Raw genomic sequence first — 228,783 nt, forward strand, 5'->3', positions numbered from 1 at the left:
CTCGGGCACCTCGGCGGTGGATGCGTCGATGCTCACCGGCGAATCCGTGCCCGTGGAGGTTGAACCCGGTGACGCCGTGACCGGCGCGACCGTCAACGCCGGTGGACGCCTGGTTGTGCGCGCCACCCGGATCGGCTCGGACACCCAGCTTGCGCAGATGGCCAAGCTGGTGGAGGAAGCGCAGACCGGCAAGGCCGAAGTGCAGCGCCTGGCGGATAAGATCTCCGGGGTGTTTGTGCCGATCGTGATCGTAATTGCCCTGGTCACCCTGGCCGGCTGGCTGATCGCCGGATTCCCCGCGGCCGCCGCCTTCACCGCCGCCGTGGCCGTGCTGGTGATTGCCTGCCCGTGTGCGCTGGGCCTGGCGACCCCGACCGCGCTGCTGGTGGGAACCGGTCGCGGTGCCCAGATGGGCATCCTGATCAAAGGACCGGAGATTCTGGAATCCACCCGCCGGGTCGACACCGTGGTGCTGGATAAGACCGGCACCGTGACCACGGGCAAGATGACCCTGGCTCAGGCGATCACCGAACCCGGCACCGAGCGCGGAGACCTGCTGCGCCTGGCCGGTGCGTTGGAGGATGCCTCCGAGCACCCGATCGCGCAGGCCATCGCCGCCGGTGCGACGGCCGAGAACATCGAGTTGCCCGCGGCCCGGGGATTCACCAACATCGAGGGCAAGGGTGTGCAGGGTGTGGTGGACGGTCATGCGGTTTTGGTGGGACGCGAGTCCCTGCTGGCCGAGTGGTCGATCACGCTGAGTGCTCGGGTTTCCGCCGCCAAGGTCGAGGCGGAGCAGGCCGGAAAGACCGTGGTGGCGGTGGCCTGGGATGGGCAGGCTCGCGGCATCCTGGTGGTTGCCGACGCGGTCAAGCCCACCAGCCGCGAGGCGATCACCGCACTCAAGGCGCTCGGGCTGACCCCGATTCTGCTGACCGGAGACAATACCGCGGTGGCCCGGCGGATCGCCGCCGAGGTGGGCATCGAGACGGTGATCGCCGAGGTGCTGCCCGCGGATAAGGTGGCCGAGGTGATCCGGTTGCAGGAGTCCGGCCGGGTGGTCGCGATGGTGGGCGACGGCGTGAACGATGCGCCGGCGCTCGCCCAGGCCGACCTGGGCCTGGCGATGGGCACGGGAACCGATGTGGCCATCGAGGCGTCGGATATCACCCTGGTGCGCGGAGATCTGCGCGGCGTGGTGGATGCGATCCGGCTCTCCCGCAAAACCCTGGGCACCATCAAAACCAACCTGTTCTGGGCCTTCGCCTATAACGTGGCGGCGATTCCGGTGGCGGCGCTGGGCATGCTCAACCCGATGCTGGCGGGGGCCGCGATGGCCCTGTCGAGCGTGTTTGTGGTGGGGAACAGCCTGCGCCTGCGCGGATTCCGCAGCATCGTCAAAAACTAGTCCCCCGTGTGGGCCCGGAGTATCGGACCCACGTCGCCGCCGAGGTGCGGTGCCCGATATCCTGGATGCAGCAGTCTCGGCCCCGGCCGAACGATCAAAGGAGCCAGCATGGCGACCACCGCAGCCCACAGCACCAACCCCGGTGTCGACACCGCCGCGAACGCCGCGGCCGTGGTTGAGTCCGTCGAGTCGGCGGTCGAGGGTCACTCGGGCGATTCCTGCGCCACCGAGGGGCACCACCACGGCTACATCAGCGATAAGACCGGCTACCAGAAGCGGATGCGTCGGATCGAGGGGCAGGCGCGTGGGATCTCCAAGATGATCGACGACGAGAAGTACTGCATCGACATTCTCACCCAGATCAGTGCCCTGACCAGCGCGCTGGAATCGGTCGCGATTGGCCTGGTGGACGACCACCTCAAGCATTGCGTGATGGACGCCGCCCGTCTCGGTAACGCCGAGGAGGCCTCCGCCAAGCTCAAGGAAGCCACCGACGCGATCGCGCGCCTGGTCCGCTCCTAGACCGCCCACCTCCACCGCGGGCCGCACGGATTCCCGTGCGGCCCTCGGTGTTTTAGTCATTTTCGAATGCCGCGAGGCGCAGCAGCTCCGCCGTATCGGTGAAGCCGTATCGACTCTCCAGGTGGCCAATTATCTGCTCCGAGGTGGTTTCTGGACCAAAGAGTCCGCTGCGCTGAGAAATCTCCTCGAGCGCCGATAGCGCCCTCAGCGGACTATCGCTCACGATGTCAAAAGCAAACTTGCGAGCCGATACCGGGGTGATGCTCACCGGAAGCAGAGCTACGGGAAAATCCTTCAGATTATCGGTCACGATAAATCCTGCTCCGGCCACCTGCGCGGCGGCGACCACGTGCTCATCATCTCGATCCGGAAGTCCAAACGTTCCATCCAACGGCTCCCAGCCGTGAACGAGCGCTTCCGGGAAGACATGACGCATTCGATCCGTCAGACGCATCGCCGAAAGCTGGGCACGGATTGGAGTCAGGTGGCGTCTCTCGATAAGTTTCCGCGTCTCGCTTTCTTCAAGTTCATCAAGTACCGCTTCACTCCAGACGGGCCGAAAGCTTCCCTCGATGGCAAGAGAAAGGAAGAAGTCGCGCTGCAGGCTGGGCCAGAGAATATTGGTGTCAAGCAGCGCGGTGAACATGTGTGGGCCCGACTTTAGGGCAGCTCGATGTCTTGCCGCCGGCGTTCCGATACAACCCGACGCGCCTTCTTTAGCTCGGCAAGGACTTCGTCGAGCGGGGTATCTTCATCGACGTCAGTTGAGAGTCTGGCCAGGGTTGCATACTGCTCCTCGCGGCGGTGCTTGCGATACTCCAGCACGTCAGTCAGTGTGACACGGCGGTGGGTGCCGACGCGCTCGAACGGGATTCTTCCCTCGTCGAGCAGCTTGATGACCGTGGGACGGCTCACTCCCAGAAGATCAGCCGCCTGCTGTGTGGTGAGGGTTTTACCTCGGGGAGAAACGGTGACCGAGAGGCCGCGTCGCATCGCATCGACCACCTGCACAAGCACGTGATAGATCACTGCGGGGAGTTCAACCTGATCATCAGTGGCATCGCCGGACAACACATACCTGGGGGCGGTGTGACCGGACTGGACCTTCGAATGCGCGACGAAGAAATCGTGCACTCGTGCGATGCCGGGCTCGTCGGAAACATCGTAGGTTTCCGAGACGAGCGGTGTGTTGGGGGACATGTCCTACCTCCTTACAAGTGCAAGAAACGTAACACACTTCGAATGTTTTGTTTAGGTTTTACTCCTGACTCCCTGGTAGCGCTCAGCTCTGTGGGGCAAAGCTGGCCACAAAGTCGATGGCGCCGCCCAGGGCGGTGGCGAGGGGGGCGATGCTGTGTTGCGCCTGCGCCAGGAGCATGCCGCCCTGGAACGCGGCGAGCAGGATCGTGGCGAGGGTGGCCGGATCCGCGTCGGGGCGTAGGTCGCCGCGCTCGCGCATCGTGGTCAGGCCGGATTCGAAGACTGCGTGCCAGCGGTCAAACCCGGCGGTGACGTCCGCCGTGAGGTTCAGATCGGATTTGAGGACGTCGCCGGCGAGGGACCCGAACCGGCAGCCGCCCTCCCAGGAGTTCGGGCGCTCGGTGTAAAACGCCGCCCAGGATCGCAGGGCCGCGATACTGTCGAGGTCGCCGTGGGCGGTGGTGTGGATGAGCTCGATGACCTGATCCCCGCGCCGGGCGAGAATCGCGCGTACCAGGCTCTCCTTATCGGGGAAGTAGTGCGAGAGCTGGGATCCGCTGACCTTCGCCGCCGCGCGAATCTCGGGATTGGTTGCCCCCTGGACCCCGTGCGCGAGCATCAGGTCGGCCGCGGCATCCACGATCCGGTCGCGGGTTGCGCGGCCCTTGGCGGTGGCGGGCAGGAGCTCTTCGGCTGGGGTCATACGGTCAGCCTATCAGGGAATGGGCTTGACAGCCCATTCTTAACGGCACAAAATGGGCTAGCGAGCCCATTTGGGTTTCGCGTCGAAAGGACCCCCATGAACACCTCCGCCCCCACACCCACCACGTCCGCCGCGCTTGACGACCTCTCGGCGCGGATCCGCGGCACTCGACTGATCGTCAACCCCTGGGTGGGGGATCCCGCACGCGGCATTCCCGGCGAGCGGTTTGCCCGCCTCCTGAGCACCTGGTCTGAGGACTTCGATTGGCCCGCCCACGAGCGACGCATCCATGCCTATCCTTGGGAAACCGTGGGGGAGGGGGAGCGCGCGCTGCGGGTGATCCATCGGCGCTCGGCCACGCCGGATGCCCCAACCGTGGTGCTCCTGCACGGCTGGCCGGACTCGGTGCTGCGCTTCGAGCGGGTGCTACCGCTGCTGGAGGACGTCAATGTTGTCATCCCGGCGCTGCCCGGATTCCCGTTTGCCCCGCCGCTGGAAGGCGCTCCGGTTTCGACCGCCGATATTGCCGGGATGGTGGCCGAGGCAATGCGAGCGCTCGGCTATTCGCGCTTTGTGATCTCGGCCGGGGACGTGGGCGGCACCGTGGCCGAGTTGCTGGCCGCGGCTCATCCCGAGCGCGTCTCGGCGCTGCATCTGACGAACCTGGCGGCGGCCAGGGTCGGAATGATCGACCCGACCACCGCGACTCCCGAGGAGCTGGCGTTTGCCGCCGCCGCGGGTGGCTGGCGGCAGGCGCACGGCGGGTTTGTGGCCGAGCAGGCGACCCGTCCCGGCACGGTGACCGCGATGCTGGGCGATTCTCCGGCGGCCCTGCTGGCCTGGATGGGAGAGAAGCTGATCGGCTGGGCCGGACCCGCCGACACTCTCAGTGACGGTGACCTGCTGACCTGGATCAGTGCCGCCTGGTTCACCGAGACCGCGGGCACCGCGCTCTCGACCTATTCCGTGCCCGTGGTGCTTCCCGCCCGGATCGAGACCCCGACGATCTACTCGGCCTTCGCCGAGGACTTCATGCCCGCCCCGCGCGCGTTTGTGGAGCGGTTTGTGAACCTGGCGGCGTTTATCGAGCACCCCACGGGTGGACACTTTGCCGCCTGGGAGGCACCCGCGGCATACGTGGAGGATCTGCGCCGGGCGCTCGCCCTGGGCTAGGCGGGCAGCGCGGGTCGGCGGCGGGCTCGATGGTGCAGGGCCGTGGCCGAACCTTGCCTCTGGACCCCGTGGCCGTGTGTTTTCGCCCGTCCGCGCCGACTCGACTAACCGATCCGGCTCGCCCGCACCACCACGTCCCGTCGGTGGGCCGGTGCGTCGGCGTGGACCGAGGCGAGTTCGACCTCCTCCGCGGCCACGATGCTCCACTCATCGGCGGGAAGCAGCGCGATGATCCCCTCGATGGTCGCGGTGGCCTCGACCGGATGGGCGTTGGCGTCCGGGTGATTGCCGTGGTGTCCGGTGGCATGGCCGGCGATGAACAGGGTGCCACCCGGGGCAACCCACTCGGCGATCCGACGGTAGAAATCCAGCTGCGGCATCGCTGGGTGGGCAAAGTGGGTGCTCACCAGGTCGAACCCGGTTTCCGGCACCCAGGTGCCCAGGTCGGCCTCGATCCAGGTGGCCCGGTCCGCAACTCCGGCGGCGCGTGCCCGCTCGGCGGCCACCGCCAGGGCACCGGCCGAGATATCCGCCCCGGTGACCCGCCATCCGTGCTCGGCCAGCCAGAGCGCCTCGGCACCGGTGCCGCAGCCCGCTTCCAGGGCGGTGCCCGGCGCGAGGTCGCTCAGAAAGGTCTCGAGGTGCGGGTGGGGCGGGGTTCGGTGGCTGCCGCGCAGGATCGACTCATCCCAGTGCTGCTCCCAGTAGGCGCGGTCGAAGGTGTGGTGAGAGGACGTGGTCATGGGAGGCCTTTCGATGGGGATATCCCAGTCTGCGCCGCGCCCGGTGAGACCTGCAATATCTTTTGCCAAATGGAAAACGGCCCCTTCCCGCGGGAAGGGGCCGTCGGCCGAAAATCAGAGGGACCAGGTAGCGGTTCCCTCACCCAGCGCGATTCGGGCGAAACGCTCGCCCATGATCTGGTGGGACTCGGCACCCGGGTGCAGGGCGTCGGGCAGCGGGTGGGTTTCGGTGTCCGCCTCGCCATAGAGCTCCTGGCCATCCAGATAGAACAGGTTCGGATCGGTGGCGCGGCGCTCGGTGATGATGCGCTCAAGCTCGGCGCGAATCACGCGCAGGGTCAGCTTGCCGGCCTTGACCTCATCGGGGTTGCCGGTCGCGATAAAGCGCAGCTGCCCCGTGACCAGTGCCTCCAGATCAAACATGCCGGGGCCCGGGGTGTCCTCGTGGATGCCGCAGTAGATCGGGGCGATCACCAGCAGCGGGGTGTCCGGGTGACCCTCCCGGATCGTGTCAAGGAAGCCGTGCACGGCCGGGCCGAATGCGCGCACCCGCATCAGATCGAGATTGGTGAGGTTGATCCCGAGCTTGAGGCTGATCAGGTCGGCGGGGGTATCCCGAATCGTTCGGGCGGTGAAGGGATCCAGCAGGGCGCTGCCGCCAAAGCCCAGGTTCACCAGCTCCAGATCCGCGCCGCGGGCGGCCACCACGGGCCAGATGCCGGTGGGCCGCACCGCGTTGGAGCCGTGGCTGATCGAGGAACCGTGATGCACCCACACCGGGCGCGCATCCGCGGCAATCGGGGTGACTGGGGCGTCGGTGCGCAGTGCGGCAATCGCGATCTGCTCGTTGTGCGGCAGCCAGATCTCCACGAGTTTTGACACGCCAGACAGCCCCTCGAAGCGCAGCGTGGCGACCGGACCCACCTCGGTGGTGGGCGCGCCGGTGGCCATATCGATCGTGGTGGTGGACCCGCCCGAGGTGACCACCTGGGTGATCCGCTCGCCGTCGATCGTGAGCTCCACGATCCCGTCCGGGCGTGCGGGCACGCCGCTATAGGTGGTACGCGAGCGGAACAGGTCCAGCTCGATCACGGTGGCGGCGCTGAAAAATGCCAGCCGCACACCCGAGGGCTGCGCCTCAACCATGCTCAGCTGCGGATCGGTGTTCTGCGCGCGAGCCCAGGCGGGCAGGCGGTGCGGCAGCAGTCCGTGTTCGGTGGATTCGAGCTCGGCGGCCCCGCGGATGAGGGTATCGTTCAGCGGCACGGGGAGGAGTCTGGTTTTCATGATGTGACTACTTTTTGGAGTTCTGACGCGGGATCCACACCTGCTTGATAATCAGCAGGATCGAGGCGGTCACCGGAATCGCCACCAGCGCGCCCAGCAGGCCCAGCAGCGTGCCACCGATGAGGGCACCGATCACCACGAGGGATCCGGGGATCGAAATTGCCCGGCTCATCACCCGCGGAGTCAGCACGTAGGCCTCGACCTGCACGTAGGCGATGTAGATCAGCGCAAACAGCAGTGCCGAGATCGGGCTGGTGAACAGCGCGAGCACGCTCGCCACGGCCCAGAACAGGACCGAACCGACCAGCGGGATCAGCGTGATGCAGAACGCCACCACGCTCATCAGCAGCGGGAACGGCAGGCCGAGGATCGCGTAGAGCACACCCGAGAAGACCGCGTTGAAGAACGCCAGCACCACCATGCCACCCAGGTAGCCGCCGATCGAATCGGTGATCTGGTCGGTCAGGTCCGAGATGCGGGCGCGGTTGCGGGCCGGGGCCAGCTCGTACATGGCCGACTTGATCTGCGGCAGGGAAGCCACGAAGTACAGGGTCAGCACCAGGACGATCAGCACACCGGACAGACCCGAGAAGATCGTGGCACCCACCTGGAACGCACCGCCGCCGATGGCCGCGATGTTGCCCGGGTCGGACAGGAACTTCTGAATGTCACCGATCAGCGATTCGAAGCCCTCACCAAACATCCCCTCCAGGCGGTGGAAGAGATCGCTGTGCATGAAGTCCTTGATCATCGAGGGGACCGACTGCACAAACTGGGTGACCTGATCCACCACGGTCGGGATTACCAGCCACATCATGCCCACGATGATCGCCAGCAGACCGACGATGGTGATCACGATCGACCAGGTGCGGCTGAGCCCGCGCCCGGAGAGCCAGCGCACCACGGGGTCGATGCCCAGCGCGATAAACAGCGCAAAGACGATGTAGATGATCACCGTGGAAATGTTGGTGATCGCGGCCCCCAGGCTGAAGGCCGCCAGGCCACCCAGGGTGAGCAGGAAACCGGCAACAAACGGGTTGTCGAGTCGGGTCCAGAAGCGGCGTGACGGCGGGACGTTAACCGGGGCCGAGGCCGAATCGGGGTCGACCGGGGTCTCCGGGGTCTCCGGGGTCTCCGTGGGCTCCGGGGTGGCCGGGGCTGCCGACTCGGCGGTGCTGTCCGGGGTGGATTTCTCGGGCATGGTTTCCTCTGAGTTTTCGGGTGTGTGAGTTAGGGCTTGAGCCAGGCGAGCGCCGCGGCGCTCAGGGCGGCGATGCCCAGCGGCAGGGTCGGGATGATCGCCGGGGCAAACAGCGGCGAGTGGTTGGAGGGCAGCGCGGAGACCCGAGCGACCAGGTCCTGCTGGCTGGTCACATCGGCGAAGGGTGCGGGATCGGCCCCGCCGAGCAGCCAGTACATGCACGGCACTTCGGCGGCCTCGGCGAGCATGCCCACGTCCTCGCTGCCGGTGACCAGGCCCGGGTCGATGACCTGCACGCCGGGAATGGCGGCGGTCAGGGCCGCGTGCACGCGCGCGGTCGCGGCCTCGTCGTTGACCACCGCGGGGTAGGAGTGGGCGTGCACAATGGTGGGTTCGCGATCGGCGCCGGAGGTCAGGGCCTCGCCGCGGACGATGCGCTCGATGGCCGCGATCACCCGGGCACGCACCGCGGGGTCCACGCTGCGCAGGCTGATTGTGAGTTCGGCGCTGTCGGGGATGATGTTGGGGGCCGAGCCCGCGTGCACCGAGCCGATGGTCAGCACGGCGGTTTCGGTTCCGGCTACCTCGCGGGACACGATGGTCTGCAGGCGCAGGATGACGGAGGCCGCGAGCACGATCGGGTCCACGGTGGTTTCGGGGCGGGAGCCGTGCCCGCCGCGTCCAAACAGGGTGATCACAAACGAGTCGGAGGCGGCAAAGGCGGGGCCGGATCGCAGGCCGAATGCGCCGGCAGGGAACGGGGCCACGTGCTGTCCGAGCACCACATCGGGGGTCCCGAAGCGTTCAAATAGGCCGTCCTCGATCATGGTGCGGGCGCCCGAGCCCTGCTCCTCGGCGGGCTGGAAGACCAGCATCAGGCGTCCGGTCCAGGTGGGATCCGCGGCCAGGGCCGAGGCGGCGCCGAGCAGGGCGGTGGTGTGCATGTCGTGGCCGCACGCGTGCATCAGCGGGACCTCGACCCCCTCGGCGTTGATCGTCGAATCGGTGCTCGCATAGGGAAGTCCGGTTTCCTCGCGCACGGGCAGCGCATCCATGTCCGCGCGCAGCAGCACGGTGGCGCCGGGGCCGCGATCGAGGATGCCCACCACGCCGGTGATGCCCACGCCCTCGGTCACCTCATACCCGGCGGAGCGCAGGTGATCGGCGACGATTCCCGCGGTGCGCACCTCCTGGAATCCCAGCTCCGGATGGGTGTGCAGATCGCGGTAAACGGCCTCAAAATCGGTGCTGGTGTGCGGCGACATTCGAACTCCTGGCTCGGTGAATACTAATTGATATCCACCGTAGTGCCGGGTTCGGGTAAAACCGAGGACTACCGCGCCGTGGCCGGGGTTTCCGACCGATGGTCACCCGGTTCGCCGCGCGCGGGCACGAGGATACTCCGCCGTAGGAGGCCCGCTCGGGACAGCGGATCAACCAGTCTCCGGCCCCACGATCCAGCAAAAAGTTCGGAAATATCCTGTTTTGTCATGACCGTCGCTACCCAAAGCTCGATAGTGTTCTCTTATTACCGTAGCGCTGGCTCCGTGGGGACGGGGAGGGGGAAGCTCATGACGCACGTTGTTTTCAAGAATTTTGCGCTGACGCGTCGCGCCATTCTGGGGGCGCTCATACTGGTGGGGTCGGCGGCGGTGCTGCTGGCGGCCCTTTACGGGTTCATCGGACCCCACACCGCGCAGGCCGGATATTTGGCGATCATGTTCCTGCTCTCGCCGTCGCGCGCGCTGCTGCCGCGCTGGCGGGCGATGGCGGCGCTGTGGGCCGTAATCGTGGCGATGCTGGGCTTTACGTTGGGCTCGCTGGGAACCTTTCCGGTGCTGGTGGCGCTGGTGGGGGTGTGCCTGGTGCAGGGCCTATTCCGGATCGGGGACATCTCCTCGATGACCCGCTCGCCGGTCAACCTGATCGTTTTTGCCTCGCTGTCCCACACCGACGTGCAGTTCTGGCAGGTGCTGCTGGGCTCGAGTCTGGGAGCCGCGTTCATGCTCGCGTTTGCGACCCTCATGCCCACTAAACACGACTCGCTGCCCACGCCCTCGCCGGTCAGGGAGCGGCTGGGGTACGGGGTCATGCTCGCGGTGGGTTCGCTGGGCATCGTCGCCATCGGCGAGGCCGTGGACTTCCCCTACGTCAGCTGGACGCTGCTGTCCTACTGCATGATTCTCGCGGTCGGCGTCGATAACCGCACCAGCCGCGCCCGCGATCGCGTGGTGGGCACCGCGATCGGTGCGGTGTTTGCCACGCTGGTCTCGCTGCTCCCAGCCCCGGTGCCGATCCTCGTGGCGCTGGTCTGCACGCTGCTGTGTGTGGCCTATATTCTCTCCGGCAACTATCCGATGTTTGTGACCCTGCTCACCCCGGTGGTGCTGCTCACCACCTCCTCCGATCAGCCCGCCCACCTGGTGGGCCTCGGCCGGATCGAATCCGTGGCCATCGCCGCCGTGTTGGCGCTCGTGGTCAACGTGATTGCCCATACAATCCTGCATGACCGCCATGCGCGGATTGTGCCGCGCCCCCAAGCCTCAACCCTCAACCCCTAAGGAAAACCATGACTCAGGAACCCTCCCTTTCCCGCACCCTCACCAACGGTGTGCGCACGGCCCTCGGCATCGCCGGAATCATCGCGATCATCATCGGTATCTTGATCCTGGTGGCGCCGCTGAAGACCGCCTCGGTTATCACCGCGTTCATCGCGATCTACGCGGTTGTGGCCGGCGTGATCTATGCGGCCCTGGGCATCTTTGCCAAGAGCGCCTCCACCTGGGGTCGGATCGGCAACGTGCTGCTCGGTGTGTTGTTTGTGGTCGCCGGAATCGTGGCCTTCACCGACCTGGGCAACGTCACCACCGTGCTGGCGATCTTCACCGCGATCTTCATCGGTGTGAGCTGGATCTTCGAGGGTGTGCTGGCCTTCGCGAGCCTGCGTGGCGCCTCCAATAAGGTGTGGGGCGTGGTCTTTGCCGTGCTGAGCATCATTGCCGGTATCCTCGTGATCACCGCGCCGTTCGCCTTCGCCGCCCTGCTGTGGCTGATCCTGGGTGTTGCCCTGGTGGTGCTGGGTATCCTGCAGATCGTGCGTGCGTTTAGCTACCGTGGACCCGCAAGCGGTGCCACCATCCGCGTGGACGAAACCCGCATCTAGTTTTTCTGCCAACGCCCCCATCCGGTTGTGCCGGATGGGGGCGTTGTCTGTTGGCGTGTGTTTTAGTCGGCGGGCAGGGCACGGAGCAACGGGGCGTTGTGTGGTGCTTTAGTCGGCGGGCAGGGCACGGAGCAACGGGGTGGGGGAGTCGGCACGCCGCACATCCACCGAGCGAATGCCCTCGAGCGGGGTTGTGGTGGTCACCTCGACCCGCGCCGGACTGCCCGGCGCGGCGACCCAGGTGGATACCGCCCGCTCGCGTCCGGCATTGTCGGTGAGGACCAGGGAGTAGTCCACCGGTTCGGCACCCGGGTAGGGGGCGGCGGGGGAGGTGTAGGAGCAGTCCATGGTGACCCGGGTGCCGCCGGGAATGTCGCGCAGGGTGACCACCGCGTCGATCGGTGCCAGCTCGGGACCCACCTGGGCGAGGGTGAGGCGCTCGGTCTTGGGTTCCAGCACATGCAGGGTGAGTGGGATCGCGGCCCCGATGACCAGCACGGCGGCGGCCGCGCCGATGGTCCAGCCGCGGGCACGCCGACTCAGGCGGCGTCGCCGCGGGCGCGGGAGGTGCGCGGCGGTTTCATCGCTTTCGGACGGGAACGGTTCCGCCGCGTTGGCCGGGACGTTCGCGTCGGAGGGCGACGCGGGATCCGAGCCGTCCCGGGACTGCGCCTGGCCCTCCCATGTCGGTTCCGTGGCCTCCGGCGCAGGCCGCTCGGCTTCGGGAATATCCCGCTCGTTTGGTGGGGTAATCCGCGAGAGCAGCCCGGGCAGCGAGGCGAGCTCGGACATGTGCAGGCGACACCGCTCGCACTCGGCCAGGTGCTCCTCATAGGCGCGACGATCGGCGGGTCCCAGGGCCCCCAGGACATAGGCGGCATCCCACTCGTCAAAGCGGGTGTGGATATCGGTCACCGGGTGACCCCCTTTTCCTGAAGCGCGAGTTTGAGCGCGCGCAGCCCGTAGTGCAGCCGCGACTTGACCGTCCCCTCGGGAATCCCCAGGTCCGCCGAGAGCTCCACGGTGCTGCGGCCCCCAAAGTACGCCCCGGTGACCACCGCCCGATGCTCGCCGCTCAGGGCCGCCAGGGCCTCGGCCACCAGGATCGAATCAAACAGCGCGTCGGTGTGGTCATCGGAGCGGCCCTCGGGCATCTCCTCGACCCCGATTTCGTGGCGGCGACGGGCGCTGCGGGCCTCATCCACCACCAGGTTCCGGGCCACCGTATACAGCCAGGACCTGGCGCTTTCGGGATCATCGGACATGATCCGTGGATTGCGCCAGGCACGCAGCAGGGTTTCCTGCACGATGTCGTCGGCCCCGGCAAAATCACCGGTGAGGCGCACCACAAAACGCCAGATCACCGCGCCATGCTGCTCATGCAGCTCGCGCAGAACCCGCGCCTCATGCTCGGTGGACATCACGCCCTCGTTTCCTTGCTCACTCCCGGTACACGATATTCGAGGCCCGATGGTTCAAAGCTGAGTTTTTTCTGTAGAAAACCCGATTGGCTGAACCGGGCCGCCGCCTACCTCGTGTGACCGTTGTCTCGAACCACCACGGAAGGTAACACCATGGATATGCTTCGCACCCCCGGCACCGTTCGCACCAGCGCCCTGATTGGCATCGGTGTGGCCGCCATCGCCGCCCTCTCCGGCTGTGCAACCGGCGACCTCACCAAGAGCGGATCGGACGCGGGTTCCTCCACAAACCCCAGTGCCCCCGCCGCACAGTCTCAGGCCGACCCGGGCGCATCACCCGCGGCCGGCGCGCTGAAGGACGGCACCTATTCCGCCGACGGCAACTACACCTCGCCCGGCGGGCAGGAATCGATCGGCGTCACGGTCACTCTCAAGGCCGGCGTGGTGAGCGATGTCAAGGTTGTCCCCAAGGGGCAAAACCCCACCGCCAAGCAGTTTGAATCCCAGTTCGCCTCGGGGATCGCCGGCCAGGTTGTGGGCAAGAACATCTCCGACCTCAACGTGGGCACCGTATCGGGCTCCTCGCTGACCGGGGAGGGCTTCAACGACGCCATCAACAACATCATCTCCCAGGCGAAGTAGTGGTTCCAGCTCCCGTCCCCTGGCGCTTTGAGGCGATCGGAACCGGCTGGCAGATCACCACGGAGAACGAGATTTCTTCCGGTGACCGGGCGGCCGTGTCCACGCTGATCGATGCGTATGACGCGGTGTATTCGCGGTTTCGCGCCGACTCCCTGGTGCGCGGTTTCGCGCAGACCGGCGGCAGCGTGGACCTCGGCGCGCACTGGCCGGACCTCTGGGACACCTATGTGGACCTCGAGGATCTGACCGCGGGCGCGGTCACCCCGCTGGTGGGGCGGGCGCTGGAAACCCTGGGCTATGACGCCGCCTACTCGCTGATCCCCTCGGGAATCCCCGGGCCGGTCCCGGCGCTCGGCGACACCCTGCGCAGTGTGGGAACGGTCCTCACCGCGACCGAACCGGTGCTGCTGGATGTGGGGGCAGTGGGCAAGGGTCAGCTGGTGGATCTGGTAGTTGGGTTGCTGATGGCGCGCGGATACACGGCCCTCACCGTGGACGCCGGCGGCGATATTCGCCATGCCGGATCCTCCGGACTCCGGGTCGCGCTGGAACACCCCTTTGATCGGACCCGGGCGATCGGCGTGATCGAACTCGCCGGCTCCGGCCCGCGCGGCGCGATCGCCGGATCGGCCACCAACCGCCGCGCCTGGGGCGAGGGCCTGCACCACGTATTGGATGGCCGCACCGGGAAACCGGTGGATTCGATTGTGGCCACCTGGGCGATCGGGGAGTCGGCGCTGATCGCCGATGCCGCCGCGACCGCCCTGTTTTTTGCCGGACCCGAGGCCGTGGCGACGCGGCTGGATGTCGACTGGGTTCGGATGTTTACAAATGGACGCGTGGAGTATTCTCGTACGCTTCCCGGAGAGGTTTTTATCGCATGAGTGCCCGACTGGACCGCCTGCTTGGTCGTGTGACAATGTATCGCCTGGTGCTGCTGGTGTTGCTGGCGCTCTGGGTGATCGCGGCCGTGCTCTCGCTGGCCGGAGTGCTCGCGTTCCCGATCCTTGGACTCGTGTTGAGCCTCGTGGTCGCGGTGGTGGTCGGCTGGGTTTCCAATCGAGTCTTCGCGCTGATCTGGCGGGTCGCCCCGCACGGCGAGTCCTCGCTGGTGACCGCGCTGATCCTGGTGTTTTTGTTTTTCCCGCTGCCAACCATCGAGAGTCAGGGAATGCTGGCGCTCGCCGTGGCCGCGGCGAACCTGAGTAAGTATCTGCTGGCCTGGCGTGGTCGCCATGTCTTCAACCCGGTAGCCGCCGGGGCGATGGTGGTCGCGGCCACCGGGATCGGCGGGGCCGTGTGGTGGATCGCGACCCCGGCGCTGTTTATCCCGCTGATCCTCGGCGCGGCCCTGGTACTGCACCGGGCGCGAGCCTGGGATATCGCGCTGCCGGTGATCGTGATCGGGGTGGTGGGCACGCTACTCAAGCTGGTGTCCACCGGCGCGGATCCGCTGGGCGCCGGATGGACCGCCCTGGCCTCCTACCCCTACCTCTTCCTCGGGGCATTCATGATGAGTGAGCCGCTGACGGCACCGCCGCGGCGCCGCTGGCGGATGCTGGTGAGCGCCATCGTCGGGCTGGTATCGCTGATCCCGCTGAATCTGGGTGTGCTGGCGATGTCGCCGGAACTCGCGCTGCTGGTGGGGAACGCGGTCGCGTTCGGGTTTGGTCCGCGCTCGCGTGTGCGGCTGACCCTGGAGGCCCGCGCGGAGCATGCGGGTGGCATCGCCGATCTGTCCTTCGTGCCCGAGCGCCCGCTACGCCTGCGCCCCGGCCAGTATCTGGAACTCTCGATCCCGCATCGGGGTGCCGACGGGCGCGGCCTGCGCCGGGTATTCAGCGTGGCCTCGGCACCGGGATCCTCCGCGGTGCGCATCATCACGCGGGTCGAGGAGCGGGCCAGCTCGTTCAAGCAGGCGCTGCTCGCCCTGGAACCCGGAACCCACGTGGCCGTGAGCGCCGTGGGTGGCGATTTCACCGTGCGCGGAGGTGCCGACGAACTGTGGCTGGCCAACGGCGTGGGGCTCACTCCGTTCCTGGCCGCGGCGGATGCGCGCACCGCGCGTCCGGCATCGGGACCCACGCTGATCTGGGCGCTGCGGGCGGGGGAGGACCCGGTTTGGGCCGAACCCGTGCTGCGTCGCGGCGGCGTTCGGGTGCTGATCGTGGGGCCGGAATCCCTGGGTCTCGACGGCGCTCTGCCCGAGGGCTGGCTGTACGCGGGCACCCGGGTGGATGAGCACGCCCTGGCGATCGCCCGCCCGGCCGGCCGCCCCACCCACGCGTATGTGGCGGGCTCTCCGGCGTTTGTAGTGTCGGCCTCGCGGGCGGCCCGCTCGCATGGTGTGCACCGGGTCCGCACCGATCGGTTCATCGGCTACTAGCGCCCGCCCGCGTCCGGGCTGGTGCGAGCCCCGCGACCCCTCCGGCTACCGGGCGGGTCGCGGGCTGACCCGCGCGCGAGCCGCATGCCGGGACACCCGCGCCCGGTTTCCGCAGCCCGCGGCGGTGCACCAGCGGCGCTTGGCGTTGGTCGCGATAAAGAGCTGTGAGCAGTCCTCGGCCGGGCAGTGGCGCAGGCGTCCGGCGGCCGCCGCATCGCTCAGTTCCAGGGCCGACAGAATCAGTTTGGCGCGGGTGGCCTCCTCGGCCGTGCGCGCGGTGGTGGTGTACTCGACGTGCAGGTGACCCTCTCGCACGCTCAGGTAGCTCTGCACCGGGGCCGCGAAGAGGATCGTATTGGCGGCGGTGAGGACCGGCGTATCCGGGGCGCTGCCCTCGTCGATCGCCCGGATCAGCGCCCCCACGAGCGTGCGGAGGCTCCGGGTGTCCTCCGCGTTCAGCGCGGTGATCGCCGGATCCCGTTCGGACTGGAACCGCCAAAACTCGGCCAGCGCGCCGGGCGCATCGAGCTGATCCACCGCCGGGGTGTGGGCGGTCTTGAGCGTGTTGAGCAGATCGATTGCCGCGGGCTCGCCCAGAAGCGTGAAGGTCATGACACCAGTGTAGAACTAATGGATTAACCAGGCAAGAATGCATTAGTATCCAATCATGACTGCACAACGTATCCCCATGATTACCTTCGCGATCGGCTTCGGTCTCGCCGGACTTGCCCAGACCTGGAGCGCCGCCGACGCGGTGTGGGGGCTCAGCCCGATGATCGGCGACGCCTTCTGGGGCCTCGCCGCCCTGTCCTGGGTCTGGCTCCTGGTGGCCCATGCGATTCGAGGGTTTTCCGCCGAACAGGGGCTGATGGGTCAGCTGCGCAATCCGGCGCAGGGTCCGGTGGCCGCGCTGGCACCCGCGCTGGGAATGTTCCTGGGTGCGCGACTGTACCCGATGGTTCCCTGGGCGGGAACGACGCTGGTGCTGATCTCGATTGCCGTCGGCGCGGTGTTTGCCGGCTGGATCCTGGGTCGCTGGGCCCGAGGCAACATCGAGATCGACTTCGTGCACGGAGGCTACCTGCTCCCCACGGTGGCCGCGGGGTATATCGCCGCGGGATCGGCCGCCAAGATCGGGTGGATCGGACTCGGCTGGGGTGCCTTCGGGGTGGCCACACTGTTCTGGGTGCTGGTGTTTACCCTGATCCTGGCGCGCCTCGCGCTGCGTCCGGCCCTGCCCGCACCGCTGGTGCCCTCGCTGGCGATCCTGATGGCACCGCCCGCCGTGGGTGGCGGGGCGTGGATCGCGCTGACCGGCACTCACGTGGGGATCGGCATCGAGGTGTTGCTGGGACTCACCGCGATTCTGGTCCTGTTGCAGCTGGGCCTGCTGCCGCTGTATCGCCGCACCCCGTTTACCCTCGGTGCCTGGTCCTATACGTTCCCGCTGGGCGCGGTGGCCGCGTTTGTGATCAGTGCCACGGCGAGCCCGGTGTGGGCGGGGATCGGCGTGCTGGTGGTGACCGCGACGATCCTCACCGTGGCCACCCTCTCGGTGCGCACGGTGTTGGCAACCCGCGCCACGATGCAGGCGGCGGCCGCAGTATAGGTGGCCCCTAAACGCCGAATCTCCGCGAGACCCGATGGGCGCGGGCCCTCGATTCTCGTGGTGTGCTGGGCGCGCGGTGTTTCGCTATCCCTGCCAGGCCAGGGTTTCGGCGAGGAGCTTGCGCAGGGCGCGCGCCGACTCGTGACCCATGGCCGCCTCGAACGATTCCTGAGCGGCAATCCAGGCGGGCATCGCGGCCCGCAGGGTGGTGTGCCCGGCCTCGGTGATGCGGACATCGCGGGCGCGTCGATCGCTGGCCTCGGCGACCTCGACGAGTCCCGCTCGCACCAGCGGTTTCACGTTGGCGCTGAGCGTGCTGCGGTCCATGCCCAGCGTGGCGGCGAGCACGCTGATTCGGGCTTCGCCCTCGAGGGCGAGGGCTCGAAGCACGCTGAACTGGGTGGTGCGGATCCCGGTTCCGGCGAGGGCTCGGTCATAGACGGCGTTGAGGTGCCGATCCACCCGGCGCACCAGATAGCTGTTGCATGTGCCGCCACTGGAAATCTCTGGTGTCACATTTGTACCCGGGTTTGCGTCCATTCGGGGAGCCTAACAGAATTAGGGGGATATCAACCTAATTGTGAACGAAACGGAAGAGAACCCGCATGAGCGACATCAGTACCACCGAACGCGTCCGCCTCGCCATCTATCGTCACTTCGCCCGGACAGGTCAGGCCAGCACCCCGGATTCGGTGGCCGAACGGTTGAATATCGGTCCCGAGGAGGCCGATGCGGCCTTCGACGCGCTCATCCTGGACCGACACATCGCCGTATCGCCGGAGGGGGAGATCGTGTTGGCGCATCCGTTCGCCACCCGAAACTTCGGATTCTCGGTGATGGGGGAGCGGGTGCTGTGGTGGGGAGGCTGTGCCTGGGACTCGTTTGCGATCCCGCACCTGGTGCCCGAGGAGCCCGCGGTGGTGGTGGCCACCACGTGTCCGCACTGTGACGCCGCACACTCCTGGACGGTCACGCGGGACGCGGCCCCCGAGGGGGACCAGGTGGTGCACTTCCTGATGCCGATGGGGCGGGTGTGGGACGACGTGATTCACGCGTGCGCAAACCAGCGGATCTTCTGTTCTGTCGACTGCGTCGAGGACTGGGCTCGCGCATCCGGCCACGAGGTCGGAGCGATCTTTGACCTGCGGACCCTCTGGAATCTGTCCGCGCAGTGGTACGCCGGCCGCCTGGACCCGGGGTATGTGCGTCGGGAGCCGCTGGTGGCCGCCGAGTACTTCGCCGGTGTCGGGCTGACCGGCCCATTCTGGGGGACTCCCGCCCTCACAGCAAACCCCTAGGCACATCCCTCGACACCCCGGGCCCTCCCTGCATAGTCTTTCCGCACAAGGAGGCCCACCATGAACCCGGCACACACCATCAATCGCCCCGCCTGGCCCGCCCACGACGCCGTCGTGCGGCCGTGGCGTCAGCGCCAGCGCGGCGGCACACGCGCCGATCGGATCTTCGCCGAGGTGGTGGCATATGTGCCCCCAGCCATCGCCGATCTCCCCGTGGCGGCCCCGCCCGAGCTGGTGTTGCTCGGTGAGGAGGCGCTGGTCGCGGCCGCCCGCTCCGATGCCCGCGGCCGGGGGCGCTCGGCGGCGCTTGGGCGATTCATGGTGCGCTCCGAGTCCGTGGCCTCGTCCAAGATCGAGCGCATTACACCCGATTCCGTGGCCCTCGCCCGGGCGCTGGCCGGGCAGGGGAAAAGCGCGCCGGCGCGCAGCGTGGTGGCCGCGATGGAGGCGATCCACGGGCTGCTCCTGCGCGCCGGCTCGACGGGGCGGATCACGCGTGACGATGTCCTCGATGCGCATGCGGCGCTCATGCGGGAGGACTCCGACCCGGGGGACCGTGCCTGGGCCGGCCGCTTCCGGGCCGAGCAGAATTGGCTCGGAGGCAGCGACCACAGTCCGCGTGACGCCGTCTTCGTGCCACCGCCACCGGATCTGGTTCCGAACCTCATGAGCGATCTGATCCGCTTTGCCAATCGCGATGACGTGCCCGTGCTCATTCAGGCTGCCATCGTGCACGCCCAGTTTGAGTCGATCCATCCCTTTACCGATGGAAACGGGCGCATCGGCCGGGCGCTGATCGGTGCCCTTCTGCAGCGACGTGGTGTCACCCTGTACGCAACTCTGCCGGTTGCCTGCGCGCTGGGGGCCATGCGCCCGCGGTATTTCGAGGCGCTCGCCGCGTACCGACGGGGCGAGATCGACGCGCTGGTTCGGATTCTCGGGGTGGCGATCACGGTGGCCGCCGACGAGGCGGGGGTGTCCTTCCTCCGCTTGCGGGCGCTCCCTGGGCGCTGGCGTTGCTTGCTCGGGGTACCTGCCGAGTCCGCCGAGGATCGGATCCTTGAGTTTTTGCACGATCGGACCACCCTGATGCTGTCCGATCTCGTGACTCACACCGGTGCGCCGGCGGACACGCTGGCAGGGGTCACCGATGCGCTGGAGGCCGCGGGGATTCTGCGTGAGGTCACCGGTCGGCTGCGGGAGCGCATCTGGGTGGTGGCCGATGTGGTGGATGAGCTCGACGATCTGGAGCGTCGAATTCATGCTCGGCTGGCATCGGGTGCGGGTGCGGGTGCGGGTGCGGCTGCCGTTCCGACGTCTAGTGGCGGCTAGCCGCGGGCTCGGGCGTTGTCGGCGGAGATCACGGTGTCCACCAGGGTTTCGACCAGGATGTCGAGATGGGGACGATCCACCGCGAACCGCTTAATGCCCTGCAGGCTCAGGGTGATCATCTCGCTCAGGCGCGAGGGGGAGTTGTCCCCGGGGAGAAGTGCCTGAAGGTAACGCTCAAACCGCGCATTGCTGCGCGTGACGGCGGGGAACTTCGGGTTGAAGAGGTCCGAGGCCTCGGGGTTTTGCTGGACCAGATCGTATCCCGATCCCACCCAGCTCAGACACGCATGCAGGAGGCGATCGCGTGGGGTCGTCATCTGCGCGAGTTCGTCATCCAGACGCGCAAAGAGTGCGTCGGCGAGGGTGTCGATCACGGCCCCGAATAGCGCATCCTTATCGGCAAACTCCGCGTAGAGGGTGGGGCGGGAGATCTCATTGCGTCGAGCCACATCGGCGAGCGTCGTTCGGGCATACCCGTTGCGACAAAACAGCGCGGTTGCATCGCGAATAATCCGGGCGCGGCGCGGTTCTCTGGGGTCCATGTTTCCAGATTATCCAGTCGGCGGGGAATTTTTCACCGATTCCGATCTTTACAGATTTACGATAAGTGTAAAGTTGGAAAAACTGAAACGAAGGGTGGTCGGCATGACCAACAACAAAACGTGGTTTATTACCGGTGCCGGACGCGGATTCGGTCGAATCTGGGCGCAGGCGGCACTCGAGCGGGGCGACCGTGTCGCCCTGACCCTGCGCAATCCCGTCCAGGCCGCAGATCTGATGGAGCGGTTCCCCGATACCGCCCTTGCGCTGCGGCTGGATGTCACCGACCGCGCGGCCGTATTCGCCGCGGTGAGGGCCGCGCACGACCACTTCGGTCGCCTCGACGTCATCGTCAATAACGCGGGCTTTGGTCAGATGGGTGCCATCGAAGAGGTGGATGAGGCGAGCACTCGGGCCAACTTTGAGACCAATGTGTTCGGGACGCTCTCGGTGATTCAGGCGGCCCTGCCGCTGCTGCGCGCCCAGGGCGCGGGGCACATTATCAACCTCTCCAGCGTTGCCGGAATCGTCGCCGTGCCCACCGCGGGCATCTACGAGGGGGCGAAGTTTGCGGTGGAGGGAATCTCCGAGGCGCTGGCGGCCGAGGTAGCCCAGTTTGGGATTCGGGTGAGCATCGTGGAGCCCAGCGGATATGCCACCGAGTTCCTGAGCGCTAACTCGCTCGGATCGGCCCCGACGATGCCCGAATACGACGCGCTACGGGAGGAACTTGCGGCTTCCCTTGGGGAGGGCGTTCTGGGTGATCCTGCGGCCAGTGCCGGCGCGATCCTGGCGCTGGTGGATGCCGAGGAGCCGCCGCTGCGCCTCATGCTGGGCAACCTGCTGCCGTTCGTGAAGGACGTGTACGCCCGGCGCATCGCCACCTGGGAGGCCTGGGATCACGTGGCCCTGGCCGCGCACGGATACCCCGGTTCGAAGAACTAACCCGGCGTACCCGGGGGTGCCTACTCGTGAAAGGTGAGCACCCCCGCGAGGTCAAGGTCGGAACCCGACCCGCTCACGCCCGCCTGGGCGAGCAGGACCGCCCCCAGGGCCGTGCTCCAAAAGGTTCGCACCTCGACGCCGACCGGGCGCTCCAGGGTCCAGCCGTTGCGTCGCAGAAGGCGCTCCAGGTAACGCTCCGATCTGCGAAACAGCAGGTCGAGATGGGTGTCCACGGTGGGGGCCAGTTCGGGTTTGGCAATGCCCGCGGCCAGTGCGCGAGAGACCGCGGGGAGTGCCGGGAGGGCGAGGGTGGTGCGGGCGATCTTGCGTCGTATTGCCGCCGCGTCCCAGGCCGAGTCGCCGACTCGGGAGAGGCGTTCCGAGTCGTGCAGCAGGGCGTAAAACGCCGCGTGCACAAGCAGGGAATCCTTGGATCCAAAGTGGTAGGTGACCTGATTGGGAAACACGCCCGCGCCGGCGGCGATCTCGGCCACACTCACGTCCCCACCGCCGCGCTCCAGGCACAGCGTCGCGGTCGCCTCGATCAGCCGATGCCGGGTCGAGACGGATCGGGTGCTCGCCTGGGAGTTCTTCTGTTGTGCACTCACGGCTCAATTGTATGTGATACAAATTGATATCTAGTTGTATGACGTACAAATTGTAGAAGGGTACCGCTATGCGCGAATTGATGGATGTGGTTGTGACCGGGTTGGGAACCATTACCCCGCTCGGGACCGGCGTCGCCGAGACCTGGGAGGCGCTGCTGTCCGGTAAGTCCGGCATTCGTGTGGCGGATCACCTCGTGGAGGGGCTGGTTGCGGGCACCCTGGCGGAGGATCCGGCCGAGCGCCTGACGCCGGTTCAGGCGAAGCGCCTGGACCGTTCCCAGCAGTCGGCGGTGGTGGCCGCCGCCGAGGCCTGGGCGGATTCCGGGCTCGTGGATCCCGACCCGGAGCGGTTGGCGGTGGCGATCGGTACCGGAATCGGCGGGGTCGAGTCGCTGCTGCATGAGCACGACGTGCTCGCGGCGTCGGGAGTGCGTCGGGTGTCGCCACGCACGGTGCCGATGCTGATGCCGAATGCGGCGGCCGCCGTGGTCAGCATCGAGTATGGGGCACAGGCGGGCGTCTATACGCCCGTGTCCGCCTGTTCCTCGGGGGCCGAGGCCATCGCGCTGGGTGCCCGTCTGATCCGGGCGGGGGAGGCCGATGTGGTCATCGTCGGCGGAACCGAGGCCGCGATCACCCCGATCACCGTGGCCGGGTTTACCCAGGCCCGCGCCCTGGCGAAGCCCACCGGGGATGCGGCGGATGCCTCGCGGCCGTTTGCCACCGACCGCAACGGCTTTGTGATCGGGGAGGGGGCGGCCGTGCTGATTCTGGAGAGTGCCGCGCATGCTGCTGCCCGCGGTGCCCGGGTGCACGCGGTGTTGGCCGGGGCGGGAATCGCCTCGGATGCGCACCATATGACCGCCCCGGCCCCCGATGGTCGCGGTCAGATCCAGGCCATGCGGCGTGCCCTGGCCCAGGCAGGCCTGGCACCGGATGAGGTGACCCACGTCAACGCGCATGCCACCGGTACCCCGGTCGGCGATATCGCCGAGGCGCGCGCGATCACCTCGGTGTTTGGTCCCGATATCGCGGTGACCGCGCCCAAGGGGGCGATCGGGCACCTGTTTGGTGGTGCCGGCGCAATCGAGGCGCTGCTGACCGTTCTCGCCGTTCGCGACGGGGTGATCCCACCCACGCGCAACCTCACCCCCGACACGGTGGACCCGGACATCGGCCTCGACATTGTCACCGAACGCCGCGACCTGCCCCAGCCCGCGGCCCTCAGCAACTCCTTCGGTTTCGGTGGCCAAAACGTGTCCCTGGTATTCACACGGCCCTAGACGGGCCAGCCCCGCCCCGGAACTCCGGGACGGGGCACATTCGCCGGGGTGCCCGGCGCTACTTGATCTTCTTCAGGGCCGACTCGATCGAGTCGATGATGCCCAGGGAATCGGAGTAGGAGCCCGAGAGGAAGTCCTGGGTCCCGATGCTCAGGCCCGCCTTGACCGCGGGCAGCTCCTGATAGCCCGGGAGGGCAAACAGCTTGGCGATGTTATTGGCCGGGGTGCCGTCGTTGTTTTCGTAGTAGACGATTGCATCGGCGTCACTCAGCAGATCGGTGCGCTCATACGACACCGACTGGTTCTGACCGGCCGGGGTCCCCGCGGTGGCCGAGGCGAACTTTGCGCCGAGGGCGCTCAGCACGGTGCCCACCTGGGTCTTATCCGAGTAGATCCAGTAGTTGCCGTCGTCAAAGCCGCCCTGGATGATGGCCCACTTGGTTTTTGCCAGCTGATCCGCATACGTCTTGGAGACCTCGGCAATGCGGTCGTCGTAGCGCTTCTTGAGCTCGGTCAGCTTGGGTTCGGCGTTGATGTAGTCGGCGGTGTAGGCGGGATACGTGGCCCAGGTGCTCTTCTCATCGAACGGGGCAAACACGGTCGGAGCGATCGCCTCAAGCTTGGGATACACATCGCGCAGGTAGGGCACGTCCACGCCGATAATCAGGTCGGGCTTGAGGGCGGCAATCTTTTCCAGGTTGACCTTTCCGCCCTGCACCACCTTTTCGATCGGCTCCCAGCGCTTGAGGTAGCGCTGGGGAACGTATTCGGCGCCGGCGTCTTCGACACCCACCGGGGTGATCCCGAAGTCCAGCAGCGACTCGGTGCTGAAGGAGTGGATCGAGACGATCCGCTTCGGGTGTGCGGGTATTTTGACCGACCCGTTGGCGGTGCTCACCGAACGTGTGGCGGCGGATGCCGAGGCATCCTCGCCGCCGGGGGCGCTGGTGCTGCAGGCGGCGAGTGCCAGGGCGAGAGCCGCGCCACCCAGCGCGAGCAGCGTCTTACGAAATCGGAACTGTGTGTTCATGGGTCCTTCGATCGGGGGTTGGGGGATAGAAATTCTGAGGGTTAGCGGCGTCGGCCCTCGGCCACCAGCAGCCACACAAAGTAGCCACCGCCGAGGATCACCGTGACCAGGCCCACGGGCACCGGGTCGGGCAGCGCGTGCTGGGCGATCGCGTCGGCGGTGAGGAGGAGGGCGGCACCGGTCAGCGCGGAGGGGAGAAAGGTGATGCCCGCGGCACCGGCAAGACGTCGGGCGATCTGCGGGGCCGCCAGCGCCACAAATGCGATCGGCCCGGAAAAGGAGGTCACCAGGGCGCTCAGTCCAACTCCGATGATGATCGCCAGCAGCCGGGTGCGCTCCACCGCGACACCGAGCTGGGCCCCCGCATCATCGCCGAGCTCCAGCAGACCGAGCGCCGGGGTGATCAGGATCGCCGCGAGAAACAGCACCAGCAGCGGGATGATCGCGATGCTCAGCTGATCCATTCCCGATCTATCCAGCGACCCCGCACCCCAGAATCCGGCATTCACGGCCTGCTGGGTATCGGCGTGCAGGATCAGCCAGGTATTGACCGAGGTCAGCATCGCGGTGACGCCGATGCCCACCACGATCAGCCGAAATCCCACCATCCCGTTGCGATACGCCAGCACGTACACGGCGGCGGCCGTCAGCAGCCCGCCGATGACCGCGCCCGCGGCGGTGGTGACTCCGCCGGGGAGGTTCAGCACCAGCATCACGATCAGCGCGCCGGTGTAGGCGCCGGTATCGAACCCGATGATGTCCGGGCTGCCCAGCGGGTTGCGGGTGAGGGACTGGAAAATCGCGCCGGAAAGGCCCAGTGCCGCGCCGAAGAGCAGCGCGGTGAGGACACGGGGGAGGCGCCACTCCAGCACAATCGTGGATTCGATTCCGGTTGCGTGCCCAAACAGCGCGCCCGCCACCTGCCCGATGCTCAGGATGTAGTCGCCGGTGGCCAGCGAAAAGACGCCCACGACGACGGCCATGAGGAGGAGCCCGGCGACCGCGATCAGCGTACGACGTGGTATCCGCAACGAGAGCCCTCGGGTGCGCCAGACCAGGTGCACGGGAGGCTTCACGGCCCGCATCGACCGCCGCCGGGTCCACCAAACCGCCCTGCCCGCCGCGCGCCGTGTGTCGATCCGGCTCACAGCGCGGCCACCCGGGAGCGGCGCACCAGCAGGATCAGCACCGGTGCCCCGACAAACGCGGTCACCAGCCCCACCGGTAGCTCGGCCGGCTGCATCAGAACGCGTCCGGCCACATCCGCGGCGAGCAGGAGGCACGGGCCCAGCACCACTGAGTAGGCGAGAATCCAGCCCTGCGCGGGTCCCACGATCGCCCGGGCGACGTGGGGAATCATCAGCCCCACAAATGCGATCGGCCCCACCAGCGCGGTCGCGGATCCCGCCAGCAGGGTGACCGCAAAAATCGCCAGGGTGCGGGTGATGTTCGCCCGGGTGCCGAGCGAGGTGGCCACATCGTCCCCGATCGCGAGGGCGTTGAGCCCGCGGGAGGCGATGACCGCCAGCAGGATGCCGATCACGATCACCGGACCCACCGCCACGGCCGCCGACAGAGGCTGGGCGAGCAGGCTCCCCGAGCCCCAGCCGGCCATCTTCTGAAAGGTCGAGGGGTGGTCAAGCTGAATCGTCGAGGAGATACCGCCGAGCACCGCGGCCACCCCCACCCCCGCCAGGGTCATCCGCAGCGCGGTGGCCCCCTCGCGGGCGCTGGCTCCGATCATCCACACCACCACGGTCGCGATAATCGCGCCGGCCAGGGCCAGCCAGAGGTATTGTCCGATCGCGCTCATCCCGAAAAACGCGACGCCGATCGTGACCGCCAGCGCGGCCCCGGCGTTCACCCCGAGGATGCCCGGGTCGGCCAGCGGGTTGCGGGTGAACGCCTGGATCACGCCGCCGGCCACGCCGAGGGCCGCCCCGGCCAGCAGGCCAAGCACCGTGCGCGGGACACGCAGCCCGGTGATGATCGCCCCGTCGTCGAAGTGGTCGGGGTCGATCAGTGTCGGCAAAATATGGGCGAGGGGGACCGGTTTGGCGCCGATCGCGATGCTTGCAGCACACAGCGCCACCAGGGCGCAGGTGGCAAGAATCAGCCAGCCGAGGCGTCGCCCCAGGCGGACGCGGGTGCGCGCAGTCGGCACCGGTGCGGGGGTTGCCGAACGAGCGGGAGAATCGAACAACACAAACAGCTTTCTGCGTGGAGAGGATGCCGAAGCAAAATATTGCTAAGGCTAGCCTTGCCTTGCTGTTCCAACGATATTTGTCCACTCTCGAGGGGACAAGAGTGTCGAGTGCCAATGTGTGTTGTTGATCCGACGCGAGCTGGCGGATCCGCGATATTCACGGGTGCGGATGCCGTGTCCGGGGTGCCCGAGGGCGCAAAACACCCCTGCCTGGCGCGATAAACCGGCCGGGCAGGGGCGAAATGATCTACGGCTTGACCAGGACCTTGAGTGCGCGGCGCTCGTCCATGGCCACATAGCCCGAGGGGACATCCTCGATCGAGACGGTCATATCAAAGACCCGACCCGGGTTGACGGTGCCATCCAGCACCAGCGGCAGGAGCGTGTCGATGTACTTGCGGACCGGTGCGACGCCGCCGGTCAGGGTCACATTCGGGCGGAAGAGCACGCGGCCCGCGGGGGCCTCGACATACTGGGGCACACCCACGCGGCTGATCGCGCCGCCGGGACGGACCACTCCGAGTGCCTGCTCATACGCGGGGAGGAAGCCCACGGCCTCCAGGACGCGGTGGGCACCGTGGCCGCCCGAGAGCTCGCGCACCTGGGCGATGCCCTCCTCGCCACGGGCGGACACCACGTCGGTGGCCCCGAACTCGCGGCCCAGGTTGGTGCGGGCCTCGTGGCGTCCCATCAGGATGATCTTCTCGGCACCCAGCTGCTTGGCCGAGAGGACCGCGAGCAGCCCCACGGCGCCGTCGCCGATGACCACGACGGTCTCGCCCGGTCGCACCCCCGCGGTGATGGCCGCGTGGTAGCCGGTGCCGTAGACATCGGACAGGGTGAGTAGGGAGGGGAGCAGGTCGGAGTCCTCGGTGATGCCGGGAACCGGGATCAGGGTGCCATCGGCCTGGGGGACCCGGGTGGCCTCGCCCTGACCGCCGCCCACGTTCTCATCGCCCCAGTCGCCGCCGTGCAGGCACGAGGTAAACAGGCCCTCGCGGCAGAATTCGCAGGTACCGTCCGACCACACAAAGGGAGCGATCACGAAGTCGCCGCGGGACACCGTCCGCACGGCCGAGCCGGTGTCTTCAACCACGCCGATGAACTCGTGACCGATCGCACGCGGGTCGCTTCCCGCCGGCTTGTTGTGGAAGGGGTGTAGGTCCGAGCCGCAGATACAGGCGCGGACGATGCGGACAATGGCGTCGGTGGGTTCGAGGATGACGGGGTCGGGAACGGTCTCGACCCGAACATCGCCGGCTCCATGAATTATCGTTGCGCGCATGACTGCTCCTTTTGTGTCGCGGTCCCCTCGCGGGAGGCACCTCCTCCATTAGACCGCGAACCGCGCAAAACACGAAGTCTGTCCTGAATGTCCGCAAGTGGGTCCGAACGGGTTTTCGCAGGATTTTCCCGAGATTGCGGGCAACGATGCCCTCGGATAACACCGGACCGCTATACCGGGAGCGGGGATTTTCGTAGTGTCGCCCGCAGGGTCTTTGCATCGAAGCGTGGGCCCTTCCGGCGATGATGCTCGAGAAAAGAGGGACCGTCCATGTCGACAAGACGCAGGAGAAAGTTCGCAGCCCTGATGGCGGTGGTCGCCGCGGCGGCGCTGGTGCTCAGCGGGTGCGCCGACGGCGGGGGAGGCAAGGCGGGGGCCGACCGCCCGCTCCGCGTCTGGTCGGGGGCTACCTCACCGATCGCCAATAACTTCAACCCGTTTGCGCCGGGCTCGGCCGCCCACTTCACCTACGGCGTGATCTACGAACCGCTGTTCTTTTTCAACCAGCTCGCCGATGAAAAACCCACCGGTCTGATCGGCGACTCGTATGAGTTCAACGCCGACGGGACGGTACTGACCGTGGCGATTAAACCCGATCAGAAGTGGTCCGATGGTACGCCGCTCACGGCGCAGGATGTGGCGTTCTCGTTTGGATACGGCTCCAATAAGTCCGAGAAGTTGGTGTCGGCGGTGGCCGAGGGTGACACGACCGTGGTGCTCTCCTATGCGGTGCCGCAGTTCACCGCGGCACCTCAGATCTTGGGGGCGACGTGGATCATCCCCGAGCGCATCTGGTCGAGCATCACCGACTTCGCCACCGAGACCAACCAAAAGCCGATCGGTTCGGGACCCTATGTGCTGAAAAATGCCACCGATGCGTCCTACACCGTCGAGGCCAATCCGAACTTCCGCGACGGGGCTCCCGCGGTGAAGACCGTGCAGAACATCGCGATCGATTCCAACCAGTCGGCGGAAGATCTCTTGAAGACGGGCAAGATCGACTGGGCCGGGCAGTTCATCGCCAACCCCAAATCGATCACCTCGGGCGGAACCATTTCGAGCCTCAATCAGCAGCAGGATCCGACGGTCCTGCTCACGTGCTCCTCGACCGAGCTGGGATGTACCGGACCGCAAACCGATCCGGCCGTGCGCCGAGCCATCAACGTGGCCATCGACCGCGGCGAGATCGGGTCCAAGGCGTTTGCCGGCCAGTCGGGCGTGGTGTCCCCCTCGTTCGCGCTGCTGCCGCGGGATAAGAAGTGGGTGACGGATCCGAAACTTGAAACCAGCCCGCAGAAGGCCAATGCGGCCGAGGCCGGATCGATTCTGGAGGCCGCCGGTTATGTTCGGAGTGCCGACGGGGTGTTCGCCAAGGAGGGGAAGTCGATCGAGATCGATCTGTTCTCCCCGGATGGATGGACCGACTATAACGACGCGGCCAAGCTGATCAGTGAGCAGGCGGCGGCCGCGGGAATCCGGATCAAGAATCGCACGGTGTCCCTGGCCGAGTACTGGACCCCGACCACCAACGGAAACTTCCAGATGGCGCTGTACGGTGCGCCGCAGTCCCTGGTTGCCGACCCGTATTCGAACTACGAGCGCTTCTTCGCGACCGCCTCCACGGCGCCGGTCGGCCAGCCGCCGGCCACGGGCCTGAATCTGGCGCGCTACAGCAACCCCATCGTGGACACGGCGGTGGCGGAGGCCGGCGCGACCCAGGACGAGGGAATCAAGAAGGCCGCCTACGCCCGCATTCAGACCGAGATCGCGCGTGACCTGCCGTATATCCCGGTGGTCCTCAACGCGAGCATGGCGTTTTTCAATACCCGCGATTTCAACGGTTGGCCCGGCGATTCGCGGCCCTACGCGGCACCGTTGCCCTACCTGGCCACGGCTTCGGGGGTGGTGTTGTCCCGGCTGAGGCCGGCGAAGTAGTGGCGGGCCCCGCGCCCGCGGGTGCGGGGCCGTTCCGGAAACATGATGAACACACAAGGGTGATTGCGAAACATAATCGTGACCGGAAATAAACAAGAAAGTGCTTTACTAGAAACCCCTTTTCCTATAATCTCCTGAGAACAGACAGCAAGGATGCTGTCGAGCAACACCTTTCACCATCCAGCTCTAACGCTCATGAGAAGAGGTTTTACTATGGCCACGAGTCGACGCAAACGACTAGGCATGATGTTCGCCGCCGGTGCGGCAGCACTCGCACTCACCCTGACCGGGTGTGCCAGCAACGGAGAGGGCGGATCCGGCGGATCCGACCGACCGCTGCGGGTCTGGTCGGGATCGATGACCCCCATCAACAACAACTTCAACCCGTTCTCCGTGGACACCGCCGCCCACTTCACGTTCGGCCCGATTTACGAGCCCCTGTTCTTCTTCAACCAGCTCTCCGCAGACCCGGCCACCGGCCTGATCGGCGACAAGTACGAGTACAGCGAAGATGGCACCGTCCTGACGATCAAGATCAAAGCCGATCAGAAGTGGTCCGATGGAACAGCCCTCACCGCCAAGGACGTCGCCTTCACCTTCGGCTACGGTCCCAACAAGGACCCCGAGATGGTTTCGGTAGAAGCCACCGATGACACCACCGTTGTCCTCACCTACTCGGTCCCCAAGTTCACCGCCGCCTCGCTGATCCTGGGTTCCACCTGGATCATTCCGGAGCACATCTGGAAGGACATTAAGGACTACACCACCGAGACCAACCCCAAGCCCGTGGGCTCGGGACCCTACGTGCTGAAGTCCTTCAGCGACGCGGCCTACACGGTCGAAGCAAACCCCGAGTACCGTGATGGTGCCCCGGCGGTCAAGACCGTGCAGGTTATCGGTATCGACTCCAACCAGTCCTCCGAGGACCTGCTGAAGACCGGCAAGATCGACTGGGTGGGTCAGTTCATCGCCAACCCCGACGCGATCACCAAGGACGGCCGGATCTCGACCCTCAACCAGCAGCAGGACCCCACCACGATGCTCACCTGCTCCTCGGTGGAGCTGGGCTGCACCGGCGCACAGACCGACCCGGCCGTGCGCCAGGCGATCAACGTGGCCATCGACCGCTCGGCGATCAGCGACAAGGCGTTCGCCGGACTCTCCGGCATCGCCTCACCCTCGTTCGCCCTGCTTCCGCGCGACGAGAAGTGGCTCTCCAGCCCGGACCTCGCCAAGAGCCCGCAGGAGCCCAACATCACCGAGGCCGACGGCATCCTCGAGGCCGCCGGCTACACCAAGGGATCCGACGGATTCTACGGTAAGGACGGCAAGTCGTTCGAGATCGACCTGTTCTCCCCGGACGGCTGGACCGACTACAACGACGCGGCCAAGCTGATCAGCGAGCAGGCGGCAAAGGCCGGCATCCGCATCAACAACCGCACCGTCTCCGAGGCCGAATACTGGACCCCGCTGGCGAACGGTAACTTCCAGATGGCACTCTACGGCGTGACCCAGTCGCTGGTGGCGGACCCGTACTCGACCTACGACCGTTACTTCTCGACCCCGGCCACCGCCAAGGTGGGGGAGCAGCCGGTCAAGGGTGTCAACTACGCCCGTTACAGCAACCCGATCGTGGATGCCGAGGTGAAGGTGGCAGCCGCCACCGAGGACGAGGCCATTAAGAAGGACGCCTACGCCAAGATCCAGACCGAGATCGCCCGCGATCTGCCCTATATCCCCGTGGTACTGAACGCCAGCCAGGCGTTCTTCAACACCAAGGACTACACCGGATGGCCGAGTGAGAAGGACCTGTACGCGGCACCGCTGCCCTACCTGTCCACCGCCTCGGCTATCGTTCTCACCCACCTGAAGCCCGCGAAGTAGGAATGGGTCCCATGGCCATCACCACACAAGTTAAGGGGGGTTGAACGTGGTTTTTTATGTTCGACGAATCCTGTTCTACGTCATCACGCTCTGGGCTGCGGTTTCGCTCAACTTCCTTCTGCCACGGTTGTTGCCGGGTGACCCGGCCGCGATCATGCTGGGGAAGCTCCGGCGTGCAAACGGAGGCAGGCCCCTCTCCGAGGAAACCATTCGGGGGATCACCTCGATGCTCGGTGCTGAAAAGGGGATGACCTTCTGGGACCAGTACATCGCGTACTGGGGTCGGATTCTGCAGGGAGATTTGGGGATCTCCTCGACGCGGTATCCGGCCCCGGTTATCGAGCTGATCGGGGCGGCGCTGCCCTGGACCGTTATTCTGGTCGGCGTCGCCACCGTGCTCTCCTTCGTGCTCGGCATTGTGGCCGGCGCCTGGGTGGGCTGGAAGCGTGGAACCTGGGTGGACCACCTGGTTCCGGCCACCACCTTCCTGCAGTCCATCCCGTATTTCTGGCTGGCACTCGTGCTGGTCGCCGTCCTCTCCGTCCAGTTGGGTGTCTTGCCCATCATCGGCGGATACGACGTCTTTGACTTCCCCGGCGGACCCGAGTGGAGCTGGGCCTTCTTCGGCAGCACCGTGGTCCATGCGATCCTGCCCGCCATCACCATCGTGATTTCCTCGGTGGGCGGCTGGCTGCTGGGCATGCGCAACATGATGGTGCAGACCATGTCCGAGGACTATGTGGTCACCGCCGAAGCCAAGGGCCTCACCCCGAGCCGGATCCGCACCCGCTACGCCGCCCGCAACGCGGTGATTCCGAGCCTGGCCGGCTTCGGAATCGCGCTGGGCTTCGTGGTCGCCGGATCCATCGTGACCGAGCAGGTGTTCAGCTACCCGGGTATTGGCAAGCTGATGATCCAGTCGGTGCAGGGCCTGGACTATTCGCTGATGCAGGGCGTGTTCCTGGTGATCACCCTGGCGGTGCTCGCGGCGAACTTCCTGATGGAAATGATTTACGGATTTATTGACCCGAGAGTGAGACACCGTGGCTGACAACACGACGCCCGAGGTCCCGGTTCGTACCGGACCCACCCCCACCTCGACCCTCGCGACGATTCGGATCGCCAAGAACGACCGCAAGCGTCGGCCGCTGCCGCGGATCTCCGGCAAGCTGCTGACCGGCATCATCATCGTGGTGGTCATCGCACTGTTCGGAATCCTGGCACCGTTCTTTGTGCAGGACCCGCGCTTCTCCGGTAACGACGCGTTGCTGCCACCGGGGGATGGACACATCCTCGGTACCACCAAGCTCGGCTACGACGTCTTCGCCCAGCTCGCCTGGGGTACCCGCGGCTCGCTGTTTGTGGGTGTGGTTGCCGGGGCGCTGGCGCTGCTGCTGGCCATCCTGTTTGGTGTGCTGGCCGGATACTTCGGCGGGGTGGTGGATGAGATCCTGACCCTGCTCACCAACATCATGCTGGTGATCCCCGGTCTGCCGCTGGTCATGGTCATCGCCGCCTACGTGCAGAACACCGAGGGGCTGGGGCCGTTTGCCCGAAGCTCGTTCCTGGTGGCCATCGTGCTGGGCATCACCGGCTGGGCCGGATCCGCCGTGGTGCTGCGCGCCACCGCCAAGTCGCTGCGGATGCGTGACTATGTCGCCGCCTCCCGGGTGGCCGGCGAGCGTCCGCTGCGGGTCATCTTTGTGGAGATCCTGCCGAACCTGGTCCCGCTGCTGGCGGCCCAGCTGATCTTCGGTGTGATCTTCGCGATCCTCGGCGAGGCCGGCCTGTCCTACCTGGGACTGGGCCCGACCGGATCGATCACCCTGGGCACCATGCTCAACGATGCCCAGACCGGGCAGGCCGTGGGCAGCCAGGCCTGGTGGTGGTTCATTCCGCCGGGGGCGCTGATCGCCCTGCTGGGTACCGGACTGTCCCTGATTAACTTCGCGATCGATGAGATCGTCAACCCCAAGCTGCGCCTCGCACCGCAGGCCGCGCGCAACCAGCGCAAGGCCAACCGCGAGGGTCGTAGCGTCAGCGAAAACGGAGCGATCGCATGAGTGCCACCCCGGTCCTCACCGCCCACGGCGTGAGCATTACCTATGAGGTTGATCCGCCCGTGCAGGCCGTCAAGGATGTATCTCTGACCCTGCACCGCGGCGAAATCCTCGGTCTTGCCGGAGAATCCGGCTGCGGGAAAACCACGTTCGCATACGGGCTGAACCGCCTGCTCAAGGCACCCGCGGTCATGACCGGCGGCGACGTGGAATTCCACGACGTGGACGGCACCGACATCAACGTGGTGGGTCTCTCCGGTGAGGGGCTGCGCCGCTTCCGCTGGGACAAGGTCTCGATGGTGTTCCAGGGTTCGATGAACTCGCTGAACCCGGTGATGACCGTTCAGGCTCAGCTGGAGGATGTGTTTATCACCCACCGTCCGGGCATGCGCAAGGCCCAGCGTCGCGAGCGCTCGGCGGAACTGCTCGAGCTGGTTGGGGTGGACCCCAACCGCCTCGGGGCGTTTCCACACGAGCTCTCCGGCGGTATGCGGCAGCGCATCATGATCGCGATGGCCCTCGCGCTCAACCCGCAGGTCATGATCATGGACGAGCCCACCACCGCACTGGATGTGGTGGTGCAGCGCGGAATCATCCGCGAGATCATGCGGCTGCGCGAGCGGCTGGGCTTCGCGGTGATCTTCATCACCCACGACCTGCCGCTGCTGATCGAGATCAGCGACCGGATCGCGATCATGCGGGACGGGGCGATCGTGGAACTCGACGACGCCGAGAAGATCTATCACGACCCGCAGCACGAGTACACCCAGAAGCTGCTGGCCAGCTTCCCCAGCCTGCGTGGCGAGCGGGGCGACTTTGTTCGTCTCGGCCACGGGGAAACGCCAGCCAAGGCTCCCGCCCAGTCCGGAGGTATCGCATGAGTCACGCCAAGCCCAACGGTCCCTCGACCTTGGAAATCAAAAACCTCAAGCGCGACTACACGCTGCGCTCGGGCTTCAAGCGCAACGTGCTGCACGCGGTCTCGGACGTGTCCTTCACCCTCGAACCCGGACGTACCATCGCCCTGGTGGGGGAGAGCGGATCGGGCAAGTCCACGGTCGCGCGGATCATCTCGCGGCTGGAAAACGCCACCGGGGGACAGGTTCTGCTCGACGGAGCCCCCGCCCCCACGCGGGGTCGGGCCCTGGAGCGCTACCGCTCGAAGGTGCAGATGGTCTTCCAGGACCCGTTTGCCTCGCTCAACCCGTTCCACACGATCCTGCATCACGTGGAGCGTCCGCTGCGCATTCATCATCCGCACCTCTCCTCCAAGCAGATCAAGGAGCGGGCGTATGAGCTGCTGGAGCGGGTGCAGCTGACCCCGGCCTCGCGCTATGCCGACCGCCGTCCGCATGAGCTTTCCGGTGGACAGCGTCAGCGGGTGGCCATCGCCCGGGCCCTGGCCCCGGGGGCGACCTACATCGTGGCCGACGAGCCGGTGTCGATGCTGGACGTTTCGATCCGGCTGGGCGTGCTGAACCTGCTCGCCGAACTGCAGCGCAGCGAGGGACTGGGTGTGCTCTACATCACCCACGACCTGGCCACCGCCCGGCACTTCTCCGACGAGATCATGGTCATGTATCGCGGCAAGATTGTGGAGCGCGGCGAGCCCGACTCCGTCATTTTGAACCCCCAGCACGAATACACGCGTACCCTGCTAGAAGCCGCGGCCGATCCCGATCGACTCGGGCAGCTGCGAGCCGAGGTCCGTGCGGAGGGGATAACAACATGACACAGACACACATCGATCCGGGAACATCCACCTGGCTGCGGGTGCAGAACGACCGCACCGCGCTGCACCTGCTGCTGACCCACGGTCCGCTCACGCGGGCGCAGCTGGGGGAGTTGTCGGGGATGTCCAAGCCCACCGCGGGGCAGATGCTGGCGCGCCTGGAGGGCGCCGAGCTGATCGCCCCGGTCGGGGAGGTCTCGGGGAGCCGCGGCCCGACCGCCGTGTCCTACGGGGTGCGGGCGGATCGGATCACCGGCGTAGCGGTGAGCATGCACGCGGGGTTCCTGGAGGCCGTGCTGGTGGATGCCATCGGCACCGAACACCCCATCGCCAAGATTCCCCTGGCCGGGCGGCAGCGCTCGCCCGAAGGCGATATCCGCGCGGCGATCGACGCGGCCTGTGCGGCCGCCGGAGTCTCGGTGGATGCCGTGGCCGCGGTCGCGGTCGGGGTACAGGCGGCGGTGTGGCGCGAACGCGACCGACTCTCGCTGAGCGACACCCTGCCGGGCTGGCCCGCGACCGGTTCGCGGGAGCGGATCGAGACGGCGCTGGGCATCGACATCACCCTGGAAAACGATGTAAACCTGGCCACGATGGCCGAACGCGCCGCCGGTGCCGCACAGGACGCGAGTAGTTTCGCCCTGCTGTGGCTCGGCGAGGGCCTCGGTGTCGGGGTCGACCTGGGCGGCGTTCTGCACCGCGGCGCGGCCGGCGGGGCGGGGGAGATCGGCTACCTGGCGGCGATTCGCCCGGATACCGGAGAACCTGCCGACACCACCGACCTGCTGGGTGGCCCCGCGGTACTGGAGCTGCTGGGCCTGCCCCGCACCGGCGACTATGCCGAGGCCGTGCGCGGACTGGGTGAGAACCCGGCGGCGTTGGAGGCCCTGGCCGATCGCGTGGCCCTCGCCCTGGACCCGGTGCTCGCGGTCCTGGACCCGGCCCTCGTTGTCCTCGGCGGACCCACCGGCGTGGCCGGCGGAGACGCGTTTGCCACCCGGGTAGCACGGGGCATCACGAGTGATGCCCACCCCGAACTCGCCGTACGCACGAGCCTCACCGGACCCTCGGCGGTGCTCTGGGGTGCACGGCAACTCCTTGTAGACCAGATCCGCCAGCGCCTCGAGGCGCGGATCCTGGTTGGTTAGCTCTTTACTCTTTTTATTTAGACGAACGGAAACCTCATGAAACTCGCCATTGTTGGCGGTGGGTCGACCTACACCCCCGAACTGATCGACGGATTCTCCCGGCTGCGCGACGTCCTGCCGCTCACCGAAATCGCACTGGTAGACACCGATCCGCGCCGCCTGGAGCTGGTCTCCGGTGTTTCGCGCCGGATGCTTGCCCGCGCCGGCCACCCGGCCAAGCTGCTGGCCACCACCGACCTGATCGCCGGTGTCGAGGGTGCCGACGCGGTGCTGATCCAGCTGCGGGTGGGCGGGCAGGATGCCCGCGAATCCGATGAGACCTGGCCCCACGAGGTGGGCTGCATCGGCCAGGAGACCACCGGTCCCGGCGGCCTGGCCAAGGCGCTGCGCACGGTTCCACTGGTGCTGAGCATCGCCGACACCGTGAAGAAGTACGCCAAGCCCGACGCCTGGATCGTCGACTTCACCAACCCCGTGGGCATCGTCACCCGGGCCCTGCTGCAGGCCGGCCACCGTGCCGTTGGTCTGTGCAACGTTGCCATCGGATTCCAGCGCCGCTTCGCCAACACCCTGGGTGTGGAGCCGGACAAGGTTGAGCTCGGCCACGTCGGCCTCAATCACCTGACCTGGGAGCGTAGCATCCGCGTGGACGGTCAGGACCGTCTGCCGGGGCTGCTCCAGAACACCGTCGGGGAGCTCGCGGACGAGGTGGAGCTCCCCGCCGCCCTCCTCAGCCAGCTCGGCGTGGTGCCCTCCTACTACCTGCGCTACTACTACGCGCACGATGAGGTGCTGCACGAGCAGCTGCACAACGAGTCGCGTGCGGCCGCGGTGCGGGCCATCGAGAACGAGCTGCTGGGCATCTACGCCGATGAGAGCGTGGACACCAAGCCGGCGATCCTGGAAAAGCGCGGCGGCGCGTTCTACTCCGAGGCCGCGGTGCAGGTCCTCGCGCTGATGCGCGGCGACCAGGACATCTCGCGTGTGGTCAACCTGCGTAACGATGGCAGCCTGCCCTTCCTGCCCGACGACCACGTGATCGAGGTGCCGGCCAAGTACATCGACGGCAAGTTTGTGGCCGAGCCCATCGACGCGCTACCGGATGACATTTCGGGTCTGATCTCGGCGGTGGCCGGCTATGAGCGCCTGGCCCTGGACGCGGCGATCAACGGTGGCCGCGACCGCGTGCTGCGGGCGATGCGCGCCCACCCGCTGGTGCTCCAGCACGATCGTGCCGAGAAGCTTACGGACCGGCTGATGGCCGCCAACGCCTCGTTCCTGGAGTGGGCGTGAGTCCCCTCTCGGCCGACCCCTCGGCCCGATATGTGGTCGCCGTAGACGGCGGCGGCTCGAAGACGGATGCGGTCCTGCTGAACCTGAAGGGCGAGCTGATTGCGCACGCCCGCCGGGGCGGGTCCAGTCCGCAGGTTGAGGGATTGGCCGCGTCCGTTCGGACCGTGGACTCGGTGATGACGGCGGTCCTGGAGGGGATCGATCCGTCCGCGCTCGTGCAGACGAGCCTGTACCTGTCGGGGCTGGACCTGCCCCAGGAGATCGCCGATTATCGTGAGGCGGTCAAGGATAAGGCCTGGGCCGGATCCAACCTGCTGCTGGATAACGACCTCTTTGCGCTACTGCGCGCGGGCAGCGATGCCCCCAACGCGGTGGCGATCGTGGTGGGTACCGGCATGAACGCGATCGGGCTGCGGGCCGACGGCGAAAGCTACCGGTTCACCGCGCTCGGCGGAATCTCGGGGGACTGGGGTGGCGGCGGAAGCCTCGGCAGCGACGTGCTCTGGCACGCCGCCCGGGCCGAGGATGGTCGCGGACCCAAAACCCTTCTGGTGGATGCGCTGCTGGCGGCCACCGGGGCGGGCAGCGTGCGCGAGGTGACCGAGGATATCCACTTCGGGCGCCGACCGTACTCGATGCTGTCGAGCCTGTCGCCGCTGATGATGTCCACCGCCGCCGCCGGCGACCCGGTCGCCATCTCGGTGGTGGAACGTCAGGCCGATGAGATCGTGGCCTACGCCCGGGCCTGCATCAACGACCTCGACCTGGCGGACGAGGCCGTGCAGGTGGTGATCGGCGGCGGCGTGGCCCGTTCGCGCGATCCGCTGCTGCTGGCACGCACGCGTGCGGGCCTGGCCGAAACCGCGGCCCGCGTCGAACTGGTGATCGTGGATGCGCCGCCGGTCCTCGGCGCGGGTCTGCTGGCACTGGCCGACGCCGGTGCCGACACCGCGGTGCTGGCACACGCGCGGGCACAGCTGGGGGCGGTCAAGCCGTAGTGTGTTCGATGCCCGCCCATCTTGACCTTGTCGAGATGGGCGGGCATCGTGCTGTCCGCCCTGTCCGGGGCCCCTGCGGCATATTGCACACATGATAGCCTCGAAATCGGTCCGTGACGCATTTTGCTCCGGACCGTGTCAGACAACACGGGGGAGTTTGGTGTGGCGTCCGGAAAACGGATCGTACAAGACAGTGACATCATGGCTGCCGCGGCCACCGGGGCGGGACAGGCCGCCGAGACGCTGCGTTCGGCGCAGTCGGCCCTGTCCTCGGCCATTCCGGGGAATGCGTTTGGGCTTGCGGGAGCGCCGGTCGCCGTGGCGGGTAATCAGCTCGGGGCGAAGATCGGGGAGACCCTGGCATCGCTGGCGAAGCTTGCCGAGCTGACCGCCCGGGGAACCACCCAGACCAATGCCGAGTTCGCCCGAATCGAGGACGAGGCGGCCAGAATCATCGCCCAGATTCAGATCGGACCGACCGGATGAGCGTGTTGAGCGAGACCGCGGTTCCGGATGCGCTGGCCGCCCAGATTGCCGGAAACGGTTGGGCGAGCACCGCATCGGGCGGAACCGGCGGAGCGAACATGTGCACCTCGCCGCCGAGCTTTGTGGGACCGCTGGCCACGTTTGTGCAGCCGCTTCTGTCGCTTCTGGATCAGGTGAGCGGGCAGCCCGCGGCGGTGTATCAGGCCTCGATGCGATGGGAGTCCACCACCGGCGATGTGGCGAGTATCCGGGATGCGCTGAAGGCTCAGGCCAATGCCGTGGAGGGACAGCTTGAGGGTCTGACGGCGGAGGCTCTGGCCCTTGCCCTGAAGATGGTGTCGAGTGGCGCGCACTCGGTATCGAACTGGACCAAGTCGGTGGCTCAGGCGCTGCAGCTGTGCGTGACGATTTTTGAGACCGTGCGCTCGCTGGTGTGTGAGGCCCTGCTGAACCTGGCAAACTTCGCCAGTACCGTGGCGGATCTGGTGTTTGGCAGTATGCCGTGGGAGCTGGAGAAGAAGGCTGAAACGATCTCGAAGTTCACCCGGAGCGTGCAACGCTTTGTGAACTCCTGCGCGGCCGCGATGAACAACGCCCTGAAGGCGGCCCGTGAGCTGGTGCGCCTGATCACCGATCTGTTTCGCGCCATCGTGCCGTTCCACGCGGCCATCGACGCGGCCATCGGACAGATCGTCAACTCGATCCCCGGCGGTGACCCGGTCTCGGTGGCACCCGGCGGGGAACGCCGAGGTCCCAACGGCTCGATCGAGAACCCCTCACAGACGCCGTATCCGGGGTCGGAACTCGCTTTCACGGACAAGTACCCTCGTGGTTATCAACACAGCTATGATCTTGGGCCTAGTGATTTGACTACCGAAGAGCTAAATAAGTTATTTCGAGATGAGTTCGGGCATATTTTTGTTCCATCACGTGTCGGCGACAACAGCCAACTTAATGCCCAACTTACACACGTCAATCAGCGCATTCAGACGTCACTTTTTGGTACCTCAATTCCAGAAGTGACCACAGGAGGGATCGTGGTCAACCAGATAGCGCCCGATGGGTTTACAGTTCGCGCTGAAGACGGACATCCTGAAGCGCCAGGTGAGGTGGCTTTCCGTATTACGTCCGAAAATGGCCGTGCACGATTGCAAGTAACTGGTGCGTACGCGGATACCATTATCGGAAAACATGATTTGGGTGCGCCAGTTGAATCGAACCCGGCGTTTGCAGGCATTGCAGATGTCAGTATCTGGTCGGACATGCAGGGACGATTCCGGGATCGGCTCAAATATGGCCGTTAAACACTCTCGAATTCTGAGCATGACAAGTCTGGGGCTGACCGTATTATTAGGGCTCACCGGTTGCGTGTTGACCTCGAACCCATATCCGGAGATTCCTCGGTTTGCGAAGAGTGGTGGGCAGACTCAGGCCGAGTTGGATGCGAAACTTGCAACAATTCCGGGGTTGAAGTTCCTAAAAGCCTCCGGTGGAAAACCAAATGTGAAAGGTAACACCGGGTTTACCTTCGATTTCGAACTGAAATCTGGATACCGGATTGCCGATCCGGGGGGCCTTGTCGACTACTTGTCTCGTTCAGCTTGGTCTGTTCGTGATGGGTATATGCCTAACTCGGTGATCTATATTCAGTGTCTCTGCAATGTTGCTGACAATCTGGACCTGGTGGTAGCTGGTGAAGATGCAGGCTGGGTGAAGAAGGATTCGCAGACGCATCGTGGTCCTGCGGAAAATGGATACACCGAAGTCAATGTCTGGTTGCTGCTGAATAATTCGTACTCAGAAATTTGGGGTTCTGATGAGAATCGTGAGCGGTTGGGGAAGTGGCCCGGGGAAGCTCCGGCGGTTCCCGAGAACCTGGTGGTGCCGCGCTGATGCCCCAGGACAATGACAATGACGGTGCGTGGGCGACCGGTGCCGCGCAGGGGAAACACGAGTAGGGGAGAGAATCGATGAGTCTTGAGCAGGATCCGATTGATGAGTTTGAGGCGGCCCGTGCCGAGCTGCAGGCGATTTCCGCGCAGGCGGATGCCAACGCCCAGGGGGCCTCGGCGCTCGCCGATGATGCCCGCACACTGCAGGCCAGCGTGCGTTCGCCGCGCGGAGAGGTCACCGTCACCGCGCGGGTAGGCGGGGCGATCAGCGCCGTACAGTTTGCCGACGCCGCGCTCTCACTGCGCCCGGCAGACCTCTCCCGGCTGGTGGAAACCACCATCGCACAGGCCCAGTTTCAGGCGGCCCAACGGTTTGCCGATCGCGCCGCCGAGGCCTTTGGTACGGACTCGGAGATTGCCGCCCAGCTGCGCGCCGACGCGCTCGCGGCGTTCCCCGAACCCGGGCCCGACACCACCGGCATCCGCTACTAGGGAGCATCATGGAACTGACCAGCACCCCGGAAAAACTTCGGGAAATGAGTCACACTTTCACCGCCCAGGCGCGTGCATTGACGGGTGAACTCGCGACGCTGGACCGCGCGATCACCGAGCTCTCACAGTCCTGGCAGGGTGAGGCTCAGGTCGCCGCCCTGGCGATGTACAACCGGGTCCGCGCGCAGCTTCAGGCGCAGGTGGCCTCGCTCACCCATGCGGCCGCGGCCCTCGATCACCTAGCCGGTGCCTACGCGCGCGTTGATGCCGCCGGAGCCAAACTGATCCCGCACGAGGGATAGTCATCGCCGTGCGAGCCTGGATCGGGTAGCGGTCCGCGCGGATCGCCGGGTCACACGTCCCCCTCCACCTAAACTGGGTGTGGCGCAGGTTGTGCGTCCGCACCCCGAGGAGCACCCGCATGAGCCTGGTTCGGCTAAACGACGTCCACGTCCGCTATGAAAACGCACAGATCCTGCGGGAGGCGTTCCTCAAGCTGGACGCCGGGGATCGGATCGGTCTGATCGGTCGGAACGGCTCGGGAAAAACCACGCTGCTGAAGCTGATCCTCGAGCAGGTGCATCCCGACGCGGGGACCGTGACCCTGGATCCCGACATTAAGATCGGCTACTTCTCGCAGTTCTCCGAGCTGGACGGCACCGCGACGATCACCGAGGTCCTGGATGGCCTGTTCGGCCACGTACACGCGGTGGAGGCCGAACTGGCCGGGATCGACGCGTCCATCGCCGCCGATCCGATGGGTGATCTCGACGCCCTGATCGAGCGCCAGGCCGAACTCTTCGCCGAGATGGAACGCATCGACGGCTGGGACTACACCCGCAAGATCGAGCGTGCGCTGAGCGTGCTGGGCTTCTCCGAGGCCCACCGCAGTATCCCGATCGATTCGCTCTCCGGTGGTTGGCGCAACCGCGCGGCCCTGGCAAAGATTCTGCTCGAAGAGCCCGATGTGCTGCTGCTGGATGAGCCCACCAACTTCCTTGATGTGGCCGGTGTGGAGTGGCTGGAAACCTGGTTCCGCACCTTCCGCGGGGCGGCGATCATTGTCTCCCACGACCGCACGTTCCTCGACGCGGTGGCCACCCGTATCATCGAGGTCGAGAACTACCACCTGCACGAGTACGCGGGAAACTTCGCCGAATACGTGGTGCAGAAGCAGTTCCGGTTGAAGACCCTGGAACAGCAGTATCAGCATGAGGCCGAGCTGCTGGCGTTCGAGGCCGAGGGGATTGCCGACCGTCGCGAGGCCGCCAAAGCCGGCGGGAAGGGGCTGGGAAAGCAGCTCGCGGGGATCAAGAAGTCCCGCGCCCCGCGCCCGGTGGATGAGATCCTCACCGACATCTACGGGGGACTACACGTTAAGGATGTGCTGTGCCGGGTCGCCGACCTGAGCAAGTCCTACGGTGAGCGCACCCTGTTCCAGGATGTGGAGTTCGAGATTCGACGCGGCCACCGGATCGTGGTGATCGGGGCCAACGGTAGCGGAAAATCCACCCTGCTGAAGGTGCTCACCGGCGAGGAGAAGGCCGACCGTGGCGAGGCCGCCTGGGCCGGGGGCGTGCGCACCATCTCCTATAACCGGGTGCTGGATGAGCTTGACCCCGAGGACACCGTGGCTCACGCCGTCGGCGCGATGCCCGACAGCCTGGCGCTGCGCGCAACCCGCAAGTCGGTGGGCCGCTTCCTGACCATGTTCCAGTTCTCCGAGGCCGACCAGAAGAAGCGCATCCGCGAACTCTCCGGTGGTCAGCGGGCTCGCGTGGCGATGGCGCAGTGCCTGCTCTCGGGAGCCTCGGTGCTGCTGCTGGACGAGCCCACCAACCACCTGGACCTGGCCAGCACCCAGGTCATGGAGCGCGCGCTGATCCACTTCCCGGGTGCCGTGGTGGTGGTCAGCCACGACCGCTTCTTCACCGATAAGGTCGCCACCCGCATGCTGGTCTTTGGGGCCGAGGGCGCGGCACCGGGCGCGGTCGAGGTACGTTCGGCGTAGGTGCTCCCGATGCGGGCCTAGGTGCTGTGTCCGGGCAGCGGAGGAAGGTGCCCGGACGCAAACTGGGTGAGCACGAGGGGATAGCGATTCGGGTCCATCCGGTCCACCTCGGCGAGGAGAAGGGTCTGCTCGTTAAGCCGGTGCGAGTAATTTCCCAGCGTCGGAATCGTCACAATCTGGGTGAGCCCCGCGTCCCACGCCAAACCGAGGGCCGACGCCGCGAGGCGTTCGGGCGTGCTCTCCAGGGGGACTATGAGCCCCGTGGCAACCTCAGAATGTCGATCCTCTAGCCACTCCGAAAAGCGTGGTGTCAAACTCGCTTTCCACGGGCGCTGGGGACCGAAAATCGGACTGCGCGCGGTTGTGACGGCGTTTACGGCGTCATTCCACCAGTGTGGCCAGCGGTCCTCCCATCGGGCGGAGAACCGGTGAGTTCCTTCGGAACGAGGCGGCGTCACCAGGCAGCGCGGAGAATTGCCGCCGACATGGATTTCCCACGCTTCTCGGATCCACAGCAACTCCAAGAGCTCAATCGGGAGCGATTCCACCCGAATGAGCATGTCGGGTGGCCAGAGTGAGTGGGGGCTATCGTCAATTGCATTCATTAGGTGGGAGTCCCCTCAACTGACGGTGCTCTCGGCGGGTGAGGTCCGGCGAGCGTCGAACACGCGGGCCTCGGAGTTTTCGTGAGCCTACGCGATTTTGTGCTGAGTGTGTGCGGATCAAATTTGGACCTCAGCGACGTCTCAGGTAGGCACTTCCGGTGAATGTGCGCCGCCCCCTTGACCTCACACGTGTGATTGATAGCGTGGGGGGAACAGGAGGTGATCCAGACGGATCAACCCTGCGGCCCATCCGGGGCCTTGGAGTTGTTCCGTTTCTTATGAACACACATCCCACCAGCCCGCGCCGCGATAATCCCGACACCGGATCCGGCCCGGCAGAATCGAACAACCGCCACAACCCGCACGGCGGCGGACCCGACGGTCGGCCCGCCGAGCCCAACGAGCACGAACTCGCCGATGCCTTCGAGGAGGACGGACAGGAGCCAAGTCGCCGCCTGGGGGAACCCGAGCGCGATGATGACGACCTGACCTCGCTGGACGCACCGGACTAGACGCCGGCTGCCATCCGCACCCACACGGGCGCGATGAACCCCGTGTTTATCGCGCCCACCGGGCACCTCGACAGCAGTAAAGCAGCACCATCCATCCGGAGGGAGCACCATGCCGAATTCACCAACGCCGAGACTTCGCGATCCCGAACTGTACGACCGTCTGCGATCCGAGGGAAATTCGGAAGAGAAATCCGCGCGCATTTCCAATGCCGCCGCCCGGGATGGCCGCTCGGCCGTCGGCAAGCGCGGCGGCTCGGCCGACAACCTTGAGGATCGCACGGTTCCCGAACTGCGTAATCGTGCCCGCGAGCTGGGGTTGAGCGGCTACTCGGGCAAACGTAAAAACGAGCTGATCGCACTGCTGCGCGAGCACTAGACCACCGCAACCGCACCGAACCGGAGTACCCGGCACCGGCCGGGCACTCCCCGAGAAGGGAGCACCACCATGCCGAACACCGATCCCCGCGTGAAGTACCGCACCGACGCCTTTCCCACCCACGACACCACCCAACCCGGCCTCACCCACGAGATCGAACCCACCCCCGACCACGGCGAACTCACCTACCGTGGACACGGGCGCCTCGCCGGGCTCACCGCGCTGATTACCGGGGGAGACTCGGGAATCGGCCGCGCGGTCGCCATCGCCTACTCCCGAGAGGGTGCAAATATTGCCATCTCCTATCTTCCCGAGGAGCGTGCGGACGCCGAGGAAACCGCCGAACTGGTGCGCGCCACCGGGGTCAATGTGATTCTGCTCCCGGGAGATCTGCGCGAGGAGAGCTACTGTGCCTGGATCGTCGGGGAGACCGTCCGCGAGCTGGGCTCCCTCGACATCGTGGTCAACAACGCCGGCTATCAAAAGCATCGTCCCGGGGTCGAGAACCTCGAACGTGAGGAACTGGTCAGGGTGTGGGAAACCAACCTGTTGGCCGGGCTCCTGGTAACTCGTGCCGCGGTCCCCAGACTCCAGCCGGGAGCTAGCATCATCTTTACCGCCTCCATTCAGGGCTACGATCCCTCACCCTCGCTGATGGACTATGCGACCACCAAGGCGGGCTTGGTCTCCCTCACGGCCTCCCTGGCCGAGGAACTGGGGCCGCGGGGAATTCGGGTCAACGCGGTGGCCCCGGGGCCGATCTGGACCCCGCTCATCCCCGCCACCGGCTGGGGAGACGGGATCGCCGACTTCGGCCAGGATACGCCGCTGGGCCGGGCAGGACAGCCCGCAGAGGTTGCCGGTGCCTTCGTCTATCTCGCCTCCGAGGACGCCTCGTATACGTCGGGCGCGGTGCTCGCGGTGACCGGGGGTAAGCACCTCTAACGTCGCGCCGGAACGGGCCGCATCCATTCCTCGAACCGGTGCGGCCCACCCCGCACCCCTCGTGCGGAGCACGTAAATTACGGTCCCGATTTCGGGTGCAGACCGGACAGCGGGGCGTTTCAGGGGCGTCCGTCCGGTTTCGTGTGTGCGCCCATCTGTTGTAATACTGAACGGATGGACATTTTTAATGAGATAGCTCGCCTGGGTTCCGACGAGCTGTGGTCCTGGATCGTGGTGCCGGTTCTGATCGGCCTGGGCGTGTATTTCACCGCTCGCACCGGCGTCGTCCAGGTGCGCTGGATTCCCGAGATGTTCCGCACCCTCAAAGACAAGACCCCCACCAACGAGGACGGCACCCCGCAGTCCACCTCGGCGTTCCAGGCCTTCACCATCTCCGCCGCGTCACGCGTGGGTGTTGGGACGATCGCCGGCGTGGGGACCGCGATCGCGATCGGCGGCCCCGGTGCCGTGTTCTGGATGTGGGCGATGGCCCTGCTGGGTGGCGCGGCAAGCTTCGTGGAGTCCACCCTCGGTCAGCTGTATAAGGTGCGCGATCACGTCGGTTTCCGCGGCGGCCCCGCGTACTACATGATGTACGGGCTGCGCTCGCGCGGGCTGGGCATCGTGTTTGCGGTCATCATGATCGCCACGTTCCCCTTCGCGTTCTCCTCGCTGCAGGCCAACACCATCAGCGCCACCGTGACCAACAGCCTGCACGTGGACCTGCCCTGGCTGCCCGCCGCAATCGGCATTGTGGTGGCGATCCTCGCCTCCCTGGTGATCTTCGGCGGGGTGCGGCGGATCGCCACCGTATCCCAGTCGGTGGTCCCGCTGATGGCGCTGCTCTACCTGCTGGTGGGCCTCGTTGTGGTCGCCCTGAACATCACCCACCTGCCCGAGGTCTTCGGGATGATTTTCAGCCAGGCATTCGGGTTCACCTCGTTTGCCGGTGGTGGGCTGGGCGTCATCATCATGACCGGTATCAAGCGCGGCATGTTCTCCAACGAGGCGGGACTGGGATCCGCCCCCAACGCCGGTGCCACCGCCGCGGTCACCCACCCGGTCAAGCAGGGCCTGGTGCAGACCCTGGGTGTGTACTTCGACACCTTCCTGGTGTGCACCGTGACCGCGTTTATCATCCTGGTCGCCAACCCCAACCTGGAGGGTGCCCGGCCCGGAATCGCGCTCACCCAACAGGCGATGGTGGAAAACCTCGGCTCCTGGTCAAACATTCTGCTCACGGTGATCATCTTCCTGCTCGCGTTCACCTCGATCCTCGGCAACTACTACTACGGCGAGGCCAACATCGAGTTCATCACCTCGAGCGCGCGGGTGCTGCTGTCCTACCGGGTGCTGGTGATCCTGGCCGTATTGGTGGGATCGATCGCCTCGGCGGATCTGATCTGGAACCTTGCCGACGGCATCATGGGCATCATGGCGCTCATCAACCTGGTGTCCATCGCGCTGCTCTCGGGGGTGGCCTTCAAGCTGATGAAGGACTACGCCGACCAGCGCCGGGCGGGCCTGGATCCGGTCTTCACCCGGGATCGACTGCCGGAGATTCGCGGCATCTCCTGTTGGCAGGACGAGGCCAGCGTGACCGGTACGATCACCCTGCCGAAAACTCCCGTGAGTGACTAGACGCTCCGCACACCACAAGACCTCGGACGGTTTCGTTCGGGGTCTTTGTGCGCCCTAGACGCGGGTGTAGCTCAGGATTCCGGGCAGTTCGCCGTCCTCGCCGAGGTCGTCGCCGCGGGCAAACGCGCCCCAGACTCGGCGGACCCGACGCGCGGCGGCCTCGATCTCGGACCAGGTGGCCCCGGTGAGGATGCCCGCGGTGACCCAGGCCTGTTGATCGCCGAAGAGGAGCGGCAGGTCGATCGTGTGCGCCGAACCCAGGGGGTTACCCGGCGCGCTCCAGGAGATCACATAGTGGTGGGCCCGGCCGCCGGCGGCCACATGGCGTCGGGCAAACGAACGCGATTCTTTGCCGTATACGCGGCGGGTCAGGGCGTTTGTGGCCGCCTTCGCGAGGAGCGGACCCATCACCGGAGTTGTTACGGCTCGGGCCAGCTTGGGGAGTGCCGCGATAAACAGCCGGGTTTCCTCGGCCGTATGACCCACCAGGACCTCGATGTTCGGGGCCGTGGAGTCCCAGGCCGCCTCGATGTCCTCCTCGGCGGGCAGCGGATCCAGGCCGTACTGGCAGCCGAATGCCATTCCGCCGCGGAGTCCGAAGCCGCGGCCCACCTCGACCACTTCCGGCTGGCGGGCCATCAGCTCGGCGAGCGGGGTCTCGGGGGAGAGGCTCCGGGCGGCCTCGAAGAGGGCGCGACTCATCTCCAGGCGGTGGTGTCGGATGCCGAACGGGGCGCTCTGCAGGATGGCCCGGGAAAACAGCTCGGGGGCCTCGGGCAGGGTCATCACGTGGGCGATCGCATCGGCCCCGGCTGACTGCCCAAACGCGGTGATACGGCCGGTATCCCCGCCGAAGGCCGCGATGTTGCGGCGGACCCAGCGCAGCGCGGTGATGATGTCCAGCAGACCCAGGTTTGCCGGGCGGTCGGGATCCCCATCGGGGTCGCCGAGGAAACCGAGGATGCCCAGGCGGTAGGTCACGGTCACCACGATCACGCGCTGCTCGGCCACCAGCGGCCGCGGGTCCATGACCGCGATATCGCCGCAGCCGGTGAGATAGGAGCCGCCGTGGATCCACACCATGACCGGGACGTGCTCGCCGGGCAGCAGGTCCATCGGCATCGTGATCGAGAGGCGCTGGCAGTCCTCATCCTGAACGCCCGGATTCGCGCCCGCTCCCAGCACCTCGGTCAGCGCCGGAGAGGGGAACTGGGGGCTGGCCGGAGCGGGCGTCTCGGCGAGGAAGGGTTCGATGTGATCCGCGACCGGAACCGGGGCGGCGAACCGGGATGCGGTGGCGTAGCGGATTCCCCGGGCGCGGATCACGTCATCATCGACGACCGCGGTGATCGGGCCACAGGGCGGGGTGAAATCGAGAATCAACGGGACCTCCGGAGTCGTGATGCCGGTCAGGTGACACCTACACCTTAGAACCCGGATCCGCTCGGCGGGGGAAGGCGCGCAGCGTCCGGGACGGCATTCCCGCGCGCCGGTCATGGGTCGGGCGGTGACCCGCGGGACGCTGCCGGGCCGGTGACGGGTCGGGCGGTGTCCCTTCGGACGCTGCCGGGCCGGTGCCGGGTCGGGCGGTGACCCGCGGGACGCTGCCGGGCCGGTGACGGGTCGGGCGGTGTCCCTTCGGACGCTGCCGGGCCGGGCCGGGCGGCCTCGGCTAGCCCAGGAGTCCCGCCGCCCCCGCATGAACCGCGGCCTCGGTCCGCGAGGCGACCCCGAGCTTACGCAGGATCGCCGAGACGTGCACGCTCGCGGTTTTGGTGCTGATGAAGAGGCGCTCGCCGATCTGACGGTTGTTCAGCCCCTCGGCGATCAGGGTCAGGACCTGGCGTTCGCGCGCGGTCAGCTCGTCGGTTTCCCGGGTGCGGCGCACCCGCGTGTGTCCGTCCACCGCCAGGCCGCCGCGATGGGCGGACTCGAGCGCGTGCTGCTCCAGGATGTGGGCACCGAGTGCTCGGGCCTCGGAGACGGCGCAATCCAGGGCCTGCTGGGCACCGGCACGGTCGCCGTGTTCCAGCAGTACCGTGCCCAGGCGCAGCTGCGCATAGGGCAGGTAGCGGGCGGGCGCGGCCGGCGAATCGGTGGCTGCAACCAGGGCGCGCCAGGCGGCCACGTTCTCCCCGGTCCCGCCGGGCTCGCCCAGCTCCGCCTCAAATGCGGCGACCCAAAACTTCGTGGTGGGCCAGGACTCATAGGCGGGCAACAGCGTGCGCCACGCCCGTTCCTGACGATCCAGTTCGGCCTCGGAGATGCCCTCGGGCAGGATGCGATGCGGGTTCAGCGAAACCCCGTGTTCGGCGCGCTGACGCAGCTCCTCCCGAATACAGGCCAACACCCGGGCGGCGATGGGAAGGAGGGGAAGATCGTAGCCGGGGATCGGGCGATGCCGCGCATCCCGCAGCACGTCCAGGCTGGCCCAGGCTTCGCGCAGATCCCCGGTGGACAGCGACACCTGGGCGACCGCCGCGGCCACCGTAAAGCGCGAGTGCAGCTCCTGGCTGCCGATCAGATCCAGCTGGGGTCGCCAGCGTGCCAGCAGCGCGGCGGCACGCTCGGGGTCGCCGCGCCACAGCACCAGCAGGATCTTCGAGGTGCGCAGATACACCGAGTAGGCCAGCGCCGGGCGCAGTGCCAGGGTGTCCTCGATGATGGTGTGCGCCTCGTCCCACAGCCCCATGGCCAGCAGCGGATCCACCGCGTTGGACGCCAGGACCAGGCCCGAGCTGCGCTCCATGCCCACGGCCTTGGCATCGCGCACCCCGGCCAGGGCCAGCTCGGTGGAGAGCGCATAGTGTCCCAGCCGGAAGTGCACATCGGAGGCCGCCACCCGGTAGCGCAGCAGCGTCTCGGCATCCCCGGCGGCGACCTCCTCGGCGCGGGCAAACAGGGCAAGACCCTCCTCGATGTCACCGCACATGACCCGGGCGGTCCCCGCGTAGCCGGCGGCCGCCGACAGCGCATAGGGGGAACCCGCCTCGGTGGCCGAGGCCATTGCCCGTTCGGCGTAGTCGCGCGCCCGATCCAGGTTGCCCGCGCTCAGTTCCTCGCCGGCCAGATCGTTGAGAACCAGGGCGTGCAGCCGGGGTTCGGTTCCCGCCGGCAGCAGCGACAGCGCCTCCTCAAGCGGTGCCCGGGTGCCCGGACGTCCGAGCCGGGACAGGTGCTGGGAGTGGGTGCGCAGCAGCTTGGCGCGCAGGGTGTCGGAGGGGATGGTGGGATCGTTCAGGGCGTGGTCCACCAGGACCGCCGAACGCTCCAGATCGCCCGCATCGTTCAGCGCGCAGGCGGTTTGATACATCAGTTCCAGGCGCGAGATATCGGCCCCGGTTTCGGGATCCTCCACCTGATCCCACAGCTCCAGTAGCCGCTCGCCAAACTGGGCCACGGCCACATACCCCGAGGCCGTGTAGGCGTTATCCATCGCCCGCTTGGTGGCCGGGAAGGCGCGCGGAAAATTTCGGGCGGACATCCAGTGGTTGGACACCTCGGCCCAGGCGGTGACCTCGGTGCCCAGCGCCTCGATCGCCTCGGCGAAGGCCGTGTGGAACCGGATTCGCTCACCCGGCAGCAGGTCGGCGTAGATGGCCTCGCGCACGAGCGCGTGACGGAAGGTGTAGTAGCGCTCATCGGCCACCAGCACGTTGGCCCCGACGGCCTCGCGGGCGGCGGCATCCAGGGCATCCGCCCCGCCCTCGAACACGGCGCTCACCAGGCGGTGATCCACCCGGACGCCGCCCACCGAGAGTACCCGCAGCAGGAGCTGGGTCGTCGGGTCGAGTCGATCGTAGCGGCCCAGGAGCAGCGCGCGCAGGGTGTCGGGTAGGTCCTCGGCGGTGCCGGTTTCGGCGATGCCGACCAGCTCCTCGACAAAAAACGGCACGCCCTCGGAGCGCTCGTAGACGCGTTCCAGGTCGCCGCGGTCGGGGGTCGTGCCGAGGATACCCACGACCTGTTCACCCACCTGATCCAGGGAGAGCCGGGTGAGTTCGTGGCGCTGGACGCGGCGGGTGCGATCCAGCTCGCCGAGGAAGGCGCGCAGCGGGTGTCCGCGCGGGACATCGTCGCTGCGGTAGCTCAGCAGGAGCAGGATCCGGTCGTGCACCAGGGCGCGCACCAGGAATCCCAGCAGCTGCAGGGTGGCCCCATCGGCCCAGTGTAGATCCTCCACCACGAGCACCAGGGGACGATCCAGCGAGAGCGTCTCGAACATCAGCGTGAGGGTTTCGTGCAGACGGCCGGCGCCGCGCGCATCGTGATCGTAGGAGTCCTCGGGCGTACTGGCCACCGGACCCAGCGAGGGCAGCAGTGAGGCCAGGGTGTCGAGTCCGGAACCGGCGGCATCACGTATCGCATCGGGTCCACACTGGGAGCGCAAAGACTTGAGCAGGCCGGTGATCGGGGAGTACGGCGCGGGCACCGAGCCCTGATCCACCGCCTGTCCGCGCAGCACCAGGGCACCCGGACGCACCTCGTTGATGAACTCGGTCAGCAGCCGGGTCTTCCCGATTCCCGCCTCCCCGCCCACCACGACGGTGCGGGTGTCTCCGGCGGCAGCCTCGGCAAAGAGCTCGCGCAGGAGCGCGAGGTCTTCGCCGCGGCCGATCAGGCGCGCGCTGGTTGCGGGTACACTCACCTCACTATCGTGCCACGACTCGGGCCGGGCAAGATAGCGGGAGCGCCCGGGCGCGGGCCTAGTGCTCACCGCAGGCGGCGGGGGCGGATCCGTCGGCGGTGCGTGCTCGACGCTGTGCCGCACGTCGTTCCTGTACCACCCGCTCGCGCTCGAGCCGAATGATGAGCTGGCGCTCCTGGAAGCGTCGGGCCTCAGATGAACCGAATTCCCACTGCCCAAACATGATGTGTCCTCCTTGAATGACCACCGGAAGGGGGATCTTCCGGCGATAACTCAAGCATCCGCGCTGAGGTGGGGGTCTTGCCTCGGGCAGGTGCCCTATCTTCCGCGTGGGAGGAGCCTAGGGCACCGTGCTTATCTGAGGTGGTGGGGCGGCGGGGTCGGAGTCGGCAGGGGATCGCCGGTATCGGGGGTGGGGTGCGAGAACTGCAGCGGTTGGGACGGGGAGGCGGTGGGGTTAGAGGGCGAGGAATCCGGCGATGCGGCGGGGGATCGAGGGGGCCGAGTTCTCCGGCAGCGCGTCCACCGGCCACCAGCGCAGGTCCTCGGACTCGTCGCTCACCGCCAGGGTGGCACCGGGATCCACGGTGACCGCGACCCCGATGTCCAGGTGCGAGCGGCACACCCCGAAGCGGGTGGAGAGCTCGTGATGATCGAGGTCGTAGCCGAGGACCGGGGTGTCCGGATCCGGGGTGGTCCCGGTTTCCTCGGTGAGCTCACGCAGCGCGGCGGCCTGGAGCGAGGCATCGCCGTCGTCGAGGTGGCCGCCGGGCTGCACCCAGAACTGTCCCTTGGTGTGGAACACCAGCAGGGTCTGGGTGCGGTCGGGGCTGAAGACGAAGCAGGAGCCGGTGATGTGGCTGGGGCCGTCCTCGCGCAGCAGCGGTGCCGGATCCAGGGCCAGATAGCGAGCGAAATCGGCGTGGGCTGCGGCATCCGAGGTGCGGGCGGTGCTCGGGTCGGCGAGGATCGCCAGGGCCGAGGCGTGCAGGGCGGGGCGGGTGCTGGTCATGGGAACCTCGGTTCGGTTGAGACGATCCGGTGGGTCGTCGGGACGGTCGTTCTGGTGCGGGCGGGCATCGTGGTCGGGATGAGGGCCGGCTGTGGGTGAGCCGAGCTGTGCTGGGTTGAATTGAACTGCGCTGAGTTGAACTGAACTGCGCTGGAGCCGAGCCGGGTTGCGCCGTGCTGTGGGCTGGGGCACTCACGCCGCGCCGGTGGCCGTGAGCGCGGGAACCTCCTGGTCCACGCGCAGGGCACCGTTCTCCAGCGTATAGCGCAGCCAGCCCGGCCGCTGGTCCCCGAGGGCCGCGGTCATATCGGAGCGCTCGGGAATCGCCCCGGTGAGGCTGGGGGCGGTGATCCCGCGAAACCCGGATACCGTCCAGTCCAGGTGGCGGTGGGTGTGGCCGGCGCACACGGCGACCGGTCGATACGGGGCAAGGAGCGCCGCCAACCGGGACGAGGCTGCCGAGGGAATCGACATCCAGCTGTCGGATTCGGCCGCGGATTCGCGCCGGGTTTCGGGCCGTGCATCCAGCGACTCGTGGCTGAACACCAGCAGCGGCCTCGCTGACACCGCGGGCAGCGCGACCCGCTCCAGCCACTCCCACTGCCGCCGCTCGGCGGGCAGCCCCGACCCGAGAATCTGCGCGTTGATGCCCAGCAGCACCCATCCCTCCAGCTCACGCATCCAGAACGACGGCCCCCAGAGCGCCTCCCAGGCGAGCACCCGGGCCTCGGACACCAGGGTCCCGTGCCAGTCGGCGGGGAGCCCCGCGCGAATCGCGTGATCGCCCACATCGTGGTTGCCCGGAACCACCAGCACCGGGGCGTCGAGGGCGGTGATGCGGGCGTGGGCGAGGGCGCGGTCGGTGGGATCATCCGGATCATCCACAACCAGGTCACCGGTGATGATCACCAGGTCGGGGCGGTCCCGGGAAACCGACGCGTGTAGGTGCGCCCAGGCGGTTTCGGCCGCGTGGGCACGCCGGTCGCCGCCGGAGTGGCCGAGGTGGGGATCGGAGACGTGGAACAGGGTGGGGAGGGTCATGAGTTCTTTTCGAAACGGGGAAGCGGGGTGGCGTTGTCCTGGCCCAGCAGGGCGCGCAGGGCACGGGCGACGCCGTGATTCATGTTGGTATCGGTGACGCGGTCGGCGGCCTGCCGGACCTCGGGCGTCGCATTGCCCATCGCGATGCCGAGGCCCGCGGCGCGCAGCAGCGGCAGGTCGTTGTGTTCGTCGCCGAAGGCTACGACCCGGGCGAGGGAGTGTCCGAGGGATTCGGCCCAGACCCGGGCGGCATCGGCCTTGGTGACCCGGGCCGGTGAGATCTCCACCACCCCGCCGAGGGAGTCGGTGACCGCGTAGGTGTCGCCGATCTCCCCACGGATCGCCTCGATCAGGTCCCGAGGAAGCCCGTCGCCCGGTGCCAGCACCAGCTGGTGGGCGGGGGATTCGGGCAGCGCGCGCACCCGATCGGGGTGCGGATCCCGGAGGACCCCGCCGCGCTCGGCCAGTTCCAGCAGCCGCCGGTCGCTGCCAAACTCGGTGCCCGATTCCCAGCCGAATCCGGCGTCCGGATACCGGGCGCGCAGGTGGGTGATCAGCGCCGCGAGCTCGCTCGGGGCCAGGGCGTCCTCGTGCAGGATTCGCGTTCCGTCGGGGGAGAGGATCGCCGCGCCATTGGACACGATGACCGCATCAAACAGCGCCAGCGTCTCGGGATCGATGACCGCCCGGATCAGCCTGAACGGCCGGGCCGAGGCGATCGCCAGGGCCATGCCGTGCTCGCGGGCGAGAACCAGTGCCGCAACCGTTTCCGGGGCAACCCTTTTCTGATCGGTGAGCAGGGTGCCGTCCAAATCGCTGACCAGCAGTGGAAAACTAGGCTGCAACACGCACCCCACTCTCGGTATCGAATCGGTGGAGATTGGCGGCGCGGGCCACCATCGTGATCTCCTCGTGCAGGGGGAGGGCGGCATCCACCCGGGCACGCCAGAGGGTGTTCCCGGCGCGCAGGTGCAGGATGCGGTCGGTGCCCAGCAGCTCGGCGAACTCGACCCGTCCCTCGATGCGCAGGTCCCCGGGCTCGGCAGCGACCCGGTCGGCGGGGAGGAAGTGCTCGGGGCGGACCCCGAGCGTGATGCCCGCCCCGGCACCGGTTTCCGATGCGGGTGCCGGGGCGAGGTTCATGTTGCCCAGGAAGGCGGCCACATAGGTGGTTTCCGGAACTCGGAAGACCTCCTCGGGGGTGCCCTGCTGCTCGATGTGGCCGCCGCGCATCACCACCACGCGGTCGGACATCGTCATGGCCTCGGTCTGATCATGGGTCACGTAGAGCATGGTCGAGCCGATCCGGCGCTGCATGGCCACCAGCTCGGCGCGCATCTCGATGCGCAGCTGAGCATCCAGGTTGGAGAGCGGCTCATCCATCAGCAGGATCTCGGGATCGCGGGCCAGTGCCCGGGCGATCCCCACGCGCTGGCGCTGCCCGCCGGAGAGCTGGGCGGGCAGCCGATCCATCACGTGATCGATGTGCAGCAGCCTCGCCGCGGCCAGGGACCGGGTGTGCCGCTGGGCAATGGGGACCCCCGCCATTTTGAGGGGGAACTCGATGTTTTTGCCCACGGTTTTAGCTGGATACAGCCCATAATTTTGGAACACCATTGCGACCCCGCGGCGGGAGGGATGCACCGAGGTGACGTCGCGCTCGCCGATGTGCACGCTGCCACCGGTGGCGCTTTCCAGGCCCGCGACGATGCGCAGCAGGGTGGTTTTGCCGCAGCCTGACTCCCCGAGGATCGTGGTGATCTGCCCGGCCGGGGCGGTCAGCGTCACCTCGTTCAGGATGCGGGTGGAGGCGCGCTTTGCCCCCTCGAAGGTCTTTTCGACCGCGCGGATGTGTACCGGGGCGCTCACTAGCGGGCCGCCAGAATCTGCTCGGTCTGGGTCTGCAGGTCCTTGGCCGCGGCCTTGCCATCCTGATCGCCGCGGAGCACCTTGAGCTGGGTGTCGGTGTAGAGCTTGGAGTACTCGGCGTTGGCGGTGCCGGGCAGTGAGATCCACGGCACGGTCTTCTGGTCGCGCACGGCGGCCCAGCCGGGGTTGGCCGCATAGACCGGGGCGAGCTGCTTGGGGTCGGTGATGGTGCTGGTCAGCAGCGGGATGGTCGCGGTCTTGGTCACGGTCTCGGTGACCGCCTCGGGGGTCAGCAGGCTCCGCAGCGCGGTGCAGACGGCCTTCTGGCGGGAGGGATCCTTGGTCGTGATCACGAAGCCGTTGGTCGAGGTGGTGGCCACGGCCTTGCCGCCGTCGGCCGCGGGGACCGGGGCGATGCGGATGTCGGCGTTGCCATTAGCCTTGAGCGCCGGGTAGCCCGAGGCCGAGGTGACGATCATGCCCAGCTTGCCCGAGGCGAAGGCCTCGTTGGCGTCGGCGAAGAAGTTGGTGTAAACCGGCGAGCTGCCGTCCTTGGCCATGGCCGCGAAGGTGTCAAACACGCTGGCCGCGGCCGGGGTGTTCACGGTGAGCTTCTTGGACGCCGGGGCGTAGACCTGGGACCCGAGCGAGGCGAGGTAGGACTGGAAGTTGAAGTCGTTGCCGAAGTAGGCGGTGCCGCCGGCCGCGCCGGTGGCCGCGATGGCCTTCGCCGCGGCGTGGAACTCGGCCAGCGTGGTGGGCGGGGTGTTGGGGTCCAGGCCCGCCTGGGTGAACAGCTTGGCGTTGTAGAACAGCGCGTTGGGGGTTACATACCAGGGCACCTGATAGACGTGCTTATTGACGGTGATCCCCGAAATAAGGTCCTTGTTGAGTCCGGATTCGGCGGCGAGGCAGGCGTCGGCGGGCTGGGCCACCCCGGCGTCGATCAGGGTTTGGTAGGTCGCATTGGTGACCCGCACGGCGTCGGGGCCGTGGCCGGCCGCGATATCCACCAGCGCCTTCTGCGCGGTGTCCACATCGGAGTCGGCGGTGAGGTTCAGGGTGACCTTGGCGGTGCTGGCGGAGGCGTTGTAGCGGTCGAAGATCCCGCGCAGCAGGTCACCGTTCTGGGCCGACTGGCCCGAGACGATCGTCACATCGGCCACGGGGGTGGTCGAGGCCGAGGCATCCGGGGTCGCGGCGGCCGAGCAACCGGCCAGCAGGGTAATCCCGGCGAGGGAGGCCGCCAGGGCGAGGGTGCGGGTGGGCGTCGGCCGCGTGAACATGCGTCGAGCGGATGCCGAACGCGAAGGGGAGGGGCGGGAGGGGGAGAAGCGAGACATTTTATTCCTTAGTAAGGGCACAGCAGGGGGTGGGGAGGGCGGCTGCGTTAGCCGGCCTGGCCGGCGAGGGCCAGACCGCGAATGAACTGTCGTTGAGCAAAGAGGAAGGCAATCAGGAGCGGGAGGACCGAGAGGGTGGCCATCGCCATCTGGGGGCCGTAGGCGGTGACCGCATCGGAGTTGATGAACTGCACCACCCCGAACGGGATCGTGGCGGAGGAGGAGTCGGAGAGGACAAAGGAGGGCCAGAAGTAGGCGTTCCAGGCCGAGGTGATGGTGAAGACCCCGAGCGAGAGCAGGGCCGGGCGGCTCGCGGGAATCACGATCTGGATCAGCGTGGCCAGGGTGCCCGCACCATCCAGGGTCGCCGCATCAAACATCGATCCGGGCAGGGCCAGGAAGAACTGGCGCAGCAGGAAGATCGCGAAGGCCGAACCGACAAAGGGGAGGATCAGCGCGGGCAGGGTGTTGATCAGGCCGACCTGGCGGAAGATCAGGTAGATCGGGATCGCCAACACCTGGAACGGGATCAGGATCAGCAGCCCCAGCAGCCACACGGTGATGTTACGCCCGCGATAGCGCAGCCGGGCCATCGCGAAGGCCGCGGGCACACACACCAGCAGTTGGAGCGCGAAGGTGGCCAGGCACACGATCAGCGAGTTGAGATAGTAGGTGCCCAGCGGCACCTGCTGGGCGACCGTCTGGAAGTTTTCCAGTGTCGGATGGGCGAGGTAGCGTCCGGCGAGAATATCGGCGGTCGGGGTGAAGGCCGAGGCGAGCATCAGGATAATCGGGGCGAGCATGTAGACGCCGCCGAGGGCGAGCAGCAGGTGGCGGACAATCTGGCCAAGAACCCTCATCGGGACCCTCCATTTTCCAGGCGGCGAGCATAGCCGGTGCGCTGGATCGCGGTCACCGCGACCGAGAGCACCAGCAGGGCGAGGGAGAGGACCGCGGCGCGGCCGATATCGAAGTAGTGCACACCCCGGTTCCAGATCGCGAAGGTCAGGGTTTCGGTCGAACCGAGCGGTCCGCCCTGGGTCATCGCGGCGATCACGTCGTAGGCCTGAAGAGCCGAGCCCGCGGTCATGATGAACACAAAGATCGTGGTGGGTCCAAGCGCCGGCCAGGTCACGTGCCAGAAGCGGTTCCAGCCGCCCGCGCCGTCGAGCGAGGCGCTGTCGTACTGGTCCTGCGGGAGGGTACCGAGGGCTGCCAGGTAGAGGATCGCGACCAGACCAATCTGGTGCCAGTTGCCCACCACGGTGATCGCGGCGAGTGCCAGATTGGGATCGGAGAGCCAGTCGTGGATCCCCAGGATCGGGGCGATCACCGTGTCCACGACCCCGGTGTCGGCGCGGAACATCCAACGCCAGACCGAGGACATCGCGACCAGCGTGGTGGCGACCGGCAGGAAGTAGAGGCTGCGCCAGAATCCCTGTCCGCGGCGCAGGCCGTGGATCAGCAGCGCCACCAGCAGGCCGCCGACCATCGAGGGGCCGATGGTGAAGACCGCGTACAGCAGCGTGTTGCGCAGGGCCCGGGCGAACTCGGGGTGCGGGATCTCGGTGGCGAAGTTCGTCCCGCCGACAAATGAGGACGTCCCGGTCACCAGGTTGAGGTTGAAAAAGGCCAACACCAGCACGATGACCAGCGGCGCGGCAACAAACAGGACCAGGCAGATCGTGGCCGGGGCCAGCAGCAGGTGCGGGGTGAGCCGGGCGGTGCGGGTGCTCACAGCAGGTCCCGTTCGATCCGGTCGCCGATGAGTTCAAGTCGGGCCCGATACCCGGCCGGATCGGTGTTTGTCAGCGCGATCAGCAGCGCGTCGATCGTGGCCAGATACGCCAGTCGGCTGCCCCAGGCGTCCATGCCCGAGCGGGCGGTGGTGCCACCCACCACGAGCGCGATGTCGGCGAGCTCGGCCAGCGGGGTGCGGGCGAACGAGGTGATCGCGATCACGCTGGCCCCGGCGGCCTTGGCTTCCCGGGCGACCTCGACCACGTGCGGATAGGTGCCGCCGTGCAGGATCGCCACACACACGTCCCCGGGGCCGAGCTGTTGGGCGCGGATCCACTGGATCTGCGCGTCGGTGGGGGCATCGGCGGGGTGGCCGAGGTGGGTCAGCCGGAAGGCCAGGTCCTCGGCGACGGGACTCGTGAGGGCGGCCCCCACGGCGATCGTGTGCCGGGCACCGGAGAGTGCCCGGATGGCGCCGGCGAACGCCTCGGGATCCACCGAGTCGGCGATCGATCCCACCGCGTGCTGGGCGAGGGCTGCGACCCCGCGCAGGGTTTCGGCGGGGCTGTCGGTGGGGGACAGGGCGGGAACCGTATCGAGGGAAGGCTCGGCCACCGCCAGCGCGATCGCGAGTTCCTGATAGCCGCCAAACCCGACGTTGCGGGCGAAGCGGATGACCGTGGTCGCCGAGGTGTCGGCCCGGCTGCCCAGCTGGGAGGCGGTGGAGCCGATGACGGCCCGGGGATCGGCGAGGACCACCTCGGCGACGCGGCGTTCACTGGCGACCAGGGTGCCGAGTGCGGCGCGGATCAGGGCCACCGCGCGGGCACCGGGGGCGGTGCCGAGGTCGGGACTCGGATCGGGGGAGGAAGTGTTCATGACGCCAGGCTAGGAGCGGATTCTTAACGACGTATTGCCATAACCTAACCAATCGTTAACGTGTTACGGCATAACAAACTTCACTCGCCCCGTCACGTGATTACATAACAAATAGTGGCTCATCTGACTTTCAGCTACCCCGTGAGAGCATGGCGCTATGTCGACGTCGCGCCCGGAAAACCCCGCCCACGCCCGCATTACCCTGGTCGCCCCCGGTGTCCACTTCGTGGAGGGCCCCGCCTCCAACTGGGTGGTGCTCACCGATGGGGACACCGTCACGCTGGTGGACACCGGTTATCCGGCCGACCTGGCCGCGGTGGAACACTCGCTGGAGGCCTGTGCCCCCGGTGCGCGCCTGACCACGGTGCTGATCACCCACGGCCACTCCGACCACATCGGAACCCTGCCCGAGTTGGCCAAGAAGCATGCTCCGAGGGTGCTGGCCGCGGCCGAGGAGATTCCCAATATTCGGCGTGAGGAGTTGCATCAGATCGGGATCGGCGACATCCTGCCGCGCCTGGCCAAACCGCGCTATGCCCGCTGGACCCTGCATGCGATCCGGGCCGGCGGGCTCGCCCCGATCGAGGTACGCGAGGTCGAGCCGGTCGAGCCCGGCGTCGCCCTGACCCTGGGCGGACACACGGTGATTCCCCGGCTCACCCCCGGACATACGCCCGGCCACCTGGTGTTTGCGCTGCCCGATGCGAACGCCCTGATTACCGGTGACGCGCTGATCACCGCGCACCCCACCGTCTCGACCCGGGGTCCCCAGGCCCTCGGCGATATCTGGCACTGGGACGCCCCGGCCGCCCGCCGGGTGTTTGCCGAGCTGGCCGAGGAAACCTGTGATCGGCTAATCATCCTGCCCGGGCACGGACCCTCGCACTTCCCCGCGTAGCGGGCTAGGCCCCCACGTAGGTGGCCAGGTGCTCGCCGGTCAGGGTCGAGCGCGCGGCCACCAGGTCGGCGGGGGTGCCCTCGAACACGATCGATCCACCGTCGTGGCCGGCGCCCGGGCCCACGTCGATGATCCAGTCGGCGTGGGCCATCACGGCCTGGTGGTGCTCGATCACGATCACGGACTTGCCGGACTCGACCAGGCGATCCAGCAGCCCCAGCAGGGCCTGGACATCGGCCAGATGCAGACCGGTGGTGGGCTCGTCCAGCACATAGACGTCGCCGTCCTCGGCCATCTGCACGGCGAGCTTGAGTCGCTGGCGCTCGCCGCCGGAGAGGGTCGTGAGCGGCTGTCCCAGGCTGATGTAGCCGATGCCCACATCCACCAGCCGGTCGAGGATCTTGAGGGCCGCCGGGGTGCGTGCCTCGCCCTCGGCAAAGAAGGCGGCGGCCTCGGCGATGGGCATCGCCAGCACCTCGGCAATGTTTTTGCCCCCGAGGGTGAAGTCCAGCACCTCGGCGAGGAATCGCTTGCCCCCGCAGACCTCACAGGTGCTGGCGACGCTGGCCATCATGCCCAGATCGGTATAGATCACGCCGGCACCATTACAGGTGGGGCAGGCCCCCTCGGAGTTGGCGCTGAACAGCGCGGGCTTGACTCCGTTGGCCTTGGCAAATGCCTTGCGGATCGGCTCCAGCAGGCCGGTATAGGTCGCGGGGTTCGAGCGTCGCGATCCCCGAATCGCGCCCTGATCCACGGTGACCACCCCGGCATCCCGAGGGATCGAGCCGTGGATCAGCGAGCTCTTGCCCGAGCCGGCCACGCCGGTGATTACGGTGAGAATGCCCAGCGGAATATCCACATCCACGTTTTTGAGGTTGTGGGTGTTCGCCCCGCGAATCGCCAGCGCCCCGGTGGATGTCCGCACCGATTCCTTGAGGTGCGCGCGGTCATCCAGGTGGTGTCCGGTGAGGGTGTCGCTCGCGCGCAGCCCCTCGACCGTTCCGGTGAAGCAGATCTCACCGCCGGCGCTGCCCGCCCGCGGACCCATGTCCACCACGTGGTCGGCAATCGCGATGGTCTCGGGCTTATGCTCCACCACGATCACCGTGTTGCCCTTATCGCGCAGGCGCAGCAGCAGGGTGTTCATCCGGGCGATATCGTGCGGGTGCAGGCCGATGGTGGGCTCATCGAAGATGTAGGTCACGTCGGTCAGCGAGGATCCCAGGTGGCGAATCATCTTGGTGCGCTGCGCCTCACCGCCGGAGAGGGTGCCCGCCGGACGATCCAGGGTCAGATAGCCCAGGCCGATCTCCACAAACGAATCCAGCGCGCCGCCCAGGGTTTCCAGCAGCGGGGCGACGCTCGGGTCGTCCAGCCCGCGTACCCACTCGGCGAGGTCGCTGATCTGCATCGCGCAGGCATCGGCAATGTTGATCCCGGCGATCTTCGAGGACCGCGCGCCCTCGTTCAGGCGCGTGCCCAGGCAGTCGGGGCACGTGGTGAAGGTCACCGCCCGGTCCACAAACGCGCGGATATGCGGCTGCATCGCCTCGCGGTCCTTGCTGAGCATGGACTTGCGGAGCTTGGGGATCAGCCCCTCATACGTCATGTTGATGTCGCCGATCTTGACCTTCACCGGATCCTTATAGAGGAACGCGGTCATCTCCTTCTCGGTGAACTCGCGGATCGGCTTATCCGGGCTGAAGAAGCCCGAACCGGTGAAGATCTTGACGCCCCAGCCATCGGCCGTATAGCCGGGGATGGTGAGGGCACCCTCGTTGAGGGACTTGGAGTCGTCAAAGAGCTGGGTCAGGTCGAGGTCGTTGACCTTGCCCATGCCCTCACAGCGCGGGCACATGCCGCCGGTCACCGAGAACTCGCGGCGCTCCTTGACGGTGCGACCCTCCTTCTGGATGGTGACCGCGCCGGCCCCGGACACCGAGGGCACGTTGAAGGCGAAGGCCTGCGGGGAGCCGATGTGGGGCTGACCCAGGCGGCTGAACAGGATGCGCAGCATCGGGGTCGCGTCGGTTGCGGTGCCCACGGTGGAGCGCGAGTTGGATCCCATTCGCTCCTGATCCACGATGATCGCGGTGGTGATCCCCGAGAGCACATCCACATCGGGGCGGCCCACGCTGGGCATGAATCCCTGCAGGAACGCGCTGTAGGTCTCGTTAATCATGCGCTGTGATTCGGCGGCGATGGTCCCAAAAACCAGCGAGCTCTTCCCCGAGCCTGACACCCCGGTAAACACGGTGAGGCGGCGCTTGGGGATGTCGACGCTCACGTCTTTGAGGTTGTTTTCGCGGGCCCCGATGACCCGGATCAGATCGTGGCTGTCTGCTGCGTGGGGGACGGTGCTCATGGGGTGCCTTCCGAACGGGATCACATGCACCGCGCGCAGTCGCCAGCGAAACGCGCGGTATCTTTCGATTGTGATGGTCCGCGGGTCTGCTGTCCAGCCGGTGTCGCGCGGGCGTGGGTTCGAAGCCGCCCCGGACAAGAAAAACCCCCTGGCCGTAATCCGGAGATTCGGCGAGGGGATCCTTCAAACCATTTGACGAGGGACCTTGTCCTCGTATGCCTTCAAATTATCATGGGTTCTCACCCCGCGGGTAGATTTCGCCAATTTGTCCGCTACCTGTCCGCAACTTGACGTGCAGAGCCCCCTCCGCCTCATACTTGCCTCATGCTGCCCGAAACGAAATTCGCGACCATTGTCGGCGGCCTCCACCCTGCCCGATTCGATCCCTATCTGGTGGCGGCCGATGGGCATCCGCATCGTGCTCTCGAACTGTATCTTTGGAACGTCCAGCTTGCGGGTGCCTGGCACGAGACGCTCGCACTCACCGAGGTGTTTCTTCGGAACCGGATTGATCGCGAGCTACGGATCTGGAACGTGAGCCGGCCTCCCTCTGGCCCGGAACCGCCCTTCACGGAGCTCTGGACGGAACGTGCCGCACGTCCGCTCAACACGATTCTGCGTGTACCGCTGGATCGGGCCGTACGAAATGCGGTGCGCTCGCGCAATCGGCGGGGACCCGATCATCCACGCGGACGTGCCCCCATCGATCATAATGATCTGGTTTCACAACTCACTTTTGGAGTTTTTGTCAATTTGCTCTCGGCGCGAAATGCGGACTCTCGAAACTCTCTGCAGCGCGACATTCTCTGGAGGGAAGCTCTCTCATCGGGGTTTCCACACCGCGGAAGTGGAGCGACCGATGGTCGCGCTCTTGGTACACAGGCCACCCGCCTGCACGCGCTGCGCAACCGGGTCGCGCATGCCGAGCCACTGCTTGATGTGCGCTCGGATCGGCGGCTTCGGGATGTGGGGCGGCTGCTGGCGAGTATGGATCCACGGTTTGCCGGCTGGGTCACCGGTGGGTCCCGGGTGCAGGACGTCCTGAAGCAACGACCCGGGTGAGTGTCCGATCCCGGCGAGCCACCCGACCGGCAAATGGATTCGGTTTGCCCCATCGAAATGTCGCCCGGGACGACTAGCCTGGGGGCATGAAGACGGAATCCACACCCCCGGGCCCCGACGGACAGCTCATCGTAGCGGACGTGATCGCCTGGCGAGCCTGGCTGGATGCCAATGAGGAGGTTTCCGACGGGGTCTGGCTACACCTGGCCAAGAAGGGAACCGTGGAACCCACCACCCTCACCTACGGCCAGGCGCTCGAGGAGGCGCTGTGTAGCGGATGGATCGACGGCCAGAAGCGCTCCTTTAACGAGGCGACCTTCCTCCAGCGATTCACCCCGCGCCGTCGGGCCTCGATGTGGTCGGCACGCAACGTGGGCATCATCGCCGAACTGGATGCGGCCGGTCGCATCCGCCCGCGCGGTCACGCCGAGGTGGCAGCTGCCCGCGCCGATGGGCGTTGGGATCGGGCGTATGCGGGCTCGGCCGACGTGGAGATTCCCGAGGCCCTGGCCTTGGCGCTCGCCGCCGACCCGGTTCTCGCCCAGGCGTTTGAGGGTCTCAGCGCCTCGGCGAGGTATTCGATCCTGCACCCGCTGATCACCGCTGCCACCCAAAAAACCCGCGACGCCCGCCTCGCCCGCGCCCTGGCAAAGCTCGCCGAGGGCTAGGGGCGGCCCAACACACGTCAACCGCCGATTCTGTGTTGTCGATGGGTGATCACCGCATTAACCGCGGACCGATCGTTCGCATCCGCAGATAAAAGCTCGGATTCAGCGACGGGCGTTCTCAACTCTTCAGATCGGCCATGTGGAGTTTATGGAACCTGAACGAGTCGATTGCCTTCAATGATGAGACGACGATCGCAGAATTCTGCGACCCTGGCACTGTGCGTGGCGATAACGAATCTGGCTCCTGCTGACCCCAGGGTCTTGAAGAGCTCGAGTACTTCGGTTTCGGTCTTTTCATCGAGAGCGCCCGTGGGTTCATCGGCAAGCACGAGAGAGGGCTCCTTCACGATCGCTCGTGCAATGGCCACTCGCTGGCTCTCCCCACCGGACAGCTTAGAGATACGCTTTCGATCGAACCCTTCAAGCCCGACCGCGGCAAGAGCTTGGCGCGCGATGGTATCAGCTTCCTTATGCCCGGGAATGGCCATTTTGACGTTTCGAAGCACGGTAAAGTCATCGATCAGGTCATACCGCTGCGTAACCATACCGATGTTCTTCCGGCGGTAGTCCGCCATCGTATCCGGCTTCGGGAGGAGCGTGCGATCACGATGCAGGTACTGCCCCTGATAACTCACATCTAGGCCGGCCAGGATCCTCAGCAGTGAGCTCTTGCCGCTTCCGCTTCGACCGATCAGGGCTACCGAGCGTTCGCTTTCAGAGAGGTGAAAATTCAAATCCTCAAAAAGGTGCCGCGTTTGGCCGTTTGGTTCCGTCACAACCTTTGAGATGTCGCGCAACTCAACGATGTTTGTCATGCAGTTTTTCCTCCTGTGCCCAATATTGTTGTTTTGACCAGACGCTGCTGCCAAATGGCATCCAATAGGAAAAGCACAAAGACGCCGGCGGTGATGAGCAATCCGCTCGTTGAGTCCTGGTTTGGCAATCGTTGAATGAGAAAAACGAGGGCAACGGCGATGGCAGCGTATTCGATGACTGTTGTGGCCAGCGCGGTGCCACTCAGCGCAGACCCTCTGCGACCCAACATCCAGAGAGCGCGGACACGCTGACTTCGCCGACGGTGATTAAATCGGGTGAGTGCAACGATCGCAACAATCGAACCGATGATCAGTGCGATCTCGATCGTCACGAGCAGACCGAGGTTATCGAGGATCAGGTTTCTCACAAGGGCGAACTGGGTAATGTATGACGGCACGTTAATCAGTGCGTATGCGTCAAAGCCTGACTGATTCCCTGCGGTCGCGAGAGTGGACAACACGACATCCGGACTCGTTCCGGTATCCACAGCAACATTCGCATTGATCATCGCGAATGCCAGAATGCCGTAAAAGTATGCCTCGGTCTCAGGGAAGTGCTCAATACTCTGCGGGTACGGGATCAGGACGTAATCGTCCAAATAAAAGTTGAGATCGTTCTGATAGAACATGGAGGAGTTGGGTTCCAAGAATCCGACTACTTCAAAGCGCGCGACGCGAGAGTAGAGATTCCCTGTGAGGCGATCGCCAATCTCATAAACACCACGATAGTTCGAACCGAGCAGTACCGGGGTGGACGGGTTTGAATAATCGATGCTCTCCCAGTCAAAAGCCTTGCCTGCCGCGTCGGTGAGGTTGTAGAACTCGAATGCTGCCTGATTCATTTGCATCGATTTGACATTCACGGCCACACCGCCAAGACTCTCGTCCAGGTGTGGCCCCTGTAGCGCCATTTCGGTCCCATAGCCATATTCGAACGTTTCGCCACCTTCAAAATTTACGATGGGAAGGTTTTGATCAAACGCCGACAGTACCTCCAACGATCTATCCGACTGCAGGTTGTCGTAGAAGCGTGCAATTTTCCTGATGTTATCTGACGAGGAACGGTACTGCTCGAATGCATCGGGATCGGTCAAATGATCCGAAAGCCCGTAGAGGTCAGCCGCCGCGGAGTCGGAGAAGCTTCGGTTTACGGCGTCGCGTGTTGATTGAGTGAACGACACGAGGTTATAGGCGGTCACACCCAGGAACGCGACGATCAATACCTTGGTCACGGTCGACAAGAGTGTTCCACGGAAGTTTTCAATTAGCCCCATGAGTGCCTCTTCCAGAGGAGCCATGCGCTGGCAACGGTGAAAACTCCTGCGATGAGCGTTGCCGGCGCGAGCGTATTCAGAAGGAGCGCGCCGGTCGATTGCATCGGCCCCGACAGCACGGTGGCCGTTCCAAAGATCAGCAGTAGGGGCAGCGTCATCCACAGAAGTAACCGGACAACGCTGCGGATTAGAATGTGAAGCCGTCGAGCCCCAAGTTGAAAAAGAACGACATTCAGTCGTCGACTTTGGGAGGCCGCGAGAAGGCCGGTGGCGATGGCGCCCAAAACCGTCAAAATCCAACCGAATCGCAGCAGAACTGGCGAGACAAAATCGATGTTGGTTCGACGGTCGGTTCCTCCACCCGCTGCCGCAGCGGGGGCGGGTTCTAGCCGTTCAAGCACGGCGTCATCTATGTTTGAACCGTCGACGATCATCCGCGAGGCTGCGGTGTCATCGAACAGTCCGGGGCCCTGGAGGAGCACGGTGCGTGAGACAAGGCTGTTTGCATGAAGCCCAAGGTAACCAACAACCGGGTACAAAATGCCCTGAAACTCGTATGTCGTTACGCCCTGATCTTGATTCACCTTCACATCAGCACCAACGAGTGCCGCTCGTACGTCCCCAGCCTGCAACTGCCTACCCGAGTGAAGGGGAAGCGGATCGGGATGGCCCGTTTCGATAACCGTTCGAACCGACGTGTCCCCTGGAAGCTCTTGGAAGATCCGCGCACTGGTCCCAGATCGCGCCAATAGTGATTCGAGCTCAGCTCCGGTTGTGCTCACGGAGATACTGCGGCTGGAATAGAGATTGTTTCCCTCCAGGGACAGGGCACGCTGGGTTTGATCGTAGAGCCCAAGCGCAACACTCAAGATTGAAAACAGCGTCACAAGAAGGACGATAAATAGAAGACTTCGAGCGTTCATGGTGGCTTTCAATGATCAACCGATAAGACCAGAATGGGAGGGGCTGGCGGTAGCCAACCCCTCCCATTCAGCAACTTACTTGCCGTAGTATGTGCGAGCCGAGCCGAGGTCAGAGTTCTGTGAGAATTTGCGCCACGGTGAGATCGCCTCCGTGCCGTTGGTGCCCCACTGGCGACCCGACGTTGTGTAGACCTTTCCTCCACCGAACTGCTCCATCTGAGCGTTCGTGTAGTGGTAGACGCCTACCCAGGTAGTCCAACCATGGGCTCGCTTATGTGTGGTCCCGCTAATGCTCTTCTGTTCAGCCTTGCCGGTGTGCTGTGCCTGTGACGCTGCCCTTGCGGCAAAACCTGTCGACGACAGCGAGGATACACCAGTGTCCTCGCTCCAGCCGCCAAGATCAGCCGCATTAGCAGCGGCAGCTGGCACCAGCATCGCTCCGATCAGAATTACCGCCGCAGCGGCGGACGTAGTGAACTTCTTCATTGCACTCTCCATTTGTGTAATCGGTGGAGGGTGTAAGGCAAATCCACGATCATCGCGCAGCGCCAACTATGAAGCGGCGCTCGATTTATCAGATGATTCGATTCATCGCTCCCCAAGTGGAACCTATCCCACTTCCCCCGCATCGTTTATACAGGTTGGGATCGTGTGAATGCAATTTGAATGATGGCGCTCGGGAGTGTCTTGAGGGCTATTACCGGTCCTGCCCATTTCATCAATGGTGCAAGCACGTGATTATGCCGCCCCGCTCCTACTCGTCGCCAGGCAGCGCGGCGAGGAACCGGTTGGTGTCCTCGGCGATCTGGGCGGACTCGGTGTGGTGCAGGTAGTGGTCACCCTTCATGCCGATGACCTCACCGTGGGTGGAGTGTGCGGCCTGCTCCTCGTGGAGCTTCAGCCAGTTGGGGTTGGCCGGGTTGGGGTCCTGCGCGAAGAGCAGGACCGGCAGGTCCGCCGGGAAGGTGAGCTTTCGCGCCTTGGCGTCGGCGAAGTTCGCGCCGATTCGGCTCATCTCGTCCAGGTAGGTGTCCGACATCGCGTTGCGGTTCACGATCAGGGTGTTCTGTTCGCGGGCCTTCTCGGGGTAGTCCTTGGCAAACTTGGCCAGTGGATCGCTGTCGAGGGCTGTGACAGCGCGTGCAATTCCGGTGGCCTTGGCCGCCCGCATCAGGTCGATCGGGAAGGAGACGTCCATGCCGGGCTGGTCGGGCACGCTGGTGTCCACACCCACGAAGGCGATGACATCCTCGGGATACTTATTGACGTAGTTCAGCGAGTAGATGCCGGCGATCGAGTGGCCGCCGAGCACGAAGCGGTCGATGCCCTGCTGGTGCAGCGCCTCGTGCACCTCGGTCACGATGTTCTCGCTGGTGCGCGGCTTCTCGGTCTGATCACTCAGTCCGTACCCGAAGGGCTCCACCACAACCACACGGTGGGTTTCGGCGAGCTTCTCGGTGAGCGGCAGGAAGTCGATGGAGGGTGCGGACGTCCCAAATCCGGGCAGCAGGACGATGGTCTCGGGGCCGTCACCGGTGGTGACCAGGTTCATCTTCTTGCCGTCGACGGTGGAGAATTTGCCGTACGGGGTGATCCGGTCGGCCTCTTGGCCGCTGGCCACGGCGTTGACGATTGAGGTGGTGGCGAGGATCAGGGCAAAAATTGCCAGGATCACTCCGAAGACCTTCAGGGTGACCTTCAAAAACTTCTTCATTACTGCGCTCCAGGGCGGGGATCGATGGAGTTGAGGCGTGAGCCTCGACACCGGCGGTGTCCTGCCTAGAGTAACCAGCACTCTGTTATGTATTCGGACCGAACTCCCAGGCTGAGGCGGATTTAGCGTGTGTCGGGCGTTTTTGATCGGTATCCGCGAACAAACTGCGCATTCCGTAGTCGAATCGTTACGACGCCGAGGCTAGGCGAGGGTCTCATCCCGCTTGCGGGCACGATAGGCGGCGGCCTTCACGCGGCTGCCGCAGGTCTTCATCGAGCACCATTCGCGGCGGTGTCCGCGGGAGTGATCCAGATACACCTGGGTGCACTCGGGACGGGCGCATTCGCGCAGCAGGGTGGTATCGGGTCCGCCGATGATGGCCACCGCCTGGCGGGCAATATTGCCCAGGGCCTCGGCGGCCATGCCCCGCGGACGCCAGCCCACGTCGTTCGCGGACGGAGAAGTCGAGGATGCCGCCGCGCCAGTCACATCCGCCGCGCCCGCGACACCCGCCGCGTCCGTTACGCCTGTGTCGGAGGGCGTGGCCAACAGCTCCGCCGCCAGGACCGGCGCGGAAGCGTGCAGGTTGAGTAGTGCGACGGACTCCTCCGGCAGGGCCTCGCCGTGCAGTCGCGCCCAGACCAGGGCGTAAATTGCCTCGCGCAGAATCAGTGCGTCGGCAAGCACCGCGGGAGTCGCGGTGTGGGAACCGGGCAGGAGGCCCGACTGATCCAGCCAGTCGTCGAGGTCGGCGGGGGTTTCCAGGCACTCCCGCGGCCGCTCGTTTCGGCGCGCACGCAGCGTCCCCACCAGGTCGAGGGGGAGGCAGCCGCACGGGAAGGCGTGTTTCATGTCACCATTCTGACCGGTGACCCCGGGTGCGCGCAAGCGGATCACCAAAATTCGTCACCGGTTTGACAGGTGACGTTTTTTCGTGTCATGATCATCACCACTTAGACCGGTGATGCCGGTCGGAATGGAGAACAGCATGGAACTCAAGCTTGAGGTGGTCGTGATTCCCGTCGCCGACGTGGATCGAGCCCTCGCCTTTTACACCGGCATCGGATTTCGCGAGGACGCCGATTTTCGCACCGAACGCGGCCTGCGAGTGGTTCAGGTCACCCCGCCGGGCTCGGCGGCGTCGATCATCTTCGGCGAGCAGCTCACCGATGTGCCGCCCGGGACCGTCCGCGGCCTGCACCTGGTGACCGCCGATATCGCCGGAGCCCGCGCCGAGCTGGCCGAGCGCGGGGTCGCGATCAGCGGACTCTGGCACGATGCCGACGGCGTCTTCCACTGGGCGGGCGGCGCGAACCGGGTGCCCGGGGCACACCCCGAGGCCGAGAGCTACGGCACCTTTGCCTCGTTTGAGGATCCGGACGGGAACGAGTGGATCCTGCAGCAGGTGGTCACCCGTGCGCCGGGACGCTAGCGCGGCACCGGGCGGGAACTCAGCAAACATGTCTATCGTTTTTCAGGAACCTGAACCAGGATGGAAGAACAACACGGTGGTTGGCCACGAAGGGGGCACAGCATGAGTGAGGATTCGACAACAACAAAGCGGCGCACGGTGGATGTCATCGTGATCGGGGCCGGTCCGGTGGGCGAAAACGCCGCCGACCGTGCGGTACGCGGCGGATTGAGCACGGTGATCGTGGAGCGAGAACTGGTGGGCGGAGAATGCTCCTACTGGGCCTGCATGCCCTCCAAGGCGCTGCTGCGTTCGGGACAGGTGTTGCGTGCGGCCAAGGCGGTCCCCGGTGCGGCCGAGGCGATCACCGGCGAGCTGGATGTGCCCGCGGTGCTGGCTCGGCGAGATTCCTTCACCAGTAACTGGGACGACGCGGGACAGGTGCGCTGGCTCGACAGCGCACACATCGACCTGGTGCGCGGACACGGTCGCCTGAGCGGCGAGCGCGAGGTGACGGTGACCGGACCCGAGGGTGAGGTCACCATCCTCACCGCCAATCACGCGGTTGTGGTGGCCACCGGTTCGATCGCGACCGTTCCCAAGATCCCGGGGATCGAGGAGGCGGGTGCCTGGACCAGCCGCGAGATCACCGCGGCGCAGAGCGTTCCGCCGCGGCTCGCAATTATCGGCGGCGGGGTGGTGGGAACCGAGATGGCCACGGCCTTCGCCTCCCTCGGCTCCGAGGTCACCCTGATCGCCCGGGGCACGCTGCTGGCCGGACTCGAAGACTTTGCCGGGGAATACGTGGCCGACGGCCTGCGGGAACTCGGAGTCACCGTCCACACGGGAACCTCGACCGACCGCATCGAACGGGCGTCCTCCGGCGAGGTCACCGTCTTCACGTCCGCCGGAGAGGTGCACGCCGATGAGGTGGTGGTGGCCACCGGCCGCGGGGCGAACACCCGTGATCTCGGGCTCGAAAGCGTCGGACTCACCTCGGGCGACTGGCTGAGTGTGGACGACACCCTGCTGGTGGAGGGTTTTGACTGGCTCTACGGCGTGGGCGATGTGAACCACCGGGCGCTGCTCACCCACCAGGGTAAGTATCAGGCGCGCGCCGCCGGTGACGTCATTGCCGCGCGTGCGAGCGGGAGCGAGCTTTCGACCGAGCCCTGGGGAATCCACGTGGCCACCGCCGATCACGGTGCCGTCCCGCAGGTGGTGTTTACCGATCCCGAAGTTGCGGCCGTGGGACCGACCGCCGAGCAGGCCACGCGGTCCGGATACTCGGTGCGTGTGGTCGACTACAACCTGGGCTGGGTTGCCGGGTCGAGTCTGTCCCGCGATGGATACACCGGGAAGGCCCGCCTCGTGGTGGATACCGACCGCGAGGTCATCCTGGGTGCGACGTTTGTGGGTCCCGAGGTGGCCGAACTGGTGCAGACCGCGACCACGGCGATCGTCGGGGAGATCCCGCTGGCCCGACTGTGGCATGCGGTCCCCGCGTACCCCACGGTGAGCGAGATTTGGCTGCGGCTGCTCGAAGAGTATGGCCGTCCCACCGCGGAATCCCGGTGATGAGCGACCCCAGCCGCGCCGACCGGGCGGCCATTGTGCGCTACCTGCGGGTGGTGCAGGACTCCCGCAACGGCCTCGATGAGCGGACGGCCTCGGCCTTCGAGAGGCTCACCCCGGCGCAGCTGGATCTGCTGGTGGAGCGGCTGGCGGGTCCGTCGGCGTCGCCTGCATCGGCGTCGTCCGAACCCACTCGGCGCTCGCCGGCACCCGGGTCTGCGGGTAACCGGCGTCCGACCGCTCCCGGTTCCGGGGCCGTCCGGCGTTCGGATGCTCCCGGGGACGCCTCCGACCCTGGTTTCACCCGGGAGTCGGCCGCGCGCTGGGTGCAGCGGCGTCTGCTCGGCGGTGCCAGCGCACGCGATGTGCGCGGCACCGCGCGGGTGACCGGGGCGGCCCTGGCGCTGTTTGCGGTGGTGATCGGGATCGGCGCGGCCATCGCGATCACCACCGAGCCGCAGCCCATGGCCGGGCCCGGGAACCCGCAGCAGAGCGTCAGCACCGAGCACGGCGACCCCTCGGGGGACCTGGGCGAGGTGCTGCGCCGGCAGGCTCTGGAAGACCAGCAGACCGATCTCGACTACTAATTAGTCCGCGGTGCTCGACCCCGCTGATAGGCCGAGGCGGTTGACCTGGCTGCTGAGTCAAGGCCGAGGCGCTAGACCTCGCAACTAGTCCGCGGTGCTCGCCCAAGCTGCCCAGAGGTGCGCGTAGCGTCCCCGCGCCGCGCGCAGCTCGGCGTGGGTGCCCGATTCGATGATCCGACCGTGCTCCATCACGATGATCCGGTCGGCGCGCGCCGCCTGATCCAGGCGGTGCGCGATGATCAGGGCCGTGCGTCCACGCAGCAGGGCCTCGGCTGCCGCATCCAGGGTGCGGGCGGCGTCGGAGCCGGCCTCGGCCGTGGCCTCATCCAGGATCACGGCGGGGGGATCGAGCAGGGCGATCCGAGCCAGCGCCAGGTGCTGGCTGCGCTCGGCGGTGAGGGACAACCCGCCGCCGCCCACGCGGGTGTGTATCCCCTCGGGAAGCGCGTCCACCCAGTCCCGTGCGCCCACCAGGTCCAGGGCCGCTGTGAGGGCCCGGGCGGGGGAGTCGGGTTTTGCGATGGCGAGGTTCTCGGCGATGGTTCCGGCAAACACGTGCCCCTCCTGGGTGGCCAACGGCACCGGGATCGCGAGCGGCAGGCCGCGCTGGTCGCCGTCGAGCCCATTGCCGTCGCCGTCGAGCGCGTCGACCCCGCTGCTGCCGCTGCTAAGGTCGCCGCCGACCACGCCGGTGCCGTGCACCGGTCCTGCAAAGCCGGCGTCGACGTCGCGGAGGCCCGCGATCACCGCGGCCAGGGTGGACTTGCCCGATCCGCTCTCGCCGACGATCGCCACGTGCTCCCCGGGGGCCACCTCCAGGTTCAGCCCGTCCAGCAGCGGGACGCCCGGGTGATAGCCGAAGACGAGGTTCCGCGCGGCGAGTCCCACCGCGGCCTCGGCTCGTGGTTCCGGTTCTGGTTCGCGCGCGGGCGAGATCGAGCGCGAGGACGTCTGCGAGGCTGAAATCGAGGTCGGCCGCGAGGAAAACTCCGACGATACCGGCCGCGATGCCGGCCGTGATACCGACCGCGAAGCCGACCGCGATGTGGCGGCGTCGGGATCGGCACCCGCGGAGTCGAGCACCCCGACCAGCCGGGCAAGGCCCGCCCCCGCCCGCTGAAGCACCCCGAAGACACCCAGGACCGTGTTGATCGGGTCAAAGAGACCGGCAAAAAACAGCGCGGCGGTGACCGCGGCCCCCAGCGGGACCGTGCCCGTGGTGACCAGCAGATATCCGGCGATCAGGATCGCCGACAGCCCGACCCACTCGGCCGCATTGAGTCGCGCGTAGAACACCGTGGCGGTGCGGACGGCGCGAAACTCCCAGCCCATCGAGGCGCGGGAGGCCGTGTCGATGCGGGTGTACTCCCGCTCGCCCAGGCGCAGGGCGCGCACCGTGGGCAGCGCCGAGAACGCGGTGAGCAGGGTGCCCGCGCGGACCCCGTCGGCGGCGCGGCCGGCGGCGAAGATCGGCCCGGATGCGCGCAGATACCGGCGCAGGGCGAACCCCTGGATCGGAATGGCCAGGGCCCCGGCGAGGGCAAAACGCCAGTCCAGCGCGGCCAGTCCCAGCAGCGTCATGATGATCGTGATGCCCGCGCCGGCGAAGGCGATAAACGCCCAGGATGCGGCATCGGACACCTCCTCGGCATCCCCGGAGACCCGCGAGACTAGGTCGCCGGTACCCCCGGCCTCGATCCGCGCGAGCGGCAGGTTGAGGGCGGCCGAGACGGTGTCCTCGCGCAGGGTCGCGACCCCAGGCTGAATTCCCCGGGACAGGGCGACGGTCGCGATCCAGCCGAATCCGGCCTGTCCCAGCCCTGCGACCAGGAGGAGCAATCCCGGACCCACCAGGGAGGTGGGGGCGGCGCCGTCGGCGATTAGCTGGGTGATCCAACCGAGCGAAACCGGACCGGCCAGCCCGCAGATCCCGGCCAGGATCAGGCCGAGCAGCGCCAGGATCAGCGCGCCTCGGTGCCGGCGCAGCAGCGGCCGCACCACGGCCAGGACGGTGCGCCGATCGGCAACGGGAAGGATGGAGGGTGTGGTGTGGGTCATCGCAGCACCGCCCCGAGATAGCGGGCATCTGAGGCGGTGAGGAGGTCGTGGGTTCCCTCGCTGGGAGGCTCCTCGGCGGGGAGGAATATCACCCGGTCGCAGCGCGCCAACCAGGCCGGGGAGGTGGTGAAGACGGCGGTGCCGCGGCCCGTGCGCAGGGCGGCCACCCGCTCGGCGATGAGCTGCTCGGTGGCCGCATCCACCGCGGTGGTGGGGTCGTGCAGGATCAGCAGCTCGGGATCGGCGGCGAGGGCACGGGCGAGACTCAGCCGCTGACGCTGGCCACCGGAGAGGGCACCGCCCCGCTCGCCGATGTCCCCGGCCCATCCCTCTGGCGACTGCTCGGCGACCTCGTCCACGTGGGCGGCGTGGGCTGCGCGGGTCGCGAGGTTGTCCCGCGCCGCCGAGCCCGGGGTGGACTCGTCCGGTGCCGAACAGTGGCTGTGGGGGGTCCCGTCCGTCGCGGAAGCCTGGGTGCGGGTGGCCTCGCCCGGCGCGAACACCCGGGGGAGGGTGGTCTCGCCGGGCGCATGGTCCCCGGGGTGCGCGGCCTCGGTCAGGGCGTCGCGCAGCGAGCCCGCAAACAGCGCCGCATCGTGCGGGGAGACCAGGACGCGGCGTCGCAGATCCCGCGCGTCGAGGTCGGGGAAGGCAATACCGCCCAGCCGGATGGTCCCCGATTCGGGATCGATTTCCCGGGCGAGCAGCGCCCCGAGGGCGTGGGCCGTCCGCGGGTCCTCGGTCACGATTCCGGTGAGCTCCTGCGGGCCCAGGCGCAGGCTCAGCGGTGCCGAGCGCCCGGGCAGCGGGAACACCCGCTCCAGCTCCAGGGCTGCCCCGGCTTCGGCAACCCCGGTTCCCGAGTGATCGCGGATGGTGGGGGTGTTCAGGATCGCCGCAACTCGTTCGGCCGAGGCGCGGGCGCGGGCGATCGCGGTTCCGGTGAAGGCCAGCGTGTCCATCGGCCCGATCACAAAGCGGGCCAGGCCCAGGGCCGCGACCAGCTCGCCCGGGGTGAGGCTGCCGGTCAGGGCGAGGTAGCCGCCGAGCACCGTAATCAGGGCCAGATAGGTTCCGGTGAGGGCGGCTCCGAGGGCGGTGAGGGTCGCGGCCCCGGCGGTCGCGTGCAGGGTTGTGGTGAGCGCCCGGCCGCTGGCCTCGGCATACTGCCGGGCCCCGGCGCTGCTGGCCCCCAGGCCGCGCAGCACACGCAGACCGCGCACCAGGTCCTCGGCCAGGACGATCACCCGGCCGCGATCATCCTGCTCGATTCGGCTGCGCCGCTGCACCGGCCGCGAGGCCAGCCCCAGCGCGATCAGCAGCAGCACCGTCCCCACCATGATCACGATGCCCAGCGGCAGCGAGGCCATCAGGAGCATCACGGTGCTGGCAATCAGGACCAGGGCCGCGGCGATGCAGGTGGCCAGCATGCCGGCGAACGCGCCGATCCGGCCGGCATCCGAATCCGCCCGGGCCAGCAGATCGCCGGGGGCCTCCTCGATGCCGCCCGCGGGATCCAGCACCCGCGCGCTCAGCCGCATCCGCACCGCGTGCTCCCCGTGCTGCTTTGCCCGCATGCTGGCGCGAGCGCCCAGCCGGTAGGAGAACGAGAGCAGCAGGAAGTCCGCCGCGAGAATGCCGATCCACAGGGCCAGGGCTCCCGGATCGGCGGCGGAGATCGCCGCGCCGATGGTGGCACCGATGATCACCGGAACCAGGGCTTCGCCCAGCTGATGCAGCCCATAGAGGACGGTGGCCAGAACCAGATCGGTCCGTCGGATCGCGAGGGTGTGGCGGATGAGGGAATTGGGAGAAACGGATGACGCGGGCATCAGATCAGATTAGGATAACCTTAGTTCTGTCGTAAAGATGGCAGCACGCCAACCTCTGTCGTGGATCGGCCACGCGGCGCGTTGGCACATCATTCTGTTGGGAAATTGGGAGCCACGGTGGGTGCAGCAAGCGTGATCGGCTTGGAACGATTCGAGATGGATCGTGGCCAGAAATTCCGCACCCACGTGCACCGATATCACCAGCTGGCCTGGGCGAGCTCGGGTGTACTGATGGTTGATGTCGAGGACCACTACTGGGTGCTGCCGCCCAGCCTGGCGCTGTGGATCCCCGCGGGCACCTGGCACGCCGCCGCCGCGCTGCAGCGTTCGGTAATGGAGGGGATCTACCTGGATCCGGCGGGCTGCCCGCTGGCCTGGGCACAGCCGACCGTGGTGGAGGTGTCGCCGCTGGCGGCCCAGCTGATCGGCTACCTGGCCGGCGACCTGGCCGAGGAGGCCCGCATCAGCGCCGAAACCGTCCTGCTCCAGGTCCTGGCACCGGTGGATAAGGCAACCATCGAACTGCCGCTACCCACGGATCCGCGGGCGCGTGAGGTGGCCGCGATCCTGCTGGCTCGTCCCGACGATCAGCGCGGGCTGGACGCGCTCGCCCGGCAGGTGGGATCCAGCTCACGTACCCTGCTGCGCCTGTTTGTGGCCGAGACCGGGTTGACCTTCACGCAGTGGCGGGTGAACGCCCGGCTGCAGGCGGCGATGGCGTATCTGGCGGCGGGGGAGCCCGTGGGGCGCGTGGCCGACCGGGTGGGATACGCGACCGCCAGCGCGTTTGTCGCGGCGTTCCGTCGGGTCACCGGGCATACGCCCGCCGCCTACTTTGCGGCGGCCGGCGGGGGACGCCGCGAGGGTGCCGGGATCGGGTTGGATGAACCAGGCGCCGCGGATCACGAGCAGGCATTCGACGCGGACGCGGCGGAGCCCACCGAGGCAGCACCGCGGGACGTCTCGTCTCCCGAGCGAGCGTTCGACGCGGCCTAGGCTTCGCGCTCGCCCTCGATCTCCTCGGGATCGATCGGGGCCAGCAACACCGCACCGGATCCTCGGGCGGCCAGGGCATCGTTGGGGTTGAACACGCGGCAGGAGCCGAGGGACACGCACCCGCAGCCGATGCACTGGTTCATCTCGGTTTCCAGGCGTTCGAGTTCCAAGCGGCGCGCGGCGAGCTGACCGCGCCAGGAGGCGTTGAGCCGGTTCCAGTCCCGCAGCGAGGGCATCCGATCCTCGGGCAGGGTCTCGAACTGCTCGGCGACCTCGGTCAGCGGGATGCCCAGTCGCTTGGCGGTCTGGATGATCGCGATGCGCCGCTCCACGTGGCGCGGATACAGCCGGTGCCCACCCGAACTGCGCTCGGAGTGGATCAATCCCTTCCGCTCATAAAAGTGCAGGGCCGAGGCCGCGACGCCGGTACGGCGCACGATCTCGCCGATCGGCAGCAGGTCGGTGGGACTGCGGCGGGGTTCATCCGGCGACGCGGACTTGATCTCAACCATGGTTGAGATTTTACCCTGAAGTAATGCATACCGAGACTTCCGAAGAACACGGCACCTGGGCGGACCTTTTCCGCGGCGGTGCCGGCCCCATCTCCCTGGTTCTGGCAGGCGGGGTGGCCCTCTACGCGCTGACCGTCTATGTGACCGGGGCGCTCCTCCCGGCCCTTAGTGCCGAACTGCACGGGGTGGAACTGTACGCGTGGGTCAACACCGCGTATCTGACCGCCTCCGTCCTGGCCTCGGCGCTCTCCGGCCGCGCCTCGATCCGGCTGGGCACGCGCGGGGCCTACCTGATCGGGTTTGGACTGTTTGCGCTGGGGTCCGTGATCATCATGCTGGCGCCGGCGATGCTGGTTGTGGTGGCCGGACGACTGGTGCAGGGACTCGGTGGGGGATTCCTCGCCGCGCTGGCGTATGTGTCGATCAGCGCCCTGCTGCCGCGCCGGGTCTGGACCCGGGCCACCGTGCTGATCACCGCGATGTGGGCCATCGGCGGGGTCGCCGGGCCCGCACTGGGTGGGGCGTTTGCCTCGGCCGGGGTCTGGCGCGAGGCCTTCCTCATTCTCACCATCGCCGCCGTGCTGCTGGGGCTGATGGCGCTGATCGTGATCCGGGCGCCGCGTCCCGAGGCCGCCGGCATGCCGGGGTTGGCCGTGGGATCGCTGGTTCTGGTGGTGGTTGCCGCGGTGCTTTTCAGCATCGCCACCGTGGTGATCGGGGGCTGGCAGATCCTGGCCGTGGTGCTGGGAGCGCTCGCGCTGGTGCTGTTTGTGGTGGTGGAGAAGCGTGCCGGATCGGCGCTGCTGCCGGCGATGACCTTCCGCCGCGGCTCCAACCTCAAGTGGGTGTACCTGGTCGCGGGCCTGATCGGCGGTTCGGTTATGATCGAGTCGTTTGTGCCCCTGTTTGCCCAGGAGATCGGCAACGTTCCCGCGCTTCCCGCGGGCTACCTGGGTGCCGTGCCCTCGCTGGGATGGACGGTGGCCGAGATCTTTAGCGCGATGATCGCCGGAACTCGGGCGCGGCTGCGTGCGCGCACCATCGCGCCGTTTATCACCGTGGCCGGGCTGGCCGGATTCGCGCTGGTATCGGGCACCCTGGACGGGGTCGGCGTGCTGATCGGCTGGATCGTGACCCTGGCCCTGGTGGGCATCGGCGTGGGCATCGGATTCCCGCACCTGAGCGTCGCCGCGATGTCCTCGGTGGAGGGCGAGGAGGAGCAGGCGGCGGCAGCCTCGGGCGTCTCCACCGTGCAGCTGCTGAGCAACGCGATCGTGACCGCGCTGGCCGGAATCCTGCTGGGAACCTCGGTGGCCGGGCTCACCTCGGCGCAGGTGGTGTCGGGTGGGCTGGCGATCCTGGTGGCCGTGTCGATCCCCGCCGCGCTGCTGGTGGCCCGCCGACTCCGGACTCGGTGATTCCGATCCCGGCAATACCGGTTTGGCACATTGTTAACCATTCTTTCGAATGATGTGAATGATGCGTGGGATTGATGATTTTCTCGGATCCCGACCCTAACGTAGGAGCATGACACGAATTCCCGCTCGGATTTTGGCCCTCGCCGGTGCCGCTTTGGCGCTGTCGATCACGGTCACCGGCTGCGCCGGTTTTGACGAGGTGGTCACCCGCACCAAGGCTGCCAGCTTTCACGACCGTGACGCCCTGATCAAATCGGGCATCACCGCCGACTGGGTTCCCACCGATGCGCACCGTATCCGCGGGGCACGCTCGCTGGACAACGCCGACATGTCGGTGCTGATCAGTTCGAAAACCAAGCTGGATCCGCGCAAGTGCCCGCGCAAGAAGCGGCAGTCCACGCCCTCGTTTGTCCTGGCCGGTGCCCCCAACGCGTATGCGGCCAAGGAGGTCTTTGCGTGCGGTGAGTGGAGTGTCATTCCCACGCGTAACGGGTGGTTTGGGTGGACCCCGAACCACCCCCAGGAATCCGGAAATAAGGGCGGTCCGCGCCTGGGTCACCACCCGGTGCTGCGCACCGAATAGCGGCTACTCGGGGAGGGCTGCAACGGATCCACTGCCCACCCCGCCGGGTGTTACACGACGCGCCGGAAATCTTTAGTTTTTGTTCCGGAACCGCTCGAGCGCCGCCGCGGCATCCTCATCCACCAGGTGTGCGTTGGCCACGGCACCGGCCCGGACCCCGGCGGCCGCCGCGGCACCGACCTGCGCGCCCAGATCGGTCGCGTTTCCGGCCACCCAGACGCCGGGAACGCTCGCCTGACCGGTCGCATCGGTCTGGATGGCCCGGCCCATCGGGTTCTCGGTGATCGCGAGGTTGAGGCTCGCCACCGGACCGAGGTTCGCCACCATATGGGGTGCCACCACGACGGCCGTGCGCGGAACGAGCGTGCCATCGCTCAGTCGGATGCCGCGCAGCGTGTCCGCGTCGATATCCAGTCCGGCCACGGCACCCTCGATGATCCGGATGCCCAGTGCCGCAAACTCTTCCCGGGTGTCCGCGGCGAGTTCGGTCTCGTTGGTGAAGAAGGTCAGGTCTCGGCTCCACTGGTGGAACAGGCGCGCCTGGTGGACCGAGCCCGGACCGCTGGCCAGGACTCCGATGGGCTGATCGCGCACCTCCCACCCGTGGCAGTACGGGCAGTGCAGCACCTCGCGGCCCCAGCGCTCGCGGACCCCGGGGAGGTCGGGGAGCTCGTCGGTCAGGCCGGTGGCGATGATGATACGGCGGGCACGCAGGGTCGAGGGTTCCGCAGCGGAATCGGGGGTGACGTGCACGGTAAACCCGATGCCCGTGGGGTCGGCCACCACATCGGTGACGCTGCCCGGCAGCAGCTCCCCGCCGTATCCGGCCAGCTCGGCCCGGCCGCGCGCGACCAGTTCCAGCGGCGGGATACCCTCGAGCCCCAGGAGGTTGTGGGCACCCTCGGCGGGGGCGTTGCGCGGGGCACCGGCGTCGATGACCAGGGTGCGGCGGCGTGCCCGGCTCAGGGTCACGCCCGCGCCGAGGCCGGCCGCGCCGCCGCCGATGATGATCACGTCGTAGGGGGTGGTGGTGGTGGGGTTCATGAAGGCTCCGTCTCGTGGATGGTGACTCCATCCTGAAGCGCGGCGCGATAAAACAGCAAAGAGTTTTGCCGAATGGAAAACTCACGGCTCCCGTGCAGCCGTCGGCGGCCGGTGGGGTGTCAGACTGGAGCCATGACCGATGCCCGACACACCCTCGATGCCCTCGGTGCGCGACTCAACCGCCTGCGCACCGGGCGCGACCTGACCCTCGCCGAGCTGTCCGAACTCACGGATATCTCGATCAGTACGCTGTCCCGGCTGGAGAGCGGCGTGCGACGCCCGAGCCTGGAACAGCTCCTCCCGCTGGCCCGCGCCTATGGGATGACCCTGGACGAGCTGGTGGATGCCCCCGAAACCGGGGATCCGCGCATCCATGTCAAGCCGCACGTGCACCGGGACGGTACCAAAACCATCCCGCTGACGCGGCGTCCCGGCGGGATCCAGGCGTTCAAGATGGTGCTGCCGCCGGCGCGCTGCACGCCGCCCAAATCGCTCATGGTGCACGAGGGTTACGAGTGGGTCTATGTGCTCTCCGGTCGCCTCAGACTCCTGCTGGGGGAGCGCGACATGGTGCTGGAACCGGGGGAGGCGGCGGAGTTTGATACCCGGACCCCGCACTGGTTCGGTCCGGTGGCCGGGGGCACCGTGGAGCTGCTCAGCCTGTTTGGCAAGCAGGGCGAGCGGGCGCACACCAAACTGGCCCCGGGACGTGAGTCCCCGGGCCAGTAGGCGGGATTGCGCGCGGCGCCAGCGGTGCTCGCGCAGGGCCCCGGTGTATCGGTGGGGCCCAGTATCGCGCCGGGCCCCGGTGTTGCGGGCGGGGCGACTTAGGCGGTGACGCCGGGGTTTGCGAGGACCGCGCGGGAGCGCAGCGCCCCGTCGGCCAGCGAGCTCAGCACCTCGGTGGCGCGTGCCATCTCGAAGCTGTCCACCACGGTGCGGATCTTGCCCGCGGCCGCCAGTTCCAGGACCTCACGCATCTGCGCCCGGGTGCCGATCACCGAGGCCTGGATGGTCTGAGCCTTGTTGAACGGGAACTCGGCCAGGGTCAGCGGCACGCCGTTGACCAGGGTGCCACCCCACTTGAGCACGCCGAAGGCCTGCTCGGTGACCACGTCGGCCGGGGCGAAGGTGATGACCGCATCGGCCGAGTCGGCAATCGCGGCCAGGGCCTCGGGGTCGCGGGAGTCCACGGTGTCGGCGGCGCCGAGCTCGCGGGCCACCTCGAGGTGTTCGGGGGTGCGACCCACCGCGATCACCCGGGCGCCGGTGAGCGCGGCAAACTGCACGGCCATGTGGCCCACGCCGCCGAGGCCGAAGATCGCCACGGTGTCGCCGGGGCCCACAGTGAGCTTATCCACCGCGGCAAAGGCGGTGATGCCCGGGCAGAACAGTGGCGCGCTCTCGACCAGGTCGAGGGAGGCGGGCACCGGATAGGTGTGGGCGGCGGTCGCGATCATGAATTCCGCATAGCCGCCGTTGACGTGCTCGCCGGTGATCTTGCGATCGTGGCAGAGGTTTTCGCGTCCGCTGGTGCAGAACTCGCAGGTCTCGCAGGAGGACCACAGCGGCTGGACGCCCACCGGGTCGCCGATCTGGAAGCCGGTGACACCCTCGCCGAGGGCGCTGACGTAGCCGGTGACCTCGTGGCCGGGGATGATCGGGCTGATTGCGGGCACGCCGCCATCCACCCAGTCGCCCTCGATCATGTGCAGGTTCGAGCGGCACACGCCGCAGGCCACCACGTGGATTTCCAGCTGGCCGGGGGCCGGGGCGGGGCGCGCGGTTTCGCGCCAGGTCAGGGGTGCCTGCGCGATCGGCGCGGGCTGGTCAAGTTCTTGGGCATACATCGAAGTCATGCCTCAACGCTAAAACCGGCCGCGCGAGCGCGTCCAATAGGAGATCCGTATGGATGGGTTTTAGCGGCCCAGCGCGGCGGCGAGTTCTCCACGGGTGGTTTCGATCTGCGGGGTCCCCACAAAGGTCTCGGCAAACGCGCGGGCGGTCTCATCCGCGGTGTCGGAGAGGACCAGGCGGATCTCCCAGCCGAGGGAGTCATCCTCGATGATCGCGCGGGGAAGCTCGGCCGCCTCGAGCTTCGCCGCCATCGACTCGGGCACAATCGCGACCCCGCCGCCGCGGGCGACCAGGCGGATCAGCATGTGCACGTCTTCCAGAGTCATCACGCTCTGCCGGGTGATGCCCCGGCGCGCCCACGCCTCATCCAGGATGCGCCGCGCCGCCCAGGTGTCGGCGAAGTCGATCGTCGCGACCCCGTCCAGCTCATCCGGGCTCAGGCTCTCGCGGGTCGCCAGCGGGTGTCCCTCCGGGCCGAGCAGTACAAAGGATTCCCGGCGCAGCGGGATCGAGGTTGCCGAGACCTCCTCGGTCAGGCCGTTGGCGAGCAGCGCCAGGTCGATCTCGCCGGTATCCAGCTGGGAGTGCAGCGACTGGGTCGAAGCCTGGGTGAAGTGCATGCTGGTGTGCGGATGGGCGCTGCCAAACGCGGTGATCAGATCCACCAGGTCCACAAAGTCGCCGAGGCACTGTTCGGCGCCGATTCGGGTGGTGCGCGGGCTCGCGCTCGCCGCGCGCAGCAGTGCCTCCTGGGCCCGGCGCGCCTCGCCCAGCAGTAGCGCCGCGCGTGGACGGAACGCATCGCCCGAGGCGGTGAGGGTGGCGCCCCCGCGTCCGCGGGTGAACAGGCTCACGCCGAGTTCGCGTTCAAGCGCGCGAATCGAGGAGGAGAGGCCGGGCTGGCTGACAAAGGAGCGCTCGGCGGCGCGGGTGAAGTTCTCCTCGGCGGCCACGGCCAGGAAGAATTCAAGCTGGCGCAGATCCATTAGCGGGTCTCCTCGGTGGGCGTGGTGGTGGCGGTGGCCAGGGGAGCGTTGGTCGTGGCGATGGGTGCGACGGGCGTGGCGTCGGAGGCGGAGCGTCCGTCGGGCGTGCTGGCGGCGGTGGCCGTACCGGGTGCGGTGGGCCAGTGCGAGAGGGCGCCGTCCAGCACGTCGATCAGGCGCTGCCAGGACGCTGCGGTCTCGGGGTCCGAATGGGAAAACCCGCCGGTGTCGTCGAGGCCGATGAAGCCGCCGATGCTCGATCCGATGATTCGCACCGCGTGCGGAACCTCGGACGCCGGCAGTCCGTAGCCACGGATCACCTCACCCAGGATCGCCGAGACCCGCCGACCGGCGGCCACAAAATCCTCACCGGCAAAGTGTGCCCGGCTGGCTTGCCAGAGCCCCGGGTGTCGGCGGGACATCTCGAGCATCGCCTCGGCGGCCGCGGCGAGGGCCGCGCGCTTGTGCAGCCCGGCGGTCGCGCGGGTGAGGTCGGCGGCCAGCACCGCGTGGGCGCGGGTTCCGACGATCTCCCGCAGCGCATCGAGCCCGCGCACGTGGGCGTAGAGGCTCGCGGGCTTGACTCCGAGTTCGCGGGCGAGGGCCGACACGGTGACCCGGTTAAAGCCGAGACGATCGGCAAGCTCGGAGGCAACGGTGCCCACGTGTTCGAGGGTAAGCCCAACGGTCGCGGCCATGATCTCCTCGCGTTTGGTAACGATGTCCTCTCTGGATTATAGGCGTCGGTGACGGCCCGACGGGTGGGCCGGGCCGCCACCGCACGCCGGCGTTTGTTAGCGGAAAGCCCCGCCCGCGCGTTCGGAGACGGGGTCGGGGTTCACTAGCGGATAGCCCCGTCCGCGCGCCTAAACACGAGGGTCGGGGTCTGCTAGTGGGTAGCCCCGCCTGCGGCCTCGGAGACGAGGGCTGAGATGGCCGCGACCTCATCCTCGCCGAGGACCACATCGAGTGCCGCCATGTTTTCCCGCAGGTGTGCACGGCTCGTGGTGCCGGGGATGGGAAGGATGCGCTCATCGAGGTGCAGGAGCCAGGCGAGCGCCAGCTGTCCGGTTGTGATGCCATGCTCGGCGGCGATCGGGTCCAGCACTGCATAAATCGGCGTCGCATCGTCGATGCTCTTGCGCAGGCTCATCGGCCACCAGGGGGAGAAGACGCCGCCATCGGCAAGGGTCGCCCGCATGAGTGCGCCGCCGGTGCGGTTGGCGGCGTTGTACATCGCGGTGGTGGCGGCAATCGGGGCGATTTCGCGGGCGATGGCATACTGCTCGGCGGTGACGTTGGAGAGTCCGATGTTTTGGATGAGTCCCTCGTCGCGAAGGTCCCGCAGCGCTCCCACCTGATCCTCAAACGGGGCGTCGGTGGCATAGCCATTGTGGAGGTAGTACAGCGGGAGAGAATCCAGGCCGAGTCTGCTCGCGCTCATGACCGCGCTCTGGCGCAGGTAGATCGGGTTGCCCACCCATCCCAGGGTGTCGTAGTCGAAGCCACCGCGAACAAAGCCTCCCTTGGACGCGATGGTCAGCCCGGGGTAGGGATGCAGCGCCTCGCGGATCAGGGATTCATTGTGGTGTGGACCATAGACATCGGCGGTGTCGATGAAGTCCACCCCCTCCTCGCGCAGTGCACGGAGCAGCGCCAGGCCGCCGGCGTGGTCGGGGTAGGGCCCCCATACCTGTTCGCCGGTGAGCTGCATGGCACCAAAGCCAATCCGGGTCACCGTGTGGGAGGAGCCAATGGTGAGTGTTTTGCTGGTCATTGAAGCGGCTTTCTCGTAAAATGGGGAGCATCCCCGTAAAAGTGGGGAGTGTCCCCGATTCTATCTGGGGAGTGTCCCCGTTTTCAAGGGAGAGTAGTGAAATGACCGATCCACTGGTATCCAAGCGACCGGCGCGAGCCGATGCCGCAAGAAATTTTGATGCGATCGTCGCCGCCGCTCGCGAGGTGTTTGAGCGCTCGGGTTCGCAGTCGAGCATGGATGAAATTGCCCGGATTGCCGGGGTGGGGAGCGCCACGCTCTACCGCCACTTTCCCCGTCGGGACGATCTCGTGGAGGCGCTCTATGCGCGCGAGGTCGCCCTGGTCTGCGAGTATGCCGAGAGTCTGGTGGGGGAGGGGGATCCGTTTGACGCGCTGACGCTCTGGCTGCGCCGTTTGATTCTGGCGATGGGGACCAAGCGCCTCCTGATGGAGGGCTTGGCCTTCGAGCCCGCTCGTTACCCCACGCTGATTGAGGCGCTGTATGCGGCCGGGCGCGTGGTTTTGGAGCCGGCCAAGGATGCGGGTGCCGTCGCGGCCGACCTTGAGGCCGATGATGTCATGCGCCTGGCCATCGCGGTGAGCGCGGCCGTCTATCGGGATGATGCGCAGCGGGAGCGCGTTTTTGCCGCCGCGCTGCGGGGTCTGCGGCCCGCGAACTGAGCGGGAATTGGGAAACGCCCCGAGGGAAATCCTCGGGGCGTTTTTGCTGCCCTCAACAAAATGTTTGCACTGATATCAATCTAGTGTTATCGTTGCTATCAGTTCGAGGGAATCGACGATCACCACCCGGTCGCCTCCTCGACACAGACTCAATCGGGAGACATCATGACCAGCACTTCGAACACCACCGCCACCCAGGGCCGCGTTGCCCTCGTGACCGGCGGTTCCGGCGGCATCGGCCGCGCCACCGTCGAACGCCTCGTCGCCGACGGCTACGCGGTGGCCGTGCACTACTCGGGCAACCGCGCCGCCGCCGAGGAGACCGTGGCCGCCGTGACCGCCGCCGGTGGATCCGCAATCGTGGTGGGCGGGGACGTCGCCGATGAAACCGCGATGGCCACCGCGTTTGACCAGACCGAGGCTGCCTTTGGCGGGATCGACGTGGTGGTCAACACCGCCGGAATCATGATCCTCGGCCCCATCGCGACCCTGAACCTCGACGACCTCGACCGCATGCACCGCACAAACATCCGCGGTACCTTCGTGATCTCGCAGCTGGCCGCGAACCGCCTGCGCTCGGGCGGCGCGCTGATCAACTTCTCCACCTCGGTGTCCCGTACCAAGTTCCCGACCTACGGCGCCTACGTGGCCAGCAAGGCCGCGGTCGAGTCGATCAGCCTGATCCTGGCCCGCGAGCTGCGGGGCAAAAACATCACCGTGAACGTGGTTGCCCCCGGCCCCACCGCAACCCCGCTGTTCCTCAATGGCAAGGACGAGCAGACCATCGAAAACCTGTCCAAGGCCGTCCCGCTGGAGCGTCTGGGTCAGCCCGAGGACATCGCCGAAACCGTGGCCTTCCTCGCCGGTCCGGCCCGCTGGGTCAACGGCCAGGTCATCTACACCAACGGTGGACTCGCCTAGGCGCGGCCCACGGAAACACAGGGAAAAATCATGACCACCATTGTATTGATCACCGGTGCCTCGAGCGGTTTTGGGGCACTCACCGCACGCGCACTCGCCACCGCCGGACACACCGTCTATGCGGGCATGCGCGAAACCACCGGTCGCAACGCCCCGCAGGTTCAGGCCGCCGTGGACTTCTCCGCCGAGCATGAGGCCGACCTGCGCGCCATCGAACTCGACGTCAACAGCCAGGACTCGGTGGATGCCGCCGTGGCCCAGATTCACGCCGAGCACGGACGCATCGACGTGCTCATCCATAACGCCGGCCACATGGTCACCGGACCCACCGAGGCATTCACCCCCGAGCAGCTGGCCGAGCTGTACAACGTCAACGTGCTCTCGACCCAGCGGGTCAACCGGGCCGCGCTGCCGAACATGCGTCACCGCGGCAACGGCCTGGTGATGTGGGTGTCCAGCACCTCGGTGCTCGGTGGAACCCCGCCCTACCTGGCCCCGTATTTCGCGGCCAAGGCGGGCATGGACTCGCTCGCGGTGTCCTATGCCGCCGAGCTTTCGCGCTGGGGTGTGGAGACCTCGATCGTGGTCCCCGGATCGTTCACCAACGGAACCAACCACTTCGCGCACTCGGGTCGTCCGGCCGATCAGGAAACCGTGGCCGAGTATGAGACCCGCTATGCGGGGCTGATGGAGCAGGTGTCGCAGAAGCTGGCCGAGCTCTCCCCGCCGGATGCGAATGCCTCGATGGTTTCCGACGAGATCGCCCGCATCGTGGCGCTGCCCGCCGGGACGCGTCCGTACCGGGTCCACATCGACCCGGCAAACGATGGATCCGAGGCGGTCGCGGCACTTTCGGATGCCAATCAGGTAGCATTCCTCAACCGCGTGGGTCTCGGTGACCTGCTCACGGTGACCCCGCGGGCCTAGTTTCCCTCGAATCGAACGGAGTAGTCATGACCCCCACCCTTCCGGAACCGATTGCTCGGTTCATCGACACCACCAACGCTCAGGATTCCGCGGGCTTTGTGGCGGCCTTCACCGAGGACGCCCTGCTGGATGACTGGGGTCGCGTCTTCCGCGGGGCCGGCGGCATCGCCGACTGGAACCGTACCGACAACATCGGGGTCAACGCGCACTTCGATCTGGTGAGTGTCGAGCAGGCACCCGCCGGGGAGGAGTGGATCGTGACGCTCAGGGTCAGTGGCGATGGCTATAACGGCACCGGCCCGATGCGCTTCCAGCTCGCCGGCGACCGGATTTCTCGCCTGCGGATCACACCCAACTAGGTTCCAACACAATAGGGCCCCTTCTCCCGCGGGAGAAGGGGCCCCGTTATGCGTGGGGACAACGTAGGACTACGGAAGCGGCGCCCGGGTTAGCTGGTGGCCAGGGCCTCCGTCGGGGGCAGCCGGGCGGCGCGAATCGAGGGGTACACGCCGGCCACCGCGCCCACCAGCACGGCACCGACCAGCCCGCCGATCACCGACTCCGGCGGGATGACCACGGGCCAGCCCTGCAGCAGCGTATAGCCCAGGGTGCCGGCGATCCCCAGCAGCGTTCCGATCACCCCGCCGGCCCCGGCCAGGAACACGGCCTCGATCAGGAACTGCAGGCGAATCTGCCCGCGGGCGGCCCCCAGGGCCCGGCGCAGGCCGATCTCGCGGCGACGCTCCAGCACCGAGACGATCATCGTATTGGCCACGCCGATCCCGCCCACCACCAGGGCAACCCCGGCCAGTCCCAGGAACAGGCCCGAGAAGGTGTTTTGGGTGTGCCGCTTGGCCAGCAGCGCCTCCGAGGGGCTGCTCACCTGGATCAGTCCGGGCGTCTGTGGATCGAGGGTCGCCGGGAGGACCGCGCGCACGGCCTCGATCTGCGACTCCTCGGCCGTTAGATACACCACGCTGGATCGGCCGTCGAACCCAAACGTGCTGCGGGCCGCATCCCAGCCGATGAACACCGCCTGTTCCAGCTCGGGGGTCACCGGCATCGCAGCCAGGATCCCGATCACCGCAAAGCGGGTGCCACCCACATCGATCAGCCGCGCGGGCTGATCCGGGTCCACCTCGGCAATACCCAACCAGCGCGCCGCCTGCGACCCCAGCACCACGGTGGGGTAGGCGGCAGCGGAGGGGTCGAGGAAGCGTCCCGAGGCGATTCTCCCGTGCACCGTGGTGAGCAGGTTATCGGGGGCGGCGAGGGTCGTGATGCCGGTGCTCAGGGTGTCCCCGACGTACTCGGTCCGGCGCACGGTCTGGTGCACGTTGGCCACCGCCGAGACGTGTTCCACCGGTCCGATCCGCCCGGCCATCGCCGGGGCCCCTGGATCCAGGGTGATCGGATTATCCGGCGAGGACGTGGGCTGCGCCACCAGAATATTGGTGCCCAGCGCCGAGATATCGTTCAGCAGTTTTTGCTGGCCGGACGCGGGAATCGCGGTCACCAGCACCAGGGTCGCGATGCCGATCGCGATCCCCAGGCCCGAGAGTGCCGCGCGCCCGAGACGTCCGCGCACCCCCTCGAAGCCGAGGCTCAGCACGTCGAGCGGGCTCAGCCGGGCGCGTGGACTCAGCCGGGCGCGTGGACTCAGGCGAGCGGGCGCGGCGCTCATGCGGCCACCCGCTCGCTCAGTCGGCCATCGCGGATTTCGACCCGACGGGGCAGCTCGGCGGCAATCTGTTGATCGTGGGTGATCAGCGCGATCGTGGCCCCCTCGCGGTTGAGCTCGAGGAACAGGTCGAGAATTCGGCGTCCGGTGACCGAGTCCAGCGCGCCGGTGGGTTCATCGGCGAGGATCAGCGCGGGGGAGTTGACCAGGGCCCGGGCGATGCCCACCCGCTGCCGCTCCCCGCCGGAGAGCTCGTGGGGGCGGTGGGTAAAACGGTCGGCGAGGCCCACCCGGTCCAGCGCCTCACGAGCCAGGGCCGGACGCTGGCGGCGCGGAACGCCGGCATAGAGCAGCCCGGTGGCCACGTTGTCCACGGCGGAGAGGCGCTCGTTGAGGTGCGACTGCTGGAACACAAATCCCAGGGTGCCCCCGCGCAGGATCGAGAGTTCACGATCGTTCATCCGCGGGACCGAACGGCCGAGCAGCAGCACCTCGCCCGAGGTCGGGCGATCCAGGGTGCCACAGATGTTGAGGAGTGTGGACTTACCCGATCCCGAGGGGCCCACAATCGCCAGGCACTCGCCCGCGTGGATGTCGAGGGAGACCCGATCCAGCGAGGTCACCCCGCCCGGATAGCGCTTGGTAACCTCGCTCAGGGAGAGGACAGCGGTCACGAGGCCACCACCACGCGGAGGCCCTCGGTGACGCCGTCGCCCGAGATCTCCACGTTTCCGTCGGCAAAGAGGCCGGTGGTCACGGCGATGAGTTTCCCGGCCGGAGTCTCGACGGCCTGCGCCCCACCCTGCACGGTGATCAGCGCGGTGACCGGGACGATCAGGACGCCGGGGTGGGTCTGCCCGATGAAGCGCACCCGGGCACCCCCGGTTCCCGCTGCGGTGAGTTTTTCGGCGTCGGCGGGATCGGTGGTCAGGGTGACCGTGATGCTGGGGGTGCCGCCGCCCGAGTCCCCGGCGGGCGGGTTCTGGAGAGCGGCGATGGTGCCGGTGAGGGTCGAGCCATCGGGCAGCGTGACCGGAGCTTTCGCGCCCACGGCGATCCCACCCGCGCTGCCCGCGGGCACCGGGACGGAGATGACCCGGGTGGTGTCGGTCACGGTCAGGACCGGTCCGGAGGCGGGGTCGCCCACCCGCGCGCTGATCGCGTTGATCCGCAGTGGGCCGGAGTTTACCAGGAAGCGTTCGGGACTGATGATCCCGGTCTGGTCGAGCCCCTGTTTCTTCTGCCAGCGCTTAATGGCCGCCGAAAGGGCCGGGGTGAACACGCGATCCTCGCCGCCGCGCTGGGGTCCCACCGTGTAGCCCAGGGCCGCCAGATTATCGGCGACCACGGCCACATCCTTGCCGTGCGGCGGACGCGGCGGGGTGGGTGGAGCCGGCGGCGGTGTCGCCGGCGGCGCACTCGGGTCGTCGGAGCCGCCCGTGTTCCCAGTATTGCCTGCGCTGTCTGTGCTGCCGGAATTGCCGGTATTACCCGTGTTGCCAGGGTTGTTGCCGGTGCCGCCGCCAGCGCTGCCACCGTTGCCGGCCCCGCCGCCGGTGCCGCCGGTCGTCCCGCCACCGCTGCCACCGCCGCCGGTCGTCCCGGCGAGCGAGAGCTCGCGGTAGAGCGGCGTGGTCCCGATCAGCAGCGTGACCGGCTCATCGTTGACCCGATACAGCTGGTCGCCCTGGTTGATCACGGCGCCGGCGTCCGGCAGCAGGGTGATGATCCCGGTGCCGGGACCGGTGACCGGATGGGCGGCCCCGAAATCGATCGTGGCCGGATAGTCGGTTCCGGTGGAAATATCGCCGCGGGTCACGGTCGCGGTGGGCCGATGGTCCGCCTTTGCGGGTGGCGGCGCGGTGGGTGCCAGACTCAGTGCGAGCCCCGCGGCCGCCGCACCCACCAGCAGAACCGCGATCCCGGAGATCCAGAGGGTGCGTTTGCCCGGGCGAAAACGCCGACTCACTTGCCGCTCCCGAAGGCCTGCAGGGTGCACTTCTGGTCGATGTCCCCGGCGTTATCGGGGATCGAGGTCATGCTGTCGTCATAGTTGGCGTCAAGGTTTTGCGCGTTGAGCAGGTGCATGAAGATCCCGTGATCGCGCAGGCAGGAGATCCACGCCACCGACTGATCGCGGAACTTCGGATTGGTGGCGGCCTCCAGCTCCTTCGGCATCAGCGGAAGCAGGTTGGTGCACGCGGCCTTGGCGGTGTCGGGCACCGGATCGGCGGCCCGCGGGTAGGTGTCGGCCTTGGTCCCCGACTGCCCGGCGGCCCCCGGCGCATTACGACCGTTATCGGCGGTCGCACCGTGGGCGATCAGGCAGGCGTTCCAGGCACCGATCAGCTGGTCACGCCGCTCGGGGGAGTCGTCCAGACGCATCTGCGGGCGGCCCGAGCCCTCGCCGTCGGCGGTGTTCCCGGCGGGTGTGTTCGAAGTTCCCGAATCGGTCCCGGCACTCGAGGAGACCCGCGGAAGCTCGGCGACCCGGGTGATCCCGGTGTCCGGGTCCTGGGCGCAGCCGCTAAGGATTGCGGCGAGAATCAGAGCCGGGACCAGTAAGATCCGCGGCGTCAAAAACGATCGTGAAACAGTCATGGCGGCCACGCTAGGCACATAATGTCAGGCAAATGTTAGGAACATGTGTGCGTTTGCCCCAACGGGCGTGATCCGCCGGTTTCCCGCGGATTCTCGGGCTTAGACTACCGTCATGGCCGAACTGTTAATTGCCGAGGACGACCCCGCGCAGGCCGAGCTGATCCGGCTCTATGCGCAGAATGAGGGGCACCACGTGACCGTGGTCCCCGATGGGCGCGCGGCCCTCGACGAGGTCCGCCGGAAGACCCCGGATCTGCTGATCCTCGACGTGATGATGCCCAGGCTGGACGGCCTGGACGTGTGCCGCATCCTGCGTGCCGAGTCCGCGGTCCCGATCCTGATGGTCACCGCCAAGACCTCCGAGGATGACCTGCTGCTGGGCCTCGACCTCGGCGCCGACGACTACCTCACCAAGCCCTACAGCCCGCGCGAGCTGATGGCCCGGGTCCGCGCGCTGCTGCGCCGCGACGCCCGCGGAACGGTGACACCGGTGATCCGCGTGGGCGCACTGGAGATCGATCCGGGCCGCCATGAGGCCCGACTCGGCGGCACCGTTTTGGACCTGACCCCCGGCGAGTTTGCGTTTCTCGCCCAGCTCGCTCAGGCCCCGGGCCAGGTCTTTACCCGCGAGCAGCTGATCCGTAATCTGCACGGGGTGGACCGCTATATTTCCCGGCGGACGATCGATGTCCACGTATCCAATGTGCGCAAAAAGGTTGAGCAGAACCCCGCCCATCCGCTGCTGATCCGCACGATTTACGGGGTGGGTTATAAGCTGCTGGATCCCGATGCGTAGGCCGGTGGATCCCGGCCACCGGGTGCCGTGGCCGCGCAGCCTGGTGGTGCCGCTGTTTGTGATGACCGCGGCGATCGTGGCGGTGTCCGTGGCCGCGGCCGTCTGGATGACCGTGTCGGCCACCGCGACCGCCGTGGAGCAGAAGCGCGACCAGACGGTCACCACCGATACCGCCGTCTATGACGACCTGGTGGGCTATGCGGCGACCCACACCCACTGGGATGCCGTAGGCTCTGTGCTCAGGCGACTGGCGAGCGAGAACGAGGTGACCCTGACCCTGATGGATGAGTCGGGGAACCTGATCGCCACGACAGCAAAAAAGTCGGCCCAGCTGCCCCGGCCCGACCTGGCACGCGCGATCCTCAACCCCCTGGCGCTGGATCCCTCCCTTGCCCCCTCGGCGCGGATCACCGCCCCGGAACCGGATGCGGATCCCGAACCGGGGGAGTCCGCGGCACCCGGTTCGGCACCCACCTCGGAACCCTCCGAGAAGCCCGGGCAGGCATCGGGGGGAGCATCTCCCGCGCCCTCCCGCGACGGGACGACGGCCGGCGGGCCGCCGAGTTTCTCGGTCATCGACCCGCGGGCGGTCGGCCCGTTCCGGCTGAACGATGAGGAACGGGACCAGAAGATCGCCGAGGCGAAAGACCTGGTGACCTGCCTGAGCACCAACGGTGTGTCCGGGGTACTGAGCGATACCGCGCCCAATGGGCGCCCGGTGGTTTCGATGCCCACGGGCACCCAGACCCCGCGCCCCTGCCTCGATGATGAGGGGCTGTTGCGCAAGCCCACTCAGAGTGAGTACACCGCCCTTCAGGCGCTGGACACCCTGGTCAACGACTGCCTGGCCCGCTCCGGAGAGGACCCGATCATCCTGGACACCGACCTGAGCTGGACCTCGGTGGACAGCGACCGCGAGTCCAACCGGGGCGTGAGCGGCTGCATCGAAACCTCGCGTCAGGAGCAGCTGGCCTCCAGCGTGGCCGAACCCGCGCGCCTCTTTATTCAGGGGCAGGATGCCACCGCCCGCGTGTTTTGGGACTTCTCCGGGGAGAATCAGCTGCGGCTCACCCTGCTGATCGCCGGACTCCTGGTGCTGACCCTGGGCCTCAGCCTGTACGGAGGACTGCGGCTGACCCGTCCGCTGCGCACCCTGGCCGCCGCGGCCGCCCGCGCCAGCGACGGAGACCTGCGGGCGCGTGCCGATGTGCGCCGCCGCGACGAGGTGGGCGCCGTGGCCACGGCGTTTAACACGATGGCCGAGCGCCGGGAAACCCTGGAATCCTCGCGGAACGCGATGATGAGCGACATCTCTCACGAGCTGCGTACCCCGATCGCCACGATGCGTGGATGGGTCGAGGCAGCCGAGGATGATCTGGTGACCCCGGATGCCGCGTTCCTGGCCACCCTGCACCGGGAAACCCTGGTGCTGCAGCGCCTGGTGGATGACCTGCACCAGCTCTCGCTGGCCGAGGCGGGGGAGCTGTCCCTGGAAATCGAGGATATTCCGCTGCGGGAATTCCTCGATCAGTTCGAGGCCGCGGCGCGTGGACTCAGCGATCCGGCGGGGATCTCCCTGACCGCGATCGCCGACCCGACCCTGCCCGCCGACGCGATGGTGCGCGCGGATCCCTTCCGCCTGCGCCAGGCCCTGCTCAACCTGGTGTCCAACGCGGTGCGACACACCCCGGAGGGCGGTCGCATCACGATCACCGCCGAGCGCTCGGGCAACGAGGTTTCGGGTGGCGTGCCCGACGGTATCGCGTTTACCGTGACCGACACCGGTTCGGGCATCCCCGCCGAGGAGGTTCCCTTCGTCTTTGATCGGTTCCGCCGTGCCGATAAGTCACGCACCCGCGCCACCGGCGGCAGCGGCCTGGGCCTGGCCATCGTGCGCGAAATCCTGCGCCTCCACGGCGGCTCCGCGACCCTGGCAAGCACGCAGGGAACCGGCACCGCGGTCACCCTGTGGTTCCCGGACGCGCCGCCCCTCACCGACCGGAGCGGAACGCCGTCGAGGTGAGCCCGGACGCGCACCAGCCGGACCGGGCAACGTATCTTGCGGGGTTCGCTCGGTGCCCCGGCATCGACACCGACTAATGCAAAACAGGCGGCACCCACTCGAGTGAGTGGGTGCCTCCTGTTGTATCGCCCGGCACGAGGCTGGACAGTGCCTAGCGCCTAGTGGCGGGGCTTGCGGTCGAAGCCGCGGTCGCCGCGGTCTCCACGATCCTCGCGCGGGGCGCGGTCGCGGTTCCAGCTGCCACCGCGGTCGCCGCGGTCCTCACGGTTGTCACGCTCGAAGCGGTTCTCCCGGCGGGCGGGGGCTCCACGGTCGGCACGGATCTCGATCAGCTTGCCGCTGATGCGGGTGTCGGCCAGCTTGTCCAGGGTGTCCGCGGGCATCGAGGCGGGCAGCTCCACCAGGGAGAAGTCCGGACGGATCTGGATCGCGCCGAAGTCCTCGCGGTTCAGTCCACCCTCGTTGGCCAGGGCACCGACGATCTGACGCGGCTCGACGCGGTGACGACGACCCACTGCGATGCGGTAGGTGGTCATCGGTGCGCCGGAGTTGCGCGGGCGGCGCTCCTCGCGGTCAAAGCGGTTGCCACGGTCTCCGCGGTCGTCCCGGTCGAAACGCGATCCGCCACGGGAGTCACGGTCGCGACCGCCACGCTCGTCCCGGCTGAACTCGCGTGCCTCACGCTCACGACGACGGGCGTCGCGCTCGTCCTCGGCGTTGAGCAGCAGCGGGGTCTCACCCTGGGCAACCACGGCGAGGGCCGCGGCAACGTCTGCCTCGGGAACGTCGTGGTGCTCGACGTAGTGGGCGATGATGTCGCGGAAGCGATCGATCCGGCTGGTCTGCTCGAGCGCCGCGGTGATCGAGTCATCGAAGCGGCTCAGGCGGGTGGTGTTCACATCGTCCACGCTGGGCAGCGACATCTGGGTCAGCGGCTGGCGGGTGGCCCGCTCAATCGCGGTCAGCAGACGACGCTCGCGCGGGGTGACAAACGAGATCGCGTCACCGGTACGACCGGCACGGCCGGTGCGGCCGATGCGGTGGACGTAGGACTCGGTGTCCACCGGGATGTCGAAGTTGATGACGTGGCTGATGCGCTCCACGTCCAGGCCTCGTGCGGCCACATCGGTGGCAACCAGGATGTCGAGCTTGCCCGACTTCAGCTGGTTCACGGTGCGCTCACGCTGAGCCTGAGCAATGTCACCGTTGATCGCGGCGGCGGAGAATCCACGAGCCCGCAGCTTCTCGGCCAGGGTCTCGGTCTCGTTCTTGGTGCGGGTGAAGATGATCATGCCCTCGAAGTTCTCGGTTTCGAGAATTCGGGTCAGGGCGTCAACCTTCTGGGCGTAGGACACCACCATGTAGCGCTGGGTGATGTTGGCAGACGTGGTGGTCTTGCCCTTGATGGTGACCTCTTGGGGATCGTTCAGGTACTGTGCCGAGATGCGGCGGATTGCCTGGGGCATGGTGGCCGAGAACAGGGCCACCTGCTTGGAATCCGGAGTGTCCGCGAGGATCGTTTCCACGTCCTCGGCAAAACCCATCTTCAGCATCTCGTCGGCCTCATCGAGCACGAGGAATCGCAGCTCGGAGAGATCCAGGGTGCCCTTGTTGAGGTGATCCATGATCCGACCCGGGGTACCCACAACAACCTGTACACCGCGACGCAGCGCGGAGAGCTGAACGCCGTAGCCCTGGCCACCGTAAACGGGGAGGACGCGGACACCGCGCTGGTGGGCGGCGTACTTTTCGAACGCCTCACACACCTGCAGCGCGAGCTCACGGGTCGGCGCAAGCACGAGTGCCTGCGGGGTTTTCTGGTCCGGGTCGAGCCGGGAAAGGATCGGCAGCGCGAACGCAGCGGTCTTTCCGGTTCCGGTCTGGGCAAGGCCTACGACGTCGCGGCCCTCGAGCAGCGGGGGAATCGTGGCGGCCTGAATTGCGGAGGGGGTTTCGTACCCGACGTCCTTCAGGGCCTTCAGGACCGAGTCACTCAGTCCGAGTTCGGAGAAGGGAATGGTATCGGAGTCGGGGGAAGTCATAACTTCCAGAGTACCCGTTTTTGCCCGTGTTAGTTGACCGAAGTTTGAACGCGTGTTAGCGTTCCGGGGTGATAATCGACGAGATCGACAGGGCCTAGCCTCCGCCCCGGCGGTGGCATGCGCGCGCAGCCCCAGGGTTGATCCCCTTTTTCTGAGGGATCCCCGGGTGCCTGATCCGCGCCCGGTTGGTATTTCCACCGGGCGCGCACTCTAGGGAGTGTCGCGGGGTTTTTCCCCATTCGAATCGCTGCGTGTGCTCGGTCTACCGTCCGCACATCACCCGCACCCCGCCGCGCTCTTTGCGGTGCCCGGGTGCCCTCGCTGGTGTGCGATATCCATTTCTCGCTGCCCGGATGTGCCCACAGACCCCGGGTATAACGAAAGGACAACGTATGTCCCAGCACCCTCAACCCGCCATCTCGCTGTTCGATCTGAGCCTGACCAGGCCCGATGGGACGGTGACCCTCGACGGACTCTCGGGCACCATCGGGCTCGGCCGCACCGGGCTGATCGGCGCCAATGGGTCGGGAAAATCCACCCTGCTTCGGCTCATCGCCGGGGAGCTGACCCCGACTCGGGGTCGGGTGGTGACCGGGGGAGCGGTGGGGTACCTGCCGCAAACCCTGACCCTGGATACCGACGCGACCCTGGCCGACATCCTGGGGATCGGGCCGCAGCTGCGCGCCTTCCGCGCGATCGAATCCGGGGATGTGGATCCCCGCCACTTCGACGTCCTCGGCGACCGCTGGGACGTGGAGGCCCAGGGGTCCCGCGCCCTGGCCGAGTGCGGACTGCCCGAGACCGACCTCGACCGGAGGATCGGCACGGTGTCCGGCGGCGAGGCCATGCTCGTCGCGATCGCCGGCCTTCGCCTGGCCCGGGCCCCGATCACGCTGCTGGATGAACCCAGCAACAACCTGGACCGCGATGCCCGGAGCACGCTCTATCGGATGGTCGAAACCTGGCCGGGCACCCTCGTGGTGGTCAGCCACGACACCGTGCTGCTGGATCGAATGGAGCAGACCGCCGAACTCTTCGCCGGTTCCCTCACCGTGTTTGGTGGACCCTATTCGGCCTGGCGGGCACACCATGAGCAGGAGCAGGCGGCCGCGATCCAGGCCGAGCGCAGCGCCGACCTGGCGGTTAAGAAGGAGCGGCGTCAGCGTCAGGAGGCCGAAACCCTGCTGGCCCGACGGCTCCGCGCGGGTAAGAAGGCAAGCGAGCAGCGTCGCGGCGACAAGATCGTGATGAATCAGCGCGCCTCCGAGGCGCAGGAGTCGGCGGGCAAGCTGCGGGGCAATCTGGAAAACCGGGTCGAGGCGGCCACCGAGGCTCGTGATCGTGCGGCCGAGCGGGTCCGCCGGGAGGAGAGCATCCACCTGGAGTTGCCCGATCCCCGGGTGGCGCGGTCGCGGCGGATCGCCGAGTTCGAGCTGTCCGGGCGCACCCTGGTCATCCAGGGACCCGAGCGGGTGGCGCTGATCGGTGGCAACGGGGTGGGGAAAACCACGCTGCTGCGCGAGCTCCTGGACTCCACGGCTTTGCGGCGGGCACGCCTGCTCACCGATCGCGTGGGATATCTGGCGCAGCGTCTCGACGGCCTTGTCGAGGGGGCGAGCGCACTGGAGAACCTCCGCCTGGCGGCCCCCGAGACTCCGGATGGGGAGATTCGCGGCATCCTGGCGCGGATGCTCCTCCGCGGGGATGCGGTGCATCGTCCGGTGTCTACCCTGTCGGGCGGGGAGCGTTTTCGCGTCTCGCTGGCGCGGCTGCTGTTTGCCGAGCCTCCCGCCCAGCTGCTAATCCTCGATGAGCCCACCAATAATCTCGACCTCGCGAGTGTGGATCGCCTGGTCGAGGCGCTGAGCGAGTATCGCGGGGCGCTGCTGGTGGTGAGCCATGATGACGCCTTCCTGGCGCGGATCCACTGCGACCGGGTCTGGGAGCTGACGGCCGAGGGTGCGCTGAACGAGCGGGGAGATCTGTTCGCCGCCGAACCCGGAGATTCGAGATCACCCCTTGTGCGAGAGGACTGAGTCGCGTAAGCTGATCTATTGCTGCGTTATGTGAACGCGATCTACGCCCCCTCTAGCGTGATCGGCTCCATCCGGCCGGAGTCCCGTTGCAGGATCCCGCCGACGCTTTCGGATCGTGAACATTCCGATCAATCGAAATACCCGATGTATTTCCGATTGCTCCACATCCGATATCGCGAGTTTTCACACCCGGCAGGCGATCCCCGACGTGATCCGCCCGACGCCGCAGCCACCGCCATTCGGCCAGCCCGCCCCCGCGAGGCTCCGCCCAGGCACACACAAATTCGGGAGGGTGCGTTGTCGCACGCCCGGCACAGACATAAAGGAAGTAATTATGAATACCAACACCCGTATCCACCAGAGCCCGCCGACCGCGTTTTTCCTCGACGGATTCCACGCGGCCACCCGTGCCCGCAGCGTTCGTCCCGGCCACTTCGCCGCGACCCGCGCCGCCGCCCTGCTGGACTGGCGTAACACCCACCTGCACCTCGGTTACCCCGAGCAGACCCGCGGCCTCGCCGAGGTTCGCCGTGGGTGGGACACCGCCGTATCCCTGGGATCCGACGTCGCCCTGGCCGCCTAGTCATGCAGAGCTGAAGGCCCCGTACACGCCGTACGGGGCCTTTGTTGTACCCGGGCTCGGGCCGAGATCTCGGCCGCGATTCGTCTAGAGAGCGCTCGTCACGAAGCCTTCGCTAGTGGTCCGCGCCCTCTGCTACCGGCGCACGCCCCACATAGTGCTCTTCGACGCGCCGCAGCGCGGCGGCCGGATCGCTCAGCAGTTCACGTTCCTCGGGGTGTTCCCAGAAGTACAGAACCGTCCAATACAGAATGTTCACGTCGGTCGCGGTACAGCGTGCATTGATCTTGACCTCCCTGTGGCCGAACTCGGTGAGATAGAGCCAGATCCCGCGTTCGCGGAGGGGAAAACGATAGATTCCTGCTGCCCGCACTCGGTAGAGCGTTGCCCAGCGGATTCGCACACGCCCGCTTCCTCGAACGCCAATAATGTACTCGGGGGTCAGCGTTAAGCCCGCCGGGTAAAACTGTGTACGAAGGGGTTCGCTGAGGGCCAGCGAAAATGCCGCCGTGATGATGACCGAACGCGCGGTAGTCGATGCAAGCGGATTCGGTGCCGTGTAGATCTCGACGGTGAGCCAGCTTAGATACGCCGCGAATAACCACACATATCGTGCCCATACGCGATTTCGAGGTGCGACGAACCGAAGAAATCGATGCCGTCGTGAGATTCGGGCAGTGAAGGCCTGAGGTGCCCGAGAGATGGCCACGAGATACCACGCATATGCGCTCAATGTCAGGACGTAGCTCAGCAACATGAGGACACCGATCGGGGAGTGGGCGAAGATGAATCCCAGAGCCACTCCCCATAGCGCCGCCCCGAGAGCGATGATCCAGACCACTTTCCAGAAGCGTTTCCACAGCGGCGGAGGAGACTGAACGATCTCGGGGAAATCTCCGCGGAAAATTACGCTCCGCGCATTCATTTGGGGTAAACGATTCTATTCAGCGGTATGCCCGAGCCCGGCACAATCGCGGCATCCCAGTAAGCATACGGAAGCTCATGATCTAGCTGTTCTCGTGTCGAATCAGGAACGAGGCGTTCATACAGCTCCTGGGCCAGCAGACCGGTACCTGCTGAACCAATAGTCAAAATAAACGCCGTGCCTAGTGGGGTGGCCGCAACCGGAAGAACGAGGCCCACCAGCGATGCAGCTTTGCTTCCAATGGCCGCGCCTGCGGCTCCTCCCAACAGTCCCACCCCGACCACATCCGCAGGAGTACCGGTGGCCAGGTCGAAGGTCGAGGTGACCACGGTAATGGTGGCCCCGCCAAAACTCAGGTAGCGGCCAATCTTTACCCCCGCTTCGATCTGCACGTTCAAGCCTGCTGTGACCGAGTCGATCCGGTCGGCCTCGATAAACCGCGCGAGGCCCTGCTGGTTGGAGGCCACGGCCTCCTCGGTGACCCGTTTCAGCGAGGTTCGTAGTCCGTCCAGCGCAGTGTTACGAGTCTGGGTTCCGGCCTCGAAGCCTGCCGAGGCAAACAGGTCCAGGTTGGCCGCGCGGAGCGTGTCCCAGACCTGTGCAAGGACCGATAGCCTTTCCTCTCCGTCCAGTAGCGGTGGAATGTTGTCCCGAATCCACCCGTCGTGTTCACTCCACCATTGCCCCATCGCGGTGCTGATGCGGGCGTATTCCGCGGCCTGTTTCCAGTAGGCCTTGGCCGCGACCACCTTCTCTCGTGGTGGCGGTGGGGGTGGGGTCGCGAAACAGTCAACCGGGAGGGGGCTCACCGGGGCCTGGATGTAACGGCCGCCGGTCACGACCAGGCCCGCGGCGCGGGCATCCTCGCCGAGGTGAATCGAGCGGGTGCGTCCACGCTCGAGAAGCTCGGCGTAGTCGTTCAGAGTAGCGTCCGCCAGGTTGAGATAGTCCTCGACCGGCCAGAGGACGCTCAACGCGTCGCCCACCTTGGTGCGGAACGCGTCACCGCCCTCGCCCTCGAAGCCCTGAGTTGAGGAGGTGCGGGTGCCGCGCAGGGCGTCGCTTGCCGCGCGTAGTCCCGCGCTCATCGTGGGGGAGAACCAGGATGCCAGGGTTCGTACCGAGGCGGGTTCTCCGGGGATGTCCAGATCGATCCCGTTCATAGTCGGTTCATCTCCCGTGCAAGTCGACCGATCTCCGCCCGATGCCCGTCCTCGGCGCGCTCCATCGCCACGAGGACCTCGCCGGACGCTTCCGAGAGCCCGTGCAGAATCAGAATCAGGTAGTTCGCGGCATCGGCGGCGGCAGCGGCGATCAGAACCGTCTCTGCCGTAATCTGCCCGGCGGAGATGCCCTCGGGAACCGCGCGGACGGCGCGGTCCAAGGCATCGGCGGCCGCATCGAGATCGCCTTGGATCTGGACGAAGCGTTCGGGATCGGCGGAAATGAGCATCAGGGTGTTCCCGTGATCCCCGGCACCGGCTGATCCAGAATCAACACACTAAATCCCGTTTCCTCCTGCAACAGCGCGAGAGCGTCGACGGGGAGCAGGATCCAGGGCGTCCGAGCCCCACAGTGCGCGACCAGGCGGTCCAGCGCGGTGAACGCAAACAGTGCGCGCTCCCCGGAGCGTGTGATGCCCACGATGACCCGTGGTTCCTCGGTGGTCTCCGCTGCCCGCTGCACGGGCAGGTAGAGCACCGGGGGAATGATGACTTCCTGCTCGCCCATACTCGTCTCCTCTATCCGAGAGGGACGCTAACAGTTCCCGCTGCGGCGCGGCTCCACTCAGCGGGGAGAATCGCAAGCCAACCGCGGAATCTCGCCCCGACTCGGGCGGTCGTCATAGCGGACATCTGAGACACGAGATGGCGGGTCTCGTGCGGTAGCCGGTACGTCGCAACGGCCCCGCACCGTGGATTTTGCGGCGGTCGTGAGTAGAGGGTGAGCGTCTAGGCGGCGGGGATGGTCTGGATGGTGACCCGGTCCTGGTTGATGATCTCGCCAGCATCGTTGATATAGGCCACGCGCACGGCCTCGTGGGTGTCGGTGGTGACGTTTTCCAGGGTGCGTCCGGCGGGGATCGGTAGGTACTCGGTGCCCCACTCGACCAGCGCCGAGAGGACCGGGAGCAGGGCCATTCCCGCGGGGGTCAGGTGGTAGTCGTCGCGGGCGCGCTCGCCGGCCTCGCGGTAGGGGCGACGCTCCATCACGCCGGCGTCCACCAGGGAGGTGAGGCGCTTGGTGAGGATGTCGCTGGGGATGCCGATCGCGCGGAAGTCGGCGAAGCGGGTGGCCCCGGCCACGGCTTCACGCACAATCATGAGTGACCATTTTTGTCCCAGCAAATCCAGGCTGCGGGCAATCGGACACAGGCTTTCGGGGTACAGGCCGGTCGGATTCATGACTCCAGAATACATCACGGTTTGATTTTCCAACACAGCATGCTAGGTTTGGTTTTCCAAGTGAGCGAGATGGTCTCGCCCTGATGTATCGGAGAACCCCATGACCACCCTGACCAATGCCGTAGTTCTCGTGACCGGCGCCAACGGAGGCCTCGGCGTCCACTTTGTTGAGCAGGCCCTCGCCCGCGGTGCCGCCAAGGTCTACGCGACCGCCCGCACCCCGCGCACCTGGGATGACGCCCGCGTGGTGCCGCTGCGCCTGGATGTGACCGACCCCGCCTCGATCGCCGACGTGCTCGCGCAGACCGGAGACACCACCGTGCTGATCAACAACGCGGGAATCGAGAAGTTCGGCACCCTGCTCGCCACCAGCCCCGAGGATGTCCGGGCCATTTACGAAACCAATGTGTTCGGTCCGATCGCCCTGGTCCAGGCCTATGCGCCGGTGCTCGCCGGCCACGGCGGCGGCGCGATCATCAACGTCCACTCGGCGCTGAGCTTCTTCAGCATCCCGGGCGTCTACTCCTCCACCAAGTCGGCCTTCTGGGGTGCCACCAACTCGCTCCGGGTGGAACTGGCGAGCCAGGGAACCCAGGTTCTGGGCGCGCACCTGGGCTACACCGACACCCCGATGATCCAGGCCCTGGACGTGCCCAAGGGAGACCCGCGCGACGTGGTCAACAACATCTACACCGATCTGGAAGCCGGCGCTCACGAGTCCCTCGCCGATGAGATCGCCCGTGGCGCGCACGCCAGCCTGAGCGCTCCGATCCACGAGCGCTACGCTGCTCAGGGGATCACCGCGGCCTAGGTTCGTCCCCGTGCCCGGGGTAGGGCCGCGCTGGAGTCGCCCCGGGCACGCTCGTGCGCCCGCATGCCCGTTGCTAGTGAGCCGGTGAGCTGGTGAGCCCGTGAGTCCGTGGGTCCATGAGCCCGTGTGCTTGTGCGCCCGCATGCCCGTGGGTTCGTGGACACTCGAACCTGCGGGAGAATGGGGGAATGCGCAAGAACCGTTCCGAGCTGTCCCGATCCGATGCCGCCACCCGGATCTCCGCCTACGTCTACGGAAACCTGCTGGTTCTGGCCGCACTGGTGAGCCAGCACCCCGACGAGGTTGCGCACGGCCGAGCGGCGGTCATCGTGCTGGCCACCGGATTTACCACGTACCTCGCGCACACCTTCGCCGAATCGCTCGGTGAACGGGTGCGCTACGACGCCAAGCCCAGCCGCGAGATGGTGCGACACGAGCTGCGCAACGCCCTGCCCATCGTCTCGGCGACCACAACCCCCGCGCTGCTGCTCGCGGCCGCGGCCTGGGGCTGGATTTCGGCTCCGCTGGCGCTGGGTCTGGCAATCGCGGTGACCGTGGTGCGGATGGGTTTCCTCGGCCTGGTGCTGGGACACCTGCGCAATAAGAAGGCCTCGCTGCGATCGCTGCTCACCGGGATCGGACTCGCGGTCGCGTGTGCGGGCATCGCGATCCTCAAGGCCGTGCTGCTGCACTAGCCCCGCGTGCCGCGGAGCCGCGCGGGGGAGAGCCCCGTCCAGCGCACGCAGGCGCGACGCAGCGAGCGCTCATCCGCGAAGCCCAGCTCCGCGCTGATCCGGATCAGCGGAAGCGTGTTTTCCTCCAGCAGGTGCAGCGCGCGTTCGCGGCGCACCCCGTCGACAATCTCCGCAAAGGTGGTGCCGAGTTCGGCGAGACGGCGACGCAGGGTCCGCTCGGTGAGGTGGAGCGCGCGGGCGGCCTCGCCGATTGCCGGAATCTCGGGCAGCGCGTGGGCGATCCGGGCCTCCAGGAGTCGATAGAGTTCCTGCCGGTCCCCGATGCGGGTGGTCAGCTCGCTCAGCAGGGCGCGCGTCTGGGCGTGAACCCAGGGGTCGGCCCCGGGAAGGCGGCGTTCGGGCCATCCGGCGGGCAGCGTCCACTCGGTGTGATCCGCGCCGAAGGCCACCGGACAGCCAAAGAGGTCGCGATATTCGCCGGCATACGGGGGCGGCACGCACGCGAAGCTCACCCGGGCCGGACGGAAACCCGGGTCGAGGGCCGTACGCACCATTCGGGTGATGTTGGCGATGCCCTCCTCGATTAGAAACCGGCCCACCGGATCGTCCGCCGAGACCGCCGTGAGTTCGGCACGCACATGGGTCTGGGCATCATCCTCGCGCACGCTCCACACCACCATCGATCCGGCCAGGTTTTGAAACTCGATGCCCAGCCTGATCGCATCGATCAGCGTGGGGGCCGTCATCATCCCAAATCCCACCGGACCCGAGGCGGCGATGTGCTGCGCGGTGCCCACCAGGAGGCCCAGGTCCGCCCGGGGGCTGCGCGCGAGCGCCGCGCGAATCACCGCGTCCCCCTGGCGAAAGGACACCCGTAGCTCGGGACTGTTCAGCAGGTCCGGAGTGAGGCCGACGCGCTCCAGGGCACCGCCGAGGTCGACTCCGAGCTCCCCGGACACCCGGGCCAGATAGCGCAGGATATTGGGCGCGATGGTGGCCGAGATCGCGCCCGCGGGTGGGGTCGGCGTCGCGGTAGTGGGGATTAATTCGGCCATGACCAGACACTAGCACTGGCCGCTAGGGTCCGCTATTGGTCCGTCGGGGCCCGCGAAATCGGGGCGTCCCGGCGATAGCGTGGCTGCAGGCGTCCACGAGGACGTGGTCGCCGGCCCGATTGGAGTCACGATGAGCACCGCAGCCCTCCCCAAGAATCTGCATGACACCTGCGTGATCGGCGCGGGCCCGGCCGGCCTGGCGGTCGCCCGGGCCCTCGCCCAGCACGGGCTCCCGTACACGCAGATCGAGCGCCATACCGCCACCGGCGGGGTCTGGGACATCGATGCCCCGGGCACCCCCATGTACGAGTCGGCGCACTTTATCTCCAGCCGCACCCTCTCCGGGTTCGACGGTTTTCCGATGCCCGACACCTATGCCGACTATCCGCCCCACCGGGACATCCTCGCCTACCTGCGAGCCTTCGCCGATGCCTACGGTCTGACCGAGAGGATCGAGTTTGGGGTGACGGTGAGCAACATCACCAAGCTGGAGGACGGATCCTGGCTGGTCGAGCGCGCCGACGGCACCGCGACCAGACACGATAACGTGGTCTCCTGCACCGGCGCCCAGTGGTTCCCCAATGAGCCCGAGATCCCCGGCGACTTCACCGGCGAGGTGCGTCACACGCTGACCTACCGCAGCCCGCACGAGTTCGAGGGCAAGCGGGTGCTGGTGGTGGGTGCGGGAAACTCCGGCTGTGATATCGCCTGCGACGCCGCCCGCAGCGCCGACCGGGCGGTGATCAGCATGCGCCGGGGCTACTGGTTTATCCCCAAGCACATCTTTGGCCAGCCGGTGGACGTGTTTGCCGAAAACGGACCGCACCTGCCCAAGCGGGTCGAGCAGGCGGTGTTCGGGACGATGCTGCGCCTGCTGATGGGCAAGCCCGAACGGCTGGGTCTGCAAAAGCCCGACCACCGTCTGTTTGAAACCCATCCGGTGCTCAACTCGATGCTCTGGCACCACCTGCAGCACGGGGATATCGAGGCGCGGCCGGGGATCAAGACCACCGCGGGCAAAACCGTGACCTTCACCGATGGGCGCAGCGAGGACTTCGACCTGATCCTGCTGGCCACCGGCTACCGCCACCTGGTCCCGCACGGGCAGGAGTATTTCGGTGATCCCCAGCACCCCGACCTCTACCTCAGCTCGTTCTCGCGCGAGCACACCGGGCTCTTCGGGGTCGGCTATGTGGAGACCAACAGCGGCGCCTACCAGGTGTTTGACCTGCAGGCCCAGCTGATCGCCAACTATCTGGCCGCCCGCGCGAACGGGGCCGACAGCGCCGCCCGCTTCGCCTTCCTGATCCGCACCGAACGGCCCGATCTGAGTGGCGGGGTGAAGTTTGACCGCTCCCCGCGCCACCGCGGCTACGTGGATTCCCACGCGCTGACCTCGCACCTGCGCAAGCTCTTCACCCAGATGGGATGGGACCCGAGGGCGACTGCCCCGACCGGAGGATCCGCGGCGACATCGGGGCGGCCCGCCCGGGAGCGATCGGCCCGGGAACGGGTGCGCTGAGATGGCCTATAACTATGCGGGCAAGGTGATCGTGATCACCGGCGGGGCGGGGGACATCGGCATGTCCCTGGCGCGCCGGATCGCGCCGCTGGGGGCCCGGGTGATTCTGGTGGACATCCGAGCCGAACGTGCGGTAACCCAGGCGGCCACCCTCCCCGTGCATCCGGCCGCCGGGGGTGCCCACGTGGGACTCGGCTGCGACCTGACCAAGCGGGACCTGGTGGAGGAGCTGATCGCGCACATCGAGGTTGCCTTTGGCCGCATCGACGTGCTGGTCAACAATGCCGGAATGACCTCCTCGGAGCGCTTTGCCGAGCGCAGCGTGGAGAGCATCGAGCGCGAGCTCACGGTCAACCTCACGGCGCCGCTGGTGCTCACCCGGCTGGCCATCCCGCTGCTGGAGCGTGCGGGGGATCCGCGGATCATCTCCACGGTGTCACTTGGAGGTGTCTTCCCGCTCGGGGAAACTCCGATCTATACGGCTTCGAAGTTTGGGCTGCGCGGGGCGATGCTCTCGATTGGCCTCGATCTGGCCGCGCGCGGGATTCGAGTCGGGTCGGTGCTGCCTTCGGCCACCGACACCCGGATGCTCCGCCAGGAGGCGATCGAGGGGGGCAATTCGCTTCAGTTCCAGGATCCGCCCCAGCCGCCCGAACGCGTGGCCAAGGCCATGATGAGCCTGCTGGATCGGCCGCGACTCGAGGCCTATCCGCGGATCGGCGAATCGCGGCTGCTGCGCGCGGTTATGACGATGCCCAACGTGCTGCCGCGACTGCTGCCGATGTTCCGCAAGCGCGGGGATCGAGGCATGGCGAAGTTTGTCCGTGAGCTCGCCGCCCGCGGTGACATCGTCCGGACCGAGAGCGGCTGGCGGCTCGCCGAGGGCGAGGCCCACCCCGAGCTCACCCAGCCGTAGCGCCCGCCCGTTCCCGTTCCCGTTCCCGTTACCGCACCGCACCTGCACCGGTACCTGCACCTGCAGCCGCACCACTAACCCGAAGGACCTCTCCGTGACTCAGCCCGCCACCCTGCCCCTCCTGCGCCCGCGCGACGGATCGGCCGGAGACACCCCGATCCCCGCGGTCTCGGCCGCCGAGGTTTCCGAGCATGCCCGCGACGCCGAGCGCGTCTACGCCTCCGGAGTCTGGTCGGGATTGGAACCTCGGGAGCGGGCGGCGGCGCTGCTGCGCCTGGCCGACCTCATGCAGCGCGACACAGACGTGCTGGCCCGGCTCGAGTGTGAGGACGCGGGCAAGCCGATCCGTGAGTGCGTGGAAAACGACGTTCCCGGGGCGATTGAATCGATCCGCTGGTTCGCCGAGGCCGTGGACAAGCTCACCGGGCAGATCACCCCGGCGGGCCCGGGCGTGATCGCCCTGACCGAGCGCGAGCCCTTCGGCGTGGTCGCCGCGATCCTGCCCTGGAACTATCCGCTGGCGATGGCCGCGTGGAAGATTGCCCCGGCGCTCGCCGTGGGCAACGCGCTGATCCTCAAGCCCGCCGACACCACCCCGCGCTCGGTGCTGCACGTGGAAAAGCTCGCGCTCGAGGCGGGGATCCCCGCCGGCGTGCTGCGGGTGCTGCCGGGTACCGGGGCCGAGGCCGGGGCGGCGCTCGCCCGGGATCCGCGCATCGGCGCGCTCTCCTTCACCGGGTCGACGCGCACCGGCCGAGCGATCCTCTCCGCGGCCGCCGAAACCAACCTCAAGCGGGTCTCGTTGGAAATGGGCGGCAAGAGCCCGCAGGTCATCTTCGCCGATGCGCTGGGCTATGGCGAGGACCTGATTTCCCAGGCCATCGAGTGCGCGTTTGTGACAGCCGGGCAGAACTGCACGGCCGGGTCGCGGATCCTGGTGGAGGACTCGATCGCCGAGGAGTTCACCCGTCGGTTTGTCGCCGCCGCGCGTGCGCTGCGGGTCGGCGATCCCGAGGACCCGAACACCGATATCGGTCCGGTCATCAACGGTGCCGCGGCCCGGCGGATGCTCACGGTGGTCGAGGAGGCCCGGGCGGGCGGTGCCCGCGTGCTGCTCGGCGGCGAGGAGGTCTCGGTGATCCCGGGTGGGCACTATGTAACCCCCACCATCCTGGACCGGGTGCCCGCGGATGCGCGCATCCTGAGCGAGGAGCTGTTTGGGCCGATCGTCACGATCCAGACCTTCACCACCGAGACCGAGGCCATCGCGCTGGCCAACGACACCCCGTATGGCCTGGCCGCCTCGGTCTGGTCTTCGAACATCGACCGCGCCCTGGGCGTGGCCCGCTCGATTCGCGCCGGGGTGGTCTCGATCAACTCCTACAGCGAGGGCGACCTCACCAGCCCGTTCGGTGGCTGGGGCGAGTCGGGCTTCGGCGGGGTCGAGAAGTCGCTGCGCGCATTTGAGCAGTGGACCCGGGAGAAGGCGATCTGGGTGCAGCTGCACCGCTAGCCGCGCCCCTCGGCTCAGGCTCGCCGGTCGCTCACGCTCGCCGCGTCGCCTGGGCCAAACTTCCCGGCCGAGCAGCCCCTAGCGGATGCTCTTGAGCCGGGTGATCATCCACACCCCGCCGAGCGCGAAGACCGCGGTGGCCGCGAACAGCAGGGTGTAGCCGCCGCTGGTGGTGATCAGGATGGCCGCGATCAGCGGGGCGATCGTGGTGGGCACCACCAGGCCGATGTTCATGATGCCCAGGTCCTTGGCACGGTTCTCGGCGTCGGGGAGCACCCGGGTCACCACCGCCTGGCCCACCGACATCGAGGCTCCGAAGCCGCCGCCGATAAACGCGGCGGCGATGATCGCCATCACAAAGCTCGGCGCGAAGACCAGCAGCGCCGCCGCGAGGGCCTGGGCCAGGCCGGCGATGATCAGGACCCCGCGCTGGCGTCCGGTCCGGTCCGAGTACAGCCCGGCCAGATAGGTGGAGGCGAGGGCGGCGGCCAGATAGACCAGGGTGACGATGAGCAGCGCGTCCTCGGGGCTATCCATCTGTAGGCCGTCGGTGAGGAAAAAGAGCATGTAGCAGGTGCCCAGCGAGTTGGCCAGGTTCACCAGCGTGCGGCTCCCGAACGCCCAGGCAAACTCGGGGTGCCGCCGCGGGTTGACCCAGAGGCCCGAGGCGATTGCCGAGAAGGTCAGCGGGGGCGTGCGCATGCCGCGGCGCTCGCGGTGGATCCAGACAAACGGGATCGCACACAGCACCAGGGCGATCCCCAGCAGCTGATACGCGGTGCGCAGCTGCAGGGCAAACAGGGTCACTGCGGCAATGCCGATTACCACGCCCAGGGCCTGCGGCCCGTAAATCGCACTCGAGAGGATGCCGCGCTGGCGCTCGGGGACCCGGTCCGCGATGACCGCGGTGAGACCACCCATCATCGCGCTGGCCCCCGCCGTGGCCACCGCCCACCACAGGACCACCCCGCCGGTGCTCGTCTGCTCGCCCACCAGGGCCACGGCCAGCGCTCCCACAAACGCGCCCCCGGCGATCCACAGGCGGCGCCGGCCAAAGCGCGAGATGGTTCGATCGCACAGTGCCCCAAAACCCGGCAGGGTCACCAGGGCCACGACCCCGGCCACGCCGTTGGTGATCGCCAGGTCGCGCACCTTATCGCCGGGATTCAGGGCCTGAAACTGGCTGGGCAGCAGGAGCTGGAGGGGTACCAGGCTGGCCATCCAGTAGCCAAACCAGGCCAGGGTAAAGGCCGAGATCCATCGCCCGGATACCGGGGTCTCGGGAATGAGTGCGCCGGGATCCGGGGCGGTGATGGGGGGATGGGGCATCATCGTCTCGCAATCGTCTGGGGCAATCTCACCGCGCGCGCGAGGCCGGGTCAAGACCCCGAACCGGGTGCCTACCATTTGGGGGACACTCGGCACCCGCGATAATTAAGGTTAGGCTGTACTAACTAGTGAAGGGTTCTTGGATGGCACGCACAAATATTCGCAGCACCCGGGTTCGCCCCAGCACCACCGGAGCGGTGGGTCTGGAGGTGCTCGCCCGTGAGCAGATCTCGCCGCACTTCATTCGGGTGACCCTGGGTCGAGGCGACATCGAGTCGTTTGTCCCGCTGGGCCACGATCAGTGGGTGCGCCTCTTCCTTCCGCAAAACGGGGGCAACCTGGCGGCGGTGCCGAGCGCCCTGTCGCTGGGATCCTATGCGCGCTTCCTGGCGAGCGCCCGGGGCGATCAGCGTCCAGTGCTGCGCGCCTATACGATTCGCGAGTATCGATCCGAGGGGCCCGATGGTCCCGAAATCGATATCGATTTTGTGGTGCACGGAACGGGGGAGGCTGCGGGGGTGGCCTCGGACTGGGCCCGGAACTGCGTGCCGGGCGATGAGGTAGCGATCCTGGATGAGGGCACCGGCTTCACCCTGCCCGCGGGGATCGCCCACGTCCTGCTGGTCGCCGATGAGAGCGGGCTGCCCGCCGCCGAGGGGGTCCTGGCCGCCCTTCCCGCGCACGTTCGGGGGACCGCCCTGCTGGAGATCCCCGCCGAGGAGGACCGCCGTGTGCTGGCGGCGCCGCGTGGCATCTCGGTGCGCTGGCTGGTGCGGGAGGATCCGCATGCGGTGCCCGGCGTCCTGGCGCGCACCATCGCCGCGGATGTGCCGCTGCCCGCCGAGGGATTTTTCGGCTGGGTGGTCGGGGAGTCCGCGCTGGCCACCGGGGTGCGCCGCGAGTGGGTGTCCCGCGGGGTGCCCAAGGACCGGATCATGTTCTGCGGGTATTGGAAGGTGGGCCGTTCGGGCTAGGCGGGCACGTGGGTCAGGGCGAACTGGATCAACAGCATCGTGATCACAAACCCGGTGAACTGGTTGAGCAGCAGGAAGCGTCGCCAGCCGCGGTTGGCGCTCTCGGCGGTCGCGTCGGTGATGTTCCAGGAGGGCAGGGTCACGATCAGGTACGGGATTACCAGGAGCGCCGAGAGTTTGCCCCACCCGGGGATCCACAGCGCGGCGATGCCCGCGGCCAGATAGAGCAACACCGATACCCGCGCGGCTGCCCGGGCACCCCAGGCGGTGGCCGAGGAGGAGATTCCGGCGGCGCGGTCGGCCTCCACATCCTGGACGGCACCAAACAGGTGGCTGGCGGCTCCCCAGAGGAAAAACGCCACCAGGAGGCAGAGCAGCGCCGGGGTCCACTGCGCACCGGCGAGGGCCAGGCCCACGATGGCCGGGCCCACAAAGTGCAGGCTTGAGGTGACCGAGTCGGCGACCGCCCGCTCCTTGGTGCGCAGCGGCGGGACCGAGTAGGCGAGCACGCCGGCCACACACAGGATCAGGAGTAGCCCCGAGAGGGGCGTGCCCACCGCGAGCAGATAGACAAAGCTCGGCAGCGCGAGCAGCGCGCCGGTCCACAGAACCGGTCGGTGCAATCGGCGTTCGAGCACCGCGCCCTCGATGCCACCCTTGCGGGGATTGCGTAGGTCGGACTCATAGTCGAAGACGTCGTTGACCCCGTACATCAGCAGGTTGTAGGGGATCAGAAAAAACAGCGTGCCCACGATGAATTCGCCGTCCACGGTGCCGCGGGTGATCAGCATGGCCGCCGCAAACGGATAGGCGGTGTTGATCCAGGACACCGGGCGGGAGGAACGCAGGATCGTCCGCCAGTCGGCGTTACTGAGTGTGCCCAGCGCGAGCCAGACGCCGGGCAGGATCAGCAACGCGAGTAGTGGGTAGGTGAAGTCCTCGATCGGGGCGTTGCCGATGTTGAGGCCGAGCAGGGTGTCCCGGTCGTAGTCGAAGAGGCCCAGCACGATCATGATGTTGTCAAAAACCGCGGTCGCGACGGTCAGCCCGGCCAGGGCGATGGCCGCCGCGCCGAGTGAGACGCGGGCGCCTCTGGAGCGGGTGAGAGCAAACATCCCCAGCCCGCCGGCCAGCACGACCGCACAGATCTGCCAGTACATCATGAGGCCGCGCTCCGACGGGTGCGGATGCGGGCGAGGAGACGCGTGCCCAGCACAAAGAGGATCATTGCCGAGTAGCACAGCAGGGTCAGGAACAGGATCTCCTCCACCGGGAACTCGGGGGCGAGGTTCCAGTGCAACAGGAGGGGACTCTCGCCGCGGAAAAAGATGCCCGCGTGGATCGCCCACAGGTCCCAGGCGATGAAGGCGACCAGTCCGGTGGTGAGCGTGAGCGCCGCGCGAATCGGGGAGTCCCAGAAGAATACCCGGTGACGCAGGTCGATCAGGGCGAGACCGCCGATCGAGATCAGCAGCGCGAGGGCGTAGCCGCCGGTCATGCGGTGCCGCGATCGCCGCGGGTGGGGGTGGGCTCGGGCAGCGGGGCGCTGCCGCGGTCCCCGCGCAGGCGCTTGAGGACCAGCTCGGCGCTGATCAGACACATCGGCAACCCGATGCCCGGAACAGTGGTGGCTCCGGCGTAGTACAGCCCGGAAACCTTGGAGGAGACGTTTTTGCCGCGGAAGAACGCGCTCTGCGCGGTGGTGTGGGCAAGACCCAGCGCGGTCCCGCGCCAGGCGTTGAAATTCCGTTCGAAATCGCGCGGGCCGATGCTGCGGCGCACCACGATGCGCTCGCGCAGGTCGGGGATCTTCGCCCAGGCGGCGATCTGGTCGATGGCCGCATCGGTGATTCGCTCCACCTCCTCATCGCCCTCGCCGCCCAGCTCGGGATCGGAGGGCGCGGGCACCAGCACAAACAGGTTGCTGTGTCCGGGCGGTGCCACACTCGCATCCGATGCCGACGGATGACACACATACAGGGAGGTCTGATCGGGGAGCCAGTGCTCCCCGGGGGCGGGTGCCGGGGCGTCGATTCGCCGGAAGTTCCCCTCCCAGTCCTCGGTGAACAGCAGGGTGTGGTGCGGCAGCTCGGGGATCTCGCCGCGGATGCCGAGAAACACCAGCACCGTCCCGGGCCCGGGAACCGTGCGCTTCCAGGAGCGCTCGGGCCGCGACTGCAGCGCCGGGGGGAGGAGTCGGGTCTCGGTGTGGTGCAGATCCGCCGCCGAGACCACGATGTCCGCATCGATCCGGGAGGTCACGCCGCAGCGTTCGGTGACGACCCCGGTCGCGCGAGCCTTGCGCCCGGCGGATTTGGTGGTGATTTCCCGCACCTGGGTTTCGGTGAGGATGGTGACCCCGGCCGAATCCGCCAGTCGGGCGAGCGCCTGCACCAGCTCGGTGAAGCCGCCGTGTGGATACTGGACCCCACCGTTGAGATCCAGCCCGCTCATCAGGTGATAGATCGCCGGGGCCCGATACGGCGAAGACCCGAGAAACACCGCCGGATATCCGAGGATCCGCAGGATCCGCGAGTCGGTGAAGTGATCGCGGGCAAACGCGTGCAGGGATCGGGTCAGCAGTCGGACCAGACTGCCCGCGCGCGCGATCACCGCGCGACTGGAAAACGCCGAGAGGTTTTCGAAGTTGGTGTAGAGGAAGGACCTGGTCGCAAGATCCAGGGTCTGTTCGGCCGAGGCCAGATAGCGATCAAATGCCGGTCCGGATCCCGGTTCCAGCCGCTCAAACAGTTCCCGGTTGGCCGCCCGCTGCGCGCGCACGTCCACCGCCTCGTGATCCTTCTCGAAGATCACCCGGTAGCCCGGGTCGAGGGTTTCCAGGTCGAGCTCGGCGGCGGTGCTGGACCCCATCATCGCGAAGAAGTGATCAAACACCTCGGGCATCAGGTACCACGAGGGGCCGGTGTCGAAGCGGAATCCCTCGCTGCTCCACGATCCGGCGCGTCCGCCCACCTCGGCATTTTGCTCGACCAGGGTCACCCGGTAGCCGTCGCGGGCGAGTAGGCCAGCGGTGGCCAGCCCGGCCACGCCGCCGCCGATCACCACGGCGTGCTGCGGGGTGTTGGCGGGGGTGGCGGTCGGGAGAGACTCGGACAAGAACGGATCCAATCTTCGGGTGGGGCGGGCGGCTGCGGCGATGTCGCGGCCCGGATGTCAGGAGTCGAGTATGGGGTGCCGTGCTCGGGGTGGCTGCGGCGCGACCGAGTTTCGGGGCTACCGACCGCCGCGGGAGGGCAGGAACCTCCCGAGAAGGAGGGCGCGCAGGGCGATCACCACCTTGTGCGGGGTACTCACGCGGATGCGGCGACGCAGCAGATCGCGGGCGGGAACCGCGCCCATCTTGCGGGTCAGTGTCGCAAACAGTTCGGTCGCGCAGATCACCGCCGGGCGACTCACCCTCGGGAGCAGGCGGATGCCCGCCCGGGCGCGGGCCAGGTCGGCGTCGATATCGGCGATGATGGTGTCGCGATCCCGCGCGGTCAGCAGGGCCACGTTGATCCCGGGGAAGTAGTTGCGTCCCAGGGCGTCCAGGTCGCTGCCCAAATCGCGCAGGAAGTTGATCTTCTGGAAGGCGGACCCCAGCGCACGGGCGGCATCGACGATCTCCGGACGCCGCGGATCCACCCGGGAATCCTGGCAAAACACCGCCGTGCACATCAGGCCGATGACCTCGGCCGATCCATAGATGTAGGTCTTGATGCTGGCCTGATCATGCACGTTTTGTTCCAGGTCCATCCGCATCGAGGCGAAGAAGGGACGGGTCAGTTCGGTCCCAAAGCCCGCGGCCCGTGCGGTCTGGGCGAAGGCGTGAACCACCAGGTTGCTGGAGAATCCGGTGGTCAGGGCGTGCTCGGTCTCGGCCTCCAGCGCATCCAGGGTTTCCGCGCACTCGGCGGTGCTGAGCCCGGCGCTCTCTCCGGGACCGTCCACGATTTCGTCGGCGACGCGCACCAGCGCGTAGATCGCCGCGATCCGGGTGCGCATGCGACCCGGAAGGAGGAGGCTCGCGGCCCCGAAGGAGCTGGAGTAGCGGCTGAGCAGGTGCACGCTGTTCTCGGTGGCGACCCGGTTGTACAGCGCGAGTCCGGTCTCCGGGGCGCGCGCGGGCACCGCCGGGCGGCGACCCTGCGGTGTTTCGGGCGGGGTTGCCCCGGGCCGCGGGGTGGAGTCTGGGTGATCGGAGGTGGGGGTCACGGGCTCAATCTGGGTGGGAACGGGCGCTGTTGCCAGGAGTCGCAGACTAAACATCACGTCCCCCGAGCTCGATAATGACGGATGTAAGGTAACTGCGCAACCGTGGGGGCAGCGCGGGGGAGAGGGTCGCCGCCCGCGCGCGTCGAGTGGCATCGGCCACCAGCGCGTCGTGACGCTCACGCACCCCGGCGCGAATCAGCTCCGCGCGCACGTGCTCCCACTGGGCCGCGGTGGCGGACTCGGGGTCGCGTTGCAGGGCGATGATCAGCGGCCAGGCGGCGCTGTCACGGGCGAGGGACACCAGCGCGGTGTTCTTGCCGGTGGACAGGTCCGCGGTGATGCTCTTACCGGTGCGGGCGCTCTGCCCAAAGACGCCCAGGTGGTCGTCCCGGAGCTGGAAGGCCAGGCCGAGGGCACGCGCCACCTCATCCAGGGCACCCAGCAGGTTTTCGTCCGCCCCGGCAAGCACGGCCCCGGCCCGGAGTGGCACCGAGAAGGTGTAGCTGGCGGTCTTGTGCTCGGTCATGCTGAGGATGCGCGTGATCGTCGGGGTGCCGGCGTCCAGCGCGGCGAGGCTCACGTCGGCGTGCTCGCCGCCGGCGGTGACGTGTACGGCCTCGTCGAAGAGGTCGAGCAGTCGGTGTCGAATCCGGGTATCGACCTCGAGCAGCGCGATGTGGCGCTGGGCCGCGCTGAGCAGGAGGTCTCCGCCGATGATGGCCGAGGATTCGGCATCACGACGGGCCCGGGCGGGATCCGAGGTGCGCAGCGGATGAGTTTCCAGGATCGCGCCGGTCAGGTTGAGCTGACCGCGGCGCAGCAGATCGCCGTCGATGATGTCATCGTGCACCACAAAGGCCCCGTGCAGCAGCTCCTGCGCGGCGGCGGTCGCGACCAGGGCGCGTAGCAGGGCATCCTCGACGGGGCTGGCGGTCGGATCCTGCCCGGTTTCTTCCTCCGTGGCCAGGGCCAGATAGGCCCCGAGTACCAGGCGCGGGCGGATCCGCTTGCCGCCGGTGAGCGCCCGACCCAGTCCCGCCCAGAGTGGGGGATAGGAGGCGTCCATTTTTTGACTCTTGGCCAGGCCGTCGGCGAGGAAGGCCGCGAGGGCCGCTTCCACGTGGTGACTGAGTTCACTGACGCGCGGGGGGATATCGCAGGTGCAGACCTCCTCGAGGTCCCCCTGTCCAAAGCCGGCGTCGAGCAGCGCACCCAACTCGGAGTCCGAGGGGAGCGCCTGCTCGACGCGTGTTGCGCCATCGGAGACGGCGGTCTGGGGGGAGGGGATTCCACCTTCCACGGGAGCGAGTGCCGCACGCTCGTCGTGATTCTGGATCGCGCCCCCGGGGAGGTGGCTGTGTTCGTGACGCGCGTTCGGGTTGCTCGTCACGGACCTAATCCGGGCGAGTCGATGCCGTTCGCGCGCGGGCGATGCGGCAATGGACTCCTCCTCCGTGGGCGGTACCGTGGGTGCGGCCGTCCCGGCGGGTGTTGCTCGAACGAGGGTGTGACCTAGCGGTGCATTCATCGTTGTGCCTCCCGGAATAAATAACTAGCTAGGCTAGCTAATGAGTTGACGGTATCATGTGATCAGTGCATCTCGCATCCCGTCCCCAAAACTTTTGGACATCATGAACGCCCCCTACTGGTACCTGCAGGACGAGGATTCCGGTGCGCCCGGGGTTGATCCGGCGTCGGGGGTGGACCTCGCACCGGGGGTGGACCTCGCGCCGGGGGTGGATTCGGCGCCGGGCGCGACCCGGGCCGCGCGTCCGTCATCGCAGCCGAGTGGGAATCTGCCGCGGGTGGACGTGCCGGACGCCGAGGCGTCGAGAATCAATGCGACGGGGGCTGTAGCCTCGGGGGCGGAAGTGTCGGGCGCCGAGGCGTCGAGAGCGAATGTGACGGGCGCCGAGCCGTCGGATGCTGAGCGCCAGGCGGTTGGCGCGACCCGGATTCCGCGGTCCGGCGAGGCGGCGGATGACGGTGCTGGTGCCGGTGCCGGTGCCGGTGGCAGTGGGGCATCGTCCCCGGGAACGGGTCCCGTTGCGGTTCTGCGCGCGCTACGGCGTTGGCGCGAACGTGACGAGGCGATGCGCCGGGAGACCCGCCGAGAGATGGGCATGGGTGAAACCGACATGGCGGCCCTGCGGTTCCTGATCGCGGCGGCCGGGAGGAGTGAGCCGGTCACGGGCAAGAGGCTTGCCGATCACCTGGGCATTTCTTCGGCCTCGACCACCAAGCTGACCGATCGGCTGGTGGCTTCGGGGCACCTGCGCCGCCTGCCTCATCCGGTGGATCGCCGCGCCATCCTGCTGGAGGCCAGTGCCCAGACCCACCGCGAGGTCCGCGGCACACTCAGTGGCAGACACGAACGCATGCTCGCGGCGGCCGAGTCGCTCACCTCGACCGAGCGCGCGGCGGTGGTGCGCTTCCTCGATCGGATCGGGGAGAGCATCGGCCCCGATGCCGATGCCGATACTGATGCAGATACCTATGTCGCTGCTACTGATGTCTCGGATGCTGATGCTGATGCTGATGCCGGCACGGGATCGGCTCTTATTGCCGATGCTCATGACCCGGTGGCTTCTGGGTCCCGGGCGATCAGTTCGTAGCCAGTGCGCGAAACTTCGATACGTGGCCGCGCGAGCGGCTCGCTCCCTAGCTAGCGAGTAAGCCCTGGTGTTCGGGATGGTTGGCAAACCAGCCGCGCACGTAGCCACAGGTCGGGGTGATCCTGCGTTCGGGGTCCCGGCTGATGTCTGCGATCGCAAACTCCACGAGTCGTGCGGCGAGGCCGCGACCGCGCTGAGCGGGTTCGGTGTAGCTGTAGGTGAGAAAAGTCACACCGTCGCGCTCGGTGAAGGCCAGGGTGGCGTGTACCGCCCCGTCCTCGCGGAGCTCGTAGCGGGAATGCTCGTTTGATCGGGTGATTTCCATGTCCTCAGCCTAGACCCTGTCCGCACGCTGAGCAACGGTAACGGCAACGGCAACGGGATCGGCGGTGCCGGGTCGAACACTCAGGAGGACGTGCCGTGCAGCTGGTCGAGATACCGCATGATGACGCCCTCGCGGAGTGCCCAGGGCGACACCTCCAGGGAAGAAGCTCCCATGGTTCCCATGGCCTCGCGCAGCACGATGCCGCCGGCGGCGATCTGGAACGCGCGATCCTCGGTGATACCGGGCAGCGCGTGTCTTGCGCTTGCGGGAATCATTGCCAGGCGGGGAACCCAGTCGGTGAGTCGTTTGAGGCTCAGTCGGGTGCGACCGTCCCCGTTATCGCCGCTGCTGCCGGCGAGCTTGGCCAGCGAACGGATCGTCTTGGATGAGCCCACGATGTGGTCCGGCGCTCCCTGCTCGGCGAACAGGGGGAGTGCCTCGCCGAGGATCCGGCGAGCATGCGCGGCAAGCTCCTCGGTCTGTTCCAGCGTGGGCGGATCGTCGTGGAGGTGGGAGACCGTGGTGCGTCCGGCACCCAGGGGCAGGCTCACGGCGACGTCCGGCATCTCATCGGACCCCTGCGAGATTTCCAGGGAACCTCCACCGATGTCAAACACCAGGATGTTGCCCGCCGACCAGCCATACCAGCGGCGAATCGCCAGGAACGTGAGTCGCGATTCCTCCTCGCCGCTGAGGACCTGGAGGTCCACTCCGGTATGGGCGCGAATCAACGCGAGCGTCTCGGGGCCGTTGGTGGCCTCGCGAATAGCCGAGGTGGCCATCGGCAAGAATGCGTCCAGCCCCGCAGCCTCGGCGATTTTTGCGGCCGCACTCACCGCATCGATCAGGGCGGTGACTCCCTCGTCGCTGATGCGCCCCTCGGCATCGATGTAGCGCATCAGGCGCAGCACCGACTTGTGATCGGTCATCGGGATGGGACCCGCGCCGGGGTGAGCATCCACCACGAGGAGATGGACGGTATTTGAGCCAACATCGAGTACACCGAGACGCATGTGATCACAGTAACGGATTTGCGGCCACCCACCAATGACCGTGGGACCCGAATCCCGGCACATCGGATGTCCCCGGTCCTGCGTATAGTGCGACAGTGGCTGCGAACATCAGCCAAATGATGGACGCAAAATCGAACTAAACCGCGTTAGCATGAGTGCTCAGCGGGTTGCGTCCGCTAGAAGCTCTATTGTTTACACTCCATACCAGGATGGATCCCATGCTCTTACGGCTCTTACTGCGATATTCGCGCCCGTATGTTCGGTGGATCGTGGCCGTTGTTATTTTGCAACTGATCGCGACTCTCGCCGCTCTTTACCTGCCCAGCTTGAACGCCCAGATCATCGATCAGGGAGTGGCCAAGGGCGATGTTAACTTCATCTGGGCCACCGGTGCAACCATGCTCTGGGTGTGCCTGGTCCAGGTGGCCGCCGCGATTGGCGGCGTCTACTTCGGTGCCAAAACCGCGATGGCGGTGGGCCGTGATCTGCGCCGCAGCGTCTATGGTCGTGTCTCCAACTTCCGCGCCCAGGAGCTCGGTCGCTTTGGTGCGCCCACCCTGATCACCCGCGGCACCAACGATGTGCAGCAGGTGCAGATGCTCCTGCTGATGACCCTGAACTTTATGGTGTCCACTCCGATCATGTGTGTGGGTGGTATCGTCATGGCCCTGCGTGAGGACGCGGGACTGTCGTGGCTGGTGTGGGTTTCCGTGCCGCTGCTGATCGCCGTGGTTGGTTACCTGGTCACCCTGCTGATGCCACTGTTCCGCTCGATGCAGGAAAAGATCGACGGCATCAACGGTGTTCTGCGCGAGCAGATCATCGGCATCCGCGTGGTGCGGGCGTTTGTGCGTGAGGATTTTGAAACCCAGCGCTTTGGCGATGCCAACCACGCGCTGACCCGGGTGTCGCTGAAGGTCGGTTCGATCTTCGTGCTGATGTTCCCGCTGATCGGTATGATCCTGCACCTGGCCACGGCCGCCGTGCTGTGGTTTGGTGGGCACCGGGTGGATACCGGTGACATGCAGGTGGGCTCGCTGACGGCCTTCCTGCAGTACCTGCTGCAGATTCTTGCGGCCGTCATGATGGGAACCTTCATGGTCATGATGATCCCGCGTGCGGTGGTCTGTGCCGAGCGCATCGGTGAGGTCCTGGATGTGGAACCGACCATGTCCGAGCCCGAGGAGCCGGTAGAGGTGGCCGACCCGCGCGGTGTGGTGGAGTTCCGCAACGTGGGGTTTGGATATCCGGGGGCCGAGAACCTGGTCCTGGAGGGGTTGTCGTTTACCGCGGAGCCCGGAAAGACCACGGCCATCATCGGCTCGACCGGGTCCGGTAAGTCGACGCTGCTGAGCCTGATTCCCCGCCTCTACGACGCGGGGGAGGGCGAGGTCCTGTTGGACGGGGTCCCGGTGACTCAGTACACCCGGGCGCAGCTTTCCGACCGCGTAGGCATGGTCCCGCAGCGCCCCTTCCTGTTCTCGGGCACCGTGGGAAGCAACCTGCGCTTCGGTGATCAGCATGCCGATGATGAAAAGCTGTGGCAGGCGCTGACCGTGGCACAGGGTGCCGGCTTCGTACGGGAGAAGGAGCACGGGCTGGACAGCCCGATCTCTCAGGGTGGAACCAACGTGTCCGGCGGACAGCGTCAGCGACTGTGTATCGCCAGAACGCTGGTGGCCGAGCCCAAGGTGTACCTGTTTGATGACTCGTTCTCGGCCCTGGATGTGACCACGGACTCCAAGCTTCGTGCGGCGCTCAAGGATGAAATTCGTGACGCCACGGTGATTATCGTGGCCCAGCGGGTGTCCACGATCACCGATGCCGACCAGATTCTGGTGATGGATGACGGCAAGATTGTGGGTCGCGGAACCCACGAGGAGTTGGTTGAATCCAACGAAACCTATCGGGAGATCGTGAACTCCCAGCTCAGCGCATCGGAGGTGGCGTAACTCATGGCGCGAAAGAAAAACGATTCCTTGGAATCCGAAACCCCCGAGGCCGTGCTGGAGTTTGACGAGCGCGAGCTGACCGCGGGCTCGAGCGATGACATGTTTGGTGGCGGCGCACCGCCCAAGAAGGCCAAGGCATTCTGGCCGTCCGCCAAGCGTCTGATGGGGCTGCTGGCACCCGAGCGCGTGGGCGTGTCGGTGGTCGTGGCGATGGTTGTGGTCTCCGTGGTGCTGGGCGTGATTGCGCCCAAGATTCTTGGCCAGGCCATGGACGTCATCTTTGGTGGCGCCATCGGAGCGGGTATGCCATCCGGGGCCACCAAGGAGCAGGTCATCGCCGGCCTGGTCGCCTCGGGCGATCAGTCGCGGGCGGACATGTTGGAAAAGATCAACTTCACCCCGGGCCAGGGCATCGATTTTGTCAACCTGAGTCGACTGATCTTCATCGTGTTGGCCATGTATCTCATTTCGTCCTTCTTCATGTGGGCGCAGGGATACATCCTGAACAAGCTGGTGATGAAGGTTGTCTATAACCTGCGTCGCGATATCGAAACCAAGCTCAACCGCCTGCCGCTGAACTACTTCGATACCCGCCAGCGTGGCGACCTGCTCTCGCGGGTAACCAATGACGTGGATAACATCCAAAACGCGCTGCAACAGGCCTTTGCTCAGATGATTCAAGCGGTGCTGACCATTATCGGCATCGTGGTGATGATGTTCATCGTCTCCTGGCAGCTTGCGCTGATTGCTCTGATCGCCCTGCCGCTGTCGGCGATTGTGGCCGGTGTGATCGGTTCGCGCTCGCAGAAGCTCTTCGCCGCCCAGTGGAAGAACACCGGCGTGCTCAACGGGCACATCGAGGAGTCCTTCTCCGGCCACGACCTGGTGACCCTGTTCGGGCGCCAGAAGGACATGCTTGAGGGATTCGACGAGCGCAACCAGGGCCTGTTCAAGGCGTCGTTTGGTGCCCAGTTTATCTCCGGCATCATCATGCCGGCGATGCAGTTTGTCTCGTACCTCTCGTATGTGGGAATCGCCGTGGTGGGTGGATTGCGCGTGGCTACCGGGTCGATGACCCTGGGTGATGCCACCGCCTTCATCCAGTACTCCCGTGAGTTCACCAGCCCGATCGGTCAGCTGGCCGGAATGGCAAACATGCTCCAGTCGGGTGTGGCCTCGGCCGAGCGGACCTTCGAGCTGCTTGATGCGGAGGAGCAGAGCGAGGATGACACCACCGGTGCCCTGCCCGCCCACACCGATGGGCACGTGGAATTTGAACACGTGACCTTCTCCTATAACGAGGAGACCACGCTGATCGAAGACCTGTCCTTCGAGGCGGAGCCCGGTCATACGGTGGCCATCGTGGGGCCCACAGGCGCGGGAAAGTCGACCCTGGTAAACCTGGTCATGCGCTTCTACGAGCTGCAGGGCGGAAGAATCCTGCTGGATGGCACGGACATTACCACCGTGCCGCGCCAGGAACTGCGCTCGAAGGTGGGCATGGTGTTGCAGGATGCCTGGCTCTTCGAGGGCACGATTCGGGACAACATCCGCTACGGACGCCTGGACGCCACCGATGACGAGGTAATCGCCGCGGCCCAGGCCACGTTCGTGGATCGTTTCGTGCGTCAGCTCCCCGACGGCTACGACACGATTCTGGACGATGCCGGGTCGAATGTGTCGGCCGGCGAGAAGCAGCTGATTACGATTGCCCGAGCCTTCCTGGCATCGCCCTCGCTGTTGATCCTGGACGAGGCCACCTCCTCGGTGGACACCCGAACCGAGCTGCTGGTGCAGCAGGCCATGGCCGCGCTGCGCACGGACCGGACCTCGTTTGTGATTGCCCACCGCCTCTCGACGATCCGGGACGCCAACACGATTCTGGTGATGGAGTCGGGCCGGATCGTCGAGCAGGGCTCGCATGAGTCGCTGCTGAAGAAGCAGGGCGCGTACTACAACCTGTACATGTCGCAGTTCTCGGGCGGTCATGACCTGGAGGAGTCCGCGGACCCGCTGGCATTTGATGCCACCGGAGCCATCCCGACCCAGCCGACAAGCTAGGGAGTAGGCGGGATCCGGCACGCTCAGTGCCGGGGAATCTCCCGCCCGAATTCCGGGGGCCGTCTGGTGTGCCGAGCGCACCGGTCGGCCCCCTGGTGTTTTCCGAGTCATTCGTCAAACACCCCCTCGTGGGTCAGCAGGGCGTGCTTCACCCAGGTGCCGGCGATGTGCCCGCCCAGGCTACCGTCGGCGTGAATCACCCGATGGCAGGGGAAGATAATCGGCACCGGGTTGAGCGCGCAGGCGGCCCCCACCGCGCGCATGGCCAGGGGGCGCCCGGTGGCTGTGGCAAGCTCCCCGTAGCTCACGGTGGCACCGTAGCGGAGACGGGGAAGGAACCCCAGCACCTCACGGTGGTAAAGACCGAAGGGCCCGAGGTCGATGGGAAGATCGAATCGACGTCGTTCGTGGGCGATGTATTCGCCCAGTTGTTTCACCGCTAGTTCCACATGGCGACGTGAGCGTTCGGGCGCGATACGCAATCCATCGGCCAGCCTGCCCAGGGTGGGGCCGCCTCCGGATTCAAGAAACGAGAGGCGTACGACCCCGGCCGCCGAGGCCAGCACCGTAAGGGTTCCCCAGGGGGAGGAGAGCGAGGCTTCGTGGGCATCCAGCACCGTCCCGTGACGCGCGCGGGCGGGATGGGCAGCCCGGGTGCTGATGGCCGTGGGGATCCGCGGGAGCGGTGCCGGTGGACGGCTTCCGGCAAAGCCAACCGGGAGCGCCTCCGGGTCGGCGGGATCCGCCGGGGAGAACTTCACCCGCGAGCGTGAACGCTCTCGAAAACGTCCGTCTCGGATGAGGCGGTGCAGCACCGCGGTATCCGGGGTATCGGGAAGCGGGGAATCCGAGGAAGCGCCGGTGAGTCCGGGCGGGAACGGAATGGTCGGTGCCGGGCCCAAAACCGGTGCCGGGCCCAGAACCGGTGCCGGGCCCAAAACCGGGGACGGACTCGACACCGGGGGTGGACTCGACATCGGAGAAGGACCCGACCCCGGGAACGAACTCTGGTCTTTGGCCTGCTTGGGGTTTTCGGACTGCGCCCGGCTTCGGTCCGATTCCCGATCTTCGGGCGTGGGCTTCATGGTGTGCTCCCTGTGGTCTGCGTTCGCTACGCGGGGAGGCAGGGGCTCACGGGTGTGACTGTGGCGTGTGCGGGCCTAGTGATGCATCCCTCGGCGTGGTTGGTTGGAGTCCCAGTCCACCAGGGGTACTGAATTCACATCGAGGGTGGCCGCATATTGTGGAGAACTTTGCTGCGGGGTGAGGCTGTGGGCAACGTCTAGGCGCGGGAATCTGCCTCGCCAACATGCTCGCCGTCGCCGTCGCCGTCGCCGTCGCCCTGAAGCTCCGCCTGACGCGCGGCATGCGCCAACCCGGCCTCATGCGCCCGGTCATACTCCTCGGCGCTGAGCGCCCCCACAACCGAGTGCGAGCGGGAATACACCAGGTACCAGATCACCCCGATCACCATCCAGATCACAAAGACGATCCAGGTGTTGCTGCCCAGGCTCACCATAAGCCCCACACAGCACACAAATCCCAGGATCGGAACCACCGGATAGAGCGGCACTCGGAAGGCGCGCGGCGCGGACGGACGGGTGCGGCGCAGGTAGATGACCGCGAGGTTGACCAGGGCGAAGGCAAACAGCGTCCCGATGCTGGTGGCATCGGCCAGCTCACCCAGCGGGATCAGGGCGGCGGTGATCGCCACGGCGATGCCGATGATCAGCGTACCGGCCACCGGGGTGTGGCTCTTGGCGGAGATCCGCTGGAACACCCGCGGCACCATGCCGTCGCGGGACATACTCATCAGGATGCGCGTCTGACCATAGAGCACGGTGAGAACCACGCTGGCGATCGCGATCACCGCACCGATGGCCATGACCAGGGTGATCCAGGGGGTGTGGGTGATCTCATCCAGAATGGCCGCGAGCGTGGGGCCGTTCTCGGTGAACTCGGTCCAGGGGTGGGCACCGAGGGCGGCGATCGCCACCAGGATGTAGATCACGGTCACGATTCCGAGCGAGAGCAGGATCGCGCGCGGCAGATCCCGGCGCGGATTGAGCGCCTCCTCACCGGCGGTGGAGGCCGCATCAAAACCGATATAGGAAAAGAACAGGCGCGAGGCCGCGGCGGCGATGCCCGCGGTCCCCATCGGGGCCAGCGGCTCGAGGTTTCCGGCCCGGAAGGCGGTAAACGCGATCACGATGAACAGCAGCATGGTGGCAATTTTGAGGACCACCATGATGGTGTTGACGGTGATCGATTCGCTGGTACCGCGCACCAGCAGGAACATCGCAATCAGGACCAGGGCGGCCGCGGGCAGGTTCACGATGCCGCCGGCATCGGGCCCGGCCACCAGCTCACGCGGAAGCTCCAGTCCAAAGACTCCCAGCGCGTCGTTGACATACTCTCCGGCGCCCACGGCCACGGCGGCCACCGAGACCGCATATTCGAGGATCAGACACCACCCACAGACCCAGGCGAGCCCCTCACCCAGGGTCGCATAGGCATACGAGTAGCTGGATCCGGACACCGGGACGCTGCCGGCCATTTCGGCATAGGACAGCGCCGAGAGCATCGCGGTGAATCCGGCCACGATAAACGCGATCCAGACGGCGGGCCCGGCCATCGGCACCGCGGTGCCCAGCACCACAAAGACTCCGGTTCCCAGGGTCGCGCCGATGCTGATCATGGTGAGCTGCCAGAGCCCGAGGCTGCGGCGCAGGGCGGGCTGGGATCCATCCGAGAGTGGGACGTCGATGGGCCGGCGGCGGGTCAATTGAGCGGCCAGGCCGAGGGTGGGACGGGGTGCAGAACTCACGGAGGTTTCCAAGCGATGAATGAATAGGAAGAGAATAAGTCTCGCAGACAACCGCGGAAGCCGCGTTATCCGGTCCGACCCGGTGCGGTCGATACCTCCGAAACGCGGCCCAAAAACACGCATCGCGTGGACATTCCAGATGTCCACGCGATGCGGGTGTTGCGATGAGTATCCGGGTCAGTGACCCATCGGAGCCTCACCCTCGGGCAGATCGGCGGGCTTGCCGATGAAGGGGGCGATCAGGATCAGTGCGGTGGCGATGCAGGCACCCACCAGGAACGCCTGGGAGACACCGCCGGCCACGGCCGCGCCCGCGGTGGCACCGCCGGCCACCAGCGCCTGGGTCTGAATCGACAGGATGGTGACAAACAGGGCGGTACCCACGGCACCGGCCACCTGCTGCACGGTTCCCACGATCGCACTGGCGTGGGAGTAGAGCGCGGGCCGAACCGCGCCCAGGCTCACCGTAAACAGCGGGGTGAACAGCAGCGCGAGGCCGAGGCTCATCACGATGTGGGCGCCCAGCAGGACCCAAACCGAGCTGCCGGCGGCGGTGCCCACGGTGGCCAGGAACCACAGGGCACCGGCGACGATGATCGAACCCGGGATCATCAGCGGACGCGGACCCACCCGGTCAAACAGGCGACCCACAAACGGCGCCATCAGGCCCATGACCAGCCCGCCGGGGAGCATGAACAGGCCGATCTCGATGGTGTCGAGTCCCAGCACATTGGTCAGGTAGATCGGCAGCAGGATGATGGTGCCAAACAGTGCGGCCATGGCCACCACCATCATCAGGATGCCGGCGGTGAAGGTCGGCGACTGGAAGGTGCGCAGGTCCAGCAGCGCACGGTCACGTCGCGACAGCAGGATCTGGCGGATGATGAAGGCCGCCAGGCTCACGGCGCCCACCACCAGGGAGACGATCAGCGTGACGCCGCCGTCGGTGGTTTCCTCGGAGATGCGGCTGATGCCGAAGATCAGTCCACCAAATCCGAGGGCGGAGAGGATCACGCTGAACACATCCAGCGGAACCACGCGCGGCTCGGTGACGTTGGAGATGCTGCGGATGCCGATGATCAGCATGATGATCGCGATCGGGAGCACCAGACCAAACATCCAGCGCCAGCCCAGCGAGTGCAGGATCAGGCCGGAGATGGTGGGGCCGATGGCCGGGGCCACCGAGATGACGATGGACACCGAACCCATCATCCGGCCGCGTTTTTCGGCGGGGACTAGGGTCATCAGGGTGGTCATCAGCAGCGGCATCATGATGGCCGTACCGCTGGCCTGGACGATGCGGCCCAGCAGCAGCATCACAAATCCGGGGGCCACCGCGGCGATCAGGGTGCCCAGGGAGAACAGGCCCATCGCGGCGATGAAGATCGGGCGAGTATTAAAACGCTGCAGCAGGAACCCGGTAATCGGGATGACCACGGCCATGGTGAGCAGGAAGCCGGTGGTGAGCCACTGCGCTGCGGCAATGGTGATTTCGAGATCATGGGTGAGCGAGGGCAGCGCCACGCTCATGATGGTCTCGTTCAGAATCACCACAAACGCGGCGGCGATCAGCAAACCGATGACCCGATTATTGCGTCGGGTGTTTGCGACCTCGTCGGAGACGGGTGTGGTGGTAACAGATGACAAAAAGACTCTTCCTCTGGGGACATTCAGGGATAACGTACATTGTGCTAACGGTCTTGCCCGTGGGTTCATTCCGCAAAAGGGTAAAGCGGGGGTGAACTTTTTGGTGTGGCGAGCCGGGCAGGCACGGCTTCGGGCTCGGTATCGTAAGGGTATGAGACTACTGCACACCTCCGACTGGCACGTCGGTCGCAGCTTCCACGGGGCCAGCACGCTGGCAAATCTGGAGGCCGTGCTCGGCGAGCTTGCCCGCATCGTGACCGCGGAACGGGTGGATGTGGTGGTGGTATCCGGGGACATTTTTGATACCGGAACCCCCTCGGCCGCCGCCTATGCGGTGCTCGGGAATGTCCTGCGTGACCTGCACCGCACCGGGGTGCGCATCGTACTCACCTCGGGCAATCACGACTCCGCCCAGCGGCTGGGGTTCCTGGCCGAGTTCACGGCGAATGCCGGGGTGTATGTGTGCACCGATCCCGAGGCCCTGGATGTGCCGATCGAACTGGCCGATGAGTATGGTCCCGTCCTGATCTACGGCATTCCCTATCTGGAACCCGCGCTGCTGCGCTACCGCTTTCCCGATGCCGATCTGCGCGGGCAGGAAAAAACCATGCGGTTTGCGATGGAACGCATCCGCGCCGATATCGCCACCCGGCCGCCGGCCCGCACGGTGATTGCCGCCCACTGCTTTGCCTCGGGGGCCAGCGGGGGAGACGGGGAACGCGACATCACCGCGGGTGGCATCGAATCGGTCCCGCTGGATGTGTTCGACGGGGTGGACTATGCCGCCCTGGGCCATATTCACGGCCGAGCCACCCTGCGCGAGCACGTTCGCTACAGCGGTGCCCCGCTGCACTATTCCTTTTCCGAGGTGAACAAGCCCCGGGGTGGGTGGATCGTGGATCTGGACGGTGCCGGTCTCTCCGAGGTGCGCTGGGTGGATCTCCCGATTCCGCGCCCGCTGGCCGTGCTGCGTGGCACCCTCGAGGAGATTCTCGCCGATCCGGCGCGGGAGGGGGTTCGCGAGCACTGGGTCGCCGCGATCCTCACCGATCCGGTGCGCCCGCTGGACCCGATGCGTCGCCTGCAGGAACGTTTCCCCTTCGCGCTGACCCTGGAACACGCCCCGGAAACCGCGATCGTGGACACCTCCACGAGCTATGCGACCCGGGTGCGTGAGCGCGGGGACGGAGAGATCATCGCCGGGTTCCTGGAACTCGTCCGCGACGGGGTGGGTCCCGACGCCGAGGAGCGGGCGCTGATCGACGATCTGATCCGTGCCGAGCAGCGCCGTGAACGCCAGGAATGAGCCGATGAATTTGAGACTGCAGGAGGGTGTGGCATGAGGATTCATCGCCTGAGCATCACCGGATTTGGACCGTTCCTGGACACCCAGGAGGTCGACTTCGACGCGTTCGCCGCCGAGGGGCTGTTCCTGATCGCCGGGAAGACCGGGGCCGGGAAGTCCAGCATCCTGGATGCGATCTGTTTTGCGCTGTACGACGGTGCCCCGCGCTATGACGGCACGCCGGGAAGGCTGCGCAGCGACCACTGCGGCCCCGGGGATCCCACGCTGGTGGAACTGGAATTCAGTACCGGGGGCGAGCGGTATCGGGTGCGGCGCTCGCCGGGATATGAGCGGCCCAAGTCTCGGGGTGCCGGAACCACGATGCAGAAGCCCACGGCGGAGTTGGCGATCCGGCGTGCCGACGGCTGGGAGGTGCTGTTTGCTCAGCCGCGCGAGGTGGGCAAGGAGCTGGCCGAGATTATCAAGCTGCGGCGCGAACAGTTCCTGCAGGTGATCCTGCTTGCCCAGAACCGGTTTGGCGAGTTTCTGCGCGCGCAGAGTTCCGAGCGGCTGGAGCTGCTGCGGACGCTGTTTGGAACCGCCCGTTTTGATCACTATGAACGGGACATCTTCGAGCGGATGCGCGCGGCCGAGGGAGTCCTCTCGACCCGAAAGTCGGCCGCCGAGGCGCTGGCCGCACGGGTCGGGGAGGTGCTTCCCAACCAATCCTCCGCGGACAACTCCGGGGTGGGCTCCGCGGATAACCTCGGTGACGCCTCCGTGGACAACTCCGGTGACGCCTCCGCGCAGGGCGCGGCACCCGGCCCCGGACAGCCCACCGACTCGTCCACGCTGCCCCCGATGCCCGCGGTTCCCGATGCGGACTGGTTTGCGCGGGCACGCGAGGTGTCGGCGGCGGCGGTTGCCCGCACCGAGATTGCGCTGGGTGTGGCCGATGCCCGCCAGCAGGAGGCGCGGGAGGCGCTGCGTGAGCGCGAGGCCCTGGCCGACCGGCAGCGCCGGCTGAGGGCCGCGCGCACCGAGTTTGCCGCGCTCGAGGAGCGTTCGACCGAGATCGACGGCGAGCGGGTAACCCTGGAGGCCGCCGATCGGGCGGCGCAGGTTGAGCCCCTGGTGCACCGCCTGAACGCCGCACGGGAAGCCCGCGCGGCGATCGAGGACACCCACACCGCGCTGATCCGCGAGGCGGAAGCGGTGAAAGCAGCGAAATCCGCGGACGTCACGGACCCGGCCGCCGAGGCTTCGAGGACGGTCGGTGTGGATCCGGCACCCGAGGTGACGCCGGAAAATGGAGCACGCACCGCCGAGGCACCGGCCGATTCGCGGACCGAGGACTCCGCCACCGCGCACACGGAATCCGCAGACCTCAGCCTGGTTGCCGATCCCGCGACCCCCGAAGATGCCCTGACCGCGATCGCCGAGCGCCGCACCCGCCATCTGGGCCGCCTCGAAGCCGAAGCGAAGGCGGGCCGCGAGCTGCCCACCCTCCACGCCCGGGTCGCCACCCGAACGGAAGAGGAGGAAGCCGCGGCGAGTGCGCTGACCCGCGCCCAGGAGCGGGGAGTGGCACTGCCCGCCGACCTTGCCCGGGCGCGCGAGTCCCGAAACGAGACCGCCGCGCGAGCCGCGCGCCTGGATTCGCTGCTTGCGGAGACTCAGTCTCTGAGCGCACGGGCCGAGGCGCTGAGCGCCCTGATCGCCCTCGGCCCGACCCTCGCATCCGCCCGCGAGGATGCCGACCGGGCCGAGGCGGCTCAGCGGGAGGCGTCCGCGCATCAGCGTGCGGTGCTCCGGCGTCGCCTGGCCGGGTTTGCCGGGGAGCTGGCGGCCGGGCTGGAAGCCGGGGAACCCTGCGCCGTCTGTGGAAGCACCACCCATCCGCATCCGGCCGAGGCATCCGCGGATGCCGTGGGGGAGGAGGATGTGACCGCCGCCGAGGCGAGGGTTGCCGAGGCCGCCCGCGCGCTCGCCGTCGCCACCTCGACCCTGGGGGATCTGGCCCAGAATCGCTCGGCGCTGAGTGCCCGGGCCTTCGGTTCGGCCGACGTGCCCGAGGACCTCGACGCCGCGCGGCACGCGCTGGTCGCCGATCTCGCCGAGGCCACCCGCACGCGGTCCGAGGCCGAGCAGGCGGCCCGGGATCTGCCCGCACGGGAGACCGAGATTCTGGCCCTGGAAGCCGAGCAGAATCGGGTTGATGCGGTGATCGCCGAGGCCCGAGATGCCCTGGCGGCGGCCGCGTCGGCGCGGGCGAGCGCGCAACACGCGGCGGAGGACCTGTCTCGACGCCTGTCCCTCGCCCACGTCGGCTATCCGGATCTCCCCGCGGCCATCGAGGCGGTCACGCGCGCGCGGGACCTGGCCCGCGATCGTGCCCGAATCATGGGCGAGCGGGTCCGGCTCGAAGCCGCGGTGGAGACAGCCCGGGACGAGCGAAACCTGGCGCTCGCGGCCAGCGGGTTCTCCCGCGAGGAGGACTGGGCCGCCGCCCGTCGCGCGGACCGCGAGCAGATCCGCGCCCGCATCACGGCCCATGATGCCGCCCTGGCCGCGGTGTCCGGTCGGATCGATGCCCCCGACCTCGTGGATCTGCCGGCCGAGCCGGTGGACGTGGGCGAGGCACGCGAGGCCGAGCACCTCGCCGGACTGGACCGTGACGCCGCCGCGAGCGCACATCACGATCAGCGCAGCCGGCACCGGGACCTGGACACCCTCCTCGCCTCCCTGGCCGAGGCCCAGGCCGACATCGCCGAGGAACTCACCGCCTTCGAGCGGCTGCGCGCCCTGGCCACGGTGCTGCGCGGCGGGGAGAATAACGCCCGTCGCATGCGCCTGGAAAGCTTTGTCCTGGCCGCCGAGCTGGAGGAGATCGTGCGGGCGGCCAACCTGCGACTGGCCGAGATGAGCGCGGGCAGGTTCCGGCTCGAACACGACGACACCGTGCAGCACGGACGCGGCCAGTCGGGCCTCGGGCTGGTGATTTTTGACGGGTTTACCGGAACGCCGCGGGCAACCCAGTCGCTCTCGGGCGGGGAATCCTTCCTGGCCTCCCTGGCGCTCGCGCTGGGGCTGGCCGAGGTGGTCACCCAGCGTGCGGGCGGCATCACGCTGGACACGCTGTTCATCGACGAGGGATTTGGATCCCTGGATGCCGAGACCCTGGACACCGCGATGGCCACGCTGGACGGGCTGCGCGCGGGCGGTCGCACCGTGGGCGTGATCAGTCACGTCCCGGCCATGCAGGAGCGGATTCCCGCCCGGCTGAACGTGCGGGCGAGCGGTGCCGGTCCCAGCCGGATCGATCTGGCGGAGGGATGAGCGGAAACAGATTTAACCTCGGTTTAAGAATCGCGTTTCTTGACGCGCAATAAGTCGAAAAACTCCTGCGCCCCCTCGGGGCGTTCCCCTAGTCTCGGGTCATGGCCTTACCGGCCAGAGCGTGGAGCTCCCACACCCAGGGAGGCTCGGAGAAGAGGAGAAGCGTGGACATCGACATCCGTGAACATCGTCGCCGATGGTTGGCCCAGGAGGCCGCCGCCGATCGCATCGTTTCCCGGGTTGGTTCCCTCTATCGCGACCACGGAGTCGTGACCTCCCTCGGCGGTCGCCGGCTGATCGGGCTCGCCTCGATCGACGTGCTCGGCACCCTCACCCGCACCGCGACCCACCCCGACGACCTGACCGGCGTGGATCGCGAGCTCGCGGATCTGGAGCTGATCCTCGACGCCCTGGCCGAGATTGCCCCGGGCCCGGTCTCGCTGGACCTCACCGCGCTGAGCGCCGGCTGGCGAGGTGCCGGGGGAGCGGATCCGGTGCGACACCTGCGCGAAAGCCTGGATCTGCCGGTGGGCATCCCGGGCACGGTGGATACGGAAGCGCCCGACGGGGTCGAACCCCGCGACGTGGTGCTCTATGGATTTGGGCGGATCGGACGCATCCTGGCCCGCCTGCTGATCACCCACGCGGGCGGCGGCCACGGGCTCCGTTTGCGGGCCATCGTGGTGCGCCCCGGGGGCCCGGGGGACCTGAATAAGCGCGCCAGCCTGCTGCGCCACGACTCGGTTCACGGGGACTTCCCGGGCACGGTGACCGTGGATCCCGAGGGCAAAAGCATCCTCGCCAACGGCACCCTGATCCGGGTTATTTACGCCGCCGAACCCGAGACCATCGACTACACCGAGTACGGGATCACCGATGCGATCATCGTGGATAACACCGGTCGCTTCCGCGATGCTCAGGGGCTTGAACGCCACCTGGTAGCGCCGGGTGCCGCGCGAGTTTTGCTGACGGCCCCCGGTCGCGGCGACATTAAAAACATCGTTTTTGGGGTGAACGACGCGGTGATTGCGCCCGAGGACCGGATCCTCTCGGCCGCGTCCTGCACCACCAACGCGATCACCCCGGTACTCAAGGTCATCAACGATGTCTACGGGGTGCGTCACGGACACGTGGAGACCGTGCACTCCTTCACCAATGATCAGAACCTGATCGATAATTTCCACACCGGGGATCGTCGTGGACGCTCGGCCGCGCTCAACATGGTGCTCACCGAGACCGGCGCGGCCACTGCGGTGGCGAAGGCCCTGCCCGAGCTGACCGGGAAGCTGACCGGGAGCGCGATCCGGGTGCCCACCCCCAACGTGTCGCTGGCGATCCTGAACCTGGAGCTTGAGCGTCCGGCTACCCGAGACGAGGTCAACGAGCGCCTGTTCCAGGTTGCCGCCGCCTCGACCCTGCGCCAGCAGATTGATTTTGTGGCCGAGCCGGAGCTGGTGTCCAGCGACCTGGTGGGCTCACACCGCGCGGGCATCGTGGATGGTTTGGCCACCATCGCCCGTGATACAAACCTCATCCTGTACGTCTGGTATGACAATGAGTTCGGTTACAGCTGTCAGGTGATGCGTGTGCTGGAGCGCATCGCCGGTGCGCACCCGCGGGTTCTGCCCGCCCGGGTGCCGGCTTAACCGCGCATCGCCGAAGCGCAAACGGCGACCGGGTCCCATCCTCCCGACAGAGACGGAGGGTGGGACCCGACAATTCTTGATGGCGTGGGCATCCCCGCACCATACGCATCGGGCCCCGGGCTCCTCGGCAATCGAGGAGCCCGGGGCCCGATGTTCTGTGCCTGAAGGACTAGGCGGACACCGCGGCGCGAGCGCCACCCTGCCACAGTGCGTCAAACGGAGCGTTCGAGGACACCCGGGCGGCAATCCCGGCGGTTACAAACGCCTTGGCGGTGCGGGCGGCCTCGAGCGGGGTCGCGCCCTTGGCCAGCTCGGCGGTGATCGCGGCGGCCAGCGAGCAGCCGGCACCCGAAACGGCGACCTCGCCCACCTTGGGGGCGCTGAGAATCTCGGTGACGGTGCCGTCGTAGTAGACGTCCACGGCGTCGGGGCCGGCGATGCGCACGCCACCCTTGGCGAGGACCGCGGCACCGGAGATCTCGTGAATGATCCGGGCGGCCTCGGTCAGGTCCTCAACCGAGGTGATGGTGATGCCCGAGAGCGACTCGGCCTCGAAGTGGTTGGGGGTCACGAAGGTGGCCAGCGGCAGGATCTCGGCCTTGAGGGCCTGGTCGGTGTCCAGCGCGTGACCGGGCTCCTGCCCCTTGCAGATCAGCACCGGGTCGAGGACCACGTTTTTCCAGTCCTGGTTCTGCAGGGCCGAACGCACGGTGGAGATGGTGGTGGGGCTGCCGAGCATGCCAATCTTCACGGTGTCGAGGGATCCGGCGTAGCAGGTCTGGATGGCCTCAAGCTGGTCGGCAATCACGCCGGCATCCACCGGAACGAAGCGGTGGTTCCAGTTGTCCTTGGGATCGAAGGACACGATGCAGGTCAGCGCGGTGATGCCGTAGACACCGAGTTCCTGGAAGGTCTTGAGGTCGGCCTGCGCACCGGCGCCGCCGGTGGCTTCGGATCCGGCAATGGTCAGGGTGATCGCGGGACGCGGGGCGGTTTCGAAAGACATGCCCTTATCTTAGAAGGTAGAACCGTGCCAATCTGGCGGCGAAAACGTGCCAATTTCCACCCGGTGGTCGGTCCGAATCCCCGCATATGCGTCATCCGCAGCGCCCGGGTTTGGGAAATAACGGCCGATTGTAGCGCGATTCGTTACGCTAGTGCGCATGACTACCGTCGAGAAATCTCCGCCGTTTAGTCGCTGGGTCTTCTGGCCCGCAGCGATTATTGTCATTGTTTTTGTGGCCTTCGCGATGATCGCGCCGGATGTGGCCGAGTCCACGTTCGCCTCGATTCAATCCACGATCGTCAAGAACTTCAACTGGTACTACGTCCTCATCGCCGCCTTCTTTGTGGCCTTCTGTCTCTGGATGGGCTTCGGGAAGTTCGGCGACATCAAGCTGGGTAAGGACGAAGACGAGCCCGAGTTCTCCCTGGGATCCTGGTTCTCCCTGCTGTTTGCGGCGGGCATGGGAATCGGTCTGGTCTTCTACGGGGTCAGTGAGCCGCTCAGCCACTTCGCCAATCCACGTCCCGGAGTTTCCGGCACCGACGCACAGATCGCCCAGCAGGCGCTCTCGCAGACCTACCTCCACTGGGGTGTGCACGCCTGGGCCATCTACGTGGTGATCGGATTGGCGCTGGCCTATGCGATTCACCGTCGCGGTCGCCCGATCTCGATCCGCTGGGCCCTGGAACCGCTGCTGGGACGCAACGTTCGCGGCGGCTGGGGCAACCTGATCGACGTGATCGCGCTGGTGGGAACCATGTTTGGTGTCGCCACCTCGCTGGGCTTTGGTGTGCTGCAGATCGGCGCGGGCCTCGAACACGCGGGCCTGTTTAAGTCCACCGACTTTAGCAACGTGATCATCATCGTGGTGATCACCGGTGCCGTGCTCTTCTCGGTACTCTCGGGTGTCTCCAAGGGCATGAAGTGGCTCTCCAACACCAACCTGATCCTGGCCGCCGTGCTGGTGCTGTTTATCCTGATCGTCGGGCCGACCCAGTTCCTGCTGCGCGACTTTGTCCAGTCAATCGGTAACTATCTGCAGAACTTCATCGGGCTCTCCTTCAACGTGTCGGCGTTTGCCGGGGCCGAGGGTGAGGCCTGGCAGGCATCGTGGACAACGTTCTACTGGGGCTGGTGGATCTCCTGGGCACCCTTTGTGGGCATCTTTATCGCGCGGATTTCGCGTGGCCGTACCGTCCGTGAGTTCATCACCGGTGTGATCCTGGTTCCCACGCTGATCACGTTCCTGTGGTTCAGCGTGCTGGGTGGTACCGCGATCTTCCAGGCTCTCAACGGGGGTGGCGGGCTGATCGGCCCGGGCAACTCGGTGGATGTGGAGGGTGCGCTCTTCCAGATGCTGAACAACCTGCCCGGTGGATCCGTGCTCACCATCGGTGCCATCATCCTGATCGCAATCTTCTTTGTCACCTCCGCCGACTCCGGCGCGCTGGTGATGGGCATGATCGCGACCGGCGGCCAGGCCGAGCCCAAGCGCTGGATCCGGGTGTTCTTCGCCTGTGCCTCCTCGCTGCTGGCCATCGCCCTGCTACTGACCGGCGGGCTGGAGGCGCTGAAAACCGCGGCGATCATCATCGCCCTGCCCTTCAGTGTCATCATGCTCGGGATCTGTTGGTCCACCGCGATCGCCTTCAGACGCGAGAATCGCCTCTACGACAAGGCGCGACGCTCGGCGTTTGTGAACCAGATCGGTGACCACTACGGCCTCGAGGTGGATAAACCCAATGAGGAGGGCTCGCTGCCGCGGATGGGGGCACGCTTCCTGCGTCGCCGGCGCGGGCTGCCCCAGGTTCCCGTGGCGACCAGCGCGATCGACATCATGGCGCAGAGCCCGGCCGACGCCGGGGTGACCCTGGTGGCCGGCGACTCCGCCGAGGCCGGGGAGACATCGGCGGGCGTCGCCGACGGATCCCCGTCCACCGATGATCCGCAGGCCGAACGCTAGCCAAACATCAGCGCGATTCCGGACCCCGTGTTCTCCATGAGCACGGGGTCCGTGTTGTGTGTGCCACGCACCGCCACCCCGGTGACCGCGCGCAGCCGGGCCCAGTAGTCGGCGTTCAGGCGTGCGTGATCGGTGTTGGCGGAGGCCAGCAGGGCGCGCGGTTCAAGCTCGGCGAACCACTCGGGGGCCGGCCCATCGTCGCCGCCGTGGTGGGGGAGCAGCCAGAGCGCATCGTGCAGGACGCCGTCGTGGTCGCGAGACCGAATATCGTCCCAGTGGGAGCCCTCGCCCGCGTGATCCCCGGCAAAGATGATCGCGCCGCCGGGCAGACCGGGGGCCGCGGGTGCCCCCACCGAGTGCAGCGCAAACACTGCCGATTCGGCATTTGCCTGCTCGGAAATCTCGTGGATGAGTGCCTCGATGCGCGCGGTGCCCGCGGGGGTTTGCGCCGCGGCCGGTGTGATCTCGGCGAGCGCCGCCACCAGTGCCGGGGTCTCCAGCGCATCGCCGGCCACCGGATACAGTCGCTCGAGTCGGAGCCCGAATGGGCCCGGTGTCTCCCAGATCACCGGGTCCGACTCGGGGGAGAAGGGCAGCAGGGTGGTGCCGCCGTCACTCAGAATCCGGGTCAACTCGGCAAACTCGCGCAGCGACTGAATCTGGCCATCCGGGGAATCCACGTGCGCATCGGAGCGGAACCGCGCGCGCCAGTCATCGCCCATCGGGGGTTCGGCGATCTGCGGATAGGGGAGGTGGGCACGCGACACCGGTGCCACGCGGGCGAGGGCGAGCAGTCCCTGCACGTGATCGCGGTGCAGGTGGGTGAGGATCAGGTCGTCGATGCGGGTGATGCCGTGTTCGCGCATCCAGGTGACCGGATCGGTGCGCACCGCATACTCGCGGCGGGCGCCCCCGTCGATCACGGTGACGCCGTGGGCGGTGCGGATGATCGCGCAGGAACCCTGGCCCACGTCCAGGACGTCGACGCGCACGGGGGCGGGGAGGGCGAGTGTGGTCATCGGGGGCCTTTCCACGGAGGAGTAATAGTGGGGAGTGAGTGAGTGAGCGTAAGGGCGAAGGTGAGGACGGGCGTCGGCCCACCGGTTTCCGGCCGGGCGGTGCGCCCAGTGTGACGGGTGTGGGTGGACACCGGGTTAACGGGTCGCCCGCTGCCAAACATGTGTTTGGCAGGACCAACCCGCTCGGCCCAACTTCGGCGTCATTTCTCACGCCCGAGCGCCGGGCTCCTGTGGGCACACCGGACGTGCAGCGGGCGTTCATTTGCGCGCGTCCGGCAATTCACCGATCGGGACTGCCGGATACGTGCCCCGAACTGGTCTCCTGGGTGCAGGGCGCGACGGGCGTCCATCCACACACTCTTTGGAGAACACCGTGCAGAAAACTCGACTGCGTGCAGTCATTGCGATCGTTGCCGCAGCCACGATCGGACTCACCACTGTTCCGCAGGCCGCCTATGCCGCGACCTGGACCCGCACCGCCAAGTATGAGCGCTGGACCGGCTTCAACGCCCTCGAGCGCGGTCAGGGGATCGCCAACGACGGCACCTACTTCTACTACTCGGGCCTGATGAGCATGGTCAAAACCCGCATCAGCGATGACCACGAGGTCGCCGAGAACAACTTCGCGATCCCCGCGGACCTGTCGAACACCTTCAAGTCCAACCACATCGGCGACATCGCTTACCACGACGGTCTCGTGGTGGCACCGCTGGAGGACGGCAAGAACGGCTACCAGAACCCGCTGCTCGCGCTCTACAACGCCAGCAACCTCTCCTACACCGGCCGCTATGTAAAGCTGCCGCTGGACTCGCTGCCCGGCGGTGTGCCGTGGGTGGCCGTGGACGCCGCGGCCGGCCTTGTCTGGGTCGCTCCGTGGACCCAGCGCGCCGAGGAGGGCACCGATCGCCTGATCGCCTACCGCCTGAACGACCTGCTGACCGCGACTCCGGGGGCAACCCTGGCCGTGGACCACACGGTGAAGCTCTCGCGTCCGCTGAGCCGGATCCAGGGCGCCACGATGTACAACGGCGAGCTCTACGCCTCGGTGGACATCTCCGGCGACAAGTCGGTCTACTCGATCAACACCGTAACCGGTGCCGTGAACTGGCAGTTCAAGCAGGACGTGGAGCCCAAGGATGAGGTACAGGGCATCACCGCCGTGGACCTCGGACCGGCCGGCGGCCAGCTGCACGTGCTCAACGTGGGCTCGGGCCTGAAGTCAATCTTCATGTACCTGCAGCACTACACCGTCTCCGGACAGTAGGTTTCGCGGGGGACCGGTGTCCCCGCCGGCGCCCGGGCGGCCCGGCCGACGCATCCAGCGTCGGTCCGGTCGCCCGGGCGCCGTGCTGTCTGCGGGGAGGTCACCCCCTCCGGTTGCCCGGGCGAAGGTCCCTGTCCGGTCGCCCGGGTGCCGTGGCGTCCGCGCGGAGACTACCCCCGTTCGGGGCGCATATCTTTGGCCATTCGCCCGGGAATTGGCTGAGCGTCCGGGGTGTGTGTGCGGTCTGCGCACCCGCCTGTTCGGCAGCACCGAACCCCGACCCCGGGGCTTCATTCGACGTTCATTGCGTGGATGGGAACCGTACCCGGACCGGGCCTTGGTGCCGTGTCACTCTGTTTTGCGAAGGCGATCCCCCGTTCGCCCCTCCCGAACCAGTCACACCAGATGAGGACACCCGTGCCCGAAGTACTTCTCCGCTCGCTCAGCAAATCGTTCACCGGTACCCGCGGTGACCGCCACACGGTGCTGCACGATGTCGGGTTCACGGTCGCCGACGGTGAGTTCGCCGCGATCCTCGGCCCCAGCGGCTGTGGCAAGTCCACGACCCTGCGCATCGTCGCCGGCCTCGACCGTGCCGACAGCGGCGAGCTGCTCATCGGCGGCCGCGATGTCGGTAACGTCCCCAGCTCCGAGCGCGGCCTGGGCATGGTCTTCCAGAACTACGCCCTGTTCCCGCACCTCAGCGTCGCCGAGAACATCATCTTCGGCCTCAAGGTGCGCCGCGTGGGTAAGGCCGAGCGCAATGAGCGCCTGCTCGAGGCCGCCCGTCAGCTTCAGCTGGAGCCCTACCTGGACCGTCGCCCCGGTCAGCTCTCCGGAGGTCAGCGTCAGCGCGTGGCCCTCGGCCGGGCGCTGGTGGGCGGCTCGCGCCTGATCCTGATGGATGAGCCGCTCTCCAACCTCGACGCCCGCCTGCGTGCCGACATGCGCACCGAGATCCGCGAGCTCCAGCAGCGCCTGGGCCTCACGGTGCTGTACGTGACCCACGACCAGGTCGAGGCGATGACCATGGCCGATAAGGTTATCGTCATGCGCGAGGGCTTCGTGGACCAGATCAGCGCCCCCGAAAACCTCTACGCCCGGCCCGAGAACGCGCACGTGGCCCGCTTTATCGGCGCCCCGCCGATGAGCGTCATCGAGGCCCGTCGGGAGGGCGATGCCCTGCTGATCGGTGACCAGCGCATCCCCGCCGCCCACCTGTTTGCCCGCTTCGGACACGACCTGCCCGAGGAGGTGCTGCTGGGCATCCGGCCCGAGGACCTGACCCCCGGCCTCGGTGCCCCGTCCCGGCCCGAGGATCTGACCCCCGGCCTCGGCACCCCGTCGCGGCCCGAGCAACTGACCCCGGGCCTTGGTGCCCCCTCCCGCGCCGAGAACGTGGCCTCCGACACCGGCGCGCTGAGCCTGCCCGGCGTGCTGGAGCGCCAGGAGCTGCTCGGTGCCGACCGCCTGGCCACATACTCGGTGGGGGACCAGAACCTGCGGGTCCGCGTGCGCGCGGCCAGCACCCTGCCCACCATCTCCCAGCTCGGTGCGAGCCTCGACCACGTGCACCTCTTCACCCGCGCCGATCAGGTCCGCATCCCCGCGGCAATCCGCCCGGTCCTTGCCCAGGCGTCCTAACCCGGCCCGCGCCCCAAAACTTTTCCTCCCCGCAACACCTTCAATCACAACCCATCCACAAGGTTCCAGAAAGGACCCTATTTCCCATGTCTTCCCCGATCCGCAAGAAGCTTCTTGCCACGGCCGGTGCCGCACTCGCATTCGCCGTTGTGCTGACCGGTTGCTCGGCACCCGCACAGGCCGACGAAGAGGTAAGCATCGAGTTCTACTACCCCGACCAGGTGGGTACCCTGGGCACCCTGATCGACGGCTACCTCAAGGAATTTGCCGCCGAGCACCCCAAGATCAAGGTCAAGGGCGTCTACTCGGGCGACTACGACCAGACCCTCACCGCGGTCAACACCGCGATCGACGGAGGCAAGGCCCCCGCCCTGGCCATCATGGACCAGACCTTCGTCCTCGACCTGGTGGAGCGCGACGCGATCTCCAGCTGGGATGACTACCTCAATGACGACGAGAGCAAGAAGTGGCTCGACGGCTTCTACCCGCAGTTCATGAAGAACTCCACCGACAGCGAGGGCCACGTGTGGGGTGTGCCCTTCGCACGCTCGACCATCGTCCAGTACTGGAACAAGGACTACTTCACCAAGGCGGGCCTCGACCCCGAGCACGGTCCGGCCACCCGCAGCGAGCTGCTGGATGCCGCCCGCGCCACCCAGGAGAAGGGCGGATCCAAGTACGGTCTGTTCATCCCCACCTCCACCGGTACCGCCTACTGGCTGTACCAGGCACTGGTCCAGCAGGCCGGTGGCGACGGCGCAATCAGCAACGCCGACGGCACCAAGGTCACCCTGGACACCCCGGAGAACGTGAAGGCTCTGGAGTTCTGGGCCTCGCTGGGTGCCGAGGGTATCGCCCCGAGCACCGAGGTCGCCTGGTCCACCTCGACCGATGACTTCCTCGCCGGTCAGACCGCCATGCTGTGGACCACCTCGGGCCGCATGGGCACCATCCAGGACAAGGCCACCTTCGACTGGGGTGTGTCCGCACTGCCCAAGGACGTTGCCGCCGGCGCACCCACCGGTGGTGGCAGCCTGATGCTCTTCAACGAGGGGGTCTCCGACAAGCAGCGCGAGGCAGCCGTCACCCTGGCGAAGTTCCTCACCACCCCCGAGCGCGCCGCCGACGTGTCCGTCAAGTCCGGCTACATCGCGACCTCGGACGCAGCCTGGAACGACCCCGCCATGGTCGCCCACGTGAAGAAGTTCCCGCAGGCCATCGCCGCTCACGACGCCGCCCGCGACGCCATCCCCGAGATGTCGACCCTGGATCGTGACCGCGTGGTCTACCAGACCCTGGCCCCGGCGCTGCAGTCGGTCCTGCTGAACGGTGCCGACGCCAAGGAAGCACTCACCAAGGCTCAGGCAGACATCACCAAGATTCTGGCCGAGCACAAGTAACACCCCCGCTCGGCCCGGGGCTGCAAACCTCCGGGCCGAGCACTCGCACCACCCCACACCCCGTTCGGGGCGGGCCATCCCGCTCCGCCCCGAACACCCTCGAACCAAAGGCTGCCACCCGTCATGACCGACGCCCCCGCAGTCGCGCCTCCGACCGAACGTTCGTCGTGGAATCCCCTCCGCGCCGCCCGCAAACTCCCGGATGCCGGCTTCGCCTATTTCCTGCTCCTCCCCGCCTTCATCTTCCTGGCGCTGTTCACGGTGAAGCCGCTGATCGGCTCGATCATCGCCAGCACCCAGCCCCGCCGTGGCGACGGGTTTACCCTCGATAACTACGCCCGTCTGGCCACCGATGACGTCTTCCTGAAGGCCCTGGGCAACAACTTCCTGTTCTCGCTGATCACCGTGCCGGTGTCTCTCGGCCTGGCGATGCTGCTCGCGGTCCTGCTGCACCAGAACGTGCGAGGCCGCGGCTTCCTGCGCGCGGGTGTATTTGCCCCGGCGATCCTCCCGATGGTTGCCGTCGCAGTGATCTGGATGTATTTCTACCAGCCCAATATCGGCGTGATCAACTCGATCCTCGGTGCTTTGGGCCTGCCCACCCCCGACTGGCTGGGCGATCCCGGCCTGGTGCTGCCCTCGCTTATGGTCATGATGGTCTGGAAGGAGGCGGGATTCTTTATGCTGTTCTATCTCGCCGGGCTCCAGGGCATCGACCCCGAGCTCGAGGAGGCCTCGCGGCTGGAGGGTACGGGCAAGTTCCGCCACTTCTGGAAGGTCAGCTTCCCGCTGCTGATGCCCACCACGCTGTTTGCGGCGATCGTGGCGCTCTCGGATTCGATCAAGATGGTCGACTTCGTGTTTGTGATGACCCAGGGTGGTCCGGACAACGCCAGCAACCTGCTGCTGTTCTACATCTATAAGGTGGCCTTCGCCCAGCACTGGCCGCAGTTCGCCGCCGCCATTTCACTCGTGGTTGTGGCCGTGCTGGTGGCACTGGCCCTGATCCAGATCAGACTGATGGATCGCAAGATCCACTATCGCTAGGAGACATAGTGGATCGCATCCTCACCACCTCGGACCGGATCGAACGGGTTCTCGCCTGGGTCGCCGGCCTGCTCTGGATCGCCCCGCTGGCGTACGTGTTTGTGCGCTCGGTGATCGTGGAATCCCCCGGGGGGAGCCGCTTCGGCTTCGATAACCTCACAAACGCCTGGTCAGCCGCGCCGTTTGGGCAGTACTACCTCAACACCACGCTGCTGGTGGTGGGCATCACCCTGGCCCAGCTGGTATTCGGGGCGCTCGCCGCCTACGCGTTTGCACGGTTCACCTTCCCGTTCAAGAATGCACTCTTCGTGTTTGTTCTGATTCAGCTGATGATCTTCCCCGAAGTGTTCATGTCCGAGAACTATCGGACCGTGGCGGGCTTTGGGCTGCTGGACACGATCACCGGAATCGGCCTGCCGTATGTGGCCAGCGCGTTCTGTATCTTCTTCCTGCGCCAGGCGTTTATGACCGTGCCCAATGAGCTGGTCGAGGCCGCACAGGTGGAGGGCAGCTCGCGTCTGGGCATCCTCTGGAAGGTGTTCCTGCCGGCCGCCAAGCCCAGCATCATCGCCTACGCGCTGGTGTCGGTCTCGACCCAGTGGAACAACTTCCTCTGGCCGATGATCGTGGCCACCTCGGATGAGACCCGGCCGATCACCGTGGGCCTGGTGCGCTTCCTGGCCCCCGAAACCGGCATGGACTTCCCCAAGATGGCCGCCGGTACCGTGATCGTAATCGGCCCGTTGCTCGCGGCCTTCCTGATCGGTCAGCGCGGATTCATCAACTCGTTCCTGCGCTCGGGTATCAAGTAGCACGCACCACAAGAATCGCCGGGCTGGTTTTCCAGCCCGGCGTTTTTGTGTTGCCCGCGGATCACGGCGGGGAGCTCTGCGTGAACGTAGCCCGGCGGGAACCTACCCCTGCGGGATCTCCAGCACGATCTTGCCGCGGGCGCCTCCGGGGTGGCGCAGCGCGTCCACGGCGGCTACATAGTCGGTCAGCGCGAAGCGGTGGGTGACCAGCCAGCCCGCATCCAGGGTGCCGGCGTTGATCAGCTCCACCACCGAGCGCCAGGACGCCGAGGTTGAGGCGAAGCTGCCCAGCACGGTGAGGTCGGCGTTGATCAGCGCGTCCACATCCAGCGGGAAGCGGACATCCCGGCCCAGATAGCCGAGGAGCGCCAGGGTGCCCCCGCGCCGGGTCGCGGCAATCGCGGCGGCGACGCCCGCGGGGGAACCCGAGGCCTCGATCACCAGGTCGTAGCCCTTGGCCGCGCGCCGGGTGAGGAAGCGGTCCACCCCGGCGTGCTCGGCGAGGATCGCCTGCTCGGTGCGTAGGCCGCGCAGGTCCACTCGCTCGGGATCCCAGACGCGCGCGAGGGCGGCGGCGAGCAGCCCGATCGTGCCGTCTCCGATCACCAGGATGCGCGCCCCGGGGGCGGGAATCGCGCGCTCCATGGCTCGATAGACCACGCTCGCGGGTTCGGCGATCACCGCTGCCAGCGGATCGATACCCGGCGCGATCTCGTGCGCCAGGCTGCGCGGCACGGCCACGGCCGATGCGGCCGCCCCGTCCCGGGTGAAGCCCAGCTCGGCGTAAGTCGCGCACAGGTTTTCGCGGCCCTCGGCGCAGCGCACACAGGTGCCGCAGGGGATCAGCCCCTCGGTGACCACGGTGCGTCCGGCGGGATCAAGCCCCACCCACTCGTGCCCGAGGGTCAGCGGGTAGCGTACAAAGGCCGGGTCCACCAGGCCATCGATCAGGTCCAGGTCGGTTCCGCACAGCCCCACCAGCTGAGGCCTGAAGATCTCCTCGCCGGGACCCGCGACGGGCTCGGCAACCTCGGCCAGGTGCAGGGTTCCGGGGTGCGGGATTCGCAGCGCCCGCACTAGTCGCGTCCCCGCGGACGACCGGCGATCTGCGCGGTGATCTGCGCGGCAAATCGGCGCAGGATCCCGCCCAGTTCGCTCGCGCGGCGCTCGGGGGAGCCGGTCTTAATGGTGGTGACCGACAGGGCACCAAAGACGCCCCCGTGCAGTCCGAATACGGGTGCGCTCAGGCAGTAAACGCCGATCTCGTCCTCCTCATCATCGATGCCGAAGCCGCGCTCGCGGGTCCGGCGTAGGTCTTCCAAAAACCCGGGCACGGTGGTGATGGTGCGGCGGGTGCGTGCGGGAAGCCCGGTTTCCTCGGCGATGCGGATCGCCTCGCTCACGGGCAGGTGGGCAAGAATCGCCTTGCCGGCGGCGGAGGAGTGGGGGAGCTCGCGCACCCCCATCGGTGCATGGAAGCGGATCACACCGGGAGCATCCACCCGGGAGATGAACATCGGATAGCCATCATCGTTGATCGCCGCCCGCGCGGTCATCTGGGTACGCCGGGTCAGATCGTGCAGCACGGGCTTGACCAGCTCGGTGAGCGGGTGGGTCTCCACCGCCCGGTCGCCCAGGCGAACGAGGGTCAGGCCCAGCCGATAGCGGGGCCCGGGATGCACCTCGCGGATATAGCCCGCGTCCACCAGCGTGCGCGCGATCGCAAAGCCCGCGCTTTTGGACATCCCGGACAGGCGGGCGAGTTCGGTGAGGGTCAGCCCATCGGTTCCGGCTTCGGCAACCACGTCCACCACGCGCAGTGCGCGGGCGACGCTGGCCACCGTGTAGTCGCGGCGTTCGACGCCCTGGCGCGACGCGGGTTCGGACACGGTTTCCTCCTGATGGGTGCTGGGCCGAGGTCACTCTATGCCGCGGCGGCGTGCCGAGGTCCCGCCCGCGCGGGCTGATTCGAAGTGTTCACCCGGGCCCGCCGGGGCGGCGAGGATCGTTCACCGGTGCGTCTACTGGTGGCCACCTCCCGGCCACCAAACGCTGCTGCGATGGGTGTGCCGGAGTCTGACCGGTGCCGTCCCGGTCTTCCCCTCGGGTGCGCATACGCCCATCCCGTAGACGACTCGGGCCGCGATGATCGGGCACCCGTGCCCGTGCCCGTGCCCCTGCCCGTGCGCGTGCCCCTGCCGATCGGGCTGGACTCGGCGCCGGCCCCGATCCGCCTCCTGCCCACCCGAGAGAAGCGACCCGATGTATACACCGCGTAGTGCCGAGTGGTTTGTAGGCGAATCCGAAATCTCGGTCATGCACCGGGTCGCGCTACGCAACTCGGGGGTGACCGAGGACCTGGAATCGGGACGGCCGCTGATCGGCATCGCCGACTCCTCCTCGACCCTGAACCCGTGTAACCTCCCGCTGCGATCCCTGGTGGAGGATGCCGAGCGTGGCATCCGCGAGGCCGGCGGGATCCCCGTGGTGTTCCCGGTGATGAGCCTCGGGGAGGACCTGATGAAGCCCACGGCGATGCTCTATCGCAACCTGCTCTCGATCGAGGTGGAGGAGTACGCGCGCGCGTATCCGCTGGATGGGCTGATCCTGCTGGCCGGCTGCGATAAATCGCTGCCCGGTGCCCTAATGGGGGCGGCCAGCGCCAATCTGCCCACCCTCGCGGTGGTGAGTGGTCCGCGCGCCGCCGGGGTTCTCGACGACGCGCGGCTGGGCACCGGCACGGCCCTCTGGCGTGCCGACCATGAGCGGCAGAGCGGCACCCGAGATTCGGACGCCTGGAAGAGTTTCGAACGGGCGCTGGCCTGCGGTCCCGGAACCTGCAACACAATGGGGACGGCCTCGACCCTGGCGATCCTCACCGAGGTGCTCGGCTTCATGCTCCCCGGGACCGCGGGGGCTGCCGCCGGAAGCGTGGCCCGGGCGGAGGCCGCCTATCGCAGCGGGATCACGCTGACCGAGACGGTGCTGCGCGCGGATCCCGCGGACACCCCGCAGCGCATCCTCACCGAGTCGGCCTTCCGCAATGCGCTGGTGGCGCTGTGTGCGTTGGGCGGGTCACCCAATGCGGTGATCCATCTGATCGCGCTCGCCGGACGGGTGGGCATCACCCTGGACGGCGATACGCTGGATCGCATTTCCCGGGAGGTTCCGGTCATCGCGGACATCGAACCGGCCGGGGCCGGGCTGCTCGCCGACTTCGACCGCGCGGGCGGGACCCCCGCCCTGCTCCACACGCTGGACTCCCTGATCGATGCGAACCTGCGCGCCGCCGACGGACGCCCCTGGCGCACGCACCTGCGCGCCGCCGAGTCGGTGCCGGAGCGGAGCCCGGTTGCGACCGCAGACGGTACCGAAGCGCATCCAGTTCCCGGCCTAGATGCGACCGCCGGTGATACCGGGCGCGAGCCATCCGCCCGGCCGGGGCATCCCGCCGGGAGCACGCGACCGATCCGCCCGCTCACCGATCCGGTGGCCCCCGAGGCGTTTGCCGTCCTGCGGGGCAATCTGGCCCCGCGCGGTAGCCTGCTCCGCCTGGCCACCGCCCCCGAGCTGCGCCGCGTGCACACCGGCCCGGCGCTGGTCTGGCACAGCTACGCGCAGATGCGCCGCGAGATCCACGATCCCACCCTGGCGGTCACCCCGGACACCGTGCTCGTCCTCACCGGTGCCGGACCGGTGGGAGCCCCGGGCATGCCCGAGTGGGGAGTGATCCCCATTCCCCGGGTGCTCGCCGCCCAGGGGGTCACCGACATGCTGCGGATCAGCGACGGCAGAATGTCCGGGACCGCGTTTGGATCCTGCATCGTGCATGTGAGTCCCGAGGCCGCGATCGGTGGACCCATCGGGCTCCTGCGCACCGGTGACCTGATCTCCCTGGATCTGGACGCACGCTCCCTGAACGTCGACCTCACCGAGGCGGAGCTCGCCGTGCGTCTGGCGGCCCACATTCGTCCCGAACCCGCCGACCTGCGCGGATGGCCGCTGCTCTACCGCCGTCACGTGGGCCAGGCCGATACCGGCTGCGACTTCGATTTCCTCACCGCCCACACACCCGAACAGCGCCGGGTGGTGCAGCCCGTCGTGGGGCTGTCCTAGCCGCCGCGTCCCAGAAAGCGAGCGCGTCCATGACCGCCACTTCCGCATCAGCCCCAGGCTCCGTCCCCGCCTCCACCGAGCATGCCGCCCCCGCCGCGCCCCCTACCCCCGCGGCCCGGACCGGCACCGCCGAGACCGTGGCCTCCGATCACGCGGCTCCCACGGAGCACGCCGTCCCCGCGGCCCTGCGCGCGCTCGCCGAATCCGCCGCGCTGCGGGTTCGCGAGCACATCCTCGAGCGTCGGCGCACGGGCATCGGTGCCGTGGATACCAAGTCCTCCGCGATCGACGTGGTGACCGAGGTGGATCGCGAGGCCGAACACCTGCTGCGCGACATCCTGCTGACTGCCCGTCCCGAGGACGGTTTCCTCGGCGAGGAGGGTACCGCGCAGATCGCCGGGACCAGCGGCATCGTCTGGGTGGTCGATCCGATCGATGGGACCACCAACTTTGTCACCGGTGCCGGACCCTTCGCGGTGTCGGTGGCCGCGGTCAGCGCCCCGGGCGACCCGGCTCGGTGGCGCGCCTATGCCGGCGCGATCGCGCTGTGCCTGGGCAATACCGCGACGGAGCTGTTCTCGGCCCACGCCGGCGGCGGCGCCACCGCGGATGGCCGGACGGTCAGGGTGCTGGCCGGTGCCGACCTGAGCGCGGCGATCATCGCGACCGGACTGGCGTATGACCCGGCCATTCGACGCCGACAGGCGGCGACCCTGGAAGCTCTCACCCCGCGGGTGCGGGATCTCCGGATCGGGGGATCGGCTGCCGCAGACCTGTGCGCGGTCGCCGCGGGACACGTGGCCGCCTATGTCGAGCGCGGTCTCGCACCCTGGGACTGGGCCGCCGGTGCGCTGATCGTCACCGAGGCCGGGGGCGTCCTCGCGGGAGAAACCGGGGACCGCCCCGATGCCGAACTACTCCTCGCCGGTGGCGCGGGCATCGTGGCCACCCTGCGTTCCCTCGTCTAGACCGGTTTCGAGTGCCCCGCCACATCCGGTGCCCGGGTTTTTGTCTGCCCCGCCAGACGCGGGCGATTTTCGGCAAACCGACGGTTTGGCGCGGTGGCCCGTGTGGGTCGCGGCGGACATCCCCGAAATCCCGCGGATTTTGGGTGTGCGGGTATCCATCCCGGCAACAAAAGTTTCCGCTCCGTGTCTGTCGCGACCGGGGATAAACCGCGTGGTCATCGCGGAGTTTCGCACCCCTCGGCGTGTACGTGGCGGGGTCGGGTTACGATGGACGCTGGCCCGCCCCGTGGTGCCGCTCGCGACGTCGCGACCCGTGAATGGACGAGAGTACCCGGGCATGCGTGCCTCCGGTGAACACATTCCGCGGCTGGGGAATGGGAAAGAGTACAAAATTGAGTGAACCGCTGACCACGAATACCATCGACCTTCCCTCGACTCGGCGTCGTACCGCGGTACCCGCGGACCTCGCCCGCTCCTGGCTGCTGGTCAACGCCACTCAGCCCGACCTGATCGAGCAGGGTGTGCGCTCCTCGGCCGACGCGGTCATCCTGGACATCGAGGACGCCGTGGACCCGAGCCGCAAGCCCCAGGCGCGCGAGGACGTCGCCCGCTGGCTGCACACCGAGGGCAACAGCGCCTGGGTGCGGATCAACGACTACACCACCGAGTTCTGGCGGGACGACCTGGAGGCCCTGCGTCACGCGCCCGGCCTGCTGGGGGTCATGCTGGCCAAGACCGAGGATCCCGAGCAGGTCACCGCGACCCACCAGATCCTCGGCGGGCAGCGTCCCGTGGTTGCCCTGGTTGAGTCGGCCCTGGGCATCGAGGACGCCGGTCGTATCGCCCGTGCGCCCGGTGCCTTCCGCCTGGCGTTTGGCTCCGGCGACTTCCGTCGCGACACCGGCATGAGCGCCGACCGTGAGGCGATGGCCTACCCGCGCGCCCGCCTGGTGGTTGCCAGCCGCGCGGCCGGCCTGCCCGGTCCGATCGATGGACCGACCGTGGGCGAGAGCCACCCGATCCTGCGCGAGCAGTCGGGCATCACCGTGATGATGGGCATGACCGGCAAGCTGTGCCTGAGCGCGGATCAGACCCCGGTGGTTAACGAGGTCATCAGCCCGACCCGTACCGACGTGAGCTGGGCCAACACCTTCCTGCTGGACTTCACCGCCCGCGGCGAGATCGTCCGCGACGGATCGGACCTGCCGCGCCTCGGCCGCGCCCGCAAGATCATGGCGCTGGCGGCCGCGTTCAACGTGCGCCCCTTCGACGCCGACTAGACCGCTTCGACGATGCCCGGCTTCGCCTTCGCGGGGCCGGGCATTCGTGTTTGTGCCGTGGATCCGGAGCGCCCGCTAGGCTGGTGCCACCCCAGGCTGGCCAACGAAGGCGGACCCATGCGCATCGTCATTGCGACCGACAAGTTCAAACACTCCCTCGACGCCCGCGCCGTGGGTACCCATCTGGCGCGTGGCCTGCGCGCGGCCGCCCACGCCGCGGGAGCTTCGGAACCGATCATCGACATCGTGCCCCTGGCCGACGGCGGGGAGGGCACGCTGCGCGCCGCACTGGAAGCGGGCGCGACCGAGATCCCGGTGCGCGTAGTCGGGCCACACGGTACCCCGGTCTCGGCATCATTTGCCCTGTTCCCACCCGCCGATGCCACACCCGCATCCGATTCCTCCGGAGTGGCGGCAATCGACCGAGCAACCGCCACCCAGGCAACCGCCACTCAGGAAGCCGAAACCGCGGCTACAGCCACACCCGCGGACCCACCCTCCGAGTCTCGCACCGCGTTGGTTGAGCTGGCCGCAGCCTCCGGACTCGACCTGGTGCCGCCGGATCGTCGAGATCCCGGCGCGGCCACCACGGTGGGCACCGGCGAGCTGATCCGCGCGGCCCTGGACCGTGGGGCCACGCGAATCATTCTCGCCGTGGGCGGCAGCGCCACCACCGACGGTGGTGCCGGTCTTCTCACGGCCCTGGGCGTGCGCCTGCTGGATCACTCCGGGGACCCGATCCCACCCGGGGGTCTGGGGCTGGAAAGCCTCGCGACTGCGGACCTCTCGACCCTCGACCCGCGGATCAGCGCCACCGAGTTTGTTCTCGCCTCCGACGTGGATAACCCACTGTGCGGCCCGCGCGGGGCGGCCCGGGTTTTTGGGGCTCAGAAGGGTGCCGACGAGGATCTTCGCGCGCGCCTGGACGCCGCCCTGGCCCGCCTGGTGGCGGTACTCGCCGCGGCAGAGGCCCCGGAGTCCGACCTGGTCCAGCATGCTGCGAGTTCTCCGGGGGCGGGTGTCGTGGCCGATGCGGTGTGGGGTGCCGCGAGTTCTCCGGGGGCGGGTGTCGTGGCCGATGCGGTGTGGGGTGCCGCGAGTTCTCCCGGGGCCGGTGCCGCGGGTGGGGTCGGTTTTGCGGCGCTGGGGATCCTGCGCGCCGAGCGGCGTCCCGGCATCGACGTGGTGTGTGAACTCACCGGTGTGGACCGGCTCATTCGGGGCGCCGACCTGGTCATCACCGGCGAGGGCAGCCTGGATGCTCAGAGCCTCGGCGGCAAGGTTCCGGTGGGGGTGGCCGAGGCTGCCCATCGAGTGGGTGTGCCCGTGCTGGTCGTGTGCGGGCGCTCGGAACTCACCCCGGCGCAAGCACGGGACGCCCACCTGGGTCGCGTGTTTGCCCTCGCCGCGATTGAGCCCGATCCCGCGCGCAGCATGGCCGAGGCGGGCCCACTGCTGGAGCGTCTCGCCGCGGATATCTGGGACGCGATCCCCACGCTCTAAACAGAAAACCCCGCCGGGCGGGATGCCCGGCGGGGAAAAGAGGGAGGGGGACTAGCGAACCACAACCGCCACGATGATGTTCACCACGGTCAGCCCGGCCACGGTGGGAATCACCCAACCGGCCAGCGGCTCCTTCTTCTTGTTGATCAGGGCGATCACCAGGATCGCCACCAGGATCAGCAGCTTGATGCCCACCTTCATGTGGTCAACCGTCACGTCGGCGTTCATTTCAGCCAGGGCGACCAGTCCCAGGCCGCTGACCAGCTGCAACCACGACCCGTGCAGGATGCCGGGAACCAGGCGTGCCGTGCCGGTCTTAATGGCCTTGATCTGGGTCATTGCCCCGCCCAGAATGGCGGCCAGACCCACAAAGTGAAGGATGAGCAGAACGTTTCTCAGGATCTCCATGCTTAAAACCCTATCCGACAGATTGTCGGAATCATTACACCTTTTGGAGGATGGTGGGAGATACTTGAGTCATGCCACGTATCACCGCGCCCACCGTAGCCGAGCACCGCTCGCGTCGTCGGGATGAGCTGATCCAGGCCGCCACCGAGGAGCTCCTGGAGTCCGGTGTCGACGCCGTCACGCTTGCCCGGGTGGGTAAGCGGATCGGACTGGCTCGCTCCAGCGTGTACGAGTACTTCAACTCGGCAACCGATCTGCTGGCCGAAATCGCCCTCGGATCCTTTGCCGAGTGGACCGGGGAGATCGAACGAGCCCTGGCCGGTTCGGCCACCGCCTCCGAGCGCCTGGACGGATATATCTTCACCAGCCTGCGCCTGGTCGCCGAGGGCAAGCACGATGTGGCCGACGCGCTGGGTGGAACCCGGCTGCCGGACTACCACCGTCGCGAGGTCATCGAGCTGCACGTGGCGCTGATGTCGCCGCTGCGCGACGCCGTGGACCAGATGGGCGTGGAAAACCCCAGCCTGATGGTGGAACTGATTCAGGGCCTGGTCGAGGCCGGCTCGCGCCGCATCGCCCGCGGGGACGACTACGTGCGCGTCGCGCGCGCCACGATCTCGCTGGTGCACTCGGGGCTGACCCCGGCAACCGGCATCGACACCGCCGTCGGCGGAACCCTCGCCGCCGCACACTAGCCCGCGCTAGTCCCGTTCGAAGCCGCGCAGCTCATCCAGCGCGCGACGCTCCCGCTTGGTGGGACGACCCGCTCCGCGGTCACGCAGAATGGGCGCGGCCGTTTCCAGCTTTGAGGGCCGTGGCGGGGTGTTGTCCTTGGCCGCCAGGGCCGCGGCAGGGGCACCCACCCGCTTGGTAATCAGGCCGGTGACCTCGAGGATCGAATCGAACCCGGCCACGCGCACACGTACCTCATCGCCGAGCTTAACCTGGGTGGACGCCTTGACCGTGTCGCCGTTGACCCGCACGTGTCCGGCACGGCATGCCGTGGTTGCCTGGGAGCGGGTTTTATAGCGTCGTACGGCCCAGAGCCAGCTGTCCAGGCGTACCGAGCCTTCCGTGTTCATGCCCTCAGCTTATCGCCGTGAGTGACCCGGGCAAGACGAAACCCCCGCCGTCCGAAGGGACGACGGGGGTTTCGGGGTTGCGGTATTAGACGCCGCGGATGTTCTCAGCCTGCAGACCCTTGGGGCCCTCAACAGTGTCGAACTCAACACGCTGGTTCTCGTCGAGCGAGCGGAAGCCGCTCGATGCGATTGCCGAGTAGTGCGCGAAAACATCAGCCGAACCGTCGTCCGGGGTGATGAAGCCGAAGCCCTTTTCAGCGTTGAACCACTTCACGGTTCCAGTTGCCATGATTATCTCTTTTCTTTAGGTGACCCGGTACGAGTTTCGAACCGGTTCGTCGCGGTGTTCTGTGCTAGCTCCTGAAGAAAAGCGATCATGTCTTGCGAAGAAGACCTGACTGCCCCAAAACCTGTGCAATACAACAACGGTGCGACAACGTTCATCGAGGATCCTGACAGGTTTTGGTCGAAACCAAAACCCTTCGGGTCTCGTGTGAACGAGTATGAACGCGCAACCGAGGTCCGGTCAACGCGAAGATCTGAGGATTCCTGCCCGGCGGCGAGGCGGCGCGAGAACGGCGCCGAGACCTCGGTGGGGGAGGAGGCCAACACGCCGGGGCGTGAGGCGAGAGACATGGACGGGGTCGACATGTCTGATGCACGCCGCTGAATACCCGGTGCTGAATACAGCGCCGTGGCACCCGCAATGCGGGTCGGCCGGCTCGGCCAAGACACCAGGGCCGCCGTGGCCCGGGTCTGCGTGGTAATGCGTGACATCTAATTTCCGAGGTACCCCCGCGTGCTTTCTGGGGGTGCCCTGTGTTGGTGCGGAGTGTGTCAGCGGGGGACTTCCTCCTCGATGCACATCGAGGCGAACCGCTCAGACACACTGAGCTTGCTTCGTTCACAGTAGCGCAGAATCAAAAGAAACACACCGATTTCGTGCGAAAGTGGCGGGTTATCCCGCGAATTACCGTGAATATGTCCCGCGGGTTGGGGGTATTTGGCGGCGGTTTTTATATTCGACGTTCGGAAAACCGACCCAAAATGACTTCTATAAAGAGGACCGTGCGTTGCACTCCCCAGGGCACGTTCAATCCGATAGGCTGGAAAAAGGAGGTACACGGTGTCAATCCACGAAGATAAGAACCCGCACACACAGTCGTTTGTGCGCCGTCCCGCAACAGGTGACGCGGGAGAACCCGCTGTCGATGCTACGGCTGCTTACAGCCAGGATCTCGGCACCACGGTTGCGCCCATTGATCGCGAGATTTCCGAGGCCGAGCAGTCGGCCATCAACGCCCTGCCTCCGGGCTCGGCGCTGCTGATCGTGCGTCGCGGACCCAATACGGGTGCCCGCTTCCTGCTCGATTCGGATCTCTCCACCGTCGGGCGCCACCCCAACGCCAGCATCTTCCTTGACGATGTGACCGTGTCGCGTCGTCATGCCGAATTTGTGCGCACCCCCAATGGTTTTGAGCTGCGCGACCTCAACTCCCTCAACGGCACCTACCATGCCGGCGAGCGGATCGAGAGCGTCGAGCTGTACGACGGTGCCGAGGTGCAGGTGGGCAAGTTCCGCCTCACCTTCTACCCGTCGCGCCACGACCTGCGTGCCGACCAGCACGTCCCGGGTGACGCCTAACAACGTGTCGGTACAACCCGCTCGTTCACAGACCGGTCACGCGTCCCAGGATTTGGGACGCGTGACCGGTCTGCTCAGTATCGGCCAGGTTCTCGCCCGTCTCTCGGGTGACTTCCCCGATCTGAGTAACTCCAAGCTGCGCTTCCTCGAGGAGCAGGGCCTGGTTTCGCCTCAGCGCACCCGGTCCGGCTATCGAAAGTTTTCCGCCGAGGATGTGGAGCGTCTGCGCCTGATCCTCTCGCTTCAGCGTGATCACTACCTTCCGCTGAAGGTGATTCGCGGCTATCTGACGGATATGGATAACGGCATCACTCCGGTGTTGCCCGGCGGGTCTTCCTCGATGTTGCAGGGTGCGCGCCGCCTCACCCGGGAGACGCTGCTGTCGACCACGGGTGCGCCTGCCTCGCTGCTGACCGAGGCCGTGAGTGCCGGCCTGATCCCCGCGGGGGAGAGCTACGCCGAGGACGCGGTCACGATGCTCTCGACCCTGGTTGCGCTTTCCCGTCGCGGCATTGAGCCGCGTCACCTGCGTGGATTCCATGCGCAGATCGAGCGCGAGGTGGGGCTGATCGAGCGCTCGGTATCCTCCCTGGCGGCACGTCCCGATGCCGCCAGTCGCGCCCGCTCGCTCGAGCAGGCTGCCGAGATCGGCGAGGGGTTTGATCGGGTTCGTACGGTGCTGCTGCGCGCGGCCCTGGACCGCCTGCGCCCCTAGGCTCAGCACCGCCTGGGCCTCTAGGACCCTGCATTGACCGTGTCCCAGGGGCGAGTGCCGTCTGCGCTCCTAGGGTCAAGCGCTGCCAGCGTCCCCCAGGGACGTGCACCGTCTGCAACCCGAAGGCGCGGTGTGTGCCGTACCCTGGCCCGATGCGTGACCCGGGGTTAGACTTATTTTCCCCGGCGACGACACGCCGCCCGGCGGGGTCTCAAGGTCACGGAAGCATTACGGATCGGCCGATTTGGCTCGACACGCCGCACCTTTTTGGGGGGCCTAAGCCGAGAAGTCCGCGGCTGCCGGTAGCGTGGGTTATATCACCCGCCGAAGACTGCAGAAGGGAGCGGGCACATGAACGAACCGGGTTCGGGCACAGGCCCGCGCTACGACCTTGATCCGCTGTTTACGGATGGACTTCCCGAGCTTGATGCCGACGCCGGTTACCGGGGTAACGTCGCCGCTCGCGCTGCGGGGATCACCTATCGTCAGCTCGACTACTGGGCGCGTACCGGCCTGGTAGAGCCCACCATTCGTGGGGCCGCGGGCTCGGGGACGCAGCGTCTTTACGGGTTTCGCGACATCCTGGTACTCAAGCTCGTCAAGCGCCTGCTGGACACCGGAATCTCGCTCCAGCAGATCCGCACGGCGGTCGAGCAGCTGCGCGAGGCCGGGGTCCACGACCTCGCCCAGACCACGCTGATGAGCGATGGTGCCTCGGTTTATCTCTGTACCTCCAACGACGAGGTTATCGACCTGGTGAGCCGCGGTCAGGGCGTGTTTGGCATCGCCGTGGGGAAGGTGCTGCGCGAGGTTGAGTCCACCCTGGTGGAGTTTGATCGTCAGCAGCATGAGCCCTCGGATGAGCTCGCGGCCCGCCGCCGCGGACGGTCCGTTTCCTAGGGGTCCGCGACTCCTCCTCGAGCCAGGGTTATCCCTGGCTCGTTTTGTCTGTCCGGATGGCGCTCGGTCCGCGGGCGTAGGGGGCGTCCACGAGGTCCCCTTTCCGTGCTGAGAGTGAGCTGACCAGTCTCTGAACTTTTCCCAACACGGTCGATTCCTCGGCGTGTCGCGACGCCCGAGCAGCCTGCACGTTTGCGCGAATTGCACCCCGAAAAGGGGCAAAATGGGTGTTTTGAGTTCCGCGATGCCGTCCCCATCCGTACAGGCGGACCCGCAGAGGCGCGGGGAACATCCCGAATACGACGGGATACTGCGTGGCCGGGGTGCCGCCGGCCGCGTACGGCGGGGCCTCCGCACAACAAAACGCGGGCCCGGACCCGAGGGTCCGAGCCCGCGTTGACGGGTGTGTCCGGCTAGTCCGCCTGGATCGCGGCGGCGCGGCTGTTGGAGGGCTGGTCGGGCTCGGCGTACTCGCCCACCCGGCCGGTGCGCAGCACACGCTCGAGCAGCTGATCGAAGTGCTTGGCCATCTCCTGAGCCGAGTCGCCGGGCCAGATGTGGAGCGGCTTGGCCGCGCCCTGGGCCTGCTGCAGCGAGGTGCGCTCGGGCAGCTGGGGGCTCAGCACCAGGGGACCAAACATGTCCCGCAGCTCCTTGATGCGGAACTGGTGCTCCATCGACTGCGAGCGAACGCGGTTGACGATGATGCCCAGCGGCTGCAGCCGCGGGCTGAGTCCGCGGCGGATCTCCTCGATCGCCCGCAGCGCACGGTCGGCGGCGGCGACGGAGAACAGACCGGGCTCGGTCACCACACACACGCGGTCACTGGCCGCCCAGGCCGTACGGGTTAGGGCGTTAAGCGACGGGGCGCAGTCGATGATCACGAGGTCGTAATCGTCTTCGACGTAGGCCAGCGCCTCCTCGAGCTTCCAGATATCCCGGATCGAGGGGTGCGGACCGTCGAAGTTGATGGCCGACGGGCTGCCGATCATCACGTCAAGGGTTCCTGGGTGGGTTTTTGTCCAACCTGAGGGCGCGATCGCCTGACGGACGGTCTTCTCTTTGGGGGACGCCAAAACATCCGCTACATTGAGTCGACCGGCCACCGCGATGTCCATCCCCGTTGAGACGTCGGACTGGGGGTCGAGATCAACCACCAGGGTCCTAACGCCCTTAGCGAAGGCGGCGGAAGCGAGGCCGAGACTAACCGTAGTTTTCCCGACGCCGCCCTTGAGGCTAGAAACGCTAAGTACATGCACAAAACTAGATATTACCTTCACTAAGCTGTCTACACCTAAAACTCGCCTGAAAGATCAGGTAGGCCCCGCTGCCAGAAAGGGTTACATGTTCCAGAAAATTCTCGTGGCAAACCGCGGAGAGATCGCGATTCGCGCCTTCCGCGCCGCATATGAGCTGGGTGCCAAGACCGTTGCCGTCTTCCCGTATGAGGACCGCAACTCGATGCACCGTTTGAAGGCCGATGAGGCGTACCAGATTGGTGAGAAGGGTCACCCGGTACGCGCCTATCTGAACGTGTCGGAGATTATTCGGGTCGCCCTGGAGAGCGGCGCCGATGCAATTTACCCGGGTTACGGCTTCCTGTCCGAAAACCCCGAGCTGGCCGCCCAGGCAGCCGCCCACGGCATCAAGTTCATCGGTCCGGCCAACAATGTGCTGGAGATGGCCGGTAACAAGGTGACCGCCAAGGAGCACGCGATTGCCGCGGGCGTTCCGGTTCTGGTGTCGACCCCCGCCTCGCGGGACATCGAGGAGCTGCTGGCCGGTGCCGAGGGTGTGGGCTTCCCGCTGTTCGCCAAGGCCGTCGCCGGTGGTGGCGGACGAGGCATGCGCCGCGTGGAGACCCTGGCCGAGCTGCGTCCGGCCCTGGAAGAGGCCATGCACGAGGCCGACAGCGCGTTCGGTGACCCCACCATGTTCCTCGAGCAGGCGGTGCTGCGCCCCCGTCACATCGAGGTGCAGATCCTCGCCGATGAGCAGGGCAACGTGATGCACCTGTTCGAGCGCGACTGCTCGGTGCAGCGACGCAACCAGAAGGTTGTCGAGATCGCCCCGGCCCCCAACATCTCCGAGGAGCTGCGTCAGGCCCTCTACCGCGACGCGGTGGCCTTCGCCAAGTCGATCAACTACGCCAACGCCGGCACCGTCGAGTTCCTGGTGGACACCGCCGGGGCGCGCGCGGGTCAGCACGTGTTCATCGAGATGAACCCGCGAATTCAGGTGGAGCACACGGTCACCGAGGAAATCACCGATGTGGACCTCGTCCAGTCGCAGATGCGGATCGCCTCGGGGGAGACCCTGAGCGACCTCGGTCTCGACCAGGACACCCTGGTGATTCGTGGTGCCGCGCTGCAGTGCCGCATCACCACCGAGGACCCCACCCAGGGCTTCCGTCCCGACACCGGCAAGATCACCACGTACCGCTCCCCGGGTGGTGGCGGTATCCGCCTGGATGGTGGAACCATCAACCCCGGCGCACAGATCAGCCCCCACTTCGACTCGATGCTGGCCAAGCTCACCTGCCGCGGCCGCGACTTTGGTGCCGCGGTGATCCGTGCCCGTCGCGCCCTGGCCGAGTTCCGGATCCGTGGTGTCTCCACCAACATTCCGTTCCTGCAGGCCGTGCTGGATGACCCGTCGTTCGAGGTGGGCGACCTGAGCACCTCGTTCATCGATGAGCGTCCGCAGCTGCTCGCGGGACGCGTGTCCAAGGACCGTGGAACCAAGATCCTCAACTGGCTGGCCGATGTCACCGTCAACCAGCCCTACGGTCCGCGTCCGAACACCATCGACCCGGCCGAGAAGCTGCCGGCGCTGGATCTGACCATCCCCGCCCCGGCCGGATCGCGTCAGCGCCTGCTCGAGGTGGGCCCGGCGGCCTTCTCCGCCGAGCTGCGCGCGCAGACGGCACTGGGGGTGACCGACACGACCTTCCGTGATGCTCACCAGTCGCTGCTGGCGACCCGCGTGCGTACCCGCGACCTGGTCGCCGTGGCCCCGTATGTGGCCCGGATGACCCCGCAGCTGGTCTCGGTTGAGGCCTGGGGCGGCGCGACCTACGACGTCGCACTGCGCTTCCTCGGCGAGGACCCCTGGGAGCGTCTGGTCAAGCTTCGTGAGGCACTGCCGAACGTGGCGATCCAGATGCTGCTGCGCGGCCGGAACACCGTGGGCTACACCCCGTACCCCACCTCGGTCACCGACGCCTTCGTGCGTGAGGCCGCCGAGAGCGGTGTGGATATCTTCCGCATCTTCGATGCCCTGAACGATGTTGAGCAGGTGCGTCCGGCCATCGACGCGGTTCTGGCTACCAAGACCGCCGTGGCCCAGGTTGCCCTGTGCTACACCGGCGACCTGCTGGACCCCAACGAGGATCTCTACACCCTCGACTACTACCTCAACCTGGCCCAGCAGATCGTGGATGCCGGTGCGCACCAGCTGGCGATCAAGGACATGGCGGGTCTGCTGCGTCCGGCCGCCGCGACCAAGCTCGTGAGCGCCCTGCGGGAGCGTTTCGACGTCCCCGTGGTTGTCCACACCCACGACACCGCCGGCGGCCAGCTGGCGACCCTGCTGGCGGCCTCGCAGGCCGGCGCGGACGCCGTGGACGTGGCTAGCGCCCCGATGTCGGGCACCACCAGCCAGCCCTCGATCTCGGCCCTGGTGGCCGCCCTCGCTCACACCGAGCGTGACGCGGGCATCTCGCTGGCCGCGGTGAGCGACCTCGAGCCCTACTGGGAGGCCGTGCGCCACGTCTACAAGCCGTTCGAGTCCGGTCTGCCGGGCCCGACCGGTCGCGTGTACCGTCACGAGATTCCGGGTGGTCAGCTCTCCAACCTGCGTCAGCAGGCCATCGCGCTGGGCCTGGCCGACGACTTCGAGCTGATCGAGGACCTCTACGCCGAGGCCAACCGCATCCTGGGCCGCGTGCCCAAGGTGACCCCGTCCTCCAAGGTGGTGGGCGACCTGGCCCTGCACCTGGCGGCGGTCAAGGCGGACCCGGCGGACTTCGAGGCAAACCCCGAGAAGTACGACATCCCGGATTCCGTGGTGGGCTTCATGGCCGGCGAGCTGGGCGACCTGCCCGGTGGCTGGCCCGAGCCCTTCCGCACCAAGGTGCTGGCCGGACGCAACGTTGACATCTCGATCGCCGAGGTTTCCGAAGCCGACGCCGCACTGCTGGATGGCACCTCCGAGGAGCGTCGTTCGACCCTGAACCGCCTGCTCTTCCCGGCTCCCACCGCGAGCTACGAGCGCAGCCGTGAGCAGTACGGTGACCTGTCGATCCTCGCCACCCTGGACTACCTGTACGGCCTGGAGCCGGGCGGGGAGCACGTGGTGGAGTTCTCCAAGGGTGTGCGTCTGTACGCGGGCCTGGAGGCTATCGGTGCACCCGACAGCAAGGGCGTGCGCACGGTCATGACGATCCTCAACGGACAGCTGCGTCCGGTGTTCGTTCGGGACCGTTCGATCACCGTGGAAACCGTGGTTGCCGAGAAGGCCGACGCGGGCAATCCCGCCCACGTTTCGGCGCCGTTCTCTGGAGTTGTTACTCTTAAGGGTCAGATTGGTGATGTTGTGGAGGCCGGAACCCCGGTCGCCTCGATTGAAGCAATGAAGATGGAGGCCGCAATTACGGCCTCGATCGCTGGCAAAATTGAGCGGCTCGCAATCTCCGGCACCCAGCAGGTAGAGGCCGGCGATCTGATCGCAGTGATCGGCGCGAGCGCTTAGGCACGAACTATTCGGTTCGTGCTCCCAGAGCTGGAGGCGAAGGACAATGGCACCACAGGCCGATAATGGCGCTGCCATGGACGAGCACGAAATTGAATTACCCCCGATCGATGAACTCGATCCCGGTGCCGTAACGCTCAGCGTTGCGGCACCGGCCACGGTATCGATCCCCGTGGGCGCCGCGCTTGCGCAGTACGCCGACGATGATGACTTTGATGAGGACGTCCTGGAGGACGACCTGGTGAGTGTGGACGGCGAATTTGACGCCGACACCGCCGAACGGCCGAGCCCACTCTCGGTAGACGATCTGCACGCGGCCGAGGCCGCCGCCGAGGTTGCGTTGGCTGAGCAGCTTGCCGCCGAGCGCGAGGCCGAGGAGGCGCGCGTTGCCGATGAGGCCGAGGCCGCTCGTGTTGCCGAGGAAGCCCGGGTGAATGACGAGGCCGAGGCCGCACGTCGGGCCGAGCAGGACGAGGCCGATCGCCTGGAAGCCGAACAGCGCGCGGCCGATGAGGCCGAGACTGCCCGTCTCGCCGAGGAGGAACGTGCCGCCGAGCAGGCCGAGGCGGATCGCCTGGCCGAGGAGCAGCGTGCGGCCGATGAGGCGCAGGCCGAACGCGAAGCCGAGGAACGACGTCTGGCCGAGGAGGCCGAAGCCGAGGAACGACGTCTGGCCGAGGAGGCCGAAGCCGAGCGTGAGGCCGAGGAACGTCGCATTGCCGAGCAGGCGGCGACCGAGCGTGCGGCCGAGGAAGCCCGTCTCGCCGAGGAAGCTCGCGTTGCTGAAGAGGCCCGCCTGGCCGAGGAGGCCGAACAGGCTCGTCTCGCCGAGGAGGCTCGCCAGGCCGAGGCGGAACGCCTCGCCGAGGAAAAGCGTGTGGCGGCCGCCGAGGCAGCCCGCCTGGCGGAAGAAAAACGTCAGGCCCGCGAGGCCGAGCAGGCGCGCATCGCCGAGCAGAAGCGTGCGGCCAAGGAGGCCAAGCTCGAGCAGAAGCGTGCCGCGAAGGAGGCCAAGGCCGCCCGCATCGCCGAGCAGAAGCAGCAGGCCGCCGAGGCCGCTCGCCTGGCGGAGGAGCAGCGCGCCGCCGAGAAGGCCGAGCGCGAGCGCCTGGCCGAAGAGGCGCGGCTTGCCGAGCAGGCCCGGTTGGCCGAGGAGGCCGAGCAGGCGCGCATCGCCGAGCAGGAGCGTCTGGCCGCGGCAGCCGAAGCCGCCCGCGTGGCCGAGGAAGAGCGTATTGCTGAGGAAGCCGAAGCCGCCCGCGTGGCCGAGGAGGAGCGTCTGGCTGCGGAAGCCGAAGCCGCCCGCTTGGCCGAGCAGGAGCGTCTGGCTGAGGAAGCCGAAGCGGCGCGTGTCGCCGAAGAGGAACGAGTGGCTGCCGAGGCCGAAGCCGCCCGTGTTGCCGAGGAAGAGCGCGTGGCTGAGGAGGAGCGCGTTGCCGAGGAGGAGCGTCTCGCCGAGGAAGCCCGCGTGGCCGAAGAGGCTCGCGTAGCTGAGGAAGCCGAAGCCGCTCGCCTTGCCGAAGAGGAGCGTCTCGCTGCGGAAGCCGAACCTGCCCGCGTGGCCGAGGAAGAGCGTCTCGCTGCGGAAGCCGAAGCTGCCCGCGTGGCCGAGGAAGAGCGTCTCGCCGAGGAGGCCGAGTTCGAGCGCCTCCTGGCCGAGGAGCGTGCCGCCGAGCAAGCTGCCGCGGCCGAACTGGCCGATGCCGACGACGAGGACGCCGAGATCGAGGCCGAGTACGACGAGGTTGATGACGAGCACATCGATTCGCCCGTTGACGACATCGCGGCGGCCGAAACCGACATTGCCGAGGACCCCCGCGCATCCGCCGACGTAGAGTCCGATTCGGACCCCATCACCCCGAGTGAGCCCGGCATTGCCGAGTCACTCGACGCCCCCTCCGCCGACGCGGAGCAGAACGACGAAAGCCAGGACATGACCAACCCGTCAGACCGGACCAGCGCCGAGACCACCACCGGGCAGGCCGCCGCCAGCGCCGAGACCACCACCGCCGTGACCACCAAGACGGGGCAGCAGAGCACCGTGCGTCCCACCGGCGAGATCCCCGTGCCCGTGTCTTCGGCCGTGGTTTCCGCCGCCCGTCCCGGCGGCATTCAGCAGCAGGGTAAGGTTGCCGGCCCCGAGTCGGCCGCGCTGCTGACCGCCGACCGTCTGCTGGAGACCCGCCCCTCCAGCCGTCCGGCCCCCGAGGGTTTCTGGCAGCACCTGCTGTACAGCGCCTCCGGTCACCTGATCAACGTGGGTGATGCCAAGGCCGTGCGTGAGCGCAAGGACCTGGACACCAAGATTGGTCGCTCCCTCGGTGGCGAGGCCCGCTTTGTGCCGGTGCTGACCCGGAAGGGTGGCGTGGGCAAGACCACCGTGACCGCCCTGCTGGGCATGGCTCTGGCCGATTCCCGCAGCGACCGGGTGATCGCCGTGGATGCCAACCCCGACCGCGGAACCCTGGCCGAGCGGATCGCGCACCAGAGCCGCTACACCGTGCGTGACGTCGTGCGAGACGCCGAAAACATCGTGGGCTACAACGAGTTCTCGGACCTGGTTGCCCGCGACGAGACCCGCCTGGACGTGCTGGCATCGGACACCGACCCGCACCTGTCCGAGGCATTCAACGAGGACGACTACAACGTGGTCGCCGACCTGGCCGCCCAGTACTACTCGCTGATCCTCACCGACTGTGGCACCGGAATCGTCCACTCGGTCATGAAGGCGACCCTGGGCCGGGCCGACTCGATCATCATCGTCACCGGTGGCAGCGTGGACGACGCCAAGCTGGCCTCGGAAACCCTGAGCTGGCTCGAGGTCAACGGACACGAGGAGCTCGTGCGGAACGCGATTGTGGTGGTCAACGCACCCACTCCGATCAGCCGACTGGTCAAGATCGAGGAGATCGACCGGCACTTTGCCTCCCGCGTGCGCGCCCTGGTGCACCTGCCCTACGACCCGCGCCTGGCCGCCGGTTCGGCGATCGACTTCGCCAACCTGGCCCCGGAAACCCGTCTGGCGGCCCGCCAGCTGGCCGCCGCCGTGGTGGAGGGCCTGCCCAGCGGTCGGGAGAACCACCGGTGAGCGAACGCGAGATCCGCATCTTCGGCGACCCCGTCCTGAAGACCGTGTCGGACCCGATCACCCAGATCGATGAGCGGGTGCGCGGCCTGATCCGCGACCTGGTGGACTCGGTCAAGCTGCCCGGTCGCGCCGGGGTGGCCGCCGCCCAGATCGGTGTGAACCTGCGGGCGTTCAGCTACAACGTGGACGGGGTGATCGGCTATGTCATCAACCCCGAGATCACCGAGCTGGCCGGTGAGCTGACCGAGGTGGGGGAGGGATGCCTTTCGGTTCCCGACCTGTGGTTCCCCACGCCGCGCTACGAGCGAGCCACCGTCACCGGCATCGACCTGGACGGCAACCCGATCACCGTCTCCGGTGAGGGACTGCTCGCCCAGGCGCTGCAGCACGAAACCGACCACCTCAACGGCATGCTCTACCTCGACCGGCTGAGCAAGGAAAACCGTCGCAAGGCAATGCGTGAGGTGCGCGAGAGCACCTGGTTCTAACCCCCGCAAAAACGCCCGTGGCCCATCCTCGTGAGGATGGGCCACGGGCGTTTTGCCGCTCGGGCTAGGGCAGAGACACGCTCTGGGTGGGGGTCTTGGCATAGATGCCGTCGATTACCCCGGCGAAGTCGTGCAGGATCTCGCCGCGCTTGATGCTGAGCTTCGGGGTCAGGTGGCCGCTGGCCTCGGTGAACTCGGTGCTCAGGATCACGAACTTGCGGATCGACTCGGCGCGCGACACCCGGGTGTTGGCGGCGTCGATCGCCCGCTGAATCTCGGCCAGGACGGCCGGGTTCGTGGCGGCCTGGGCGATATCCAGGCTCTCGTCCTGCCCGTTGTTCTTGAGCCAGGTGGGGAGCATATCGCGATCCAGGGTGATCAGGGCGGAGATGAAGGGGCGCTGATCGCCCACCACCACCACCTGGCCGACCAGCGGGTTGGCGCGGATCGGGTCCTCCAGCGCGGCCGGGGAGACGTTCTTGCCCCCCGCGGTCACGATGATTTCCTTCTTCCGGCCGGTGATGCGCAGGAAGCCGTCCTCATCCAGGGTGCCGAGATCGCCGGTGCGGAACCAGCCGTCGTCAAAGGCGGCGGCGGTGGCCTCGGGGTTGTTCCAGTAGCTCTGGAAGACACACACGCCGCGCACCTCAACCTCGCCGTCCTCGGCGATCCGGATGGCGTTCCCTGGCAGCGGGGGACCGACGGTCCCGATGCGCGCGGTCCGGGCGCGGTTCACGGTGGCCGGGGCGGTGGTCTCGGTCAGGCCGTAGCCCTCGAGGATGGTGATCCCCAGCGCGTGGAAGAAGTGGCCCAGGCGCGGGCCCAGCGGGGCCGAGCCGGACACCGCATACTTGATCCGGCCTCCCATGGCCGCGCGCAGCTTGCTAAAGACCAGCTTGTCAAACAGGGCAAAGCGCAGTTTGAGCCCGAAGGGGACCGAGCCGGATTCCAGTGCGGTGGAGTACTCGACCGCGGTGTCGGCGGCCTTGCGGAAGATCTTGCCCTTACCGCCGGCCTCGGCCTTCTGCTCGGCCGAGTTGTACACCTTCTCGAAGACCCGCGGTACCGCGAGCAGGAAGGTTGGGTGGAATGAACCCAGCGACTCAACCAGCTTGGTGGTGTCGGGCTGGTGGCCGGTCTTGACCCCCGAGTACACGGTGAGCACCGAGATGAAGCGGGCGAACACGTGGGCGGTGGTGATGAAGAGCAGCGTGGAGGCGCCGGGCATGTTGACTACCTCGGCCAGATCAACGGCCGAGTTCCGGGTGAGTTCCACGAAGTTGGAGTGGGTCAGCACGCAGCCCTTGGGACGTCCGGTCGAGCCCGAGGTGTAGATGAGGGTGGCCATGTCCTCGCCGCGCGCCAGGTTGCGGCGGCGCTCGATCTCCTCATCGGGGACCTCGGCGCCGGCCACGATCAGCTTCTCGATCGCGCCCAGGTGCATCTGCCACACCTGTCCGATCTCGGGCAGCTCGGGGTGGACCTCATCGAACTTGGCGAAGTGTTCGGGGCTTTCCACGATCAGCGCGGTGGCGCCCGAATCGCTGAGGATCCACTGGATCTGACTCGGCGAGCTGGTCTCGTAGATGGGGACCAGAATTGCTCCGGCGAACCAGGTCGCGAAGTCGATCAGGGTCCACTCATAGCGGGTCTTGGCGAGCAGTCCGATCTTCTGACCCGGCTCGATTCCGGCGGCAACCAGGCCCTTGGCCAGGGCGGTCACGCGATCCAAAAATTCGGCAGCGCTGATGTCTTCCCACTCGCTGTCACCACGGGGGACGGCAAACAGCGCACGGTCGGGGGTGAGTCGCACTCGCTCAATCAGCAAATCGGTGGTGTTGGCTTCCGGATCTGCGGGGACGACGGCGGGTATCTCGATCTGAGCCACGGTATCTCCTTTGGTACCAGTTGGAATCGGGTACACCCCACCTTAGTTCGCAAAACGCGGGTTGGGTGAAAACGTAACCGAGTTCCCAGCGAGAATCATGAACGTTTTGCCGAATATCGGCGTGGTCGTGCGGGGCGCGCCGGGGGCCACTAAACTCGACCAGGGCGTTAATACCCAGACAGCCCGAGGAAAGGTTTTGCGCAGCATGCATGCAGTCGGTATCGACATTGGTGGCACGAAGATCGCGGGTGCGGTTGTAGACGAGCAGGGCAACATTGTGGCCGCCCGCCGAGTACCCACCGATGCGTCGGACGTGAAGAGCATCGAGGACGCCGTTGTCGCGATGGTGGAAGACCTGCGCCAGGAGTTTGAGGTGTCCGCCGTGGGTGTGGCCGCCGCCGGCTTTATCGACGCCGCCCAGTCGGAGATCTACTACGCACCGAACCTGGCGTGGCGCAACGAGCCCTTCCGCGACAAGCTGCAGGCCCGGATCGACCTGCCCGTGATCATCGAGAACGACGCCAACGCCGCCGGCTGGGCCGAGTTCGTCCACGGTGCCGGCGCACTCACCAGCGACATGGTCATGCTGACCATCGGAACCGGCGTGGGTGGCGCGGTTGTGCTGAACGACCGCCTGCTGCGCGGCGGGTTTGGCGTGGGTGGCGAGCTCGGTCACATCCGCCTGATCCCCGACGGGATCCAGTGTGGCTGTGGCGTACACGGCTGCTTTGAGCCCTATGGCTCGGGCCGCGCCCTGCAGCGCTACTGCGAGGAGATCGCCGACACCCAGGCCGACGGCATTGGTGCCGAGCTGGCCCGCGTGCGCGCCGAGAACGGCGGCGAGCTCAACGGTTCGCTGATCTCCCAGCTGAGCCAGGCCAAGGACCCGGGTGCCCTGGAGGCCCTGCGCATCCTCGGTACCTACATCGGAACCGCCGCTGCCTCGCTGGGCGCCGTGCTTGACCCGCAGCTCTTCGTGATCGGCGGCGGCGTCGCCCAGGCCGGGGAGGACCTGCTGGGTCCGATCCGCGAGGCCTATCGCGCCCACCACCCCGCTCACGGTTTCCACCCCGAGGCCACCTTCGTGATCGCCGAGCTCGTGAACGATGCCGGTGTCGTGGGTGCCGCCGATATCGCACGTCGCTATGCCGAGGGCATCCCGGCCTAGGCGTTTTCGCCGTACGACGTGCACCCGGGAGCAATTGCCCCCGGGTGCACGCCTGTTTTGAGGCCCACGCGCTATGCTCGAACGATCCGGCAACCGAAATAAGGTCCCCATGTTTTATCGGTTTATGAAGCTGTTCATCATTGCCCCCATCCTCAAGCCCCTCTTCCGGGTCTGGGTTGTGGGTGCCGAAAATGTGCCCACCCACGGTGCCGCGATCCTCGCCAGCAACCACCTCTCGGTGGTGGACTCGATCTTCCTGCCGCTGTATCTGCGCCGCCGGGTCACCTTCCTGGCCAAGAGCGACTACTTCACCGGGAAGGGCCTCAAGGGCTGGCTGGTGAAGCACTTCATGTTGGCCACCGGGCAGCTCCCGATCGACCGTTCGGGAGGCAAGGCCTCGGAGGCGGCGCTGAACACGGGTCTACGGGTGCTCTCCGAGGGGGACCTGATGGCGATCTACCCCGAGGGGACCCGCAGCCCGGACGGGCGCATGTATCGTGGTCGCACCGGGGTAGCCCGGATGGTCCTGGAATCCGGGGTGCCGGTGATTCCGGTCGCGATGATCGACACCGAGAAGGCCCAGCCGCTGGGTAAGGCCCTGCCGCGACCGCGCCGCCTGGGCATCATCATCGGCGAGCCGCTGGACTTCAGCCGCTTCGAGGGAATGGCCAGCGACCGATTTGTGTTGCGTTCGGTAACCGACGAGCTGATGAGCGAAATGCAGCGATTGAGCCGTCAGGAGTATGTAGATGTGTACGCCACGACGATGAAAAACAAGACCGCCTCAACTACCCGCTAGGCTGGGTATCGCTGGCCCCAATTGGTCGGCCAGGTAAGACATCAACAACAGATATAGGAAGTGCCGTGGGAAATCCATTAGAGCCGGTTGTGCAAGCAGATGACGCTGTGATTGCCGGGCTGGACTATTGGCGCGAGCTTCCGATCAAGCAGCAGCCAAACTGGCCGGACAAGGACGCCGTCGCGCGCGCCTCGGCCACCATTTCGACCCTGCCTCCGCTGGTGTTTGCCGGAGAGGTAGACGTGCTGCGTGATCGCCTGGCCGCCGCCGCGAGTGGACACGCGTTCCTGCTCCAGGGTGGCGACTGCGCCGAGACCTTCGCCGGGGCCACCGCCGATCAGATCCGCGACCGCGTCCGCACCCTGCTGCAGATGGCCGTGGTGCTCACCTACGGTGCCTCGATGCCCGTGGTCAAGATGGGCCGGATGGCCGGTCAGTTTGCCAAGCCCCGTTCGAGCGATGACGAGACCCGCGATGGCGTGACCCTGCCCGCCTACCGAGGCGACATCGTCAACGGCTACGACTTCACGCCGGAGTCGCGCACCGCGAACCCCGAGCGTCTGGTGCAGGGTTACCACACCGCCGCGTCCACCCTCAACCTGGTGCGCGCCTTCACCCAGGGCGGGTTCGCCGACCTGCGCGAGGTGCACCGCTGGAACCAGGGCTTCGCCGCCAACCCGGCCAACGCACGCTACGAGAAGCTGGCCAAGGACATCGACCGGGCCATCCGGTTCATGGAGTCCGCCGGGGCCGACTTCGACTCGCTGCGCGGGGTGGAGTTCTACACCGGCCACGAGGGTCTGCTGATGGACTACGAGCGCCCGATGACGCGGATCGATTCGCGCACCGGAACCCCGTACAACACCTCCTCGCACTTCATCTGGATCGGCGAGCGGACCCGCGAGATCGACGGCGCACACGTCGACTTCCTCTCCCGTGTCCGCAACCCGATCGGTGTGAAGCTGGGTCCCACCACGAGCGTGGACGACATGCTGCGCCTGGTGGACAAGCTGGACCCGAACCGCGAGCCGGGCCGCCTGACCTTCATCACCCGGATGGGTGCGGGCAAGATCCGCGACGCCCTGCCTCCGCTGCTGGAGGCCATCAAGGCCTCCGACGCGACCCCGCTGTGGGTCACCGACCCGATGCACGGCAACGGCTTCTCGACCCCCAACGGCTACAAGACCCGTCGTTTCGACGACGTGGTGGACGAGGTCAAGGGCTTCTTCGAGGCGCACCGTCAGGTGGGCACGTTCCCCGGTGGTATCCACGTGGAACTCACCGGAGACGATGTGACCGAGTGCCTGGGTGGCGCCGAGCACATCGATGAGGCCGACCTGGCTACCCGCTACGAGTCGCTGTGTGACCCGCGTCTGAACCACAAGCAGTCCCTCGAACTCGCGTTCCTGGTGGCCGAGGAGCTGGCCGCGCGCAACGCGTAACCCGCTCAGAAACGGCGATGGCCCACGTTCCCGAGGGAACGTGGGCCATCGCCGTTTTCGCGCCCTACGAGGGCACCGGGACTCCCGCCGCTACCGCTGGCGGACACCGGGGCTCCCGCTGCTAGCGCTGGTGGTCGCGTGCTCCGCGACGCTGAATCCACTTTGCGGCCAGCCCGCCACCCACAATGACCAGGGCGTAGCCCACCAGGATCAGCCAGGACCAGTCATCGGGCACCACATAGGCGAGACCCCACAGCGCCAGAAGCGCGGCCACACCAACGATCAGAAGCGTTCGAAAGCGGCGCATGGGTGCGGCCTAGAAGTTGGCCTGGATGGTCACGGCCGCGCCGCGCTTGATCTTGGTTCCGGCGGCCGGGTCGGTGCCGGCCACGGTGAAGGAATCACCCAGCAGATCGGCCACGGCCTGGGGGATCCCCGACTTCACCGTCACGGTGAAGCCGGCGTCTTCCAGGGCCTTCTTAGAGGCTTTGACGGGCTTGCCGGTCACGTCGGGGACGGCGACCAGGTCGGGGCCGAGAGAGACCACCAGGGTCACCGTGCCGCCGACGTCGGGAACCACCCCGGCGCGCAGCTCGCTCACCGCGATCACGCTGCCCGCGGGAACGGTATCGCTGAACTCGGTCTTGTTTTCGCTGGCCACCACGAGGCCCACGCCGGTCAGGGCGCTGCGGGCGGCATCCTCGGCAAGCCCGCTCACCGGGGGAATCGGCCCGGCGGACACCGAGAAATCGAGGGTCTGGCCCCACTGGGTCTCACCGGTCTCGGTGATGTCGGTGCCTCCCACGCTGGCACCCAGAATGTTGCCGGCGGCAACCTTGCTCGAGTAGTGCTTGGTGATGGTGCCCTCGGTGAGGTTGTTTTCGGCCAGGACCGGACGCAGTTCCTCGAGGGACTTGCCCCCCAGTGCGCCGAGAGACACGTTCTTGAGACCCAGGGAGACGGTGATCTTCACCACCCGATCCTTATCGATCCGGGCCGGACCGGCGGGGTCGGTGGAGATCACCGTGTCGGCGGGCACGGTAAGGGAGTATTCCTCGGCCCGTTCGGTCTTGATCTCGGCCTTTTTCAGGGTGTCGAATGCCTCGGCCGCGGGCTTGCCCACGAGGTTGGGCACATCCAGCAGTCCGCCGGGGCCGAAGCCAAAGTACCAGCCGGCGGTTCCGGAACCGACGCCCAGGATGAGCACCAGCAGCAGGACCCACCAGCCGCGCTTGGCGCGACGGTTGGAACGCACACTGAGTGCGGAGGTTTGATCATGGGGATCCACCGGCCCGGTGCGCACGCTCGGCGAGGTGAGCACGCGGGTCACGTCGGCGCCGTCGTTCGCCCCGAGCAGGGCCGGGAACACGGTGGTGGCCACGGCGGTCGGGGTCGGGGGTGCCGGAGTCGAGTGCGACAGACCCAGGTGGCGCTCAACCTCACGCAGTCGCTCAAGCAGCTCCCCGGCATCGCTGGGGCGCTCCTCGGGCTCGCGCTCGGTGCACCACAGCACAAGGTCGTCGAGGTCCGCGGGGACCTGGGCCACCTTGGCACTCGGCCGCGGCACCGACTCGTTGGCGTGCTGGTAGGCGATCTGCATCGGCTGCTCGCCCTGGTAGGGCTGTTCGCCGGTGAGCATCTCGTACATCATGATGCCGAGCGCGTAGATGTCGCTGCGGGCGTCGGCCTCGCCGCGGGTCACCAGCTCGGGGGAGAGGTAGGCGATCGTGCCGAGCAGGGCCTGGCCGCTGCCGGTCTGCGCGGTCACCGCTCGGGCGAGCCCGAAGTCGCCGATCTTGATTCGTCCATCGTCGGCCAGCAGCACGTTTTCGGGCTTGAGGTCGCGGTGCACGATGCCGCTGCGGTGGGCGGCGGCGAGGCCGCTGGTCACCGCATCCATGATGTCGATGACCTGACGGGCCGTCAGCCGGCCGTGATCGCGCAGCAGGTCGCGCAGGGTGATGCCCGGCAGGTACTCCATGACCAGGTAGGCCATGTCGGCGTCCTGGCCCTGGTCGAACACGCTGACCACGTTGGGGTCGGCCAGGCGGGCGGCCGAACGGGCCTCCTGGATAAAGCGGTTTTTGAAGTTGGTGTCGTCGGAGAGGTGCCCGTGCATGACCTTGAGGGCGACCCGGCGCTCCAGGCGCAGGTCGGTGGCCAGGTACACGGTGGCCATGCCGCCGCGGGCGATACGCGAGCGCACCTGATAGCGGTCATCAATCAGACGACCGATCAGGGGATCGGGAAGTGGGCTGGACGTCACGGGACAAGTTTACGGTCAGAGCTGCGTGGACCCTGTACAAAACACCCCGTGGCGCGGTGTGGCGGCCGGAAATAGGCCTGCGGGATGACGTTTCGGCCGTCCAGGGGGACGGGATCGCGGTATTTTCGGCAAAAAATGACCGCGTGTCGCGCCCAAAGTGGGCTCTCGGGTGTCGCGCGTGTAAGACTTGTCACGTGACCGATGTATATGCACAGCGTGAGTGGCTCGCAATGCCCGAGCTGGTAGAGATTCTTGACCAGACCCCGAGCCGGATTCGCCGGCTGATTGAGGACAAGCACCTGCTTGGAATCAAGCGAAACGGAGTCCTGAGTGTCCCCGCGGACTTCCTGAAGGACGGTGAGCCGCTGGTACACCTGCGCGGCACCCTGTTCCTGCTCGAGGACGCCGGCTTCAGTACCGAGGAGGCCATGGAGTGGCTGCTCTCCGAGGAGGAGACCCTGGGCGTGGCCCCGATCGATGCGCTGATCTCCGGTCGCAAGACCGAGGTGCGTCGCATCACCCAGGCCCTGGCCTAACCCCAGACAACACACCGCCGCGCACCCCATGGTGTGCGGCGGTTTTGTCTGTGCCGGCTAGGCGCTGCGGCTGCTCATCTTGAGGGCGAGGGCGTCCAGGGCCGATCGGGCCTCGGCGCCGAGACCGGAATCGGTCAGCACCGCTCGTCCCGACGCCACGCTCTCGGCGATGATGGTCTCCACCGCGGCCACCGCGCCGGTTTCCTGCATCAGTGCCTGCAGCTCGAGGATGTCCTCATCGCTCAGATCCGGGTTGCCGATCCGGGCATCAAAGCGAGCCCGCTCGGACTCGGGCAGCTCGCGGCGGGTGAGGGCCACCAGCAGGGTGCGCTTGCCCTCGCGCAGGTCGTCGCCGCTGGGCTTGCCGGTGACCCGAGCATCCCCGAAGACACCAAGAATGTCGTCCCGCAGCTGGAACGCCGTTCCCACGCTCAGGCCGTAGGCGCGCAGCGCGGCCAGCTGGGTTTCCGACCCGCCGGCGACACTTGCCCCCAAAGCGAGGGGTACTTCCACGCTGTACTTGGCCGACTTATAGGTCAGGATCTGGCGTGCCCGGGTGATCAGCTCGTCATCGGAGTGACCAAACCAGGCGCTCTCCTCCAGTACGTCGAGGTACTGTCCGGCGGTCACGTCGGTGCGCATGTTCTGGTACTCGGCGCGCGCCGCCGCATCGTTTTCGCGGGGGAGCGCGGCGAGGGTGTTGTACATCAGCTCGTCGCTCCAGCTGAGCAGCATGTCGCCAAAGAGGATGGCCGCGCCACGCCCGAACGCCGCGTGGTCTCCACGCCAGTTTGCCTCGGCCGAGAGTGCCTCAAACCGGCGGTGAATGGCCGGTTCGCCGCGGCGCGTGTCGGAGTTATCCAGGATGTCATCGTGGACCAGGGCTGCCGCGTGGAAGATCTCCAGGGCCGCGCCCACCCCCAGGATGATGTCGCGCGCGGCGGGATCGTCCGGGTTCGTCGCGGGATTACTCGCCCGTACCCCGTGCCAGCCCCAGAAGGCAAAGATTGCCCGAAAGCGCTTGCCCCCACTGAGGAATTTCTGGGAGTACGTCGAGAACGTGGAGAGGTCGGGGGCAATCCGCGCCAGAATAGATTCATGCTCGATCAGAAACTGATCGATGCGGAGCTGGAGCTGGTCACGGAGGTGCTCGGTTTCGTTCACGCGTCTAGCTTAGCTTTCCCTGGGCGGCTAGAGTGAGAGGGCGCACTTGCGCATTAGGTTGATGGAGGAGGCGATCGGAATGCCGCTATCCGAGCAGGAGCAGCGTCTTCTTGACGAGATGGAGCGTAGCCTGTACGGGCATGACGCAGATTTTGTATCGACCGCGGGTAGTAAACGTGGGCGTCCGAGCTACCGCAGCATCGCGCTGGGCGCGCTGCTGGCAATCGTCGGAATCGGCGGATTGATCGTCGCGGTCATGCTCAAGCAGCCACTGTTTGGCATCGTCGGCTTCGCCGCGATGCTCGCGGGTGTGCTGGTAGCCATCACCCCTTCGAAGAAGGCGGCCCCCACCGCGGCCCCCTCGGGTGAGTTCTTCGCTCAGCCGGCCAAGGCCAAGGGTGGATCTTCCTCCTCGCCGTCCAGCTCGTTCATGGATCGCATGGGGGAGCGCTGGGATCGTCGCGATGGCGGCGAGCAGTAGCCCCACCGGATTTTTTGACATGGGTCACCCTTCGGGGTGGCCCATGTTTGTTTTTACGGGCAGGGTGAGCGGACACCGTGGGAGGCTCGGAACGCCCTGATCCCCGTCCCCCTCCACTCGCCTCCCCGGCCTCCTTCGAGATCCTTCCCCGCCTCTCCCTCCACCGTCCTCCACGGTGCCCGAGGTAGCAGCCTCCACGCCCCTCCACCTGATGCGTGGAGGGTATTTTTTTGCCCAAAATTGGACCTATACAGGCACATAGACTCGCTGAGCGGATTTAACGCTCCATTTCCCTCCACTTTCACAGGTCGCGTATTTACTGGCCTCCCGGCGCGTTAAATCGAAAAATTAGGTTTGGTTCCTAGGAAAGTGGTAGGGGGTGGAGTAAAGTGGGGGCAAGCGGTGGAGGTCGTCCGATCGGGGGAGGGAGCTGGAGACATGTTTCTCGGTACCTATGCCCCGAAGTTGGATGAAAAAGGCCGCCTGATCCTGCCGGCCAAGTTTCGCGAGGAACTCGCCGGCGGGGTGGTGATGACCCGTGGCCAGGAACGCTGCATCTACGTGTTCAGTACTCGAGAGTTCGAGGACATGCACACCAAGATTCGGCAGGCCCCGGTGACCAGCAAGCAGGCCCGTGACTATCTGCGTGTGTTCCTTTCGGGGGCGAGCGCCGAGACTCCGGACAAGCAGAACCGCATCACGGTTCCCTCGGCGCTGCGTAACTACGCCGGGTTGAGCCGCGAACTCACCGTCATCGGTGCGGGTAGCCGCGCCGAGATCTGGGACACCGAAGCCTGGGAGGCCTATCTGGCCGAGCAGGAAGCGGCGTTCGCCGACACCGCCGAGGAGGTGATTCCGGGACTGTTCTAGTCCCTGCACCCCGACCCCCCGCCGTTCACCAACGTGCCGACGCCCCTTCCCTGGCGGCGGGACGGAGCGGATGGGGATCAGGCCCCAGGGATTGCCCACCGGGCACCGGAAGAAAACACTATGGAACTCGACAAGATTCATACCCCCGTACTCCTCGAGCGTTGTCTCGAGCTGCTCGACCCCGCGCTGTCCAAGCCCGGGGCCTGGGCGATTGACGCGACCCTCGGCATGGGTGGGCACTCGCTCGCGATGCTGACCCGCTACCCGAACCTCAACCTGATCGGCCTGGACCGCGACCCGCAGGCGCTGGAGATTGCCGGCACCCGGCTCGCCGCCGTGGCCGACCGAGCTCACCTCGTACACACCGTCTATGACGGCATCGAGGGTGCTCTGGAAAGCGCCGGGGTCTCCGGCGTGGACGCGATCCTGTTTGACCTCGGCGTCTCCTCGCTGCAGCTGGATCGCGCAGAGCGCGGCTTCTCCTATGCCCAGGACGCACCGCTGGACATGCGCATGGACGGGACCAGCGAGCTGACCGCCGAGATTATCCTGGCGACCTACCGCGAGGGCGACCTGCGGCGCATCTTCGAGGACTTCGGCGAGGAAAAGCTTGCCGGCCGCTATGCCCGGGCGATCATCGCCGCGCGTAACGAGGCCCCGATCACCCGCTCGGGTCAGCTCGTGCAGATTTTGCAGGACGCGACCCCCGCCGCGGTCTCCCGCAACGGTCACCCGGCCAAGCGGGTCTTCCAGGCACTGCGGATCGAGGTCAACACCGAACTCAGCGTGCTGGCGGCGGCGATTCCCGCCGCGCTGGACGCGCTGAACGTGGGCGGACGCATCGTGGTGCTGTCCTATCAGTCCCTCGAAGACCGCATCATCAAGCGTTTGTTTGCCAAGGCCACGGCGTCTACCGCGCCGGCCGGCCTGCCCATGGAGCTGCCCGAACACGCGGCACGCTTCCGGCTCCTGGTTCGTGGCGCCGAGCTTGCCTCGGAGGCCGAGATCGAAGAAAACCCCCGCGCGAAGCCGGTCCGGCTGCGCGCGGCAGAACGAGTACGTGAGGGCTGATCATGAGTGAAAACCTGGCACGCAACGATTTCGCGTGGGACGTTACCACTGCGCCGGTCGAGGCTCCCGAGCGCGGCCGGGAACGGCCGCTGCGCGCGGTCTCCCCGGGTACCCGCGCCCAGGCCAAGCCCAAGCTGCTCTACGCGTTTATGGCGCTCGGGGCGATCGGCGCGATTGTGCTGACCCAGATCCTGCTCAGCGTGGGCCTCAGCCAGGGGGCCTATGAGCTCAATGCGCTGCAGAAGGAACACCGCGAGCTGGGCTGGCAGAGCCAGTCGGTTGGCACCGACCTGGCGGCGATCTCCTCGCCCCAGTACATCGCCGCCAACGCCCAGGCGCTCGGCATGACCTTCGGCGGAACCCCCGCCTATATCTCGCTGAAGACCGGCGAGGTCACCGGAACCGCCGCGGGCACCGGCCCGGTCAAGCAGGTTCCGGCCAACTCGATCCAGAACTCGATGATCCAGGGGGCGCCCATCGCGACCGCCGGGGGAGACGTTGTGATCAACTCGGGCGCGGCAAACGCTCCCGCGGGCCCGGCCAACGTATCGTTGGATGCGGGACTTCCGTCGCCGAAGACCCACTAGTTTCACGCGGCAACCTCGGTTATCGCGCGGGCCTCGCCCGCACCCACCGGTTCGCGTAGCCCGCGCTATGCGAACCGGTACCGTGTCGTCATCCTCGCCCTCCGCCTCGGGGGACGCAACTGAGGAGAAAATGTTCCAGGTGTTTGCATGACCTCATCGGCAATGTCCACCAGGCGGCGACTCGTCGCGGTCCTGATCGTGGTGGCCCTGATCCTGGCCGGGTTTGTTGCCCGGCTGGTTGATATTCAGGTGGTGCGGGCCGAGAGCCTGGTCGCCGACTCGCTGGAAAAGATGGGTGGCTCCAGCACCATCTACGCGCCGCGCGGAAACATCGTGGACTCCAACGGCGCCGTGCTGGCCTCCAGCATCGCCCAGTTCGAGATCACCACCTCGCCGAAGGATGTAAAGGCCTTCGACCGCAAGGACGGCAAGAAGACCGTCAAGATTTCGGTGGAGCAGGCCATCGCCGAGATCGCCGCGGTCCTCGCGGTGGACCCGGCAACCCTGCAGGCCAAGATCGATGACGCGCTGGCGAAGAATAAGGACGCGGCCTACGCGCTGCTGGCCGAAAAGGTCAGCTACGACCAGTTCGCCAAGATCCGCGCGATGAATGTCCCGTGGCTCTATATTCGCCAGACCTTCGGCCGGGTGTACCCCAACGGGGCCGTCGCCGGAAACATCGTCGGCTTTGTCGGGGCCGATAACCAGGGTCAGGCAGGCATGGAGCTGAGCGCCGAACAGTGCCTCGAGGGCACCGATGGGCGCCAGCAGTTCCAGCAGTCCAAGGACCGCGTGCCGCTGCCCGGTACCACCGAGACCGTGACCGAGGCCAAGCCCGGTGGTACCCTCAAGCTCACCCTGGACAAAGACCTCAACTGGACCCTTCAGCAGCTGGTGGCCTCGCAGGTGGCCGACACCAAAGCCGAGTACGGCATCGCAATGGTCACCGAGGTTAAGACCGGCAAGATCCGGGCGATCGCCGAGGCTCCCAGCGTGGACCCCGGCAACGTCGATGGTACCCCGGCCGAATTCCGCGGATCCCGCGCGTTCCAGGTACCGTTTGAGCCCGGTTCGATCTTCAAGCCGCTGACCGCCGCGATGCTCGTGGATGCCGGCCTCGCCGACCACAACACGCAGGTCGTGGCACCCTACCGCTACCACCCCAAAAACGGTGCCAGCATCAAGGACGCCCTGCCGCATGAGGACGAGCGCCTGACCATGAGCGGCGTGCTGCAGCAGTCCTCCAACACCGGCCTGAGCATCCTCGGCGAGAAGATGCCCGACGAACAGCGCTACGAGTACCTGAAGAAGTTCGGGATCGGCCAGTCCACCGACATCAAGTTCCCCGGTCAGTCCTCGGGTGTGCTGCACCCGGTGGACAAGTGGGACAACCAGACCAAGTACGTGACCATGTTCGGTCAGGGACTCTCGACCACCGCCGTGCAGATGGCCCAGATTTACCAGGGCATCGCCAACGACGGTGTGATGAAGCCGCTCGAGCTGGTGGAGGGCTGCTCCTATCCCGACGGCACCGTGACCGACGCCCCGGCAAAGACCGAGGGGGAGCGGATCCTCTCCGCGAGCGCCGCCAAAGAAACGATCGGTATGATGGAGACCGTGGTTACCGACGGATTCCTTGCCGACCAGCTGCGCATGCCCGGCTACCGGGTAGCGGCGAAGTCCGGTACCGGTGAGCAGTTCGTGGATGGCCAGCTGCAGACCACGTTCGTGGCCTCGATGGCGGGCATGTTCCCGGCTGATGACCCGCAGTACGTGGTCACCGTCCACCTGAAGTCTCCGCTGACCTACCGCTCCTCGGCCGCGGCCGCTCCGCTGTTCAAGGAGATCGTCGCCCAGGTCATCAAGAAGTACGGCATCCCGCCGTCGACCACCACCCCGCCCGGTTGGAAGGGCACCTACTAACACGCGCCGCCCGCACCCCGAGGCAAACGGGGGTGCGGGTCAGACTCAACACGGCCACACCCCGGCCCGTGTGCACGAAAGATCGTAAACACCATGATTGCATTGACCCTCACCGAGATCTCCGAGATTGTTGGAGGTGAACTCCACAGCACCCCCACCACGCTCTCGGCGACCGACACCGTTTCGGGACTCGTCGACACCGACTCGCGGCTGATCCGGCCCGGCGACATCTTCGTGGCCAAGCCCGGGGAGGTCACCGACGGACACAACTTCGTGGGCACCGCCCTGGCCGCCGGTGCCGCGTTGGCGCTGACCGAGCGTGTGGTGGACGAGGACATCGCACAGATCGTGGTTGCCGACGTCGTGGTGGCCATCGCCGATCTGGCCCGTGCGGTGGTCGCTCGGGTGCGGGCAGCGGGAGACCTGAAGGTGGTCGGGATCACCGGCTCCAACGGCAAGACCACGACCAAGAACATGCTGAACGCGATCCTCTCGGCCCAGGCCGAGACCGTGGCCCCGCGTGCCTCCTTCAACAACCACGTGGGCGCGCCGCTGACGATCCTGCGCACCACCTACGACACCCGCTTCCTGATCATCGAGATGGGTGCGAGCCACGTGGGCGATATCGCCCGCCTGGTTTCGATCGCCAAGCCCGATGTGGGCATCGTACTCAAGGTGGGCCTGGCCCACGCCGGCGAATTCGGCGGTGTGGAGCGCACGGTTCTGGCCAAGAGCGAAATGGTTACCGAACTGACACCTTCGGACGTGGCCATCCTGAACGCCGATGACTATCGGGTCATGGGTATGGCGGAAAAGACCGTCGCCCGGGTACGCACCTTCGCGATGGACACCGACCAGGCAACCTTCGGCGCCCGGGGCGTGGAGAGCACCCGCACCGGCACCGACTTTGTGCTGCACACCGAATCCGGTGCCGAGTATCCGGTTCACCTGCGCATCCTCGGTGAGCACCACGTGTACAACGCGCTGGCCGCGCTGAGCGCCGCCGACGCGCTCGGGATCGCACTCGAGGACGCGATCGCCGCCCTGGGAACACTGGCCCGCGCCGAGCGCTGGCGGATGGAGGTCCTCGGCGGCCGCGACGACGTCACGATCATCAACGACGCCTATAACGCGAGCCCCGATTCGATGGCCGCCGCGATCCGTACCCTGGCCCAGATCACCCCGCGAGACCGGCGCACGGTCGCGGTTTTGGGGGTCATGACCGAACTCGGCGAAATCGCCGGAGACGAGTACGACCGTATTGCTTTGCAGCTGGTCCGCCTCAATATTTCCCAGCTGGTGGTGGTGGGCCAGGCGGCCCGTCGCCTGCACATCACGGCCATCAATGAGGGCTCGTGGGACGGGGAGTCGGTATATTGTGAGGAGGCAGATGCGGCGTTCGAGTATCTGTCCACCGCGATCCGACCCGGAGACACGGTGCTTGTTAAGTCCTCCAACTCGGCGGGCCTGCGACTACTCGGCGACCGACTGGGAGAATTTTTCACGTGCTAGCACTGCTCTTGGCCGTTGTCCTATCAATGGTCTTCTCCCTCACACTGACCCCGGTCTTTGTGAAACTGTTCCATAAGCTCCAGTGGGGCCAGTTCATCCGCAGCGATGGGCCCCAGTCGCACCACTCCAAGCGGGGAACCGCCACGATGGGTGGCATCGTCATCATCATCGGCACCCTGTTTGGCTACTTCATCGCCAAGCTGGTGACCGGAGAGACGGTCTCCGTTTCCGCGCTGCTGGTGCTCTTCATGATGGTGGGCCTCGGACTCGTGGGCTTCACCGATGACTTCCTCAAGGTTCGCAAGCAGCAGAGCCTGGGCCTGGGCGGTTGGTCCAAGATCGCCGGTCAGCTGGTGGTGGCCGTGGCGTTCGGGATCATGGCGATCAACTTCGCCAACTCCAACGGCGTGACCCCGGCGAGCACCGCGATCTCCTTCACCCGGGATCTGAACTTCGACCTGATCTTCGCCGGTCCGTTTATCGGATACGCGCTCTACCTGGTCTGGACCTCCTTCCTGGTGGTGGGAACCTCCAACGGTGTTAACCTCACCGACGGCTTGGATGGTCTGGCCACCGGTGCCACCATCCTGGCGCTGGGCTCCTACATCATCATCGGGTTCTGGCAGTTCAACCAGTCCTGCTTCAACCCCGCCCTGGCCACCGGCGTGGCCCATAAGTGCTACAACGTGCGTGACCCGCTGGACCTGGCCATCGTCGCCGCCGCCATCGCCGGCGCGCTGATCGGATTCCTCTGGTGGAACACCTCGCCGGCCGATATCTTCCTGGGTGACACCGGTTCGCTCGCCCTCGGTGGCGCGGTGGTGGCCCTGGCCATCCTGACCCACACCGAGCTGCTGCTGATCCTGATCGGTGGTCTGTACGTGATCGAGGCCGGATCGGTCATCATCCAGCGGGCCTACTTCAAGGCCACCCACGGCAAACGCATCTTCCTGATGTCACCCATTCATCACCACTTCGAACTCAAGGGCTGGGCCGAGGTGACCGTGGTGGTTCGCTTCTGGATCGTCGCCGGCCTGCTGTGTGCCGCCGGTGTCGGAGTGTTTTACCTCGAGTGGTTCTACCGCTAGGCCAAGAAAGAACGTATGACTGCATCGCTTGATTCCCTCAACAGCTGGTACTCGGACTGGAAGGGCCTGCGGGTCGCCGTCCTGGGCCTCGGCAAAACCGGATTCTCGGTGGCCGATACCCTGACCGAGCTGGGGGCCGAGGTTCTGGTTCTGGCCGAGTCGGCCGAGAGCGACCTGGCCCGCCTGGTCCCGGTGATCGGGGCGAGCCTGTACACCGGTGATCTGGGCGCGGTTCCCGCGGAGCTGAGTGCCCACAACGCCGACCTGCTGATCGTGTCGCCGGGTTTCCGCCCCGACCACCCGTTGGTGCGCTGGGCCGCCGAGACTCACGTCCCCGTCTGGGGCGATATCGAGCTGGCCTGGCGCGTGCGCGATAAGGTCGGGACCCCGGCCGAGTGGATCCTGGTCACCGGCACCAACGGCAAGACCACCACGACCCAGCTGACGGCCTCGATGATCGCCGCCCAGGGATTCAAGGTGGCCCCGTGTGGAAACATCGGTGTGCCGGTCCTGGACGCCGTACGTGACCCCGAGGGCTTCGACTTCTTTGTGGTGGAGCTCTCCAGCTTCCAGCTGCACTACCTGGCCGTCCAGGCCGGGAAGACGCCGCTTCAGCCGATCTCCGCGGTGTGCCTGAACATCGCCGATGATCACCTCGACTGGCACGGTGGGCTGCAGAGCTACATCGCCGCCAAGGGCTTCGTCTATGAGAACGTGGCCAACGCCTGCGTCTACAACAAGGCCGATGTGGTGACCGAGGAGATGGTCCGCGCGGCCGACGTGCGCGACGGTGCCCGCGCCATCGGGTTTGATCTCGGTGTGCCCGGACCCAGCGATGTCGGGGTCGTGGAGGGGATCCTGGTGGATCGCGCCTTCCACGAGGACCGCCACCACTCGGCCCTCGAACTGATCACCGTGGAAGACCTGGCCACGCGTGGCCTGGGTGCCCCGCACCTGGTCGAAGACGTGCTGGCTGCCAGCGCCCTGGCGCGCTCGGTGGGGATCACCCCCGAGTCGATCAACACCGCACTGTCGACCTTCCGGGCCGACGCCCACCGGGTGGAGTCCATCCTGGAGGCCCATGGCATCCACTGGATCGACGACTCCAAGGCCACCAACGCCCACGCGGCCCGCGCCTCGCTCGGTGCCTTCGGCTCGGTGGTCTGGATCGTCGGCGGGCTCCTCAAGGGTGCCCACCTCGACGACCTGATCACCGACTTCGCCCCGCGCCTGCGCGGCGTAGTCCTGATCGGGGCCGAACGGGACGAGTTGCGGGATGCGTTCGCGCGACACGCCCCCGAGGTGAGCCTGGTTGAGGTCACGGCAGCGGAAACTGGAGATGTCATGCCGCAGGCGGTCGAACTGGCCGCCGGTCTGGCTCGGGAGGGCGATACCGTTCTGCTGGCCCCGGCCGCGGCATCGATGGACCAGTTTGTGAGCTACGCCGATCGTGGAACCCGCTTTGCGGCCGCGGTCATCGAGAAGTGGGGAGGAAGCGCCAGTGGACTCTCCGGTGAGCACACCGCAGGATAAAACCACCGCCCGCGTAAGCGTGGGCAAGCTGTTTTCGCCGCAATCATCGAACTACTACCTGCTGCTGGGCACCACGATTTTCCTGGTGCTGATCGGCCTGGTGATGGTGCTCTCCGCCTCCAGCGTGGACTCCTGGCTGGACGATAAGGGCTTCTTTGGTGGGTTCTGGAAGCAGGCCACCTTCGCGGTGATCGGGATTCCGCTGATGCTGATCATCAGCCGATTCAGCCTGGGCTTCTGGAAGAAGTGGGCCTGGGTCCTGCTGGGCATCACGCTGGTGCTGCAGCTACTGGTCTTCACCCCGCTGGGTATCGAGGACGGCGGTAACCGAAACTGGATTTCGCTGGGCGTTTTTACCGCTCAGCCCTCCGAGGCCGTGAAACTCGCACTGTGTATTTGGCTCGGCGTAGTTCTCGGTCGCAAGTACAACATGCTGGACAACTGGCGTCACGTGGTGATCCCGGTTGTTCCGGTGTCGATCGTGGCCCTTGGGCTGGTTCAGCTCGGCCATGACCTCGGTACCGTGATGATCATGGCCGTGCTGGTTTTTGGTGGCCTGTTCTTTGCCAACGTTAAGCTGCGCTACCTGGCCGTGCCGATCCTGCTGGCGGGTGTGGCCGTGCTGTTCTTCGTGATGACCAGCCAGAACCGTACCGACCGCATCGGCTCGTTCCTGGAGGAGGGTTGCGCCGACTATAACGGTCTGTGCTGGCAGCCCCTGCACGGCACCTGGGCGCTGGCCAACGGCGGCGTGTTTGGGCTGGGCCTCGGCAACTCGCGCGAGAAGTTCTCCTGGTTGCCCGCGGCCTCCAACGACTATATTTTTGCCATCATCGGTGAGGAGCTCGGCCTGATTGGCGCGATCGTGGTCCTCGCCCTCTTTACCCTGCTGACCATCGGCTTCATCCGGGTGATTCGCTCGGCCACCGACCCCATGGTGCGCATTACCACGGGCGCGATCCTGGTGTGGATCGTCGGTCAGGCACTCGTGAACATCGCGGTGGTGCTGCGCCTGCTGCCGGTTCTCGGTGTGCCGCTCCCGCTGCTTTCCCAGGGTGGAACCGCGCTGATCACCTCGCTCGCCGCCATCGGAGTGGTGCTATCCTTCGCCCGGGGGCAGTCGCAAAATAACATGCGTGAGGCGTCCGTCGTCTCCGCCCAGAAATCGGAGTAATCCATGACCAACTACCTTCTCGCCGGAGGTGGAACCGCGGGCCACGTGAACCCGCTGCTCGCCACCGCGGACGCCCTGCGCGCCCGCGATCCCCAGGCTCAGATCTTTGTGCTGGGCACCAAGGAGGGACTCGAGGCTCGCCTCGTCCCCGCCCGCGGCTATGAGCTGTTGACCATCGAGCGACTGCCCTTCCCACGCCGGATCAACGGCGCCGCCTTCAGCTTCCCCGCCCGGTTCCGCCGGGCCGTGGGGGAGGTGGAACGCATCATTCGTGATCGCAACATCGACGTGGTGATCGGCTACGGCGGTTATGCCTCCGCTCCCGCTTATCGGGCCGCCAAGCGCACCAAGACCCCGCTGGTGATCCACGAGGCCAACGCCAAGCCGGGTCTGGCCAATAAGGCCGGCGCCCGCTATACCGATCACATCGGTGTCGCCTTCCACGGCACCCGGCTGCGTAAGAGCAGCTATGTGGGCATGCCGCTGCGCAGCGAGATCGTGAACCTTGAGCGCGATAGCGCCCGGGCCGAAGCCTATGAGCTGTTTGGGCTGGACCCGAAGCTGCGCACGCTGTTGGTGACCGGTGGCTCCACCGGTGCCCGCAAGCTCAACCAGACCATCGCCTCCGCGCAGGAGCAGATCGTGGCCGCGGGCTTCCAGATCCTGCACATCGTGGGTGGACGCTCGGACCTGCGCGACACCGGTGCCCCCGGATACCGGGTCATCGAGTACTGTGACCGGATGGACCTGGCCCTCGCGGTGGCCGACTTCGCGGTTTCCCGCGCCGGTGCCGCGACCGTGAGCGAGATTTCGGCGCTGGGGATCCCCGCCGCCTACATCCCCTACCCGGTGGGTAACGGCGAGCAGCGCTTCAACGCGGCCGACGCCGTCCGTGCCGGCGGTGCCCTGCTGGTCAACGACGCCGACTTCACTCCCGAGTGGGTGCGCGACACGCTGATCCCGCTGCTGGGGGACCGAACCCGCGTTCAGGATATGGCTGTACAGTCGCGTCTGATGGGCAGCCTGGATGGGACCGAGCGTCTCATCGCGGTCATCGATGAGGCCGTGGCTCAGGGTTAGTCCCGGGCCCACACATTTTTACAGCGCGGGGTGAGCCCGCGAAGGAGGAAACACATCGTGATCAAACCGGACTTCTCGGTAGAGATTCCCGAAAACCTGGGTCGACTGCACTTTGTGGGCATCGGCGGATCGGGCATGAGCGGCATCGCACGCATGTACCTGCAGGCGGGCTTTGAGGTGTCGGGTTCGGACCGAGAGGACTCGCCCAAGCTGGCGAGCCTGCGTGAGCTCGGGGCCACCACCTCGGTGGGTCATGACGCCGCCAACGCGGTGGGCGCGGACACCCTGGTGGTCACCAGCGCGCTGTGGCCCGAGAACCCCGAGTACCGCTATGCGATCGACAACGGCATCCCGGTGCTGCACCGCTCCCAGGCCCTGGCCGGGCTGACCCGCGGCAAGCGCCTGGTCGCCGTCGCCGGTGCCCACGGCAAAACCACCTCGACCGGCATGCTGGTCACCGGCCTGCTGGGCCTCGGCGAGAGCCCCAGCTTTGTCAACGGTGGCGTGATCGAGCCCTTCGGCGTCTCTAGCGATGGGGGCACCGGAGAGCTGTTTGTCCTGGAAGCCGACGAGTCCGACGGCTCCTTCCTGCTGTACGACACCGCGGTGGCGCTGATCACCAATGTGGACACCGACCACCTGGACCACTACGGCAGCCTCGACGCGTTTGACGCGGCCTTTGTGGAATTCGCCGAGAAGACCCGCGAGTTTGTGGCGATCTCCTCGGATGATCCCGGAGCAAAGCGCATCACCGCGCAGTTCTCCGCGGACACCCGCGTGCTGAGCTTCGGCGAGGCCGAGGATGCCACCGTGCGCGTGCACAACATCCTGACCGACGGCAACGTGACCTTCACCCTGACCTACCAGGGTGTGGACCATGTGGCCACCCTCCGCGTGCCCGGCCACCACAACGCGCTGAACGCCGCGGGTGCGGTGACCGTGCTGATCGGCCTGGGCTTTGACCCGGCCGCCGCACTGGCCGCCGTCGCCGAATTCGGGGGCACCCAGCGCCGGTTCGACCTGCACGGTGTGGCCGCCGGCGTGAGCGTGTATGACGACTACGCCCACCACCCGACCGAGGTCGAGGCCGCGCTGACCGCCGCCCGCGACGTGGTGGGGGAGGGTCGCATCATCGCGATCCAGCAGCCGCACCTGTTCAGCCGCACGATGGCCCTGGCCGGCGAGTTCGCCGAGGTGCTTGAGCGCGTGGCCGACCACACCGTGGTACTGGACATCTGTGCCGCCCGCGAGGACCCAATCCCCGGCGTGACCGGAGAGATCGTCTCCTCGCGCTGGGAGGACCCCACCCGGGTGCACTACGAGGCCGACTGGCAGGCTGCCGCCGACTACGTGGCCACCGTTGCCCGTCCCGGCGACTTTGTGGTGACCCTGGGCTGCGGCGACGTATATAAGATCATCCCGCAGGTGCTGACCTCCCTCGAGGAACACGGCAACTAGGTGAAGCGCCCCTCCGGCGTTCCCCACACGCCCAAGCCCGGTGACGGACAGAAGACGCCACGCCCCGAACGGGACGGTGCGCGATCGGTCGAGCCCGCCGAGCGCTCCGCGGTTGGGCGACCGGGAAGCGAGCCGGCCGTCTCCGACTCGCGGTCCGAGGCGCGCCGGGGCCCGGAATCGACTCCGGCTCGGGACACCGACCCCGGTGCCGACGCCGCGCCCGCACCCACCGGTTGGGTGGCCGAGGCGCTCAACCGGGCCCGGGCCGCGGCTGGGGCGCAGGCGGCATCGAGCGCGAACGCCGCCTCCGATGCGGGTGCCACGGATAAGACCCCGGACACAACCGCGGACGCGAACCCGGTTCGACCCGGTGCGAGCCGGTCGCCCCTGACCGCCGATGACGAGGCTACCCAGGACCTCTCGGCCCTGCGCGCACCCACCTCGCCCGCCTCGGCCCGTAACGATGCCTCCGGCTCGGTGTCCTCGGTTGCCGACTCCGGGCTCACCGGCTCGGCCACCGCCGATTCAGCGATCTTCGGCTCCGCCGCGTCCGCAACCAGCGTGCCCTCGTCCGCCGAGCGTGAGTCTGCGAGCGGCCGACGCCCCGTCGCCGACCCGCTGGCTCCCGAGCGAGCGGGCCGGACGGCACGGGAGGCCAGGCGCGAGCGCAAGCGCTTTGAACGCGCCGAGGTGCGTCGCTTCACCGTGCGCAGCCGTCGGCGTCGGCGTGCCTGGCTGATCGGAATCGGCTCGGTTGCCGCCGTGGCCCTGCTCGCGGTGATCGTGAGCTACACGCCGATCCTCTCGGTGCGCAAGATCGAGGTGCGCGGAACCGAGCGGCTCAGCGCCTCCTCGCTCGAGCACAAGCTCTCCGGCGAGTTAGGGACCCCGTTCCCGCTGGTGGATCAGAGCGCGATCAAGGCCGTGCTCACCGAGTTCCCGCTGATCGAGTCCTACCGGGTGGAATCCAGCCCGCCCTCGACACTGATTCTGCGGATCGTGGAGCGCACCCCGGTCGGGGTGGTCGCCGTGGACGGCGGCTTCGAACTCGTGGATGCCGCCGGGGTGGTCATCGAACGTACCGGGGAGAAGCCCGCCGACTATCCGGTGATTACCGTGGACCGTTCCAAGTCGATGGATGCGTTCAGGGCGGCCGCCGCGGTTCTGCGGACCATGCCCGAGGATCTGCGCGTCAAGGTCTCCTCGATCGGTGCCACCACCCGGGACGATGTGACCTTCGGGCTGGTCGACTCGGAGACCGTGGTGCTCTGGGGGGATGCCAGCGACGGCGTGGTGAAGGCCAAGCTGCTCGAGGCCCTGATGCGTGCGCAGCCCGACGCCCAGCGCTTCAACGTGACCTCGCCGGAGATCGGCGTGGTCGGCTAGCCCAAGAATTATCCCCGTGAAAACCGCCCTGGACCACCCGGTCCGGGCGGTTTTTCCCTTCTTTGCCTGGAAACTCTCGACACGCGGGCGTGTCGGCGGCGCGGGAGCGTTCGTTGGGCATACCGTCAGGGAAAGGAAATGCATACTGAGCATAACTTTAAGCCTCAAGTAGAGGTTGAAAGTTCTCACCGGAGGTCGACGTGACAGCAAACCAGAACTACCTCGCCGAGATCAAGGTCGTCGGCATCGGCGGAGGCGGCGTGAACGCCGTCAACCGCATGATCGAGCTTGGCCTCCGCGGCGTTGAATTCATCGCCATCAACACCGACGCCCAGGCACTCTTGATGAGTGACGCCGACGTCAAGCTCGACGTCGGACGCGAGCTGACCCGCGGCCTCGGTGCCGGCGCGGACCCCGAGGTGGGCCGTCGTGCCGCCGAGGACCACGCCGAGGAAATCGAGAACGCCCTCGCCGGCGCCGATATGGTCTTTGTGACCGCGGGAGAGGGTGGCGGAACCGGAACCGGTGGTGCCCCCGTCGTCGCACGCATCGCCAAGTCGATCGGTGCCCTGACCATCGGTGTGGTGACCAAGCCCTTCGGGTTCGAGGGTCGCCGCCGTCAGGCCCAGGCCGAGCTCGGCGTGGCCAAGCTCAAGGAAGAGGTCGACACCCTCATCGTGGTGCCGAACGACCGCCTCCTGGAAATCAGCGACCGCGGCATCTCGATGGTCGAAGCCTTCGCCACCGCCGACCAGGTGCTGCTCGCCGGTGTCCAGGGCATCACCGATCTGATCACGACCCCGGGTCTGATCAACCTCGACTTCGCCGACGTCAAGTCGGTTATGCAGGGTGCGGGCTCCGCGCTGATGGGTATCGGCTCCTCGCGCGGCGCAGACCGCGCGATCAAGGCCGCCGAGCTCGCCGTGGCCTCGCCGCTGCTGGAAGCCTCGATCGAGGGTGCACACGGCGTGCTGCTCTCGATCCAGGGTGGATCCAACCTGGGTATCTTCGAGATCAACGACGCCGCGCGTCTGGTCCAGGAGGCCGTGCACCCCGAGGCGAACATCATCTTCGGTACCGTGATCGACGACAGCCTCGGCGACGAGGTGCGCGTCACGGTCATCGCCGCGGGCTTTGACGGCGGCGAACCGCCGGCCAAGAACGTCGAGGCCATGAAGGACGCGAAGATCGGTGCGGGCGGGGTTCTGACCTCGACCGAGGAGGTTGCCGCGACCGAGATGATCGTGGACGAGCCGGCCTCGGGTTGGAACGTCACCGCCGAGAACCTCGACACCCCGCCGGCCACCGCCGACCCGGCATTCGCCGATTCGGCCGAGCTGGACATCCCGGACTTCCTCAAGTAACAAGAAGTTTCACGCATGACGCTCAGTGTGCCCGCCGGCGGCGAGGGAATCTCCCTCGCCGCCGCTGCGGCATCCGCCCCCGAGTCCTCGAGAATCACCGAACCCGTCACTCCCGTGCTCACCGACCCCACCCGCGCCACGGCGCTTGGCGAAATGACCGCGCGGATCGATGCCGCCGCCCGCGCCGCGGGTCGTAGCCCCGAGGAGATCACCACCATCGTGGTGACCAAGTTCCACCCGGCCGACCTCGTCCGCGACCTGTATGCCCTGGGCGTGCGGGACGTGGGGGAGAACCGCCACCAGGAGGCCCGGGACAAGGCCGAGGAAACCGCGGACCTGACCGGTCTGCGCTGGCACTTTATCGGTCAGTTGCAGTCCAAGAAGGCGCGCCAGGTGCGACGCTATGCCAGCAGCGTGCACTCGCTGGATCGCATCAGCGTCGTGGACGCCCTCGCCCAGGCGGACCCCGAGTTCCCCGATGCGCCCCCGCTGCCCGGCTTCATTCAGGTCAACCTGACCGACGATCCGGCCCGCGGCGGCGTGCACCCCGACGACGTCCTCGCCCTGGCCACCCGGGTCCTTGAGGCCCCGGCGTTGAGCCTGCAGGGAGTCATGGCGGTGGCCCCGCTGGAGGGGGATCCTAGGATCGCCTTCGAGCGTCTGCGCGAACTCTCAGATCGCGTGCGTACGCTCAAACCAGACGCCCGGTATATCTCTGCCGGAATGTCTCACGACTTTGCCGAAGCCATTGCCGAGGGTGCGACACACCTGAGAATTGGTTCCGCAATCACCGGCAATCGCCGCTGACCACGTTAACATTTTCCTAAGAACCGCGCGAAAATCGGAGGTACCAATGTCCAACCCGCTCAAGAAGACCATGGTCTATTTGGGACTGGCTGATGATGACCTCGAGTATCAGGAGGCTCAGCAGAAGGCTGCCGCACAGGCTCAGGCGGATGAACCCGCCGCGCCCGCGAGCGCCGCGCCTGCCCCGGCTCCGGTAGCTCCGGTCCAGGCACCCGTGCGTGCCTCGGTCACCCCGCTGCGTCGTCCCGCCGTGACCCGTCAGGCCGCGCCGAACGAACTCAACGAGATCCTCACCGTGCACCCCAAGCAGTACAAGGATGCCCAGGTGATCGCCGAGACCTTCCGCGAGGGAGTGCCGGTGATCATCAACCTGTCGCAGATGAGCGACGGTGACGCGCGTCGCCTGATCGACTTCGCCAGCGGCCTCTCGCAGGGTCTCGGCGGCAAGATCGAGCGCGTGACCAGCAAGGTATTCCTGCTCTCGCCGCAGCACGTGGCAATCCTGGGTGACGCGGCCGAGTCCGCGGATGCCGAGAACACCTTCTTCGCACAGCAGTAGTTGATTTCGCGGTGATTGGTCTTCTCCGGTTCATCATTGGGAACCTGCTCCTTCTCTATTTCCTCATTCTCTGGGTGCGGTTTGCACTGGAGCTCTTTCGCTCCATTCGTCCGGGCTGGCGCCCGGGCCGCGCCCTCATGGTGATCGCCGAAATCGTGTTCACCGTGACGGATCCGCCGATTCGGTTCTTTCGGCGGATCCTCCCTCCGGTGCGAATCGGTGGGGCGATGCTCGACTTCGGGTGGAGCATCACCATGTTCTGTGTCCTCATTGCGATGACACTCGTGAACAACTTTCTCCGTATTTAGACGCTTCACGATAGGGTGAAGTGTCACGACCCTCGTCTTCTGGCGGGGTCATCCATAAAGTTTTTGGGTCTCCGAAACCTCGGGGACGTCAAATCCGCAATCTGTCGTTACAAGTAAGGGTGAACAGCCATGGCGCTAACTCCGGAAGATGTAGTCAACAAGCAGTTCCAGCAGACCAAGTTCCGCGAGGGCTACGACCAGGACGAGGTCGATGACTTCCTGGATGAGGTCGTTGTTGAGCTGCGTCGTCTGACCCAGGAAAACCAGGAGCTCACCGAGCGCCTGAAGGCCTTCGAGAGCGGCAACGCCCCCGTGGCCGCCGCTCCGAGCACCACCCCCGTGGCCGCCGTTCCGGCTCCGGTCTCCGCCGTGCCCGCACCGGTTGCTGCCGCACCTGCCGCCGCCGCGCCGACCGGCGATGACGCAGAGAGCTCCTCGAGCCTGCTGCAGCTGGCTCGTCGCCTGCACGACGAGCACATCAAGGAGGGCACCGAGAAGCGCGACGCGCTGATCGCCGAGGGCCACGCCACCGCCGCCCGCCTGATCGCCGAGACCGAGGCCAAGCAGCGCGCGCAGGTCGAGATCCTCGACAAGCAGAAGGTTGTCCTGGAGACCAAGATCGACGAGCTGCGCACCTTTGAGCGCGACTACCGTAAGCAGCTGCGCGGTTACATCGAGGGTCAGCTGAAGGAGCTCGACGAGCAGTCGGGCACCGGTTCCTCGAAGTAAATTCTTGTCGCAGGAATCTCCGGCTCGAGCCGGTAAGTGGGCAGTCCCGCTGTTGGCGATTATCGCCGCGGCGGGACTGTCTGCTGATCAGCTCGCCAAGTATCTGGTCACCACCAATCTGACCCTGCACGAGCCCGTCCCGATCATCGGTGACTTCCTCGTGTTCTACTACATTAAAAACCCCGGTGCCGCGTTCTCGCTGGCCAGCGGCATGACCTGGATCTTCTCGATCCTGGCCTCCGCCGTGGTCATCGCGATCATCGTGTTTGCTCGTCGCGGAAAGATTCGCTCCCGCGCCTGGGCCGTGATGATCGGCCTGCTGCTGGGCGGGGTCCTGGGTAACCTGACCGATCGCCTGTTCCGTGAGCCCTCCTTCGGGCTGGGACACGTGGTGGACTTCATCTCGACCCCGTGGATGCTGCCCGCCGTGTACAACGTGGCGGACATCCTGATCGTGTCCTCGATGGGTCTGTTCCTCATTCTTTCGTTCATGGGCATCAACCTGGATGGAACCCGCGCCCCCGGCCGTGCCGCGCGTCGCGCGGAGGCTGCCGAACGCGATGGTGCCGCCCTGGGTGCCGCGATCGACGCCTCCCTCGCCGCCGGCGATGCCGAGGAGGAAGCCGCACGCGCGGCTACTCGCAAGACCGCGGCCGATGCCGCAGATCCTTCGGTTTCCGAGGAGGAGCCCCATGCAAAGCCGTAGTCTTCCCGTCCCCGATGGTCTCGAGGGCACCCGGGTCGATGCCGGCCTGGCCAAGCTGCTCGGGTTCTCCCGTACGTTTGCGGCCGAGGTTGCCGATTCCGGCGGCGTCACGCTGTCGGGCCGGGTGCTGGGCAAGTCCGATCGCCTCTCGGCGGGGGACTGGCTCGAGGTGTCCTGGACGCCCAAGGCCGAACCGACCATCATCCCGGTGGTTGTTGAGGACCTGGACGTGGTCTATGACGATGACGACATCATCGTCATCGCCAAGCCCACCGGCGTCGCCGCCCACCCCTCGCAGGGATGGAGCGGCCCGACCGTGCTGGGTGCCCTGGCGGGTGCCGGCTACACGGTCTCGACCTCGGGTGCCGCCGAGCGGGCGGGCATCGTACACCGCCTCGACGTGGGCACCAGTGGCCTGATGGTGGTGGCCAAGTCCGAGCGTGCGTACACCGAGCTCAAGCGCCAGTTCCACGACCGCGAGGTGGAGAAGATCTACCACGCGGTGGTTCAGGGACACCCCGACCCGCTGGCCGGGACGATCGACGCCCCGATCGGACGCCACCCGCGTCACGACTGGAAGTTCGCGATAACCACCGACGGTAAGCACTCGATCACCCACTATGAGACCCTCGAGGCCTTCCTGCGTGGGTCCCTGCTGGAGATCCACCTGGAGACCGGCCGAACCCACCAGATCCGTGTGCACATGGCCGCGCAGCGTCACCCCTGCGTGGGCGATCCGCTCTACGGCGGCGACGCCCAGCTGGCCGAGCGCCTGGGCCTGACCCGGCAGTGGCTGCACGCCCGCCAGCTCGCGTTTACCCACCCGGGTACCGGCGAGTGGGTCAGCTTTGAGGCACCGTATCCCGAGGATCTGGAACACGCCCTGGAGATTCTGCGCAACGACTAGGGTCGTGCCCGGTTTGACCCTCTCAAAACACCCCGCGATTACTCGCGGGGTGTTTTTGCGTGTGCCCCGGTCGGTGGTGAGGGGTATCCTAGAAGTTCATCCTCGGAAGAAGTAGCGGAGCAGTTTTGACCCCTTCGGATAAGCAGTTTGTCCACCTTCACGTGCACAGCGAGTACTCGATGCTCGATGGAGCGGCGCGGGTCAAACCGCTGATTGAGGCCGCCAAGGAATCGGGGATGCCCGCCGTCGCCGTGACCGACCACGGAAACGTGTTTGGCGCGTTCGATTTCTGGCGCACGGCGACCGATGCGGGGATCAAGCCGATCATCGGTACCGAGGCCTACCTGACCCCGCGCACGCACCGCACCGACCGCACCCGGGTGCGCTGGGGCGACGGCTCGCGGGACGACGTCTCGGGTTCGGGTTCGTATACCCACATGACCCTGCTCTCGGAAACCACCGAGGGCATGCACAACCTGTTCCGGCTGAACTCGCTGGCCTCGATCGAGGGCTACTACTTCAAGCCGCGTATGGACCGCGAACTGCTGGAGACCTACGGCAAGGGCCTGATCGCCACCACCGGATGCCCCTCAGGGGAGGTTCAGACCCGCCTGCGCCTGGGCCAGTACGACGAGGCGATCAAGGCCGCCGCCGAGTTCCAGGACATCTTCGGCAAGGAGAACTTCTTCTGCGAGCTGATGGACCACGGCCTGGGGATCGAGAAGCAGGTCATGGGAGACCTGATCAAGATCGCCAAGGACCTCAGCATCCCTCTGGTGGCCACCAACGACCTCCACTACACCCACGCCCACGACGCCAAGTCGCATGCGGCGCTGCTGTGTGTGCAGTCGGGTTCCACGCTGGATGACCCCAACCGCTTCAAGTTCGACGCCGACGAGTTCTACCTCAAGTCGGCCGAGGAGATGCGCCACCTCTTCCGTGACTATGAGGAGGCCTGCGACAACACGCTGGCCATCGCCGAGCGCTGCAACGTGGAGTTCAACACCAAGGCCAACTACATGCCGCGCTTCCCGGTGCCGGCGGGGGAGACCGAGGACAGCTGGTTCATCAAGGAGACCGAGAAGGGCCTGCACGAGCGCTACCCCAACGGCATTCCCGCGGATGTGCGCGAGCGGGCCAACTACGAGGTGGGCGTCATCATTCAGATGGGCTTCCCGGGCTACTTCCTCGTCGTGGCGGACTTCATCAACTGGTCCAAGAAGAACGGCATTCGGGTGGGACCGGGCCGTGGTTCGGGTGCCGGTTCGATGGTCGCGTACGTAATGAAGATCACCGACCTGGACCCGATCCAGCACGGACTCATCTTCGAGCGGTTCCTCAACCCCGAGCGTGTGTCGATGCCCGACTTCGACGTCGACTTCGATGACCGTCGCCGTGGGGAGGTCATTCAATATGTGACCGCCAAGTACGGCGACGAGCGCGTGGCCCAGATCGTGACCTACGGCACGATTAAGGCCAAGCAGGCACTTAAGGACTCCTCCCGGGTGCTGGGTTTCCCCTTCGGCATGGGCGAGAAGCTCACCAAGGCGATGCCCCCGGCGATCATGGGTAAGGACATCCCGCTCACCGGCATCTTCGATAAGGATCACCCGCGCTATAAGGAGGCGGTGGACGTCCGCACGGTGGTCGAAACCGACCCCGAGGCCAAGCAGGTCTTCGAGACCGCGCTGGGCCTGGAAAACCTCAAGCGCCAGTGGGGTGTGCACGCCGCCGGTGTGATCATGTCCTCGGATCCGCTGATCGACATCATCCCGATCATGAAGCGCGAGCAGGATGGCCAGATTGTCACCCAGTTCGACTATCCGGCCTGTGAGAGCCTCGGCCTGATCAAGATGGACTTCCTGGGTCTGCGCAACCTCACGATCATCGATGACGCCCTGGACAACATCAAGTCCAACCGAGGCGAAACCCTGGTCTTGGAAGACCTCGACCTCAACGACGTCGGGTCCTACGAGCTGCTGGCCCGTGGAGACACCCTGGGTGTGTTCCAGCTCGATGGCGGGCCCATGCGCTCGCTGCTGCGCCTGATGAAGCCCGACAACTTCGAGGACATTTCCGCGGTGCTCGCGCTGTACCGCCCGGGCCCGATGGGTGTGAACTCGCACACCAACTATGCGCTGCGCAAAAATAAGCAGCAGGCGATCACCCCGATCCACCCCGAACTCGAGGAACCGCTTGAGGAGATCCTCGGTGGAACCTACGGCCTGATCGTGTATCAGGAGCAGGTGATGAGTGCGGCGCAGAAACTCGCCGGCTTCAGCCTGGGGCAGGCCGACGTGCTGCGCCGCGCGATGGGTAAAAAGAAGAAGTCCGAGCTGGATAAGCAGCAGGCAGACTTCTTCGCCGGTATGGCCAGCAACGGCTACTCGCAGGCCGCGATGGATGCCCTCTGGAAGGTGCTGGAGTCCTTCGCCGACTACGCCTTCAACAAGGCGCACACCGCCGCCTACGGGCTGGTGTCGTACTGGACCGCGTACCTCAAGGCCCACTACCCGGCCGAGTACATGGCCGCCCTGCTCACCTCGGTGGGAGACTCCAAGGACAAGCTGGCGATCTACCTCAACGAGTGTCGTCGAATGGGCATCAAGGTGCTGCCGCCGGATGTCAACGAGTCGATCGGGTTCTTTGCCGCCGTCGGCGAGGACATCCGCTTCGGCCTCGGCGCGATCCGCAACGTGGGTGGCAACGTGGTGGAGGGTATCCGTTCGGCCCGCGAGGAGAAGGGGGCCTATGCCACCCTGCCCGACTTCCTCAAGAAGGTGCCGCTGCAGGTGGCCAATAAGCGCGCGATCGAGTCGCTGATTAAGGCCGGTGCCTTCGACGAGATGGGCAATACCCGGCGCGCGCTCTCCGAGGTGTTTGAGGACCTGGTGGAGGATGCCGCCAAGACCAAGCGCAAGGAGTCCAACGGAGACTTCGCGTTTGACTTCGACAGCCTGTTTGACGACCCGCAGGAATCCGACCCGATTCCCGTGCGCCCCGAGTGGTCCAAGAAGGACAAGCTCGCCTTCGAGCGGGACATGCTCGGTCTCTACGTGTCCGACCACCCGCTGGCCGGTCTGGAACTCCAGCTGGCCAAGCACGCCACCACCACGATCCTCGACCTGATGAGCTCCGAGTCCACCCAGGACGGCGATACCGTGACCATCGCGGGTCTGGTGACCAGCGTGCAGCACCGGGTGGCCAAGCAGTCGGGCAACCAGTACGGCATGATCACCGTCGAGGATTTCAGCGGTGAGATCACCGTGATGTTCATGGGCAAGGGCTATCAGGAGTTTGGTCCGATGCTGCTGGGCGACTCGATCGTGGTGGTTCGCGGGCGGGTCTCGATGCGGGATGACGGCATGAACCTGCACGCCTACAGCCTGATGGCCCCGGAGTTTGTCCAGGAGGATGGCGATACCACGCTGTTCCTGACCATGCCCGACGCCCGGGCGACCGCACCGGTAATCGCCAACCTGCGCGAAATCCTGGAGCGCCACCGCGGCGACGGCGAGCTGCGGGTGCGTCTCACCCGCGGAGACGTGGCGCGGGTGTTTGAGGTGCCAAACTACCCGGTTCGGGTGAGCCCGGACCTGTTCGGCGAGCTCAAATCATTGCTTGGTCCCGGCTGCCTCGGTTAGGTTGAATTCACCCCGCATTACCCGTGTTCATGAGAGGACCCGATGAGTACACCAGAGAACCCGACCTCACCCGATCAGCCCGCCGCCGAGCGGGCGGAAACCGGCGTGTGGGAGCGTTTGGAGCGCGCGGCCGCCGGGGGAGCCGCGGAGTCTCCGGTGACGCCTGAGCCGGCCACCGCGGCCGACACGCCTCGGGCGACGCAGCCCGCGCCGGGCGCAACGACCCCCGTCGCCGCGGATACCGAGGCGCCGCGGGTGGTGGCACCCTTCGCCGACACGTTTGCCGCACCCCACGCGGCGCAGCCCTCCTCGGCCCTGCCCGGGTTTGCGCCGAGCACGCAGCCCGCCGCCGGAGCACAGCCGGTTTACGCCGCTCGCGAGCCGCGCCCGGTGCGCACCGTGGGCGTGTTCACCCTGCGCGAGATCCTGTTTGTGATCCTCAGCGCGCTGCTGGTGCTGATCTCGTTTGTGCCGGCCTTCCACCTCGGCCAGTTCGGTGCGCCGCTGACGCTCTGGAACCTGCAGTTTGCGCCGATGCCGGTGGCCGTGTCGATTCTGCCGCTGATCGCGCTGGCCCTGGTGCTGCTGCGCCGCCTGGTGCCCCGTGTGAACTGGCGGGTCGGCTCGCTCTCGGTGGATCAGTTTGCCTCGGTCACCACGGTGATCGCCGCCGTCAGCTATGTGCTGTTTGTGTCGGCATACACCGTGCTCACGGTCCCCGGCCAGATCAACTGGTCGCTTCCGGTGGGCACCATCTTTGCCCTGGCCACCCTGTTCACCTCGACGTTCGCGCCCTTCCTTCCGGCCTTCAAGACCGAGTTTGCCGAGCGGGAGGAGACTCCGGCCGCCCCGGTCGCTCGCGCGCCCCGCGTGATCACCCCGACCCCGCGTCCCCGCGCCGCGCAGCCCGTTCCGGGTGCCGCCGCCTTCGGTGCCCCCGGAGCCGTGCCCGCGCAGCCCGTGCGGACCGCGCCGTTCTGGGTGTACAGCTACACCCCGCGTCCGGTTCACAGCGTGGACGGCCAGTCGGTCCTATTTGAGATGGGACCGGCTGCCTGGGTCCTCGCGGTGGAAGATCGTGGAACCGCCCTGGTTCTGCGCGCCGATGATGGCCGGATCGGGATCCTGCACGATCTGAGCAACCTCACCCGCGGATAACGGGCCCGATATATAACGAGCCGGGAATGTGTGAATGCACGTCCCGGCTCGTTGGCGTTAACCCTGGACGGGTGTGCACCGGATTCTCGGGGGATCCCCGGCCCGTCTCGCGGCGGAGATGCCCGAAAACCCGCTAAACTGGGCGTCGACATGATTCAGACGATTGATCTTCGCGAGCTCCGCCCCGGCCGTGCCGAGCTCACCGCCCTCCTGCCACGTCCCACCGTGGACATCTCCGTCGCGATGACAGCCGCGAGCACCCTCATCGATGAGGTGCGCACCGGTGGCGAGGCGGCGCTGCGTGAGCATGCCCGTCGCTTCGACGGGGGCGAGCCCACCAGCATTCGGGTGTCCGCCGAGGCCATTGCCGCCGCCGTGGAGGCGCTGGATCCCGCCGTGCGCGCGGCGCTGGAAACCGCGATCGAGCGGGTGCGTCGCGCATCCGCCGCTCAGGTACCCGCATCCCGGGTGACCGAGCTCACCGATGACTCGCGCATCGTGCAGCGCTGGCAGCCCGTGGACCGGGTGGGTCTCTACGTGCCGGGCGGCAAGGCCGTCTACCCGTCCAGCGTGATCATGAACGTGGTCCCGGCCCAGGTGGCCGGGGTGACCTCCCTGGCGCTGGCCTCGCCCGCCCAGCGCGACTTCGACGGCAACGTGCACCCCGTGGTGCTGGGGGCCGCCGGCCTGTTGGGGATTACCGAGGTCTACGCGATCGGTGGTGCCAGCGCCATCGGCGCCCTAGCCTACGGAGTGCCGGACATCGGCCTGGAGCCGGTGGATATCGTCACCGGACCGGGTAACATCTACGTCGCCGCCGCCAAGCGCCTGGTCAAGGGCCAGGTGGGCATCGACTCCGAGGCCGGCACCACCGAGATTCTGGTGATCGCCGACGCGCACGCCAACGCCGCCTATGTGGCCGCCGACCTGATCAGCCAGGCCGAGCACGACGAGGCAGCCGCCTCGCTGCTGGTCACCGATTCGGCGGAGTTTGCCGAACGGGTGCGTGACGAGCTTGCCCGCCAGACGACCGAGACCACCCACTCCGCCCGCGTGGCCCAGGCCCTGGCCGGTCCGCAGTCGGCGATCGTGCTTGTTGCCGACCTGGCTGCCGCCGCCGAGTTCAGCAACGCCTACGGCCCCGAGCACCTGGAGATTCAGACCGCGCACAACACCGAGGTGCTGGGAAACATCACCAGCGCCGGCGCGATCTTCGTGGGGGAGCACTCCCCGGTGAGCCTGGGCGACTACCTCGCCGGGTCCAACCACGTGCTGCCCACCGGCGGTCAGAGCCGTTTCTCGGCGGGCCTCGGTGCCGCCACCTTCCTGCGTCCGCAGCAGATCATCGAGTACGGCCCCGCCGGGCTGGAAGAGGTCGCCGCGGGCATTCGCGCGCTCTCCGATGCCGAGGCACTGCCCGCACACGGGGACGCCGTCGCGATCCGTTTCACTCCGTCCGCTCAGTAGTCTGGTACCCCGATGCACTGTCCTTTTTGCCGTAACCCCGACTCCCGGGTGATCGATTCGCGCACCAGCGATGACGGCCTCTCCATTCGCCGACGTCGGCAGTGCCCCAAGTGCGGCGGTCGATTCAGCACCTCGGAGACCGCGAGCCTGAACGTGATCAAGCGCTCGGGTGTGGTGGAACCCTTCAGCCGCGACAAGGTCGTGGCGGGTGTGCGTAAGGCCTGCCAGGGACGCCCGGTGACCGATCCGGATCTGGCGATGCTCGCCCAGACCGTGGAGGAGACCATTCGGCAGACCGGCACCAGCCAGATCAACGCCAACGAGATCGGCCTGTCCATCCTGCAGCCGCTGCGCGAACTGGACGAGGTGGCCTACCTGCGCTTTGCCAGCGTGTACCAGGCGTTTGAATCGCTCGAGGACTTCGAGTCGGCGATCGCCGCCCTGCGCGCCGGAACCACCTAACCAGACTCCCCTTATTCCCCGTTCGCCCACGCCCAGCTTGGACCCCGCATGTACCCGTTCCTGTTCAAAACCGTTCTGACCCGCTTCTCGCCCGAGCAGGCACACCACCTGGCCGCGACCGCGATCCGGGCCATTCCTCGGGTGGGACTCGGACGGGCCGCGCGTGCGTTCACCGCCGGGGGAGCGGACCTCTCGGTGCGTACCCTGGGCATCACCTTCCCGACCCCGTTTGGGATCGCCGCCGGCTTCGACAAGGACGCCACGATGATCGAGGGTCTGGGGGTCCTGGGCTTCGGCCACATCGAGGTGGGCACGATCACCGCCCACGCGCAGCCGGGCAACCCCAAGCCGCGCCTCTACCGGTTGCCCACCGACCGTGCGCTGATTAACCGAATGGGTTTCAACAACCACGGAGCCGCCGAGGCCGCCGAGCGCATTCGCGCCCTGCGGGCCAGCGGAAAGTCCCTGCCGGTGATCGGCATCAACATCGGTAAGAGCCGCGTGGTGGACGTGGATAGCGCGATCGAGGACTACCTGGAGAGTGCCCGCCTGCTGGCCCCGGTTGCCGACTACCTGGTCATCAACGTCAGCTCGCCCAACACCCCGGGCCTGCGCGGCCTCCAGGAGCTGGACCGCCTGGAGCCCCTGCTCACCGCGGTGAAGGCCGCCTCCGGTCGCACGCCGCTGCTGCTCAAGATCGCCCCGGACCTCGAGGATGATCAGGTGGCCAAGATCGCCGAGCTGGTGGTTTCGACCGGCCTGGACGGCATCATCGCCACCAACACCACGATCAGTCGTGACGGCCTGGACACTCCCGCCGAAAAGGTTGCGAGCATGGGGGCCGGTGGCCTCTCCGGTGCACCGCTCAAGTCCCGCTCGCTTGAGGTCTTGCGCCTGATCCGCGCGGCCGTCCCCGCAGAGCTGTGTGTGATCTCCGCCGGCGGCGTGGAGACCGCCGAGGAGCTCAACGAACGCCTGGAAGCCGGTGCCACGCTGGTGCAGGGCTACTCGGCCTTCATCTACCGCGGCCCCCTGTGGGGACGCGAGCTCAACCGCGGTCTGGCCGGGATCCGCGCCGCCCGCCGGGTGTAGTCTTCCGCGCGAACACGCACACAACAAAACACCCGCCGAGAACTTCTCGGCGGGTGTTTTGTGTGGTCTGAGACCGGGTTACTGCGGGTACTGACGGCGACGCACCTGCGGCTTGGGCAGGCGCAGGAAGCGCATCTGCAGGGCCCGCATTGCCGCATACCAGCGCACGCCCTTTTCGGCGTAGCCGTACTTGGCGGTGAGCTTGCGACGCAGGCGCAGGCCGAGGATGACACAGTCGAGAATCGCGATCAGCAGCAGGCCCCACACCACGAAGAGGGAGTAGGCGGCCACGCGGGTGTCCTGAATGAACGAGGCGATGACCACGAGCAGCAGCAGCGGCATCAGCCACTCGCCGGCGCTGAAGCGGGCATCCACGAAGTCACGCACGAACTTCTTCTGCGGTCCGCGGTCGCGGATGGGAAGGTAGCGCTCCTCGCCGTTGGCGAGGCCCACGCGGGCCTTTTCGCGCTCGACCGACATCTGGGCGCGAGCCTGCTTGGCCGCTTCCTTGCGGTCGTTCGGGACGAGGGGACGCTTATTTGCCGCCTCGCGCTCCTTGCGGGTGGGGGTGGGGCGTCCCTTACCGGCGGACGCGTTCAGCCGCGCCTCGGTCTGGTCGAGGGATTCCATGCCCGGCTCTGCCGGCGTGCCGTTAGTCTGCTTAGTCACTTATTGATCCTTGGGTTGGCGTTACGCTCTAAGATTACCCGTATGAACGCCTCGAACCACACCATCCCGCAAAACCTGCACGATCCGATTGAGCTGAGCCTGCGCGAGACCGTGCAGAATCAGCTGCCGCGCACCCTCGCCGACCTGGGCGACCTGGTGCGGATTCCCAGCGTGGCCTGGGATGGCTTCGACCACGATTTTGTGCGCCAGAGCGCCGAGGCCATCGCCGAACTCGCCCGGGACACCGGCGTCTTCGACGAGGTAGTGATCTCGCAGGCGCCGCTCGAGGGCTCGACCGAGCTCGGCCAGCCGGCGATCCTGGCGACCCGCAAGGCGCGCGCGGGGGCACCCACCGTGGTGCTCTACGCGCACCACGACGTGCAGCCGCCCGGAGACGACGCCGAGTGGAACACCCCGGTCTATGAGCCCACCGTGGTGGGGGACCGCCTCTATGGGCGCGGATCGGCCGACGATAAGGCCGGCGTGATGTCGCATATCGGCGCCATTCGTGCGCTGCGCGAGGTGGCCGGTACCGACTTCAACCTGGGCATCACCCTGTTCATCGAGGGGGAGGAGGAGTTTGGCTCCCGTTCGTTTGCCAACTTCCTCGCCCAGCACCGGTCAGAGCTCGCCGGCGACGCGATCGTGGTGGCCGACTCGGCCAACTGGGACACCGAAACGCCGGCGCTCACCGTGAGCCTGCGTGGCAACGTGACTTTCCGCCTCACCGTGCGCACCCTGGATCACGCGTCGCACTCGGGTATGTTCGGGGGCGCGGTTCCGGATGCGATGCTGGCAACCTTCCGCCTGCTGAACACGCTGTGGGACGCCGAGGGTTCGGTGGCCGTGCCCGGGCTGATCGTTCGCGAGGCCGAGACCCCCGCCTATGATGAGGCCCAGCTGCGCCTGGAGACCGGACTGACCGAGGGGGTCAGCCCGATCGGAAACGGCTCGATCCTCGGCCGAATCTGGGACAAGCCCGCCATTACCGTGACCGGTATCGACGCCCCGAGCATGAAGAATGCCTCCAACACCCTGATCCCCGCGGTTACCGTGCGCGTCAGCGTGCGTATCGCCCCGGGCCAGGACCCGCAGCAGGCGCTCGAGGCAATCACCGCCCACCTGGAGGCTCACACGCCCTTCGGTGCCCAGATCTCGATCGATGACGCCGACACCGGCAGCCCGTTCCTGGTAGACACCAGCCACCCCATCGTCACCACGGCCAAGCAGGCCATGGCCGATGCCTGGGAGGTGGCCCCGGTTGAGCTTGGCATCGGCGGCTCGATTCCCTTTGTGGCCGATCTTGTCCGTGAGTTCCCCGAGGCGGCGATCCTGATCACCGGTGTCGAGGACCCGCACTCGCGCGCCCACAGCCCGAACGAGTCGCTGCACCTGGGTGTATTCCACCGCGCCACGCTGACCGAGGCGCTGCTGCTGGCACGTCTGAACGGCCAGACCAAATAATTTTCTGAATTCCGGGAATCCTCGATCGATGATCGCGGTTATCCTGGTTGAAGACCGTGTCCACCGCGGCACCCGTCACGAAGGAGAAACATGAGCGACGCAACAACCCTGACCGAGGCCCCCGCCCACGGTGTGGCGCTGACCGATACCGCGGCCGACAAGGTTCGTAGCCTGCTGAACCAGGAGGGTCGCGACGACCTGCGCCTGCGCGTGGCCGTGCAGCCCGGCGGCTGCTCGGGCCTGATCTACCAGCTCTACTTTGACGAGCGCTTCCTCGATGGCGACGTAACCGTCGACTTCGACGGCGTCGAGGTCATCGTGGATGGCATGAGCGTTCCCTACCTCGATGGTGCCACCATCGACTTCGAGGACACCATCCAGAAGCAGGGCTTCACGATCGACAACCCCAACGCGGGCAGCTCCTGCGCCTGTGGAGACTCGTTCGCCTAAATCGAGATAACTTCGACACTCCGACCGAATGGGGCCCATTTTGGGCCCCATTCGGCGTTTTTTCAGTCTTTCTTGGGAAAATGAGGGTGCGTATGTAGAGCTTTGGGCCTGAATGGTCCCGAACGTGCCCCACATTCGGGATACACTGGACGCTGAACCAATAGTGTCTTTGCGAAAGGTCCCAGGTGCGCTCGAAACGTAGACTCCGCTGGGCTTCACTCCCGTTAGCCGCCGCGCTTGTCGCGGTGCTAGCCGGTTGTACCCAGGCCGAGCTTCACGGCTATCTCCCCGGCTTCAATAACGAGGGTGAGACCCCCGTAACCAACCACACCGAGAGGGTTGCTGCCCTCTGGACTCACTCGTGGATTGTCCTGCTCGTCGTCGGTGTTCTGACGTGGGCTCTGATCATTTGGGCAATTGTTGTCTACCGTCGCCGGAAGGGCCAGACCGGCCTGCCCGTGCAGATGCGGTACAACATGCCCATCGAGATCCTTTACACGGTGATTCCGCTGATCCTGGTGGTGGGCTTCTTCGCCTTCACCGCCCGCGATCAGGCGGCCATCGAAACCCAGTACGAACACCCCGACGTGGAGATTCAGGTCTTCGCGAAGCAGTGGTCCTGGGACTTCGTATACCCCAAGTCTGTAGACGGCCAGGATGTCTGGACCGCCGGTGTGCAGGCTCGTCAGCTCGAGGGCGGCAAGCCCGGCGAGCTCGACCCCAAGAGCATTCCGGAGCTTTACCTCCCCGTAGGTAAGACCGTGAAGATCGCCCTGGAGTCGCGTGACGTCATCCACTCCTTCTGGGTGGTGGACTTCCTTTACAAGAAGGACATGTACCCGGGTAAGACCAACTACATGTCGTTTATCCCGCAGCGCGAAGGCGAGTTCGTGGGTAAGTGTGCGGAGCTGTGTGGTCAGGACCACTCGATGATGCTCTTCAACGTGAAGGTTGTGTCCCAGGCTGACTACGACAAGCACCTCGCCGACCTGAAGGCCGCCGGCAACGTCGGAAACTTCGGTAGCGAGTTCAACCGTAACCAGAACCTTCCCGGCATCGACAAGCCTGCCGAGGCCGAAAAGGGAGAGGGTCACTAAACGATGTCTACTACTTTGAACATCCCGGCCGGTCAGGCCAGTGTCCTCAACCGGTCACGGGTTGAGAGCAAGGGAAACATCCTGGTCAAGTGGATCACCTCCACCGACCACAAGACCATCGGGTACATGTACCTGATCGCGTCCTTCATCTTCTTCTGCATCGGTGGCGTCATGGCGCTGCTGATCCGTGCACAGCTCTTCGAGCCCGGTCTCACCGTGATCGAGACCAAGGAGCAGTACAACCAGCTGTTCACCATGCACGGCACGATCATGCTGCTGATGTTTGCAACCCCGCTGTTCTCGGGTTTCGCAAACGCACTGATGCCGCTGCAGATCGGTGCTCCCGACGTGGCCTTCCCGCGTCTGAACGCCTTCGCCCTGTGGCTGTACGTCTTCGGTAGCCTCATCGCCGTGGGCGGATTCCTTACCCCGCAGGGTGCCGCCTCGTTCGGTTGGTTCGCGTATGCGCCACTATCGAGTCAGACATACTCACCGGGTATCGGCGGAAACCTCTGGGTTCTGGGACTGGCGATGTCCGGTTTCGGTACCATCCTGGGTGCCGTGAACTTCATCACCACGATCATCACGATGCGTGCCCCGGGTATGACGATGTGGCGTATGCCCATCTTCACCTGGAACACCCTGGTGACCTCGCTGCTGGTTCTGATGGCCTTCCCGGTCCTGGCCGCCGCACTGTTTGCGCTGGCCGCCGACCGAGTCTTTGGCGCCCATATCTTCGACGCCGAAAACGGCGGCGTGATGCTGTGGCAGCACATGTTCTGGTTCTTCGGTCACCCCGAGGTGTACATCATCGCCCTGCCGTTCTTCGGTATCGTGTCCGAGATCTTCCCGGTGTTCAGCCGCAAGCCGATCTTCGGTTACAAGACCCTGGTCTACGCAACCATCGCGATCGCCGCCCTGTCGGTGACCGTGTGGGCCCACCACATGTATGTGACCGGTTCGGTCCTGCTGCCGTTCTTCGCGCTGATGACCATGCTCATCGCCGTGCCGACCGGTGTGAAGATCTTCAACTGGATCGGTACCATGTGGCGCGGTTCGGTCACCTTCGAGACCCCGATGATCTGGTCGCTCGGCTTCCTGATCACCTTTGTCTTCGGTGGTCTGACCGGCGTGATCCTGGCATCGCCGCCGCTTGACTTCCACGTCTCCGACACCTACTTCGTGATCGCCCACTTCCACTACGTGGTGTTCGGTACCGTGGTGTTCGCGATGTTCGCCGGATTCTACTTCTGGTGGCCCAAGTGGACCGGCAAGATGCTCAACGAGAAGCTGGGTTACTGGCACTTCTGGCTGCTGTTCATCGGCTTCCACACCACCTTCCTGATCCAGCACTGGATCGGTGTGATGGGCTTCCCGCGTCGTTACTACACGTACTCGCCCGCGGATAACATCACCTGGATGAACCAGCTCTCCACCATCGGATCCTTCATCCTCGCGGTCTCGCTGATTCCGTTCTTCCTGAACGTGTACATCACCGCCCGAAAGGCACCGAAGGTCACCGTGAATGACCCCTGGGGTTATGGTGGATCGCTCGAGTGGGCCACCTCGTGCCCGCCCCCGCGTCACAACTTCACGTCGATCCCGCGGATTCGCTCCGAGCGTCCCGCCTTCGACCTGAACCACCCCGAGGCTGCCGAGTTCACCGGCCGCGATACCCCGGCAATTACGACCGTTGAAGAAGGAGGAGCGAAGTAATGAAGTCCAACATTTCGATCCTCTGGATCCTCGCCGTCTTCTGCCTCATTCTGGCGGGTGTCTACACCTTCTGGAACGTCATCGACCCGGCTCACGGCCGCGTCGAGTGGGTTGGTACCGTGGCCCTGCTGCTCTCGGCCATCCTCTCCGGCTTCATCGCCTTCTACCTGCGTCTGGTTTACCGGTCCCAGGGCGGCGAGCTGCCCGAGGACAACGTGGCCGCGAACATCGACGACGCCGACCCGGAGATGGGACACTTCGCTCCGTGGAGCTGGTGGCCGTTCGTTCTGGTTGGCGGTGCCTCGGTGGTCATCATCGGCATCTCGGTCGCCCAGGAGGGTAACTTCTGGCTGGCCTGGTTCGGTGCCCCGATTGTCCTGGTCGCGCTGGTCGGCTGGGTCTATGAGTTCTACCGCGGTCGTTTCGCACACTAAGGTTCAGTAACACACGGGCGGGCCCGCTTCCCTTTGGGAGGCGGGCCCGCTTTGTTGTACCCGCGGCACCCGAGTGGGCACCACCCAGCCGCAGTAAGCGGCGCACCGCCGCGTATAGCAGCTGCCTCCAGCTCGCAGCTTGCCGCATCACACGGAGCCGCAGCACGGATTGCTCGATGATGAGCGACCTACGCGGCAGCCGGCATCGGCGGGCGAAGGCTCAGCGGTTGCGCGTGAGCCGCCTGAGCGCCCGCAGATAGCCGTGCGAGGCGTAGGACTGCCCGAGGAGCGTCAGGGGATAGATCGGGCTCCAGCGGGGCGCACGCGGCCGCCAGAAGCCGCGCAGACGGAACCAGACGGCGTCGTCGGGTTCATGGGTGATCAGGAAGTGCTCCTGGCCCTCCTCGCGGTGCCGGGGGTCCGCCTCATATCCGAAGCCGCGGGCGATGGATCCGGGCATGAGATCGAGCCCCGGGCCCTCGGGCGGAATGCCGGCCCAGAGGATCTCGCAGTGCACGGTGGTCAGCGTGATCGGAACCAAACGCGGCAATGGCCGGTATCGCATCCGAATGGTCGCGCCCACGATGTCCGATGCCGCACCCGTAGCACCGACCAACAGTCCGGACTCGCGGTGCAACCGCCAGGAGCCGACGTCGGCCAGAACCCGGGTGTGCAGCGCCGCCCCCACACCCACTCGGAGGTCGTAGCGAATCTCGCGAAATCCCGTGGGTGTATCAGGGCCGCCATAGTGTGGCGGAGACAGAGCGGAGGAGGGCGTCACGTTGGCTCGATTCGAGGTGGATGGATCGGTCCGCGGTCTATCGCGCCGGCTCGGGCGGTCGCACGGTCGAAGTCACCCCAGAATACCCGGTGCTCAGAGGCGACCGCTCAGGGGGCGCCTGGGCGCCGCGGGGGAGGGGAGTGGGTGCGCGGCACACGCCCGGTTAAACACCGAGTGCCGGATCCTCCAGTGGAGAATCCGGCACTCTTCTGTGACGTGCTGTGTGGGGGAGCGCCTAGTGGTGCTCGTCGTCCCCGTGCGACTGGTCCAGTTCGTTCTGGGTGACCGGAGCGATCCGGTCCTCGAAGAACCAGCGGGACATTGCCGCGCGCAGGCGCATCGAACCGGTGATCTTGCCCTGAGCGTTCGGGCGGAGCATAACCGGAGCGTTGTCCTTGTAGCTCACGAGCTCCCAACGCTCATAGTCGGATACCTGCTCGTGAACCTCGATGTACTCGCCGCCGGGGAGGCGGACAATGCGTCCGGTCTCGTAACCGTGCAGCGCGATCTCGCGGTCCTTCTTCTGCAGGCCCAGGCAGATGCGCTTGGTGACGAAGTACGCAATGACCGGTCCGAGGAAGAGCAGGGCCTGCAGGGTGTGGATCACACCCTCCATGGTCACCCGGAAGTGGGTGGCGATGAGGTCCGAGCTCGCGGCGGCCCACATGACCGCGTAGAAGGTCACACCGGCGGCACCGATAGCGGTACGGGTCGGGGCGTTACGCGGGCGGTCCAGCAGGTGGTGCTCACGCTTGTCGCCGCTGACCCACGCCTCGATGAAGGGGTAGATCAGGACGGTCACGATGAACAGACCCAGGATGATAACCGGCAGCAGGATTCCGAAGCTCCAGGTGCGGTCCAGCCACACAAACTCGAGGTGCGGCGGGGCCAGACGGAGCATACCGTCGGCGAATCCGATGTACCAGTCGGGCTGGGTACCCGCGGACACGGGCGAGGGGTCATACGGTCCGTAGTTCCAGATCGGGTTGATCTGGAAGAACGTCGCGCAGGCCATGATCACGCCGAACACGATGAAGAAGAATCCACCGGCCTTGGCTGCGTACACGGGGAGGATCGGGAAGCCGACCACGTTCTCCTCGGTGCGGCCCGGGCCGGGGTACTGAGTGTGCTTGTGCACAATCAGGAACATCAGGTGCAGGGCGATGAACACGATGACCAGCGCGGGCAGGATCATGATGTGCAGCGAGTAGAGACGACCCACGATGTCCTCACCCGGGAACTCTCCACCAAACAGGAGGAAGGAGATCCAGGTGCCGACCAGCGGGAAGGACTTGATCATGCCGTCGATGATGCGCAGACCGTTACCGGAGAGCAGGTCATCGGGGAGCGAGTAACCGGTGAAGCCCTCGGCCATGGCGAGCACGAAGAGGACAAAACCGATGACCCAGTTGATCTCGCGCGGCTTGCGGAACGCGCCGGTGAAGAACACGCGGAGCATGTGCAGACCGATCGAGGCCACGAACAGCAGGGCGGCCCAGTGGTGGACCTGGCGCATGAGCAGACCACCGCGGATATCAAACGAGATGTCCAGGGTCGAAGCCATAGCGGCCGACATGTGCACACCGTTCATGGGGGCATAGGAGCCCTCATAGGTGGTGTGGGTCATGGCTGCGTCGAAGAAGAAGGTCAGGAAGGTTCCCGACAGCAGGATCACAACGAAGCTGTAGAGCGCGACCTCTCCGAGGAGGAAGGACCAGTGATCCGGGAAGATCTTGCGACCGAACTCCTTGACGGCGCCCGAGATGCTCGTGCGCTCGTCGAGGTAGTTGGCAGCCTTGCCGGTGAAACCACCGGACTGCTTAGCGGGGGCCGTCGGTGCGGCCGTTGCGGTACTCAATGACGCTCCCAGAAGCTCGGTCCGACAGGCTCGTGGAAGTCACTCTGAGCGACGAGGTAGCCCTCATCGTCCACGGTGATCGGGAGCTGCGGAAGGGGACGGGCGGCCGGACCAAAGATCACGGTCGCGTGGTTTGCCACGTCGAACTGCGACTGGTGGCAGGGGCACAGCAGGTGGTGGGTCTGCTGCTCATACAGGGCAACCGGGCAACCCACGTGGGTGCACACCTTGGAGTAGGCGACGATGCCGTTGTAGGACCAGTTCTTACGCTCGGGGAGCTCGTTCAAGTCCTCGGGCTTCAGACGCATGAGCAGAACGATGGCCTTGGCCTTCTCATTCAGCACGTCCTTGGCGTCGTTGAGATCCTCGGGGATGACGTGGAACGCCGAACCCAGGGTCACATCGGAGGCCTTGATGGGCGCGCCGGAAGGGTCACGCGCCAGGCGAGTGCCCTTCTTCCACATGGTGTGGTGCAGCAGCTCTACCGGGTCCTCGTCGTACGGTGCCAGACCGCGGAACAGGGCCACGGCGGGCAGCGGGAAGACAACCAGGGCGCCGATCAGCGAGTTGCGGATGAGCGAGCGACGGCCAAAGCCGGACTCCTCATTCGCCTCCTCGAAGATCTCGATGGCGCGGGCGCGGGTCTCGTCGGTACCGCGCACGGGGTGGCGGTGGTCCACGGACTCGTGGTCGGCCATGAGGGCCTTACCCCAGTGGACGGCTCCGATACCCAGGGCCATCAGGGCCAGGGTGGCACCGAGGCCGATGAAGAGGTTGTTTGACCGAACCAGTTCCATCTGGCCGTCGATCGGGAACATCATGTAGGCGGCAACGGCCCACAGGCTTCCCACGGCGGAGAGGAAGAAGAGGATGAAGACAGTGCGCTCGGCCTGCTTTTCCTTCTTCGGGTTCAGGTCGGTGACGCGCTGACGGTGTTCCGGGTGACCCGGGTTCTCAACGGCGTCGGGGCTCACCACGCCTGTGCCGGAATCTTCCGGCAGCAGGTCATGGGAAGAGGAGTTCGCAGCGGCGAGATCCTTGCCGCTGTTATCGTCCTGTGCCATTGTGCTCCTTACGTGATTGCAGTGTCATGATCAGGGCCGTCCTAGTTGGACTTGGCCGTGATCCAGACCGTAAGCGCCACAACGGCGCCGAGGCCAAAAATCCAGATGAACAGACCCTCGGCCACCGGGCCGAGCGATCCGAGTCCGATACCACCGGGGTTACCGATCTTCTCCTGGTACTTCAGCGCGGTGATGATGTCGCGCTTGCCCTCGGGGGAGATGTTCATGTCGTTGAACACCGGCATGTTCTGCGGGCCGGTGATCATTGCCTCGTAGATGTGAGCCGGGGTAACCCCGACCAGGCTGGGGGCGAACTTGCCCTCGGTCAGTGCACCACCGGCACCGGCCACGTTGTGGCACATGGCGCAGTTGATGCGGAAGAGCTCCGCACCGTGAGCGGCGTCACCGTCTGCATCCAGGTACTTGGCGTCCGGGATGGAGGGGCCGGGAGCGGTGCTTCCGACGTACACGGCGAGCTGGTTGATCTGCTCCTGGGTGAACTGAACGGGCTTCTTCTGAGCCTGCGGTCCGTGGCCCTGCATGGGCATACGGCCGGTTCCGACCTGGAAGTCGACCGCGGCGGCACCCACACCGATCAGGCTGGGACCGTCGCTGGTGCCCTGGGCGTTGAGACCGTGGCAGGTGGCGCAGTTCGCCTGGAACAGCTTCTTGCCGTCCTCAACGTTGGACTGGCTGGCTGCGGCCGGCGCGGGCTGAGCGTTGGCGGTGGTTGCGCTCACCGCGGCGTAGGCGCCGCCGGTGAACAGCAGGCCGACAGCAATAAGCGCCGCGGCGGCAGCCGGGGAACGGCGACCGGTGCGGCGGCTCTTGCCGGCGGCTGGACGTGAAGTTTTGCGTGACATGGCTTTATTAGGCTCTCGGTTGTTATCTCAGGACGTACACGACGAGGAACAGAGCGATCCACACAACGTCAACGAAGTGCCAGTAGTAGGACACAACGATGGCGCTGGAGGCTTCCTTGTGACCAAAGTTCTTCACGGCGTAGCCGCGACCGATGATCAGGAGGAAGGCGATCAGTCCGCCGATAACGTGAATGCCGTGGAATCCGGTGGTGATGTAGAACGCGGATCCGTAGGCGTCAGAGTTCAGCGCGACTCCCTCGCTGACCAGGGTGGCGTACTCCCAGATCTGGCCGGCGACAAAGATTGCACCAAGGGCATAGGTGAGGAAGAACCACTCAACCATTCCCCACTGGCTCGGCTTAGGCCCGGTCGACCGCGGCTGGAGACGCTCGGCTGCAAACACGCCCGCCTGGCAGGCAAAGGAGGAAGATACGAGGATCAACGTGTTAATCAGCGCGAACGGCACGTTAAGTACGGACGTTCCGTGAGCCCAGATTTCGGGGGCTACGGAACGCAGGGTGAAGTAGATCGCGAACAGACCCGCGAAAAACATGACCTCTGAACCCAGCCACACAATGGTGCCCACGGCTACGTTATTGGGTCTGTTGATCTTCGGGGCTTTCGCCGCATAGTTCAAAGAAGTGCTCGTCACTCCTCCATTATGGCTGATTTGCGGGCGAGTATTGGCCATTTCCCGTCTCGCTCGACCTTCACAAGGGGTTAGGGCTACCTAAGTTTTCGCCGTGAATTCACCCTGAATGTCCGAGATTCCGCGGCTTTCCGGTCGCGGTGTCGGCAAAACGTCGGCATAAAGGTTTTTGCGGGCCGGAGCGTCGCGGATACCAATATGCTTGACCTATGTTGGATACCTTCACCTGGCCCTCCCTGTTCACCTCTCTGCTGTCCGGCGAGAACCTCAGTGTCGCCGAGGCGACGTGGGCGATGCAGCAGATCATGAGTGGAGCGGCGACTCCGGCGCAGATTGGCGCATTCCTGGTCGCCCTGCGCTCCAAGGGGGAGACCGTGGATGAGGTGGTGGGTTTCCGCGACGCGATTCTGGAGCACGCACTCCCGCTGCCGCTGGACTCGATGGCGCTCGACATCGTGGGTACAGGCGGGGACCGCTTCGGGACCGTGAACGTCTCCACCATGGCGGCCATCGTTTCGGCCTCCACCGGGATCCCAGTCATCAAGCACGGCAACCGCGCCGCGAGTTCCGCCTCCGGTTCCAGCGACGTGCTGGCGGCCCTCGGCATCGACCTCTCGCTGGCGCCCGCCGCCGTGGCCGATGTCGCCCGCGAGACCGGCGTGACCTTCGCCTACGCCTCGGCTTTCCACCCCGGATTTGCCCACGCCGGACCGGTCCGTGCCCAGCTGGGGATTCCCACCGTTTTCAACTTCCTGGGTCCGCTGACCAACCCTGCCCGTCCCGAAGCCTCGGCCGTGGGTGTTGCCCAGGCCGACCGGGTGCCGCTGATCACCGGGGTGTTCCGTACCCGCGGGGCAACCGCGCTGGTGTTCCGCGGGGACGATGGGCTTGATGAGCTCACCACCACCGGACACTCGCACATCTGGGAAATCACTCGCGGTCGGATCGCCGAACACGACCTTGACCCCGGGGATCTAGGGATCGCCCGGGCGCGGATCGAGGACCTGGTGGGTGGCGATCCGGTGCGCAATGCCGAGATCGTGCGCGAAACCCTCGCCGGTCGTCTCGGACCGGTGCGCGATATCGTCCTGCTGAACGCGGCGGCGGGCATCGTGTCCTACCGCCTGGCCGAGGACCACACCCAGATGGAGCAGCCGATCCTCGCCCGCTTCCGGGACGCCCTGAAGGTCGCCGCCGAGGCTGTTGATTCCGGGGCCGCCCTCGCTAAGCTGGATCAGTGGGTCGCCGCAACGTCGCGTCGATCCGAGCACACGGCATAGCCGCCGCACCGGGCCACAAGCCCGACGGCGCGAGTTTTGGGAGAAATCGGTGAAGAAGCTGATGAATGATCCACGCGCGGTGACCGAGCAGGCCGTGGCCGGTTTTGTGCGCGCCCATGGCGCGCGTCTGCGTCGCGTGGGCACCGGCTACGGGGTGGCGCGCGCCGAGCCGCTGCTGCCGGGTACCGTCGCCGTGATCGGTGGCGGGGGGAGCGGACACGAACCCCTGCACGTGGGGTTTGTGGGTTCCGGTGCCCTGGCCGGGGCCGTGCCCGGTGAGATCTTTAGCGCGCCCACGCCCGAATCCATTCTGGAGGTGGTGCAGGCGACCCACGCGGGTGCCGGGGTGCTGTTCGTGGTGGGGAACTACTCGGGGGATCGCTTCAACTTTGAACTCGCCGCCGAGCGCTGCATCGCCCTCGGGATCCCGGCACGCTTGGTGGTGGTGTCCGATGATGTGGGGCTGGGCTCGCTGATCCCGGCCGATCGCCGACGGGGAATCGCCGGCATGCTGGTGGCCCTCAAGATTCTGGGGGCCGCCGCCGAGCGCGGCGACGATCTGGAGACGCTGGTGGACATCGGCGAACGGATCAACACGAACCTGGCCTCGATGGGGGTGGGCCTGCGCGCGGGGACCTCGCCGCTCGCGGACGTGGCCAGCTTTGACCTCGGCGAGGACGAGATGGAGGTCGGCATCGGCATCCACGGCGAGCTCGGCCGGGACCGGGTACCCCGGGGGCGTGCCGACGAGATCGCCGAGCTGCTGCTGACCGAGATCCTGGCCGAGCTGGGGGCCACGCCCGCGGACACACTCCTGGTGTTTGTGAACGGGATGGGTGGGACCCCGCCGGGGGAGCTGGCGCTGTTTTTTGACAGCGTCGCCCGGGACCTGGAGGGGCGCGGCTATGTGATTGGCCGCTCGCTGGTGGGTGCCTATGTGACGGCACTTGATATGCAGGGCGTCTCGGTGAGCATCGCCCGACTGGATCCCGAGCTACTCTCGCTGTGGGACGCCCCGGTGGACACCCCGGTGCTGCGCGCGCCCTAGCGTGCCGCGACGGTGCCCACCGAGAATGATTTTTGTCAGTGAAGGAGAAAAGATGACCCTGAATGCCGAATGGGCCGCCCGGTGGCTGGTTGCCGCGGGCGACGTCTGCGATCGCGACCGTGCCTACCTCAGCGAGCTTGACCGCCTGATCGGAGACGGTGATCACGGCGAAAACCTGGCACGCGGTTTTGGTGCCGTGCGTGGCCAGCTGCTCTCGAGCCCGGGTGGAGAAACCCCGGCCGAACTCTTCCGCACCGCGGCCCACACGCTGATCTCCACCGTGGGTGGGGCCTCGGGACCGCTCTACGGGACCGCGCTGATGCGGGCCGCCGAGGCGCTCCAGGGACGCAGCGTACTCGATACCCAGGGGGTGGTGGACCTGATCGGTGCCGCCGCCGAGGGGATCGCCGCCCGCGGCGGTGCCGAGGCCGGGGACAAGACGATGCTGGATGCATGGCTTGCCGCACAGGCCGAGGCCCAGGCGGTCCAGGTCGCGGGAGGATCGGTCGAGGAGGTTATCGAGGCAGCCGCCCGCGGTGCCGCGGCCGGGGCCGAGGCCACCGAGCCCATGGTCGCCAAGCGGGGGCGGGCGAGCTACCTCGGCGAGCGTTCCCGTGGACACCGTGATCCCGGGGCCGCCTCCAGCGCGCTGCTGCTCGAGGCCGCGGCCGCGGCGGTGCGCTCGTGACCCGAGAGGTTGTGCGCGCGAACGGATGGATCCGATGACCGCAGAGCCCACGCGAGTGGGACTCGTCATCGTCTCTCACAGTGGCCGCATCGCCGAGGGCGTGCGTGAGCTTGCCGGTCAGATGGCCCCGAGCATCACGATCCTGGACGCCGGCGGGGACGCCGAGGGTGGGCTCGGGACCGACTTTGCCCGGGTGAGCGACGCGCTCACGGGGGCTGATGCCGGTGCCGGCGTCCTGGTCCTGGCGGATCTGGGCTCGGCGATCATGACGGCCGAGTCGGCGATCGAGTTCCTCGATGCCGAACGCCGCGCGCGTGCCCACGTATCCCCGGCCCCACTGGTCGAGGGGGCGGTGGCCGCGGCCGTCGCCGCCGAGCAGGGCGGAGACCTGGCGGCCGTGATCGCCGCCGCGCTCACGGCGGGGGATGGGAGCCCCGCGGACGCCGTGGGCAGCGCCGACGCGCTGGCGGCCGAGGAGCACCGGCCCGATGTGGCCGCCCTGGGTTATGCGCGCAGCGTCGTGGTAACCAACCCTGAGGGGTTACATGCGCGCCCGGCGGCGGAGTTTGCCAAGCTGGCCGCTACCTTCCCGGTCGCGGTCACGGTTAACGGGCGCGACGGCAAGAGCTTGCTGCAGATCATGTCCCTGGGGCTGATGCCCGGTGCCGAGGCCGAGATCGCCTCCCCGGACCCCGACGGTCGCGTGGCGGTTGATGCGCTGGCGGATCTGATCGAGTCCGGATTTGGTGATCGGGGCAGCGCCGCGCCCGGGAAGTGAATTTTGCCCCAACGCGGGCACGCGGGCGTGTCGTGGAGAGGATCCGCGCGCTTTCCGCGTGCCCCGTATTGGGGTCATCGTAACCGTGGGTAAATGACTGCGCCGGATAACGAGCGTGCAGTACTGTCGGAGGCGGATCGAGCGTGTTTTTAGGGGGCTCGACCATCAATCGAAAGGACTGCTATGGCTTCCAGTATCTGGGAAAACTTCTGGAACGTTTTGGCGCTGCTGCTCTACATCGTGGTGTTTGTGAGCTATCTGTTCGCGCTGTTCGCCGTGATCTCGGACCTGTTCCGTGACCACAAGCTCGCCGGTGGCTGGAAGGCGCTGTGGATCGTCGGACTCATCTTCATCCCGATCCTGACGCTGCTGGTCTACCTGATTGCCCGCGGTAGCGGCATGGCCCAGCGCTCCGCCGAGGCTCAGCGTTCGGCTCAGAACGCCGCCGACGCGTACATTCGCGAGGCCGCCGGTAAGGCGACCCCGAGTGATGAGATCGCGACCGCCAAGGCGCTGTTTGATGACGGTGCCATCAGCGAGGAAGAGTTCGCTCACCTCAAGGCCAAGGCTCTCGCCCGCGCCTAACGCCGAGCGTCACGGCCCCCGCTCCCTCCGTTCGAGAGGGTGCGGGGGCCGTTTGCGTTGGCGCGGGGTGGGTTCCGACACGCCGAGATATAAAAAAGGCCCTCGCACATCCTCCCGGTGGGGAGTTTCTGCGAGGGCCGTGGTGGTGCCGGTGGTGGGACTCGAACCCACACGTCCTTTCGAACAAAGCATTTTGAGTGCTCCGCGTCTGCCATTCCGCCACACCGGCTAACGTCGATATCTGAAACTGTATCGTACAATTGAACCGTGACTGAGCAAGAAGCAACCTCTACCCCCGCCCCGCGACGCGTTGTTGTCGCCGAGGACGAATCCCTCATCCGTATGGACATCGTGGAGATCCTCCGCGACAACGGATTCGAGGTGGTAGGCGAGGCCGGTGATGGCGAGACCGCCGTCGCCCTCGCAACCGAACTGCGTCCGGACCTGGTGGTCATGGACGTGAAGATGCCCCAGCTGGACGGCATCTCGGCAGCCGAGCGTCTGCACAAGAACAACATCGCCCCGGTGGTCCTGCTGACCGCGTTTAGCCAGAAGGAACTGGTGGAGCGTGCCAGCGAGGCCGGCGCGCTGGCCTACGTGGTCAAGCCGTTCACCCCCAACGACCTGCTGCCGGCCATCGAGATCGCCCTGAGCCGCCACCAGCAGATCCTCACCCTCGAGGCCGAGGTCGCCGACATGGTTGAGCGCTTCGAGACCCGCAAGCTGGTGGATCGCGCCAAGGGCCTGCTCAACGAGAAGATGGGCCTGACCGAGCCCGAGGCGTTCCGCTGGATCCAGAAGGCGTCCATGGATCGCCGTCTGACCATGCACGATGTGGCCCAGGCCATCATCGAGCAGCTCAGCGCCAAGAGCTAACACACACCCCAACAAAAACGGGCCCCGTCGAAGGATGGGGCCCGTTTTGCTGTCTGCGGCTATCGCGTCGGCTTGTCCTTGATCAGGTTGGTGATCCGGATGGTCGAGCAGCGGCGGCCGTTCTCATCGGTCACCACGATCTCGTGCACGGTCAGCGTGCGGCCCAGGTGGATGGGGGTGCAGACACCGGTGACGATGCCCGAGGTGGCCGAGCCGGTGTGGGTGGCGTTGATGTCCACACCCACGGCGACCCGATCGGCACCGGCAAACAGGTTCGCGGACATCGATCCGAGCGATTCGCCCAGCACCACGTACGCACCACCGTGGAGCAGACCGATCGGCTGGGTATTGCCCTCGACCGGCATGGTGGCCACCGAGCGTTCGACCGAGAACTCGGTGAACTCGATGTTCATCTTTTCGGCCAGGGCCCCCATGCCACGCTCCACGAGATAGCGCATGCCGGGGTTGTCGGCGGAGGTTGTGTCTGTCATCTGCTGCCTTTCGATGCGGAGGGGATGGGTCCAGCCTAGGAGAGGATCCCGAGCGCGGCCAGGGTTCCCAGCAGGCTGCTGGCCACCAGCGCAAACGCGACGATTCCGGCGATCCAGGCGCGGCGGCGCTTGGTGCGGGCACGCTGGGCGAGTTCGGCGGGGGTGTAGTCGTCAACGTTCCAGTCGGTCATGATTCCTCGTTTCGGGGATGGGGATCGGCGTCCCCCGATACTCCCACACTCGCCCGGGCGGGAACGGCTGCCCGGGCGGCGTGGGGGATATCGCCGTGACGGGGGTCCCTTGTAGGCTGGGGCTGTGTCGGAAAACAAGAAGCCTACCCTCCTGATCATCGACGGCCACTCGCTGGCCTTCCGGGCCTTTTACGCGCTCCCGGTCGACAGCTTTAAGACCCGCGACGGGCAGCACACCAACGCCATCCACGGCTTTATCTCGATGCTGCTCAATCTGCTGAAGAACGAGTCGCCCACCCACGTTGCCGTGGCATTTGATATCTCGCGATTCTCCTTCCGTACCCGGGAGTACCCCGAGTACAAGGGCACCCGTGGGGAGACCCCGAGCGAGTTCATCGGCCAGATCCCGCTGCTGCAGGAGACCCTGGCCGCGATGAACATCACCACGATCACCAAGGAGGACTTCGAGGCCGATGACATCCTGGCCACCCTCTCGGTGCGCGGCACCGAGGCCGGCTATCGGGTGCTCGTGGTCTCCGGTGACCGGGACGCGATCCAGCTGGTCAACGACAATGTGACCCTGCTCTACCCCTCGCGTCAGGGTGTGTCCGACCTCACCCGCTACGATCCCGCCAAGGTGCACGAGCGCTACGGCATCCGTCCCGAGCAGTACCCCGATGTGGCGGCACTCGTGGGCGAGACCTCCGACAACCTGATCGGCGTGCCCAAGGTCGGCGAGAAGACCGCGGTCAAGTGGCTGGGGCTCTACGGCAGCCTGCAGGGCATCCTGGACAACGCCGACAACATCACCGGCAAGGTGGGCGAGAGCTTCCGCGAGCACAAGGAAAACGCCGTCCGCAACCGTCGCCTGAACCACCTGGTGCGCGATGTAGAGCTGCCGGTCACCGTTCAAGATCTTGAGCGCAAGCCGATCGACGCCGATGCCGTGCGCGACATGTTTGCCCGGCTGGAATTCCGTACCCTGCTGGACCGCGTCTTCAAGCTCGAGGGTGTCGTGGCCGATGCCCCGGCCGAGCCCGTGGCCCCCGCCGCCGTGGCCCCCGCGGTTCAGGAGTTGCTGGATGAGGAGCTGGGTGCCTGGCTGACCCGCAACTCCGCCGCTCACCCGGGTGGTCTGGCGCTGCACGTGGATGTGGTTGAGGGGTTGCCGACCGCGATCGGGATCGCCTCGGAGACCGAGTCAACCGTGCTCGCCTGGCACGCCGGCAGCGCCGACTATGCACCGTTTGAGGCCTGGCTGGCCGGTCCCGATCCCAAGATCCTCAACGATGCCAAGCCCGTTATCAAGGCGTTCACTCACGCGGGCCTGGCCTTCGAGGGCCTGCGCACCGACACCCTGGTGGCCGGCTGGCTGCTGCGCCCGGCGAGCCCGGACAAGACCCTGGGCGACCTGGTCACCCGCTACCTCGATGAGCACATGCCGGTGGATGACCCCAACCAGCTGGTTCCCGAAGACAACGCGGACAACCCGGCGCTCAAGGCCTGGTATGTCGCCCGCGTGGCCGCCGCGCAGATCCTGGCACTGGACGAGGGTTCGGCCCGCGTGCTGCGCGACATCGAGACCCCCTCGACCCCGATCCTCGCCCGGATGGAGGAGTTCGGCGTGGCCGTGGACCACGACCTGCTGGCCGGGCTCTCCGAGTCGCTCGGCGTGACCGCCGCCGACCTGGCCGCCCGCGCCTACGCGGAGATCGGTCGCGAGGTCAATCTGGGCTCGCCCAAGCAGCTGCAGGAGGTCCTCTTCGACCAGCTGAACATGCCCAAGACCCGCGCCAATAAGACCGGCTACTCGACCGATGCCGACTCGCTGGCCGACCTTCAGGCCAAGGCGCCGCACCCGTTCCTCGGGCTGCTGCTGGAGCACCGCGACGCCACCAAGCTGCGTCAGATCGTCGAGACCCTGGACAAGGCGATCGACGATGAGGGGCGCATTCACACCTCCTATATTCAGACCGGTACCAGCACGGGTCGCCTGTCCTCGGCCGACCCGAACCTGCAGAACATTCCGGTGCGCTCCGAGGTGGGTCACCAGATCCGCTCGGCATTCACCGTGGGTGAGGGCTTCGACTCGCTGCTGACCGCCGACTACTCGCAGATCGAGATGCGCATCATGGCGCACCTCTCCGGTGATGCGGGCCTGATCGAGGCGTTCCGCAGCGGCGAGGATCTGCACCGCTTCGTGGGTGCCCGGATCTTCGGGGTCGAGCCGGCGGATGTGACCCCGCTCATGCGGACCAAGGTCAAGGCCATGTCCTATGGTCTGGCCTATGGGCTCAGCGCGTTTGGTCTGTCCAAGCAGCTGCGCATCGACACCGCCGAGGCCAAGCAGCTGATGGGAGACTACTTCGCCCGCTTCGGTGCGGTGCGCGACTACCTGCGCGACGTGGTCGAACAGGCCAAGATCGACGGCTACACCACCACGATCTTCGGTCGTCGTCGCCTCTTCCCGGATCTCGCCAGCGCCAACCGTGTGCTGCGCGATAACGCCGCCCGCGCGGCGCTGAACGCCCCGATTCAGGGTAGCGCCGCCGACATCATGAAGATCGCGATGATCAATATCGATGCCGACATGCGTGAGCAGGGTCTGGAGAGCCGGATGCTGCTGCAGGTGCATGACGAACTGATCTTCGAGGTCAAGGCCGCCGAGGCCGAAACCCTGGAGACCATCGTGCGCACCCGGATGGCCTCGGCCGCCGACCTCAGCGTGCCGCTCGAGGTTCAGGTGGGCCACGGTCTGAACTGGGACGCCGCCGCGCACTAGGGGTCCCTCCGCACCCGGCATGAAAATGCCCGCTCGGATGTCGTTTTCGACATTCGAGCGGGCAATTGTGCGTTTAGGGCGCGACCCGGGCGGCGGCGCTCCGGGATTATCCCGCGCGGTTCTGTCGCCGGGCGTCGGGGGAGGGATACGCTGGGGGCATGAGTGAGAACGTTTCCCGTCCCCAGACTCCGATTGACCGCATTGCCGAGGCATGGGTAGACACCCTGGTGTCGCTGAGCCCGATGACCGGCACCTATATCGGCCGCACCGAGGCCAACGAATTTGTGGGTGACTACTCGCCCGCGGGCCTGGCCGCCTACCGGGCCGCGGCCGCGGCCGTCATCGAACAGCTCGACGCCGCCGAGGTGCAGGACAAACAGGACCGGGTGACCCTGGCCGACCTGCGCGGCGCGCTGCAGCTCGATATCGAGATCCACGATGCCGGACTGCCGCTGCGCGACCTCAACGTCATCGCCTCGCCGCCGCAGGAGATCCGCGACGCCTTCGACCTGGTCCCCACCGAAACGGCCGAGGACTGGGCGATCATTTCGCGTCGTCTGGCCCGGGTTCCCGCGGCCCTCGCCGGCTACATCGAGACCCTGCGTCTCGGCGTGGAAAAGGGCATCACCCCGGCCAAGCGTCAGGTGTTCGAGGTCGCCGACCAGTCCGACCGCAACGGCGCGACCGACGGCTTCTTCCCGTCCTATATTGCCGCCGCGGGGGAGGCCGGCGCGGCCGTACGCGCCGAGCTGGAGGCCGGTGCGGAAGCCGCCGCCACCGCCTATCGCGAGCTGGCCGGCTTCCTGCGCGACGAGCTCGCTCCCGTCGCAACCGAGGTGGACGCCGTGGGTCGCGAGGCCTACTCGCTGTTCTCGCGTCGCTTCCTCGGTGCCGAGATCGATCTGGACGAGACCTATGAGTGGGGGATCCAGGAGCTCGCCCGCATGGTTGCCGAGCAGGAGGCCATCGCCGACCAGATCCTCCCCGGGGCCACCGTGCACGAGGCCATCGCGCACCTCGAGCAGGACCCGAATATGAAGCTGCACGGCGTGGACGCCCTGCAGAAGTGGATGCAGGAGACCAGTGACCGCGCGGTTGCCGAGCTCGGTGCCACCCAGTTCGACATCCCCGAGGAGATCCGCACCCTCGAGTGCATGATCGCGCCGACCCAGGAGGGTGGCATCTACTACACCGGTCCGACCGACGATTTCTCGCGTCCGGGCCGCATGTGGTGGTCCGTTCCACAGGGCGTCACCGAGTTTGACACCTGGCGCGAGCTCACCACCGTTTACCACGAGGGTGTGCCCGGTCACCACCTGCAGATCGGTCAGGCCGTGTACAACCGCGACCAGCTGAACTCGTGGCGTCGCCTGCTGGCCGGCACCTCGGGTCACGCCGAGGGGTGGGCCCTCTACGCCGAGCGTCTGATGGATGACCTCGGTTACCTGAGCACCCCCGCCGACCGCCTGGGCATGCTCGATGGCCAGCGCATGCGTGCGGCCCGCGTGGTTCTCGACATCGGTGTGCACCTGGGCAAGCAGCGTCCCGACGGCCAGGGAGTCTGGACCGCCGAATACGCATTTGAGTTCCTGGCGCAGCACGTGAACATGAACGAGGGCTTCGTGCACTTCGAGGTCAACCGCTACCTCGGCTGGGCCGGTCAGGCACCGTCCTATAAGGTCGGTCAGCGCATCTGGGAGCAGCTGCGCGATGACTACCGGGCCGAGGCCGGGGAGTCCTTCGATATTCGCGACTTCCACCGTGAGGCCCTGGGCCTGGGTGGCGTGGGTCTCGACACCCTTCGCGACGCGCTGCGCGCCGAAAAGTAGGGGAGACTCGGGGTGAGTGCACCAAGGCACGTAGTACTGGCGGGGGTATCGGGCTTTATCGGTGCGCACCTCGACTCCTATTACCGGGGGCTCGGGGCCCGGGTGAGCCGCATCGGCCGCTCGGGTCCCGATGCCCGCTGGGGGGAGCGGGAGAAGATAGCCGCGCTGCTTGAGGGCGCGGACCTGCTGATCAACATGGCGGGGAAGAGCGTGAACTGCCGCTATCACGAGGCGAATCGCCGAGAAATCCTGCGTTCGCGGGTCGAGACCACCCGCGAGCTGCGCGAGATCGTGGCGGGCCTGAAGAATCCGCCGCCGGTGTGGATGAACGCCTCCACGGCGACGATCTACCGCGACGCCCGGGATCGTCCGATGACCGAGTCCACCGGCGATATCGGCTCCGGATTCTCGGTGTCGATTGCGACCGCCTGGGAGGCCGAATTCTTCGCCGGCGACCTGCCCGGGGTGCGCCGGGTGGCGCTGCGGATGGCGATCGTGCTCGGCGACGGCAGCGCCCTGGTGCCGCTGACCCGCCTGGCCCGGCTGGGTATCGGCGGTCCGCAGATGGACGGACGCTGGCCCGCGAGCCGCGCGCGCCTGGCCGCCGGCACCTACCATCGCTTCGGCGGGGGAGGCGGGAGGCAGAAGATGAGCTGGGTCCACATCGACGATGTGATCTCGGCGATCGAGTTCATCCGTGAGCACGAGGAGCTGGATGGGGCGATCAACGTGTCCTCCCCGGGGACCGTAACCAACGCCGAGTTCATGCGGGAGCTGCGTCGGAGCGTCGGGGCACCGTTCGGGATGCCCGCGTTCCGCTGGATGATCGAGCCGGCGATGGCGGTCCTACGCACCGAATCGGAGATGATCCTCAAGAGCCGCTGGGTGATCCCGGAAACCCTGGAGAATGCGGGATTCACGTTCGGATACCCGACCCTGGCCCCGGCACTGACCCAGATCGCGACATACCGCGCGATCCCGGCTTGAAGTCGGGCGAGTCGCCGGGATAAGATAGAGCGTCACGCTCGTGACAAATCTATCCGTTCTGCCGTGATGATCAACCCGTGTCACCAACCAGGTGACCCGGCCATGACGGCCCGAAACCCTGTCCATTCTGGAGCAACCACTACATGACAAGCGAAACGACCGCCAAGAACCTCAAGCAGGTCGCGATCAACGACATCGGCACTGCCGAGGACTTCCTGGCTGCGGTCGAGAAGACTCTGAAGTTCTTCAACGATGGTGACCTCATCGAGGGTACCGTTGTGAAGATCGACCGCGACGAGGTTCTCCTCGACGTCGGTTACAAGACCGAGGGTGTTATCCCCTCGCGTGAACTTTCCATCAAGCACGACGTAGACCCGAGCGAGGTCGTCAATGTCGGCGACTCGGTCGAGGCCCTCGTTCTCCAGAAGGAGGACAAGGAAGGTCGTCTGATCCTGTCGAAGAAGCGCGCACAGTACGAGCGCGCATGGGGCGATGTGGAGAAGATCAAGGACACCGATGGCGTCGTGACCGGTTCGGTCATCGAGGTTGTCAAGGGTGGTCTGATCGTAGACATCGGCCTGCGCGGCTTCCTGCCCGCATCGCTGATCGAGCTGCGTCGCGTCCGCGACCTGACCCCGTACCTGGGCCAGGAGATCGAGGCCAAGATCCTCGAGCTCGACAAGAACCGCAACAACGTTGTGCTTTCGCGTCGCGCCCTGCTGGAGCAGACTCAGTCCGAGTCGCGCACCACCTTCCTCAACAACCTCCAGAAGGGACAGGTCCGCAAGGGTGTTGTCTCCTCGATCGTCAACTTCGGTGCCTTCGTGGACCTGGGTGGCGTCGACGGTCTGGTGCACGTTTCCGAGCTGAGCTGGAAGCACATTGAGCACGCCTCCGAGGTAGTCGAGGTTGGCCAGGAAGTTACCGTTGAGATCCTCGAGGTCGACCTGGACCGTGAGCGCGTGTCGCTTTCGCTCAAGGCCACCCAGGAGGACCCGTGGCAGGTCTTCGCCCGCACCCACGCCATCGGCCAGGTTGCACCGGGTAAGGTCACCAAGCTGGTTCCGTTCGGTGCGTTCGTTCGCGTCGCCGACGGCATCGAGGGCCTCGTGCACATCTCCGAGCTGTCGGGCAAGCACGTTGAGCTCGCCGAGCAGGTTGTCTCGGTTGGCGAAGAGGTCTTCGTCAAGGTCATCGACATCGACCTGGAGCGTCGCCGCATCTCGCTGAGCCTCAAGCAGGCCAACGAGGGTGTCGACCCCGAGGGTACCGAGTTCGACCCGGCACTCTACGGCATGCTGACCGAGTACGACGAGCAGGGTAACTACAAGTACCCCGAGGGCTTCGACTCCGAGACCAACGAATGGCGCGAGGGCTTCGAGGCTCAGCGCGAGAAGTGGGAGCAGGACTACGCCGCCGCTCAGGCTCGTTGGGAAGCTCACAAGAAGCAGGTCGCACAGGCCGCCATCGAAGAGGCAAACGCACCCGAGGCTCCGGCCGCCGGTTCGTCCTTCTCGAGCGAGTCGACCGGCGCCGGCACCCTTGCCGACGACGAGTCGCTGGCCGCACTGCGCGAGAAGCTCTCCAGCAACAACTAATTGGCAACAACTAATTCCTTTAGTGGTTCGCTGAGCGTTTCGCTTCGGTAAACAACCGGGCCGTTCTCCTTCGGGAGAGCGGCCCGTTTGTTGTTCCCCGAGTTGTCGGGTGATGTTCGGTTCGCCCGGCCGCGTTCGGGGAGTAGGGTGGAGGAGAATCAACCGCGAAAGGGCACAGCGTGTATCTGATCGGCCTGACCGGGGGCATCGCCTCGGGCAAATCCACCATCGCCAAACGACTCAAGAAACGCGGTGCCGTGCACCTGGATGCCGACCGCCTCGCCCGCGAGGTGGTCGAGCCGGGGGAGCCCGCACTGGAGAAGATTCGTGCTCGCTTTGGCGAGGAGGTCATCGCCGAGGACGGTGCGCTGAACCGTCCGGCCCTGGGTGCCATCGTGTTCAGTAACCCCGAGGCCCTGGCGGATCTGAACGGCATCGTTCATCCCGCCGTTCAGGAGCGTACCCGTGCACTGTTTGCCGCGGCCGAGGCGGAAAACCCCAATGCGGTGGTGGTGTACGACGTCCCGCTGCTGGTCGAGGCCAAGCTTCCGTATCCGTTTGATGCGGTGGTGGTGGCCGAGGCACCCGCCGACGTGCGGATCGAGCGGATGGTGCGGCTGCGTCAGATGGACCGCGCCGAGGCCGAGCGCCG

Annotated in this window: 209 protein-coding genes and 1 tRNA gene (2 of these 210 cut by a window edge); 123 read left to right on the forward strand and 87 right to left on the reverse strand. The window is 66.7% G+C overall.

The genetic code is table 11. From position 1 onward, the window contains the following. Together IE92_RS0101760 and IE92_RS0101765 are read left to right on the forward strand one after the other, a co-directional pair. Positions 1-1,408, forward strand: partial view of a heavy metal translocating P-type ATPase gene (locus tag IE92_RS0101760; protein WP_030143159.1) — the 3' portion only. It extends 857 nt beyond the left edge of the window; only the last 1,408 of its 2,265 coding nucleotides appear in the window; its start codon lies off the left edge, out of view; its stop codon occupies positions 1,406-1,408. Between the two features lie 108 nt (positions 1,409-1,516). Then, a complete protein-coding gene (locus tag IE92_RS0101765; RefSeq protein WP_081863799.1) occupies positions 1,517-1,930 on the forward strand; it encodes a metal-sensitive transcriptional regulator in 414 nt (137 codons plus the stop codon). Positions 1,931-1,982: 52 nt separating this feature from the next. On the opposite strand, the gene IE92_RS0101770 is transcribed toward IE92_RS0101765, so the two are convergent. The 3 genes from IE92_RS0101770 to IE92_RS0101780 all read right to left on the reverse strand — a co-directional run bounded on the left by IE92_RS0101770 (position 1,983) and on the right by IE92_RS0101780 (position 3,833). Beyond that, on the reverse strand, positions 1,983-2,576 hold the full coding sequence (locus IE92_RS0101770) for a PIN domain-containing protein (RefSeq protein WP_030143161.1): 594 nt from the start codon (positions 2,574-2,576) through the stop codon (positions 1,983-1,985). 14 nt (positions 2,577-2,590) lie between these two features. Beyond that, complete coding sequence (locus tag IE92_RS0101775) at positions 2,591-3,130, reverse strand: helix-turn-helix domain-containing protein (protein ID WP_030143162.1); 540 nt, start codon at positions 3,128-3,130, stop codon at positions 2,591-2,593. Between the two features lie 82 nt (positions 3,131-3,212). Beyond that, positions 3,213-3,833: a TetR/AcrR family transcriptional regulator gene (locus IE92_RS0101780; protein ID WP_030143163.1), complete on the reverse strand. Its 621-nt coding sequence runs from the start codon at positions 3,831-3,833 to the stop codon at positions 3,213-3,215. A 96-nt stretch (positions 3,834-3,929) separates the two neighbouring features. Here IE92_RS0101780 and IE92_RS0101785 point away from each other — a divergent pair, with 96 nt between their 5' ends. Next, a complete protein-coding gene (locus tag IE92_RS0101785; RefSeq protein ID WP_051701479.1) occupies positions 3,930-5,006 on the forward strand; it encodes an epoxide hydrolase family protein in 1,077 nt (358 codons plus the stop codon). 104 nt (positions 5,007-5,110) lie between these two features. Here the strand turns inward: IE92_RS0101785 and IE92_RS0101790 are convergent, their stop codons facing one another. From IE92_RS0101790 to IE92_RS0101805, 4 genes are all read right to left on the reverse strand, one after another. After that, entirely contained in the window at positions 5,111-5,749 is a 639-nt protein-coding gene (locus IE92_RS0101790) for a class I SAM-dependent methyltransferase (RefSeq protein ID WP_030143165.1), read from the reverse strand. A 114-nt stretch (positions 5,750-5,863) separates the two neighbouring features. After that, a complete protein-coding gene (locus IE92_RS0101795) occupies positions 5,864-7,036 on the reverse strand; it encodes an SGNH/GDSL hydrolase family protein (protein ID WP_030143166.1) in 1,173 nt (390 codons plus the stop codon). A gap of 7 nt (positions 7,037-7,043) precedes the next feature. Then, positions 7,044-8,237: an AI-2E family transporter gene (locus IE92_RS0101800; protein ID WP_043321287.1), complete on the reverse strand. Its 1,194-nt coding sequence runs from the start codon at positions 8,235-8,237 to the stop codon at positions 7,044-7,046. Positions 8,238-8,266: 29 nt separating this feature from the next. Then, positions 8,267-9,502, reverse strand: a complete 1,236-nt coding sequence (locus tag IE92_RS0101805) for an amidohydrolase (protein WP_030143168.1) — start codon at positions 9,500-9,502, stop codon at positions 8,267-8,269. 306 nt (positions 9,503-9,808) lie between these two features. Here IE92_RS0101805 and IE92_RS0101810 point away from each other — a divergent pair, with 306 nt between their 5' ends. Together IE92_RS0101810 and IE92_RS0101815 are read left to right on the forward strand one after the other, a co-directional pair. Next, entirely contained in the window at positions 9,809-10,798 is a 990-nt protein-coding gene (locus tag IE92_RS0101810) for an FUSC family protein (RefSeq protein WP_051701480.1), read from the forward strand. Between the two features lie 8 nt (positions 10,799-10,806). Continuing rightward, positions 10,807-11,400, forward strand: a complete 594-nt coding sequence (locus IE92_RS0101815) for an HdeD family acid-resistance protein (RefSeq protein ID WP_043321289.1) — start codon at positions 10,807-10,809, stop codon at positions 11,398-11,400. Between the two features lie 108 nt (positions 11,401-11,508). On the opposite strand, the gene IE92_RS0101820 is transcribed toward IE92_RS0101815, so the two are convergent. Together IE92_RS0101820 and IE92_RS0101825 are read right to left on the reverse strand one after the other, a co-directional pair. Then, entirely contained in the window at positions 11,509-12,315 is an 807-nt protein-coding gene (locus IE92_RS0101820) for an anti-sigma factor family protein (protein ID WP_030143171.1), read from the reverse strand. Further along, the gene (locus tag IE92_RS0101825; protein WP_030143172.1) at positions 12,312-12,821 is read right to left on the reverse strand and encodes a sigma-70 family RNA polymerase sigma factor; all 510 of its coding nucleotides are present in this window, start codon (positions 12,819-12,821) and stop codon (positions 12,312-12,314) included. Before IE92_RS0101825 ends, IE92_RS0101820 begins: the two co-directional genes overlap by 4 nt. Positions 12,822-12,974: 153 nt before the next feature. On the opposite strand from IE92_RS0101825, the gene IE92_RS0101830 reads away from it, so the two are divergent. Genes IE92_RS0101830 through IE92_RS0101840 form a run of 3 tightly spaced genes read left to right on the forward strand, consistent with a single transcriptional unit; the run spans position 12,975 to position 15,849 of the window. Continuing rightward, positions 12,975-13,463 (forward strand): FMN-binding protein, encoded by a 489-nt coding sequence (locus IE92_RS0101830; protein WP_030143173.1) that lies wholly within the window; start codon positions 12,975-12,977, stop codon positions 13,461-13,463. Further along, positions 13,463-14,347 (forward strand): FAD:protein FMN transferase, encoded by an 885-nt coding sequence (locus IE92_RS0101835; RefSeq protein ID WP_030143174.1) that lies wholly within the window; start codon positions 13,463-13,465, stop codon positions 14,345-14,347. Before IE92_RS0101830 ends, IE92_RS0101835 begins: the two co-directional genes overlap by 1 nt. Then, on the forward strand, positions 14,344-15,849 hold the full coding sequence (locus IE92_RS0101840) for an FAD-dependent oxidoreductase (RefSeq protein ID WP_030143175.1): 1,506 nt from the start codon (positions 14,344-14,346) through the stop codon (positions 15,847-15,849). Before IE92_RS0101835 ends, IE92_RS0101840 begins: the two co-directional genes overlap by 4 nt. Positions 15,850-15,894: 45 nt before the next feature. On the opposite strand, the gene IE92_RS0101845 is transcribed toward IE92_RS0101840, so the two are convergent. Beyond that, positions 15,895-16,461 carry a CGNR zinc finger domain-containing protein gene (locus tag IE92_RS0101845; RefSeq protein ID WP_030143176.1) on the reverse strand — a complete coding sequence of 189 codons (567 nt, stop codon included), beginning with the start codon at positions 16,459-16,461 and terminating at the stop codon, positions 15,895-15,897. A 55-nt stretch (positions 16,462-16,516) separates the two neighbouring features. Here IE92_RS0101845 and IE92_RS0101850 point away from each other — a divergent pair, with 55 nt between their 5' ends. Continuing rightward, on the forward strand, positions 16,517-17,458 hold the full coding sequence (locus IE92_RS0101850; protein WP_043321290.1) for an SLAC1 family transporter: 942 nt from the start codon (positions 16,517-16,519) through the stop codon (positions 17,456-17,458). Between the two features lie 84 nt (positions 17,459-17,542). Here the strand turns inward: IE92_RS0101850 and IE92_RS0101855 are convergent, their stop codons facing one another. Then, positions 17,543-17,974, reverse strand: coding sequence for a MarR family winged helix-turn-helix transcriptional regulator (locus IE92_RS0101855; protein ID WP_162178475.1), 432 nt, complete (start codon positions 17,972-17,974; stop codon positions 17,543-17,545). 89 nt (positions 17,975-18,063) lie between these two features. On the opposite strand from IE92_RS0101855, the gene merB reads away from it, so the two are divergent. Together merB and IE92_RS0101865 are read left to right on the forward strand one after the other, a co-directional pair. Next, entirely contained in the window at positions 18,064-18,756 is a 693-nt protein-coding gene (gene merB / locus IE92_RS0101860; RefSeq protein WP_030143179.1) for an organomercurial lyase, read from the forward strand. A 60-nt stretch (positions 18,757-18,816) separates the two neighbouring features. Next, positions 18,817-20,088, forward strand: a complete 1,272-nt coding sequence (locus tag IE92_RS0101865) for a Fic family protein (protein WP_051701483.1) — start codon at positions 18,817-18,819, stop codon at positions 20,086-20,088. On the opposite strand, the gene IE92_RS17070 is transcribed toward IE92_RS0101865, so the two are convergent. Beyond that, positions 20,085-20,630, reverse strand: a complete 546-nt coding sequence (locus IE92_RS17070) for a TetR/AcrR family transcriptional regulator (protein WP_051701484.1) — start codon at positions 20,628-20,630, stop codon at positions 20,085-20,087. The genes IE92_RS0101865 and IE92_RS17070 overlap by 4 nt on opposite strands. 103 nt (positions 20,631-20,733) lie before the next feature. Between IE92_RS17070 and IE92_RS0101875 the strand changes: the two genes are divergently transcribed. Further along, complete coding sequence (locus IE92_RS0101875; RefSeq protein WP_030143182.1) at positions 20,734-21,573, forward strand: SDR family NAD(P)-dependent oxidoreductase; 840 nt, start codon at positions 20,734-20,736, stop codon at positions 21,571-21,573. A 20-nt stretch (positions 21,574-21,593) separates the two neighbouring features. On the opposite strand, the gene IE92_RS0101880 is transcribed toward IE92_RS0101875, so the two are convergent. After that, complete coding sequence (locus IE92_RS0101880; protein ID WP_030143183.1) at positions 21,594-22,181, reverse strand: TetR/AcrR family transcriptional regulator; 588 nt, start codon at positions 22,179-22,181, stop codon at positions 21,594-21,596. 68 nt (positions 22,182-22,249) lie between these two features. Here IE92_RS0101880 and IE92_RS0101885 point away from each other — a divergent pair, with 68 nt between their 5' ends. Further along, positions 22,250-23,464, forward strand: a complete 1,215-nt coding sequence (locus IE92_RS0101885; RefSeq protein ID WP_030143184.1) for a beta-ketoacyl-[acyl-carrier-protein] synthase family protein — start codon at positions 22,250-22,252, stop codon at positions 23,462-23,464. Between the two features lie 58 nt (positions 23,465-23,522). Here IE92_RS0101885 and IE92_RS0101890 read toward each other — a convergent pair whose 3' ends face one another. From IE92_RS0101890 to IE92_RS0101905, 4 genes are all read right to left on the reverse strand, one after another. Next, complete coding sequence (locus tag IE92_RS0101890) at positions 23,523-24,494, reverse strand: ABC transporter substrate-binding protein (protein ID WP_030143185.1); 972 nt, start codon at positions 24,492-24,494, stop codon at positions 23,523-23,525. A 41-nt stretch (positions 24,495-24,535) separates the two neighbouring features. Then, the gene (locus tag IE92_RS0101895) at positions 24,536-25,579 is read right to left on the reverse strand and encodes a FecCD family ABC transporter permease (protein ID WP_051701485.1); all 1,044 of its coding nucleotides are present in this window, start codon (positions 25,577-25,579) and stop codon (positions 24,536-24,538) included. A gap of 59 nt (positions 25,580-25,638) precedes the next feature. Then, entirely contained in the window at positions 25,639-26,700 is a 1,062-nt protein-coding gene (locus IE92_RS0101900) for an iron chelate uptake ABC transporter family permease subunit (RefSeq protein ID WP_030143187.1), read from the reverse strand. A gap of 247 nt (positions 26,701-26,947) precedes the next feature. Further along, the gene (locus IE92_RS0101905) at positions 26,948-27,985 is read right to left on the reverse strand and encodes a zinc-dependent alcohol dehydrogenase family protein (protein ID WP_030143188.1); all 1,038 of its coding nucleotides are present in this window, start codon (positions 27,983-27,985) and stop codon (positions 26,948-26,950) included. 270 nt (positions 27,986-28,255) lie between these two features. Between IE92_RS0101905 and IE92_RS0101910 the strand changes: the two genes are divergently transcribed. The 15 genes from IE92_RS0101910 to IE92_RS0101975 all read left to right on the forward strand — a co-directional run bounded on the left by IE92_RS0101910 (position 28,256) and on the right by IE92_RS0101975 (position 43,916). After that, complete coding sequence (locus IE92_RS0101910; protein WP_030143189.1) at positions 28,256-29,920, forward strand: ABC transporter substrate-binding protein; 1,665 nt, start codon at positions 28,256-28,258, stop codon at positions 29,918-29,920. Positions 29,921-30,133: 213 nt separating this feature from the next. Next, a complete protein-coding gene (locus IE92_RS0101915; RefSeq protein ID WP_030143190.1) occupies positions 30,134-31,804 on the forward strand; it encodes an ABC transporter substrate-binding protein in 1,671 nt (556 codons plus the stop codon). A gap of 46 nt (positions 31,805-31,850) precedes the next feature. After that, positions 31,851-32,855 (forward strand): ABC transporter permease, encoded by a 1,005-nt coding sequence (locus tag IE92_RS0101920; RefSeq protein ID WP_030143191.1) that lies wholly within the window; start codon positions 31,851-31,853, stop codon positions 32,853-32,855. Next, a complete protein-coding gene (locus IE92_RS0101925) occupies positions 32,848-33,867 on the forward strand; it encodes an ABC transporter permease (protein ID WP_030143192.1) in 1,020 nt (339 codons plus the stop codon). Before IE92_RS0101920 ends, IE92_RS0101925 begins: the two co-directional genes overlap by 8 nt. After that, the gene (locus IE92_RS0101930; protein WP_030143193.1) at positions 33,864-34,745 is read left to right on the forward strand and encodes an ABC transporter ATP-binding protein; all 882 of its coding nucleotides are present in this window, start codon (positions 33,864-33,866) and stop codon (positions 34,743-34,745) included. The genes IE92_RS0101925 and IE92_RS0101930 overlap by 4 nt, the downstream gene beginning before the upstream one ends. After that, entirely contained in the window at positions 34,742-35,596 is an 855-nt protein-coding gene (locus IE92_RS0101935) for an ABC transporter ATP-binding protein (RefSeq protein WP_030143194.1), read from the forward strand. The genes IE92_RS0101930 and IE92_RS0101935 overlap by 4 nt, the downstream gene beginning before the upstream one ends. Beyond that, positions 35,593-36,744, forward strand: a complete 1,152-nt coding sequence (locus tag IE92_RS0101940) for an ROK family protein (protein ID WP_030143195.1) — start codon at positions 35,593-35,595, stop codon at positions 36,742-36,744. Before IE92_RS0101935 ends, IE92_RS0101940 begins: the two co-directional genes overlap by 4 nt. Before the next feature lie 36 nt (positions 36,745-36,780). Next, a complete protein-coding gene (locus tag IE92_RS0101945; protein WP_030143196.1) occupies positions 36,781-38,037 on the forward strand; it encodes a 6-phospho-beta-glucosidase in 1,257 nt (418 codons plus the stop codon). Then, on the forward strand, positions 38,034-39,035 hold the full coding sequence (locus tag IE92_RS0101950; protein WP_051701486.1) for an N-acetylglucosamine kinase: 1,002 nt from the start codon (positions 38,034-38,036) through the stop codon (positions 39,033-39,035). Before IE92_RS0101945 ends, IE92_RS0101950 begins: the two co-directional genes overlap by 4 nt. A 201-nt stretch (positions 39,036-39,236) precedes the next feature. Beyond that, the gene (locus IE92_RS0101955) at positions 39,237-39,521 is read left to right on the forward strand and encodes a hypothetical protein (RefSeq protein WP_030143198.1); all 285 of its coding nucleotides are present in this window, start codon (positions 39,237-39,239) and stop codon (positions 39,519-39,521) included. After that, positions 39,518-40,825, forward strand: a complete 1,308-nt coding sequence (locus tag IE92_RS0101960; protein ID WP_030143199.1) for a hypothetical protein — start codon at positions 39,518-39,520, stop codon at positions 40,823-40,825. The genes IE92_RS0101955 and IE92_RS0101960 overlap by 4 nt, the downstream gene beginning before the upstream one ends. A gap of 19 nt (positions 40,826-40,844) precedes the next feature. Further along, positions 40,845-41,414, forward strand: a complete 570-nt coding sequence (locus tag IE92_RS18085) for a hypothetical protein (RefSeq protein ID WP_156027364.1) — start codon at positions 40,845-40,847, stop codon at positions 41,412-41,414. Positions 41,415-41,491: 77 nt separating this feature from the next. Then, entirely contained in the window at positions 41,492-41,905 is a 414-nt protein-coding gene (locus tag IE92_RS0101965; RefSeq protein ID WP_030143200.1) for a YbaB/EbfC family nucleoid-associated protein, read from the forward strand. Positions 41,906-41,913: 8 nt separating this feature from the next. Then, positions 41,914-42,207: a WXG100 family type VII secretion target gene (locus tag IE92_RS0101970; RefSeq protein ID WP_030143201.1), complete on the forward strand. Its 294-nt coding sequence runs from the start codon at positions 41,914-41,916 to the stop codon at positions 42,205-42,207. A 119-nt stretch (positions 42,208-42,326) separates the two neighbouring features. Continuing rightward, positions 42,327-43,916, forward strand: a complete 1,590-nt coding sequence (locus IE92_RS0101975) for an ABC-F family ATP-binding cassette domain-containing protein (protein ID WP_030143202.1) — start codon at positions 42,327-42,329, stop codon at positions 43,914-43,916. 17 nt (positions 43,917-43,933) lie between these two features. On the opposite strand, the gene IE92_RS18685 is transcribed toward IE92_RS0101975, so the two are convergent. Further along, on the reverse strand, positions 43,934-44,521 hold the full coding sequence (locus IE92_RS18685) for a hypothetical protein (protein ID WP_211250744.1): 588 nt from the start codon (positions 44,519-44,521) through the stop codon (positions 43,934-43,936). A gap of 278 nt (positions 44,522-44,799) precedes the next feature. Between IE92_RS18685 and IE92_RS0101985 the strand changes: the two genes are divergently transcribed. The 4 genes from IE92_RS0101985 (at position 44,800) to IE92_RS0102000 (ending at position 47,995) form a co-directional block, all read left to right on the forward strand. Further along, complete coding sequence (locus IE92_RS0101985; protein ID WP_030143204.1) at positions 44,800-45,033, forward strand: hypothetical protein; 234 nt, start codon at positions 44,800-44,802, stop codon at positions 45,031-45,033. Between the two features lie 109 nt (positions 45,034-45,142). Beyond that, the gene (locus IE92_RS0101990) at positions 45,143-45,409 is read left to right on the forward strand and encodes a DUF7218 family protein (protein WP_030143205.1); all 267 of its coding nucleotides are present in this window, start codon (positions 45,143-45,145) and stop codon (positions 45,407-45,409) included. Positions 45,410-45,478: 69 nt separating this feature from the next. Next, a complete protein-coding gene (locus IE92_RS0101995) occupies positions 45,479-46,354 on the forward strand; it encodes an SDR family oxidoreductase (protein ID WP_030143206.1) in 876 nt (291 codons plus the stop codon). A 174-nt stretch (positions 46,355-46,528) separates the two neighbouring features. Beyond that, positions 46,529-47,995 carry an alanine/glycine:cation symporter family protein gene (locus tag IE92_RS0102000; RefSeq protein ID WP_030143207.1) on the forward strand — a complete coding sequence of 489 codons (1,467 nt, stop codon included), beginning with the start codon at positions 46,529-46,531 and terminating at the stop codon, positions 47,993-47,995. A gap of 54 nt (positions 47,996-48,049) precedes the next feature. Here the strand turns inward: IE92_RS0102000 and IE92_RS0102005 are convergent, their stop codons facing one another. From IE92_RS0102005 to IE92_RS0102055, 11 genes are all read right to left on the reverse strand, one after another. Beyond that, positions 48,050-49,378 carry a carboxylesterase family protein gene (locus IE92_RS0102005; protein WP_030143208.1) on the reverse strand — a complete coding sequence of 443 codons (1,329 nt, stop codon included), beginning with the start codon at positions 49,376-49,378 and terminating at the stop codon, positions 48,050-48,052. A 289-nt stretch (positions 49,379-49,667) separates the two neighbouring features. Next, entirely contained in the window at positions 49,668-52,643 is a 2,976-nt protein-coding gene (locus IE92_RS0102010; protein ID WP_051701487.1) for a helix-turn-helix transcriptional regulator, read from the reverse strand. Between the two features lie 58 nt (positions 52,644-52,701). Further along, the gene (locus tag IE92_RS18095) at positions 52,702-52,866 is read right to left on the reverse strand and encodes a hypothetical protein (protein ID WP_156027366.1); all 165 of its coding nucleotides are present in this window, start codon (positions 52,864-52,866) and stop codon (positions 52,702-52,704) included. A gap of 234 nt (positions 52,867-53,100) precedes the next feature. Further along, on the reverse strand, positions 53,101-53,655 hold the full coding sequence (locus IE92_RS0102020) for an NUDIX hydrolase (RefSeq protein ID WP_043321292.1): 555 nt from the start codon (positions 53,653-53,655) through the stop codon (positions 53,101-53,103). A 192-nt stretch (positions 53,656-53,847) separates the two neighbouring features. After that, a complete protein-coding gene (locus IE92_RS0102025) occupies positions 53,848-54,696 on the reverse strand; it encodes a metallophosphoesterase family protein (RefSeq protein ID WP_051701488.1) in 849 nt (282 codons plus the stop codon). After that, positions 54,693-55,544, reverse strand: a complete 852-nt coding sequence (locus tag IE92_RS0102030) for a Cof-type HAD-IIB family hydrolase (RefSeq protein WP_162178477.1) — start codon at positions 55,542-55,544, stop codon at positions 54,693-54,695. The genes IE92_RS0102025 and IE92_RS0102030 overlap by 4 nt, the downstream gene beginning before the upstream one ends. Further along, entirely contained in the window at positions 55,531-56,565 is a 1,035-nt protein-coding gene (locus IE92_RS0102035) for an ABC transporter ATP-binding protein (protein WP_043321294.1), read from the reverse strand. The genes IE92_RS0102030 and IE92_RS0102035 overlap by 14 nt, the downstream gene beginning before the upstream one ends. Continuing rightward, positions 56,565-57,851, reverse strand: coding sequence for an extracellular solute-binding protein (locus tag IE92_RS17075; RefSeq protein WP_051701489.1), 1,287 nt, complete (start codon positions 57,849-57,851; stop codon positions 56,565-56,567). The genes IE92_RS0102035 and IE92_RS17075 overlap by 1 nt, the downstream gene beginning before the upstream one ends. A gap of 104 nt (positions 57,852-57,955) precedes the next feature. Beyond that, positions 57,956-58,768: a carbohydrate ABC transporter permease gene (locus IE92_RS0102045; protein WP_030143214.1), complete on the reverse strand. Its 813-nt coding sequence runs from the start codon at positions 58,766-58,768 to the stop codon at positions 57,956-57,958. Then, positions 58,765-59,646 (reverse strand): carbohydrate ABC transporter permease, encoded by an 882-nt coding sequence (locus IE92_RS0102050; RefSeq protein WP_051701490.1) that lies wholly within the window; start codon positions 59,644-59,646, stop codon positions 58,765-58,767. Before IE92_RS0102050 ends, IE92_RS0102045 begins: the two co-directional genes overlap by 4 nt. After that, the gene (locus tag IE92_RS0102055; protein WP_051701491.1) at positions 59,643-60,527 is read right to left on the reverse strand and encodes a MurR/RpiR family transcriptional regulator; all 885 of its coding nucleotides are present in this window, start codon (positions 60,525-60,527) and stop codon (positions 59,643-59,645) included. Before IE92_RS0102055 ends, IE92_RS0102050 begins: the two co-directional genes overlap by 4 nt. 157 nt (positions 60,528-60,684) lie before the next feature. On the opposite strand from IE92_RS0102055, the gene IE92_RS0102060 reads away from it, so the two are divergent. Next, entirely contained in the window at positions 60,685-61,425 is a 741-nt protein-coding gene (locus IE92_RS0102060) for an MBL fold metallo-hydrolase (RefSeq protein WP_043321295.1), read from the forward strand. Between the two features lie 4 nt (positions 61,426-61,429). On the opposite strand, the gene IE92_RS0102065 is transcribed toward IE92_RS0102060, so the two are convergent. Further along, positions 61,430-63,793, reverse strand: coding sequence for an ATP-binding cassette domain-containing protein (locus tag IE92_RS0102065; protein ID WP_030143218.1), 2,364 nt, complete (start codon positions 63,791-63,793; stop codon positions 61,430-61,432). Between the two features lie 324 nt (positions 63,794-64,117). Between IE92_RS0102065 and IE92_RS18100 the strand changes: the two genes are divergently transcribed. Together IE92_RS18100 and IE92_RS0102075 are read left to right on the forward strand one after the other, a co-directional pair. Further along, a complete protein-coding gene (locus tag IE92_RS18100) occupies positions 64,118-64,855 on the forward strand; it encodes a hypothetical protein (RefSeq protein ID WP_156027367.1) in 738 nt (245 codons plus the stop codon). Positions 64,856-64,941: 86 nt separating this feature from the next. Then, positions 64,942-65,523 carry a YdeI/OmpD-associated family protein gene (locus tag IE92_RS0102075; RefSeq protein WP_030143220.1) on the forward strand — a complete coding sequence of 194 codons (582 nt, stop codon included), beginning with the start codon at positions 64,942-64,944 and terminating at the stop codon, positions 65,521-65,523. Positions 65,524-65,669: 146 nt separating this feature from the next. Here the strand turns inward: IE92_RS0102075 and IE92_RS0102080 are convergent, their stop codons facing one another. The 6 genes from IE92_RS0102080 to IE92_RS0102105 all read right to left on the reverse strand — a co-directional run bounded on the left by IE92_RS0102080 (position 65,670) and on the right by IE92_RS0102105 (position 71,101). Then, positions 65,670-66,338, reverse strand: a complete 669-nt coding sequence (locus tag IE92_RS0102080; protein WP_051701492.1) for an ABC transporter ATP-binding protein — start codon at positions 66,336-66,338, stop codon at positions 65,670-65,672. Next, a complete protein-coding gene (locus IE92_RS0102085; RefSeq protein WP_162178478.1) occupies positions 66,335-67,636 on the reverse strand; it encodes a hypothetical protein in 1,302 nt (433 codons plus the stop codon). Before IE92_RS0102085 ends, IE92_RS0102080 begins: the two co-directional genes overlap by 4 nt. Further along, positions 67,603-68,535, reverse strand: a complete 933-nt coding sequence (locus IE92_RS0102090; RefSeq protein ID WP_030143223.1) for a hypothetical protein — start codon at positions 68,533-68,535, stop codon at positions 67,603-67,605. The genes IE92_RS0102085 and IE92_RS0102090 overlap by 34 nt, the downstream gene beginning before the upstream one ends. 75 nt (positions 68,536-68,610) lie before the next feature. After that, the gene (locus tag IE92_RS0102095) at positions 68,611-69,021 is read right to left on the reverse strand and encodes a hypothetical protein (RefSeq protein WP_030143224.1); all 411 of its coding nucleotides are present in this window, start codon (positions 69,019-69,021) and stop codon (positions 68,611-68,613) included. 268 nt (positions 69,022-69,289) lie between these two features. After that, the gene (locus tag IE92_RS0102100; RefSeq protein ID WP_030143225.1) at positions 69,290-70,249 is read right to left on the reverse strand and encodes an alpha/beta hydrolase; all 960 of its coding nucleotides are present in this window, start codon (positions 70,247-70,249) and stop codon (positions 69,290-69,292) included. Positions 70,250-70,450: 201 nt separating this feature from the next. Continuing rightward, a complete protein-coding gene (locus IE92_RS0102105) occupies positions 70,451-71,101 on the reverse strand; it encodes a CGNR zinc finger domain-containing protein (protein WP_030143226.1) in 651 nt (216 codons plus the stop codon). Positions 71,102-71,237: 136 nt separating this feature from the next. Here IE92_RS0102105 and IE92_RS0102110 point away from each other — a divergent pair, with 136 nt between their 5' ends. The 3 genes from IE92_RS0102110 to IE92_RS0102120 all read left to right on the forward strand — a co-directional run bounded on the left by IE92_RS0102110 (position 71,238) and on the right by IE92_RS0102120 (position 73,822). Next, positions 71,238-71,681 (forward strand): VOC family protein, encoded by a 444-nt coding sequence (locus IE92_RS0102110; protein WP_030143227.1) that lies wholly within the window; start codon positions 71,238-71,240, stop codon positions 71,679-71,681. Positions 71,682-71,783: 102 nt separating this feature from the next. Beyond that, positions 71,784-73,238, forward strand: a complete 1,455-nt coding sequence (locus IE92_RS0102115; protein WP_030143228.1) for a dihydrolipoyl dehydrogenase family protein — start codon at positions 71,784-71,786, stop codon at positions 73,236-73,238. Continuing rightward, entirely contained in the window at positions 73,238-73,822 is a 585-nt protein-coding gene (locus IE92_RS0102120; RefSeq protein ID WP_030143229.1) for a hypothetical protein, read from the forward strand. Before IE92_RS0102115 ends, IE92_RS0102120 begins: the two co-directional genes overlap by 1 nt. 84 nt (positions 73,823-73,906) lie before the next feature. Here the strand turns inward: IE92_RS0102120 and IE92_RS0102125 are convergent, their stop codons facing one another. After that, positions 73,907-75,880 carry an ABC transporter ATP-binding protein gene (locus IE92_RS0102125; RefSeq protein WP_030143230.1) on the reverse strand — a complete coding sequence of 658 codons (1,974 nt, stop codon included), beginning with the start codon at positions 75,878-75,880 and terminating at the stop codon, positions 73,907-73,909. Beyond that, positions 75,877-77,712 carry an ABC transporter ATP-binding protein gene (locus IE92_RS0102130; RefSeq protein ID WP_030143231.1) on the reverse strand — a complete coding sequence of 612 codons (1,836 nt, stop codon included), beginning with the start codon at positions 77,710-77,712 and terminating at the stop codon, positions 75,877-75,879. Before IE92_RS0102130 ends, IE92_RS0102125 begins: the two co-directional genes overlap by 4 nt. A 117-nt stretch (positions 77,713-77,829) precedes the next feature. Here IE92_RS0102130 and IE92_RS0102135 point away from each other — a divergent pair, with 117 nt between their 5' ends. Continuing rightward, a complete protein-coding gene (locus IE92_RS0102135; RefSeq protein WP_211250745.1) occupies positions 77,830-78,708 on the forward strand; it encodes an AraC family transcriptional regulator in 879 nt (292 codons plus the stop codon). Here the strand turns inward: IE92_RS0102135 and soxR are convergent. Then, on the reverse strand, positions 78,705-79,220 hold the full coding sequence (gene soxR, locus IE92_RS0102140; RefSeq protein ID WP_030143233.1) for a redox-sensitive transcriptional activator SoxR: 516 nt from the start codon (positions 79,218-79,220) through the stop codon (positions 78,705-78,707). The two genes, IE92_RS0102135 and soxR, sit on opposite strands and share 4 nt — an antisense overlap. 23 nt (positions 79,221-79,243) lie before the next feature. Between soxR and IE92_RS0102145 the strand changes: the two genes are divergently transcribed. Continuing rightward, the gene (locus tag IE92_RS0102145; RefSeq protein WP_030143234.1) at positions 79,244-80,638 is read left to right on the forward strand and encodes an MFS transporter; all 1,395 of its coding nucleotides are present in this window, start codon (positions 79,244-79,246) and stop codon (positions 80,636-80,638) included. Between the two features lie 109 nt (positions 80,639-80,747). Further along, on the forward strand, positions 80,748-81,221 hold the full coding sequence (locus tag IE92_RS0102150; RefSeq protein WP_156027370.1) for a hypothetical protein: 474 nt from the start codon (positions 80,748-80,750) through the stop codon (positions 81,219-81,221). A 72-nt stretch (positions 81,222-81,293) separates the two neighbouring features. Here IE92_RS0102150 and IE92_RS0102155 read toward each other — a convergent pair whose 3' ends face one another. After that, a complete protein-coding gene (locus IE92_RS0102155; RefSeq protein WP_030143236.1) occupies positions 81,294-82,265 on the reverse strand; it encodes an NAD(P)/FAD-dependent oxidoreductase in 972 nt (323 codons plus the stop codon). A 132-nt stretch (positions 82,266-82,397) separates the two neighbouring features. Between IE92_RS0102155 and IE92_RS0102160 the strand changes: the two genes are divergently transcribed. Continuing rightward, positions 82,398-82,994: a helix-turn-helix domain-containing protein gene (locus IE92_RS0102160; RefSeq protein ID WP_030143237.1), complete on the forward strand. Its 597-nt coding sequence runs from the start codon at positions 82,398-82,400 to the stop codon at positions 82,992-82,994. 98 nt (positions 82,995-83,092) lie between these two features. Here IE92_RS0102160 and IE92_RS0102165 read toward each other — a convergent pair whose 3' ends face one another. From IE92_RS0102165 to IE92_RS0102180, 4 genes are all read right to left on the reverse strand, one after another. Beyond that, positions 83,093-84,124 carry an alcohol dehydrogenase catalytic domain-containing protein gene (locus tag IE92_RS0102165; protein ID WP_156027371.1) on the reverse strand — a complete coding sequence of 344 codons (1,032 nt, stop codon included), beginning with the start codon at positions 84,122-84,124 and terminating at the stop codon, positions 83,093-83,095. A gap of 60 nt (positions 84,125-84,184) precedes the next feature. Beyond that, a complete protein-coding gene (locus IE92_RS0102170) occupies positions 84,185-85,108 on the reverse strand; it encodes a LysR family transcriptional regulator (RefSeq protein WP_051701493.1) in 924 nt (307 codons plus the stop codon). Continuing rightward, positions 85,108-85,806: a TetR/AcrR family transcriptional regulator gene (locus IE92_RS0102175; protein WP_051701494.1), complete on the reverse strand. Its 699-nt coding sequence runs from the start codon at positions 85,804-85,806 to the stop codon at positions 85,108-85,110. The genes IE92_RS0102170 and IE92_RS0102175 overlap by 1 nt, the downstream gene beginning before the upstream one ends. A gap of 191 nt (positions 85,807-85,997) precedes the next feature. Further along, positions 85,998-86,885 (reverse strand): aldo/keto reductase, encoded by an 888-nt coding sequence (locus tag IE92_RS0102180; RefSeq protein ID WP_030143241.1) that lies wholly within the window; start codon positions 86,883-86,885, stop codon positions 85,998-86,000. Between the two features lie 101 nt (positions 86,886-86,986). On the opposite strand from IE92_RS0102180, the gene IE92_RS0102185 reads away from it, so the two are divergent. The 4 genes from IE92_RS0102185 to IE92_RS0102200 all read left to right on the forward strand — a co-directional run bounded on the left by IE92_RS0102185 (position 86,987) and on the right by IE92_RS0102200 (position 89,754). Then, positions 86,987-87,547, forward strand: a complete 561-nt coding sequence (locus IE92_RS0102185; RefSeq protein ID WP_030143242.1) for a TetR/AcrR family transcriptional regulator — start codon at positions 86,987-86,989, stop codon at positions 87,545-87,547. Positions 87,548-87,712: 165 nt separating this feature from the next. Continuing rightward, positions 87,713-88,468, forward strand: a complete 756-nt coding sequence (locus IE92_RS0102190; RefSeq protein ID WP_030143243.1) for an SDR family oxidoreductase — start codon at positions 87,713-87,715, stop codon at positions 88,466-88,468. Between the two features lie 30 nt (positions 88,469-88,498). Further along, positions 88,499-89,395, forward strand: a complete 897-nt coding sequence (locus IE92_RS0102195) for an SDR family oxidoreductase (protein ID WP_030143244.1) — start codon at positions 88,499-88,501, stop codon at positions 89,393-89,395. A 26-nt stretch (positions 89,396-89,421) separates the two neighbouring features. Next, the gene (locus tag IE92_RS0102200; RefSeq protein WP_030143245.1) at positions 89,422-89,754 is read left to right on the forward strand and encodes a nuclear transport factor 2 family protein; all 333 of its coding nucleotides are present in this window, start codon (positions 89,422-89,424) and stop codon (positions 89,752-89,754) included. 89 nt (positions 89,755-89,843) lie between these two features. On the opposite strand, the gene IE92_RS0102205 is transcribed toward IE92_RS0102200, so the two are convergent. Genes IE92_RS0102205 through IE92_RS0102220 form a run of 4 tightly spaced genes read right to left on the reverse strand, consistent with a single transcriptional unit; the run spans position 89,844 to position 93,677 of the window. After that, the gene (locus IE92_RS0102205) at positions 89,844-91,079 is read right to left on the reverse strand and encodes an ABC transporter permease (RefSeq protein ID WP_030143246.1); all 1,236 of its coding nucleotides are present in this window, start codon (positions 91,077-91,079) and stop codon (positions 89,844-89,846) included. Further along, entirely contained in the window at positions 91,076-91,750 is a 675-nt protein-coding gene (locus tag IE92_RS0102210) for an ABC transporter ATP-binding protein (RefSeq protein ID WP_030143247.1), read from the reverse strand. Before IE92_RS0102210 ends, IE92_RS0102205 begins: the two co-directional genes overlap by 4 nt. Further along, positions 91,747-93,045, reverse strand: coding sequence for a peptidoglycan-binding protein (locus IE92_RS18105; RefSeq protein WP_030143248.1), 1,299 nt, complete (start codon positions 93,043-93,045; stop codon positions 91,747-91,749). Before IE92_RS18105 ends, IE92_RS0102210 begins: the two co-directional genes overlap by 4 nt. After that, positions 93,042-93,677, reverse strand: a complete 636-nt coding sequence (locus tag IE92_RS0102220) for a hypothetical protein (protein ID WP_156027372.1) — start codon at positions 93,675-93,677, stop codon at positions 93,042-93,044. The genes IE92_RS18105 and IE92_RS0102220 overlap by 4 nt, the downstream gene beginning before the upstream one ends. 112 nt (positions 93,678-93,789) lie before the next feature. Here IE92_RS0102220 and IE92_RS0102225 point away from each other — a divergent pair, with 112 nt between their 5' ends. Beyond that, complete coding sequence (locus IE92_RS0102225; RefSeq protein WP_156027373.1) at positions 93,790-94,473, forward strand: response regulator transcription factor; 684 nt, start codon at positions 93,790-93,792, stop codon at positions 94,471-94,473. Next, on the forward strand, positions 94,466-96,496 hold the full coding sequence (locus IE92_RS0102230) for a sensor histidine kinase (protein ID WP_030143251.1): 2,031 nt from the start codon (positions 94,466-94,468) through the stop codon (positions 96,494-96,496). Before IE92_RS0102225 ends, IE92_RS0102230 begins: the two co-directional genes overlap by 8 nt. A gap of 158 nt (positions 96,497-96,654) precedes the next feature. Here IE92_RS0102230 and IE92_RS0102235 read toward each other — a convergent pair whose 3' ends face one another. Continuing rightward, entirely contained in the window at positions 96,655-98,538 is a 1,884-nt protein-coding gene (locus IE92_RS0102235; RefSeq protein WP_030143252.1) for a DEAD/DEAH box helicase, read from the reverse strand. A gap of 392 nt (positions 98,539-98,930) precedes the next feature. Between IE92_RS0102235 and IE92_RS0102240 the strand changes: the two genes are divergently transcribed. After that, complete coding sequence (locus tag IE92_RS0102240) at positions 98,931-100,574, forward strand: ABC-F family ATP-binding cassette domain-containing protein (protein ID WP_043321298.1); 1,644 nt, start codon at positions 98,931-98,933, stop codon at positions 100,572-100,574. A 334-nt stretch (positions 100,575-100,908) separates the two neighbouring features. After that, positions 100,909-101,157, forward strand: a complete 249-nt coding sequence (locus IE92_RS0102245) for a hypothetical protein (protein WP_030143254.1) — start codon at positions 100,909-100,911, stop codon at positions 101,155-101,157. 112 nt (positions 101,158-101,269) lie between these two features. On the opposite strand, the gene IE92_RS18110 is transcribed toward IE92_RS0102245, so the two are convergent. The 5 genes from IE92_RS18110 to IE92_RS0102270 form a co-directional block, all read right to left on the reverse strand. Beyond that, positions 101,270-102,079, reverse strand: coding sequence for a hypothetical protein (locus IE92_RS18110; RefSeq protein ID WP_156027374.1), 810 nt, complete (start codon positions 102,077-102,079; stop codon positions 101,270-101,272). Beyond that, positions 102,076-103,242 (reverse strand): hypothetical protein, encoded by a 1,167-nt coding sequence (locus tag IE92_RS0102255; protein WP_030143256.1) that lies wholly within the window; start codon positions 103,240-103,242, stop codon positions 102,076-102,078. Before IE92_RS0102255 ends, IE92_RS18110 begins: the two co-directional genes overlap by 4 nt. Then, positions 103,239-103,532, reverse strand: a complete 294-nt coding sequence (locus tag IE92_RS0102260; RefSeq protein ID WP_030143257.1) for a hypothetical protein — start codon at positions 103,530-103,532, stop codon at positions 103,239-103,241. The genes IE92_RS0102255 and IE92_RS0102260 overlap by 4 nt, the downstream gene beginning before the upstream one ends. After that, positions 103,532-103,810 (reverse strand): SAV_915 family protein, encoded by a 279-nt coding sequence (locus IE92_RS0102265; RefSeq protein ID WP_043321300.1) that lies wholly within the window; start codon positions 103,808-103,810, stop codon positions 103,532-103,534. Before IE92_RS0102265 ends, IE92_RS0102260 begins: the two co-directional genes overlap by 1 nt. A gap of 221 nt (positions 103,811-104,031) precedes the next feature. Further along, positions 104,032-104,484, reverse strand: coding sequence for a winged helix-turn-helix transcriptional regulator (locus IE92_RS0102270; RefSeq protein WP_030143259.1), 453 nt, complete (start codon positions 104,482-104,484; stop codon positions 104,032-104,034). Positions 104,485-104,584: 100 nt separating this feature from the next. Here IE92_RS0102270 and IE92_RS0102275 point away from each other — a divergent pair, with 100 nt between their 5' ends. Further along, complete coding sequence (locus IE92_RS0102275) at positions 104,585-105,295, forward strand: SDR family oxidoreductase (RefSeq protein ID WP_030143260.1); 711 nt, start codon at positions 104,585-104,587, stop codon at positions 105,293-105,295. 188 nt (positions 105,296-105,483) lie between these two features. Continuing rightward, positions 105,484-105,990: a hypothetical protein gene (locus IE92_RS0102280; RefSeq protein ID WP_051701496.1), complete on the forward strand. Its 507-nt coding sequence runs from the start codon at positions 105,484-105,486 to the stop codon at positions 105,988-105,990. Here the strand turns inward: IE92_RS0102280 and IE92_RS0102285 are convergent. Continuing rightward, entirely contained in the window at positions 105,987-107,045 is a 1,059-nt protein-coding gene (locus IE92_RS0102285; RefSeq protein WP_081863808.1) for an AraC family transcriptional regulator, read from the reverse strand. The genes IE92_RS0102280 and IE92_RS0102285 overlap by 4 nt on opposite strands. A 130-nt stretch (positions 107,046-107,175) precedes the next feature. On the opposite strand from IE92_RS0102285, the gene IE92_RS0102290 reads away from it, so the two are divergent. From IE92_RS0102290 to IE92_RS0102300, 3 genes are all read left to right on the forward strand, one after another. Further along, complete coding sequence (locus tag IE92_RS0102290) at positions 107,176-108,567, forward strand: flavin-containing monooxygenase (RefSeq protein WP_211250746.1); 1,392 nt, start codon at positions 107,176-107,178, stop codon at positions 108,565-108,567. A 1-nt stretch (position 108,568) separates the two neighbouring features. Further along, positions 108,569-109,483 carry an SDR family NAD(P)-dependent oxidoreductase gene (locus IE92_RS0102295; RefSeq protein ID WP_030143264.1) on the forward strand — a complete coding sequence of 305 codons (915 nt, stop codon included), beginning with the start codon at positions 108,569-108,571 and terminating at the stop codon, positions 109,481-109,483. A 94-nt stretch (positions 109,484-109,577) separates the two neighbouring features. Next, positions 109,578-110,996 carry an aldehyde dehydrogenase family protein gene (locus tag IE92_RS0102300; RefSeq protein WP_051701497.1) on the forward strand — a complete coding sequence of 473 codons (1,419 nt, stop codon included), beginning with the start codon at positions 109,578-109,580 and terminating at the stop codon, positions 110,994-110,996. A gap of 78 nt (positions 110,997-111,074) precedes the next feature. Here IE92_RS0102300 and IE92_RS0102305 read toward each other — a convergent pair whose 3' ends face one another. Then, positions 111,075-112,328, reverse strand: coding sequence for an MFS transporter (locus tag IE92_RS0102305; RefSeq protein ID WP_030143266.1), 1,254 nt, complete (start codon positions 112,326-112,328; stop codon positions 111,075-111,077). Between the two features lie 140 nt (positions 112,329-112,468). Here IE92_RS0102305 and IE92_RS0102310 point away from each other — a divergent pair, with 140 nt between their 5' ends. Beyond that, the gene (locus IE92_RS0102310) at positions 112,469-113,299 is read left to right on the forward strand and encodes a siderophore-interacting protein (protein WP_030143267.1); all 831 of its coding nucleotides are present in this window, start codon (positions 112,469-112,471) and stop codon (positions 113,297-113,299) included. Here the strand turns inward: IE92_RS0102310 and IE92_RS0102315 are convergent. The 5 genes from IE92_RS0102315 to IE92_RS0102335 all read right to left on the reverse strand — a co-directional run bounded on the left by IE92_RS0102315 (position 113,296) and on the right by IE92_RS0102335 (position 118,904). Beyond that, complete coding sequence (locus tag IE92_RS0102315; protein ID WP_081863809.1) at positions 113,296-114,462, reverse strand: prenyltransferase; 1,167 nt, start codon at positions 114,460-114,462, stop codon at positions 113,296-113,298. The two genes, IE92_RS0102310 and IE92_RS0102315, sit on opposite strands and share 4 nt — an antisense overlap. Next, entirely contained in the window at positions 114,459-114,797 is a 339-nt protein-coding gene (locus IE92_RS0102320) for a lycopene cyclase domain-containing protein (protein WP_030143269.1), read from the reverse strand. The genes IE92_RS0102315 and IE92_RS0102320 overlap by 4 nt, the downstream gene beginning before the upstream one ends. Continuing rightward, positions 114,794-116,416: a phytoene desaturase family protein gene (crtI, locus tag IE92_RS18840; protein WP_051701498.1), complete on the reverse strand. Its 1,623-nt coding sequence runs from the start codon at positions 116,414-116,416 to the stop codon at positions 114,794-114,796. Before crtI ends, IE92_RS0102320 begins: the two co-directional genes overlap by 4 nt. Before the next feature lie 117 nt (positions 116,417-116,533). Then, the gene (locus tag IE92_RS18845) at positions 116,534-117,514 is read right to left on the reverse strand and encodes a phytoene/squalene synthase family protein (protein WP_245601198.1); all 981 of its coding nucleotides are present in this window, start codon (positions 117,512-117,514) and stop codon (positions 116,534-116,536) included. 46 nt (positions 117,515-117,560) lie between these two features. Next, the gene (locus IE92_RS0102335) at positions 117,561-118,904 is read right to left on the reverse strand and encodes a polyprenyl synthetase family protein (protein WP_051701499.1); all 1,344 of its coding nucleotides are present in this window, start codon (positions 118,902-118,904) and stop codon (positions 117,561-117,563) included. A 511-nt stretch (positions 118,905-119,415) separates the two neighbouring features. Between IE92_RS0102335 and IE92_RS0102340 the strand changes: the two genes are divergently transcribed. Continuing rightward, positions 119,416-120,129, forward strand: coding sequence for a MarR family winged helix-turn-helix transcriptional regulator (locus IE92_RS0102340; protein ID WP_245601199.1), 714 nt, complete (start codon positions 119,416-119,418; stop codon positions 120,127-120,129). Between the two features lie 46 nt (positions 120,130-120,175). On the opposite strand, the gene IE92_RS0102345 is transcribed toward IE92_RS0102340, so the two are convergent. Next, positions 120,176-120,454, reverse strand: a complete 279-nt coding sequence (locus tag IE92_RS0102345) for a GNAT family N-acetyltransferase (RefSeq protein WP_030143274.1) — start codon at positions 120,452-120,454, stop codon at positions 120,176-120,178. An 80-nt stretch (positions 120,455-120,534) separates the two neighbouring features. Beyond that, positions 120,535-121,467, reverse strand: coding sequence for a Ppx/GppA phosphatase family protein (locus IE92_RS0102350; protein ID WP_030143275.1), 933 nt, complete (start codon positions 121,465-121,467; stop codon positions 120,535-120,537). A 218-nt stretch (positions 121,468-121,685) separates the two neighbouring features. Between IE92_RS0102350 and IE92_RS0102355 the strand changes: the two genes are divergently transcribed. Then, entirely contained in the window at positions 121,686-123,419 is a 1,734-nt protein-coding gene (locus IE92_RS0102355) for an ABC transporter ATP-binding protein (RefSeq protein WP_030143276.1), read from the forward strand. 3 nt (positions 123,420-123,422) lie between these two features. Beyond that, complete coding sequence (locus IE92_RS0102360) at positions 123,423-125,480, forward strand: ABC transporter ATP-binding protein (protein WP_030143277.1); 2,058 nt, start codon at positions 123,423-123,425, stop codon at positions 125,478-125,480. Positions 125,481-125,587: 107 nt separating this feature from the next. Here the strand turns inward: IE92_RS0102360 and IE92_RS17080 are convergent, their stop codons facing one another. From IE92_RS17080 to IE92_RS0102375, 3 genes are all read right to left on the reverse strand, one after another. Beyond that, positions 125,588-126,457 (reverse strand): methylated-DNA--[protein]-cysteine S-methyltransferase, encoded by an 870-nt coding sequence (locus IE92_RS17080; RefSeq protein ID WP_162178479.1) that lies wholly within the window; start codon positions 126,455-126,457, stop codon positions 125,588-125,590. Positions 126,458-126,762: 305 nt separating this feature from the next. Further along, entirely contained in the window at positions 126,763-128,307 is a 1,545-nt protein-coding gene (locus IE92_RS0102370; protein WP_245601200.1) for an APC family permease, read from the reverse strand. Positions 128,308-128,484: 177 nt separating this feature from the next. Continuing rightward, complete coding sequence (locus IE92_RS0102375) at positions 128,485-130,023, reverse strand: MDR family MFS transporter (protein WP_081863815.1); 1,539 nt, start codon at positions 130,021-130,023, stop codon at positions 128,485-128,487. Between the two features lie 82 nt (positions 130,024-130,105). Here IE92_RS0102375 and IE92_RS0102380 point away from each other — a divergent pair, with 82 nt between their 5' ends. The 3 genes from IE92_RS0102380 (at position 130,106) to IE92_RS0102395 (ending at position 136,224) form a co-directional block, all read left to right on the forward strand. After that, positions 130,106-131,260: an exonuclease SbcCD subunit D gene (locus tag IE92_RS0102380; RefSeq protein WP_030143281.1), complete on the forward strand. Its 1,155-nt coding sequence runs from the start codon at positions 130,106-130,108 to the stop codon at positions 131,258-131,260. Between the two features lie 33 nt (positions 131,261-131,293). Continuing rightward, positions 131,294-134,578: an AAA family ATPase gene (locus tag IE92_RS0102385; protein ID WP_030143282.1), complete on the forward strand. Its 3,285-nt coding sequence runs from the start codon at positions 131,294-131,296 to the stop codon at positions 134,576-134,578. Between the two features lie 164 nt (positions 134,579-134,742). Continuing rightward, positions 134,743-136,224: a glyceraldehyde-3-phosphate dehydrogenase gene (locus tag IE92_RS0102395; protein WP_043321302.1), complete on the forward strand. Its 1,482-nt coding sequence runs from the start codon at positions 134,743-134,745 to the stop codon at positions 136,222-136,224. 169 nt (positions 136,225-136,393) lie between these two features. Here IE92_RS0102395 and IE92_RS0102400 read toward each other — a convergent pair whose 3' ends face one another. Then, entirely contained in the window at positions 136,394-137,230 is an 837-nt protein-coding gene (locus IE92_RS0102400) for a hydroxymethylpyrimidine/phosphomethylpyrimidine kinase (RefSeq protein WP_030143284.1), read from the reverse strand. A gap of 157 nt (positions 137,231-137,387) precedes the next feature. On the opposite strand from IE92_RS0102400, the gene IE92_RS0102405 reads away from it, so the two are divergent. After that, positions 137,388-139,193 carry a BCCT family transporter gene (locus tag IE92_RS0102405; protein WP_081863845.1) on the forward strand — a complete coding sequence of 602 codons (1,806 nt, stop codon included), beginning with the start codon at positions 137,388-137,390 and terminating at the stop codon, positions 139,191-139,193. On the opposite strand, the gene IE92_RS0102410 is transcribed toward IE92_RS0102405, so the two are convergent. Continuing rightward, positions 139,190-140,212 (reverse strand): MBL fold metallo-hydrolase, encoded by a 1,023-nt coding sequence (locus IE92_RS0102410; RefSeq protein WP_030143286.1) that lies wholly within the window; start codon positions 140,210-140,212, stop codon positions 139,190-139,192. The genes IE92_RS0102405 and IE92_RS0102410 overlap by 4 nt on opposite strands. A 373-nt stretch (positions 140,213-140,585) precedes the next feature. On the opposite strand from IE92_RS0102410, the gene IE92_RS0102415 reads away from it, so the two are divergent. The 5 genes from IE92_RS0102415 (at position 140,586) to IE92_RS0102435 (ending at position 146,379) form a co-directional block, all read left to right on the forward strand. After that, entirely contained in the window at positions 140,586-141,476 is an 891-nt protein-coding gene (locus IE92_RS0102415; protein ID WP_030143287.1) for a hypothetical protein, read from the forward strand. Positions 141,477-141,893: 417 nt separating this feature from the next. Continuing rightward, a complete protein-coding gene (locus IE92_RS18690; RefSeq protein WP_051701501.1) occupies positions 141,894-143,120 on the forward strand; it encodes an ABC transporter ATP-binding protein in 1,227 nt (408 codons plus the stop codon). An 86-nt stretch (positions 143,121-143,206) separates the two neighbouring features. Continuing rightward, the gene (locus IE92_RS0102425) at positions 143,207-144,520 is read left to right on the forward strand and encodes an ABC transporter substrate-binding protein (protein ID WP_051701502.1); all 1,314 of its coding nucleotides are present in this window, start codon (positions 143,207-143,209) and stop codon (positions 144,518-144,520) included. 123 nt (positions 144,521-144,643) lie between these two features. Continuing rightward, positions 144,644-145,567 carry a carbohydrate ABC transporter permease gene (locus IE92_RS0102430; protein WP_211250747.1) on the forward strand — a complete coding sequence of 308 codons (924 nt, stop codon included), beginning with the start codon at positions 144,644-144,646 and terminating at the stop codon, positions 145,565-145,567. An 8-nt stretch (positions 145,568-145,575) separates the two neighbouring features. Then, complete coding sequence (locus IE92_RS0102435; protein WP_245601201.1) at positions 145,576-146,379, forward strand: carbohydrate ABC transporter permease; 804 nt, start codon at positions 145,576-145,578, stop codon at positions 146,377-146,379. A gap of 102 nt (positions 146,380-146,481) precedes the next feature. On the opposite strand, the gene IE92_RS0102440 is transcribed toward IE92_RS0102435, so the two are convergent. Continuing rightward, a complete protein-coding gene (locus tag IE92_RS0102440) occupies positions 146,482-147,456 on the reverse strand; it encodes a zinc-dependent alcohol dehydrogenase (RefSeq protein WP_030143292.1) in 975 nt (324 codons plus the stop codon). Beyond that, positions 147,456-148,268 carry an IclR family transcriptional regulator gene (locus tag IE92_RS0102445; RefSeq protein WP_051701503.1) on the reverse strand — a complete coding sequence of 271 codons (813 nt, stop codon included), beginning with the start codon at positions 148,266-148,268 and terminating at the stop codon, positions 147,456-147,458. Before IE92_RS0102445 ends, IE92_RS0102440 begins: the two co-directional genes overlap by 1 nt. Positions 148,269-148,641: 373 nt before the next feature. Here IE92_RS0102445 and IE92_RS0102450 point away from each other — a divergent pair, with 373 nt between their 5' ends. From IE92_RS0102450 to IE92_RS0102470, 4 genes are all read left to right on the forward strand, one after another. Then, positions 148,642-150,495: a dihydroxy-acid dehydratase domain-containing protein gene (locus tag IE92_RS0102450; RefSeq protein ID WP_030143294.1), complete on the forward strand. Its 1,854-nt coding sequence runs from the start codon at positions 148,642-148,644 to the stop codon at positions 150,493-150,495. Between the two features lie 29 nt (positions 150,496-150,524). Continuing rightward, positions 150,525-151,463 carry an inositol monophosphatase family protein gene (locus IE92_RS0102460; RefSeq protein WP_051701505.1) on the forward strand — a complete coding sequence of 313 codons (939 nt, stop codon included), beginning with the start codon at positions 150,525-150,527 and terminating at the stop codon, positions 151,461-151,463. Between the two features lie 374 nt (positions 151,464-151,837). Then, a complete protein-coding gene (locus tag IE92_RS0102465) occupies positions 151,838-152,743 on the forward strand; it encodes an HpcH/HpaI aldolase/citrate lyase family protein (RefSeq protein WP_051701539.1) in 906 nt (301 codons plus the stop codon). Between the two features lie 117 nt (positions 152,744-152,860). Further along, a complete protein-coding gene (locus IE92_RS0102470) occupies positions 152,861-154,246 on the forward strand; it encodes a glycerate kinase (RefSeq protein WP_030143296.1) in 1,386 nt (461 codons plus the stop codon). Between the two features lie 51 nt (positions 154,247-154,297). Here the strand turns inward: IE92_RS0102470 and IE92_RS0102475 are convergent, their stop codons facing one another. Continuing rightward, positions 154,298-154,654, reverse strand: coding sequence for a hypothetical protein (locus tag IE92_RS0102475; protein ID WP_030143297.1), 357 nt, complete (start codon positions 154,652-154,654; stop codon positions 154,298-154,300). Positions 154,655-154,725: 71 nt separating this feature from the next. Between IE92_RS0102475 and IE92_RS0102480 the strand changes: the two genes are divergently transcribed. Then, positions 154,726-155,349: a TetR/AcrR family transcriptional regulator gene (locus IE92_RS0102480; RefSeq protein WP_051701506.1), complete on the forward strand. Its 624-nt coding sequence runs from the start codon at positions 154,726-154,728 to the stop codon at positions 155,347-155,349. A 6-nt stretch (positions 155,350-155,355) separates the two neighbouring features. Here the strand turns inward: IE92_RS0102480 and IE92_RS0102485 are convergent, their stop codons facing one another. Both IE92_RS0102485 and IE92_RS0102490 read right to left on the reverse strand, forming a co-directional pair. Continuing rightward, a complete protein-coding gene (locus tag IE92_RS0102485; RefSeq protein ID WP_030143299.1) occupies positions 155,356-155,736 on the reverse strand; it encodes an RNA-binding S4 domain-containing protein in 381 nt (126 codons plus the stop codon). Between the two features lie 85 nt (positions 155,737-155,821). Further along, positions 155,822-156,025: a cold-shock protein gene (locus IE92_RS0102490; protein WP_030143300.1), complete on the reverse strand. Its 204-nt coding sequence runs from the start codon at positions 156,023-156,025 to the stop codon at positions 155,822-155,824. 879 nt (positions 156,026-156,904) lie between these two features. Here IE92_RS0102490 and IE92_RS0102495 point away from each other — a divergent pair. The 3 genes from IE92_RS0102495 to IE92_RS0102505 all read left to right on the forward strand — a co-directional run bounded on the left by IE92_RS0102495 (position 156,905) and on the right by IE92_RS0102505 (position 158,996). Then, entirely contained in the window at positions 156,905-157,381 is a 477-nt protein-coding gene (locus IE92_RS0102495; RefSeq protein ID WP_043321433.1) for an FHA domain-containing protein, read from the forward strand. A 61-nt stretch (positions 157,382-157,442) separates the two neighbouring features. Further along, a complete protein-coding gene (ftsR, locus tag IE92_RS0102500; RefSeq protein WP_169740212.1) occupies positions 157,443-158,096 on the forward strand; it encodes a transcriptional regulator FtsR in 654 nt (217 codons plus the stop codon). Between the two features lie 351 nt (positions 158,097-158,447). Continuing rightward, positions 158,448-158,996 (forward strand): MerR family transcriptional regulator, encoded by a 549-nt coding sequence (locus IE92_RS0102505; protein ID WP_030143303.1) that lies wholly within the window; start codon positions 158,448-158,450, stop codon positions 158,994-158,996. A gap of 413 nt (positions 158,997-159,409) precedes the next feature. Here the strand turns inward: IE92_RS0102505 and IE92_RS0102510 are convergent, their stop codons facing one another. Beyond that, on the reverse strand, positions 159,410-160,255 hold the full coding sequence (locus tag IE92_RS0102510) for a ParA family protein (protein ID WP_051701507.1): 846 nt from the start codon (positions 160,253-160,255) through the stop codon (positions 159,410-159,412). Between the two features lie 85 nt (positions 160,256-160,340). Between IE92_RS0102510 and IE92_RS0102515 the strand changes: the two genes are divergently transcribed. From IE92_RS0102515 to def, 3 genes are all read left to right on the forward strand, one after another. Next, entirely contained in the window at positions 160,341-163,748 is a 3,408-nt protein-coding gene (locus IE92_RS0102515; protein ID WP_030143305.1) for a pyruvate carboxylase, read from the forward strand. A 76-nt stretch (positions 163,749-163,824) separates the two neighbouring features. Then, a complete protein-coding gene (locus IE92_RS19085; RefSeq protein WP_051701508.1) occupies positions 163,825-166,836 on the forward strand; it encodes a nucleotide-binding protein in 3,012 nt (1,003 codons plus the stop codon). Next, the gene (gene def, locus IE92_RS0102535; RefSeq protein ID WP_030143306.1) at positions 166,833-167,324 is read left to right on the forward strand and encodes a peptide deformylase; all 492 of its coding nucleotides are present in this window, start codon (positions 166,833-166,835) and stop codon (positions 167,322-167,324) included. Before IE92_RS19085 ends, def begins: the two co-directional genes overlap by 4 nt. A 64-nt stretch (positions 167,325-167,388) precedes the next feature. Here def and IE92_RS0102540 read toward each other — a convergent pair whose 3' ends face one another. Continuing rightward, complete coding sequence (locus tag IE92_RS0102540; RefSeq protein ID WP_030143307.1) at positions 167,389-169,212, reverse strand: AMP-dependent synthetase/ligase; 1,824 nt, start codon at positions 169,210-169,212, stop codon at positions 167,389-167,391. Positions 169,213-169,417: 205 nt separating this feature from the next. On the opposite strand from IE92_RS0102540, the gene IE92_RS0102545 reads away from it, so the two are divergent. The 3 genes from IE92_RS0102545 to IE92_RS0102555 all read left to right on the forward strand — a co-directional run bounded on the left by IE92_RS0102545 (position 169,418) and on the right by IE92_RS0102555 (position 172,621). Beyond that, the gene (locus IE92_RS0102545) at positions 169,418-170,380 is read left to right on the forward strand and encodes an ROK family glucokinase (protein ID WP_030143308.1); all 963 of its coding nucleotides are present in this window, start codon (positions 169,418-169,420) and stop codon (positions 170,378-170,380) included. A 109-nt stretch (positions 170,381-170,489) separates the two neighbouring features. Then, positions 170,490-171,179, forward strand: coding sequence for a lysophospholipid acyltransferase family protein (locus IE92_RS0102550; protein WP_030143309.1), 690 nt, complete (start codon positions 170,490-170,492; stop codon positions 171,177-171,179). A 107-nt stretch (positions 171,180-171,286) separates the two neighbouring features. After that, positions 171,287-172,621 (forward strand): class II 3-deoxy-7-phosphoheptulonate synthase, encoded by a 1,335-nt coding sequence (locus tag IE92_RS0102555; RefSeq protein WP_121688462.1) that lies wholly within the window; start codon positions 171,287-171,289, stop codon positions 172,619-172,621. Positions 172,622-172,742: 121 nt separating this feature from the next. On the opposite strand, the gene IE92_RS0102560 is transcribed toward IE92_RS0102555, so the two are convergent. Next, entirely contained in the window at positions 172,743-172,928 is a 186-nt protein-coding gene (locus IE92_RS0102560; protein ID WP_030143311.1) for a hypothetical protein, read from the reverse strand. A gap of 9 nt (positions 172,929-172,937) precedes the next feature. Then, complete coding sequence (gene pknB / locus IE92_RS0102565; protein WP_030143312.1) at positions 172,938-174,887, reverse strand: Stk1 family PASTA domain-containing Ser/Thr kinase; 1,950 nt, start codon at positions 174,885-174,887, stop codon at positions 172,938-172,940. A gap of 194 nt (positions 174,888-175,081) precedes the next feature. On the opposite strand from pknB, the gene IE92_RS0102570 reads away from it, so the two are divergent. Further along, the gene (locus IE92_RS0102570) at positions 175,082-175,423 is read left to right on the forward strand and encodes an Rv2175c family DNA-binding protein (RefSeq protein WP_030143313.1); all 342 of its coding nucleotides are present in this window, start codon (positions 175,082-175,084) and stop codon (positions 175,421-175,423) included. 57 nt (positions 175,424-175,480) lie between these two features. Here IE92_RS0102570 and IE92_RS0102575 read toward each other — a convergent pair whose 3' ends face one another. Next, positions 175,481-176,587: a polyprenyl synthetase family protein gene (locus IE92_RS0102575; RefSeq protein WP_030143314.1), complete on the reverse strand. Its 1,107-nt coding sequence runs from the start codon at positions 176,585-176,587 to the stop codon at positions 175,481-175,483. A gap of 79 nt (positions 176,588-176,666) precedes the next feature. Here IE92_RS0102575 and IE92_RS0102580 point away from each other — a divergent pair, with 79 nt between their 5' ends. The 24 genes from IE92_RS0102580 to IE92_RS0102695 all read left to right on the forward strand — a co-directional run bounded on the left by IE92_RS0102580 (position 176,667) and on the right by IE92_RS0102695 (position 203,953). Beyond that, a complete protein-coding gene (locus IE92_RS0102580) occupies positions 176,667-177,068 on the forward strand; it encodes a DUF3040 domain-containing protein (RefSeq protein WP_030143315.1) in 402 nt (133 codons plus the stop codon). Between the two features lie 438 nt (positions 177,069-177,506). After that, on the forward strand, positions 177,507-177,938 hold the full coding sequence (mraZ, locus tag IE92_RS0102585) for a division/cell wall cluster transcriptional repressor MraZ (RefSeq protein ID WP_030143316.1): 432 nt from the start codon (positions 177,507-177,509) through the stop codon (positions 177,936-177,938). Positions 177,939-178,058: 120 nt separating this feature from the next. Continuing rightward, the gene (gene rsmH, locus IE92_RS0102590; RefSeq protein WP_030143317.1) at positions 178,059-179,009 is read left to right on the forward strand and encodes a 16S rRNA (cytosine(1402)-N(4))-methyltransferase RsmH; all 951 of its coding nucleotides are present in this window, start codon (positions 178,059-178,061) and stop codon (positions 179,007-179,009) included. A 2-nt stretch (positions 179,010-179,011) separates the two neighbouring features. Next, positions 179,012-179,596, forward strand: coding sequence for a cell division protein FtsL (ftsL, locus tag IE92_RS17090; protein WP_051701510.1), 585 nt, complete (start codon positions 179,012-179,014; stop codon positions 179,594-179,596). Positions 179,597-179,743: 147 nt separating this feature from the next. Next, positions 179,744-181,519 (forward strand): peptidoglycan D,D-transpeptidase FtsI family protein, encoded by a 1,776-nt coding sequence (locus IE92_RS0102600; protein ID WP_030143319.1) that lies wholly within the window; start codon positions 179,744-179,746, stop codon positions 181,517-181,519. 93 nt (positions 181,520-181,612) lie between these two features. Beyond that, positions 181,613-183,031 carry a UDP-N-acetylmuramoyl-tripeptide--D-alanyl-D-alanine ligase gene (locus IE92_RS0102605; protein WP_030143320.1) on the forward strand — a complete coding sequence of 473 codons (1,419 nt, stop codon included), beginning with the start codon at positions 181,613-181,615 and terminating at the stop codon, positions 183,029-183,031. Continuing rightward, the gene (mraY, locus tag IE92_RS0102610) at positions 183,025-184,119 is read left to right on the forward strand and encodes a phospho-N-acetylmuramoyl-pentapeptide-transferase (RefSeq protein ID WP_030143321.1); all 1,095 of its coding nucleotides are present in this window, start codon (positions 183,025-183,027) and stop codon (positions 184,117-184,119) included. The genes IE92_RS0102605 and mraY overlap by 7 nt, the downstream gene beginning before the upstream one ends. 15 nt (positions 184,120-184,134) lie before the next feature. Continuing rightward, positions 184,135-185,652, forward strand: a complete 1,518-nt coding sequence (gene murD / locus IE92_RS0102615; protein WP_030143322.1) for a UDP-N-acetylmuramoyl-L-alanine--D-glutamate ligase — start codon at positions 184,135-184,137, stop codon at positions 185,650-185,652. After that, the gene (ftsW, locus tag IE92_RS0102620; protein ID WP_081863847.1) at positions 185,633-186,826 is read left to right on the forward strand and encodes a putative lipid II flippase FtsW; all 1,194 of its coding nucleotides are present in this window, start codon (positions 185,633-185,635) and stop codon (positions 186,824-186,826) included. The genes murD and ftsW overlap by 20 nt, the downstream gene beginning before the upstream one ends. A 3-nt stretch (positions 186,827-186,829) precedes the next feature. Further along, positions 186,830-187,906, forward strand: coding sequence for a UDP-N-acetylglucosamine--N-acetylmuramyl-(pentapeptide) pyrophosphoryl-undecaprenol N-acetylglucosamine transferase (locus tag IE92_RS0102625; protein WP_030143324.1), 1,077 nt, complete (start codon positions 186,830-186,832; stop codon positions 187,904-187,906). Positions 187,907-187,963: 57 nt separating this feature from the next. After that, entirely contained in the window at positions 187,964-189,364 is a 1,401-nt protein-coding gene (gene murC / locus IE92_RS0102630) for a UDP-N-acetylmuramate--L-alanine ligase (RefSeq protein WP_030143325.1), read from the forward strand. Continuing rightward, positions 189,365-190,750 (forward strand): cell division protein FtsQ/DivIB, encoded by a 1,386-nt coding sequence (locus IE92_RS17095; RefSeq protein WP_051701513.1) that lies wholly within the window; start codon positions 189,365-189,367, stop codon positions 190,748-190,750. Positions 190,751-190,950: 200 nt separating this feature from the next. Beyond that, a complete protein-coding gene (gene ftsZ, locus IE92_RS0102640) occupies positions 190,951-192,114 on the forward strand; it encodes a cell division protein FtsZ (RefSeq protein ID WP_030143327.1) in 1,164 nt (387 codons plus the stop codon). A gap of 153 nt (positions 192,115-192,267) precedes the next feature. Next, on the forward strand, positions 192,268-192,921 hold the full coding sequence (locus IE92_RS0102645; protein ID WP_030143328.1) for a YggS family pyridoxal phosphate-dependent enzyme: 654 nt from the start codon (positions 192,268-192,270) through the stop codon (positions 192,919-192,921). Positions 192,922-192,967: 46 nt separating this feature from the next. Beyond that, entirely contained in the window at positions 192,968-193,480 is a 513-nt protein-coding gene (locus tag IE92_RS0102650; protein WP_030143329.1) for a cell division protein SepF, read from the forward strand. An 11-nt stretch (positions 193,481-193,491) separates the two neighbouring features. Then, a complete protein-coding gene (locus tag IE92_RS0102655; RefSeq protein ID WP_043321307.1) occupies positions 193,492-193,788 on the forward strand; it encodes a YggT family protein in 297 nt (98 codons plus the stop codon). A gap of 129 nt (positions 193,789-193,917) precedes the next feature. Continuing rightward, positions 193,918-194,517, forward strand: coding sequence for a DivIVA domain-containing protein (locus IE92_RS18850; protein ID WP_030143331.1), 600 nt, complete (start codon positions 193,918-193,920; stop codon positions 194,515-194,517). Positions 194,518-194,521: 4 nt separating this feature from the next. After that, positions 194,522-195,223, forward strand: a complete 702-nt coding sequence (gene lspA / locus IE92_RS16355; RefSeq protein ID WP_081863818.1) for a signal peptidase II — start codon at positions 194,522-194,524, stop codon at positions 195,221-195,223. Further along, positions 195,210-196,130: an RluA family pseudouridine synthase gene (locus IE92_RS0102670; RefSeq protein ID WP_030143333.1), complete on the forward strand. Its 921-nt coding sequence runs from the start codon at positions 195,210-195,212 to the stop codon at positions 196,128-196,130. The genes lspA and IE92_RS0102670 overlap by 14 nt, the downstream gene beginning before the upstream one ends. Before the next feature lie 179 nt (positions 196,131-196,309). Continuing rightward, positions 196,310-199,774, forward strand: coding sequence for a DNA polymerase III subunit alpha (gene dnaE / locus IE92_RS0102675; RefSeq protein WP_051701541.1), 3,465 nt, complete (start codon positions 196,310-196,312; stop codon positions 199,772-199,774). Positions 199,775-199,816: 42 nt separating this feature from the next. Further along, positions 199,817-200,932, forward strand: a complete 1,116-nt coding sequence (locus tag IE92_RS0102680) for a hypothetical protein (protein ID WP_030143335.1) — start codon at positions 199,817-199,819, stop codon at positions 200,930-200,932. Between the two features lie 150 nt (positions 200,933-201,082). After that, positions 201,083-202,399 carry a histidinol dehydrogenase gene (hisD, locus tag IE92_RS0102685; protein ID WP_030143336.1) on the forward strand — a complete coding sequence of 439 codons (1,317 nt, stop codon included), beginning with the start codon at positions 201,083-201,085 and terminating at the stop codon, positions 202,397-202,399. A gap of 12 nt (positions 202,400-202,411) precedes the next feature. Further along, entirely contained in the window at positions 202,412-202,861 is a 450-nt protein-coding gene (gene nrdR / locus IE92_RS0102690; RefSeq protein WP_030143337.1) for a transcriptional regulator NrdR, read from the forward strand. 48 nt (positions 202,862-202,909) lie between these two features. After that, positions 202,910-203,953: a quinone-dependent dihydroorotate dehydrogenase gene (locus IE92_RS0102695; RefSeq protein ID WP_030143338.1), complete on the forward strand. Its 1,044-nt coding sequence runs from the start codon at positions 202,910-202,912 to the stop codon at positions 203,951-203,953. Between the two features lie 78 nt (positions 203,954-204,031). Here the strand turns inward: IE92_RS0102695 and IE92_RS0102700 are convergent, their stop codons facing one another. Beyond that, complete coding sequence (locus IE92_RS0102700; RefSeq protein ID WP_030143339.1) at positions 204,032-204,622, reverse strand: DUF3043 domain-containing protein; 591 nt, start codon at positions 204,620-204,622, stop codon at positions 204,032-204,034. Positions 204,623-204,664: 42 nt separating this feature from the next. Here IE92_RS0102700 and IE92_RS0102705 point away from each other — a divergent pair, with 42 nt between their 5' ends. The 5 genes from IE92_RS0102705 (at position 204,665) to IE92_RS0102725 (ending at position 209,783) form a co-directional block, all read left to right on the forward strand. Beyond that, entirely contained in the window at positions 204,665-206,086 is a 1,422-nt protein-coding gene (locus IE92_RS0102705) for a dipeptidase (protein WP_051701515.1), read from the forward strand. A 90-nt stretch (positions 206,087-206,176) separates the two neighbouring features. Further along, positions 206,177-206,536, forward strand: coding sequence for an iron-sulfur cluster insertion protein ErpA (gene erpA / locus IE92_RS0102710; RefSeq protein ID WP_030143341.1), 360 nt, complete (start codon positions 206,177-206,179; stop codon positions 206,534-206,536). Positions 206,537-206,721: 185 nt separating this feature from the next. Continuing rightward, the gene (ctaC, locus tag IE92_RS0102715) at positions 206,722-207,633 is read left to right on the forward strand and encodes an aa3-type cytochrome oxidase subunit II (protein WP_030143342.1); all 912 of its coding nucleotides are present in this window, start codon (positions 206,722-206,724) and stop codon (positions 207,631-207,633) included. A gap of 3 nt (positions 207,634-207,636) precedes the next feature. Beyond that, on the forward strand, positions 207,637-209,349 hold the full coding sequence (gene ctaD, locus IE92_RS0102720; RefSeq protein ID WP_051701516.1) for an aa3-type cytochrome oxidase subunit I: 1,713 nt from the start codon (positions 207,637-207,639) through the stop codon (positions 209,347-209,349). Further along, positions 209,349-209,783 carry a cytochrome c oxidase subunit 4 gene (locus tag IE92_RS0102725; RefSeq protein WP_030143344.1) on the forward strand — a complete coding sequence of 145 codons (435 nt, stop codon included), beginning with the start codon at positions 209,349-209,351 and terminating at the stop codon, positions 209,781-209,783. Before ctaD ends, IE92_RS0102725 begins: the two co-directional genes overlap by 1 nt. A gap of 220 nt (positions 209,784-210,003) precedes the next feature. Here IE92_RS0102725 and IE92_RS17100 read toward each other — a convergent pair whose 3' ends face one another. The 5 genes from IE92_RS17100 to ctaE all read right to left on the reverse strand — a co-directional run bounded on the left by IE92_RS17100 (position 210,004) and on the right by ctaE (position 215,040). Beyond that, positions 210,004-210,564, reverse strand: coding sequence for a DUF1990 family protein (locus IE92_RS17100; protein ID WP_081863819.1), 561 nt, complete (start codon positions 210,562-210,564; stop codon positions 210,004-210,006). A gap of 235 nt (positions 210,565-210,799) precedes the next feature. Further along, positions 210,800-212,422, reverse strand: a complete 1,623-nt coding sequence (gene qcrB, locus IE92_RS0102735) for a cytochrome bc1 complex cytochrome b subunit (protein WP_030143346.1) — start codon at positions 212,420-212,422, stop codon at positions 210,800-210,802. After that, positions 212,419-213,486 (reverse strand): cytochrome bc1 complex Rieske iron-sulfur subunit, encoded by a 1,068-nt coding sequence (gene qcrA / locus IE92_RS0102740; protein ID WP_030143347.1) that lies wholly within the window; start codon positions 213,484-213,486, stop codon positions 212,419-212,421. The genes qcrB and qcrA overlap by 4 nt, the downstream gene beginning before the upstream one ends. A 41-nt stretch (positions 213,487-213,527) precedes the next feature. After that, the gene (qcrC, locus tag IE92_RS0102745; RefSeq protein ID WP_030143348.1) at positions 213,528-214,349 is read right to left on the reverse strand and encodes a cytochrome bc1 complex diheme cytochrome c subunit; all 822 of its coding nucleotides are present in this window, start codon (positions 214,347-214,349) and stop codon (positions 213,528-213,530) included. Positions 214,350-214,371: 22 nt separating this feature from the next. Beyond that, a complete protein-coding gene (gene ctaE / locus IE92_RS0102750) occupies positions 214,372-215,040 on the reverse strand; it encodes an aa3-type cytochrome oxidase subunit III (protein WP_081863820.1) in 669 nt (222 codons plus the stop codon). Positions 215,041-215,207: 167 nt separating this feature from the next. On the opposite strand from ctaE, the gene trpD reads away from it, so the two are divergent. The 5 genes from trpD to IE92_RS0102775 all read left to right on the forward strand — a co-directional run bounded on the left by trpD (position 215,208) and on the right by IE92_RS0102775 (position 219,377). Further along, positions 215,208-216,278, forward strand: coding sequence for an anthranilate phosphoribosyltransferase (gene trpD / locus IE92_RS0102755; RefSeq protein ID WP_030143350.1), 1,071 nt, complete (start codon positions 215,208-215,210; stop codon positions 216,276-216,278). A 49-nt stretch (positions 216,279-216,327) separates the two neighbouring features. After that, positions 216,328-217,326, forward strand: a complete 999-nt coding sequence (locus IE92_RS0102760; RefSeq protein WP_030143351.1) for a dihydroxyacetone kinase subunit DhaK — start codon at positions 216,328-216,330, stop codon at positions 217,324-217,326. 52 nt (positions 217,327-217,378) lie between these two features. Further along, a complete protein-coding gene (dhaL, locus tag IE92_RS0102765) occupies positions 217,379-218,014 on the forward strand; it encodes a dihydroxyacetone kinase subunit DhaL (RefSeq protein ID WP_030143352.1) in 636 nt (211 codons plus the stop codon). Positions 218,015-218,048: 34 nt separating this feature from the next. Then, complete coding sequence (gene dhaM / locus IE92_RS0102770; RefSeq protein ID WP_030143353.1) at positions 218,049-218,792, forward strand: dihydroxyacetone kinase phosphoryl donor subunit DhaM; 744 nt, start codon at positions 218,049-218,051, stop codon at positions 218,790-218,792. A gap of 183 nt (positions 218,793-218,975) precedes the next feature. After that, complete coding sequence (locus IE92_RS0102775) at positions 218,976-219,377, forward strand: SHOCT domain-containing protein (RefSeq protein ID WP_030143354.1); 402 nt, start codon at positions 218,976-218,978, stop codon at positions 219,375-219,377. A 143-nt stretch (positions 219,378-219,520) separates the two neighbouring features. Here the strand turns inward: IE92_RS0102775 and IE92_RS0102780 are convergent. Then, positions 219,521-219,606: transfer RNA gene (locus tag IE92_RS0102780), tRNA-Leu, on the reverse strand. A gap of 38 nt (positions 219,607-219,644) precedes the next feature. Here IE92_RS0102780 and IE92_RS0102785 point away from each other — a divergent pair. Next, positions 219,645-220,253 carry an ANTAR domain-containing response regulator gene (locus tag IE92_RS0102785; protein WP_030143355.1) on the forward strand — a complete coding sequence of 203 codons (609 nt, stop codon included), beginning with the start codon at positions 219,645-219,647 and terminating at the stop codon, positions 220,251-220,253. A gap of 59 nt (positions 220,254-220,312) precedes the next feature. Here IE92_RS0102785 and IE92_RS0102790 read toward each other — a convergent pair whose 3' ends face one another. Both IE92_RS0102790 and IE92_RS18125 read right to left on the reverse strand, forming a co-directional pair. Next, on the reverse strand, positions 220,313-220,744 hold the full coding sequence (locus IE92_RS0102790) for a hotdog fold thioesterase (RefSeq protein WP_030143356.1): 432 nt from the start codon (positions 220,742-220,744) through the stop codon (positions 220,313-220,315). 35 nt (positions 220,745-220,779) lie between these two features. Next, positions 220,780-220,935 (reverse strand): hypothetical protein, encoded by a 156-nt coding sequence (locus IE92_RS18125; RefSeq protein ID WP_156027375.1) that lies wholly within the window; start codon positions 220,933-220,935, stop codon positions 220,780-220,782. Positions 220,936-221,059: 124 nt separating this feature from the next. Here IE92_RS18125 and polA point away from each other — a divergent pair, with 124 nt between their 5' ends. From polA to coaE, 5 genes are all read left to right on the forward strand, one after another. Beyond that, on the forward strand, positions 221,060-223,717 hold the full coding sequence (gene polA, locus IE92_RS0102800; protein WP_030143357.1) for a DNA polymerase I: 2,658 nt from the start codon (positions 221,060-221,062) through the stop codon (positions 223,715-223,717). Positions 223,718-223,875: 158 nt separating this feature from the next. Beyond that, positions 223,876-225,546, forward strand: a complete 1,671-nt coding sequence (locus IE92_RS0102805; protein ID WP_030143358.1) for a DUF885 domain-containing protein — start codon at positions 223,876-223,878, stop codon at positions 225,544-225,546. Positions 225,547-225,558: 12 nt separating this feature from the next. Then, complete coding sequence (locus IE92_RS0102810; RefSeq protein WP_030143359.1) at positions 225,559-226,533, forward strand: epimerase; 975 nt, start codon at positions 225,559-225,561, stop codon at positions 226,531-226,533. Positions 226,534-226,676: 143 nt separating this feature from the next. Beyond that, positions 226,677-228,131, forward strand: a complete 1,455-nt coding sequence (rpsA, locus tag IE92_RS0102815; protein ID WP_030143360.1) for a 30S ribosomal protein S1 — start codon at positions 226,677-226,679, stop codon at positions 228,129-228,131. 179 nt (positions 228,132-228,310) lie between these two features. Then, positions 228,311-228,783, forward strand: the 5' portion of a protein-coding gene (gene coaE, locus IE92_RS0102820; RefSeq protein WP_051701517.1) for a dephospho-CoA kinase. The gene runs 139 nt beyond the window's last position; the window shows 473 of its 612 coding nt (coding positions 1-473); its start codon is at positions 228,311-228,313; the stop codon falls past the right edge of the window.

Source organism: Mycetocola saprophilus (genome assembly GCF_000718085.1).
Lineage (GTDB): Bacteria > Actinomycetota > Actinomycetes > Actinomycetales > Microbacteriaceae > Mycetocola > Mycetocola saprophilus.

What these genes read in the sequence shown, in the direction of transcription:
- IE92_RS0102145 (WP_030143234.1), top strand. Translation starts at nt 79,244, where the DNA reads ATGCATACCGAGACTTCCGAAGAACACGGCACCTGGGCGGACCTTTTC.
- IE92_RS17070 (WP_051701484.1), bottom strand. Translation starts at nt 20,630, where the DNA reads ATGGACCCCAGAGAACCGCGCCGCGCCCGGATTATTCGCGATGCAACC.
- IE92_RS0101785 (WP_051701479.1), top strand. Translation starts at nt 3,930, where the DNA reads ATGAACACCTCCGCCCCCACACCCACCACGTCCGCCGCGCTTGACGAC.
- IE92_RS0102230 (WP_030143251.1), top strand. Translation starts at nt 94,466, where the DNA reads ATGCGTAGGCCGGTGGATCCCGGCCACCGGGTGCCGTGGCCGCGCAGC.
- IE92_RS0102105 (WP_030143226.1), bottom strand. Translation starts at nt 71,101, where the DNA reads ATGAAACACGCCTTCCCGTGCGGCTGCCTCCCCCTCGACCTGGTGGGG.
- trpD (WP_030143350.1), top strand. Translation starts at nt 215,208, where the DNA reads ATGTTGGATACCTTCACCTGGCCCTCCCTGTTCACCTCTCTGCTGTCC.
- IE92_RS0101910 (WP_030143189.1), top strand. Translation starts at nt 28,256, where the DNA reads ATGTCGACAAGACGCAGGAGAAAGTTCGCAGCCCTGATGGCGGTGGTC.
- IE92_RS0102085 (WP_162178478.1), bottom strand. Translation starts at nt 67,636, where the DNA reads ATGGCTCCTCTGGAAGAGGCACTCATGGGGCTAATTGAAAACTTCCGT.
- IE92_RS0101995 (WP_030143206.1), top strand. Translation starts at nt 45,479, where the DNA reads ATGCCGAACACCGATCCCCGCGTGAAGTACCGCACCGACGCCTTTCCC.
- IE92_RS18125 (WP_156027375.1), bottom strand. Translation starts at nt 220,935, where the DNA reads ATGACCGACTGGAACGTTGACGACTACACCCCCGCCGAACTCGCCCAG.
- IE92_RS0102175 (WP_051701494.1), bottom strand. Translation starts at nt 85,806, where the DNA reads ATGGCCGCGACCGTTGGGCTTACCCTCGAACACGTGGGCACCGTTGCC.
- dhaM (WP_030143353.1), top strand. Translation starts at nt 218,049, where the DNA reads ATGACCGCAGAGCCCACGCGAGTGGGACTCGTCATCGTCTCTCACAGT.
- IE92_RS0101805 (WP_030143168.1), bottom strand. Translation starts at nt 9,502, where the DNA reads ATGTCGCCGCACACCAGCACCGATTTTGAGGCCGTTTACCGCGATCTG.
- murD (WP_030143322.1), top strand. Translation starts at nt 184,135, where the DNA reads ATGACTGCATCGCTTGATTCCCTCAACAGCTGGTACTCGGACTGGAAG.
- IE92_RS0102515 (WP_030143305.1), top strand. Translation starts at nt 160,341, where the DNA reads ATGTTCCAGAAAATTCTCGTGGCAAACCGCGGAGAGATCGCGATTCGC.
- IE92_RS0102205 (WP_030143246.1), bottom strand. Translation starts at nt 91,079, where the DNA reads ATGAGCGCCGCGCCCGCTCGCCTGAGTCCACGCGCCCGGCTGAGTCCA.
- IE92_RS18095 (WP_156027366.1), bottom strand. Translation starts at nt 52,866, where the DNA reads ATGTTTGGGCAGTGGGAATTCGGTTCATCTGAGGCCCGACGCTTCCAG.
- IE92_RS0102485 (WP_030143299.1), bottom strand. Translation starts at nt 155,736, where the DNA reads ATGAACACGGAAGGCTCGGTACGCCTGGACAGCTGGCTCTGGGCCGTA.
- IE92_RS0102705 (WP_051701515.1), top strand. Translation starts at nt 204,665, where the DNA reads ATGAACGCCTCGAACCACACCATCCCGCAAAACCTGCACGATCCGATT.
- IE92_RS0101975 (WP_030143202.1), top strand. Translation starts at nt 42,327, where the DNA reads ATGAGCCTGGTTCGGCTAAACGACGTCCACGTCCGCTATGAAAACGCA.
- IE92_RS0101890 (WP_030143185.1), bottom strand. Translation starts at nt 24,494, where the DNA reads ATGAACACACAGTTCCGATTTCGTAAGACGCTGCTCGCGCTGGGTGGC.
- IE92_RS0102605 (WP_030143320.1), top strand. Translation starts at nt 181,613, where the DNA reads ATGATTGCATTGACCCTCACCGAGATCTCCGAGATTGTTGGAGGTGAA.
- IE92_RS0101790 (WP_030143165.1), bottom strand. Translation starts at nt 5,749, where the DNA reads ATGACCACGTCCTCTCACCACACCTTCGACCGCGCCTACTGGGAGCAG.
- IE92_RS0102110 (WP_030143227.1), top strand. Translation starts at nt 71,238, where the DNA reads ATGGAACTCAAGCTTGAGGTGGTCGTGATTCCCGTCGCCGACGTGGAT.
- IE92_RS0102020 (WP_043321292.1), bottom strand. Translation starts at nt 53,655, where the DNA reads ATGACCAGCACCCGCCCCGCCCTGCACGCCTCGGCCCTGGCGATCCTC.
- IE92_RS0102650 (WP_030143329.1), top strand. Translation starts at nt 192,968, where the DNA reads ATGTCCAACCCGCTCAAGAAGACCATGGTCTATTTGGGACTGGCTGAT.
- IE92_RS0102475 (WP_030143297.1), bottom strand. Translation starts at nt 154,654, where the DNA reads ATGGAGATCCTGAGAAACGTTCTGCTCATCCTTCACTTTGTGGGTCTG.
- IE92_RS0102190 (WP_030143243.1), top strand. Translation starts at nt 87,713, where the DNA reads ATGACCAGCACTTCGAACACCACCGCCACCCAGGGCCGCGTTGCCCTC.
- IE92_RS0101885 (WP_030143184.1), top strand. Translation starts at nt 22,250, where the DNA reads ATGCGCGAATTGATGGATGTGGTTGTGACCGGGTTGGGAACCATTACC.
- IE92_RS0101840 (WP_030143175.1), top strand. Translation starts at nt 14,344, where the DNA reads ATGAGTGCCCGACTGGACCGCCTGCTTGGTCGTGTGACAATGTATCGC.
- IE92_RS0102355 (WP_030143276.1), top strand. Translation starts at nt 121,686, where the DNA reads ATGCTCTTACGGCTCTTACTGCGATATTCGCGCCCGTATGTTCGGTGG.
- erpA (WP_030143341.1), top strand. Translation starts at nt 206,177, where the DNA reads ATGAGCGACGCAACAACCCTGACCGAGGCCCCCGCCCACGGTGTGGCG.
- IE92_RS0102345 (WP_030143274.1), bottom strand. Translation starts at nt 120,454, where the DNA reads ATGGAAATCACCCGATCAAACGAGCATTCCCGCTACGAGCTCCGCGAG.
- IE92_RS0101780 (WP_030143163.1), bottom strand. Translation starts at nt 3,833, where the DNA reads ATGACCCCAGCCGAAGAGCTCCTGCCCGCCACCGCCAAGGGCCGCGCA.
- IE92_RS0101815 (WP_043321289.1), top strand. Translation starts at nt 10,807, where the DNA reads ATGACTCAGGAACCCTCCCTTTCCCGCACCCTCACCAACGGTGTGCGC.
- IE92_RS0102000 (WP_030143207.1), top strand. Translation starts at nt 46,529, where the DNA reads ATGGACATTTTTAATGAGATAGCTCGCCTGGGTTCCGACGAGCTGTGG.
- qcrC (WP_030143348.1), bottom strand. Translation starts at nt 214,349, where the DNA reads ATGTCACGCAAAACTTCACGTCCAGCCGCCGGCAAGAGCCGCCGCACC.
- IE92_RS18085 (WP_156027364.1), top strand. Translation starts at nt 40,845, where the DNA reads ATGACAAGTCTGGGGCTGACCGTATTATTAGGGCTCACCGGTTGCGTG.
- IE92_RS0102725 (WP_030143344.1), top strand. Translation starts at nt 209,349, where the DNA reads ATGAAGTCCAACATTTCGATCCTCTGGATCCTCGCCGTCTTCTGCCTC.
- IE92_RS0101795 (WP_030143166.1), bottom strand. Translation starts at nt 7,036, where the DNA reads ATGAAAACCAGACTCCTCCCCGTGCCGCTGAACGATACCCTCATCCGC.
- IE92_RS0102290 (WP_211250746.1), top strand. Translation starts at nt 107,176, where the DNA reads ATGAGCACCGCAGCCCTCCCCAAGAATCTGCATGACACCTGCGTGATC.
- IE92_RS0101945 (WP_030143196.1), top strand. Translation starts at nt 36,781, where the DNA reads ATGAAACTCGCCATTGTTGGCGGTGGGTCGACCTACACCCCCGAACTG.
- IE92_RS0102545 (WP_030143308.1), top strand. Translation starts at nt 169,418, where the DNA reads ATGCATGCAGTCGGTATCGACATTGGTGGCACGAAGATCGCGGGTGCG.
- IE92_RS0102480 (WP_051701506.1), top strand. Translation starts at nt 154,726, where the DNA reads ATGCCACGTATCACCGCGCCCACCGTAGCCGAGCACCGCTCGCGTCGT.
- IE92_RS0102680 (WP_030143335.1), top strand. Translation starts at nt 199,817, where the DNA reads ATGAGTACACCAGAGAACCCGACCTCACCCGATCAGCCCGCCGCCGAG.
- IE92_RS0102470 (WP_030143296.1), top strand. Translation starts at nt 152,861, where the DNA reads ATGCGCATCGTCATTGCGACCGACAAGTTCAAACACTCCCTCGACGCC.
- IE92_RS0102240 (WP_043321298.1), top strand. Translation starts at nt 98,931, where the DNA reads ATGTCCCAGCACCCTCAACCCGCCATCTCGCTGTTCGATCTGAGCCTG.
- IE92_RS0102375 (WP_081863815.1), bottom strand. Translation starts at nt 130,023, where the DNA reads ATGAACCCACGGGCAAGACCGTTAGCACAATGTACGTTATCCCTGAAT.
- IE92_RS0102790 (WP_030143356.1), bottom strand. Translation starts at nt 220,744, where the DNA reads ATGACAGACACAACCTCCGCCGACAACCCCGGCATGCGCTATCTCGTG.
- rpsA (WP_030143360.1), top strand. Translation starts at nt 226,677, where the DNA reads ATGACAAGCGAAACGACCGCCAAGAACCTCAAGCAGGTCGCGATCAAC.
- IE92_RS0102115 (WP_030143228.1), top strand. Translation starts at nt 71,784, where the DNA reads ATGAGTGAGGATTCGACAACAACAAAGCGGCGCACGGTGGATGTCATC.
- IE92_RS0102310 (WP_030143267.1), top strand. Translation starts at nt 112,469, where the DNA reads ATGGCACGCACAAATATTCGCAGCACCCGGGTTCGCCCCAGCACCACC.
- IE92_RS0101810 (WP_051701480.1), top strand. Translation starts at nt 9,809, where the DNA reads ATGACGCACGTTGTTTTCAAGAATTTTGCGCTGACGCGTCGCGCCATT.
- IE92_RS17080 (WP_162178479.1), bottom strand. Translation starts at nt 126,457, where the DNA reads ATGTCGAGTCCACCCCCGGTGTCGAGTCCGTCCCCGGTTTTGGGCCCG.
- IE92_RS0101965 (WP_030143200.1), top strand. Translation starts at nt 41,492, where the DNA reads ATGAGTCTTGAGCAGGATCCGATTGATGAGTTTGAGGCGGCCCGTGCC.
- IE92_RS0102235 (WP_030143252.1), bottom strand. Translation starts at nt 98,538, where the DNA reads ATGACTTCCCCCGACTCCGATACCATTCCCTTCTCCGAACTCGGACTG.
- IE92_RS0102350 (WP_030143275.1), bottom strand. Translation starts at nt 121,467, where the DNA reads ATGCGTCTCGGTGTACTCGATGTTGGCTCAAATACCGTCCATCTCCTC.
- IE92_RS0102225 (WP_156027373.1), top strand. Translation starts at nt 93,790, where the DNA reads ATGGCCGAACTGTTAATTGCCGAGGACGACCCCGCGCAGGCCGAGCTG.
- IE92_RS0102160 (WP_030143237.1), top strand. Translation starts at nt 82,398, where the DNA reads ATGACCGATGCCCGACACACCCTCGATGCCCTCGGTGCGCGACTCAAC.
- IE92_RS0102295 (WP_030143264.1), top strand. Translation starts at nt 108,569, where the DNA reads ATGGCCTATAACTATGCGGGCAAGGTGATCGTGATCACCGGCGGGGCG.
- IE92_RS0102425 (WP_051701502.1), top strand. Translation starts at nt 143,207, where the DNA reads ATGTCTTCCCCGATCCGCAAGAAGCTTCTTGCCACGGCCGGTGCCGCA.
- IE92_RS0102195 (WP_030143244.1), top strand. Translation starts at nt 88,499, where the DNA reads ATGACCACCATTGTATTGATCACCGGTGCCTCGAGCGGTTTTGGGGCA.
- nrdR (WP_030143337.1), top strand. Translation starts at nt 202,412, where the DNA reads ATGCACTGTCCTTTTTGCCGTAACCCCGACTCCCGGGTGATCGATTCG.
- IE92_RS0101765 (WP_081863799.1), top strand. Translation starts at nt 1,517, where the DNA reads ATGGCGACCACCGCAGCCCACAGCACCAACCCCGGTGTCGACACCGCC.
- IE92_RS19085 (WP_051701508.1), top strand. Translation starts at nt 163,825, where the DNA reads ATGGACGAGCACGAAATTGAATTACCCCCGATCGATGAACTCGATCCC.
- IE92_RS0102560 (WP_030143311.1), bottom strand. Translation starts at nt 172,928, where the DNA reads ATGCGCCGCTTTCGAACGCTTCTGATCGTTGGTGTGGCCGCGCTTCTG.
- IE92_RS0102430 (WP_211250747.1), top strand. Translation starts at nt 144,644, where the DNA reads ATGACCGACGCCCCCGCAGTCGCGCCTCCGACCGAACGTTCGTCGTGG.
- dhaL (WP_030143352.1), top strand. Translation starts at nt 217,379, where the DNA reads ATGACCCTGAATGCCGAATGGGCCGCCCGGTGGCTGGTTGCCGCGGGC.
- IE92_RS0102155 (WP_030143236.1), bottom strand. Translation starts at nt 82,265, where the DNA reads ATGAACCCCACCACCACCACCCCCTACGACGTGATCATCATCGGCGGC.
- IE92_RS0102025 (WP_051701488.1), bottom strand. Translation starts at nt 54,696, where the DNA reads ATGACCCTCCCCACCCTGTTCCACGTCTCCGATCCCCACCTCGGCCAC.
- IE92_RS0102080 (WP_051701492.1), bottom strand. Translation starts at nt 66,338, where the DNA reads ATGACAAACATCGTTGAGTTGCGCGACATCTCAAAGGTTGTGACGGAA.
- IE92_RS0102100 (WP_030143225.1), bottom strand. Translation starts at nt 70,249, where the DNA reads ATGAAGAAGTTTTTGAAGGTCACCCTGAAGGTCTTCGGAGTGATCCTG.
- IE92_RS0102400 (WP_030143284.1), bottom strand. Translation starts at nt 137,230, where the DNA reads ATGTCTTTCGAAACCGCCCCGCGTCCCGCGATCACCCTGACCATTGCC.
- mraZ (WP_030143316.1), top strand. Translation starts at nt 177,507, where the DNA reads ATGTTTCTCGGTACCTATGCCCCGAAGTTGGATGAAAAAGGCCGCCTG.
- IE92_RS0102320 (WP_030143269.1), bottom strand. Translation starts at nt 114,797, where the DNA reads ATGACCGGCGGCTACGCCCTCGCGCTGCTGATCTCGATCGGCGGTCTC.
- IE92_RS0102405 (WP_081863845.1), top strand. Translation starts at nt 137,388, where the DNA reads ATGACTACCGTCGAGAAATCTCCGCCGTTTAGTCGCTGGGTCTTCTGG.
- IE92_RS0102695 (WP_030143338.1), top strand. Translation starts at nt 202,910, where the DNA reads ATGTACCCGTTCCTGTTCAAAACCGTTCTGACCCGCTTCTCGCCCGAG.
- IE92_RS0102450 (WP_030143294.1), top strand. Translation starts at nt 148,642, where the DNA reads ATGTATACACCGCGTAGTGCCGAGTGGTTTGTAGGCGAATCCGAAATC.
- IE92_RS0102055 (WP_051701491.1), bottom strand. Translation starts at nt 60,527, where the DNA reads ATGAACACTTCCTCCCCCGATCCGAGTCCCGACCTCGGCACCGCCCCC.
- IE92_RS0101970 (WP_030143201.1), top strand. Translation starts at nt 41,914, where the DNA reads ATGGAACTGACCAGCACCCCGGAAAAACTTCGGGAAATGAGTCACACT.
- IE92_RS0102285 (WP_081863808.1), bottom strand. Translation starts at nt 107,045, where the DNA reads ATGGCCGAATTAATCCCCACTACCGCGACGCCGACCCCACCCGCGGGC.
- IE92_RS0102255 (WP_030143256.1), bottom strand. Translation starts at nt 103,242, where the DNA reads ATGAACGGGATCGATCTGGACATCCCCGGAGAACCCGCCTCGGTACGA.
- IE92_RS0102805 (WP_030143358.1), top strand. Translation starts at nt 223,876, where the DNA reads ATGAGTGAGAACGTTTCCCGTCCCCAGACTCCGATTGACCGCATTGCC.
- IE92_RS0102130 (WP_030143231.1), bottom strand. Translation starts at nt 77,712, where the DNA reads ATGCCCGCGTCATCCGTTTCTCCCAATTCCCTCATCCGCCACACCCTC.
- IE92_RS0102185 (WP_030143242.1), top strand. Translation starts at nt 86,987, where the DNA reads ATGACCGATCCACTGGTATCCAAGCGACCGGCGCGAGCCGATGCCGCA.
- IE92_RS0101940 (WP_030143195.1), top strand. Translation starts at nt 35,593, where the DNA reads ATGACACAGACACACATCGATCCGGGAACATCCACCTGGCTGCGGGTG.
- IE92_RS17075 (WP_051701489.1), bottom strand. Translation starts at nt 57,851, where the DNA reads ATGTTCACGCGGCCGACGCCCACCCGCACCCTCGCCCTGGCGGCCTCC.
- IE92_RS0101825 (WP_030143172.1), bottom strand. Translation starts at nt 12,821, where the DNA reads ATGTCCACCGAGCATGAGGCGCGGGTTCTGCGCGAGCTGCATGAGCAG.
- IE92_RS18110 (WP_156027374.1), bottom strand. Translation starts at nt 102,079, where the DNA reads ATGAATGCGCGGAGCGTAATTTTCCGCGGAGATTTCCCCGAGATCGTT.
- IE92_RS0101930 (WP_030143193.1), top strand. Translation starts at nt 33,864, where the DNA reads ATGAGTGCCACCCCGGTCCTCACCGCCCACGGCGTGAGCATTACCTAT.
- IE92_RS0102075 (WP_030143220.1), top strand. Translation starts at nt 64,942, where the DNA reads ATGAAGACGGAATCCACACCCCCGGGCCCCGACGGACAGCTCATCGTA.
- IE92_RS0102410 (WP_030143286.1), bottom strand. Translation starts at nt 140,212, where the DNA reads ATGACCACACTCGCCCTCCCCGCCCCCGTGCGCGTCGACGTCCTGGAC.
- IE92_RS0101915 (WP_030143190.1), top strand. Translation starts at nt 30,134, where the DNA reads ATGGCCACGAGTCGACGCAAACGACTAGGCATGATGTTCGCCGCCGGT.
- ctaE (WP_081863820.1), bottom strand. Translation starts at nt 215,040, where the DNA reads ATGGCCAATACTCGCCCGCAAATCAGCCATAATGGAGGAGTGACGAGC.
- IE92_RS0102060 (WP_043321295.1), top strand. Translation starts at nt 60,685, where the DNA reads ATGTCGACGTCGCGCCCGGAAAACCCCGCCCACGCCCGCATTACCCTG.
- IE92_RS0101935 (WP_030143194.1), top strand. Translation starts at nt 34,742, where the DNA reads ATGAGTCACGCCAAGCCCAACGGTCCCTCGACCTTGGAAATCAAAAAC.
- IE92_RS0102045 (WP_030143214.1), bottom strand. Translation starts at nt 58,768, where the DNA reads ATGAGGGTTCTTGGCCAGATTGTCCGCCACCTGCTGCTCGCCCTCGGC.
- IE92_RS0102360 (WP_030143277.1), top strand. Translation starts at nt 123,423, where the DNA reads ATGGCGCGAAAGAAAAACGATTCCTTGGAATCCGAAACCCCCGAGGCC.
- IE92_RS0101875 (WP_030143182.1), top strand. Translation starts at nt 20,734, where the DNA reads ATGACCAACAACAAAACGTGGTTTATTACCGGTGCCGGACGCGGATTC.
- IE92_RS0102380 (WP_030143281.1), top strand. Translation starts at nt 130,106, where the DNA reads ATGAGACTACTGCACACCTCCGACTGGCACGTCGGTCGCAGCTTCCAC.
- IE92_RS0102385 (WP_030143282.1), top strand. Translation starts at nt 131,294, where the DNA reads ATGAGGATTCATCGCCTGAGCATCACCGGATTTGGACCGTTCCTGGAC.
- IE92_RS0102150 (WP_156027370.1), top strand. Translation starts at nt 80,748, where the DNA reads ATGACACGAATTCCCGCTCGGATTTTGGCCCTCGCCGGTGCCGCTTTG.
- IE92_RS0102120 (WP_030143229.1), top strand. Translation starts at nt 73,238, where the DNA reads ATGAGCGACCCCAGCCGCGCCGACCGGGCGGCCATTGTGCGCTACCTG.
- ftsL (WP_051701510.1), top strand. Translation starts at nt 179,012, where the DNA reads ATGAGTGAAAACCTGGCACGCAACGATTTCGCGTGGGACGTTACCACT.
- IE92_RS0102625 (WP_030143324.1), top strand. Translation starts at nt 186,830, where the DNA reads ATGACCAACTACCTTCTCGCCGGAGGTGGAACCGCGGGCCACGTGAAC.
- qcrA (WP_030143347.1), bottom strand. Translation starts at nt 213,486, where the DNA reads ATGGCACAGGACGATAACAGCGGCAAGGATCTCGCCGCTGCGAACTCC.
- ctaD (WP_051701516.1), top strand. Translation starts at nt 207,637, where the DNA reads ATGTCTACTACTTTGAACATCCCGGCCGGTCAGGCCAGTGTCCTCAAC.
- IE92_RS0101985 (WP_030143204.1), top strand. Translation starts at nt 44,800, where the DNA reads ATGAACACACATCCCACCAGCCCGCGCCGCGATAATCCCGACACCGGA.
- IE92_RS0102265 (WP_043321300.1), bottom strand. Translation starts at nt 103,810, where the DNA reads ATGGGCGAGCAGGAAGTCATCATTCCCCCGGTGCTCTACCTGCCCGTG.
- IE92_RS0102170 (WP_051701493.1), bottom strand. Translation starts at nt 85,108, where the DNA reads ATGGATCTGCGCCAGCTTGAATTCTTCCTGGCCGTGGCCGCCGAGGAG.
- IE92_RS0102775 (WP_030143354.1), top strand. Translation starts at nt 218,976, where the DNA reads ATGGCTTCCAGTATCTGGGAAAACTTCTGGAACGTTTTGGCGCTGCTG.
- IE92_RS0101895 (WP_051701485.1), bottom strand. Translation starts at nt 25,579, where the DNA reads ATGCGGGCCGTGAAGCCTCCCGTGCACCTGGTCTGGCGCACCCGAGGG.
- IE92_RS0102260 (WP_030143257.1), bottom strand. Translation starts at nt 103,532, where the DNA reads ATGCTCATTTCCGCCGATCCCGAACGCTTCGTCCAGATCCAAGGCGAT.
- IE92_RS0101775 (WP_030143162.1), bottom strand. Translation starts at nt 3,130, where the DNA reads ATGTCCCCCAACACACCGCTCGTCTCGGAAACCTACGATGTTTCCGAC.
- IE92_RS0102550 (WP_030143309.1), top strand. Translation starts at nt 170,490, where the DNA reads ATGTTTTATCGGTTTATGAAGCTGTTCATCATTGCCCCCATCCTCAAG.
- IE92_RS0101830 (WP_030143173.1), top strand. Translation starts at nt 12,975, where the DNA reads ATGGATATGCTTCGCACCCCCGGCACCGTTCGCACCAGCGCCCTGATT.
- IE92_RS0102645 (WP_030143328.1), top strand. Translation starts at nt 192,268, where the DNA reads ATGACCGCGCGGATCGATGCCGCCGCCCGCGCCGCGGGTCGTAGCCCC.
- IE92_RS18850 (WP_030143331.1), top strand. Translation starts at nt 193,918, where the DNA reads ATGGCGCTAACTCCGGAAGATGTAGTCAACAAGCAGTTCCAGCAGACC.
- IE92_RS0102090 (WP_030143223.1), bottom strand. Translation starts at nt 68,535, where the DNA reads ATGAACGCTCGAAGTCTTCTATTTATCGTCCTTCTTGTGACGCTGTTT.
- IE92_RS0102465 (WP_051701539.1), top strand. Translation starts at nt 151,838, where the DNA reads ATGGGAAAGAGTACAAAATTGAGTGAACCGCTGACCACGAATACCATC.
- dnaE (WP_051701541.1), top strand. Translation starts at nt 196,310, where the DNA reads ATGCTCGATGGAGCGGCGCGGGTCAAACCGCTGATTGAGGCCGCCAAG.
- IE92_RS0102460 (WP_051701505.1), top strand. Translation starts at nt 150,525, where the DNA reads ATGACCGCCACTTCCGCATCAGCCCCAGGCTCCGTCCCCGCCTCCACC.
- IE92_RS0102670 (WP_030143333.1), top strand. Translation starts at nt 195,210, where the DNA reads ATGCAAAGCCGTAGTCTTCCCGTCCCCGATGGTCTCGAGGGCACCCGG.
- IE92_RS0101770 (WP_030143161.1), bottom strand. Translation starts at nt 2,576, where the DNA reads ATGTTCACCGCGCTGCTTGACACCAATATTCTCTGGCCCAGCCTGCAG.
- IE92_RS0102200 (WP_030143245.1), top strand. Translation starts at nt 89,422, where the DNA reads ATGACCCCCACCCTTCCGGAACCGATTGCTCGGTTCATCGACACCACC.
- IE92_RS0102275 (WP_030143260.1), top strand. Translation starts at nt 104,585, where the DNA reads ATGACCACCCTGACCAATGCCGTAGTTCTCGTGACCGGCGCCAACGGA.
- IE92_RS0102490 (WP_030143300.1), bottom strand. Translation starts at nt 156,025, where the DNA reads ATGGCAACTGGAACCGTGAAGTGGTTCAACGCTGAAAAGGGCTTCGGC.
- IE92_RS0101905 (WP_030143188.1), bottom strand. Translation starts at nt 27,985, where the DNA reads ATGCGCGCAACGATAATTCATGGAGCCGGCGATGTTCGGGTCGAGACC.
- IE92_RS0101800 (WP_043321287.1), bottom strand. Translation starts at nt 8,237, where the DNA reads ATGCCCGAGAAATCCACCCCGGACAGCACCGCCGAGTCGGCAGCCCCG.
- IE92_RS0102245 (WP_030143254.1), top strand. Translation starts at nt 100,909, where the DNA reads ATGAATACCAACACCCGTATCCACCAGAGCCCGCCGACCGCGTTTTTC.
- IE92_RS0102600 (WP_030143319.1), top strand. Translation starts at nt 179,744, where the DNA reads ATGACCTCATCGGCAATGTCCACCAGGCGGCGACTCGTCGCGGTCCTG.
- IE92_RS18100 (WP_156027367.1), top strand. Translation starts at nt 64,118, where the DNA reads ATGCTGCCCGAAACGAAATTCGCGACCATTGTCGGCGGCCTCCACCCT.
- IE92_RS0101845 (WP_030143176.1), bottom strand. Translation starts at nt 16,461, where the DNA reads ATGACCTTCACGCTTCTGGGCGAGCCCGCGGCAATCGATCTGCTCAAC.
- rsmH (WP_030143317.1), top strand. Translation starts at nt 178,059, where the DNA reads ATGGAACTCGACAAGATTCATACCCCCGTACTCCTCGAGCGTTGTCTC.
- IE92_RS0102305 (WP_030143266.1), bottom strand. Translation starts at nt 112,328, where the DNA reads ATGATGCCCCATCCCCCCATCACCGCCCCGGATCCCGGCGCACTCATT.
- IE92_RS0101850 (WP_043321290.1), top strand. Translation starts at nt 16,517, where the DNA reads ATGACTGCACAACGTATCCCCATGATTACCTTCGCGATCGGCTTCGGT.
- IE92_RS0102580 (WP_030143315.1), top strand. Translation starts at nt 176,667, where the DNA reads ATGCCGCTATCCGAGCAGGAGCAGCGTCTTCTTGACGAGATGGAGCGT.
- merB (WP_030143179.1), top strand. Translation starts at nt 18,064, where the DNA reads ATGAGCGACATCAGTACCACCGAACGCGTCCGCCTCGCCATCTATCGT.
- IE92_RS0101990 (WP_030143205.1), top strand. Translation starts at nt 45,143, where the DNA reads ATGCCGAATTCACCAACGCCGAGACTTCGCGATCCCGAACTGTACGAC.
- IE92_RS0102270 (WP_030143259.1), bottom strand. Translation starts at nt 104,484, where the DNA reads ATGAATCCGACCGGCCTGTACCCCGAAAGCCTGTGTCCGATTGCCCGC.
- IE92_RS0102125 (WP_030143230.1), bottom strand. Translation starts at nt 75,880, where the DNA reads ATGACCCACACCACACCCTCCATCCTTCCCGTTGCCGATCGGCGCACC.
- soxR (WP_030143233.1), bottom strand. Translation starts at nt 79,220, where the DNA reads ATGGTTGAGATCAAGTCCGCGTCGCCGGATGAACCCCGCCGCAGTCCC.
- IE92_RS0102165 (WP_156027371.1), bottom strand. Translation starts at nt 84,124, where the DNA reads ATGACTTCGATGTATGCCCAAGAACTTGACCAGCCCGCGCCGATCGCG.
- IE92_RS0102095 (WP_030143224.1), bottom strand. Translation starts at nt 69,021, where the DNA reads ATGAAGAAGTTCACTACGTCCGCCGCTGCGGCGGTAATTCTGATCGGA.
- IE92_RS0102220 (WP_156027372.1), bottom strand. Translation starts at nt 93,677, where the DNA reads ATGACTGTTTCACGATCGTTTTTGACGCCGCGGATCTTACTGGTCCCG.
- IE92_RS0102505 (WP_030143303.1), top strand. Translation starts at nt 158,448, where the DNA reads ATGAACGAACCGGGTTCGGGCACAGGCCCGCGCTACGACCTTGATCCG.
- IE92_RS0102315 (WP_081863809.1), bottom strand. Translation starts at nt 114,462, where the DNA reads ATGATGTACTGGCAGATCTGTGCGGTCGTGCTGGCCGGCGGGCTGGGG.
- IE92_RS0102280 (WP_051701496.1), top strand. Translation starts at nt 105,484, where the DNA reads ATGCGCAAGAACCGTTCCGAGCTGTCCCGATCCGATGCCGCCACCCGG.
- IE92_RS0101955 (WP_030143198.1), top strand. Translation starts at nt 39,237, where the DNA reads ATGGCTGCCGCGGCCACCGGGGCGGGACAGGCCGCCGAGACGCTGCGT.
- IE92_RS18685 (WP_211250744.1), bottom strand. Translation starts at nt 44,521, where the DNA reads ATGAATGCAATTGACGATAGCCCCCACTCACTCTGGCCACCCGACATG.
- IE92_RS0101865 (WP_051701483.1), top strand. Translation starts at nt 18,817, where the DNA reads ATGAACCCGGCACACACCATCAATCGCCCCGCCTGGCCCGCCCACGAC.
- IE92_RS0102180 (WP_030143241.1), bottom strand. Translation starts at nt 86,885, where the DNA reads ATGACCAGCAAAACACTCACCATTGGCTCCTCCCACACGGTGACCCGG.
- hisD (WP_030143336.1), top strand. Translation starts at nt 201,083, where the DNA reads ATGATTCAGACGATTGATCTTCGCGAGCTCCGCCCCGGCCGTGCCGAG.
- IE92_RS0102065 (WP_030143218.1), bottom strand. Translation starts at nt 63,793, where the DNA reads ATGAGCACCGTCCCCCACGCAGCAGACAGCCACGATCTGATCCGGGTC.
- IE92_RS0101960 (WP_030143199.1), top strand. Translation starts at nt 39,518, where the DNA reads ATGAGCGTGTTGAGCGAGACCGCGGTTCCGGATGCGCTGGCCGCCCAG.